191 protein-coding genes and 1 tRNA gene (1 of these 192 cut by a window edge) are annotated in these 230,686 nt (G+C 62.7%); 87 read left to right on the forward strand and 105 right to left on the reverse strand.

Features of this window, described 5'->3' with window-relative positions; genetic code table 11:
* Positions 1-389 precede the first annotated feature (389 nt).
* From H585_RS0100005 to msrP, 4 genes are all read left to right on the forward strand, one after another.
* Positions 390-2,255: a transketolase gene (locus H585_RS0100005; RefSeq protein WP_034626822.1), complete on the forward strand. Its 1,866-nt coding sequence runs from the start codon at positions 390-392 to the stop codon at positions 2,253-2,255.
* Positions 2,256-2,397: 142 nt separating this feature from the next.
* Positions 2,398-3,501, forward strand: coding sequence for a transaldolase (gene tal / locus H585_RS0100010; protein WP_027366242.1), 1,104 nt, complete (start codon positions 2,398-2,400; stop codon positions 3,499-3,501).
* A complete protein-coding gene (rpiA, locus tag H585_RS0100015) occupies positions 3,498-4,238 on the forward strand; it encodes a ribose-5-phosphate isomerase RpiA (RefSeq protein ID WP_027366243.1) in 741 nt (246 codons plus the stop codon). The genes tal and rpiA overlap by 4 nt, the downstream gene beginning before the upstream one ends.
* Positions 4,225-5,256, forward strand: coding sequence for a protein-methionine-sulfoxide reductase catalytic subunit MsrP (gene msrP, locus H585_RS0100020; protein WP_027366244.1), 1,032 nt, complete (start codon positions 4,225-4,227; stop codon positions 5,254-5,256). Before rpiA ends, msrP begins: the two co-directional genes overlap by 14 nt.
* 152 nt (positions 5,257-5,408) lie before the next feature.
* On the opposite strand, the gene ligD is transcribed toward msrP, so the two are convergent.
* The 3 genes from ligD to H585_RS0100035 all read right to left on the reverse strand — a co-directional run bounded on the left by ligD (position 5,409) and on the right by H585_RS0100035 (position 10,325).
* Positions 5,409-8,195, reverse strand: a complete 2,787-nt coding sequence (ligD, locus tag H585_RS0100025) for a DNA ligase D (protein WP_027366245.1) — start codon at positions 8,193-8,195, stop codon at positions 5,409-5,411.
* A 202-nt stretch (positions 8,196-8,397) separates the two neighbouring features.
* Entirely contained in the window at positions 8,398-9,246 is an 849-nt protein-coding gene (ku, locus tag H585_RS0100030; protein WP_027366246.1) for a non-homologous end joining protein Ku, read from the reverse strand.
* Positions 9,216-10,325 (reverse strand): DNA topoisomerase IB, encoded by a 1,110-nt coding sequence (locus H585_RS0100035; RefSeq protein ID WP_027366247.1) that lies wholly within the window; start codon positions 10,323-10,325, stop codon positions 9,216-9,218. The genes ku and H585_RS0100035 overlap by 31 nt, the downstream gene beginning before the upstream one ends.
* 362 nt (positions 10,326-10,687) lie before the next feature.
* Here H585_RS0100035 and trxC point away from each other — a divergent pair, with 362 nt between their 5' ends.
* The 5 genes from trxC (at position 10,688) to H585_RS0100060 (ending at position 14,937) form a co-directional block, all read left to right on the forward strand.
* Positions 10,688-11,119: a thioredoxin TrxC gene (trxC, locus tag H585_RS0100040; RefSeq protein WP_027366248.1), complete on the forward strand. Its 432-nt coding sequence runs from the start codon at positions 10,688-10,690 to the stop codon at positions 11,117-11,119.
* 102 nt (positions 11,120-11,221) lie between these two features.
* Positions 11,222-11,671 (forward strand): flavodoxin domain-containing protein, encoded by a 450-nt coding sequence (locus tag H585_RS0100045; RefSeq protein WP_014258524.1) that lies wholly within the window; start codon positions 11,222-11,224, stop codon positions 11,669-11,671.
* A 119-nt stretch (positions 11,672-11,790) separates the two neighbouring features.
* Complete coding sequence (locus tag H585_RS0100050; protein ID WP_027366249.1) at positions 11,791-12,450, forward strand: UdgX family uracil-DNA binding protein; 660 nt, start codon at positions 11,791-11,793, stop codon at positions 12,448-12,450.
* Positions 12,451-12,749: 299 nt separating this feature from the next.
* Positions 12,750-13,202, forward strand: a complete 453-nt coding sequence (locus H585_RS0100055; RefSeq protein WP_005988208.1) for a 4Fe-4S binding protein — start codon at positions 12,750-12,752, stop codon at positions 13,200-13,202.
* Positions 13,192-14,937, forward strand: a complete 1,746-nt coding sequence (locus tag H585_RS0100060) for an aldehyde ferredoxin oxidoreductase N-terminal domain-containing protein (RefSeq protein WP_027366250.1) — start codon at positions 13,192-13,194, stop codon at positions 14,935-14,937. Before H585_RS0100055 ends, H585_RS0100060 begins: the two co-directional genes overlap by 11 nt.
* A 277-nt stretch (positions 14,938-15,214) precedes the next feature.
* Here H585_RS0100060 and H585_RS0100065 read toward each other — a convergent pair whose 3' ends face one another.
* Both H585_RS0100065 and H585_RS0100070 read right to left on the reverse strand, forming a co-directional pair.
* Entirely contained in the window at positions 15,215-15,637 is a 423-nt protein-coding gene (locus H585_RS0100065) for a Ros/MucR family transcriptional regulator (RefSeq protein WP_014258528.1), read from the reverse strand.
* A gap of 358 nt (positions 15,638-15,995) precedes the next feature.
* Positions 15,996-16,229 carry a KH domain-containing protein gene (locus tag H585_RS0100070; RefSeq protein WP_027366251.1) on the reverse strand — a complete coding sequence of 78 codons (234 nt, stop codon included), beginning with the start codon at positions 16,227-16,229 and terminating at the stop codon, positions 15,996-15,998.
* A 136-nt stretch (positions 16,230-16,365) separates the two neighbouring features.
* On the opposite strand from H585_RS0100070, the gene H585_RS0100075 reads away from it, so the two are divergent.
* Entirely contained in the window at positions 16,366-16,647 is a 282-nt protein-coding gene (locus H585_RS0100075) for a hypothetical protein (protein WP_005988213.1), read from the forward strand.
* Positions 16,648-16,898: 251 nt separating this feature from the next.
* Here H585_RS0100075 and H585_RS0100080 read toward each other — a convergent pair whose 3' ends face one another.
* On the reverse strand, positions 16,899-17,165 hold the full coding sequence (locus H585_RS0100080; protein WP_014258529.1) for a hypothetical protein: 267 nt from the start codon (positions 17,163-17,165) through the stop codon (positions 16,899-16,901).
* 121 nt (positions 17,166-17,286) lie between these two features.
* The gene (locus H585_RS0100085) at positions 17,287-19,968 is read right to left on the reverse strand and encodes a bifunctional acetate--CoA ligase family protein/GNAT family N-acetyltransferase (RefSeq protein WP_027366252.1); all 2,682 of its coding nucleotides are present in this window, start codon (positions 19,966-19,968) and stop codon (positions 17,287-17,289) included.
* A 271-nt stretch (positions 19,969-20,239) separates the two neighbouring features.
* On the opposite strand from H585_RS0100085, the gene acs reads away from it, so the two are divergent.
* From acs to H585_RS0100120, 7 genes are all read left to right on the forward strand, one after another.
* Positions 20,240-22,231 carry an acetate--CoA ligase gene (gene acs, locus H585_RS0100090; RefSeq protein WP_014258531.1) on the forward strand — a complete coding sequence of 664 codons (1,992 nt, stop codon included), beginning with the start codon at positions 20,240-20,242 and terminating at the stop codon, positions 22,229-22,231.
* Between the two features lie 196 nt (positions 22,232-22,427).
* Positions 22,428-22,874, forward strand: a complete 447-nt coding sequence (locus H585_RS0100095; protein ID WP_244432445.1) for a hypothetical protein — start codon at positions 22,428-22,430, stop codon at positions 22,872-22,874.
* A gap of 312 nt (positions 22,875-23,186) precedes the next feature.
* Positions 23,187-24,155, forward strand: coding sequence for a tetratricopeptide repeat protein (locus H585_RS0100100; protein ID WP_027366254.1), 969 nt, complete (start codon positions 23,187-23,189; stop codon positions 24,153-24,155).
* Positions 24,156-24,350: 195 nt separating this feature from the next.
* Positions 24,351-25,655, forward strand: a complete 1,305-nt coding sequence (locus tag H585_RS0100105; RefSeq protein WP_027366255.1) for an alkaline phosphatase family protein — start codon at positions 24,351-24,353, stop codon at positions 25,653-25,655.
* 76 nt (positions 25,656-25,731) lie between these two features.
* The gene (locus tag H585_RS0100110; RefSeq protein WP_005988223.1) at positions 25,732-26,013 is read left to right on the forward strand and encodes a hypothetical protein; all 282 of its coding nucleotides are present in this window, start codon (positions 25,732-25,734) and stop codon (positions 26,011-26,013) included.
* 16 nt (positions 26,014-26,029) lie between these two features.
* Positions 26,030-27,028: an Lcl C-terminal domain-containing protein gene (locus H585_RS0100115; protein WP_027366256.1), complete on the forward strand. Its 999-nt coding sequence runs from the start codon at positions 26,030-26,032 to the stop codon at positions 27,026-27,028.
* Between the two features lie 419 nt (positions 27,029-27,447).
* Positions 27,448-28,005, forward strand: coding sequence for a YeeE/YedE thiosulfate transporter family protein (locus tag H585_RS0100120; RefSeq protein WP_027366257.1), 558 nt, complete (start codon positions 27,448-27,450; stop codon positions 28,003-28,005).
* Between the two features lie 283 nt (positions 28,006-28,288).
* Here the strand turns inward: H585_RS0100120 and H585_RS0100125 are convergent, their stop codons facing one another.
* From H585_RS0100125 to sat, 15 genes are all read right to left on the reverse strand, one after another.
* Entirely contained in the window at positions 28,289-29,008 is a 720-nt protein-coding gene (locus tag H585_RS0100125; protein WP_027366258.1) for an ABC transporter ATP-binding protein, read from the reverse strand.
* The gene (livM, locus tag H585_RS0100130) at positions 29,008-30,231 is read right to left on the reverse strand and encodes a high-affinity branched-chain amino acid ABC transporter permease LivM (protein WP_014258539.1); all 1,224 of its coding nucleotides are present in this window, start codon (positions 30,229-30,231) and stop codon (positions 29,008-29,010) included. Before livM ends, H585_RS0100125 begins: the two co-directional genes overlap by 1 nt.
* Positions 30,215-31,132 carry a branched-chain amino acid ABC transporter permease gene (locus H585_RS0100135; RefSeq protein ID WP_005988228.1) on the reverse strand — a complete coding sequence of 306 codons (918 nt, stop codon included), beginning with the start codon at positions 31,130-31,132 and terminating at the stop codon, positions 30,215-30,217. The genes livM and H585_RS0100135 overlap by 17 nt, the downstream gene beginning before the upstream one ends.
* 88 nt (positions 31,133-31,220) lie before the next feature.
* Positions 31,221-32,348: a branched-chain amino acid ABC transporter substrate-binding protein gene (locus H585_RS0100140; RefSeq protein WP_027366259.1), complete on the reverse strand. Its 1,128-nt coding sequence runs from the start codon at positions 32,346-32,348 to the stop codon at positions 31,221-31,223.
* A gap of 21 nt (positions 32,349-32,369) precedes the next feature.
* Entirely contained in the window at positions 32,370-33,125 is a 756-nt protein-coding gene (locus tag H585_RS0100145) for an ABC transporter ATP-binding protein (protein ID WP_027366260.1), read from the reverse strand.
* Positions 33,126-33,135: 10 nt separating this feature from the next.
* A complete protein-coding gene (locus tag H585_RS22970; RefSeq protein WP_138708152.1) occupies positions 33,136-33,489 on the reverse strand; it encodes a hypothetical protein in 354 nt (117 codons plus the stop codon).
* Positions 33,490-33,578: 89 nt separating this feature from the next.
* Positions 33,579-34,274, reverse strand: coding sequence for a hypothetical protein (locus H585_RS0100150; protein WP_027366261.1), 696 nt, complete (start codon positions 34,272-34,274; stop codon positions 33,579-33,581).
* 17 nt (positions 34,275-34,291) lie between these two features.
* Positions 34,292-35,545 (reverse strand): quinone-interacting membrane-bound oxidoreductase complex subunit QmoC, encoded by a 1,254-nt coding sequence (gene qmoC, locus H585_RS0100155; RefSeq protein WP_027366262.1) that lies wholly within the window; start codon positions 35,543-35,545, stop codon positions 34,292-34,294.
* A gap of 13 nt (positions 35,546-35,558) precedes the next feature.
* A complete protein-coding gene (locus tag H585_RS0100160) occupies positions 35,559-37,865 on the reverse strand; it encodes a hydrogenase iron-sulfur subunit (protein ID WP_027366263.1) in 2,307 nt (768 codons plus the stop codon).
* 6 nt (positions 37,866-37,871) lie between these two features.
* Entirely contained in the window at positions 37,872-39,113 is a 1,242-nt protein-coding gene (locus H585_RS0100165; RefSeq protein WP_027366264.1) for a CoB--CoM heterodisulfide reductase iron-sulfur subunit A family protein, read from the reverse strand.
* Between the two features lie 150 nt (positions 39,114-39,263).
* Positions 39,264-41,255, reverse strand: a complete 1,992-nt coding sequence (gene aprA, locus H585_RS0100170; RefSeq protein WP_014258547.1) for an adenylyl-sulfate reductase subunit alpha — start codon at positions 41,253-41,255, stop codon at positions 39,264-39,266.
* Between the two features lie 83 nt (positions 41,256-41,338).
* Entirely contained in the window at positions 41,339-41,812 is a 474-nt protein-coding gene (gene aprB / locus H585_RS0100175; protein ID WP_005988240.1) for an adenylyl-sulfate reductase subunit beta, read from the reverse strand.
* A gap of 449 nt (positions 41,813-42,261) precedes the next feature.
* Positions 42,262-42,714, reverse strand: coding sequence for a universal stress protein (locus H585_RS0100180; RefSeq protein ID WP_027366265.1), 453 nt, complete (start codon positions 42,712-42,714; stop codon positions 42,262-42,264).
* Positions 42,711-43,703 carry a serine/threonine protein kinase gene (locus H585_RS0100185; RefSeq protein ID WP_027366266.1) on the reverse strand — a complete coding sequence of 331 codons (993 nt, stop codon included), beginning with the start codon at positions 43,701-43,703 and terminating at the stop codon, positions 42,711-42,713. The genes H585_RS0100180 and H585_RS0100185 overlap by 4 nt, the downstream gene beginning before the upstream one ends.
* Before the next feature lie 146 nt (positions 43,704-43,849).
* The gene (gene sat, locus H585_RS0100190) at positions 43,850-45,130 is read right to left on the reverse strand and encodes a sulfate adenylyltransferase (protein WP_027366267.1); all 1,281 of its coding nucleotides are present in this window, start codon (positions 45,128-45,130) and stop codon (positions 43,850-43,852) included.
* A 654-nt stretch (positions 45,131-45,784) separates the two neighbouring features.
* Here sat and H585_RS0100195 point away from each other — a divergent pair.
* From H585_RS0100195 to H585_RS0100210, 4 genes are all read left to right on the forward strand, one after another.
* Positions 45,785-47,404 (forward strand): chorismate mutase, encoded by a 1,620-nt coding sequence (locus H585_RS0100195; protein ID WP_027366268.1) that lies wholly within the window; start codon positions 45,785-45,787, stop codon positions 47,402-47,404.
* Positions 47,361-47,633 (forward strand): hypothetical protein, encoded by a 273-nt coding sequence (locus tag H585_RS0100200; RefSeq protein ID WP_027366269.1) that lies wholly within the window; start codon positions 47,361-47,363, stop codon positions 47,631-47,633. Before H585_RS0100195 ends, H585_RS0100200 begins: the two co-directional genes overlap by 44 nt.
* An 80-nt stretch (positions 47,634-47,713) precedes the next feature.
* Positions 47,714-49,639 carry an aconitate hydratase gene (locus H585_RS0100205; protein WP_027366270.1) on the forward strand — a complete coding sequence of 642 codons (1,926 nt, stop codon included), beginning with the start codon at positions 47,714-47,716 and terminating at the stop codon, positions 49,637-49,639.
* Positions 49,640-49,649: 10 nt separating this feature from the next.
* Complete coding sequence (locus tag H585_RS0100210) at positions 49,650-51,545, forward strand: SurA N-terminal domain-containing protein (protein WP_027366271.1); 1,896 nt, start codon at positions 49,650-49,652, stop codon at positions 51,543-51,545.
* Positions 51,546-51,737: 192 nt separating this feature from the next.
* Here H585_RS0100210 and H585_RS0100215 read toward each other — a convergent pair whose 3' ends face one another.
* From H585_RS0100215 to H585_RS0100240, 6 genes are all read right to left on the reverse strand, one after another.
* Positions 51,738-52,112, reverse strand: coding sequence for a hypothetical protein (locus H585_RS0100215; protein WP_027366272.1), 375 nt, complete (start codon positions 52,110-52,112; stop codon positions 51,738-51,740).
* Between the two features lie 25 nt (positions 52,113-52,137).
* Positions 52,138-52,638 (reverse strand): metallophosphoesterase family protein, encoded by a 501-nt coding sequence (locus H585_RS0100220; protein WP_027366273.1) that lies wholly within the window; start codon positions 52,636-52,638, stop codon positions 52,138-52,140.
* 2 nt (positions 52,639-52,640) lie between these two features.
* A complete protein-coding gene (locus H585_RS0100225) occupies positions 52,641-53,270 on the reverse strand; it encodes an HD domain-containing protein (protein ID WP_027366274.1) in 630 nt (209 codons plus the stop codon).
* A 201-nt stretch (positions 53,271-53,471) separates the two neighbouring features.
* Positions 53,472-54,665: a bifunctional glutamate N-acetyltransferase/amino-acid acetyltransferase ArgJ gene (gene argJ, locus H585_RS0100230; RefSeq protein WP_027366275.1), complete on the reverse strand. Its 1,194-nt coding sequence runs from the start codon at positions 54,663-54,665 to the stop codon at positions 53,472-53,474.
* Positions 54,666-54,916: 251 nt separating this feature from the next.
* Complete coding sequence (locus H585_RS0100235; RefSeq protein WP_027366276.1) at positions 54,917-56,428, reverse strand: TolC family protein; 1,512 nt, start codon at positions 56,426-56,428, stop codon at positions 54,917-54,919.
* A gap of 82 nt (positions 56,429-56,510) precedes the next feature.
* Positions 56,511-56,957, reverse strand: coding sequence for a MarR family winged helix-turn-helix transcriptional regulator (locus tag H585_RS0100240; protein WP_005988270.1), 447 nt, complete (start codon positions 56,955-56,957; stop codon positions 56,511-56,513).
* Positions 56,958-57,201: 244 nt separating this feature from the next.
* On the opposite strand from H585_RS0100240, the gene H585_RS0100245 reads away from it, so the two are divergent.
* From H585_RS0100245 to H585_RS0100255, 3 genes are all read left to right on the forward strand, one after another.
* A complete protein-coding gene (locus tag H585_RS0100245; protein ID WP_027366277.1) occupies positions 57,202-58,266 on the forward strand; it encodes an efflux RND transporter periplasmic adaptor subunit in 1,065 nt (354 codons plus the stop codon).
* A 15-nt stretch (positions 58,267-58,281) separates the two neighbouring features.
* Positions 58,282-61,392, forward strand: a complete 3,111-nt coding sequence (locus H585_RS0100250; protein WP_027366278.1) for an efflux RND transporter permease subunit — start codon at positions 58,282-58,284, stop codon at positions 61,390-61,392.
* A 241-nt stretch (positions 61,393-61,633) separates the two neighbouring features.
* On the forward strand, positions 61,634-61,843 hold the full coding sequence (locus tag H585_RS0100255; protein WP_027366279.1) for a hypothetical protein: 210 nt from the start codon (positions 61,634-61,636) through the stop codon (positions 61,841-61,843).
* 122 nt (positions 61,844-61,965) lie between these two features.
* Here the strand turns inward: H585_RS0100255 and H585_RS0100260 are convergent, their stop codons facing one another.
* The 3 genes from H585_RS0100260 to H585_RS0100270 form a co-directional block, all read right to left on the reverse strand.
* Positions 61,966-62,193 carry a DUF378 domain-containing protein gene (locus H585_RS0100260; protein WP_027366280.1) on the reverse strand — a complete coding sequence of 76 codons (228 nt, stop codon included), beginning with the start codon at positions 62,191-62,193 and terminating at the stop codon, positions 61,966-61,968.
* A 276-nt stretch (positions 62,194-62,469) separates the two neighbouring features.
* On the reverse strand, positions 62,470-62,982 hold the full coding sequence (locus H585_RS0100265) for a 3D domain-containing protein (RefSeq protein WP_014258564.1): 513 nt from the start codon (positions 62,980-62,982) through the stop codon (positions 62,470-62,472).
* Positions 62,983-63,337: 355 nt separating this feature from the next.
* On the reverse strand, positions 63,338-63,679 hold the full coding sequence (locus tag H585_RS0100270; RefSeq protein ID WP_027366281.1) for a PilZ domain-containing protein: 342 nt from the start codon (positions 63,677-63,679) through the stop codon (positions 63,338-63,340).
* A gap of 374 nt (positions 63,680-64,053) precedes the next feature.
* Between H585_RS0100270 and H585_RS23430 the strand changes: the two genes are divergently transcribed.
* The 5 genes from H585_RS23430 (at position 64,054) to H585_RS0100305 (ending at position 69,911) form a co-directional block, all read left to right on the forward strand.
* The gene (locus H585_RS23430) at positions 64,054-64,206 is read left to right on the forward strand and encodes a hypothetical protein (RefSeq protein ID WP_005988285.1); all 153 of its coding nucleotides are present in this window, start codon (positions 64,054-64,056) and stop codon (positions 64,204-64,206) included.
* Positions 64,207-64,469: 263 nt separating this feature from the next.
* The gene (locus tag H585_RS0100285) at positions 64,470-65,174 is read left to right on the forward strand and encodes a DUF1614 domain-containing protein (RefSeq protein WP_014258566.1); all 705 of its coding nucleotides are present in this window, start codon (positions 64,470-64,472) and stop codon (positions 65,172-65,174) included.
* 7 nt (positions 65,175-65,181) lie between these two features.
* Positions 65,182-65,754 carry a 2-thiouracil desulfurase family protein gene (locus H585_RS0100290; RefSeq protein ID WP_027366282.1) on the forward strand — a complete coding sequence of 191 codons (573 nt, stop codon included), beginning with the start codon at positions 65,182-65,184 and terminating at the stop codon, positions 65,752-65,754.
* The gene (locus tag H585_RS0100295; protein WP_027366283.1) at positions 65,751-66,572 is read left to right on the forward strand and encodes a MogA/MoaB family molybdenum cofactor biosynthesis protein; all 822 of its coding nucleotides are present in this window, start codon (positions 65,751-65,753) and stop codon (positions 66,570-66,572) included. The genes H585_RS0100290 and H585_RS0100295 overlap by 4 nt, the downstream gene beginning before the upstream one ends.
* A 501-nt stretch (positions 66,573-67,073) precedes the next feature.
* Positions 67,074-69,911, forward strand: a complete 2,838-nt coding sequence (locus tag H585_RS0100305) for a PAS domain-containing hybrid sensor histidine kinase/response regulator (protein WP_027366285.1) — start codon at positions 67,074-67,076, stop codon at positions 69,909-69,911.
* 190 nt (positions 69,912-70,101) lie between these two features.
* On the opposite strand, the gene H585_RS0100310 is transcribed toward H585_RS0100305, so the two are convergent.
* The gene (locus H585_RS0100310) at positions 70,102-70,869 is read right to left on the reverse strand and encodes a response regulator transcription factor (protein ID WP_014258570.1); all 768 of its coding nucleotides are present in this window, start codon (positions 70,867-70,869) and stop codon (positions 70,102-70,104) included.
* Positions 70,870-71,231: 362 nt separating this feature from the next.
* Here H585_RS0100310 and H585_RS0100315 point away from each other — a divergent pair, with 362 nt between their 5' ends.
* Both H585_RS0100315 and H585_RS0100320 read left to right on the forward strand, forming a co-directional pair.
* Positions 71,232-71,819, forward strand: a complete 588-nt coding sequence (locus H585_RS0100315) for an RNA polymerase sigma factor (protein WP_027366286.1) — start codon at positions 71,232-71,234, stop codon at positions 71,817-71,819.
* A gap of 101 nt (positions 71,820-71,920) precedes the next feature.
* Positions 71,921-73,171 (forward strand): SLC13 family permease, encoded by a 1,251-nt coding sequence (locus tag H585_RS0100320; RefSeq protein WP_027366287.1) that lies wholly within the window; start codon positions 71,921-71,923, stop codon positions 73,169-73,171.
* A 37-nt stretch (positions 73,172-73,208) separates the two neighbouring features.
* Here the strand turns inward: H585_RS0100320 and H585_RS0100325 are convergent, their stop codons facing one another.
* The gene (locus H585_RS0100325) at positions 73,209-75,731 is read right to left on the reverse strand and encodes a PAS domain-containing sensor histidine kinase (RefSeq protein ID WP_027366288.1); all 2,523 of its coding nucleotides are present in this window, start codon (positions 75,729-75,731) and stop codon (positions 73,209-73,211) included.
* Between the two features lie 139 nt (positions 75,732-75,870).
* Positions 75,871-76,227 (reverse strand): DUF1622 domain-containing protein, encoded by a 357-nt coding sequence (locus tag H585_RS0100330; protein WP_244432457.1) that lies wholly within the window; start codon positions 76,225-76,227, stop codon positions 75,871-75,873.
* Between the two features lie 198 nt (positions 76,228-76,425).
* Here H585_RS0100330 and H585_RS0100335 point away from each other — a divergent pair, with 198 nt between their 5' ends.
* The 8 genes from H585_RS0100335 (at position 76,426) to fliD (ending at position 85,806) form a co-directional block, all read left to right on the forward strand.
* Positions 76,426-76,803 (forward strand): VOC family protein, encoded by a 378-nt coding sequence (locus H585_RS0100335; protein ID WP_014258575.1) that lies wholly within the window; start codon positions 76,426-76,428, stop codon positions 76,801-76,803.
* 543 nt (positions 76,804-77,346) lie between these two features.
* Positions 77,347-77,721: an RNA polymerase sigma factor gene (locus H585_RS0100340; RefSeq protein WP_237707661.1), complete on the forward strand. Its 375-nt coding sequence runs from the start codon at positions 77,347-77,349 to the stop codon at positions 77,719-77,721.
* A gap of 9 nt (positions 77,722-77,730) precedes the next feature.
* Positions 77,731-78,045: a zf-HC2 domain-containing protein gene (locus H585_RS0100345; protein ID WP_027366291.1), complete on the forward strand. Its 315-nt coding sequence runs from the start codon at positions 77,731-77,733 to the stop codon at positions 78,043-78,045.
* A 28-nt stretch (positions 78,046-78,073) separates the two neighbouring features.
* Positions 78,074-78,772, forward strand: a complete 699-nt coding sequence (locus tag H585_RS0100350) for a flagellar hook assembly protein FlgD (protein WP_027366292.1) — start codon at positions 78,074-78,076, stop codon at positions 78,770-78,772.
* A 31-nt stretch (positions 78,773-78,803) separates the two neighbouring features.
* On the forward strand, positions 78,804-80,402 hold the full coding sequence (locus H585_RS0100355; RefSeq protein ID WP_027366293.1) for a flagellar hook protein FlgE: 1,599 nt from the start codon (positions 78,804-78,806) through the stop codon (positions 80,400-80,402).
* Positions 80,403-80,459: 57 nt separating this feature from the next.
* Entirely contained in the window at positions 80,460-82,550 is a 2,091-nt protein-coding gene (flgK, locus tag H585_RS0100360; RefSeq protein ID WP_027366294.1) for a flagellar hook-associated protein FlgK, read from the forward strand.
* A gap of 12 nt (positions 82,551-82,562) precedes the next feature.
* Positions 82,563-84,041, forward strand: coding sequence for a flagellar hook-associated protein FlgL (gene flgL / locus H585_RS0100365; protein ID WP_027366295.1), 1,479 nt, complete (start codon positions 82,563-82,565; stop codon positions 84,039-84,041).
* Between the two features lie 19 nt (positions 84,042-84,060).
* On the forward strand, positions 84,061-85,806 hold the full coding sequence (gene fliD, locus H585_RS0100370) for a flagellar filament capping protein FliD (RefSeq protein ID WP_027366296.1): 1,746 nt from the start codon (positions 84,061-84,063) through the stop codon (positions 85,804-85,806).
* 21 nt (positions 85,807-85,827) lie between these two features.
* Here fliD and H585_RS0100375 read toward each other — a convergent pair whose 3' ends face one another.
* Positions 85,828-86,073, reverse strand: a complete 246-nt coding sequence (locus H585_RS0100375) for an anti-sigma factor family protein (RefSeq protein WP_014258583.1) — start codon at positions 86,071-86,073, stop codon at positions 85,828-85,830.
* Between the two features lie 245 nt (positions 86,074-86,318).
* On the opposite strand from H585_RS0100375, the gene H585_RS0100380 reads away from it, so the two are divergent.
* Complete coding sequence (locus H585_RS0100380) at positions 86,319-89,480, forward strand: UvrD-helicase domain-containing protein (protein ID WP_027366297.1); 3,162 nt, start codon at positions 86,319-86,321, stop codon at positions 89,478-89,480.
* 92 nt (positions 89,481-89,572) lie between these two features.
* Here the strand turns inward: H585_RS0100380 and H585_RS23435 are convergent, their stop codons facing one another.
* Complete coding sequence (locus H585_RS23435; protein WP_169432892.1) at positions 89,573-89,728, reverse strand: hypothetical protein; 156 nt, start codon at positions 89,726-89,728, stop codon at positions 89,573-89,575.
* A 59-nt stretch (positions 89,729-89,787) separates the two neighbouring features.
* On the opposite strand from H585_RS23435, the gene cbiR reads away from it, so the two are divergent.
* The 4 genes from cbiR (at position 89,788) to polA (ending at position 94,951) form a co-directional block, all read left to right on the forward strand.
* Positions 89,788-90,609 carry a cobamide remodeling phosphodiesterase CbiR gene (gene cbiR, locus H585_RS0100385; protein WP_027366298.1) on the forward strand — a complete coding sequence of 274 codons (822 nt, stop codon included), beginning with the start codon at positions 89,788-89,790 and terminating at the stop codon, positions 90,607-90,609.
* The gene (locus tag H585_RS0100390; RefSeq protein ID WP_027366299.1) at positions 90,606-91,109 is read left to right on the forward strand and encodes a bifunctional adenosylcobinamide kinase/adenosylcobinamide-phosphate guanylyltransferase; all 504 of its coding nucleotides are present in this window, start codon (positions 90,606-90,608) and stop codon (positions 91,107-91,109) included. Before cbiR ends, H585_RS0100390 begins: the two co-directional genes overlap by 4 nt.
* 22 nt (positions 91,110-91,131) lie before the next feature.
* Positions 91,132-92,145: a DHH family phosphoesterase gene (locus tag H585_RS0100395; RefSeq protein ID WP_027366300.1), complete on the forward strand. Its 1,014-nt coding sequence runs from the start codon at positions 91,132-91,134 to the stop codon at positions 92,143-92,145.
* Positions 92,146-92,302: 157 nt separating this feature from the next.
* Positions 92,303-94,951 carry a DNA polymerase I gene (gene polA / locus H585_RS0100400; protein ID WP_027366301.1) on the forward strand — a complete coding sequence of 883 codons (2,649 nt, stop codon included), beginning with the start codon at positions 92,303-92,305 and terminating at the stop codon, positions 94,949-94,951.
* A 211-nt stretch (positions 94,952-95,162) separates the two neighbouring features.
* Here the strand turns inward: polA and H585_RS0100405 are convergent, their stop codons facing one another.
* Together H585_RS0100405 and H585_RS0100415 are read right to left on the reverse strand one after the other, a co-directional pair.
* The gene (locus H585_RS0100405) at positions 95,163-95,627 is read right to left on the reverse strand and encodes an RES family NAD+ phosphorylase (protein WP_027366302.1); all 465 of its coding nucleotides are present in this window, start codon (positions 95,625-95,627) and stop codon (positions 95,163-95,165) included.
* Between the two features lie 333 nt (positions 95,628-95,960).
* Positions 95,961-96,764, reverse strand: coding sequence for a split-Soret cytochrome c (locus H585_RS0100415; RefSeq protein WP_027366304.1), 804 nt, complete (start codon positions 96,762-96,764; stop codon positions 95,961-95,963).
* 450 nt (positions 96,765-97,214) lie between these two features.
* Between H585_RS0100415 and H585_RS0100420 the strand changes: the two genes are divergently transcribed.
* The 3 genes from H585_RS0100420 to argC all read left to right on the forward strand — a co-directional run bounded on the left by H585_RS0100420 (position 97,215) and on the right by argC (position 99,938).
* Positions 97,215-98,390, forward strand: a complete 1,176-nt coding sequence (locus H585_RS0100420; protein ID WP_027366305.1) for a pyridoxal-phosphate-dependent aminotransferase family protein — start codon at positions 97,215-97,217, stop codon at positions 98,388-98,390.
* 92 nt (positions 98,391-98,482) lie between these two features.
* Positions 98,483-98,785, forward strand: a complete 303-nt coding sequence (locus tag H585_RS0100425; protein WP_014258596.1) for a DUF1844 domain-containing protein — start codon at positions 98,483-98,485, stop codon at positions 98,783-98,785.
* Positions 98,786-98,882: 97 nt separating this feature from the next.
* Positions 98,883-99,938, forward strand: a complete 1,056-nt coding sequence (argC, locus tag H585_RS0100430; protein WP_027366306.1) for an N-acetyl-gamma-glutamyl-phosphate reductase — start codon at positions 98,883-98,885, stop codon at positions 99,936-99,938.
* Between the two features lie 55 nt (positions 99,939-99,993).
* Here argC and H585_RS0100435 read toward each other — a convergent pair whose 3' ends face one another.
* From H585_RS0100435 to H585_RS0100455, 5 genes are read right to left on the reverse strand one after another with little or no spacing between them, the layout of a single operon-like run.
* Positions 99,994-101,112 carry an ABC transporter permease gene (locus H585_RS0100435; protein WP_027366307.1) on the reverse strand — a complete coding sequence of 373 codons (1,119 nt, stop codon included), beginning with the start codon at positions 101,110-101,112 and terminating at the stop codon, positions 99,994-99,996.
* Positions 101,113-101,114: 2 nt separating this feature from the next.
* Complete coding sequence (locus tag H585_RS0100440; protein ID WP_027366308.1) at positions 101,115-102,263, reverse strand: ABC transporter permease; 1,149 nt, start codon at positions 102,261-102,263, stop codon at positions 101,115-101,117.
* A complete protein-coding gene (locus tag H585_RS0100445) occupies positions 102,263-104,002 on the reverse strand; it encodes an ATP-binding cassette domain-containing protein (protein ID WP_027366309.1) in 1,740 nt (579 codons plus the stop codon). Before H585_RS0100445 ends, H585_RS0100440 begins: the two co-directional genes overlap by 1 nt.
* A gap of 3 nt (positions 104,003-104,005) precedes the next feature.
* The gene (gene hlyD, locus H585_RS0100450) at positions 104,006-105,058 is read right to left on the reverse strand and encodes a secretion protein HlyD (protein WP_027366310.1); all 1,053 of its coding nucleotides are present in this window, start codon (positions 105,056-105,058) and stop codon (positions 104,006-104,008) included.
* Positions 105,055-105,762: a CerR family C-terminal domain-containing protein gene (locus H585_RS0100455; protein ID WP_027366311.1), complete on the reverse strand. Its 708-nt coding sequence runs from the start codon at positions 105,760-105,762 to the stop codon at positions 105,055-105,057. The genes hlyD and H585_RS0100455 overlap by 4 nt, the downstream gene beginning before the upstream one ends.
* Positions 105,763-106,030: 268 nt before the next feature.
* On the opposite strand from H585_RS0100455, the gene H585_RS0100460 reads away from it, so the two are divergent.
* Together H585_RS0100460 and H585_RS0100465 are read left to right on the forward strand one after the other, a co-directional pair.
* The gene (locus H585_RS0100460; RefSeq protein ID WP_027366312.1) at positions 106,031-106,879 is read left to right on the forward strand and encodes a PRC-barrel domain-containing protein; all 849 of its coding nucleotides are present in this window, start codon (positions 106,031-106,033) and stop codon (positions 106,877-106,879) included.
* Positions 106,880-107,186: 307 nt separating this feature from the next.
* Positions 107,187-108,479 carry a phenylacetate--CoA ligase family protein gene (locus H585_RS0100465; protein WP_014258604.1) on the forward strand — a complete coding sequence of 431 codons (1,293 nt, stop codon included), beginning with the start codon at positions 107,187-107,189 and terminating at the stop codon, positions 108,477-108,479.
* A 280-nt stretch (positions 108,480-108,759) separates the two neighbouring features.
* Here H585_RS0100465 and H585_RS0100470 read toward each other — a convergent pair whose 3' ends face one another.
* The 3 genes from H585_RS0100470 to H585_RS0100480 all read right to left on the reverse strand — a co-directional run bounded on the left by H585_RS0100470 (position 108,760) and on the right by H585_RS0100480 (position 110,943).
* Positions 108,760-109,416 (reverse strand): Hpt domain-containing protein, encoded by a 657-nt coding sequence (locus H585_RS0100470; RefSeq protein WP_014258605.1) that lies wholly within the window; start codon positions 109,414-109,416, stop codon positions 108,760-108,762.
* Positions 109,417-109,984: 568 nt separating this feature from the next.
* Complete coding sequence (locus tag H585_RS0100475; RefSeq protein WP_005988364.1) at positions 109,985-110,233, reverse strand: hypothetical protein; 249 nt, start codon at positions 110,231-110,233, stop codon at positions 109,985-109,987.
* Positions 110,234-110,490: 257 nt separating this feature from the next.
* A complete protein-coding gene (locus H585_RS0100480; protein ID WP_014258606.1) occupies positions 110,491-110,943 on the reverse strand; it encodes an Hsp20/alpha crystallin family protein in 453 nt (150 codons plus the stop codon).
* A 156-nt stretch (positions 110,944-111,099) separates the two neighbouring features.
* On the opposite strand from H585_RS0100480, the gene H585_RS0100485 reads away from it, so the two are divergent.
* Both H585_RS0100485 and H585_RS0100490 read left to right on the forward strand, forming a co-directional pair.
* On the forward strand, positions 111,100-112,014 hold the full coding sequence (locus H585_RS0100485; RefSeq protein WP_027366313.1) for a DNA polymerase III subunit delta': 915 nt from the start codon (positions 111,100-111,102) through the stop codon (positions 112,012-112,014).
* 5 nt (positions 112,015-112,019) lie between these two features.
* Entirely contained in the window at positions 112,020-113,042 is a 1,023-nt protein-coding gene (locus H585_RS0100490; RefSeq protein WP_027366314.1) for a DUF1848 domain-containing protein, read from the forward strand.
* Positions 113,043-113,265: 223 nt separating this feature from the next.
* Here the strand turns inward: H585_RS0100490 and H585_RS0100495 are convergent, their stop codons facing one another.
* From H585_RS0100495 to H585_RS0100535, 9 genes are all read right to left on the reverse strand, one after another.
* Positions 113,266-113,826 (reverse strand): HEAT repeat domain-containing protein, encoded by a 561-nt coding sequence (locus tag H585_RS0100495; protein WP_244432446.1) that lies wholly within the window; start codon positions 113,824-113,826, stop codon positions 113,266-113,268.
* 82 nt (positions 113,827-113,908) lie between these two features.
* On the reverse strand, positions 113,909-115,276 hold the full coding sequence (locus H585_RS20660; RefSeq protein ID WP_027366316.1) for a DVU_1553 family AMP-dependent CoA ligase: 1,368 nt from the start codon (positions 115,274-115,276) through the stop codon (positions 113,909-113,911).
* Positions 115,273-116,691 (reverse strand): radical SAM (seleno)protein TrsS, encoded by a 1,419-nt coding sequence (gene trsS / locus H585_RS0100505; protein WP_027366317.1) that lies wholly within the window; start codon positions 116,689-116,691, stop codon positions 115,273-115,275. Before trsS ends, H585_RS20660 begins: the two co-directional genes overlap by 4 nt.
* A complete protein-coding gene (locus H585_RS0100510; RefSeq protein ID WP_027366318.1) occupies positions 116,681-117,148 on the reverse strand; it encodes a DVU_1555 family C-GCAxxG-C-C protein in 468 nt (155 codons plus the stop codon). The genes trsS and H585_RS0100510 overlap by 11 nt, the downstream gene beginning before the upstream one ends.
* A complete protein-coding gene (trsM, locus tag H585_RS20665) occupies positions 117,141-117,983 on the reverse strand; it encodes a DVU_1556 family methyltransferase (protein ID WP_051182897.1) in 843 nt (280 codons plus the stop codon). The genes H585_RS0100510 and trsM overlap by 8 nt, the downstream gene beginning before the upstream one ends.
* A complete protein-coding gene (locus tag H585_RS0100520) occupies positions 117,980-118,195 on the reverse strand; it encodes a DVU_1557 family redox protein (protein WP_014258614.1) in 216 nt (71 codons plus the stop codon). Before H585_RS0100520 ends, trsM begins: the two co-directional genes overlap by 4 nt.
* Positions 118,196-118,198: 3 nt before the next feature.
* Positions 118,199-120,547: a pyridine nucleotide-disulfide oxidoreductase/dicluster-binding protein gene (locus H585_RS0100525; protein ID WP_027366320.1), complete on the reverse strand. Its 2,349-nt coding sequence runs from the start codon at positions 120,545-120,547 to the stop codon at positions 118,199-118,201.
* 99 nt (positions 120,548-120,646) lie between these two features.
* Positions 120,647-123,373 carry a molybdopterin-dependent aldehyde oxidoreductase gene (locus H585_RS0100530; protein WP_027366321.1) on the reverse strand — a complete coding sequence of 909 codons (2,727 nt, stop codon included), beginning with the start codon at positions 123,371-123,373 and terminating at the stop codon, positions 120,647-120,649.
* 139 nt (positions 123,374-123,512) lie between these two features.
* Entirely contained in the window at positions 123,513-124,538 is a 1,026-nt protein-coding gene (locus H585_RS0100535) for a molybdopterin-binding protein (protein ID WP_027366322.1), read from the reverse strand.
* A gap of 204 nt (positions 124,539-124,742) precedes the next feature.
* Between H585_RS0100535 and H585_RS0100540 the strand changes: the two genes are divergently transcribed.
* On the forward strand, positions 124,743-125,408 hold the full coding sequence (locus H585_RS0100540; protein ID WP_027366323.1) for a sigma factor-like helix-turn-helix DNA-binding protein: 666 nt from the start codon (positions 124,743-124,745) through the stop codon (positions 125,406-125,408).
* A 110-nt stretch (positions 125,409-125,518) separates the two neighbouring features.
* Here the strand turns inward: H585_RS0100540 and fdhD are convergent, their stop codons facing one another.
* From fdhD to H585_RS0100570, 5 genes are all read right to left on the reverse strand, one after another.
* A complete protein-coding gene (gene fdhD, locus H585_RS0100545) occupies positions 125,519-126,385 on the reverse strand; it encodes a formate dehydrogenase accessory sulfurtransferase FdhD (protein ID WP_027366324.1) in 867 nt (288 codons plus the stop codon).
* Between the two features lie 142 nt (positions 126,386-126,527).
* Positions 126,528-127,466 carry a formate dehydrogenase accessory protein FdhE gene (locus H585_RS0100550; RefSeq protein ID WP_027366325.1) on the reverse strand — a complete coding sequence of 313 codons (939 nt, stop codon included), beginning with the start codon at positions 127,464-127,466 and terminating at the stop codon, positions 126,528-126,530.
* Positions 127,467-127,604: 138 nt separating this feature from the next.
* Complete coding sequence (locus H585_RS0100555; RefSeq protein WP_027366326.1) at positions 127,605-128,345, reverse strand: 4Fe-4S dicluster domain-containing protein; 741 nt, start codon at positions 128,343-128,345, stop codon at positions 127,605-127,607.
* Positions 128,338-131,403 (reverse strand): formate dehydrogenase-N subunit alpha, encoded by a 3,066-nt coding sequence (gene fdnG / locus H585_RS0100560; RefSeq protein WP_081678573.1) that lies wholly within the window; start codon positions 131,401-131,403, stop codon positions 128,338-128,340. Before fdnG ends, H585_RS0100555 begins: the two co-directional genes overlap by 8 nt.
* Positions 131,404-131,550: 147 nt before the next feature.
* Positions 131,551-131,967 carry a winged helix-turn-helix domain-containing protein gene (locus H585_RS0100570; RefSeq protein WP_027366329.1) on the reverse strand — a complete coding sequence of 139 codons (417 nt, stop codon included), beginning with the start codon at positions 131,965-131,967 and terminating at the stop codon, positions 131,551-131,553.
* Between the two features lie 529 nt (positions 131,968-132,496).
* On the opposite strand from H585_RS0100570, the gene H585_RS0100580 reads away from it, so the two are divergent.
* Together H585_RS0100580 and H585_RS0100600 are read left to right on the forward strand one after the other, a co-directional pair.
* Entirely contained in the window at positions 132,497-132,676 is a 180-nt protein-coding gene (locus H585_RS0100580) for a hypothetical protein (RefSeq protein WP_027366330.1), read from the forward strand.
* A gap of 959 nt (positions 132,677-133,635) precedes the next feature.
* Complete coding sequence (locus H585_RS0100600) at positions 133,636-134,460, forward strand: YkgJ family cysteine cluster protein (protein WP_027366332.1); 825 nt, start codon at positions 133,636-133,638, stop codon at positions 134,458-134,460.
* 783 nt (positions 134,461-135,243) lie between these two features.
* Here the strand turns inward: H585_RS0100600 and H585_RS0100610 are convergent.
* The 8 genes from H585_RS0100610 to H585_RS0100650 all read right to left on the reverse strand — a co-directional run bounded on the left by H585_RS0100610 (position 135,244) and on the right by H585_RS0100650 (position 146,933).
* Complete coding sequence (locus H585_RS0100610; protein ID WP_027366333.1) at positions 135,244-135,453, reverse strand: hypothetical protein; 210 nt, start codon at positions 135,451-135,453, stop codon at positions 135,244-135,246.
* An 86-nt stretch (positions 135,454-135,539) separates the two neighbouring features.
* Positions 135,540-138,881: a lectin like domain-containing protein gene (locus H585_RS22015; RefSeq protein ID WP_051182899.1), complete on the reverse strand. Its 3,342-nt coding sequence runs from the start codon at positions 138,879-138,881 to the stop codon at positions 135,540-135,542.
* A gap of 337 nt (positions 138,882-139,218) precedes the next feature.
* Positions 139,219-139,572, reverse strand: a complete 354-nt coding sequence (locus H585_RS0100625; RefSeq protein ID WP_027366335.1) for a DUF4870 family protein — start codon at positions 139,570-139,572, stop codon at positions 139,219-139,221.
* Positions 139,573-139,764: 192 nt separating this feature from the next.
* Positions 139,765-140,319: a hypothetical protein gene (locus H585_RS0100630; protein ID WP_027366336.1), complete on the reverse strand. Its 555-nt coding sequence runs from the start codon at positions 140,317-140,319 to the stop codon at positions 139,765-139,767.
* A gap of 209 nt (positions 140,320-140,528) precedes the next feature.
* On the reverse strand, positions 140,529-141,023 hold the full coding sequence (locus H585_RS0100635; protein WP_027366337.1) for a hypothetical protein: 495 nt from the start codon (positions 141,021-141,023) through the stop codon (positions 140,529-140,531).
* 170 nt (positions 141,024-141,193) lie between these two features.
* Positions 141,194-145,105, reverse strand: a complete 3,912-nt coding sequence (locus H585_RS0100640) for a CHAT domain-containing tetratricopeptide repeat protein (RefSeq protein WP_027366338.1) — start codon at positions 145,103-145,105, stop codon at positions 141,194-141,196.
* Between the two features lie 143 nt (positions 145,106-145,248).
* Positions 145,249-145,707 (reverse strand): hypothetical protein, encoded by a 459-nt coding sequence (locus H585_RS0100645; protein ID WP_138708153.1) that lies wholly within the window; start codon positions 145,705-145,707, stop codon positions 145,249-145,251.
* A gap of 74 nt (positions 145,708-145,781) precedes the next feature.
* A complete protein-coding gene (locus H585_RS0100650) occupies positions 145,782-146,933 on the reverse strand; it encodes a hypothetical protein (protein ID WP_138708154.1) in 1,152 nt (383 codons plus the stop codon).
* Between the two features lie 34 nt (positions 146,934-146,967).
* Here H585_RS0100650 and H585_RS0100655 point away from each other — a divergent pair, with 34 nt between their 5' ends.
* Positions 146,968-147,420: a hypothetical protein gene (locus H585_RS0100655; RefSeq protein ID WP_138708155.1), complete on the forward strand. Its 453-nt coding sequence runs from the start codon at positions 146,968-146,970 to the stop codon at positions 147,418-147,420.
* Between the two features lie 74 nt (positions 147,421-147,494).
* On the opposite strand, the gene H585_RS0100660 is transcribed toward H585_RS0100655, so the two are convergent.
* From H585_RS0100660 to H585_RS0100680, 4 genes are all read right to left on the reverse strand, one after another.
* Entirely contained in the window at positions 147,495-147,926 is a 432-nt protein-coding gene (locus tag H585_RS0100660) for a hypothetical protein (protein WP_027366342.1), read from the reverse strand.
* 137 nt (positions 147,927-148,063) lie between these two features.
* Positions 148,064-149,794: a type III-E CRISPR-associated protein Csx30 gene (gene csx30, locus H585_RS23795; RefSeq protein WP_027366343.1), complete on the reverse strand. Its 1,731-nt coding sequence runs from the start codon at positions 149,792-149,794 to the stop codon at positions 148,064-148,066.
* Positions 149,795-149,887: 93 nt separating this feature from the next.
* Complete coding sequence (csx31, locus tag H585_RS0100675) at positions 149,888-151,087, reverse strand: type III-E CRISPR-associated protein Csx31 (RefSeq protein ID WP_027366344.1); 1,200 nt, start codon at positions 151,085-151,087, stop codon at positions 149,888-149,890.
* The gene (locus tag H585_RS0100680) at positions 151,087-151,671 is read right to left on the reverse strand and encodes a type III-E CRISPR-associated RpoE-like sigma factor (RefSeq protein ID WP_081678575.1); all 585 of its coding nucleotides are present in this window, start codon (positions 151,669-151,671) and stop codon (positions 151,087-151,089) included. The genes csx31 and H585_RS0100680 overlap by 1 nt, the downstream gene beginning before the upstream one ends.
* A 326-nt stretch (positions 151,672-151,997) precedes the next feature.
* Here H585_RS0100680 and H585_RS0100685 point away from each other — a divergent pair, with 326 nt between their 5' ends.
* Both H585_RS0100685 and H585_RS0100690 read left to right on the forward strand, forming a co-directional pair.
* Positions 151,998-152,651 (forward strand): outer membrane protein, encoded by a 654-nt coding sequence (locus tag H585_RS0100685; protein WP_027366346.1) that lies wholly within the window; start codon positions 151,998-152,000, stop codon positions 152,649-152,651.
* A 434-nt stretch (positions 152,652-153,085) separates the two neighbouring features.
* Positions 153,086-153,385, forward strand: coding sequence for a tyrosine-type recombinase/integrase (locus H585_RS0100690; RefSeq protein WP_027366347.1), 300 nt, complete (start codon positions 153,086-153,088; stop codon positions 153,383-153,385).
* A 112-nt stretch (positions 153,386-153,497) separates the two neighbouring features.
* Here the strand turns inward: H585_RS0100690 and H585_RS0100695 are convergent.
* Positions 153,498-153,574: transfer RNA gene (locus tag H585_RS0100695), tRNA-Pro, on the reverse strand.
* A gap of 197 nt (positions 153,575-153,771) precedes the next feature.
* On the opposite strand from H585_RS0100695, the gene H585_RS0100700 reads away from it, so the two are divergent.
* Positions 153,772-155,334: an SDR family oxidoreductase gene (locus H585_RS0100700; protein ID WP_027366348.1), complete on the forward strand. Its 1,563-nt coding sequence runs from the start codon at positions 153,772-153,774 to the stop codon at positions 155,332-155,334.
* Positions 155,335-155,409: 75 nt separating this feature from the next.
* Here the strand turns inward: H585_RS0100700 and H585_RS0100705 are convergent, their stop codons facing one another.
* Positions 155,410-155,667 (reverse strand): hypothetical protein, encoded by a 258-nt coding sequence (locus H585_RS0100705; RefSeq protein ID WP_027366349.1) that lies wholly within the window; start codon positions 155,665-155,667, stop codon positions 155,410-155,412.
* A gap of 54 nt (positions 155,668-155,721) precedes the next feature.
* A complete protein-coding gene (locus tag H585_RS0100710; RefSeq protein ID WP_027366350.1) occupies positions 155,722-157,476 on the reverse strand; it encodes a YeiH family protein in 1,755 nt (584 codons plus the stop codon).
* Positions 157,477-157,686: 210 nt separating this feature from the next.
* Between H585_RS0100710 and H585_RS0100715 the strand changes: the two genes are divergently transcribed.
* On the forward strand, positions 157,687-159,075 hold the full coding sequence (locus H585_RS0100715) for a sigma-54-dependent transcriptional regulator (protein ID WP_027366351.1): 1,389 nt from the start codon (positions 157,687-157,689) through the stop codon (positions 159,073-159,075).
* Between the two features lie 366 nt (positions 159,076-159,441).
* On the opposite strand, the gene H585_RS0100720 is transcribed toward H585_RS0100715, so the two are convergent.
* The 3 genes from H585_RS0100720 to H585_RS0100730 form a co-directional block, all read right to left on the reverse strand.
* Complete coding sequence (locus tag H585_RS0100720) at positions 159,442-159,690, reverse strand: hypothetical protein (RefSeq protein WP_027366352.1); 249 nt, start codon at positions 159,688-159,690, stop codon at positions 159,442-159,444.
* Between the two features lie 55 nt (positions 159,691-159,745).
* Complete coding sequence (locus H585_RS0100725; RefSeq protein WP_027366353.1) at positions 159,746-161,503, reverse strand: YeiH family protein; 1,758 nt, start codon at positions 161,501-161,503, stop codon at positions 159,746-159,748.
* 205 nt (positions 161,504-161,708) lie between these two features.
* Positions 161,709-163,127 carry a sigma-54-dependent transcriptional regulator gene (locus H585_RS0100730; protein ID WP_027366354.1) on the reverse strand — a complete coding sequence of 473 codons (1,419 nt, stop codon included), beginning with the start codon at positions 163,125-163,127 and terminating at the stop codon, positions 161,709-161,711.
* A gap of 286 nt (positions 163,128-163,413) precedes the next feature.
* On the opposite strand from H585_RS0100730, the gene H585_RS0100735 reads away from it, so the two are divergent.
* The 3 genes from H585_RS0100735 (at position 163,414) to H585_RS20675 (ending at position 168,113) form a co-directional block, all read left to right on the forward strand.
* Entirely contained in the window at positions 163,414-165,900 is a 2,487-nt protein-coding gene (locus H585_RS0100735) for a c-type heme family protein (protein WP_027366355.1), read from the forward strand.
* 528 nt (positions 165,901-166,428) lie between these two features.
* Positions 166,429-166,857: a cytochrome c3 family protein gene (locus tag H585_RS0100740; RefSeq protein WP_027366356.1), complete on the forward strand. Its 429-nt coding sequence runs from the start codon at positions 166,429-166,431 to the stop codon at positions 166,855-166,857.
* A 605-nt stretch (positions 166,858-167,462) separates the two neighbouring features.
* On the forward strand, positions 167,463-168,113 hold the full coding sequence (locus H585_RS20675; protein ID WP_034626848.1) for an OsmC family protein: 651 nt from the start codon (positions 167,463-167,465) through the stop codon (positions 168,111-168,113).
* A 178-nt stretch (positions 168,114-168,291) separates the two neighbouring features.
* Here the strand turns inward: H585_RS20675 and tmcA are convergent, their stop codons facing one another.
* From tmcA to tmcD, 4 genes are read right to left on the reverse strand one after another with little or no spacing between them, the layout of a single operon-like run.
* Positions 168,292-168,675: an acidic tetraheme cytochrome c3 TmcA gene (tmcA, locus tag H585_RS0100750; protein ID WP_027366357.1), complete on the reverse strand. Its 384-nt coding sequence runs from the start codon at positions 168,673-168,675 to the stop codon at positions 168,292-168,294.
* A 15-nt stretch (positions 168,676-168,690) separates the two neighbouring features.
* Entirely contained in the window at positions 168,691-170,028 is a 1,338-nt protein-coding gene (gene tmcB / locus H585_RS0100755) for an electron transfer complex ferredoxin TmcB (RefSeq protein ID WP_027366358.1), read from the reverse strand.
* Positions 170,029-170,056: 28 nt separating this feature from the next.
* Positions 170,057-170,716: a TmcC family electron transfer complex membrane anchor subunit gene (gene tmcC, locus H585_RS0100760; RefSeq protein WP_027366359.1), complete on the reverse strand. Its 660-nt coding sequence runs from the start codon at positions 170,714-170,716 to the stop codon at positions 170,057-170,059.
* 9 nt (positions 170,717-170,725) lie between these two features.
* The gene (tmcD, locus tag H585_RS0100765; RefSeq protein ID WP_027366360.1) at positions 170,726-171,991 is read right to left on the reverse strand and encodes an electron transfer complex subunit TmcD; all 1,266 of its coding nucleotides are present in this window, start codon (positions 171,989-171,991) and stop codon (positions 170,726-170,728) included.
* A gap of 573 nt (positions 171,992-172,564) precedes the next feature.
* Between tmcD and H585_RS20680 the strand changes: the two genes are divergently transcribed.
* Complete coding sequence (locus H585_RS20680) at positions 172,565-174,361, forward strand: ABC transporter ATP-binding protein (RefSeq protein ID WP_034626923.1); 1,797 nt, start codon at positions 172,565-172,567, stop codon at positions 174,359-174,361.
* A gap of 249 nt (positions 174,362-174,610) precedes the next feature.
* On the opposite strand, the gene H585_RS0100775 is transcribed toward H585_RS20680, so the two are convergent.
* From H585_RS0100775 to H585_RS0100785, 3 genes are all read right to left on the reverse strand, one after another.
* On the reverse strand, positions 174,611-175,825 hold the full coding sequence (locus H585_RS0100775; RefSeq protein WP_027366361.1) for a ChaN family lipoprotein: 1,215 nt from the start codon (positions 175,823-175,825) through the stop codon (positions 174,611-174,613).
* On the reverse strand, positions 175,816-177,081 hold the full coding sequence (locus H585_RS0100780; RefSeq protein WP_005988463.1) for a phenylacetate--CoA ligase family protein: 1,266 nt from the start codon (positions 177,079-177,081) through the stop codon (positions 175,816-175,818). Before H585_RS0100780 ends, H585_RS0100775 begins: the two co-directional genes overlap by 10 nt.
* Before the next feature lie 125 nt (positions 177,082-177,206).
* A complete protein-coding gene (locus H585_RS0100785) occupies positions 177,207-178,112 on the reverse strand; it encodes a tRNA (adenine-N1)-methyltransferase (RefSeq protein ID WP_027366362.1) in 906 nt (301 codons plus the stop codon).
* 82 nt (positions 178,113-178,194) lie between these two features.
* On the opposite strand from H585_RS0100785, the gene H585_RS0100790 reads away from it, so the two are divergent.
* From H585_RS0100790 to H585_RS0100800, 3 genes are all read left to right on the forward strand, one after another.
* On the forward strand, positions 178,195-179,178 hold the full coding sequence (locus tag H585_RS0100790; RefSeq protein WP_027366363.1) for a radical SAM protein: 984 nt from the start codon (positions 178,195-178,197) through the stop codon (positions 179,176-179,178).
* A gap of 79 nt (positions 179,179-179,257) precedes the next feature.
* Entirely contained in the window at positions 179,258-180,715 is a 1,458-nt protein-coding gene (locus H585_RS0100795; protein WP_014258660.1) for an Rne/Rng family ribonuclease, read from the forward strand.
* Complete coding sequence (locus H585_RS0100800; protein ID WP_027366364.1) at positions 180,715-181,365, forward strand: epoxyqueuosine reductase QueH; 651 nt, start codon at positions 180,715-180,717, stop codon at positions 181,363-181,365. The genes H585_RS0100795 and H585_RS0100800 overlap by 1 nt, the downstream gene beginning before the upstream one ends.
* A 348-nt stretch (positions 181,366-181,713) precedes the next feature.
* Here the strand turns inward: H585_RS0100800 and H585_RS0100810 are convergent, their stop codons facing one another.
* A complete protein-coding gene (locus H585_RS0100810) occupies positions 181,714-182,370 on the reverse strand; it encodes a hypothetical protein (protein ID WP_027366365.1) in 657 nt (218 codons plus the stop codon).
* Positions 182,371-182,658: 288 nt separating this feature from the next.
* Here H585_RS0100810 and H585_RS0100815 point away from each other — a divergent pair, with 288 nt between their 5' ends.
* The 4 genes from H585_RS0100815 to H585_RS0100830 all read left to right on the forward strand — a co-directional run bounded on the left by H585_RS0100815 (position 182,659) and on the right by H585_RS0100830 (position 188,070).
* Positions 182,659-183,342, forward strand: a complete 684-nt coding sequence (locus tag H585_RS0100815; protein WP_027366366.1) for a tetratricopeptide repeat protein — start codon at positions 182,659-182,661, stop codon at positions 183,340-183,342.
* Between the two features lie 8 nt (positions 183,343-183,350).
* Positions 183,351-184,745: a radical SAM family heme chaperone HemW gene (gene hemW / locus H585_RS0100820; RefSeq protein ID WP_027366367.1), complete on the forward strand. Its 1,395-nt coding sequence runs from the start codon at positions 183,351-183,353 to the stop codon at positions 184,743-184,745.
* 66 nt (positions 184,746-184,811) lie between these two features.
* Positions 184,812-185,180, forward strand: coding sequence for a hypothetical protein (locus H585_RS0100825; RefSeq protein ID WP_027366368.1), 369 nt, complete (start codon positions 184,812-184,814; stop codon positions 185,178-185,180).
* A gap of 346 nt (positions 185,181-185,526) precedes the next feature.
* Positions 185,527-188,070 (forward strand): PAS domain S-box protein, encoded by a 2,544-nt coding sequence (locus tag H585_RS0100830; protein ID WP_027366369.1) that lies wholly within the window; start codon positions 185,527-185,529, stop codon positions 188,068-188,070.
* A 309-nt stretch (positions 188,071-188,379) separates the two neighbouring features.
* Here the strand turns inward: H585_RS0100830 and H585_RS0100835 are convergent, their stop codons facing one another.
* Positions 188,380-189,231, reverse strand: coding sequence for an ABC transporter substrate-binding protein (locus H585_RS0100835; RefSeq protein ID WP_027366370.1), 852 nt, complete (start codon positions 189,229-189,231; stop codon positions 188,380-188,382).
* A gap of 152 nt (positions 189,232-189,383) precedes the next feature.
* Positions 189,384-189,920 carry a hypothetical protein gene (locus H585_RS0100840; protein ID WP_014258668.1) on the reverse strand — a complete coding sequence of 179 codons (537 nt, stop codon included), beginning with the start codon at positions 189,918-189,920 and terminating at the stop codon, positions 189,384-189,386.
* 185 nt (positions 189,921-190,105) lie between these two features.
* Between H585_RS0100840 and H585_RS0100845 the strand changes: the two genes are divergently transcribed.
* The 5 genes from H585_RS0100845 (at position 190,106) to H585_RS0100865 (ending at position 194,651) form a co-directional block, all read left to right on the forward strand.
* Complete coding sequence (locus tag H585_RS0100845; protein WP_014258669.1) at positions 190,106-190,897, forward strand: type III pantothenate kinase; 792 nt, start codon at positions 190,106-190,108, stop codon at positions 190,895-190,897.
* Between the two features lie 142 nt (positions 190,898-191,039).
* Positions 191,040-192,386: a phosphopyruvate hydratase gene (eno, locus tag H585_RS0100850; protein ID WP_027366371.1), complete on the forward strand. Its 1,347-nt coding sequence runs from the start codon at positions 191,040-191,042 to the stop codon at positions 192,384-192,386.
* A 53-nt stretch (positions 192,387-192,439) separates the two neighbouring features.
* Positions 192,440-192,844 carry a nuclear transport factor 2 family protein gene (locus tag H585_RS0100855; RefSeq protein WP_014258671.1) on the forward strand — a complete coding sequence of 135 codons (405 nt, stop codon included), beginning with the start codon at positions 192,440-192,442 and terminating at the stop codon, positions 192,842-192,844.
* Between the two features lie 360 nt (positions 192,845-193,204).
* On the forward strand, positions 193,205-194,065 hold the full coding sequence (folD, locus tag H585_RS0100860; RefSeq protein ID WP_027366372.1) for a bifunctional methylenetetrahydrofolate dehydrogenase/methenyltetrahydrofolate cyclohydrolase FolD: 861 nt from the start codon (positions 193,205-193,207) through the stop codon (positions 194,063-194,065).
* Between the two features lie 136 nt (positions 194,066-194,201).
* On the forward strand, positions 194,202-194,651 hold the full coding sequence (locus tag H585_RS0100865; protein WP_005988492.1) for a YbhB/YbcL family Raf kinase inhibitor-like protein: 450 nt from the start codon (positions 194,202-194,204) through the stop codon (positions 194,649-194,651).
* Positions 194,652-194,697: 46 nt separating this feature from the next.
* Here the strand turns inward: H585_RS0100865 and H585_RS0100870 are convergent, their stop codons facing one another.
* Positions 194,698-195,375 carry a DNA alkylation repair protein gene (locus tag H585_RS0100870; RefSeq protein ID WP_027366373.1) on the reverse strand — a complete coding sequence of 226 codons (678 nt, stop codon included), beginning with the start codon at positions 195,373-195,375 and terminating at the stop codon, positions 194,698-194,700.
* A gap of 91 nt (positions 195,376-195,466) precedes the next feature.
* Here H585_RS0100870 and H585_RS0100875 point away from each other — a divergent pair, with 91 nt between their 5' ends.
* Both H585_RS0100875 and H585_RS0100880 read left to right on the forward strand, forming a co-directional pair.
* The gene (locus H585_RS0100875; protein WP_027366374.1) at positions 195,467-197,149 is read left to right on the forward strand and encodes an ABC1 kinase family protein; all 1,683 of its coding nucleotides are present in this window, start codon (positions 195,467-195,469) and stop codon (positions 197,147-197,149) included.
* A gap of 151 nt (positions 197,150-197,300) precedes the next feature.
* Positions 197,301-197,672, forward strand: coding sequence for a phasin family protein (locus tag H585_RS0100880; RefSeq protein ID WP_027366375.1), 372 nt, complete (start codon positions 197,301-197,303; stop codon positions 197,670-197,672).
* A 183-nt stretch (positions 197,673-197,855) separates the two neighbouring features.
* Here H585_RS0100880 and H585_RS0100885 read toward each other — a convergent pair whose 3' ends face one another.
* Positions 197,856-199,268 (reverse strand): serine hydrolase, encoded by a 1,413-nt coding sequence (locus H585_RS0100885; RefSeq protein ID WP_027366376.1) that lies wholly within the window; start codon positions 199,266-199,268, stop codon positions 197,856-197,858.
* Positions 199,265-202,228, reverse strand: coding sequence for a PEP/pyruvate-binding domain-containing protein (locus H585_RS0100890; protein ID WP_027366377.1), 2,964 nt, complete (start codon positions 202,226-202,228; stop codon positions 199,265-199,267). Before H585_RS0100890 ends, H585_RS0100885 begins: the two co-directional genes overlap by 4 nt.
* A 190-nt stretch (positions 202,229-202,418) precedes the next feature.
* On the opposite strand from H585_RS0100890, the gene H585_RS0100895 reads away from it, so the two are divergent.
* The 3 genes from H585_RS0100895 to rfbC all read left to right on the forward strand — a co-directional run bounded on the left by H585_RS0100895 (position 202,419) and on the right by rfbC (position 205,956).
* A complete protein-coding gene (locus tag H585_RS0100895) occupies positions 202,419-203,555 on the forward strand; it encodes a PQQ-dependent sugar dehydrogenase (protein ID WP_027366378.1) in 1,137 nt (378 codons plus the stop codon).
* A gap of 173 nt (positions 203,556-203,728) precedes the next feature.
* Positions 203,729-205,234 carry an amidohydrolase family protein gene (locus tag H585_RS20685; protein WP_034626856.1) on the forward strand — a complete coding sequence of 502 codons (1,506 nt, stop codon included), beginning with the start codon at positions 203,729-203,731 and terminating at the stop codon, positions 205,232-205,234.
* 176 nt (positions 205,235-205,410) lie between these two features.
* Positions 205,411-205,956 carry a dTDP-4-dehydrorhamnose 3,5-epimerase gene (gene rfbC / locus H585_RS0100905; protein ID WP_027366379.1) on the forward strand — a complete coding sequence of 182 codons (546 nt, stop codon included), beginning with the start codon at positions 205,411-205,413 and terminating at the stop codon, positions 205,954-205,956.
* A gap of 172 nt (positions 205,957-206,128) precedes the next feature.
* Here the strand turns inward: rfbC and H585_RS0100910 are convergent, their stop codons facing one another.
* The 6 genes from H585_RS0100910 to pgm all read right to left on the reverse strand — a co-directional run bounded on the left by H585_RS0100910 (position 206,129) and on the right by pgm (position 212,921).
* Positions 206,129-206,602, reverse strand: a complete 474-nt coding sequence (locus tag H585_RS0100910) for a NanQ anomerase/TabA/YiaL family protein (RefSeq protein WP_027366380.1) — start codon at positions 206,600-206,602, stop codon at positions 206,129-206,131.
* 70 nt (positions 206,603-206,672) lie between these two features.
* Positions 206,673-207,908 carry an ABC transporter permease gene (locus H585_RS0100915; protein WP_027366381.1) on the reverse strand — a complete coding sequence of 412 codons (1,236 nt, stop codon included), beginning with the start codon at positions 207,906-207,908 and terminating at the stop codon, positions 206,673-206,675.
* 3 nt (positions 207,909-207,911) lie between these two features.
* A complete protein-coding gene (locus H585_RS0100920) occupies positions 207,912-208,619 on the reverse strand; it encodes an ABC transporter ATP-binding protein (RefSeq protein WP_027366382.1) in 708 nt (235 codons plus the stop codon).
* A gap of 69 nt (positions 208,620-208,688) precedes the next feature.
* Positions 208,689-209,549, reverse strand: a complete 861-nt coding sequence (locus H585_RS0100925; RefSeq protein ID WP_027366383.1) for a rhodanese-like domain-containing protein — start codon at positions 209,547-209,549, stop codon at positions 208,689-208,691.
* Between the two features lie 323 nt (positions 209,550-209,872).
* The gene (locus tag H585_RS0100930; RefSeq protein WP_027366384.1) at positions 209,873-211,255 is read right to left on the reverse strand and encodes an efflux RND transporter periplasmic adaptor subunit; all 1,383 of its coding nucleotides are present in this window, start codon (positions 211,253-211,255) and stop codon (positions 209,873-209,875) included.
* Positions 211,256-211,268: 13 nt separating this feature from the next.
* Positions 211,269-212,921, reverse strand: a complete 1,653-nt coding sequence (gene pgm, locus H585_RS0100935) for a phosphoglucomutase (alpha-D-glucose-1,6-bisphosphate-dependent) (RefSeq protein ID WP_027366385.1) — start codon at positions 212,919-212,921, stop codon at positions 211,269-211,271.
* Between the two features lie 249 nt (positions 212,922-213,170).
* Between pgm and hflK the strand changes: the two genes are divergently transcribed.
* The 6 genes from hflK (at position 213,171) to H585_RS0100965 (ending at position 218,634) form a co-directional block, all read left to right on the forward strand.
* Entirely contained in the window at positions 213,171-214,253 is a 1,083-nt protein-coding gene (gene hflK / locus H585_RS0100940) for an FtsH protease activity modulator HflK (RefSeq protein WP_034626860.1), read from the forward strand.
* A 1-nt stretch (position 214,254) separates the two neighbouring features.
* A complete protein-coding gene (hflC, locus tag H585_RS0100945) occupies positions 214,255-215,106 on the forward strand; it encodes a protease modulator HflC (protein ID WP_014258689.1) in 852 nt (283 codons plus the stop codon).
* A 503-nt stretch (positions 215,107-215,609) separates the two neighbouring features.
* Positions 215,610-216,290 (forward strand): LexA family transcriptional regulator, encoded by a 681-nt coding sequence (locus tag H585_RS0100950; protein ID WP_014258690.1) that lies wholly within the window; start codon positions 215,610-215,612, stop codon positions 216,288-216,290.
* Between the two features lie 162 nt (positions 216,291-216,452).
* Positions 216,453-217,307, forward strand: a complete 855-nt coding sequence (gene panB, locus H585_RS0100955; RefSeq protein WP_014258691.1) for a 3-methyl-2-oxobutanoate hydroxymethyltransferase — start codon at positions 216,453-216,455, stop codon at positions 217,305-217,307.
* A 69-nt stretch (positions 217,308-217,376) separates the two neighbouring features.
* Positions 217,377-217,625, forward strand: a complete 249-nt coding sequence (locus tag H585_RS0100960) for a hypothetical protein (RefSeq protein ID WP_014258692.1) — start codon at positions 217,377-217,379, stop codon at positions 217,623-217,625.
* Between the two features lie 40 nt (positions 217,626-217,665).
* Positions 217,666-218,634: a membrane protein gene (locus H585_RS0100965; RefSeq protein WP_027366387.1), complete on the forward strand. Its 969-nt coding sequence runs from the start codon at positions 217,666-217,668 to the stop codon at positions 218,632-218,634.
* Here H585_RS0100965 and H585_RS0100970 read toward each other — a convergent pair.
* The gene (locus tag H585_RS0100970) at positions 218,624-219,862 is read right to left on the reverse strand and encodes an Npt1/Npt2 family nucleotide transporter (RefSeq protein WP_237707666.1); all 1,239 of its coding nucleotides are present in this window, start codon (positions 219,860-219,862) and stop codon (positions 218,624-218,626) included. The two genes, H585_RS0100965 and H585_RS0100970, sit on opposite strands and share 11 nt — an antisense overlap.
* 385 nt (positions 219,863-220,247) lie before the next feature.
* Here H585_RS0100970 and H585_RS0100975 point away from each other — a divergent pair, with 385 nt between their 5' ends.
* The gene (locus tag H585_RS0100975; RefSeq protein WP_244432447.1) at positions 220,248-221,099 is read left to right on the forward strand and encodes a serine hydrolase; all 852 of its coding nucleotides are present in this window, start codon (positions 220,248-220,250) and stop codon (positions 221,097-221,099) included.
* A 101-nt stretch (positions 221,100-221,200) separates the two neighbouring features.
* On the opposite strand, the gene H585_RS0100980 is transcribed toward H585_RS0100975, so the two are convergent.
* The 7 genes from H585_RS0100980 to H585_RS0101010 all read right to left on the reverse strand — a co-directional run.
* Entirely contained in the window at positions 221,201-222,562 is a 1,362-nt protein-coding gene (locus H585_RS0100980; protein ID WP_027366389.1) for a YihY/virulence factor BrkB family protein, read from the reverse strand.
* Positions 222,563-222,593: 31 nt separating this feature from the next.
* Positions 222,594-226,409, reverse strand: a complete 3,816-nt coding sequence (locus H585_RS0100985) for an AsmA family protein (RefSeq protein WP_027366390.1) — start codon at positions 226,407-226,409, stop codon at positions 222,594-222,596.
* Between the two features lie 293 nt (positions 226,410-226,702).
* Positions 226,703-227,506 carry a YdcF family protein gene (locus tag H585_RS0100990; protein WP_027366391.1) on the reverse strand — a complete coding sequence of 268 codons (804 nt, stop codon included), beginning with the start codon at positions 227,504-227,506 and terminating at the stop codon, positions 226,703-226,705.
* Positions 227,463-228,242, reverse strand: a complete 780-nt coding sequence (locus H585_RS22020) for a glycosyltransferase (RefSeq protein ID WP_161628415.1) — start codon at positions 228,240-228,242, stop codon at positions 227,463-227,465. Before H585_RS22020 ends, H585_RS0100990 begins: the two co-directional genes overlap by 44 nt.
* 106 nt (positions 228,243-228,348) lie before the next feature.
* Positions 228,349-229,506, reverse strand: a complete 1,158-nt coding sequence (locus tag H585_RS0101000; RefSeq protein ID WP_027366393.1) for a pyridoxal phosphate-dependent aminotransferase — start codon at positions 229,504-229,506, stop codon at positions 228,349-228,351.
* A gap of 231 nt (positions 229,507-229,737) precedes the next feature.
* Positions 229,738-230,154, reverse strand: coding sequence for a YraN family protein (locus H585_RS0101005; RefSeq protein WP_027366394.1), 417 nt, complete (start codon positions 230,152-230,154; stop codon positions 229,738-229,740).
* Positions 230,136-230,686: the 3' portion of a ribonuclease HII gene (locus H585_RS0101010; RefSeq protein WP_034626865.1), read on the reverse strand. 85 nt of this gene lie beyond the right edge of the window; 551 of the gene's 636 nt are visible here — the last part of the coding sequence; the start codon falls outside the window, past its right edge; its stop codon occupies positions 230,136-230,138. Before H585_RS0101010 ends, H585_RS0101005 begins: the two co-directional genes overlap by 19 nt.

The raw sequence follows: 230,686 nt of genomic DNA on the forward strand, positions 1-230,686 counted from the left end.
TTTAGAGCATTTTGCTTTTGAAAATGCTCTGCAAGCCATGCGTCGGCATGGCTTGCCGCCGCGTAGGCGTAGGCGCAATTCACTTGCGCCGTCAACGCCGGAGCGTGCGTCTTAAAAGCAATCAGCTCTAAAGGCCGCTGTCAACACCGGTGGCCCAGGCTTCGGGCCTGTACAGGAAGCGGCCCGCGGCGTCAAACACCGGAGCCCGGCTCCGCACCTTGCCTGATCTGACGGAACTGTCTGTTTCGCCACATGAAGCCACGGAGGAACATGCCGGAAGCAATGGCCTTTTTAAGTGGATCGGACGCCAGATAAAATGTTACCGTCAGCATGCCATCGCGACGCTGGCCTGCGTCACGCTGCACACACTCAGCTAACGAGGCCGATGCATGAACGATAACTCAGGCATTTCCCATCTGGCCGCGCTGTCGTTGCGCGTCCGCCACGCCATCCTGGCCTGCTCCACACGCGCCGGGTCGGGGCACCCCACATCCTCTCTGTCGGCCGTGGAGCTCATGACCGCCCTCATGTTCGGAGGCTTCTTCAATTATGACCCGCTCCGGCCGGACTACGCGGGCAACGACCGGCTAATCTTCTCCAAGGGCCACGCCTCGCCTCTGTTCTATTCCCTGTGGCACATGGCTGGGCAGATCGACGAGGCCGAGCTCATGACCTTCCGCGAATTCGGCAGCCGCCTGGAGGGCCACCCCACGCCAGCCCTGCCCTTCACCGAGGCGGCCACGGGTTCCTTGGGCCAGGGACTGTCCATTGGCCTGGGCATGGCCTTGAACGCCAGGCACCTGGACAAGCTCCCCTGCCGCAGCTTCGTGCTGCTGGGCGACAGCGAGATGGCCGAGGGCAGCGTGTGGGAAGCCATGGAGATCGCCGCACACTACAAGCTCGACAACCTGGTGGGCATCCTGGACGTGAACCGTCTGGGCCAACGTGGCGAGACCTTGCACGGCCACGACATCGCTGCTTGGGCGCGCAAGGCCGAGGCCTTCGGCTGGCGGGCGATCCCGGTCGAAGACGGCCACGACCTGCGGCAGGTGCTGGCGGCCTACGAACAGGCTCTGAATCTTGGCGTATCCGGAGCTGCGAGCGGCAAGCCGGTCATGATCGTGGCCCGCACCATCAAAGGCAAGGGCGTGGCGGCCATCGAGGACAAGCCCGACTGGCACGGCAAGCCTCTGCCGACCGAAGCGTACAAGATGGCCCTCGAACTGCTCGGCGAGGCGGACCCGCACGTTCGCGGCGAGCTGGCTCCGCCGCCACAAATCCAGATCGCCCGGAGCGAGCCCACGCCGGTGCCCGATATTGCCTATGCTCCGGACAAGCCCGTGGCCACGCGCAAAGCCTACGGCCAGGCCCTGGCCCGGCTTGCGCCGGCCTTTCCGGATATGGTCGCCCTGGATGGCGAGGTGAGCAACTCCACCTATGCAGAACTGTTCGCCAAGGCGCACCCGGGACGCTTCTTCGAGATGTACGTGGCCGAGCAGAACATGGTCGGCGCGGCCGTTGGGCTGGCCGGGCGCGGCAAGATCCCCTTCGTGTCCAGCTTCGCGGCCTTCCTGACCCGCGCAGCGGACCAGATTCGCATGGCTCGCTACTCCGAGGCCAACCTGAAGCTCTGCGGCTCGCACGCCGGCATATCCATCGGCCAGGACGGCGCATCACAGATGGGCCTGGAGGACCTGGCCCTATTCCGCGCTGTGCTGGATTGCGTCGTTCTCTACCCTGCCGACGCCGTGAGCTGCGAACGGCTAGTCGAGGCCATGGCTCGCCATGAGGGCATGGCCTATCTGCGCACCACGCGCATGGCCACGCCCATTCTGTACGGGCCGGGCGAAGACTTTCCCCTCGGCGGCTGCAAAATCCTGCGCCGGAGCGACAAGGACGTCTGCACCATCGTGGCCGCGGGCATCACCCTTCACGAGGCTCTGGCCGCGGCCGACATGCTGGCCGCCGAATCCATCCCCGTGCGGGTGATCGACCTCTACAGCATCAAACCCGTGGACGCCGTGACGCTACAGGTCGCGGCCCGTGAAACCGGAGCGCTGGTCACAGTCGAGGATCACTATCCCGAAGGCGGCCTGGGCGAAGCCGTGCTGGCCGCTCTTGCCGATACGCCCGTGCCGGTGCGCATGCTGGCCGTGCGCAAGCTGCCACGTAGCGGTAGGCCGGCGGAACTGTTGGACTATGCGCATATATCCCGAAAACATATAGCCTCGAACGTAAAAGATATGTTAAGTTGAGTCGATTGGCCTATCCTGTCCCCGCCCTCCCCACTTCGATACAAAACTCGATGCAAAACGGGCCGCATGGATCAGGAAAGGCCACAGGAAGGATGGATGACCAAAGCCAGGGGCGCCCGGCAGGCCCCACACGGAGGAAAGCATGAGCACACTGACAGAACTCGCCCATCTCGGGCAATCCGTGTGGCTGGATTTCATCCGCCGCTCCTTTCTCGTAAGCGGTGAACTGCAACGACTCATGGAGCTGGGAGTTACCGGCGTGACCTCAAATCCAACCATTTTCCAGAAGGCTATTGCGGAAAGCGACGATTACGTGGCGGCTCTGGAAAAGCTGGCCGGACGCTGCCAAACGGTCATGGACGTCTACGAGGCCCTGGCCGTGGAGGACATCCGCACGGCCGCGGACGTCCTGCTGCCCGTATTCCAGACCACCGGCGGCGCCGACGGCTTCGTGAGCCTGGAGGTCAACCCGCACCTGGCCCACGACACCAAGGGCACCGTGAGCGAGGCCTTGCGCCTGTTCGAGCAGGTGGACCGGCCGAACGTCATGATCAAGGTTCCGGCCACGGACGAAGGCATACCGGCCCTGGCACGGCTCATCGCCGACGGCGTGAACGTGAACGCCACGTTGATATTCTCCTTGGCCCACTACGAGGCCATCGTCGACGCCTATATCTCCGGGTTGGAGAAGCTGGCCGGATCGGGCGGCGACGTGAGCCGCGTGGCCTCGGTAGCCTCGTTTTTCCTGTCGCGCGTGGACGCGGCCGTGGACCAAAGGCTCAAGGCGAACGGCAATACCGAGCTGCTGGGCTTGGCCGCCGTGACCAACGCCCGGCTGGCCTACATCCGCTTCGGCGAAATCTTCAGCGGCGAGCGCTGGGAACGGCTGGCCGCTCAAGGCGCGCGCGTGCAGCGGCCCCTGTGGGCTTCGACCTCCACCAAGGACCCGGACTACCCGGATACCAAATACGTGGATGAACTCATCGGCCCGCAGACAGTGAACACCATGCCTCCCGCCACTTTGCAGGCCTTCCTCAACCACGGCAAACCAGAACAAACACTGCTCACGGGCCAAACCGAGAAGACCAAGCTGGCCGGCACCCTGGACCGCCTGGCCGCGCAGGGAATCAATCTGGACCAGATCACCGACGACCTGCAGTCCAAGGGCGTAGCCTCCTTCGCCAAGTCCTTCGACATGCTGCTGGCGTCCATCAAGAAGCGTTGCGCGGAGGTCGCGGCGGCATGAGGGTTGTCGGGCCCGAAGACAAATACAAGCGGCTTGCCGCCGAAATGGCCGTGGAACGCGTGAGCGACGGGATGGTCGTGGGCCTGGGCCACGGGTCCACTGCTGCCTATGCCGTGCTGCGCATGGCCGTGCTGCTGCGTGACGGGAGCCTCAAGGACGTGCTCGGCGTGCCCTGCTCGCGTCGCGTCGAGGAAGAGGCCCGGCGGCTGGCCATCCCCCTGGCTACCCTTGACGCCCGGCCCAGCTTGGACCTGGTCATCGACGGAGCCGACGAGATCGATCCCGGACTCGACTGCATCAAGGGCAAAGGCGGCGCATTGCTGCGCGAGAAGATCGTGGCCCAGGCCTCCATGCGCAGGATCATCGTGGCCGACGCTTCCAAATGCTCCGCTAGGCTGGGCGAGAAGGCTTCCTTGCCGGTGGAGGTGCTGCCCTTCGCGCTCGTCCCCGAGCGCCGTTTCCTGGAAAGTCTGGGCGGAAAAATCAAGCTGCGGCCAGGTCCGGACGGCAGGCCCTTTGTCACGGCCCAGGGCAACTTCATCCTGGACTGGAGCCAGCCTCCGCTGGACAACCCGCGCGAGTTGGCCCGCAAGCTGGAGTCCAGGGCCGGCATCATGGCCCACGGACTCTTCCTGGATATCGTCGACGAAGTGATCGTGGCCGGGCCGCAAGGCCTGCGCTTACTCAGGCGGGCGGAGCGGTCAAGCCCGTCTCAAGGCAACCATGCGCTGGCGTAAAAGCAGCATCTCCCTGCCGTCCGCCGACCCCACGCCGGAGGAGATCTTCCGTTGCCGGCGCACGCTGCTCAAGGCCATGGGCCTGGGCGGCATGGCCGGTACCCTCGGCCCGCTGCTGGCCGCCTGCGACCTGTGGGGCCGCGAAACGCGCCAGGTGGAGGATACCCTCGTCGAGCTGCGCACGCTCAAGGCCGTGCCGAACCAAACCTTCGGTCCGGATCAGTTGGGACAGCCCTTGACCGAACGGCGCGCCACAGCCGTGGTTAACAACTTCTACGAGTTCACCACGGGCAAGGATGTCTGGCGCTACGTCGAGGATTTCGTGGCCAGGCCCTGGCGCTTCGAGGTCAGCGGGCTCGTGGAGCGGCCCGTGACATTCGACGTAGCGGACATCCTCGCCGGCAAGGCCCTGGGCGAGTTGGAAGAGCGGCTGTACCGATTCCGCTGCGTGGAGGCCTGGGCCATGAACGTGCCCTGGATCGGCGTGCCCTTCCGTCGCGTGATCGAAGCGGCGCGGCCCAAGCCGGAAGCCAAATACGTTCGCCTAATCTCCTTCCTGCAGCCCGAGAAGGCTCCCGGCCAACAATCCGGAGCGCCCTACCTGCGGCTCTGGCCCTATTTCGAGGGTCTGACCCTGCCCGAAGCCCTGAACGAGACGGCCTTCCTGGCCGTGGGCATGTACGGCCACGAACTGCCCAAGCAGAGCGGCGCACCCGTGCGCCTCGTGCTGCCCTGGAAGTACGGCTACAAGGGCCCCAAATCCATCACACGCATCGAACTAACGGCCGAGCGGCCGCCGACTTTCTGGAACGCGCTCGCGCCGGACGAGTACGATTTCTGGTCCAACGTCGACCCCAACACGCCCCACCCGCGCTGGTCACAGGCCACGGAACGCATGCTCGGCACGGGCGAACGCCGCCCGACCCTGCCCTTCAACGGCTATGGCAAGTTCGTGGCTGGATTGTATGCCGGGTTGGGCAAAAACGATCCGCGTTACGGCTTCGGCCTGAACGCATAGTCCAAGCTTAGAGCATTTTGCTTTTGAAAATGCTCTGCAAGCCATGCGTCGACATGGCTTGCCGCCGCGTAGGCGTAGGCGCAATTCACTTGCGCCGTCAACGCCGAAGCGGGCGTCTTAAAAAGCAATCTGCTCTAGATAAGACTCCCTGCCTACTCCACTGGCCGCTTGCGGCCCAGCGCGCGCCACATGGACGCGCTAAGCCCCTGGCGCAAGCCGAAGAAGCCCTCCCAGGGATCAGCCCGTAAACTTGCCACGCGGCGGCGCACGGCCTGGATATCAAACGAATTCGGCGCGATGCCGGCGGCCAGTTCCTCCCAAGTCAACGGCACGGCCACCGGCGCACCCGGCCTGGCCCGCGTGGAGTACGGCGCGATGCTGCTCGCGCCTCGAGCGTTGCGCAGCCAGTCGATATAGATCCTGCCGCTCCGGCGGGCCTTGCCTGCCACGGAGACGAACTCGCCCGGCTTGCGCACGGCTAATTCCTCGGCCACGGCGCGCGCGAATTCACGCAGCTCTTGCCAACCGGGCTTGCGCTGCAGCGGCAGCACGATGTGAAAGCCCTTGCCGCCCGTGGCCTTGGCAAAGCCCGTGAGCCCAAGCCCCTCCAGGAACTCGCGCAGATCCAGGACAGCTGCGGTCACGCGCGCCGGCTCCACGTCCTCGCCGGGGTCCAGGTCGAAAACCAGCCGATCAGGCCGTTCCAAATCCTCGTTGCGCGCGCCCCAGCAGTGAATCTCCAGCACGCCGAGCTGCACCAGCGCAAGCAGCCCGTCCAAATCCGACACGCTCAGCCAGGTGCGCTCGTGGCCTTTTTCCAGCACGCGCACGCCTTGCACACCGTGCGGCACTCCGCCCGCCGGGTGGCGCTGAAAGAAACAGCCCTCGCCCAGACCGCCGGGACATCGCACGAGGCTCAAGGGCCGGCCGACAACGTGCGGGAGCATGAACCCGGCGACCTCGCGGTAGTAGTCCGCCAGCCCTGCCTTGGTCAGGCCCGTGTACGGGACGAGCACCTTGCGCGGATGCGTCAGCTTGATCGCCCCCTTGGCCCTGCCGGTCTTGGCCGGAACATGCTGTTTGCGCATGGACTCGCGAGCCTTGGGCTCCATCGGGTTCTCGCGCACCACCTCGATTGGCGGCTTGTCCTCGCGCAGGCCCTTGAATGACGGATGGCGCATGATGCCGTCGCGGGTCCAGCCGGCGAAGTCCACCTCGGCCACCAGTTCCGGCCGCACCCAATGCACATCCGCCAGCGAACCTACACGATGCATGTCGGCAAAGGCCGCATCATCAGTCGCCAAACCGGCCAGACGACCTGACAGATCGCCAAGCACCTGTGTGTCATAGCCGGTGCCTACCTTGCCGGCATAGATCAGGCGGCCTTGCCTGTCATGCACGCCCACGAGCAGAGCACCGAAGCCCGTGCGCTGGCCCTTGGGATCGGTCCAGCCTGCTACGACCACTTCCTGGCGCTGGCCGCATTTGCTTTTGAGCCAGGTGGGCGCGCGCCTGGGCTCGTAGTGCGCGTCGGCGCGCTTGCTCACGATGCCCTCCAGACCCATCTGGCAGGCATTCTCCAGCACAAGTTTCCCTTTGCCGACGATATGGTCCGAGAATCGCAAGGGTGAAGGTATCTGACCTATCGCGCCCAGCACGGACCGCAGGGCCTCCTTGCGTTCGATGAGCGCGCAGCCTGACAGGTCCTGGCCCTCGGCATAGGGCATATCGAAGAGGTACATGGCCAGCGTGCCCCCGCTCAGCCCCTTGAGCACGTTCTGCAAGGCCTGGAAATCCGGACGGCCGCGCTCGTCGAGCACCACGGCCTCGCCGTCCAGCACGGCCCGCCGCAGGGTCAGGCCCCCGGCGGCCCTAGCCAGTTCGGGAAAACGGTGGGTCCAGTCCTGGCCGCCACGAGTCATGAGCCGCGCCTTGCCGTTATCGATGATCAGCAGCAGCCGGTATCCGTCGAACTTGATTTCGTGCAGCCACTGCTCCCCGGCGGGAGGAGAGTCCACGAGCGTGGCCAGTTGCGGCCGGATCTGCTCGGGCATGGGGCCGGGTCGCGCGCCGGGCATGGCCGCGAAATCGGGCAGGCCGGGGGAGCGCGGGGACTCCGCTGTCTTGTTTTTTATCGTGAGGGTTTCGGGCCGTGCTTGGCCCTGCGCTGGTGGAGGCAATGGCTGTGTGTCGGCGTATTCGACGGCCGCCGGCGGCGCAGGTCCGACATTTCCGGCGATCCTGGCCCGCACGTCGCCGTCGAGAGTGCCGATGGTCACGCCTTCGGCTTCAGCTCCGGTCCGTTCCCGGTCACGAACATCTCGACGAGAATCGGTACCAGACGCATGTTCGCCCGCGCCGCTCCACACGCGATCGGCCGACGAGGCTATCTGCGCAAGGGTCCTGCCCGTGACCGCACTCTCGGGCCGGTCGGTTTCTATATCGAGCCGTGGGTTAGCCTGCTCGTCGCGGACCTTGATGAGCAGCCAATCATTCTCCTTGGCCCGCTTGCCGCTCATGTGCGCCAGAATCCAGCCGCCCGAAAGCTTTTCGCCCCGCAGCCGGAAGTGCAGCTTGCCCTGGCGCAGACCTTCGTGCGGGTCGCCCTCGGGCTCCCAAACGCCACGGTCCCAGAGCATGACCGTGCCGCCGCCGTACTCGCCCTGCGGAATGACGCCCTCGAAGCTCCCATACTCCACGGGATGGTCTTCCACACGCACCGCCAGCCGTTTTTGGCCAGGATCGAGGCTCGGTCCGCGCGGCACGGCCCAGGACAGGAGCACGCCATCCAGTTCCAGGCGCAGGTCGTAGTGCAGCCTGCGCGCCTTGTGCTTGTGGATCACGAACCCGCGGCCCGACTCGGGCTCCGGTCCTCGCCCCGAAGGCTCGGGCGTGCGCGAAAAATCCCGCTTGCGCCAGTATTCGCTGAGCCTGGCCATGCTACTCCTTCAGTTTCCATTGCTGCCATGTCGCAAGCTGACCTATCCACCAGCGAATGCTTGCTGCTCTTCACATCGGAGGACCTTCCAGCTCGCGCAGGCCGTTTACCATGGGTAGCCAGCCTGCCCCCTTCCGTGGAAGCCAGGACCAGCCCCTGTGGGGGCCTTGGCGGAGCTCTTACCAGCTCTTCTGCAAATCATCCTACCCCGCAGCCCGCCTGCGCCGTCCCCTGGCGTGCTCGGCTTCCTCAGCCTCCTGCTTGGCGCGGGTCTGCTCAACGCTTCGCCGCAGCAGGTCCATCATATCCACGACTTTGCCCGCGGCCGCCGGCTCCTCTACTTCGGGCATGGGCGCCACGGCGCCGGTCTCGGCCTTCTCCTCGATCCAGGCCATGAGTTTGTCGCGGTATTCGTCGTGATACTGTTCGGGCCTCCAGGCTTCGGCCATGGCCTCCACCAGCGTCTGGGCCATATGCAGCTCACGGTCCGAAATCTTGTACTGGGCCGCCGCGCCCGGCAGGCGCAGCTCGGCCTGGTTGCGCAATTCCTGCTTGAAGCGCAGCAGGTTGAGCAAGAGGGCCTGACCGTAGGGAAGGAGCGCCGCCAAATGTTCCCGCTCATGGATGACCACCTTGGCGATGCCTGCCTTGCCCGTGCGCACCAGGGTTTCACGCAGGAGCACGTAGACCTTCTCGCTGCCTTCACCCGGCTCCAGGAAATAGGGCCGCTCGAAATATACCGGCGCGATGTCCCCGGCACTGACGAAGGCCACGATCTCCACGCTGCGCGTGGTCTCCACCCTGACCTTCTCGAAGTCCTCCTTGGTCAGCAGCACGTAGTTGCCGCCTTCGTACTCGTAGGCTTTGACGATCTGATTCCAGGATACCTCGCGGCCCGTGTCCTCGTTGACCCGCCGGTAGCGCACCCGTGCCTGGTCGCGGCTGTCCAGGAGCGTGAAACGCAAATCCGAGCTGCGCTCGGCCGGATACAAGGCAACCGGGATATTCAGCAGGCCGAAGGTCAGGGCTCCTTTCCAGACTGCATGGGGCATGGCTCGCCTCCTTGCGCATCGGCATCGTTACGCCGGTCCTCCCTGCTCGCGAGCAGGCGCGCCACGGCCACTTCCGCGGGCAAGAGCCCGGCATTGCCGTGAGCATACATCGCATCGGCGTTCACGCAAAGCCGCCCATGCAGAAAAGCGCTCACCACTGCTGGATGCACATAGGATGCTCGGGCGACTGCCGGCGTGTTGCCCAGTCTGGCGGCGACCTTGCGCATGGCCGCCGCGACATTGTGCTTGCCGTCGGTCTGGCTCGCTGGCGGCTCCATGGCCGACAACTCGCGCGCGGCCAATACCGTTGCGCCCCACGTGCGGAAAACTTTGGCTGTGACGCTGGGCCCGCCGACCTCGCGCAGGTACTCGTTCACGTCCCGGGAGCCCACCGCATGCACGCCCTGCCCGTCCTCGTAGGCGAAGAGATGCTGACCCGGCAATTCCTGGCAGCGCCGCACCAGGGCGGCGAGCTTGCGGCTCGCCACGCGCACCTGCCGTTCCCGGCCGCCCTTGGCCGGAAAGCGCAGACACAGCGGAAAGCAGCTCTCGTCTAGGTGACCGTCGCGCAGGGTCGTCAATCCATACGTCTTGTTTCTCTGCGCGTACTCCGGGTTGCCCACGCGGACCATGGTCTCCTCCATGAGCTTGATCACCAGAGCCAGAACCTTGCGTCGCGGCAGGCCAGGCCGAGAAAGATCGCGGTCCACGGCGCGCCGAAGGTCCGGCAAGACGCGGGCAAAGGCTGCCAGTTCGCGGAACTTGGTGCGGCTGCGCTCCTCGGTCCAGGCGGAATGATACAGGTACTGCTTGCGGCCACGCGCATCACGGCCCGTGGCCTGGATATGCCCCTTGCGATCCGCGCAAATCCACACGTCGGTCCAGGCAGGTGGGATAGCCAGCAAACGGATGGCCGCTTTTATTTCTTGGTCGGTCACCAGCCTGCCCTCGCTGTCGAAAAAGGCGAAGCCCTTGCCTTTGCGCACGCGGCGCAAGCCTGGCTCCTGATCCGAAGAGAACCGCAGGACTTCCTTTGCCTCTGGATGGTTGCGCTCGAGTTCGTAACTGGATTGGGCCATCATGCCTTCGGTCTGCCATCGCCGACGTTTCTCGGCAACGATTTGTGCACGCCGCTGTCTGGCTGCAAGAGCCAATTCTTGGCACGGGCATTCTCCAGGCACTTTTAGAGCATTTTGCTTTTGAAAATGCTCTAAAAGCCATGCGTCGGCATGGCTTGCCGCCGCGTAGGCGTAGGCGCAATTCACTTGCGCCGTCAACGCCGGAGCGGGCGTCTTAAAAGCAATCTACTCTAGGTGCCATGTTGTCACTAGTTGGCATTCGCTTGTCATTTCTAACGCTTATTCGTAAGAATGGTCTCTAGTCGCCGGGTCGATCCGACAGGACAGGCCCAAGGCAAACCAGAAGCCTAAGGAGCGTGGTCATGAGCGAGGGACTCATCGTGCCCTGCCCCAAGTGCGGCGCCAAGAACAGGATCAACCCAGCGCGCCTGGACGAGGCTGTCTGCGGCAAATGCAAGACGCCCATCATGGACGGCAAGCCCCTGGCCGTGGATGCGGCGGGGTTCGAAACCCACGTGCTGCAAAGCGCGGTTCCGGTAGTGGTGGATTTCTGGGCGCCCTGGTGCAGCCCGTGCCGCATGATGGCCCCGGCCTTCGAGCAAGCCGCGGCCGACTTGCGCAGCGTGCGCTTCGTCAAGCTGGACACCCAGGCCGAGCCGGCGCTGGCCTCGCGCAACGGGATTCAATCCATCCCGACCATGGCTCTGTTCCGGGGCGGCCGCGAGACAGCCCGCGTAAGCGGAGCCATGAACGCAGTGCAGATCGTGAGTTGGGTGCGACAGAATCTGAGCTAGGCTTCCTGCCCTGCCGGAGCGGGAGACGGACCTGGCGCGTGACGCGTCAGGCGATCATGCTAAATATCTTTTTTCTACATACTGTTCATAATGGAGGCAGTCATGGCAAAGGCTCTCATCGTGTTCGGCAGCGAGACAGGCAACACCAAAGCGGGTGCGGACCTGATCGCCCAGGTTCTGGAAGGCAAAGGCGTGACCGTGGAGATCCAGGACGTGCGCGAAGTGAACGCCGACGTGTTGTCGAGGCCTTATGACCTGGCCATACTGGGCGTATCGACCTGGGGCGCCATAGACGAAGAGGTCCAGCAGGACTTCGAGTCCTTCTACGACGGCATGGCCGACATCGACCTGCACGGCAGGCGCATGGCTGTCTTCGGCAGCGGCGACCAGGGTTACGACAAGTTCGCCAAGGCCGTCGATTTCGTGGAGCAGCGCGCCAGGAAACAAGGCGCCGAGGTTGTCACGACGAGCCTCAAGTACCACCTGCACCCCAAGGATTCAGCCGAGCGCGTCAAGGCATGGGCCGAGAAGCTGGCCACGAAGCTCCAGTAGCTCCAAGATATTTGGGCGGGATCTGCCTTGCCAAGCCTTTTTCCCTAGCATTCGGCTCGCCATGCCCTGCTGCTTGTGGCAGCATGATTCCTTGCGGCCACAAACCGCGAGGAGGACGCATGCCCGAAGTGGAACGATACGCACGAGGGGAGCGAGGCGAGTCCAGGAGGACCATACCGGCTGAGTCCGGCGCGGCCGCGGCGTATGCGGTGTTGGTGCGTGAAGCCGCGCGCTGCACGCGTTGCGATTTGTACAAAGCCGCCACGCGCACCGTGTTCGGCGAGGGTCCGGTCGAGGCCAGGCTCATGCTCGTGGGTGAAATTCCCGGCGACATGGAAGACCGCAGGGGCAGGCCCTTTGTCGGGCCTGCGGGGAGACTCTTGGACAGGGCGCTGGAAGAGGCCGGAGTGGACCGCTCCACGGTTTACCTGACCAACGCCGTAAAGCACTTCAAGTTCGAGCTTACGGGCCGGCGGCGACAGCACCGAGCGCCCAGCGTTTCCGAGATCAACGCCTGCCACTACTGGCTGGATCGGGAGCTGGCTTTGGTCAAGCCGCGCACGGTCGTGGCCCTTGGCGGCACAGCCGCGCGGGCCGTGTTCGGCAAGCCCGTGCGCGTGCTGCAGGTCAGGGGCAAGTTCGTAGATCTGGAACCCGGCCGGCAAGCCATGGTCACCATCCACCCTTCGGCCATCCTGCGCATGCCCGAGGAAAGCATGCGCCACCAGGCCTTCGAGACCTTTGTGTCCGAACTGCGCCTGCTACGGAATCATGGCTGACCTGCTTTGCGTGGATGTGGCCCTGTCTCTAGGATCGTATTCACGCACAATTAAGGGTCCGAAATACTCACAGGGCGATGGCCAGCGCGTAAGGCCGGGCGCGGCCCAAACCTCCACCAGCACATCTCCCGACCTGCTCCGCGCCAAGCCACGCCGCCCCGGCATGGCGGGCTTTTCTTTTCTCCACAATTGGCTATCCTGAACGTTGAACCTTTCCGGCCACTCTATAGATGAAACGGGCAAGCCGCCCGCCAGCCGGACAGACGTTTACCGACAATCACTCCTCAAGGAGACGCATGATGAAAGTTCTCCGAGCCAGCCGCATGGACCGCTGCATCGGTTGCCATTCCTGTTCCCTGGCTTGCGCGCGCATGGTGCACAAGCAGCTCTCGTGGAACAAGGCCGGCATCCGCATCAAATCCTCGGGCGGCATCACCACCGGCTTCGAGGCCACGCTCTGTCTTGCCTGCGATCCGGCTCCCTGTGTCCTGGCCTGCCCCACGGGCGCCTTTTCCCAGCGCCGTGGAGGCGGCGTGGTGGTCAAGCGCGAACTGTGCATCCAGTGCGGCAAGTGCGCCGAGGCCTGTCCCGTGGATGCCGTGTACCTGGACGCCGGCGGCAACCCCTTCGTGTGCATCCACTGCGGCCGGTGCGTGCCCTTCTGTCCGCATACCTGCCTGGAGATGCAGGATGCGCCGCACGCGCACACGTCCCAAAAGATGGTCGGGGAGGTAACCGAAGATGCCGGCTAACAAGACCTATCGCGTAGTCATCATGCACCTGGACAAGGGCTACGCCGAGCCCGTGTCCTTCGGTGACACCAAGGAACTTCTCGGCGGCAGCCATCTGGCCGCCGCGCTCTATGACAAGTACGGCCTGCCGAACGAGCACTGGGACCACCCGGACCAGCCGCTCATCTTCGCCATCGGCCCGCTGGTGGGCTACTTTCCGCTCATGAGCAAGGTGGTCTGCGCCTTCAAGTCGCCCTACAACGATCAGTACAGCGAGTCGCACGCCGGAGGCCGCCTGGCCCTGGCCATGCGCTTCGCCAATGCCGACGCCATCTTGTTCCGCGGCCGGGCCAAAACCCTGTCCGCGGCGGTCATCGGCGCGCGGCGACTGGGCCTGGTGGACGTGCACTACCTCAAGGGCATGGACGTCTTCTCGACCGGCCGCAGCCTGCGCAAGACCATCGAGGGCTTCTCGGGCCACCGCTCGCTCATGCGCATCGGCCCGGCCGGCGAGAACCTCTCGGCCTACGCGTGCATCAACGTGGACACCTACCGCCACTTCGGCCGCATGGGCAGCGGCACGGTCATGGGCGTGAAGAACCTCAAGGCGGTCATGGTCCAGGGCGACGAGTCCATCCCCCTGCCCGAGGGCAAGCCATACCAGACCCTGTTCCGCGACATCTACAAGCAGATGACCGCTACGCACATGATGAGCAAGTACTTTGATCTGGGCACGCCCCAGAACCTTATACCGCTCAACGAACTCAAGTCGCTGCCGTGGCGCAACTTGCAGGCCACGCACGATTCCGGCGTGGAGGGCATCTCCGGAGAACGCTTTGCCAAGGATCTGCTGTTGCGCAACACGGCCTGCTCGGGCTGTCCCGTGGGCTGCATCCACATCGGCATGCTGCGCGAGATGTTCTCGGACGAGCACCGCTTCAAGTACCACCAGGTAGCCTATGACTACGAGCCCATCTTCTCCGTGGGCTCCATGATCGGCGTGACCGACGCAAGCGGCGTGCTGTCCATCATGGACGAGGTGGAAAAGGTCGGCGTGGACGTCATGAGCGCGGGCGTGGCCCTGGCCTGGGCCACAGAGGCCTTCCAGAAAGGTATCATCACCGAGGAGCAGACGCTCACGCCCTTGGAGTTCGGCTATGTGGAAGGCTACAAGAAAGCCGTCGCCCACCTGGGCTACGCGCCCAACGAGTTCTACATGCGCCTGGCCAACGGCGCGCTAAAGGCTGCCGCGCACTACGGCGGCGAGGATTTCGCCTGCGTGCTGGGCCAGGAAATGGCCGGCTACGCCACGGGCGAGGTCTTCTTCGCCCAGCAGGCCATGAGTTTCCGCCACTCGCACCTGGACGCCGGCGGCTACTCCTACGACCAGACTCACAACGAGCAGGACGCGGACAAGGCCATCGACTACCTGATCAAGGACGAGCAGGGCCGTTGCGTGCTGACGAGCATGGTGGCCTGCCTGTTCTCGCGCGGGGTGTACAAGAACGACGTGCTATCCAAGTGCCTGGACTCCATCGGTTACCCGGAGCTAGCCGGCAAGCTCGACACCATCGGCGCGGACATCCAGAAACTACGCTGGCAGATCCGTTTCAAGACCGGCTATGATCCGGTGCAGACGAAGATTCCCAAACGTTTCCTGGAGATTGAGACCTGGAAGGGCAAGATCGATCCGCAGTACCTGGACACGCTGAAGCACAGGTACGGGCAGGCGCTGATGGAGATTGGACGAAGCTAGAGCATTTTGCTCTTGAAAATGCTCTGCAAGCCAAGCGTCGGCATGGCTTGCCGCTAGCTTCGGCGTAGGCGCAATTCACTTGCGCCGTCAACGCCGGAGCGGGCGTCTTAATAGCGATCTGCTCTAACGAAGCATTAGAAATGGAAGCAGGCCGCGACCCCGTCGAGGGTGGCGGCCTGCTTTATTTTTCGCCCGGTCAAAAACGGGGATTCTCGCATGGACTTCGCGCTCAACGCATCGAGCGCTCTCGTCGGACGGGAAGTTGCGTGGTAGTCGTTCAGGACGTCTTTGCAGCCTGCTTGTTGCCCTTGCTGCCCCTGCGCTCCCATAGCTTCATGTCCTTCATTGTCTTGCGGCGTTCGCGTACCAGCCTTTTACAGGCCAGAGCAGTACCCTTGGGCAAACCCCACTTGGCAAGATAGCTTTCTTTATCCAGACCGTGCTCGGCAAGGTGTTTGTTGGTAATGACCTTGAACGACTTGCCGCATTCAAGACAAATAACCGTGCCTTCACGAATGGATTTTTTTGTGTCGCACGCCGGCTCTTGCTGCTGAGTAGTGCCATTGCCCGCAACCTCGGCAACACCGCCAAGGCTGGAAGCAAGCTTCTTGACCATGGAAACGATTTCTTCCTCGGTCATCTGCCTAACGCTAGCCTGCGCCTTTACAATCTCCAACACTTGCTTGATCATGTCATCCATGTAATCCCCCCTTGGTAATCTGTTCTTTCATATCAATCTTAATAAGCATGTCAACATGAATCTGCTTGTTAACTAAGTACATGACAAAAGAGAGATGATCAACTTGCCGGCATCGATTTATCTGTAGCCCTCACAATGACCTTGTTAAACATACATGGGAATGCCGGATGATATGCCTCTTTGGGGGACTCGGCTAATGGAATCCAGAGATATGTCGATCAAGAAAACCTTGCCTAGCATAGAAAAGAGGGACAGGCTGCGATGTGGCTTAAGTAGTCGGGAATGACTGGCGGGAATTCATCGCATCGAATCCGTCCCTGTCGCCCGCTAACTAACTGAACCCAGCCATGAGGGCACACTACTCCAGTATATCGAGCACCACCCGCTGCTTGCCCTTGCCCGCGACCGCGGCAAGTATATCACGCAACGCCAGGACTGTTCTTCCGCTTTTGCCGATTACCTTGCCTACATCTTCCTTGGCTACTTTGACTTCCAGGATAATTACATTCTCACCGACCACTTCAGTGACTTGCACCATTTCAGGGTAATCCACGAGAGCTTTAACCAGATACGTTATCAGTTCCTTCGGCATGGGACTCTCCACTTTTATCGATTGTGCTTCCGCCGTCTTTGACCTAGAGTGCAGAATATCGCATGAGTTGCAAATACTCACCAACTAATCATCTAATATGACACTGCCAATGCTGGTCATGCCTCTGGGAGATATAATGCATACTATCTTTTCCGCCCATCTTAAGAGCAAGTTAGTCTCCTGCACCGTCTACTGGAATCAGTCTCAAGATTGGATACTGATAAATGAAAAAGGGGACGAAGTTGCCTCCCTTTACCATAAGACTCTTGTCGAGAGGATGACTGAGTCGATGAAACCAGCGGATACAATTCAAAACGCCAAGATTGCGGAGCAGCGGATCAACCGAATTATGTCCAAGCAAGGGAAAAGAGCCGCCGAAGCGCCTCTGAAGGTTGTTGCATACTTTGCAACCGAGTAGCCTCCCGTCACTCACTGCCGACACCGAGCCGATTGCACGTTTCTTCTAGCCGGTGAAGCGTCGCAATTATAGAACATCGATAGAGTACTCCCACCGATTACGCAGCAAACCCCGATACTAGCAATGCCCGGGGCTGCTGCGGCCTAATGCGCGGGGCGACAATGCCCTTGCGGAGCGGCGGCTTTCCTCATCATGCTTCGATTTGCCGTTAAATGCCGCCAGTATTCCAACGAAGCGCCCATATGCGACGGCTACGCTCTGCCCCTCTGTTTGGGCGGGGCTGACACGAGCAGATCCTCGGGTTCGGGCTCTGCCCGCTCGGCGTCGGCCGCGTCCAGGGCATTCATAGCCGAGAGCATGAAGCTTTCGATGTGCGAATAGGCCAGACTGCCGGACTCGGCGGCCTTGAGAGTCAGCATGAAGGCCAGGGCGTAATTGTCGTCCTTGTCCTGCAGGCGCGATAGGGCCATCTCTTCGACGTGCTCGGTCGGTTGGGCTCGGCGGGCTTGCGTGGGCATGCCGGTTCCTCCTCGTCGCTGGTTGTCGATTCCACCATGCCTGTATCAGGCAGCGCGAAGGAGGGGCAATCAGGCGGGGGACTACAGGGCGTGCGCAGACACCTACGCACGCCCATCCGCATCATGGATTCAACGTCAGCTTCATCTCGACTATATCATCCTCGTAATCAGTCCGCACAATGAACCCCAGCCGTTGCGACAGGCCTATCATGGCCTTGTTCTCGGGCAGGGTCTGGGCTTCCAGGACTTTCGTTCCCCGGCTCTTCACGTAGCGGATCATCTTTTCCAGCAGCAGCCGCCCTAGCCCCTTGCCCTTCATGTCCCCGCGCACGATGATGGCGTATTCGGCCGAGGAGTTATCGGGCTTGGTGGACGTGCGCACCACGCCGAGCGTCTCGGAATCGCCGCTCTGGAGTTGGCGCGTGGCGATGAAGGCCATCTCGCGGTCGTAGTCGATCTGCGTGAAGCTGGCCATGTCCGCGAATTCGAACTCGCGCGGCGCGCCGAAGAAGCGCAGGCGCAGGTCATCGGCGGTCAGGCTCTTCACGAAGTCGAAGTGCGCGGGCGCGTCCTCGGGACGGATGGGTCGCAGGAGCACCTTGGAGCCGTCCTTGAGCGCGGCCGCTTCCTCCAGCTCCTTGGGATAGGGCCGGATGGCCAAGCGCTCCGGGCCGGTCTGGGTCGTGCGCGCGACCTTGATCTGCGCGCCCAGGGCCAGCACGCCCTTGTCATCGGCGAACAGAGGGTTGATCTCCAGGTCCGTGATCTGGGGCACGTCGATCATGAGCTGCGTTACCTGAATGAGCGTCAGGCAGATGTCATCGACGTCCGCGGCGGGCAGCGGACCAGCGCCCGAGAGCAGCCGGGCGATGCGCGTGCGGCTTATCAACTCGCGGGCCAGACTCATGTTCAGGGGCGGCAGGGCCACGGCCGTGTCGCGGATGACCTTGAAGGCCATGCCGCCATGGCCGAAACGCACCACAGGGCCGAAGATGGGATCGATGAACGCGCCCACGAAAAGCTCGTGAGCGCCGGGCCGGCGACCCATCTGCTGCACCACGAAGCCGTCGATATAGGCCTCCGGCATGTGGCGGTGCACGCGGGACACCAGGCTGGGCGCGACTTCCCAAAGCTGCTCGGGCGTTTCGATGTCCAGCATCACGCCACCCACGATGAATGGTTGAGGCACCTGCGGCGAGCGGACCTTGAGCGCCACGGGAAAGCCCAGTTCCTCGGCGATCTGCACGGCCTCGCGCGCCGACGCGCAGGTGCGCGTCTCCACCACGGGCACGCCGTAAGCCGCCAGCACGCCGCGCGCCTCGGCCTCCGAGAGCTTGTAGCGTTTCTCGGCCAGGGCCTGGGCAACAATCGTGCGAGCCTTGTCCGTGTCCGGGAAGAAGTCGGCGGGCAAGGAATCGGGCGACTCCATGAGCAACTGCTGGTTGCGGCGGTAGGTGACCATGTGCAGGTATGCGGACACGGCCTTGTCCGGGGTGTCGAAAGTCGGCACTCCGGCCTGGCGGAATATTTGACGCGAGGCGCGGTCGCTCTCGGTGCCAAGCCAACTGGTGAGCACCACGCGCTTGGTCTGGCTCACGGTATGCGCCACGGCCTCGGCGATCTTCTCCGAGGGAACCTCGGCGAAGGGTACGTGCAGCACCAGCACCGCGGCCACGGACGGATCGTGCAGCAAGGCCTTGATGGCCTGCTCGTAAGCCTGCGCGTCGGCGTCGAAGTGCAGCACCACGGGATTCTGGCCGGGGCGGTGCGAGCTTCTGATGCCGGCCAGGGCCTTGCGCGTGTCCTCTGCAAGCTCGGCCAACTCGCCGCCGCCTGAAACGCAGGCATCCGCGGCCAGCAGCCCCACGCTGCGGCCGTTGGCCAGGATGGCCAAACCGTCGGAAAACAGGGTCTGAGTCCTGACCAGGGTGCGCGCGCCGTCGAACAGGCCGTCCACGCTGTTCACGCGCACGATGCCCGCGCGGCGGAAGGCCACGTCGTAGACCGAGTCGGCGTCCTCCTGGCGTAGCGCGCAGGCCTGCTCCGGCCGGTACTCGGGCACATTGCCGCCGGGCTTGATTACCAGGATAGGCTTGTTGCGCGCGCTGGCCCGCGCCGCGGACATGAAGCTGCGCGCGTCGCAGATGGACTCGACGTACAATAGAATGGAGCGCGTCATGGTGTCCGATCCCAGATAGTCGAGCACCGCCGCGAAGTTCACGTCCAGTTGGTCTCCCAGGGAGATGAAGTGCGAAAATCCGATGCCGCTGCCTTGCGCCCAATCCAGGACAGTGGTGAACAGGGAGTCGGATTGCGTGACGAAGGCGATGCGGCCCTGGGCCGCGTCCGTGTGCGCCAGGCTCGCATTGAGGCCCGCGCTCGGCGAGATGAGGCCCATGCAGTTGGGTCCCAGCAGGCGCATGCCGTAATGTTTGGCGGCCTCGTAGGTTTCGTATTCGAGTCGGCCGCGTTCCTCGGCCTCCAGGGTGGCGAAGCCCGGGCCGATGATAATGGCCGCGCGCGTGCCGCGCTTGCCGAGCTTGCGGATGTAATCGGGCGTATGACTTGGCGGAGTGCAGATCACGGCCAGGTCGGGCGTGATGGGCAGAGTGTCCACGTCCTTGTAGGTCAGCACGCCCGAGACGGCCTCGTCCGTGGCCGTAACCGGCATGACCGGCCCCAGGAAGCGGCCCGAGAGCAGATTGCGCATGACGATGGAGCCTGGCGAGCGGGGCTTGTTGGACGCGCCGATAACGGCCACGGACGTTGGCCGGAACAGGGCGTCGAGATTGGTGACGCTCATGGGCGGTATGCTCTCCCTGTGCTGTGTCTGCCGGCCCGGAGACGAATCCAGGCCTGAAGGTGAAAGGCCGGATGCGGACGAACGTCTGCCGTTCACATCCCGGATTCCTGCCGTTTACCAAAAAACGTGTGCAAACGGAACGGATTCTCCTATAGCTGATAGACGCGAGAGGCATTCCGGGGGGTTACGCGCCAAAGGCCGCTCCGTAGCCGAATCAGGCCGCCCTCTTTCATTTTCCTGCGACTCATACAAGCCCAAGCGAGGTCCAGCCATGAACAAACAGAGCAGCATCGAGAGCCTGCAGCAAGAAGGGCAATCCTTCCAGCCCCCGCAGGAAGGCCGCGGGCAAGCCTACATTAAATCCATGGAAGAATACGAGCGCGCATACGCCCGCGCGGCCGAAGACCCGGAAGGCTTCTGGGCCGACAGGGCCAAGGAGCTGATTACCTGGGACGCGCCCTGGGACAAGGTCCTGCAGTACGATTACAACAAGCCCGAGATCAACTGGTTCAAGGGCGGCAAGCTCAACGTGGCGGCCAACTGCCTCGACCGTCACCTGACCGACGGCCGGCGCAACAAGGCGGCCATCATCTGGCAGGGCGAGCCCGAGGACGAGGTCAAGGTCTATACCTACCAGATGCTGCACACCGAGGTCTGCCGCTTCGCCAACGTGCTCAAGTCCATGGGCGTGAAAAAGGGCGACCGCGTGGCCGTCTACATGCCCATGATCCCCGAGCTGGCCGTGGCCCTGCTGGCCTGCGCGCGCATCGGCGCCACGCACTCGGTGGTTTTCGCCGGCTTCTCGGCCCACAGCCTGCAGAACCGCATCCAGGACTGCCAGGCCAAGGTGCTGGTCACGGCCGACGCCGTGATTCGCGCTGGGCGCACCATCCCCCTCAAGCCCAATGCCGACGAGGCGCTCAAAGGCTGCCCAAGCGTGGAGCAAGTCGCGGTCGTGCGCCGCGCAGGCAACGACGTGACCATGGTCGAGGGCCGCGACCACTGGTGGCATGAACTCATGGCCGGCGAGTCCATTTCGGACAAGTGCGCTTATGAAGTCATGGATTCCGAGGACCCGCTGTTCATCCTGTACACATCCGGCTCCACGGGCAAGCCCAAGGGCGTGGTGCACACCCAAGGCGGCTATCTGACCTACGCCGCGCACAGCACCCAATGGGTCTTCGACGTCAAGGATGACGACGTGTACTGGTGCACGGCGGACATCGGCTGGATCACGGGCCACAGCTACATTTTGTACGGACCGCTGGCCCTGGGCGCCACGAGCTTCATGTTCGAGGGCGTGCCGAGCTACCCTGGCCCAGACCGTTTCTGGAAGCTCGTGCAGAAATTCAAGGTGAATATCTTCTACACCGCGCCCACGGTCATCCGCGCGCTCATGCGCGAGGGCGAGGAGTGGCCGGCCAAGTACGACCTGTCCTCCCTGCGCGTGCTGGGCAGCGTCGGCGAGCCCATCAACCCCGAAGCCTGGCTGTGGTACCACAAGCACATCGGCGGCGGCCGGCTGCCCGTGCTGGACACCTGGTGGCAGACAGAGACCGGCGGCATCATGATCTCGGCCCTGCCCTACGCCACGCCCCTCAAGCCAGGCTCGGCCACCAGGGGCCTGCCCGGCGTGCATGCGGCCATCGTGGACTCGGAAGGCAAGGACGTGGGTCCCAACCAGGGCGGCCACCTGGTCATCAAAAAGCCCTGGCCCGGCATGCTGCGCGGCGTGTTCGGCGACCCAGAGCGCTTCAAGAAGAACTACTTCGAGCGCTTCAAGGGCATGTACGAGTCCGGCGACGGCGCACGCACCGATGATGACGGCTACTTCTGGATCATGGGCCGCCTGGACGACGTGCTCAACGTCTCGGGCCACCGCCTGGGCACGGCCGAGATAGAGTCCGCCCTCGTGTCGCACCCGGCCGTGGCCGAGGCGGCGGTGGTGGGCATGCCGCATGCGGTCAAGGGCGAAACCATCTACGCATACGTGTCCCTGCGTACGGGCATCGACCCCAGCGACGAGCTGCGCAAGGAGCTCAAGGGCCACGTGCGCAAGGAAATCGGCCCCATCGCCGCGCCCGAGTTCATCCAGTTCGCCGACGGTCTGCCCAAGACCAGGAGCGGCAAAATCATGCGCCGCGTGCTGCGCAAGATCGCGGCCGGCTCCACCAGCATGGAGGACTTCGGCGATACCTCCACCCTGGCCGATCCGACGGTCATCTCCGACCTCATCGAAGGCAAGCTGGCGCTGGTCAAATAGGCTCCGGACATCAAGCATATCTAATTGCGTCAAGCGGCTTCCCCCTGTTTGCAGGGGGAAGCCGCTTTTTCTTTCCGCCCTCCCCTGGTTTTCCGCCAAACCGGCTCGGAAGCCGATAGCCATATGCGTGCGGCGTATCAGCCCACTCAATCGACTTTTCCATTATATCTAATGGCACCACGCCCGGAGCTGTCTTATGCTGAGTTTCATTTTTAATCGCAGGGGGGAAGCCATGTCGCACTTGATACGATCAATCACCAAAACCATGCTGGCAGCAGGCGCTTGCGCCATGCTCGGCGGAGGCATTCTTCAATATACCGGATTGCTGCCGCAAGAGTTGCAATTCGTGAGTCCGGTCCATGCGGAAATAGGCGACAGCCTGCTCCCAGTACAAGAACCGATCAAGCGCAGACCGCCGGACCAGGACGCGATTCAGTATTGGTATGATCAGGAGACGGCAAAAGAGCAGGCCCGCAACGAACGTAACCTGCGGAAGATCGACCTGCGTTTCCAGGAGCAGTGGCCCGGTACAGGCGATGAACGCCAGCGATCGTACGACAGGGCGCGCCAGCGGGAGATGGATCGATACGAGCGGGAACAACGCGAACTGGAGAGAGAATATAAGCAGAAATTCGCGCGTTAGCAGGTCGAGCCGGACTCAGCGGATTTCACGTGCCTCATGGGTCGGCGCTCAGCTCCGGCCCTATGCTGCTGCACCCTGACCGGAGTGACCGGACACAGGACTCTGCTCCAGCCCTGCAGATCGTCTCTTGCATAGGGCGTTGCGAACCTAGTTTAACGCACTTGCAGCCTTACAGTATATCCCTGGGCCAGTGTATCCATGTGAACCAGCTTGCGTAGGATATCTGCGCGGCTGGGCTCAACGATTTTCGTGTTTATTGATATTGATTTGTCGGTCATCATGCATGTATGGTTCGCCTCACAAGGATATCTTATGTCGACCCCGAAATTGTCAGGCATTGCCATTACTCCGCCCAAGGAGCCCATGATCGGCGTGTTTTCATCCGAAAGGATAACGCGTGTCGGCTTCGGCGCGACATCGTCCAAGGTCAAGGAAACCATCTACTATCTTGTGCGTGAGCTTGAAGACGGCGACTACGAAACCCAGCCCATGAACTCCAACTGGCTGCCCATAGGCATCAAGGCCGTCATCGGCAAGGAACAGCTCCTGAAGCAGTATATGCCGGAGCCGGAGCTGTACGCCAAGAACGTGCTTCCCCAACTCTCGGCACTGCGCAAGGCCCTGGCCTGGGGCGACAAGTACCGCCAGCAGAACAACTACTTCTCGGCCGAAATGGAGTACACCAAGGCTCTTAACCTGGACGAGGATAACATCAGGGCTACCTTCGGCATCGGCATCTGCTTCATTGAACGCAATGACATGGAGAAGGCCGTGAAGGTCTTCCAGAAGCTCATGGCCATGGAAGCGACCTACGCCGCCGAACACAAGCATATGTTCAACGAATTCGGCATCGCCCTGCGCAAGGGCAAGATGTACGACCAGGCCATCGAATACTACGAGCGCGCCGTGGTCCTCGCCCCGGATGACGAGAACCTGCACTTCAATATCGCACGCGCCGCCTTCCATAAGGATGATGTGCGCAAGGTCTACCGGCACGTTTCCGCATGCCTGAAGATCAACCCTGCCCATGAAAATGCCTTGCAGGTCAAAGCCTATCTTGACCGCAAGGTCGGCCGGAATGTCTCCGCGGTGTTGCAGGAGGCTCCGGAAGAAATTTCAGGCGTCGGCATTCCAGAGCAGGCCGTTCCGGATCAAGGCAAGCGGTCCGACTCCAGCGCCAACCCGCTTTTTTCGCCCGGCGCAAAAAAAGGCGACTCCGGCGCGAACCCTTACCAGCCTGCGGTTACGCTTACCACGCGCCAACCACAGAAAAAGAAATAGCATCCGGCCCAGTCACGGTAAGGCTATTAATCTTTGCCTGCGTGCGACAGCGCCTTTACCAACCTGATCTTTGCATGCACCTAAACGGTCTGAGCCAGCTTCCGACTGACGAGCAGTTGCCAGCCCTTAATGTCTGTACATGGACCGTGGCCAGTAGGCCCACAGTTCATCTCGATATCCCGAACTGGTTCCAATATGACGCCACGCACACGCCTCGTAGTTCTAGGCCTCGACGGACTCGCCCTGCCTTTAGCGCGACGTCTCTGTGAACTGACCGATCTCCCGGCGCTGGCCTCCTTGGTCCATGACTCCCGCGCCATGCAAGTGGCCTCCGAACTGCCCGAACTCTCGCCCGTCAACTGGACATCCTTCTTCACTGCCTGCGGACCCGGAGAGCACGGCGTGTACGGCTTCACGCGCCTGGACCCGGCGAGTTACGCGCTCTCAATCACCGATTCGAGCCACGTGTGCGCGCCAACCATTTTCGACCGTTTGAGCAGCCAAGGGCTTGTTTCCAAGGTGCTCAATCTGCCCAACACCTACCCGGCCAAGCCCTTGCGCGGCATGCTCGTGGCCGGCTTCGTGGCGCCGGAGTTGTCCCGCGCCGTGCATCCGCCAGTGCTCGCGGCCATTCTCGCCCGCCAGGGCTATATACTCGAAGCAGAAACTGCCCGCGGCCGCGCCGAGCCCGATCTGCTTCTGGATGGTTTGACGCGCAGCCTCGTCTCGCGCCAAGCGGCCCTGGATCTGCTCTGGGGCGGTCTGGACTTCGACCTCTTCGTCTACGTGCTGACCGAGACGGACCGGCTTTTCCATTTCTTTCTCGATGCGGTGCTCGACCCATCCCACTGGCTGCACGACAGATGCATGAAGCTTTTGCGCCTGTGGGATACCGCCGTGGCCGATGCGCTTGAACGCTATGACGCCTTGCCCGAGCCCAAGCGGCTCGTTGTCCTGGCCGACCACGGCTTCGCGCCGCTCATCACCGAGGTGGACGTCAACGCCTGGCTCATGTGCGCCGGATTCCTGCGTCTGCTGCCAGGCAGCGATCATTCCGAGAGCGGCCAGTGGGACGCAACGCGCATCGCACCCGAGTCACGCGCCTTTGCCCTGGACCCTGGGCGCATCTACCTGCATGATCGCGAGCGCTTCGGCCGGGGCCTGCTTAATCGGCGCGAGGCCTTGGCCCTGCGCGAGGATATCCGCCAGGGCCTGCTTGAACTGCGCTTCGAGGGCCAGCCGGTGCTGGAGGCCGTACACCGGGGCGAGGAACTGTACCAAGGCCCCCAGGCACACCATGCGCCGGATCTGGTCTGCGTTGGCCATCCCGGATTCGACCTCAAGGCCAAGTTCGACCGCCGGGAGATTTTCGGACTATTCGGTCGCACGGGCACGCATACCACGCGCGACGCAATCTTCTGGGACAGTCAGGGATCGCATCCCGCTCTGTTGCGCGATACGGGCAAGCTGGTCCTGAATCATTTCGCTCTGAAAACGTGACGCGATTACTGTTCGGTGATGACAAATAGACCCTTTTACTCTATAGAATGACGCTGATAACCATAGGAGCGTCGCCATGCAGAAGACCGTCAGCGCCTACCTCGACCACTTTCATTTCGACTTCGACAATGCGGGCGCCATTGTAACCCTCTCACCCACGGCTCCCGACGGCCTCAAGCATCTCTTTACCCGATTGTGCGCAACGCAGCCCACTGAAACCGCCATCTGCCTGTATGAAGGTCTGGCTGCCATTGCATGCGCGGATGAGTGCACGCCTTTGACCTTCGATCCCGAAATTTGTCCCGCCAATTTCATGCAGGAGCTCACGGTCGAACTTGAGCGCATGGCTTGGGACTAGCTCGATAAGGACACGCGTGGGCAGGCACTATCTTTGGACCGGCTTGGCGAAATGCTGGGATGCTACGGGACGACCCGTGGACTGCGCCGGCTCAGGCCAAGACGCTGAGTTTCGGCCGGGTTGCCCCTGGCCCGAGCCGCGTTTCAAGACCCAAGGCGAGCTGGTTCTCGACCTGGCAACCGGCCTGACCTGGACACGCAACGCCAATCCATTGAACTTCCCGGCGACCTGGAGCGAGGCCCTGGAATTCGTGCGGCTCATGAACGCCGAGTCAGCCCATGGGCACGCAGACTGGCGCATGCCCAATCGCCGCGAGTTGCGCAGCCTGGTCAGCCACGCGGCGCGCAAGCCGGCCCTGCCCGCGGATCATCCCTTCCAGAGCGTGTTCTTGGGCTGGTACTGGACCTGCACTACTTCGGCCATGGCGCCCGCCTATGCCTGGTATGTGCACATGGAAGGCGGGCGCATGTTCTACGGCCGCAAGGACCAGTACTGCCTGCTGTGGCCCGTGCGCGGCGATAGCCCAGTGCTGCCGGCTACGGGCCAGATGGCCTGCTACGATGACCTGGGTCTTGAAGTGGCTTGCACAGGCAGCTTGCAGGATGGCGAACTGCGCGCGGGCGTGGCATGGCCCTCGCCGCGCTATACGCTACTCGATGGTGCCGTGCGCGACGTGTTGACCGGCCTCGTATGGACCCGTTCAGCCGATATTGCCGGAAAATACCTCACGTGGCAGGCAGCCTTGGACCTTGCGGTGGATATCTCGGCCCGCGACGGCCTGCCGTGGCGGCTGCCCAGCATAAACGAGCTGGAAAGTCTCGTGGATGCATCGAGCCACTCCCCTGCCCTTCCCGACGGCCACCCGTTCCAGCATGTGCCCGAGGCCTGCTGGTCCTCCACCACCAGTTTCTTCGAGCCGGACTGGGCCTATTGTCTCTATCTGCATAAAGGCGCGGTGGGCGTGGGCTACAAGCCCAATCCCGAGTTCGCGGTCTGGCTCGTTCGGGACGAATAGGCCATTTCACACAAGATCTGGGAAGGGGTTTGCCTGCCAGAGCGGCTCGCTCCTTCCCAGGCTCCTCCCACCAGGGGAATGATTCCCTTGCCCCCATTTTCATCGGCATACTGTTTAAAGCAGATTGCTTTTAAGACGCCCGCTCCGGCGTTGACGGCGCAATTGAATTGCGCCTACGCCTACGCGGCGGCAAGCCATGCCGACGCATGGCTTGCAGAGCATTTTCAAAAGCAAAATGCTCTAAGCCCGTGGCATCCGCCTTCTATCTTTCTGTAAGGTGACCATCGGGCGTCACTCCCTCATGCCCGGCTTGCCGTCGACCTGTTTTCCATGGACGCATAGCGCGAAACAGGTGATATGTGATAGTAGCCACGGCAATGCCGCTGGTGCGTTGTCATCCGAATGAACGGGGTAGCCTCATGATTGAACGTATCCGCAACAACCGACGCCTGCAGCTCCTGCTGGGGTTGCTGGTGGGCATATGTTTCGGTTTTCTGCTGCAGCGTGCTGGCATTACCCGCTATGAGCGGCTGCTGGGGCAGCTTCTGCTGCAGGATTGGACCGTGGCCAAAGTCCTGCTGACGGCAGTTCTCACCGGCATGCTCGGCACGCATCTTCTCGCTCGCTTCGGCATCGTGCGCATCAAGGAAAAGCAAGGCGCATGGGGAGCCACGGCCATGGGAGGACTTATCTTCGGCGTGGGTTTCGGCCTGCTTGGCTACTGCCCGGGGACCATGGCCGGCGCAGTGGGACAAGGCAGCCTGGATGCCCTCGTAGGCGGCGTGCCCGGCATGCTCCTGGGCAGCTGGGCTTATACCGTGTCTTACGACCGCCTCAACCGGACCGTGCTGCAACGAGGACCGTTCCGACACAACAAGCTGCAACAGCTGCTTGGGTGGGACGATTGGCGCACGATCTTTTTCGTCAGCACGCTCATCCTGGCCTTTCTGCTCACGCTTGAAGCTGTCGGATGGTAACGCCGCGACTGCACGACACAGTAAGCGAGTTATTCGCCCTTTCGCTCCAGCTTCGCCGTATCAAGGGTGACTTACAATTCACGAGACTGAATGGCCAAACAACAGACCCCGCCAGGTTGCTACTGGCGGGGTCTGTTGTGGAAATCTGCCAAAGAACAGCGCTAGCTCAAGCAATTGCCAATAAGAATGAGGGAGGCAGGGGAATTATTTCCTTGCTGGGAGGGTCTGGGGAGGAGCGAGCCGCTCTGGCAGGCAAAGCCCTTCCCAGCTCTTTCGCAAGCGCCTATTCGCCCAGGTAAGCCGCGCGGATGGCGGGGTTATCCAGCAGAGCCGCGGCCTCGCCCTCCATGACAACCTTGCCCGTCTCCAGCACATAGCCACGGCTGGCCATGCGCAGAGCCACATTGGCGTTCTGCTCCACAAGCATGATGGTCGTGCCCTGCTGCTTGTTGATATCTTCCACGATGCGGAAGATGCGCTGCACGATGAGCGGGGCAAGGCCCAAGGAAGGCTCGTCGAGCAGCAGCAGCTTGGGACGGCCCATGAGCGCGCGGCCGATGGCCAGCATCTGCTGCTCGCCGCCCGACAAGGTGCCGCCGGGCTGGCGGCGGCGTTCCCGCAGCACGGGGAACAGCTCGAAGATGTGCTCCATGTCGCGGCTGATGCCGGCCTTATCCTTGCGGAAAAAGGCGCCCATCTCGAGGTTCTCCTCCACGGTCAGCCGCGGAAAAATGCGCCGGCCTTCCGGCACCTGGCACAGGCCCATGGGAGCGAGCTTGGCCGAAGCCAAATTGAGGATGGAATGGCCTTCGTAGAGGACATCGCCACCGGAGGCCTTGATGACGTTGCAGATGGTCATGAGCGTGGTGGACTTGCCCGCGCCGTTGCCGCCGATGATGGTCACGACCTCGCCGGGAAAGGCCTTGAGCGATATGCCCTTGAGGGCCTGGATATTGCCGTAGTGGGCGCTTACGTTGCGCAGTTCCAGGATCGGTTCGGCCATTATTCCGCCTCCTCGGACCTGCGGCCCATGCGTTTGGCCGGCCACAATCCCGCGGGACGCACGAGCATCATGAGCGTCATGGCGCCGCCAAAGGCCAGCATGCGGTACAGCTCGAAGCCTCGGAAGACCTCGGGCAGAGCTACGAGGGCCAGAGCGCCCAGGATGACGCCTGGGATGGAGCCTAAGCCGCCAAGGACCACCATGGCCAGCACCATGGCCGACTCGAGGAAGGTGAAGCTCTCGGGGCTCACGAAGCGCATGCGCGCGGCGAAGAAGGCCCCGGCCAGACCGCCGAACACCGCGCCCATGGCGTAGGCCAGCAGCTTGAGCAGAAACGTGTTCACGCCCATGAGCTCGGCGGCCGTCTCGTCCTCGCGGATGGCCTCCCAGGCCCGGCCGATTCGCGAAAAATTGAGCCTATGCACGGCCACGATGGTGAACACGGCCAGGAACAGCACCACATAATAAAGATACTGCAGCTTGCGCAGGGAAATGAATTCGAAGCCCAGGCCGTCCTCGAAATCCGGCACGATCATGCTCGGGGCCTCGATGCCCAGGATGCCGTTGGGTCCGTTGGTCAATTCCATCCAGTTGTTCAGGATGATGCGGATGATTTCGCCGAAGCCCAGTGTAACGATGGCCAGGTAATCGCCGCGCATGCGCAAAGTGGGATAGCCGATGATGCAACCTGCCAGACTGGCCAGCATGGCAGCGATGGGCAGGCAAAGCCAGAAAGGCACTCCGTAGTGCACGGACAACAGCGCATAAGTATAAGCGCCTACTCCGTAGAAAGCGATGTAGCCCAGGTCCAGCAGTCCGGCCAGTCCCACGACCACATTAAGTCCCAGGCCAAGGCAGACGTACACGAGCACGCTGACGGCCACATCCTGAGCATAGCGGCCGGTGAACTGCGGGTAGGCCAGGGCAACAGCCAGGGCCAGCAGGATCCAAACCGGCTTGGGAATGAGGCTGGCCGCGCTTTGCCCGGATTCCCTCACCTTCGCCAGAGGGCGCGTAATGTAATTGAACGCGCCGGCTTTATTAAGCTGCCGCAGGCCCACGAATATGGTCGCGGCCACAGCTACGCGAATCCAGACCTGGAAACTCTTGTCAAAGGTCAAGGTGCCGTCGGCATGGATGCCCAGGAGCGGCCAGAGGAGCAGGAAGAACCAGGCCAGCCCCACGGCCAGGAACAGCCAGGGCCGGCTAAACGCGGGTATCATCGACGTTCTCCCCCATGATGCCGGTGGGCATGAAGTAGAGCACGGCAATGAGGATGATGAAGGCGAAGACGTCCTTGTACTCGCCGCCGTGCGGAATATATGCCGCGGCCATGATCTCGACCATGCCGATGATGAACCCGCCGAGCATGGCGCCCGTGATATTGCCGACGCCGCCCAGCACCGCGGCCGCGAAGGCCTTGATGCCCGGAACGAAGCCCATGTCGTAGCGCACGCTGCCGTAATACAGGCCAACCAAGATGCCGGCTGCCGCGGCCAGAGCCGCGCCGATGGCGAAGGTCAGAGCAATGATGCGGTTGGAGTCGATGCCTACCAGGGCGGACATGACCTTGTCCTGGGCCGTCGCGCGCATGGCCTTGCCGATGTTGGTGCGAAAGACCAGCGCATTGAGCGCCACCAGGAGGATTGCCGTAAGCCCCAGGATGAGCACCTGCATGAGCGAGATGCGCACATTGCCGAAATCCCACCCTCCCGCCGTGAAGCCTATCGGATAGGCCTTGTCATACACGCCCTGGGTGAGCATGAGACCGTTCTGCAGAAAAATCGACATGCCCAAGGCCGACAGGAGCACGGCAAGCCGCGATGACTGGCGCAACGGCTTGTAGGCGATTTTCTCCACGGCCATGGCCAGCATGGCGCAGTAGCCCATGGTCAGAAGCAGCGCTATGCCCAGCCCCAGCCAGGGATGAGTGTCCATAATGCCGTGGGCGGCCAGGAACGAGAGCAGGATGACGCCCACGTACCCACCGGCGGCGAAAAATTCGCCATGGGCGAAGTTGATGAGCTGGATGATGCCGTAGACCATGGTGTAGCCTAGAGCCACCAGCGCGTAGACCCCGCCCAGGGTGATGCCGTTGACGAACTGCTGGATGAAGAAATCCATTGGAGTCCAGGGTGTTGAGGGGGAACGCCGGAGCGTTCCCCCAGTCTATCCGCGTCAAGTCAACCCGCGCCCAAGCGCGAGTCGCAACCTACATGGTCTTGCCGGTCGACGGATTCCAGAAGGGCACGAACTTGCCGCCCTGGACCTTGAAGATGACATAATCGGAGCCGGAATCGCCGTTTTCCTTGAACTTGAGCTGCTTGGATGCACCCTTGAGGTTCAGCTTCATGATCTCGGCCTTGACCTTCTCGGCATCCGTGGAGCCGGCCTGCTTGATGGCCGTCAGCAGCACATAGGCTGAGTCATAAGAGTAGGCTGAGTAAGCGCCCGGCTCGCCGCTGATCTTCTTGTAGGCATTGTAGAACTTCTTGTACTCGGGAGTGGCCTTGTCCGTGTAGCCGAAGGTCAGGTACGCGCCCTCGGCGGCATCCTTGGCGATCTCCATGAGCTGCGGATGATATACCGCGTCCTGGCCTATGAAGGCGGCCTTGATGCCCATGCGCTTGGCCTGGATCATCATGAGCGCGCCGGAGGAGGAGTTCTGCAGGCTGATGTAGAAAGCGTCGGGGTTGGCCTGCTTGACCTTGGTCAGCACGGCGGAGAAATCCTTGTCGCCCTGGTTCACGTGGTCGTGAGCCACGACCTTGATGCCGTTCTTGTCCGCGTTGTTGGCAACCTCAGTGGCAAGGCCCTGTGAGTAGGTGGTCTTGTCGTCAACGATGAACACGGTCTTGGCCTTGAGGAATTCCTTCATGAACTTGACGCCGGCCGGGCCCTGATCGTCATCACGGCCGCATATGCGGAACATGTAGGGCAGGCCGCGCTCGGTGACCTTGGGGCTCGTGGAGGCCGGGGTGATCATGATGATGTCCTCCTCGGCCAAGGCCTCGGAAGCGGGAATGGTGGCGCTGGAGCAGTAGGCGCCGACAGCGCCGACAACGCCCTCGTTGATGAGCTTGTTGGCGGCTGCCACGGCCTGGCGCGGATCGCAAGCAGTGTCTTCGGCGAAAAGCTCGATCTTGTCATAACCAGGGATGCCGCCCTCGGCCTGCATGACCGCGATGGCCGCGCGGGTGCCGTTGGCGATATCGTTGCCATCAGCCGCGTAGGGGCCGGTCAGCGGGCTCAGACTGCCGATCTTGAGCGTCTTTGCCGTGGCCGTGCCGGCGCACAGAAGCAAGGCGACGGTCGTGATTGTTGCAAGGATCCTTCGCATGCTAGCACCTCCCGATGATTGTTATTGCCCGAGATAGGCTTCGATCACTTTGGGGTCGCAACGCACGTCGCCGGGCGTGCCCTGGCAAATCAGCTCGCCATGGTCCAGGACAACCAGCCGGTGGCACAAGCCCATGACGACCTTCATGTCATGCTCGACCATGAGCACGTTGATCCCGGACTCGGCAATGCGGTTGATGAGCGCCATGAGCTGCGTGCTTTCCACCGGATTCAACCCGGCGGCGGGCTCGTCGAGCAGGATTGTCTTGGGCTCCGAGCCCAGGGCCCTGGCGATCTCCAGGCGGCGCTGCAAGCCGTAAGGCAGGTTGCGGGCCACTGTATCGGCCTTGTCGGCCATGCCCACGAACTCCAGGGCGGCCATGGCTTTCTCCTGGATGCGCCGCTCCTCGCGGCGCTGAGACGGAAGGCGCAGAACGGCGCTTACAACGCCAGCCTTGGTACGGCTGTGCTGCGCGACCATTACGTTCTCCAGGGCCGTCATGGCCGTGAACAGGCGAATATTCTGGAAGGTCCTGGCTATGCCGCGCTTCAGCCGCTGATATGGACGCAGACCGCTGAGCGAATCGCCGTCATAAGCCACCGTGCCTCCGGAGGTACGGTAGACGCCGGTAATGACGTTGAAGATGGTTGTCTTGCCTGCCCCGTTGGGGCCGATGAGACCGAGAATTTCGCCGGGCTTCAACTCAAAGGATACATTCGAGAGAGCCTGAAGCCCTCCAAAATGTACATTGACGTCTTCAAGACAGAGGTGTGCCATAGGACCAACTTTATAATCGAAAAATATGACAAAAATCAAGCAATTCTGTCGCTTGATCATTTTTGGCAAATTTTCTCGGTGAATCTAAATCGCGTTCACAAGTATGTTGCGACAAAACGCAACGACACGCGCCGAGCCTGTTCGTCGCCTTCACATCGCCACTTTCAGCAATAGCGCATTTGCCAAAATGGTTTAGAGCATTTTGCTTTTGAAAATGCTCTGCAAGCCATGCGTCGGCATGGCTTGCCGCCCCGCAGGCGTAGGCGGAATGTAATTCCGCCGTCAACGCCGAAGGGAGCGTCTGAAATGCAAAATGCTTTAAAGAGGCCTTGAGGCATGTTCTCGGATGCGGAAAATTGGACATGATTCGGCCATAAGGCATTTCGGCCTGAAAAAAGCCCCGGTCCGTCAGACGGGCCGGGGCTTGCACAAACAACGATCAAAGGATTCGGTCTACCACTTGCTGTCGCTGAAGGGGTCGGAGCCGAAACCGAAGGTATCGGCGGGAGCGCCGCCGGTCTCGGGAGCGCCAGCGCCCGGAGCTTCGCCCGCGGCAGCAGCGCCACCGGCGGTGGGAGCCGACTTGAGGATGGAGATGATGCTCGACTTGACCTTGTCGATCTCGCCGGCCAGGTCGGTCACGACCTTGTTCAGCTCGGTAACCTTGGCTTCGGAGGCCACGAAGACCTTCTCGCCCTCGTTCTTGGAGCTGGCTTCAAGCTTATCGGCCTTGGCCTTGTACTCGGCCAAGGACTTCTCGCTCAGGCCCAGCTTGGCGCTGGTCTCGGCCAGGGCCTTTTCCAGCTCGGCGATCTTGGCGCCCTGCTCGGCGACAGTCTTGCGATACTCCACCAGCTTGGCGAACACGGCATCCACTTCGGCCTGCGCCTTGGTGGGCAACTCCTGGACGGAGACCTGATCACCCAAACCGGCAACCTCGCCGGCGCTCATCTTCACGAGCTCGGGATGCTGCTCGTAGATGTAGGCCTTGGAGATTGCGGCGGCAAAAGGCTCGAACTCAGCGTCGATGTCCTTCTTGGTCATGAACCCAAGCATCTCAGCCACGTTGCGCTTCTGGGCATCCTTGTTTTCGCCCTTGATGCACGCGGTGAAGACGGACATGGGGAAGGTCTTTCTCGCTTCAGCCATGGTAGAATCCTCCTTACTTAAACGACAAATATTTTTTCTTCTCTCGATTGCATCGCAATACGGCCGGTCTTACGCGCATAGACAAGGGCCGCGGTCCTGTACACGAGGTGCCCGAGCTTGGACCAGGGCAGATAGACAAAGAGCATGAACACGCTGACCAGATGCAGATAGTACATGGGATAAGCCAGCGTAGGGACATTGGCCAAGCGCAACAGTTGGCTGAAAATACCGGTCAAACCCACGGCCCAGATGACGCCGAGCAGGTACCAGTCGTAGAAGCTGGAGCCGTGCTTGGAAGGATCCTGATTCAGGCGACGCTTGGTCAGCACGGTCAGGCCGAACAGGAGCATGATGGCGCCCACGTTGGCCATAATCTTCACCGGGCTCCACAAGGGCATGGGCGTATGGCCGATGGGCGCGATAAACGGGATTATCTTGCCTCCCCAGTGAGTGACCGCCACGATGGAAGTGACGATCGCCAGTATCACAAAGGACCAGAACAGCGTGAAGTGGCCGGTGAAGCGGTGCTTGTCGGACTCGGTATCTCCGCACTGCTTCCACTTGGCGTGCGTGGCCACCTGCCCGAAAAGCACGTCCTTGATGGCGTCGATCCAACTCACCTGTCCATGCTCGCCCACGACGAAGGTCTTGGGCGTGGTGTCCTGGAAGCCCTTGATGAGCTTCATGACGCCCTTATAGAAGATAAAGGCCACGAAGAGCGCCACCAAACCGAAGACAGGGTCGATGGTGAAGTCGCCGGGGAAGAGGCCGCCGTACTTCACGGCTCCCGCGACTCCTTCGGGGGCCAGCACGAAATGCCCTCCCTCCTCCACGAAAAGCGGGAAGAAGGAACCCAACTGCCCGGCGCGGATGATCCAGATGAGCAGGTAGATGGCCGCCGGGATGGCTATGAGGATGGGCAGGTACTTGGACGAGCTCATCCACTTGCCGACGACGGTCGGCTCCACGAGGTTACGGTAGGCCATGTTGCGCATGGCCGCCATGAGATCGCCCGGCTTGGCCCCACGCGGGCACAGGTCGGAGCAGGTCCCGCAGTTGTGGCAGAGCCAGATGTCGATGTCGTTGACCAGCCGGTCCTTGAGACCCCACTGCGCCCAGACCATCTCCTTGCGGGGATAGGGGTTCTCGGCGGGAGCCAGAGGGCAGGCTACGCTGCAGGTGGCGCACTGATAACACTTCTTCAGCGCGTCTCCGCCCACTGACTGGAGTTCTTGGACGAACTGGAGGTCGGCCTTGATCACGTTCGCCATGATGCGTTCCCTCCTAGTAGCCCTTGAACGGGTTCGGCCCGATCTTCAGGATATAATTGATGAAGTTATCGATGAGCGTCGGCACGCGGTCGTACTCGTCGATAGCGAGTTGCTCCTGGACCACGCGCTCGGGCTCCACGCCCAGACGCTTGAGCGAGTCGGCGATGTTGACCATGCGCCGATTGCACAACTCCGAACCCTTGACGAAGTGGCACTGGTAGTCGTCGCCGAACTTGCAGCCCAGCAACATGACACCGTCAGTACCCTTGGACATGGCGTCGGCGATCCAGATGGAGTTGACCGAGCCCAGGCAGCGCACCGGGATGAAGCGCACGTAGGGGCTCCAGCGAAGTCCGCGCATGGCGGCCATGTCGATGGCCGGATAGGCGTCGTTCTCGCAGACCAGGATCAGCACGCGAGGACCACCCTTCTTCATGTCGGGCGGAATCTCCATCTGCTTGATCATGGAGCCGATCATGTCGACATTGTAGTTGTCGAAGCTGATGACACGCTCGGGGCAGGCGCCCATGCACGTGCCGCAGCGGCGGCAGCGCGACGGGTTGGGCTGCGGCGTTCCCTTTTCGTCGTCGTCCAGCACGCCGAAGGGACACTCCTCGGTGCAGCGTTTGCACTGGGTGCAGCGCACGAAGTTGAACTTCGGATACGACGAGTCGCCCGAACGCGGGTGCACGGCCATGCCGCGGTTCGCCGACACAAGGCACTGGATGGCTTTGAGAGTCGCGCCGTTGGCATCGTCCTCGGAGCGGGCCATCAGCATGGGCTGACGAACCGTGCCGGCGGCGTAGATGCCCGTACGGCGGGTCTCGTACGGGAAGCAGATGTAGTTGGAATCCGCGAAGCCGTCGAAGAGCACCAGGTCGGGCAGGGCCGGACCCTGGCGGTACTGGAGGTTCAGCACGGGATCCATGGCCGTGGTGGGCACCATGCCCGTGGGCAGGACCACCAGATCGGCGGGAACCTCGATGTCGCTGCCAAGCAGGGTATCGCGGGCCTTGACCGTCAGCTGGCCGCCGGCCATGCCGATCTCGTAGACCGTGCCCTTGGCCAGCATGACGCCGGACTCGTCCTGGGCGGCCTTGTAGTAACGCTCATTGATGCCGGGGACCATCATGTGATCGTAGAAGACGTAAGCCACGGCATCCTTGCTGAACTCGCGCACGTAGCGGGCCTGCTTCAGCGCGGTCAGGGTGCTGACCTCGTTGCTGAAGGGCATGTGCCTGATGCTTTCCAGCTTCTCGAAGACGAAACCCTCGGCTTTTTCTTCCTTGGGCTGATCCTTCGAATCGGTCGCTTCACCAACAGGCTCCGGATTCTTGATCTTCTCGCGCCACTCGGCGGCCTTGGCAAGAGCCTCGTCGAGCATGGCTTCCAGGCTGAGCACGAAAACCACGTTGCGCGCGGGCTGGCCATCGCTGGGCCGCACGATCTTGCCAGCCTTGGCCATCTCCTCCAACTGCATGGTGGTGATGATGTCCTTGGACTTGCCGTAGCCGAGCGGAGCCAGGAGGTTGGGATCGAGGGGCTTGAAGCCGGTGGCCAACACCACGGAGCCAACCGGGAAGGCTTCGCCGTTGGCCAGCTTGGCTTCGTACTTGCCGGGCGCGCCCTTGAGCTCGACCAGGGACGTACCCGTATGGATGGTGATCTTGGGATGAGCCTTGACCGCGGCGATCTTCAGGTCGATGCCAGTGTCGTGAGCGTCCGTGTATGGGTAGGCCAGCGGGACGGTCTTGTACAGCTTGGCTGCGTAACCGCCCAGCACCTGCTCTTTTTCCACCAGGACCACGTTGTAGTCCAGAGCGGCGGCATTGAGCGCGGACGTCAGTCCGGTCCAGCCACCGCCCAGCACGAGGATGGTGCGCACCGACTCGATGACCTGCGGATCGGACATGCCCATCTTGGTCAGCTTGGTCACGCCCATCTTCACGTAATCCTGGGCCATGAGCCTGAGATCCTCGGGAATCGCTCCGGCTTGCGGAAGCGTTCCATCGGGGTTCTTGTAGCACATGACGCACTGCTCGCGCAGGTTGACGCGGTCAACCAGCACACCGGGCCCAAAGTCGAAGATGTCCCAGTCCACGCGCGGCGAAGTGCCGCAAACGCACACGGTGTCGATTGCGCCCGAATCGAGATCCGCCTGGATGAGTTCGCGTCCCGCCTGGCTGTTCAGGCGCGGATGGATCTTCACTACCGGAGTGAGATCCCCGAACTGATTCTTTACGTACGTCGACAGACCCTCAAGGTCGAGGTACTGCCCGACGCTTGATTGATCAAAGTAGACTCCAATTTTCTGCGGCATTGGACGCTACCTCCCTACCACGGTTTGGATGGCCTTGAGCGCGGCGCCGGTAGCCGACTGGGCCGACTTCATGACGTCGAGGGGCACCTTGGCGCAGCCTGCGGCGAATATGCCCTGCTCGGCGCCGCCGATGATGAAGCCCTCTTCGTCCTTAGGCAAATCGAAGGGCAGGCCTTCAACGGCAAGGCTCGGCTGCATGCCCGTAGCCAGGACAACGAGGTCGTAAGCGTCCTGGGCCTTGATGCCGGTGATGGCGTTTTCGACAGTGACCAGCACCTTGCCGCCGGCAGTATCCTCGACCGCGGCGACCTTGCCCTTGACCGTCGTGACGTTGGGGCTCGACAGAACACGCTTCAGGAACGTCTCGTAGCGGCCCGGAGTGCGCAAGTCGATGTAGTAAATGGTAATGCGCGCATCGGGATACTGGTCGAGCAGGTAGCAGGCCTGCTTGAGGCTGGCCATGCAGCAGATGTAGGAGCAGTAGTTCAGATGATTTTCGTCACGCGATCCGGCGCACTGGACAAACGCCACGGACTTGGGCGCATTGCCGTCCGAGGGGCGCACGATCTTGCCGCCGGTCGGGCCGTTGGGCGAGGCAAGGCGCTCCATCTGCATGTTGCTGATGGCGTCCTTGATCTTGCCCCCGCCAAGGTTGGTCAGGTTCTTGAGGTCATAAGGCTTCCAGCCGGTCGCCACGATGATGGAGCCCACGTCGAGCTCGATCTCCTTGGCCGTCTCTTCCAAGTTGATGTACTCGTTGCCGGCAAGCTTCTTGAGATCCTCGGGCGTGGCTGCATCCTTGTCCAGCACATAGCGGTGCGGGAAAGCGAAGGGCACATCCATGTAAAGGGGCTTGCGGGTCGCCAGGCCGAACTCGAAGGGGTTCTCCACCGTTGCGGACAGCTCTCCGGCGGCTTCGGTCAGGCTGCTGCCGTTAGGCTGCACATAGCGGGGCTTGATACGCACCTTGACTTTGTAGTCGCCCTTGGCGCCGTTGACGGACACGACCTCGGCCAGCGTGAAGACCTTGACCTTGTCCTTGGCCTTCTTCAGGCGTTGGAACTGGATCTCGAGGCCGCACGAAGGAGGACACAGCTTGGGGAAATACTTATAGAGCTGCATCACCCGCCCGCCGAGAAATGGGCTTTTCTCGATAAGGAAAACCTCATGACCCATTTCGGCGGCCTCTAAGGCGGAGGTGATTCCAGCGAACCCTCCTCCAATGACCAGTATACTTTTACTTGACATGTGAAGTCCTCCTCGAATCTAGCGGGACTCGCCAACAAAATGGCCCAAGCCTAAGCCGGACTCCCCCCAAGTTCCCGGATCAGGCCCAGGCCACTTTGCCGGAGCGGAAAAAAGGGCTGCGGGCCTTTCGGCCCGCAGCCCATGGTCAAACTAATCCGGGATGATCTGGTAGTAAGGCTTCTTGAAGATCGTGGTCTTTCCGGTGGTCGGATCGAACTTCGAGTTCACGAAGCACTTCCACTTGGCGTCGTCCAGGCCCATGTAGTCGCCGCGGTAGAAGAAGCCGGGGTAGCGGGACTCTTCACGGAAGTGGATGTGCTGCATGTGCAGGCGCACGGTCCACAGGCGGTGGAACTGCTCCCAGCAGCGCATAAGCTCGTGCAGATCGCGGGCGGCCAGCTTCTGGCTGTCCTCTTCCATCATCTGCAGCAGCTTGAAGCCGGTCTCGAGCAGGGACTTGGAGGTCACGTACAGGGTGCCAACGCCTCCGCCGTACTCGTCCGAGCACTTCATGAGACGCATCATGAAGTTCTTGGGCGTGATGTAGTTCGGGTTGACCACGGGGTCAGTAGAGGCAGCCTTGCCCTTCTCGAAGTTGTAGAAGGGAGCGTAGATCTCCTTGGCGAGATCGGCAGCCTTCTCCTTCAACGTGGGCTTGAAGTCCTTGTGGTCGAGGCACCAGCGGACCATCTGCTTGCCGGCGATGCGACCCTCGGCATGGGAGCCGGAGGAGAACTTGTGGCCGGAAGCGCCAACGCCGTCAGCGCAGGTCCACAGACCGTTGACCGTGGTCATGCGGTTGTACACCTTGCCGTTGTCGGCCTTGACCTTGTACGACTCGGGAACCCAGTCCTCGTCCGGACCGGAGACCCAGATGCCGCAGCAGCCGGAGTGGGAGCCGAGCAGGTAAGGCTCGGTGGGCATGATCTCGGAGCCCTTTTCCTCGGGCTTGATGTTCATGCAGGCCCACAGGTTGGCCTGGCCAACGCACATGTCGAGGAAGTCTTCCCAAGCCTCGGACTCGAGGTGCTTCTGCTGCTCGGGGGTCAGCTTGGCGAAGGTGCTCTGCAGAGCGGAGGCGGTGTCCATGTAGATGGGGCCACGGCCTTCGCGCATTTCGCGAAGCATCATGTGGTTGCGCAGGCAGGTCGGGATGATGTGACCCTTGGCGTAACCGCGCTCCTCGTAGGGCTTCAGCATGGCGGCGTTGGTCGCGCAGTAGTCTTCGCCCTTGTAGTTGGTGGCCTTGGCCTTGAAGAGCAGGAACCAGGCGCCAACCGGTCCGTAACCGTCCTTGAAGCGGGCGGGCACGAAGCGGTTTTCCATCATGGTCATCTCAGCGCCGGCCTGAGCGCACATGGTGTAGGTGGAACCGGAGTTCCACACCGGGTACCAGGCGCGGCCGAGGCCTTCACCGGTGGAGCGGGGACGGTAAACGTTCACCGCGCCGCCGCAGGCAACCAGCATGGCGTTAGCCTTGATGACGTACACCTTGTTCTCGCGCAGGGAGAAGCCGACAGCACCAGCGATGCGGTTCGGGGTGTTGGCATCCAGGAGCAGCTTCACGATGAAGATGCGCTCCAGGTAGCGATCCTGGCCCAGGGCGTTCTTGGCAGCCTCGGCCACGATGCACTTGTAGGACTCACCGTTGATCATGATCTGCCAGCGGCCGGAACGCACGGGCTTGTCACCCTTGCGCAGGGACTTGCCGGCCTTCTTGGCCTGGGCGCCGTCCAGGTTGTGGTCGCCTTCCTTGATCCAGCAGGGCAAGCCCCACTCTTCGAACAGATGCACGGAATCGTCGACGTGACGGCCAAGGTCGTAGATCAGGTCTTCGCGAACGAGGCCCATCAGGTCGGTGCGGACCATGCGCACGTAATCGTCGGCCTTGTTGTCGCCAAGGTAGGTGTTGATGGCGGACAGACCCTGGGCCACGGCGCCGGAACGCTCCATGGCGGCCTTGTCGACCAGCAGGACCGACAGATCCTTGTACTTGCGGTCAACCCAGCTGCAGATCTCGTAGGCTGCGCCGCAGTTGCCCATGCCGCCGCCGACGAGAAGCATATCAACGCTCATCTCGACGAGCTGGGGCTCGGCGATAGCCACACCTTGGGGCTTAATTTTAACAGGAATCGTAGGCATCTCGGTACTCCTGAGTGAATGTAGTTAGCGCTTACTTGTGACTCAGATCAGCATGCACCGCCGCTTGCGCGGCGAGCAAGGTTCTACCACTGGATCTGCTTGTCGGCTTCACCAATCTCGATCTTCTTGCCAAGAGCGGTTTCGGGCTTGGTCAGCTCCTTCTCGGTGAAGAGCAGCTCGTTGTTGATGTCGCCGGGCTCGGGCTTGCCTTCGAAGGGCTTGATGGAGCCTTCAGGAGTGGTGCGGATGGGGAACTTGAAGCGCTTGACTTCGCCGTTACGGAACTTGACGGTCCACATGATATCCTCGGCCGAGCGCATCGGGATGGACGTACCACCCATGGGAGCGAAGTCGGCGTAAGGACGGGCGGAGATGGCGCCCTGGGGGCAGATCTTCACACAGGAGTAGCACTCCCAGCATGCTTCGGGCTCCTGGTTGAATGCACGCATCTCCTCCGGATCCAGGATCATCAGATCGTTCGGGCAGATGTACATGCACGCGGTCTTTTCGCCGCCCTTGCAGCCATCGCACTTGCTTGGATCGACATAGGTAGGCATGTTGAACCTCCCAACACTATGAGTAAGGGTTAAACCAATCTAGACTTGCACCGTAAGCTATATGAAGAAAAAGCAGAGCAAATGCGCCCCTGCCCTTGCTTCCAAACCAGGATTTGTCAACAACAGCTTGTGCGAGAAGTAACAAGCCCCGTACGGCCTGTCAAGTTGAAAGTGAAATCTGTTACAAGCGTTCAAGTCAGATATTCCGCCTATTTTGGGCAGTCCGAGCAGTTCGGCTAGGGACTCGGCAGTATCGAGGAAACTCCTTATTGTAACCTGACATGTTCTAAAAAGAACAATTGCCAAGTAACACATCGAACTTAATACTTCTATACCTACACAGAAAAAAACACAAGAATAACCAACCTCTCCCATCCCTTAGCGCAAACACATGCCACCACCAGGCGGGAATGGCTGGCGATGATCAACGCTGGCTTGTGCCTGAATACTCATTCCACCACCCACACTGCGCAATTTCGCGCGTGATGCACGACGCGCGAGGAGACGCTACCGAACAAAAACTCCTCTTCCTTGGACATGCCCCGGCGGCCGACCACGATGGTGCCATAGCCTCCATCGCGTTGCGCTCCCAAAATACCTTGGGCCACGCTGAAACCCGTGAACGGCACAAGCCGAGTTTCGATGCAACCCGCGTCAACACCGCGCTGTTCCAGACTGCCTCGCGCCCGGGCAAGAAACTCTTTGTACTCCGCGTCCTGTTTTCTGGCGCTGGCCTGCCAGGTGGCGTCGTCCGGGAACAGGTCACGATCCGGCGTCTTTGATAGACAGAACAATAGAATTTCCGCTTCACGGGCATGGCACAGAATGTCGCCCACGTAGGCCACCGCTCGTTCCGAATTCGCGGATGCGTCAACGGCGATGAGTATGCGCTTGGGATTCATGCCTCGCCTCCTTGGGCTTGCTCCGGTATTGCACCAAGTTCGGCCAGACAAGGCCGCAGGTCCGTTAGCAGCTCGTCCACGGTTTCATAGAAAACATTGGCGCCTTGCGCGAAGTGCAGGACAACTCTGTTCAGGCGCTCGGGAATGTAAGGGAAAAGCTTTTTTAGATTGAACAGACGGTTGCCGAAGATGATTCCAAAGTCATCTTGGTCAAGAGGCACTCGAATGTGCTCCGCGAGACCCTGCTCGGCGATGCTCAGCGGTGTGTGTTCGCCTTTGCCTACCAGAAAGGCCAGAATGTTGCCCAATCCGAAGAGATCCCAGCCGAAAGGATTCTCGCGCAAGTCGAAGGCATAGTCGAAATCGATCCAGCGGTAGCGGCCCGTGCCTCGCTCCACATAAAGATGGTCGCGACGGATATCGCCGTGCTTCTCGCCATGCTCGTGCAGAAAGAGTATTGCCTCGCAGGCGTCGATGTACCCTGCGAGTATTGCGGGGAAACGCTCGCGGAAGTATGTTTCGTGGTCGACCTCCATGGCCTCGACCTGAAGGTCCAAGCGGCGGCCTTGCACGTACTCCAGCACACGCACGTTGTTGCCCTGCGAGTCCTCCAGGGAGAAGCCGTGCATGAAGCGCGGGTCCTCGCGCACAAGATCGAGGATGCGCGCCTCCTTGATCGGGCTGCGATAGCAGGGGAACTGGAACCGTCCCACCGTGGCGTTGAACGTCTCGTAGAACACGAGCTTGACGATGCGCTTCTCGCCCGTCTCCAGCACATGGCAACGCTTGACCCAGTATTTCGGGTCCTCCATGCCGAAGCGGCGCTCGGATTCGTCCCTGATCACCAGATAGTGTAAGCCACCCAGGGCCATGACATCACCATGGCCTATGTCCATGAACTCGCTCGTGTCATGAAAGACACGGCCATAACGGCTTATACCGCTTTCCGGCCACATGCGCTCTATGAGCTGACGGACATCCTCGGCCATTTAGTGCATCCCATATCCCTTCCGGCCCTGCCTTCGGGATTTTTGGCACATAGTATCCAGCTTTAGGCGTACGTCAACAAAAACGGGGCGTCCGTAAGGACGCCCCGTCGATAATTCACGTCTCAGAGCCGCGAGGCTCGTGAGCGTTACTTCATGGCAGAGCCGCTGGCGGCCTTCTGCATCTTGACTTCGACCTTCTCGGTCAGTCCGCCGTAGTACTCGCGGAGGATGACCAGAACCTCGTCGCGACCGAAATGGTCGACGACTTCGGCGCCCTCGGACAGAGCCTTGCGCAGCTTGGTGCCGGACAGGATGACGCGGTCTTCCTTCGTGTGCGGGCAAGTGCGCATGGAAGCCATGCCGTCGCACTTCTTGCAGTAGAAGGTCCAGTCGATCTTCATGGGCACGGTGACCAGCGCCTTGCCGGCGGGCTTATTCTCGTCCTTGGCGTAGGGAATCCGATCAAAGATCTCCTGGGCCTCGAACAGGGTGTAGAAATCGCCCACGCCAGCATGGTCACGGCCGATCAGCATGTGGCTGATGCCGTAGTTCTGGCGGAAGGTCGCGTGCAGCAGAGCTTCGCGGGGACCGGCATAGCGCATATCCAGGGGGTAGCCGGCATTGATGACGTAGTTCTTCACGAAGTACTTCTCAATGAGGGTCTGGATGCACTTGATGCGCACGTCAGCCGGGATGTCGCCGGCCTTCAGGTTGCCGATGAGGGAGTGGATGACCACACCGTCGCACACTTCGGCGGCGATCTTGGCCAGGTACTCGTGGGAGCGGTGCATCGGGTTGCGCAGCTGCAGAGCGGCAACCGTGGCCCAGCCGCGCTTCTCCATCTCGGCGCGGATCTCGGCGGGGGTCAGGTACACGCCGGGGAACTTCTCGCGGTAGTCGCCCTCGGAGAGGACCTTCACCGGGCCGGCCAGGTTGTACTTGCCCTGCTTCATGACCATCTGCACGCCGGGGTGGTCGGACTCGGCCACTTCCCAGAACTTCTTGGAGTCGTCGCCGTTGCCCTTGAAGACCTGCTCGCACTCCCACTTCTTCTCATCAGCGGTGAGCGCGTACTTCTCGGTGATCTTCATGGTGGCGTAGACGGTGCCCTTGGCGCCGACCAGCGCGACTTCGTCGCCGACCTTGCAGGCCTCGTCGTTGGTGTCGCACACCACGGGAACCGGCCAGAAGGTGCCGTCGGCGAGCATAAACTTCTCGCAAACGCCCTTCCAGTCAGCCTTGCCCATGAAGCCGTTCAGCGGAGAGAAGCCGCCGATGCCGAGCATGATCAGGTCGCCCTTCACGCGATCGGAGATGACGATCTTGGGCAGGCCAGCGGCCTTCTTGATCTCGGACTCCAGAGCCGAGCCCTTCAGCAGGCACTCGACAAGACCCTTACCGCCATGAGGAGGAACGAGCTTGGCCATAGTACTCCAACTCCTTTAACTGTGTGTTCATGAACAAAAAAAACACGGAAAGCCTCGCCGGAATGCACATGGCGCTCCGACATGGGTAAATTCCCCAACGCTCCTGGATTCTCCGGCCTGTGATTCACATGACCGAAAAAAGAACTTACTGGAAGGACATGCCCAGGCGCAGCCCCCTGCTCCCGGTTTTTAGCCGGGAAGCCAGCCGTCGGATTCAAGTATGACCTTTTAACCGTCCGACTGACGGGCATACCTTGTTAAAAAAAGAACAAAATGTCAAAAGAAAAAATAACCCTTCTGACTTATCAAAACAGTTGGATATTTCACTGAAGGCCTATTTGTACCTTTTGTCACGCGGATATTACTCGTTTCATCATTCACCTACAACCACTTAGCTAACTGATTCGTACGGACATTTCTCCAAAACACTCACGATATCATGGGATCGGCCACCCCACCCCTCACCGGCTTAAACATGAAGCGTACGTTGACTAACATGCCTCACGACGTGAGAAAACGTCATTTGGGGTGTCTGACTCATCCAAGATTGCATCATGATTGGACCTGGGAGGGAGCCACCCATGGCGCTTGCCATGGAGCCCGAATGCGGTTAGGAATTCTGGTTTCAAATCCATACATCCGGCGGATCATCTGATGCCCTTACCCGAGCCCCAAAAGTCGATTACCACCCAAATTAACGACCTCGATCGCAGGCTAGCCGCACTGCTAGCGGAGCGTACCAGGCTCCTGACAAGGGCGGCCACGGCCCGCCAGGAGAAGCGCAAACCCCTGTCCGACCCCGAGCAGGAGCGGCGCATCTGGTTCGAGTGGGACAAAGCCGCCAAAAGGCTGGGCCTGGAGCCCCGCATGCTGCGTAAGACCGTGGCCCTGCTCAACGGCATGGCCTATGCCAAGGTTGGCGCCAGACAGGGCCCGAGCATGGACTTTCTGCTCACACCCAAGCGCAATGCCGTGGACATCGATGCCGCTGCCCCTCTGTCGGTTGACCACCTGCTGCTGATCACCACCGTGGCCGCGGCATCGGGCCAAGCCATGCAGCTCTCTCCCGTGGCGCTCAACGATCGCACCGTGGAATTGGTCAAGGCCCTCAACCAGGCAGGCGCGGCTTTGTCCTGGGAGCAGGAATCGCTGTCCTCCCGCGCCGGCGCCACGCTGGCCTTCGAAGATAAAGCTATCTTCGCCGGTGACCACGAGTACACAATCTATCTGTTGCTCGCGCTGGGCCTGGGTCATGCCGGGCGCTGCCGCTTCTCGGGCGGAGCGGACCTCAAGCTCCTGGACCTCGGCCGTTTGTCCGACATCCTATCGGCCTTGGGCGCGCGCCTTGCACCGCTGACCCCGCACACGCCTGGCCTGCCAGCGCGCCTGGAGTCGGGCGGCCGCATGGCTTCCAGCCTGCGCCTGCCCGAGGATTGCCCGCCGGCCTTCGCCGCGGCCTTGGCCACGGCGGCCTGGACGTATCCCGAGGGTTTGAGCCTGCAGTACGATGCGGACTCGCCAGTGGCCGACGCCTTGGCCGACGCAGCCCTGGTGCTCACGATGTGCGGCATCCCATTCAAGTCTTCTCCCGGCTCATTCAGCGTGCCGCACGCGGAGCCCACGGTTCCGGTCGCGCCCAGTCTGCCCATGGACCGCCTCATCTCGGCTTCGGTGCTGGCCATGCCCCGCTTCATCAACGGTCGTGCGCGCCTCGTTGGTCCATGGCCAGCCGCACTGCCCATGTTTCAGCAAGCCCAGCGCCTGCTCGGCTCCGTGGGCCTGGATCTCGCTATCGACAGCACAGCGGCGTCCGTCACTGTCCTGCCATGGCCCGAGCGGCTCTGCCTCACCGCGCCCGACATGACCCTGGCCCCTCTGGCTCTGGTTCTGGCCGCGGCCGCACCGGGCGGAGCCAACCTGGACTGCGGTTCGGACGATATCTTCCTGTCCCAGGCTATTGAGTTCCTGGAAGCCTGCGGCAAGCCCCATTCGGTGGAAGGCTCCCTCATTCGCATGGATCACGGCTTCGACAGGGAGCACAGCATACGCATCTGGAGCGCGCCCTCGGTCGAGTTCGCCCTGGCTGCCGCGCTGCTGGCCTTTGTCCGCCCCGGCATCCGCCTGGCCAACCCCGGCGTGCTCACGGCCCACTGGCCAAGCTTCTGGAACTTGTACAACCGCCTTGGCACGCCGGTGCGCAGCCTGCTGCCCCAGCATAAGGAACCCGAGCATGAACCAGAACAGAAACCCAGGCGGCGCATCCGCATTGAGTAGTGATCTGCCCCAAGACATCTCGGCCCTCAAGGCTCAGATCGAAACCCTGACGGCCGAAAAGAAGGCCGCCGAGGCCAAAGTCATCCACCTGCGCGCCTGCGAAGACCCCGCAAAGGGGGTCTTCCACAACCAGGAAATCTTCCAGGCCCAGCAGGACAAACTGCGTCTGGATACCGAGATCGTTATCCGCCGCAACAAGATAAGGCGCATCGAACTGGGCATGGAATAAGTGCGACGGCCGGGCATGCCGCGCCATACCACTCCATAAGGCAGTACATTCTCTTTACGCCAGGCAGAAAGGAGCAGAGCATGGCGCAGAATCTTACGCGCAAGATTTTGGAAAAGCATCTGGTCAAGGGCGAGTTGACGCCCGGCAGCGAGATTGGCATTCGCATCGACCAGACCCTGACTCAGGACGCCACGGGCACCATGGCCTACCTGCAGTTCGAGGCCATGGGCGTATCGCGCGTGCGCACCGAGCTTTCGGTGAGCTACGTGGACCATAACACGCTGCAGATGGGCTTCCGTAACCCGGACGATCACCGCTATCTGCGCACCGTGGCCGCCAAGTACGGCATCATCTTCTCGCCTCCGGGCACGGGCATCTGTCACCAGTTGCACCTGGAGAACTTCGCCAAGCCCGGCAAAACCCTTATCGGCTCGGACAGCCACACGCCCACGGCCGGCGGCGTGGGCTCCCTGGCCATGGGCGCCGGCGGTCTGTCCGTGGCTCTGGCCATGGGCGGCGAAGCCTACTTCCTGCCCTGCCCCAAGGTCGTGCGGGTCTGGCTCGACGGCGAGCTGCAAGGCTGGGCCTCGGCCAAGGACATCATTCTGCACCTTTTGGGCGAGCTGACGGTCAAGGGCGGCGTGGGCAAGGTTTTCGAATACGCCGGTCCGGGCGTGCCCACGCTCACGGTGCCCGAGCGCGCCACCATCACGAACATGGGCGCAGAGCTGGGCGCGACCACCTCCATATTCCCCAGCGACGAGCAGACCCGCATGTTCCTCAGGTCCATGGGCCGCGAAAATGACTTCGTGGAGCTGCTCGCCGACGAGGGCGCGGCCTACGAAGAAGAAATCCGCATCGACCTGAACGCCCTGGAGCCGCTCGCCGCCGCGCCGCACATGCCGGATCGTCGTGTGCGCATCAAGGATTTGGCGGGCATGAAGGTCGAGCAGTCCTGCATCGGCTCATGCACCAACTCCAGCTACGCGGACCTCAAGACCGTGGCCCTGCTGCTCAAGGGCAAGCGCATCAAGCCCGAGACCGATCTGCTCATCGCGCCCGGCTCCAAGCAGGTGCTCAAGATGCTCTCCTCGGAAGGGCTCATCGACCCGCTGCTGGATTCCGGCGCGCGCCTGCTGGAGGCTGCCTGCGGCCCGTGCATCGGCATGGGCGGCTCGCCCGTGTCCGGCGGTGTGAGCGTGCGCACCTTCAACCGCAACTTCGAGGGCCGCAGCGCCACCAAGGACGCTCAGGTCTATCTGGTCAGCCCGGCCACGGCGGCCATGATCGCCCTGTGCGGCGAGTTCTCCGACCCTGCCGGCTGGGGCACGCCTCCAGCCAAGCCCGAGCTGCCGGAGCAGGCCCCTGACATCCGTCACCTGTTCATCTATCCGCCCGAGGACGGCTCCAAGGTCGAGATCCTGCGCGGCCCGAACATCGCGCCCCTGCCGCCCTTCGAGTCCATGCCCGCGCGCATCGAGGCGCCCGTGGCCATTAAGGTCGGCGACGACATCACCACGGACCACATCCTGCCTGCCGGCGCGGAGATCACTGCCCTGCGCTCCAACATCCCGGCCATCAGCAAGCACATCTTCGGCCGCGTGGATGAAGGCTTCGTGGGCCGCATCCAAACCGCCGGCAAGGGTGTCATCATTGGCGGCGAAAACTACGGTCAAGGCTCCAGCCGCGAGCACGCTGCCCTGGGGCCTCGCTACCTGGGAGTCAAGGCCGTCATCGTCAAGTCGTTGGCCCGCATCCACCGCGCCAATCTGGTCAACTTCGGCATACTGCCGCTGCTGCTGACCAACAAGGACGATTACGCCAAGTTCACCCTGGGCGTTTCCGTGACCATTCCGGCCGACGAGATCACGCCCGGCGGCACGGTTGAACTGACCTTGGATACAGGCGAGCGGATTGCAGTGGGCAATGATTTGACTGCACAGGAACTGGCCATTATTAAAGCTGGCGGACTTCTCAATACCGTCGGCCGACCGGCCGGCTCCTAACGGAGAACATATGCTCGATCCCATTCGTCAAAACGCCCGCAGCTGGGGCGTCAAGATCGTCTTCGGCATAATCATCATCGTCTTCGTCTTCTGGGGCGTGGGCAGCTTCCGGAACCAGAACGGCTCGGTGGTGGGCTACGTCAACGACACGCCCGTCAACGTGACCGAGTACCGCCAAGCCCTGGAGCGAGCCACGGAGCAACTGCGCAGCCGCTTCCCGGACTTGGACGCCGAGATGCTCAAGCAGCTTGGCCTGCGCCGCCAGGTGTTCAGCCAAATCGTGGACGCCGAACTCGTGCGCCAGAAGGCCAAGGACACCGGCATGGTCGTCTCGGACGAAGAGGTGCGTGAGATTATCAAATCCACGCCCGCTTTCCAGAGCGACCGCGGCGGCTTCGACTATGAGCTCTACCGCCGCCTGCTGCGCGCCAACGGTCTGACCGAAGTAAGCTACGAAGCCGGCATGCGCACCGAGCTTCTTCTGGACAAGATGCGCCAGGTGGCCACCTTGCCGGCCAAGGCCAGCGAGCAGGAGGCCCGCGACCACTTCGCATTTGCCCGCGATACCGCCGTGGTCCGCTATGCCCTCTTCCCCCTGGAGGACTTCACCGCCCAGGCAAGCCCCAGCGAGGAAGAGATCGCCGGCTACTACGAGCAGAACAAGGCCCGCTTCACCCTGCCGGCCCAAGCGCGCATTTCCTACCTGCTCTTCTCCGCCGAGCAGATGGCCAGGCCCGAGCAGGTCCCGGCCGAGGAAGTCAGGCAGTACTACGAAGCCCACGCCGACAAGTTCCAACGCCAGGAAGAGGTCCGCGCCAGCCATATCCTTGTGAAGGTCGCCAAGGATGCGCCGCAGGAGGAAGTGGACACGGCCAAGGCCAAGATCGAGGATATCCGCAAGAAGATCACCGGCAGTCTGAGCTTCGCCGATGCGGCCAAGAAGTTCTCCGAGGGCCCCAGCGGCCCCGCGGGCGGAGACCTGGGCTGGTTCGGACGTGGCCGCATGGTCCCGACCTTCGAGCAAGCCGCCTTCGCCCTCAAGCCCGGCCAGGTCAGCGCGCCGGTGCGCACGGAATTCGGTTGGCACATTATCAAGCTTGAGGAGCGCCGCGAGCCTGGCCAGATCCCTCTGGCCGAGGTCGAGTCCGACATCCGCGCCGAGTTGGCACGCGACACGGCGGCATCCTTGGTGGGCGACGCCCTTGATGAGGCCACGGAGCTGGCCGCAGCGGGCCAGTCCCTGGCCGAGATCGCCAAGAGCCTGCACATGGTGCCCCGCGACAGCGGAATGTTCTCCGAGTCCGCCGGCCCTGCCGGCATCGGCCTGAACGATGAGGCAAAGCGGGTCATCTTCTCCCTGGCCGACGGCGAGCTGACCGACACCCCGGTCTCCTCGGGCAACGGCTATATCCTGGCCGAAAAGGCCGGCAGCAAGCCCGAGTCCGTCAAGCCGCTGGACGAGGTTCGCGTGCAGATCGAAACGCTGCTCAAGCGCGACAAGGCCCTGGAGCTCTCCAAGGCCAAGGCTCAGGCCCTGGCCAAACAGCTTGCCGACCCGGCCGCGCGTGAGCAGGCCGCGGCGAGCCTGCCCGAACTCAAGACCAGCGAGCCCTTTGACCGTAAGGGCACGGTGCCCGTTCTGGGCGCCAACCAGGATCTGGCCAAGGACGCCTTCGTCGCCAAGTCCGGCGAGTGGCTGCCCGGAGCATACTCCTCGCCCAAGGGCTGGTACGTGGCCAAGCTCGATGCGCTCATTCCGGCTCCCGAATCCGAATGGCAGAGCCAGAAGGACATGTGGGTCGCGGCACTGACCCAGAGCCGCGAGCAGGAACTGTATCAAGCCTTCATTGAGAGCCTGCGCTCCGAGGCCAAGATCGAGATCGTCAATCCGCAGTACCTGGAATAACCAGCCATCCGAATAAATTAGAAAGGGCCGCTCCATGGAGCGGCCCTTTTTAATTTGCAAAGCATCTTAGGGCAGATTGCTTTTAAGACGTCCGCTCCGGCGTTGACGGCGCAAGTGAATTGCGCCTACGCCTACGCGGCGGCAAGCCATGTCGACGCATGGCTTGCAGAGCATTTTCAAAAGCAAAATGCTCTAATAGCAATTGTTACCTTGCTGGCGCCAGCGCACGATATGACCGTCCTTGTCCGTTTCAAGCCAGACCGTGCAGGACATATTCAGGCGAGAGTCCTTGTAGAGGCTCCCCTCGACTCCGCGGGTGGTGCCGTAGCTGCGTGCCTCGTGATTGGACTGGCTCTCAATGGGCTTGTATCCGCTACCGGTGCTGGAAAACGAGTACACGGCATAGCCGTTGGGCAAATCGCGCCTTCCGCTCGGCTGGCCATTGGCCCGGATGTAGCTGCCGATGGGCGCGCCGACCCAGGAATCCAGGCTGCCATGGTGCATCTGCCGGGAGCTGCAGCCGCATAGCAGGCCTGTGATGAGGGACAGGACAAGGAATCGCATCATGGGAACACCTGCTTGTAAGGCTGCTTCAGTCTCTTCCTGACACCGTCACATGCTCGCAGGCCGGCTCACGGCCGGGCTCCAATGTCAGCAACGCCAGGCTCGGCCGCTCCTCGCGGACAAGATCGAGACTGCCGGGATTGAGCAGCCAGGTGGAGCCAATCTTTTCCCAGTGCTGCCGGTGCGTGTGGCCATAGCAGACGATGTCCAGTCCGGGGCCGAGGGCTTCAAGAACCGTGAGCCCGACCCGGCTGCGCGCGCCCCAGCCGTGGGCCATGCCGATGCGGAAGCCGGCCAGTTCCAGCGTGTACATGGCAGGCAGGTTCATGCCGCCGGTCATGGCGTCGCAGTTGCCCAGCACGGCATAAAAGGCCGGATGCGAGGCTTCGAAAAAGCGCAGCATGGCCGCGCCGGTGATGTCGCCGCAGTGCAGGACCACGTCCGCAGGCTCTATATGACGTTTGAACACGCGACGAAATGGAGGCGTGGGCTCGGCGAGGTGCGTGTCGGAGATGACCGCCACAAGCATGGCTACTTGTCCGATTTGCCGTTCTTACGCGACCACCAGGCCGCGTCCGGGCCCAGAAACCACCAGTCTGTATGGTCGGTCTGGCCGATGCACGCGGCAAGCTGCTTGCCCGGCTCGGTGCGCAGCCGACCCAGGGCCGCTTCCATCCACTTTCCCGCATAGGCATTGCCCAGGTCGAGCTGCTCCTTGAGGTTCAAGAGCAGATCGAGCTGGTCCGCGTCCTGGGCCAGTTGAGCCTCCAGGCTGTCCACATCCTCCAGCTCCCGCCACAGGCCCAAGACATCTTCCTCCAGCCCGGTGCCGGCCAGGGCGTGCTCCAGGGCCAAGGTGCGCTTGGAGGTATTGTAAGCCCGGCTCACGTAGTTGAAGTCGCCGGTGCGCGCCTCGTGCAGATCATGAAACAGGCAGAGCATGGCCGTGCGCGCCGGATCGGCCCCGGCCAGACGCGCCAGGGCAAAGCCGATGACCGCCGTGCGGAAGGAGTGCTCGGCCACGTTTTCCAGGCCCGTGCCCAGGAACTGATAGCCCGTGCGCGGGGTCTTGCGCAGCATGCCGACCTCGAAGAAAAAATCGGTCAGCCGCGTCAGCTGGTCGCGCTCGCGCAAATTCTTGTCGAAATCCTTGGGCTCCACTCTGCATCCTCCTGCCGGAGCGGTTTCCGGGCGCTCGTCACGGTCGAAAAGCCCGCGCCTGCGAACATCGGATCCGGCAGCCAGCCTGAAGCGACTCGCTCACGAACTACGCGGGTCCAGGGGCGTGCCTAGTCTAGGAAGGGCCCTGGTGGGATGGGTCTGGGAAGGGCAAAGCCCTTCCCAGCTCTTGCGCAAAATGCGCTAGGTTCTGTAATCGGCGTTGATCTTGATGTATTCCACCGTCAGGTCCGAGGCGAGCAGGGTGTACTCGCCCGGGCCGTCGCCGAGGCTGACCTCGATGGAGATGTCGCGCTGGTCCATGTGCGCGGCCAGCAGGCCGTCGATGTCGCCGACCTTGGGAGCGCCACCCTCGAAAATGGTGATGCCGCCGATGGCCATGGCCACATGGTCGGGGTTGAACTCGGCCCCGCTTCTGCCCACGGCGGCCACGATGCGGCCCCAGTTGGCATCGCGGCCGAACAGGGCGGTCTTGACCAGCGGCGAGTTGCCCACGGCGCGAGCGGCGAGCTCGGCCTGGCGGTCGTCCTTGGCGCCCACGATGTGGATGCGCACGACCTTGGTACCGCCCTCGGCATCCTGCACGATCATGTAGGCCAGGGCCTCGCAGACTTCGCTCAGCGCGGTTTGCAGGGCCTGACGGCCGTCAGGCTCCGTAGTGGGGTCAATGCGCAGGCCGGACGTTCCGTTGGCCAGGGCCAACACGCAGTCATTTGTGGAGGTGTCGCCGTCCACGGTGATGCGATTGAAGCTGCGCTCCACGGCCCGGCGCAGCATATCCCGCCACAGGCCGGGCTCCACATCCGCGTCGCAGGCGATGAAGCCGAGCATGGTTGCCATGTTGGGGCAGATCATGCCCGCGCCCTTGGCCATGCCGAGCACGCGCGCCACCTGGCCATTATGTCTGATCGTGGCCCAGGCCAGCTTGGGGAATTTGTCCGTGGTCATGATGGCCCGGGTGAACTCCATGGGGCCGACCTTGCCCAGGGAGCCTTCCAGCTCCGGCAGGGCCGCGCGCCAGCGGTCAAGCTTGATGTGCTGGCCTATGACGCCCGTGGATGCGGGCAAAAGCTCGTCCATGTCCACGCCCAAGGCCCCGGCGGCCATCTCCAGGGACACGCGGCAGTTGACCAGGCCCTGCTCGCCCGTGCAGGCGTTGGCCTGCCCCGAGTTGGCCACCACGCCGCGCACACGCTCGCGGGAGGCCAGCGTCTCGATGCACTGCAATACGGGTGCGGCCTGAAAGCGGTTGGTGGTGAACACGCCCGCGGCCACGGCCGGGGTATCACTGAGCATCACGGCGAGATCATAACGGCCCTCACGCTTGAAGGCCGCCTTGGAAGCAGCGAAACGAAAGCCCTTGGGTACCGGGATCATGGCAGTATCCTTGCGTGCAACAGACCTGAAAGGTTCATTGATTACAAAAGTAGTCTTATACTGCAGAGCGCCTACAATTCCAAGCCTCTTTCGTGGTCTCTTTGCAGGTTGGCCGTGGCTTTGTAACCTGCCGGTTCCCAGCGATCCGCTTTTGTGATTGGCCGAGTTCAGTCCCTGGCCGAGACAAAAAAAGGGCGCGCCGCCTGACGGACACGCCCCTTTTCGGTCGGTGCGGGGATGCTCTTGCCCGGCTACATGGGCCGCAGGGCCGGGTTGAATTCGCCAACGGAGGCGTAGAGGTTGGCGATGGCCGTCTGGTAGTCGGACAGAGCCTGGGCGAGCAGCGCCTCGCTCTGCGTGACATTGGACTGGGCGTCGAGCACCTCGGTGTAGGTGCCCACCTGCGCCTGGTAGCGGGCCAGGGCCATGCGGAAGCCCTCGCGCGACGCAACGATGGAGGTTTTGCCCGCGCGGATGCGGTCCGCGGCCTCCTGAATGGCCAAGAGGTTGGCCTTGACCTCGAAGCTGACATTCAGGCGCTCGTTGGCCAGGGCCGATTCGAGCTGGCTGACATTTTCCTTGGCCGCCAGGTAGCTGTTGTAGGTCGCGCCCCATTCGAACACGTTCCAACTCAGGGTCGCCCCGATGGACGTATCACTCGTTTCGTCATCAGAGCTGTCGTACCCGTTGGCACTGGGATCGTCGCCAACCGAGGAGTAGCTCAACTGCGCATTGACATTCGGATAGAAGCGGCTGGCCACGATGCCCGCGTCGCGCTGGGCGATCTCCACGCTCTTGCGCGCGATGTTCAGATTAGGCCGCTGGGCATAGGCCAGCTCCAGGCTGCGATCGAGCTCCATGTCGAAAGGCACGTAGTCCAGATCGCCCTCGTAGCGCACGGGCGCGTCGATGGGCAGATCAAGCAAGGTGTTCAGCCTGATCACCTGCGTGGAGACGCGGTTCTGGGCGTTCAGCTGAAGCTGCCGGGCGTTGGCCAGTTCGGTTTCGGCCTGGAGCACGTCCAGCCGGGGTTGCAGGCCAACGTCGTAGAAGGCCTGGGAAACCTTGAGCTGCGACTCCAGGCGGGCCACGGCGTCCTCGCGGCTCTTGAGGTCCATGCGCGCGCGCAGAAGTTCCAGGTAGTTGGTCTGGATGGACAGCATGAGCTGCAGTTCGGCCTGCCGAAGCTGCGCCTCGGCCTGCTCCTTGGCCAGCTTGGCCCGCTGATAGCCGTTCAACAGGCGGAAGCCCGTGAACAGGGGCTGGGTCAGTGACGCGGTGAACGAGTACAGATTGTCTGGAGCCTCGGCACCAGTCCTTGTAAATGACAATTGGGAACGGTTTTCCGATCCGAGGTAGTGCTCCACTCCGTACGTTACGTCCACTTTGAAGCCGAACTCGCCCAGTTGAGCCAAGCGGTTGTACTCTCCGGCGCGCACGGCGAAGCGGGCCGCGCGGATCTGGGGATTGGCCTGCAGGCCGCGCTTGACCGCGCTCTCCAGAGCGAAGGTCATGTCGCCGGGTTGCCTGTTCAATACCGGGTCCTCGACGCCCGTGGGCACGGGCTTGGTGATGTCCTGGCGCATGATGTCCGCATAGGGGTCCTCACGCAGGGACTCGGCATATGGTTCCGGCAAGGGTTGACGCCCTACCGGCGCACCCGGGCGGGCTACCGGTTCACCCTGCTGCGCCATGGCATCCGGGACCGTGGGAGATGCGATCAGCATGGCCGCGAAAGTCAAAAGGAAGATCAAGATGCGCATGTTCGACTCCATGAAGCGGGACAGGCCGTCCAAAGCCCATCCACTGTAATGTTCACTAACGTTGTAGCATGAATGATAAGAGTTATTCCAGATTCTTGAGCAGTATTTCCAAAGATGCCTTGAAGCGCGCGATCTCCTCCGCGTCCAGGCCGCTGATGAGCTTGTCGCCCAAGCCTTTGGTCACGGGATAGAGCTTGCCGCGCATTTCGCTGCCGGCCATGGTCAGGTGCACGCGGTAACGTCTCCTGTCCGTATGGTCGCGCCCGCGCACCACCAGGCCGCGCCTCTCCAGTGTATCCAGGATGCGTGTGATGGTCGGGCGATCCTTGCAGACCTGATCGGCCAGCTCGCTTTGTGACAGACCCTCGGCAAGATACAGCTTGTTCATCACGGCCCACTGCTCTGGGGTGACATCCAAACCGGCGGCCAGGAACGCGCGCCGCAGCTCCTGCTTCATGCGCAAAGCGAGTTTGACCACCTTGAATCCCACGGACTTGTCCATCTCGTCCGGGTTGAGGCCGTTGTGCATAAACCCTCCGCAAAGGCGATTCTTGCAGCGGCAACTGTATCCCGCCGCAGACGGCTGTCAACGTGTGCGCAGCCTGATGGACGTCCGCCGCGCACCTGCCCGCTGCAACGTGAACGAATCGCGAGCAGGCTGTATTGACAGCGCTTAGTTGCTATTCTAACTATTATACTACGTCAAGGCCGTAGCCCCTTCGCGGGACCATCTCCCCGCAAGCACACATTACGTCCCAAAGGTCTTGCATGCCATGTCCAAATCGCTCCTAGTTCTGCTCACCCTGCTGGCTCTGCTTGTTCCGACCGCTTCGCTCGCCCAGCAGGAACGCCCGCCGGCCAAAGTCGCCATCGCCCAGGCCGCCATGGGTTCCGTTACCCCGCAGACCGCCTACATCGGTACGGTCTACTTCAATGAGGTAGCCCAGGTGGCCACGGAAGTGGCGGGTATCGTGGATTCCTACGACATGGAGGAAGGCGGCCTGGTTGAGCGTGGACAGGTTCTGGTCAGGCTGAACACGGACCTTTTGCGCATGGACCTGACCGCCAAGCAGGCCGCCCATCAGCAGGCCTTGTCCGACCTGGCCCTGGCCGAGGCGGATTACAGGCGCATGAGTTCGCTGTTCGCCTCGGGTTCGGTGTCCGAGCAGGAATACGACCAGAAGCGCTTTACCTACCAAAGCCAGCAAAAGCGCGCCGCCGAACTCAAGGCCAGCGTTGACCAGATCAAGCTCAAGCTGGGTAAGTCCCAGGTGCGCGCGCCATTCTCCGGCACGGTGCTCGATCGCCTGGTCGCGCGCGGCGACTGGCTCGACACAGGCGCGGCCGTGGCCTCCCTGGCCCGCGACGACGCCGTGGATGTGGTGGTCAACGTCAGCCAGGACATAGCGGCTCTTGCCAGACCCGGCGCGGAGGTGGACATCAGCGTGGCCGACATGCAGCGCCGGGGGCAGGTCCAGGCTCTGATCCCAAAGGGCGACGTGGCCACGCGCACCTTTCCGCTCAAGATCCGCGTGCGCGACGCGCGCGGGCTGGCCGAAGGCATGGAGGCCCGCGTGATCCTGCCTTCGGGACCCATGGTCGAAGCCCTGCTCGTGCCGCGGGACGCGGTCATCAGCGTCTTTGGCCAACTGGCCGTATGGACCGTGGCCGACGGCAAGGCCATGATGGTCCCCGTGCAGGTGGTCGGCTATCAGGGCGACCACGCGGGCGTGCGGCCGCAGGGCAACCCGGGCCTCGCGCCGGGCATGCCGGTGGTCGTCAAGGGCAACGAACGGCTGCGGGCCGGTCAGCCCGTGTCGCCCGAACCCGCCAGGTAACGCAAAAGGGCGCACATGGATATCGTCAGAGCCTCCATCGATAAGCCGGTCACGGTCATCGTCGGCGTCATCCTGGTGGTCATGTTCGGAGCCATCGCCCTGATGGGCATGCCCTACCAGCTCTCTCCCACGGTAACCACGCCCGAGATCACCGTAACGACCTACTGGACCGGCGCCACGCCCTACGAGATCGAGCGCGACATCGTCGAGGAGCAGGAGAAGGTCCTCAAGGGCGTCACCGGTCTGGAGGAGATGGAGAGCGAGTGCTTCAACGGCTTCGCGCGCATCACCCTGCGCTTCGAGCTGAACACGGACGTGGACGACGCCCTGCTGCGCGTGTCCAACAAGATGAACGAGGTGCGCATAACGCCCGAGGGCGCCGAGAAGCCCGTCATCAGCGCCACGGGCTCCAACACCTCGCCCGTGGTCTGGACCATGCTCAAGACCCTGCCCGGCAATCCGCGCCACATCGCCACCTACCAGACCTATTTCGAGAACGAGGTGCGCCAGTACCTGGAGCGCGTGGACGGCGTGGCCGAGCTGTTCGTGGGCGGCGGCACCGAGGACGAGATGCACGTCGTCGTGGAGCCGGAAAAGCTCGCGTCCTATGGGCTGACAGTCTCGGACGTCATGAGCGTGCTGCGCGAGGAGAACGTCAACGTTTCCGCCGGTACCCTGGGCCTGGGCCGGCGCGACTACCGCATCCGCACCGTGGCCCAATTCCAGTCGCCGCAGGAGATCGAGGAGCTGGTCGTAACCTCCACGGGCCAGCAGATCGTTCGCCTGCGCGACGTGGGCCGCGTGCTGCCCGGCTACGCCAAGGAGCAGGCGGTCATCATGGTCAACGCCGAGCCGGGCATCGTGGTGGCCATCCGCCCCGAGCCCGGCGCCAACGTGCTGGAGCTCACGGACAAGGCCGAGGCCGTGGTCAAGGAGCTCAACGCGGGCAAGCTCAAGGAGCAGGGCCTATACATCGATTGGAACTACGACCAGCGCGCCTACATTCGCGGAGCCATCGACCTCGTACGGCAGAACATCCTCATAGGCGGCCTGCTGGCCGTCGTCGTGCTGCTCGTGTTCCTGCAGAGCGGCCGGGCCACGCTTATCGTGGCCGCCGCCATCCCCATCAGTGTCGTGGGCTCGTTCATCTTCCTCTCGGCCCTGGGCCGGACCATGAACGTGGTCAGCATGGCCGGCATCTCCTTCGCCGTGGGCATGCTTGTGGACAACGCCATCGTGGTCCTGGAAAATATCGACCGACACCGCTCCCTGGGCAAAAGCTCCTTCGACGCGGCCTACGACGGGGCCAAGGAAGTCTGGGGCGCGGTGCTGGCCTCCACGTTGACCACCGTGGCCGTGTTCCTGCCCGTGGTCTTCGTGCAGGAAGAGGCGGGCCAGCTCTTCAAGGACATCGCCATCGCCGTGACCTGCGCCATCCTGCTCAGCATGCTGGTGTCCGCCACGGTCATCCCCATGATGGCCCGCTACCTGTACGGCTCGGCCAAAAAGGCCAAGAGCCGGCTGCTCGCCCCGCTCACGGCCGTCGGCGATCGTTTGGCAAACGGCCTCATGGCCCTGGTGCGGCTCACGCTCACGAGCGCCTTCACGCGCATCGCCACCGTGGCCACCCTGACCGCGGTGTCCATGCTCATCGTCTGGCTCTTCTTCCCCAAAATGGAGTATCTGCCCACGGGCAACCGCAATCTGCTCATCAATATCCTCATCCCGCCCCCCGGCTTGTCCATCGAGGAGCGCAAGGACATGGGCAGGCAGGTCTACACCCAGCTCGAGCCGCATATGATGCAGGACCGCGCGGGCTTTCCCGGCGTGCACACGGCTTTCTTCGTCAGCGCGCCGCAGATCAACATCATAGGCGCGACCAGCACGGACGAGCAGGGAGCGGCCCGGCTCATCCCGCTCTTCTCGCGCATCACCAACTCCATACCGGGCATGATCGGCGTAAGCCTGCAGGCCTCCATCTTCGAGCAGCGCATCGGCACAGGCCGGGCCATATCCCTGGATTTGACCGGCCCGGACCTGAGCCGGCTCATCGCCGTGGGCGGAGCCATGTTCGGCATGATCCAGCAGGCCATCCCCGGCTGCCAGGTGCGCCCGGTGCCGTCCCTGGAGATGCTCTATCCCGAGGTGGTCTTCACGCCCCTGCGCGAGCGGGTCAAGGCCGCGGGCCTCACGGCCGACGGCCTTGGCCTGGCCCTGGACGTGTTCATGGACGGCCGCGACGTGGGCGACTACAAACAGGAAGGCCGCAAAACCATCGACCTGGTGCTCAGGGGCGAGGACAAGGGCGCGGCCACGCCCGAGGATCTGTACAGCGCGCTTGTGTCCACGCCCGGCGGCAGGGCCGTGCCTGTCTCCTTCCTGGCCGAGTTGCAGCGCACCTACGGCATCACCCAGATCCGCCACCTGGAGCGCCAACGCGCCATCACCCTGGAGATCACGCCGCCCGCGGACACTCCCCTGCAGCAGGCCATGGAGACCCTGGAGAACCAGATCATTCCGGCCGTTCGCCAGCAGGGTCTGCTCGCGAACGTGGACGTGGGCATGAGCGGCGCGGCGGACAAGCTCAGCGTGACCCGCCAGGCCCTGCAGTGGAACTTTTTGCTGGCCCTGGTCATCACCTATCTGCTCATGGCCGCCCTGTTCGGCAACTTCATCTATCCCCTGATAATTCTCTTCACGGTTCCCCTGGCCGGAGCGGGCGGATTCCTGGGGCTTAAGCTGGAAAACTGGTTCATAGCCCCGCAACCCATGGACATACTGACCATGCTCGGCTTCGTCATCCTGGTTGGCGTGGTCGTCAACAACGCCATTCTCATCGTGCACCAGAGCTTGAACAATATCCGCGAGCATGGCATGGAGCATCGCGAGGCGGTGCTGGAGTCCGTGCGCACCAGAATCCGCCCCATCTACATGTCCGCGACGACATCCATTTTCGGCATGCTGCCCCTGGCCATCGCGCCGGGCCCCGGCTCCGAGCTCTACCGAGGCCTCGGCTCCGTGGTCCTGGGAGGATTGGCCATCTCCACCATCTTCACCATCTTCGTCATCCCGTCGCTGCTCATGTTCTTCATCGGCATGGAAAAGCGCGGCCAGCAGGCCGGTTAACGCAAGGCAAGTCGAGAAAAGGCGTGGCTCCCTCGCATTCCGGTACAGTGGACATCGCCGGCTCGCGGCTTATCTTGACCGCTGGCTCAGCCAAGCCATTGGCGGCAAGGTCTTTTAAAGCAGATTGCTTTCAAGACGCCTGCTCCGGCGTTGACGGCGCAAGTGAATTGCGGGCATCGCCTTAGTTTCATGTCACAACACGCGCACACCAAGCCTGCGCCATGCGCGCATGGGGGTTACGATGCGATTCGTCTCGACGCTGCTCGGGCTGGTCATTGGCGACCTGCTCGGCAGACTTCTGTTCATTCCGCTGGGCTGGCCCTTCGATAGCCAGGCTTTCGTCAACCGTATGGGCGTCCTGGCGGTCACGGCCTTCGTCATCTGTTTTGTCTGGGAGTATGTGCAGGACCGTTTCGGCTGGTTCGGCGGTGAGCGCGAGTCCGGCGAATAGAACCGCCCGGCGCGGATGATCGCCCGCGATATGCGTCTCGGCTGCGAACGCTTGTTGTTCAGTCGACGCGGACCTGCCCGATTATCTGCACCTGGCCGGGCAGATCCGCACGGTTCCGCAGGTTACCTTGCTCCGACCGCCACCCGGCTGCACCAGCGGCGCTGCATGGCCTTGTAGGCTACCGCCTGATAGATGGCGCTCAGCCCCACAAGGACGTACACCAGCCGGGAGAACAAGCTCATCGTCCCGAAGAGGGCGGCCACCAAGTCGAACTCGAACAGACCGACCAGGCCCCAGTTGAGCCCGCCGATGATGAGCAGGATCGTGGTGATCACATCGAGCGTCCTCATGTCCTCTCCTCCTTGGTTTAAATTGGCCAATTAGAATAATTAGCCCAATTTTACTACGCAGGGGGTTGTAGGCCGTCAAACTATTTATCTAGGCCGAGAGCCTAGGCTCGGAAGCAAAAGCCGATTCAAGGCTTGCGATTTACTCTGATCGGCGAAAAGCTCGCGGCTTGAGATAGAAGTACAAGAAAACCCCGCCAGGTCGCGCCTGACGGGGTTTTGTCTTTGAACCGAGGAAACTCGGGCCAAGTGGATCTCGTGAGAAACGCTCCGGACAGGTCAGGTGTCGAGCAGGTAGACCTCCAGCTTTTGCAAGCCGAAGTCGCGCGCCTTGGCGGTTTCGAACATGAAGATATCGACCTGGTTGCGCTTGCGCGCGTGCATGAGGTCGTCGATGGTGAACACGCCCATGCCCTTGATGTAGACCTTGCGGCCGAAAACCCAGCCCTCATCGAAGAGATCCCGCGACACGGCGACGATGCCCGGCCGCACGGGACGATTCGACGCGGTGGTGAACGGATCCTCGTTCGTTTCCTCCGGCCTGGGGCTGTAGGCCGTGACCGTAAGCACCTTCCGGCGCTGCATGCCCCTGATGGTCTCATGGTTGGTCATGACGAACTTGTTCAGCACGGCTATCTTAGCCCTCTCTTCCAGCAGGGACTGTTCGAGTTGGGCAATGCGTGTACAGGAAGCTTCAACGGCACCGGTGAGATTCGACACGGTGCGCTGGGTCAGGATCAACACTGCGATCAGCACTAGCAGGGTAAATGAGACAGCGACTCTGGATGTCATGCGTGTACCTTCCTCTTACCAGTACCGGTTTTGGCTTCAAGCTCCTTTCAGTCTCCGCGGGTTACATCCCAACCGGCTACAAGGATGCGCGGCTTTTGAGCTTATCCATCTTAGCACAAAAAAAGCGCATGACAATAGAGTTAACTAGCTAAGATAGCTTGTTTAATTCAAAAGAGTGCTGCTTCCCATGCTATCTCAAGGGCTTGGGAGTACATTTGCAGTAGAATTATTTCAATAATCAATCCACATACCATAGATAGCTCGGTCGTCCATGCCTAAGAAACGGCCAAGGGCGCAGCTCAAATTGAGCCACGCCCTTAACTAGCTGATCTATGAAAAATAGTTTCAGGGGCGCTCACGCACCTGTCTGAGCGATGCGCTCGGCCTGCATGCGCAGCACCAGGGCTTCCACGGCACTTTGCTGGGAGGCCTGAAGCCTCAGGAAAGCGCAACCAACCACGCCCGCGCCCATGCGGGATACGATGGCATCAACACCTGATAAAATGATGCCGCTGTGTTCCAGCAGGTCCATCCTGAGTATCTGCGCAAGCCTGAACGGGTTTGCCCCGTACATGAATCCGATACCGAGGATGCTTAAATCCCAGGCCTTGAAATCGTATTCGTATCCCGCGACACGCACGCGTAGTTCAGGTACGTAAATTCTGTAGGCCCTGCGGCGTTCCTTGCCCACGACCATTCTCGATACCTCCGTTCAATGCGATAATAGTGTCACCTTTATCAGTTCAACCATTGAGCTACAAGAGAACATCCGCAGGCCGAATAGAAAATTATGCGTGCCCTGTCTGGAGCAATGCAGGCCTGGGTGAGCAATGAGGCAATCGAACATGATACGGTACTGCGAAATAAGATTGAATTCCGAGCTCGCGCATAGGCTTATCTGCGGCCGTATCTCACTTCCAGCGCGGAGACTCGGACCCGCAACCCGAAAATTCTTGGCAGGATCGCATATGAGGCGGCCTTGCGGGAGCCATGGCCCGGTCTTGACATTTCACTGGATTCCGGCAAGGAAAGTGAACCATTTCACGACGCAGAGCACCAGGAGGACAGGTCATGATGGCGACCATTTCCGAACTGATTGAAAACGCGATGCACTCCACCACCGCCGGCTTCGTTGGCGTGGGCCTCATCTTCATCTACATGGCCGTCATCGTGGGCACGGCCCTGGTTCGCATTTATCAGAACACTCAGGAAGAGCACCACTAAGCCAGTCCGCACCGCCGCACCCACCTTCAAACGGGTGCGGCGTCCCTGCCTTGAATTTTGCCGATTGCCGGTCTAAGCTGGAGCGTTGAGAAGTCCCAGACTTTTCAATCATACAATGTTTGAGCTTGGCTCAAACATTGGTCAGGAATGCCCTGCCCCCGGCGGGCCTTTCTGTCCCGCCCAGCCCGCTTCCAACGGGCTGAGGATCGGATGACGGCTGGAGCCCTTTTTTCCCTTCGCCTCCAGAGACCCGCGAGGTCATCATGTTCCAGTTCCCGTTCATACTGGCTGCCGTGATCTTCTTTTTCCTGCTGCTCATCTTCCTCTTCATCATGGTGCAGGTGGGGCTCGTCACCGTGGCCTTCGCCAAGCTCGGGCTGACCACCAGCCAAGCATTCCTCGTGCTGCTGGCCACGCTTGCCGGCAGCGGCATGAACCTGCCAATCCTGCACTCGCGGCGCATGATAAAAGTTCCCAGTCCCAACGGCCCGCCTTTGAACAACCCTTTCTACCGCCACATGCGGCCCATGCGGCCTTTCCAGGCCATGGGCGAACTGCGCGAGCAGGTCGTGGCCGTCAATGTGGGCGGCTGCGTCATCCCGCTGCTCCTGTCGACCTACTTCGTTAGCCTCATGGGCTTCACTCCTGCCCTGCTCCTGTGCACGGCCCTGGTCACGGCGGCCTGCTTCGCCATGGCCCGGCCCATTCCAGGCGTGGGCATCGGCATTCCCATGCTTGTGCCGCCGCTGGTCACGGCCATCATCGCCATCCTGCTGGCCCCGCCAGAGCACGCGCCCCAGATTGCCTACGTGAGCGGCACCATGGGCACCCTGCTCGGCGCGGATATCCTGCACCTGCTCAACCCGCGCACCTGGCGCAACCTGGATGCGCCCGTGCTGTCCATCGGCGGGGCAGGCACCTTCGATGGCATATTCGTCACCGGCATCCTGGCCGTACTTCTGGCTTGAGGTCGCCATGTCCGAAATACGTCCCGCCATCGTGGTCAGCCGTTGCCTCATGGGCGAAGCCGTGCGCTATGACGGCAGCCACAAGCACGCCCCGGAAATCATCGCCGCACTGACATCCCGCTTCGCGCTCATCCCGGTTTGCCCCGAGGTCGAAGCCGGCATGCCTACGCCCCGCGAGACCATGGATTTTCAGGGCGACCCGCGCCGGCCGGCGGTTATTGGCAAAATCAGCCGCCGCGACTTCACGCCCCTGCTGCATGACTGGTCGAGGGCCAAGCTGGCCGCGTTGGCCGGTTTGAGCGAACTGGCCGTGTGCGGGTTCTTCCTCAAGTTCAATTCGCCCTCCTGCGCCGCTGTCACGCGCAAGCTGGTCTTCGATCTCTACGGCCGGCCCCGGGGCGAAACTTTCGGTATTTTCGCGGGCCTGGCCATGCGCGCCTTTCCCGGCGCGGCCTTCGGGGACGAGTTCAGCCTCGCCGCTCCCCAAGGTCTGGAGAATTTCATGGCCCTGGCCCAGGCCAGGATTCAGGCCAAGATTCAGAAATATCACCACCGAGCAACACAGGAGAGCGCGCCATGACCTTTACCGTCTCGCTGCCCGAGCAGTTGCTTGCCCAGGGCATGACCTGCCTGCTGGTTTCCGATGTAATGGGCGGGGCTTCTTCATTCAGCCCGCTTGACCAACCCGACCAGCCAGGCCCTGCCATGATTGTCTGTCATGCGCCCCTGCCCGACCTGCGCGCCGGCACGTTCCTCGACGGCCCGCAAGGGCCTCTGTGTCAGGTCGAGTGGTCAGGCCGCCTGCCGGGTAACGGCACGGCCACGCCCTGCCATTGGCTGCGCATGGTAGCCGCGCCGCAGGCGCAAACCGGCGCGGACCTGCAGCTCGTCGCACGCGCGGAAGGCCTGTCGCTGGCCTGGGTCACCCTCTCGGACAAGGGCGCCCAAGGTCTACGCGAGGACACGAGCGGCCCGGCCATCGAGGAGCTCGTGGGCGCGCGCTATCCCCTAAGCCTGGCCAAGGGCTTCGTGCTGCCGGATGAGCCCCGCGCCCTGCGCGCTCTGCTCACGGACCTGGCCCTGGTGCAGGGTTTCGACCTTGTGCTGACCACCGGCGGCACGGGCCTTGCGCCACGCGACACCACGCCCGAGGCTACACTGGCCGCCATCGAGAAACGCCTGCCCGGCTTCGAACTGGCCATGACCATGTCCAGCTTGGCCAAAACGCCCCATGGCGCGATTTCCCGCGCCGTAGCCGGCACATTGGGCAGGACCATAATTGTCAACCTGCCCGGCAGCCCCAAGGCTGTGCGTGAGAACTTGCAGGCCATCCTGCCGGCTCTGGGCCACGCAAGCGAAAAACTCAAGGGCGATCCGTCCGACTGCGCCACGGCTTAGAGCCGACGCTAAAACACAGTGAGGAGGGTTCTGCCCTCCTCGCGTTTCACCCGCCCGGAAGGACGCCTCCCTGGACCCGTATAAGCCTGGACCAAACTGAATACTGGCGTCACTCACATTGAGAAGCACTTTTCTCGGATTGTGACAGACGCATCTCTGTTCCCAGCTTAGCTTCGAAAATTCGGGATAAGCACCTCAGCGGCCTCAACGGGATCTCCTGGTGCGCCTGCAGCTTGCCCTCGTCCACGTAATTCTTCACCTCACGCTCACTGATACTCAACACGAACGCGGTCTAAACCACTCGCAACAACAGCTTGCTCTTCAGGAGCAGCAAATCACTTCCATCTCATCCGCCGTCATCACATTTTGGTGCTTGCTGCTCCAGTACTCTGCGATATACGACAATCTCTCCACTGCTGTAACAGCTCCCTAGCTACAGCCACCCTGCGCACGCCAAAGGCCACCTCGGTGGTTTTTAGCGTACTGCCGGAGAGGAACAGTATGTCCGAACCAGACTTTAAAAGGATCGTCGAGAGCGCACCGGACACGATCATCGTCTTCGGCCCCGACGGACGCTACAAGTACGTCAGCCCGGCTATTCGTGAGGCCACCGGCGGGCTGCTCACTCCCGAGTGCCTTGTGGGCAAGCACCCCCGCGAAATCATCCATAATTCAAGTGATCTGCTGCGCCAGATGGAGTCTGCACAAACACGCGCTAGGGAGACTGGCAGTGATCAGGTCCTGTACTTTGACTTCGAGACTCCGATCGGCACGCGCCATTTCCAGGCCGTGATCCGTCCGGAACGGACCTGCCTGGGGCAGGTGGAGTCTTTCCTATCCATAGTTCGGGATGTGTCGGAGATGAGACGGCTGCAGGAGGAGCTTGCGGCAGCCAAGGCCAAGGCCGAGGAGCAGACAGAGGCGCTCAAGTGGTCCAACCGAGCGCTGGAGCGCCTCTACCAGGAAGTGGAGAAGCGCGTTGGGGAGCGTACGGTGGACCTGGAGACCGAGATCGAAGAGCGCAGACGGTCGGAGGAACGCCTGCGAGAGAGCGAGGAGCTGTACAGAGGCTTGTTCGAGTCGGTGTCGGAGGCCATTTTCCTCGTCCGGCAGTCCGACGGCCAGATCCTCATGGCGAACGAAACAGCATCCACGATGTATCGCTACTCCCGAGAAGAGCTGCTTCGGCTCAAGAACACGGACGTATCGGCAGAACCACATGCAACGAAGCAGGCTACCCACCACTTCAGGTCCTATATACCGGTGCGCTATCACCGCCAAAAGGACGGGATGGTCTTCCCCGTCGAGATAACCGCTTCCGAAATTGAGTTTCAAGGCGAAACCGCCCACATCATCGCCATCCGGGACATCAGCGAGCGGATGCACTCGGAAAAAAAGCTGCAGGAGGGCGAGGAGCGCTACCGGGCCGTCGTGGAAGACCTGACCGAGTTCGTCACACGGTTCACTCTCGCCGGGGTCATAACCTTCGTGAATGAAGCCGTCTGCCGGTTCCACGACACGCCCGCCGAGAATGTCCTCGGCAAAAACCTTTTCGACTTGCTTCCGTCATCCGTCAGCGACGAGTTGCGCAGACAGCTGGCATCCGCCACACCGGAACAGCCCCTCGTGTTCCTAACCCATCCCATTAATTCCCCGAGTGGCGAGGAGCGCTGGCAGGAGTGGATCAACCGAGCGTTGTTCGACGCGCACGGCAGGATCCTTGAGTACCAGGGAGTCGGGCGCGACATTACCGAGCAGAAGCGCGCGCAGGAGGCCTTGGCCCGCAGGGAGCAGGAGTTCCGGAACCTGGCCGACAACGCTCCGGACCCCATCGTGCGCTACAATCGGGACGTCGTGCGGACCTACGCCAATGCAGCGCTGTCGCTGGCCCTCGACGTCCCTTATTCCGAACTGATCGGCCAGGGTCTATCCGGCACGCCTATCTCCGCTGAAGCGCGCCAAGACTATGAACAGGCGGTTCGCGAAGTGTTCGATTCCGGTGAGGAAGAAATCTTCGTGCTCCAACTGAACCCAAAAAAGGGTAGCCTGCACATCCAGTATCGCCTTACCCCAGAATATTCCGAGGACGGTCAGGTGGAAAGCGTGCTGGCCATCGGCCGGGACATCACGGACCTGCTGCGTCTCGAACAGGAGCTCCGACAGGCCAAGGAGACGGCGGAGTCCGCCAGCCGGGCCAAAAGCACGTTCCTGTCCAACATGAGCCACGAAATCCGCACGCCTCTGAACAGCATCCAGAGCGTGATCGAGCTTCTGCCCTCGCTCGACATAAGTGGAGAGGCCGCCTCTTATGTCCGGATCGCCGAGCAATCGGCCAGCCATCTACTGCGCCTCATCAACAACCTGCTCGACTTGTCCAGGATCGAGTCCGGCAAAACCGAGCTGGCGCGCAAGCCGTTCGAGCCTCGCCACCTGCTGCAGGCGATCCTCAGGCCCTTGGCTGTCACGGCCGGGACCAAGGGACTTGATCTCGCGGTAGCCGTCGCGGATGACGTCCCCGCGCGGCTCATGGGCGACGAGCTGCGCCTGGGCCAGATTCTCATGAACCTGGTGGGAAACGCGATCAAGTATACGGACACGGGCCGGATCAGCATCAGCGTGAAGCGCGATGCGGCATGCGGCCGGGGAGATGGACGCATTCGGCTCCTCTTTTCCGTGCGGGACACCGGCATCGGCATCCCTCAGGACCGGCGCGAACACCTCTTCGAGGGCTTCAGGCACGTCCTGGACTTGGACCGTCCGAGCAGCGAGAGCGCGGGCCTGGGGCTGCAGATTTCAACGCAGCTCGTGGAGCAGATGGGCGGCAGAATATGGGTGGAGAGCGAGCTTGGACAGGGGAGCACCTTTTGCTTCACCGTCGTGCTGGAAGTAGCGGAGGCAGGGACGTGCGAGAGCAAGCAACCAGCCCGAACGCCCCAGTCCACGGCGCCACGCTCGCTCAGGATTCTCCTGGTCGAGGACAACCTTATCAATCAGATGCTCACTTCCGAAATCCTCAGGCGCAGGGGCCACGACGTGGCCACGGCCTCGGGCGGCCAGGAAGCATTGGACGCGCTCGCGTGCGGCAGGTTCGACGTCGTGCTCATGGATGTGAACATGCCCGGCATGGACGGCATTGAAACGACACGGCACATTCGGGAGGGGCGGACAGGCGATCCGGGCGTGCCCATTGTCGCCATGACGGCCTTCGGACTGGATGAGGATCGCGAACGGTTTCTGCAGGCGGGTATGAACGAGCACATCTCCAAGCCGTTCGCCATGGCCGAGTTGGAAAAAGTGCTTGCGGGCATCAGCTCAAGGGCGAGGACCGCAACGAGCTGACCGAAGCGCCGAGCGCACCAGCCCACATTTTGAGCAGATTGCTTTTAAGACGCCCGCTCCGGCGTTGACGGCGCAAGTGAATTTCACCTGCGCCTACGCGGCGGCAAGCCATGCCGACGCATGGCTCGCAGAGCATTTTCAAAAGCAAAATGCTCTAAAACAGGGCTTTTACACCCACCACTGGCGCAACTCAGCGGGACTTGAGGCGCGCTCCCGCCACCCAGGCGAAACCGGCGTCCTCATCGACGCGCTCCAGGCGTCCGCCGATCTTGTCCAAACGCTCCATATACATATAGCCCACACCGCGCACGGTGCGGATGCGCTCGCTCTCGTCTGGCTGGGGACCCAGTTTTCGGCGCAAATTGCTGATGTGCACATCCACGCTGCGGTCCAGGGGCGAGAGCTCCCTGCCGAGGGCGGCCAGGGACAGATCCTCCTTGGAGACGACTTGTCCTGCGCTACGCAGGAGCGTTTCCAAAAGGTTGAACTCGTTCTGGGTCAGGGTCAGGCGCTCCTCGCCACGCCAAGCCTGGCGCAACCGGGGCTCCAGGCGCAGGTCGCCGACTTGCAGCTCGCTATACGCCGAGCACTTGGCCTTGGAGGTGCGGCGCAGGATGGCCCGCATGCGGGCCACGAGTTCCCTGGGCTCAAAGGGCTTGGGCAGGAAATCGTCCGCTCCCATTTCCAAGCCCACGATGCGGCTCACATCATCACCGCGGCCAGACAGGATAAACACGGGCGGGCCGTCCTGCTTGCGCAGCATGTACAGCATGGTCAGACCGTCCACGTCGGGCAGGATAAGATCCAGAAGCACCAGGTCGAAACGGCCGGAAAGCGCAAGCTCCAGGCCCTCCTTGCCCGTGGATGCGATCGTGGCTTCCAGGGCCTCGCGGGAAAGGTATTCCACCAGCAGCTCGCCCAGGGCGATGTCGTCATCTATAATAAGTATGTTCTGCATAGGTTGTGCGCTGTTGCCCTGTTTTTGAATCGCATCTTCGGGATGGCCGTCGCATTGTCCTTATCACATGAGACATGCAAGCTTAGGGCTGTAAAGAGTTAGGAAAACGTAAAAAATACGTTAAGCCGAAATCTCCCTACATATTACAGCCACTCAACGTTAGAATTTCCTACATAGCCTATACATTTATTTACCCATCCTTGACCTTGGGCAGCCTGACCCTTGCAGATTGTCCGCATGTGGGCATCGCTTGGGGCGTTTCTTTCCGTCATACGGACCCGCAAGGCTCCCGCCGGGTTCCGCTGAACCTGGCAGGATTTGAAACCGGGAAAAAAATGCCGCCCATCCCACGAGGAGGAAAAATGTTCCAGGACATCATGACCGAACACAGCCAGACAACGCGCGACATGGATATCGATCTCGGTCGCCTGTGCAGCGGTGACAAGCGTTCGTGGGACGCCTTTGTCGAGGCCAATGCCCGGGTAATCTACTGGACCGCGGCCTCGGTGCTGCGCAAACGCAATCCGCACGCATCCGAAGATGCGGTGCGTGATGTCGCCCAGGAGGTCTTCCTCAAACTCGTGCAGCACGATTATCGCCTGCTGCGCTCCTTCGATCCGGCCAAAAGTTCCCTACGAACCTGGCTTGCGGTGGTCGCCCGCTCCACCACCTTGGACCACTTGCGCAAGGAAGTCCGGGCCACGCGGGATATGATCGAGGCCGAGTTGGATGAAATTCCTGCCGAGCCCGAAGCCGGCGACTCCTGCCCGGATATCCCGTTCGAGGCACTCAGCTCGCGGCAGCGCATGGTGCTACGGATGCTCTACGAGCTGGACATGGACGTGCGGGACGTGGCCAAGAACCTGGAGATCACCGAACAGACCGTGCGCAGCATCCGCCACCAGGCCCTGGCCAGGGTTCGCGCGCACATGCTGCGCGGCGAAGCCTAAGGCATTCCGCTCTCTCCAGCCCACGCAGCCAGTATTGCTTTCCGCCCGGCGTGGGCCTAAGACCTGCCGATCCTTCCATCCATATGAGGGTTGGCGCAGCAATGCATAGTTTGGTCCTTGCCGTCTTCGTCGTGGTCTATCTGGGCATGGCCCTTGGCCGCCTGCCTTGGCTGGCTCTGGATCGCACGGGCGTGGCCGTGCTCGGAGCCATAGCGCTCATGGCCGGCGGCGCGCTCACCGCGCGCGAAGCCTGGCTGTCCGTGGACGTGCCGACCATGGCCATGCTCTTCGGACTCATGGTCGTCTCGGCTCAGCTTCGCCTGGGCGGCTTCTACACGCGCGTGACGCGCGCCATCGCCGCGGCCGACCTGCCGCCGCAAGGCCTGCTGGGCTTGGTCATCGCGGCCTCGGCCCTGCTCTCGGCCCTGCTGGCCAACGACATCATCTGCCTGGCCATGACGCCCATCCTGGTGGAAGGCTGCCGCGAACGAAACCTCAAGCCCATGCCTTTCCTGCTGGCCCTGGCCTGCGCCTCCAACATAGGCTCGGCGGCCACGCTTATCGGCAATCCCCAGAACATGCTCATCGGCCAGATCACGGGCCTGTCCTTCACGGCCTACCTGCTGGACGCGGCCGTGCCTGTCGCCGCAAGCCTTGCGGCCTTGTGGGTCATCGTCTGCCTGGTTTTCCGGGACGATTGGGACGAGTCATGGCATGAGGGTGCTGCCGGAGTCGGAACACCCACGCAGGCCCCGGCCTTCAATGCCTGGCAGACCGGCAAAGGGTTGTTCTTTCTGGGCATCCTCATGGCTGTTTTCCTGGCCGGCGTTCCGCCGCGCGAGGTCGCGGCCCTTGGCTGCGCCGGCGTGCTTCTATTAAGCCGCAAGCTCGCCTCGCGGGACAAGTTCGCCCTGGTGGACTGGCCGCTCCTGCTGCTCTTCCTCGGCCTGTTCGTGGTCAACCACGCCCTGTCCGCCACGGGCATCCTCGATTTTGTCTATGCTTCGGCCGAGCGGGCGGGCATCGACCTGAACCACGGCGGTTGGCTGTTCGCGGCCACGGCCGTGCTGTCCAACATCGTGTCCAACGTGCCCGCGGTCATGCTCCTGCTGCCCAAGGCCATGGCTCCCGAATCCGCCCTTGTGCTGGCCCTGTCTAGTACGCTGGCCGGCAACCTGCTCCTGGTGGGCTCCATCGCCAACCTCATCGTGGCCGATCAGGCCGAGCGTTTCGGCGTGCGCGTGACCTGGGGCGCGCATCTGCGCGTGGGCCTGCCCGTGACGTTGGCGTCCTTCGCGCTCACCGGTCTGTGGCTCTGGCTGCGCTGGGGAGAGCACTTCGTGGGGCAATAAGCCGAAGAAAACGCTATCCGCCTGGCGACCGCCCGCGTCAGCCGCCTGACTTCCTGCATTTGTCCGCGTCCTGAACCTTCGCAAGCACCTTGTCCAGTTCTTCCAGATCAAGGGGTTTGGCGATGTAGTCATCCATGCCCGCGGCGAGAAACCGCTCCCGATCCCCCTTCAGGGCATAGGCCGTCAGGGCGATGATCGGTATATTCTTGTCCACTCCCGGCGGTGTGGACTCCCGGATGATCCTGGTCGCTTCCTCGCCGTCCATCTCCGGCATCCTGGCGTCCATGAGCACAAGATCGAAGCACTCCCGCTGAAGGGCCTCGATGGCCTCCCTGCCGTTCTCCACGGCCGTCACCTTGTGGCCTCTTCGTTCAAGAAGGCTCATGGCCAGGATCTGGTTGATCTGATCATCCTCGGCCAGGAGAATTTTGCGCGGCTCGAGACTTGGCCGGGGAACAGCCTGGACTTGCGGCTCGGGCTCCGGCCGGGCCGCCTCCGCCGGTTTAAGCATCACCGCGAATGTGAACGTGCTGCCCTTGCCGGGTTCGCTCTCGACCCAGAGCTTCCCGCCCATCAGCTCCACAAGCCGCTTGCTGATGGACAAGCCCAACCCTGTTCCGCCGAATTTGAGGTGCGCGTGGCCTCCGACCTGCGCGAAGCTCTCGAAGATTCTTCCGATCTGGTCCGCGGGAATGCCTATCCCGGTGTCGCTGACGGAGGCGAAAAGGCAGACCGCTGCCGGGTCCGGGCAGGATTCCAGCAAACCAAGGCTAACCGGGTCCGCCACCAGCACCTTGACGGCTATCCCGCCCTCCAGGGTGAACTTGACGGCGTTTCCAATAAGATTGGTGAAAACCTGCAGCAAGCGCCTCTCGTCTCCCTTCAGGCGAGCCGGCACGTTCGCATCGATGCGGGCGTCGAAGCGCAGCCCCTTTCTTTCCGCGTCCAGGGCCATTGTCGCAAAAAGGGCTTCCAGCGAGGCTCGCGCATCGAATGCATACTCTTCGATCTCGACCTTGCCCGACTCGATCTTGGCCAGGTCCAGGATGTCATTGATGATGCCGAGGAGGTTCCGCGCGGATTTTCTGGCCATGCCGAGATATGTGCCGCAGTCGACATTGGCGCAGCTTGCGAGAGCCAGTTCGGTCATGCCGATGATGCCGTTCATGGGAGTCCTGATCTCATGGCTCATGTTGGCCAGGAACTGGCTTTTGGTCCGATTGGCTTCCTCGGCGGCCTCCTTGGCTGCTTTCAGCTCGGACTCCATCTGTTTGAGGTCCGTGATATCCCTGGAGATGATTAAGGCGGACTCCACATCGCCATGCTTGTCACGCTCGGGAACGATACGGGCTTGGAAGATCCTCGACCCCGTGAGTGACGAAGACAATTCATACTCAAAGGTCTCCTCCTTGCCCGTGGAGAAGAGCCGTGCGACCCTTTTCTCGGCCCTTTTACTGAATTCATGCGTATATCCCAGTTGATAGACGGTCTTGCCTATTATGTGCGCTGGCGGAGCCCCTCGTATCCGCCCTCCGGCGGGATTGATGTACAGGTAACGCATGTCTCTGCCTATCCTGGCAATGATGTCGGGAGAATTCTCAGCCAGGTTTCTGTACTCCTGCTCTCTCCGAAGCAGGAGTTCCTCCGCCTTTCTGCGCTGCGAAATATCGACCTTGACGGAGATAACGTAATCCGGCTCGCCCGACGGCTTGCGCACCACGGATGCGGTGACTTCCGTCCAGACGATGGTTTTGTTCTTCCGGTAACATCGCCGCGCCAGCGAATAGGCCGGGATGTCTCCATCAAGCAGCCGCTGGATCAGGACGCGTTCCTCTTCGAGATCCTCGGGGTAGATGACGTCATAAATCGAAAGATTGGCAAGCTCCTCGCTTGAGTAGCCGAGCATTTCGCAATATTTGGTATTGACCCGGAGGAAGCGGCCGTCGGGAGCGGTTTGAGCCATGCCCACCGCGGCCTGGTCGAATATGGCCCTGAAGCGTTCTTCGCTCTCCCTAAAGCTGTCCCGCAACTGCTTCTGCGTGGTGATGTCCACCCAAAAGAGCATTCCGCCCCTGATGTTGCCGGCCTCGTCACGGATCGGTCCGGCATTGCAGAGGATCGGCACCTGGCTGCCGTCCGGGCGCAGGATGACGAGCTCCTCTTCCTCAACCACTTCCCCTGTGGCGATGGTGCGCACGAGCGGCCATTCCTCTCTCTTTACGGGTGTGACGCCGTCCGCCTTCAAGACTGCCACCCTCCGCAGGAGATTCTGATATGAACACCCTTGCATGTCCTCAAGCGATTTGCCGAAAGTCTCACGGCCGTAGCGGCTGACCATGCTCATGGTGGCATCAGGCCCCTCGGCGATGGCCAAACCCTCCGGAATGAACTCCAGGATCGCCTGCAGCATCCTCAGCCCATCTCCGGCGGTCTCCCCCCACCAGCCCTTCCCGGCGCGCCCGCGCTCGCTTTCGCGCAGCTCGCATTCGGCGAGCCGCCTTCCGAGATCATCGATCAGCCGGTCCTTGCGCTCCAATTCCTTTTTCAATTCTTCGGACATACACACGCTCCCTCAACCGTATCGGCTTCTCACCATACCACGATGAGCGAAAAGCGACAGGCCGGGCTTGGACGTCTATGGGCTGCGCGAGACCAGAGCAGGCTTTAACGAGCCTTATCCAAAGATGAAGGACGCGGCCTTAGAGCCCTGGGCTTGCATCGCTGCCCATCCTCCAGGGCAGACGGCCGTTGATCTCGATTTCGAGGGCGAAGGACAGGAAGGTGCGAATGATCACGAGCAGGCCCAGCACTCCCAGGTCCCGAAAGCTGGGCTGCACCGAGACCGTGTTGATGATGTCCGCTGCCACCAGAAATTCCAGGCCCAGCAGGATGACCCGGCCCAGGTTGCGGCGCAGGAGATGGTATGCATGGCTGGCCGGAACGCCGCGCAGGATTCCCGTGGCGTAGCGCCAGATAAGGGTCAGCGCGCCCAGGACGATGACGGCGATGCCGCTGGCCTCGAGGGCGATGACGATCATTTCGACGAAATGCTTCATATCCACGCTGGCCTCCTGGGCAACGCGGCCAATGCGGCTCGGTGCCAATCCCCTCAATGTATGGTCAAAAAGCCCCGAAGAGGCAAGTGCAGCGAGCGGTAATGAAAACCTTGACGTAAGGCCGGCCTTCGCCCATCAGTGGTTGAAGGATCCGCGATCACTCGACAAGCGCGTTCGGAGCACAAAGGAGCGGACACAATGACCGTCAGCGAGCAACCCGTGGTCTGGTTCTCCATTCCGGTCCTGGACCTGGGCCGGGCCATGGATTTCTATGCCGCCATGCTGGACATCACGCTCAAGCCCATGGGCATGGATGGCCAGAACATGGCCTTCTTTCCCGCGGCCAAGGGTCAGCCCTCGGGAGCCCTGGTAGCCGATCCCGGCAACCATCCCAGCGTGGCCGGCACGCGCGTATACCTGAACGGCGGCGAAGACCTGCAGGCCTGTCTGGACCGCGCCACCAAGGCGGGCGGCAAGGTGGTCATTCCCAAAACAGAGATAGGCGAAGGCATGGGCCACTTCGCCCACGTGCTGGATTCGGAAGGCAACGTGGTCGGCCTGTACAGCCCCAAGTAGCCACAAGCGGGACCTCGTTCCCGCATTTACTCCGTCATTGCCGTGGGCCGATTAGAGCCGGGCAGCGTACAGCTGGCCGGCTTTAGTTTTTTCCGGCGAGCCACACCGCCGGCCCAGCCACGACCCCGTCAGTTCCCAATAGTTTTCTCCTTCATACCTGATTTCGCACCCGACTCCGCGCCTAACCCGCGCTCGCCCTCTTGCGGTTGCTCGCCGCGAAGCTCGTGCAAACTATTTTTCCGAGGGCCATGGATGTTCTCACTCCCCTCCTACGTATAAAGAAGTGAAGATGGAGAACTGCATGTTCATGCTGGTTCGCCAAGCACTTCAGGTTATCAAGGAGGATAATGAATCATGGAATCCCTGCTCCCTTCCCTGAAAGCATTCAAAGTGCCGTGTGAACCGCACAAAAGCGATGCCCTGGCGCAAGCTTTCATGCCTTACATATACGCGTCAGTATATAGAGTGCTTGTTTCCAGGCGCTGCGGAAACATACGGCATCTCGCCAAAGCAATAAGTCTTGGCATCTACACCAAGCTTACCATGGACGACTGCAAGGCTCTCAACAGCTTTGACGGGCGCAAGTGCAGTTTTGAGACATGGCTTTCTTTATACGCCGAAAAGGCGGCCCTCAACCACATCAGGCAGTCCCTTTACCCGACCTCCCAGCTTTCGACGATCTTCGCCGCCATGGGCGTGGACGTGGCGGGCAAGGAGGAGGCCATCGACCGCCAGGGCGACATCCTGGAGCCCACGCACAAATTCGTCCTGCGGCTCCTCTACGACGAGAGCCTGAGCTTCGAGGAGGCCGCGAACGTTCTGGGCGTTGCCCCTCAAGTGGTGCGCAGCCTTGAAGGCGAGGCCTGGGGGCGCATCCGCATGGCCTGCCGGCCGGCGATCTGCGAGCTGGCCCAATAGGAGGACGCCATGACTCCACTGTTGAAAAAGGTTCTCTCCAGGCTCGCCGCCAAGCGCCTGCTGGACGGCATCCCGGGCCTGGAAACCTCCTGCCCGCCCCTGGTCGAGCTGGCCGCCTACCTGGACGGCCGACTGCGTGGCAGGGAGAGGCGGGAGGTCGAAGGTCACCTGGCCGGCTGCGCGGGTTGCCGGGCCGGGATCATCGAGTTGCGCCACATCCTGGGAGCCCTGGCGATCGAAACTCCCGGGACGCCCGAGGAGGTCCTCCAGGCGGCCAGGAACATCGTCAAAGACCAGTGCGCCAGGCAGGCCTGCGCGCGCTGAACCGACATATTTCCAAGGAGAACGAGCCATGTACATCGACGTTACGTCCTACCTGAACAGCACCATGCCCGAGGCCGATGCCGAACCGTCCTCCTCCCTGGACCAGGACGACTTCCTCCAGATCCTCGTCGCCCAACTGGAGCAGCAGGACCCGACCGAACCCACGGACAACGCCCAGATGGTGGACCAGATGACGAGCTACGCCCAGCTTGAGCAGCTCACGAACATCTCCACGGCCATGGACACGCTCATCGCCGGCATGGCCAGCCTTGGTGCGACGCAGGCCGCGGGCTACATCGGCATGGGTGTCGAGGCCGGCGGCTACACCGTGGCCAAGGACGGCGAGAGCATCTCCCCCATGACCTACACCTTGGGCTCGGACGCGGAATCGGTCTCGGCCTACATCTACGACGAGAACGGCGACATCGTGGATACGGTCATTCTGGGTTCAGCCCAGGCGGGCGCCCACGATTTCCAGTGGGACGGCCTCGACTACAACGGGAAAGAGGTGCCCGACGGCACGTACTCCGTCGGCTTTTCGGCCGAAGCCGAGAACGGCGACGCCGTTTCCGTCTCCACCAGCGTCACGGGCACGGTGAAGGCCGTGTTCACCCAGGACGGCACCATCTACCTGAAGCTGGATGACGGCCGCACCGTGAACCTCGACAACGTGACCAGCATCACCCGGGGCATCCAAAACGACCAAGACGACCAGGCCGACGCGTAGCGCTCGCCCGGCTTAATAAAGGAGAACCAGCATGGGTCTTTCCAATTCCATGTGGACCGCCATATCGGGCCTGACGTCCCACAGCGAGTCCATGTCCGTCATCGGCAACAACCTGGCCAACGCCAACACTTTGGGCTTCAAGAGCGGCACGGTGCACTTCGAGGACATGTTCTACTCGCAGCTGTCCACGGCCAGCGGTTTCGACCAGGTCGGCCACGGCTCGCGCGTGAGCACCATCTACACCAACTACACCCAGGGCCCGCACGAAGCCTCCTCCGAATCGACGCACGTGGCCCTGGGCGGCAAGGGAATGTTCGTGGTCACCAACAAGACCAGCGGCTCGACCTACTATACCCGCGCCGGCAACTTCACCTTCAACCAGAACGGCTATCTGACCGACCCCAACGGCTACGTGGTCCAGGGCTGGAAGGCCGCCGACGGCTCGTCCGACGGCAAGGTCACCACCGTGGGCTCCCTGAAAGACATCCGCCTGGAAAGCTACCAGTCGCCGCCCAAGGCCACCGAAAAAGTACGCTTGGCCAGCAACCTGGACCTGAACAGCGACGACAACTCCGTGGACCCGACCAATCCGTTCTTCTCGCTCTTCACGAACTGGGACGGCACGGCCGAGACACCCCTGGGCGACGATCGTTACGCCTACCAGACGACCATCAAGGTCTACGACGAGGGCGGCACGGCTCACGACTTGACCGTCTACTTCGATCCCGTGGACGCGGCGTCCATGGCTGCGGACCCGAACGGCAAGCGCGTCTTCGAGTACGTAGTCACCTGTGATCCAGCGCAGGACGGCCGGACTCTTGCCGACGGCACGCAGCTCAACACGACTTCGTCCGCGGGCATGCTCATGACCGGCACCATCACCTTCGACGGCTCGGGCAACATGGTCGGCATGAACGCCTTCACGCTCGATTCCGCCGCAACAGGCTCCACCGTTTCGGCTCTGTCCAGCTGGGTGCCAGCCGAGCTGTCGGACAATGGCATGCCGACCCTGACGGCCAACTTCACTGGTCAGCCGAACGCCAGCTTCACCACGGATGCCGACGCACTGCCCATCGAGATCGATTTCGGCCTGTCCGATAAAACCAACGTAGGCTGGAATATTCCTGCCGGCGTGACCAGCGCCGCTAACGTGGGCACCGACTTCACCCTGCTGCCCAACTACGACACGCCCGACCGTTCGGCCACGGCCTTCACCAGCTACGACGAGTCCTCCACTTCGACAGTGCAGACCCAGGACGGCTACGCGCCGGGCTTCCTGCAGGATATCTCGGTCAACGACGACGGCGTGGTCTCGGGCCAGTACTCCAACGGCCAGATCATCGACCTGTTCGTGCTGGCCGTGGCGGATTTCGACAACTACCAAGGCCTCAAGCAGGAAGGCGGCAACCTCTTCTCCGAGACCACCGAGTCGGGCATGGCCCGCACGGGCACGGCCAACGTCGGTGGCCGCGGAGACATCGCCTCGGCCACCCTGGAGCAGTCCAACGTGGACATGTCCACGGAGATGGTGCGCCTGATCACCATCCAGCGCGGCTTCCAGGCCAACGGCAAGGTCATCACCACCACGGACACGCTCATGGGCGAGGTCATCAACCTCAAGCGCTCGTAGCGGTTAGGGCGGGAGCGCCTGACGGCGCTCCCGCATCGAGCCACGGAGGCCCAAGCCATGATATCGAATCTGTACTACATAGGCGCCAACGCGCTGCTCAACTACCAGACAGCCATCAACGTCACCGGCAACAACATGGCCAACGCCGAGGTGGCGGGCTACTCGCGCCGCACCGTGGACTTCGCCACGCGCACCACCACCGACAAATACTATGGCCAGGTGGGCAACGGCTCCATCATCCAGGCCATCCGGCGCAACTACGACAGCTACCTCGAAGACCAATACCTGGGCCAGTCCGCCGACAGCACCTACTGGTCTACGGTGACATCCAACTGTACGGCCATCGAATCACTGTTCGTACAGGTGGAGGACGACGGGCTGTCCGCGGTGCTGGACTCGCTGTGGACCGGCTTCGAGGCCCTGCCCTCGGACCCGGGCGGCACGGCCAACCGCACCGAACTGCTCGGCACGGCCGAGAGCCTGACCGGCATGCTCAACGACCTGTACGCTGACATGCGCAGAGAAGAAGAGCGCATGAATGCCGAGATCCGCGATCAGGTCAATGAGGTCAACGACATCCTGGGGCAGCTCGCCGAGGTCAACAAAGGCCTAGTGGCCCATCCCGAAAACGCGGGACTGCAGGATAAGCGCTCCACCTTGCTGACCGATCTGGCCGAATACGTGGACATCCGCACCATCGAACAGGAGGACGGTCAGATCACGGTTCAAACCCTGGAGGGCCAGACCCTGGTGGACGGCTCCAAGGCCTACTCCTTCACGGTGCAGGGCCCCCGGGCCACGGCCTCGCTCACTACGACCTCGGGCTTCGACGGAGCCGTCTATTTCGAGGGCTCGTCGAGCAACGAGCTGCGGATCGAGTTCCTTACCTCGGGCGATACGTCGGGCGGGGCTGGAGCCGCGACCTTCAAGGTCTCCACGGACGGCGGCAAGACCTGGCTCAGCAACGATGACGGCAGCGTGCAGACCTTCACGGCCGGTGATATCGACCATCAGGTGGAGGTCGACGGCCTGTCCATCTGGTTCGGAGACTCCTCGGACTCCAGCATTCCAGCCACAACGAACATCGAGGCGGGCGACCGCTTCAACGTGGTGCCCAAGACCGGCGTATACTGGGTCAAGACGACCTCGAACATGGTCAACGTCACCCCCCTGGAGGACGCGTCCAACCGTCTGTCAGGCGGCAGCCTGGCCGGTTTGCTGGCCTCGCGCGACGAATACCTGGGCGAGGCCCAGGAGCGCATGGACGCCCTGGCCGCCTCGCTTATCTGGGAGGTCAATTACGCCCACAGCCAGGGCGCGGGCCTGTCTCACCACCAATCCCTGCTCGGCACCTACGAGGCCGAGTACACGGACCGGGCCCTGAGCGAAAGCGGTCTGTCCTTCGCCGACCGGCTGACCGGCGGCAGCCTGTCCTTCGCGCTCTACGACGAAGACACGGGCGAGGCCCTGGGCATCACCAGCGTGGACTTCAGCGGCGTGACCGCCACGGACGGCAACACCTACTCCACCTTCGACCCGAGCGTGCATAGCCTGGAAAACGTGCGCGACGCCATCGACGACACCTTCCCCGGCCAGCTCACGGCCAGCATCACCGACGGCAGACTCATGCTCGCGGCCGAGGACGGCTACGAATTCGAGTCCGCCGGAGACTCCACAGGGCTGTTGGCGGGCCTGGGGCTGAACACGTTCTTCACGGGCGACGACCTGGAGTCCATCGCCGTCAACCCCGAGCTGCTGGCCAATCCCGGCCGCGTGAACTCGGCCCACGTCAACGGCGCGGGCGAGGTCAACCAGGGCGACGGCACCACGGCCCTTGCTCTGGCCGCCTTGCGCGACACGGAGATAACCCTGAGCACGACCGACTGGTCCATGCAGGGCTCCCTGAGCGAATGCCTGGCCACCCTGGTATCCAAGGTGGGCGGCGACAAGGCCATGGCCAAGACCAACTTCGAGGTATCCTTCGCCCTGGCCCAGGATCTCTACGAACGCCAGCAGTCGGTGGCGGGGGTCAACGTCAACGAGGAAGTGGTGAACCTGACGAGATTGCAGGACGCCTACGACGCCGCGGCCAAGCTCATCACCACCGCCAACGAGATGTTCGAGACCGTGCTCTCGCTCAAGGATTAGGAGGATAATCTCATGCGCATCTCGACCTCCATGATCTACGACAACGCCATCCTCAACATGAACAAGTCCCTGGCGGACTATGTCGGCCTGAGCGAGCAGAACGCCTCGAAAAAGCGCATCAACCGCCCCTCGGACGACCCGTCCGGCATGCGCAACGTGCTGACCTCGCGCACGCTGCTCAGCGAGATCGCGCAGCGCCAGGAGAACCTGGACACGGCCAAGGGCTGGCTGTCCGCCGTGGACGACGCCATCGAGAGTTCCAGCACGCTGGTCACGCGCCTGGAGGAGCTGGCTCAGCAGGCCTCCACCGGGACTCTTTCGGCCGAGCAGCGCAGCATGATCGCCCTGGAAGCCCGCGAGATCTACGAGGAGCTGGTGCGTCTGGCCAACACGGAATTCAATGGCGATCACGTGCTTGCCGGGCACAAGACCGACAGCCCAGCCTTTGAAACCTGCCTGTGGGCCACGGTGGACGATGACACTCTGGGCCAGGACGCCGTGGTATCCGTCAGCGGATCGTCGGCCATGAGCATCAAGGTCCAGTTCACCTCCGCGGGCACGGTCGGCACCGACGCTCTGACCTACCGCTACTCCATGGACGGCGGCAACACCTGGATCGACGCCACGCTGGCCGCGGGCGATACGGAGCTGGACCTGGGCGGCGTTCAGGTGGGGCTGGCCGCCGGTTCCGTGGTCTCGGCCAACACGGGTGTCGACGACGACACGAGCGGAACCATCCTGTTCGTGCGGCCTGCGGCGCAGTACCTTGGCGACGACAACGACACATCCCCGGTGAGTCTGTCCGGCACGTCGCAGGTGAGCGCCACGGCCCAAGGCTACTTCTCCGGCGACGTGCTCGTGCGTTTCGACAGCGACGCCAACATCTCCGGCACGCTGGACTACTCCTACAGCACCGACGGCGGCCACTCCTGGGTCACGGCCCAGACCGCCACGGGCGGGGTGCTGGCCGTGCCCGGCGGATACGTGGAACTCACGGCCGCTCCCTCGGGCGACGTGTATTCGGGGGATATTCTTTCCGTCCGTCCGCATGAGGCCGATATAAAGCTGCCCATCTCGGACACATCCTCGGTGACCGTCAACGCCGTGGGCAAGGACATCTTCGGAGGCCTGTACAACGGCGAGGCCGCCGGCGACCCGGACAGCAACCTGCTGGAGATCGCGGGCGAGCTCATCGGCTACATGGAGTTCAACCAGCGCGACGCCATCGGCGACTCGCTGGAAAAGCTGAAGTCGGCCCATGAGCAGTTGACCAGCGCCGCCGGAGAGATCGGCGGCAGGATCAACCGCGTCGAACTGGCCCAGACCTCCCTGACCCTGGAGAAGGATCGCGCCGAAACCTTCCTGAGCGCCGTGGAGGACGTGAACGAGATCCAGCTCAGCGTGGATCTGGCCCGTAGCGAGTATATTTACCAGTCGGTGCTCAGCACCTCTTCGAAAATCCTGAAGTTGAGCCTGCTCGACTACATGTAGACCGCGCAAGGAGCACGCCATGGCAGAATACACTTCCGGCAGCATCAACATCAGCGGGCTTGGCAGCGAGACCGACTGGGATACCATCATCGAGGCGCAGCTCACGGCGGCCAGCTACCGCTACAACCAGATGGATGACTGGAAGTCGGAATGGGAGGAAAAGGCCGAAGCACTGCGCGACCTCAACAGCCTGCTGCTGGCTTATAAGACCGCCTTGTCCGATTTCGACACCTCCACTAAATTCCTGACCAAGGCAGCCACAAGTTCGGATGCGAGCCTGGTGGGCGTGGACGTCGACAGCGATGCGGACTCCGGTTCACACAATGTCGTTGTCGACCAGCTGGCCACCAACGACATCTGGGTGACCGGGACCGGCTTCACGGATACGGCCGAGGCCCTCACCGACACGAACACAACCTTGACCTTCGAGTACGCGGGAGAGGAATACACCCTGGAGGTCGCCGCCGGCACGACCGTGTCCGAGTTCGTGACCCAGTTCAACAGCAATCCGGAAACCAAGGATATGGTGCGGGCCACGCTCATCTCCAACGGCGGCGAATACTACATCCAGTTCAAGGGCATGGACCTGGGCGCTGACAATACGCTGGATTTCAAGGATACGGGCAGCCTGGACTTCACCGCCGCGGACATGGAGCAGACCCAGACCGCCGGCAACGCCAAGCTCAAGGTGGACGGCTGGCCCACGGGCGCGGACGAGTGGATCGAACGGGACACGAACCACATCTCCGATATCGTCGAAGGCCTCACCCTGCATCTGTACGACACGACGTCCGCCGACGGCATAGAGGTGAACATCAAGGTGGACACCGATACCATGAAGGAGAACATCCTGGCGTTCGTGGACTATACCAACCAGGTGCGCGCGGCCATCTCGGAACTGGACGCCTACGACGACTCGACAAGCTCCAGCGACGACGATGATGAGGAGGAGGAGGACAGCTCCGTAGACGTCAGCGGATCGAAAACTGGCCGCGTCCTGAGCGGCAACTACGGCATCGAGATCGTGGAGCAGAACCTCAAGAATCTCGTGTCGTCCACGGCTCCGGGCTTCGCCTATTACGACTCGGAAACCGGTTTGGGCGACAAGTACAGTTCCCTGGCCCAGATCGGCATCACCACCTGCACCGATCAGAACAGCGACAGCTTCGGCCTGCTGGAGGTGGACGAGGATGTGCTGCAGAAAGCGTTGGAAGCCTATCCCGAGGCCGTGGCCGAATTGTTCGCAGCCAACGGCTCCGGCACGACCGATACCAACGAGGTGTCTTTCGTCTCCGCCATCGAGGGCATCACCAGCCCGGGCGAATACGACATCGAATACGAGATCGATAGTGGCACCGGCGAGCTCGTCTCGGCCACCATCAACGGCAACGCGGCCACGATCAGCGGCTGGTCGATCATCGGAGCCGCGGGCACTCCCGAGGCCGGCCTGTCGTTGCGGGTCAACACGCATATCGCCGGCACGCATGAGGCCAGCGCACACGTGAAGCAAGGCCTGATCCCAGCCCTGAGCGCCGAGGTGGCCGAACTCACGAGCACCGAAAACGGCGTGCTAACCATCATCGCGGACAACTACGATGAGATCATCGCCAATACTGAAAAGAAGATGGAGCAGGAACAGAACCGCCTGGATAGGCTGGAACGTGATTTGACAAACCGCTACGCCAAACTGGAAGCCCTTCTCGCTGAACTCGAGGGCGTCCAGGACAATCTTGACGACCTGGTTTCGCAGCTGAGCTCGGATTGATCGGGCGGCGGGGAGCCGCTCTCAGGAATTACGCAGTCTTTTGGCCCTGCCCTTCACCTCGTCGGGCGCGTCGGGCAGGTCGACGCCGAGCAGAGCGCCAAGTTCGGCCACGGCTTCCCTGCAGGCCGCGCATTGGTCCAGGTGGGCTTTGAACCGGTCGCGCTCCTCGGGCGGAAGCCGACCGTCGAGATAGGCCGCTAGGTCCTGCTCATCAGGGCATGCGGCCTGGCTTGCGCCTGGGGTGTGCATCACGCTGTCCTTGCTCAAGACATCTCCTCTCCTGACCAGGCGCCGGCATGGGCCTGAACTCGTAACCTAACCCGCAGAGGTCGCGGCTGGCAAGGCATGCGCCCTTGCGCCCCGCGACGCTGGGGCAGGCGCACAAAGCCCGCACAATTGCCATTCCCTGACTTGATCGTGGCATGCCGTGACGCGCAACCATTGACCTGCGCCGTAAAGCATTGCACAATTCCGCGGATATACGAAACAGCGAACCTTGGGCGGAGATCATCATGGACCGTCAGTTCCGGGCCGACCTGCACGTGCACTCCCGACATTCGCGGGCCACGAGCAAGAGCCTGACCCCACGCCAGCTGGCCGCCTGGGCCCAGGTCAAGGGCCTGACCCTGCTTGGCACGGGCGATTTCACCCATCCCGGCTGGCTGGCCGAGTTGGAGGAAATACTGGAGGAAGACGGCAGCGGGCTGCTTCGTCTGCGCGATCATGCTTGCCTTGAAAGCGAGATACCCTGGATCTCCGGCTTTCGCTACGGCGGACAGACGCGTTTCATGCTCCAGGCCGAGATCAGCTCCATTTACAAGAAGGGCGGCAAGGTCCGCAAGGTGCACAACCTGGTCTACATGCCGGGTCTGGAGCAGGCCAAGCGCCTCAACCGGCGGCTGGCAGAGATCGGCAATCTGGTCTCGGACGGACGGCCCATTCTGGGCCTGGATTCGCGCCACCTGCTGGAGATGGTCCTGGAGACCGATCCACAGGCCTTCCTGGTGCCGGCCCATGTCTGGACGCCCTGGTTCTCCCTGTTCGGCTCCAAATCCGGCTTCGATTCCCTGGAGGAATGCTTCGGGGACCTCGCCGGAGAAATCTTCGCCCTGGAGACGGGCCTATCCTCGGACCCGGAGATGAACTGGCACATCTCGGCCCTGGACCGCCTGCGCATGATCTCCAACTCTGACGCCCATTCAGGTGAAAAGCTGGGCCGCGAGGCCAACCTGTTCTCGGGCGAGCTGGAATACGCCAGCGTCTACCGGGCCCTCAAGGGCGAGGGACTGGGCTCGCGCTTCCTGGGCACGCTCGAATTCTTCCCCGAGGAAGGCAAGTATCACCTGGACGGTCACCGCAACTGCAACGTGGTCCTGGAACCCTCGGAAACTCGCGCGCGCGGCGGGCTGTGCCCCGTGTGCGGCAAACCGCTGACCGTGGGCGTGCTCTCGCGGGTCATGGAGCTGGCCGACAGGCCCCAGGCGCAACAGCCTGCGCGCCAGCCCGGCTTCACGTCCCTGATCCCCCTGGCCGAGATCCTCTCGGAAATCCTGGGCAGCGGACCGTCCACGAAAAAAGTCAGGGCCGCCTATGCCGCCTGCGTGGCCAGCTTCGGCTCGGAGCTTGGCCTGTTGCAGGACGCGCCTGTCGAGGAACTGGAGCGCTGCCAACCGCTGCTGGGCCAGGCCGTGGAGCGCATGCGGCGCGGCGCGGTCATCCGCCAGCCCGGTTACGATGGCGAGTTCGGCGTCATCCGCGTCTTCAGTCCGCGCGAGCTGAGCCAACTGCGCAAAGGCACGTTCCTGGCCGGCCTGGAGCCGAGCGGACAAGGCGAGCCCGCCGGGGACGATGCTCCGGTCGAAAATTTTGGCCCCAATGGTGCGTCCAGGACGCAGGACTCGCCCAAGCCCCTGGAGTTCAACCCCTCACAAAAGAAGGCCCTGCAGGCCGGTCCTGGGCCCGTGCTCGTGCTGGCCGGACCGGGCACGGGTAAGACCCAGACGCTCATGGGCCGCGTGCGCCGTCTGCTGGACGCTGGCGAGCGGCCAGAGCAGATACTGGCCGTGACCTTCACACGCCGTGCCGCCGGCGAGCTGCGCGAAAGACTGGCGGCCCTGAAGCCCGGGGGCGGCGAGCTGCCCCGCGCGGACACGCTGCACGCCCTGGCCTTCGACCGCTGGCGCGAGGCATGGGGCGAATCGCCGGTGCTCATGGACGAGGAATCGGCCTTGCGCCTGTTCGCCGAGGTCAATCCTGAACTTTACGGCGGCCGACTGCGCCGGGCCTGGCAGGCCGTGAGCGTGGCCCGCGAGCGCATGGAGCAGCCTTCGGCCGAGTTGGCCGAGGCCCTGGCGCTCTACGGCAAACAGAAGGAATCCTGGAACCTTGTCGATTACACGGACCTGATCTTCTTCATGGTCGAGCAGATCGAAGCCGCCATCTATGCGCCGCCTTACGCGCACGTGCTGGTGGACGAGGTGCAGGACCTGACGCCGCTGCAATTGCGGCTCGTCACGGCCCTGGCTCCCGAGGGCGGCCGCGGCTTCTTCGCCATCGGCGACCCCAACCAGTCCATCTACGCCTTCCGCGGGGCCGCGCCCGACGCTCGGGCCGCCCTCAAGGCCAAGTGGCCCAAGCTTTCGGTGCTGGCCCTGGAAGAGAACTACCGATCCTGCGCCGAACTGGTGCAACTGGCCGCCCCGCTTTTCCCCGATGCGCCCAGGCTCACCCCGCGCGCTCCCGGCCAGGCCGAGGTACGCCTGTTCGCCGCGCCAACGGCGGCCAGCGAGCTGTCCTGGATCGGTGAACGCGTGCGCGCGCTCATCGGCCCGTCCAGCCACAGCTTGGCCGATGCATCCGAATGCGGCGAACTCTCGCCCGGCCAAGTCGCCGTGCTGGTGCGCTTCCGGCAACTGGCCGAGCCCGTGCGCCGCGTCCTGGACCGCCTGGGCATCCCGGCCTCCGTGCCCGAAACCGAAGCCTTCTGGCGCGAGCCGCGCGTGGCGCTCATCTTGGCCGAGGCCTGCCGTTTCCTGGGCATGGCCTCACCCGGACCGAATCAGGTTTTCCCGGAGGAACAGGACGAGCAGACTGGAAAAATTCCTGAGCTGCCCGAGAAAATTCTTTTCCAAGGCCCACTGGCCCTGTCGGCCTATCTTCAGGAATCCGGCCCGTTCGATCGCTTCTTCTGGAAAAGCAAAGCTTTCCGTGAACTGAGCAAGCAATGGGAGCGCAACGGCGGCTGGATCGGGCTGGTCAACTGGGTGCATCTGCAGTCGGACCTGGAAATGGTGCGCGGCCGGGCCGAGAGCGTTCAAATCATGACTCTGCACGCGGCCAAAGGACTGGAGTTCGAGGCCGTGTTCCTGCCCTGCCTGGAGGATGGCATCCTGCCCTTCGCGGGCTCGGACTTCCTGGCCGGCAAGGCCACGCAGGGCGGTCAGAGCGGGACCAACGGGATGGACGAGGCTGAGGAACGGCGGCTGTTCTATGTAGGACTCACGCGCGCCCGGCGCATGCTGCACCTGAGCCACTCCGGCCGCAGGGATCTGTACGGCAAGGAGCTGCGCCTGCCGGTATCGCGCTTCCTGGCGCATCTGCCCGACGAACTCCTGTGCAAGTCCAGGCTCGTGGCAAACACGGTGAGCCAGGCCGAGCAGCTCAGTCTATTGTAACCGTCTGTTACGTTTCTTGGAATATAATGATGCAGGATGGACGGCGCCTTGTCGTAGTCCGGCTTCGGACAGGCGAGTAACGCCGCGGCCGACTAAAGGGCGCGCGTCAGGATGAGATTATAGAACCAGCGCTCGTACAAACGACATACGCGCATGGCCGTAGGGCCACGAACGCCAGCATCGCGCAGGCGACAAAACACATGCAATGGATTGAACACATGGCGCACCGCAAGTCGCAATCTAGCCATACATCACCCTTCCCCGGAGATGTTCTCCGCAATACAAACCTAGCGCGACCGGAATGCACATGCCTTTAATCAATTTCCTAAAAAAAATAAATAGCCCACGCGCATGCTCGGATGCCGGAGCGGCTTGGCGTCTGGCCGCGCCTTCCGCCGTGTGGCCGGAAGCACTGCCCGGCAACTGCAAGAAGCTGGCCGCCCTTCCAGGACGCCCCGTGGCCGAAGTCGGCCTGTGCCTGTTCGAAACCAAAGCCTGCCTTGAATATGACTTGGACGACCTGCCCGCATGGCTGGCGGAGCTGGGGCTGAGCTTCCACATCCACCTGCCCCTGGACCTGCCCTGGCAGGCCGGCATGCACGAAGTTTCCACGGCCATACGCGGGCTTATAGACAAGGTCGGCTACCTCTCGCCGCGCTGCTTCGTGCTCCATCCGCCCGGCCCGGACCTGCTGCCGGAGGTGGCCGCGCTGTTCCGCGATCTGGACATTGATCCCGCGCGGGTGCTGCTGGAGAACGTGGACGGCCAGGACCTGACAGAGCTGGCTCCCGTCATCGCGTCGGCAGGTTTTTCCATCTGCCTGGACCTGGGCCACATGCTGGCCTTTGGTCAACGGCACATTCTGGACGATCCGCGCCTGACCGGCCGGGTGGCCATGATCCACGCCTACGCTCCCGGCCCGCGCGGGGAGCACAAAAGCCTGGCCCTATTGGACGCCGAAGGATTGGCCGTGCTGGCCCAGTGCCTTACGCTGCTGCCGCCGGACGGGACGCTCATGGTCGAGTGCTTCCGGCCATCGGACCTGCTTTCCTCCCTGCAAGCCCTGGGAGAAATCCTGCCGGAGCTGCTGGACACGAGCACCGCATGCCCCGGGAAGGCGGCGACATGATCGCCCTGATCCTTGGCGGCGAAAAGTCGGGCAAGTCGGACTTCGCCCTGGAGCATCTGCTCGCCGCGCAGGAGCCGAGGCTATTCGTGGCCACGGGCAAGGCCCTGGACCCGGCCTTTCGCGCGCAGATACAACGCCACAGGCAGGAAAGGCCCACGGACATCCCCGTGGCCGAGGCGGGCACGGACCTGGCCGGCGTACTGTCCGCCGCCAAGGGCCGCTACGCCTGCGTGCTGGTGGACGCCCTGGATTTCTGGCTCTTCGCCTGCCGCCAGTCGCCGGACCCGGACGGCCATGTCCGCGCGCTGCTGGCTTGCCTTGATTCCTGGGGGGAAAGTGACATATTCTTGGTCTCTGCGGAGATTGGCCTCGGCCCCATTGCCGCCACGAGCGAGACGCGGGCCTTCGTGAGAGCCTTGGGCGAATTGAACCGGGCCGTGGCCAAACGGGCCGACAAAGCCTGGCTGGTGGCCGCCGGGCTTCCGCTGCAACTTAAATAGGCCGAGCGGCCCAAAGGGTGCGATGTCCTACTTCCGAAAACTCGGCGACAAGCTCCCGCGCATGCTCGCGCTGCTCAAGAAGGACGAGCGCTGGCTCATCATGATCAACGCCGACCCGGACGCCATGGCCTCTGCCATGGCGCTGAAGCGCATCATCTCGCGACGGGTCAAATCCGTGGCCATTGGCCAGATCAACACCATCTCGCGGCCGGACAACCTGGCCATGATCAAGTACCTGCGCATCCCGACCCACGAGATCAGCCGCGAGCAGGCCGAAGGCTTCGACCGCTACGCCATCGTGGACTCGCAGCCTTCGCACAACCCCGAGTTCGAGGGTTTCCATTTTTCCATCGTCATCGACCACCACCCCGTGCCGGAAGGCCGCCCCAACGAGGCGGACTACGTGGAGATCAAGCCCGAGTACGGGGCCACGGCCAGCATGCTTACCGAGTACCTGTACAACCTCAAGATCAAGCCCAGCCGCCTGCTGGCCACGGCGTTGCTCTACGGCATCAAGTCCGACACCCAGGATTTCGAGCGCGAGTTCATCGACGCCGACATCAAGGCTTTCCGCTATCTGAACAAGTTCGCCGACCACGCCATCCTGCGCAAGATCGTGCGCAGCGAGTATCACCTGTCCTGGCTCAAGTACTTCAACTGGGCCTTCCGCAACCTGGTGATGCTGCCCAACGGCATCCACGTGCACATGCACTCCGTGACCAATCCCGACATCCTGGTCATCCTGGCCGACTTCTTCCTGCGCGTGCACGAGGTGACCTGGACGGCCATTTCCGGCGTCTATGACGGCAAGCTGGTGATCATCTTTCGCGGCGACGGTCTGGGCAAGGACGTGGGCAAGGTCGCCAAGGGTCTGTTCGGCGATGTCGGCTCGGCCGGCGGGCACAGGGCCGCGGCCAGGGCCGAGATTCCCCTGAAGGCCCTGAACGGCGCGCAAGCCGACGACTTCGTGCTGGGGCGCATCGACCCGGGCCACAGACGACGCGGCCTGCCGCACCGCCTGACGCACGCCTGCTGAGACTGCTCGCAAAAGAGTCGGGATGGTCTTGCCTTGTCCGCCCCATCCGTCAGGGGCATACGCTACCTGAGTCCGCGCGGCTCATCGCCCGCGCAGCTCGTCGATAGATAGGCTTTTTTTCGTCCATAGCCCTAAGACAATAAGGATCACGACGCCCATGAGCCTCAAGGAACGCCTCAAGCTCGACCAGGAGCCTGTATATCTCATCGACGGCAGCGCCTTTTTCTATCGCGGTTTCTACGCCTTCCGGGACATGAGCCGCTCGGACGGCTTTCCGACCAATGCGCTGTTCGTGGTGCTGCGCCTGCTCATCAAGCTGTTGCGCGAGGAGCGGCCGAAACACCTGGCTTTCGTGCTGGACGGGCCGGGCAAGAACTTCCGCCACGATTTGTTCAAGCCCTACAAGGCCCAGCGTTCGGCCACGCCCGAGGATCTCCTGAAGCAGAACGCGCCCCTGCGCCGGGGCGTGGAGCTGCTGGGCATCCCGCTCATCGTGTCCGAGGGCGGCGAGGCCGACGACTGCATCGCCAGCCTTGTGACCAGGCTCAAGGCCGAGCGGCCCGTGGTCATCATGGGCGCGGATAAGGACCTCAATCAGTGCCTGGACGAGCGCGTGTTCATCTGGGACCCGGCGCTCAAGAGCGAAAAGCTCGCCACTCTGGAGTCCTTCCGCCAGGAACAGGGCATGGAGCCCGGCCATTGGCCCGACTACCAGGCCCTGATCGGCGATTCCAGCGACAACATCCCCGGCGTGCCGGGCATCGGCCCCAAGACCGCGACCAAGATCATGGCCGAACACCGCACGCTGGAGGAGATCGAGGCCCACCTGGACGAACTGCCCAAAACCTTGCAGGCCAAGCTGCGCGAGCACATCAAGGACGCCTACACCTACCGCCAGCTGACCCGCCTGCGCACGGACTTCTGCGCCACTCTCGGCCTCAATGAGCTGACCTGGCGCGAGCCGGACTGGAAGCAGGTCCAGGACTTCCTGGCCGAGTACGAGTTCCGCTCCCTGCCGCGCGAACTGCCCCAACCCACGCGCGCCGAACCGGCCGTGGCCGCGCCAGCCGCGCCCACCGAACCCATCAACGCGCAGCTCTCCCTGTTCAGCCCCAGCGCGAATGCCGCCATCGCCCCAGCCGAAGCCGAAACCCCTGCCGCGCCGCCCCTGCCCGTGCGCGAGGCGGATCAGGCCTTCCTGCTGCCTGGACGCCAGGGCCGCGACGTAGGCTTGGTGATGATCGACGGCGCGATCCTGCTGGGCATCGGTCACGAGGAGCTGCGCTGGACCGGCAACGTCCGCGACCTGTGCGAGGCCCTGCGCGAGGCCGCATCCGTGGCCACGCCGTCCCTGAAGGATCTGCTGCATGCCTCGGAGGACTGGTTCTGCCTGCCCCTGGACCGATGGTTCGACCTGGGGCTGGCAGCCTACCTGCTGAATCCCGAGGAGCGCAGCTACGACTGGCAGCGGTTGCGCGACAGCCTGGCCCTGGACCCCGACGCCGAGGCCGTGCACCCGCAGGCTAACGGACTGGCCGCCAAGGCCCTGCACGACGTGCTGGCCAAGCGGCTGGCCGCCGCGAACCTGACCGAGCTCCTGCGCGACCTGGAGATGCCGCTCGTCCCGGTGCTGGTGGCCATGGAGCAGGCCGGCATCGCCATCGACAAGGCCGCCTTCGAATCATTCCTGTCCGAGGTCAACGCGCAGATCGGCGAGCTGACCACGCGCATCCACGCAGTGGCCGAGATGCCTTTCAACATCCGCTCGAACCAGCAGCTCGCCCAGCTCCTGTTCGACCGCCTGGGCCTGAAGGCCAAGGGCAAGACGCCCGGCGGCGCGCAGTCCACGGCCAACCCGGTGCTGGAAAAGCTGCGCAACGAGCATCCGGTGGTGGCGGACATCCTGGAATTCCGCATGCTGGAGAAGCTGCGCTCCACCTATCTGGAGCCGCTGCCCAAACTGGCCGACGAGCAGGGACGCATCCACACGACCTTCAATCAATTGGCCACGGCCACGGGCCGTTTGTCCTCCAGCGCGCCCAACCTGCAGAACATCCCCATACGCGGGCCGCAGGGCACGCGCATGCGCGCCTGCTTCACGGCCGGGCCTGGCTGCCTGCTGGCGGCGGCCGACTACTCGCAGATCGAGCTGCGCGTACTGGCGCACATGTCCCAGGACCCCACGCTGCTGGAAGCCTTCCGCCACGGCCAGGACATCCACGCGCGAACGGCCGGGCTCATCTTCGACAAGGACGCGGGACAGGTCGCGCCCGACGAACGCCGCTCGGCCAAAACCATCAACTTCGGCCTGCTCTACGGAATGGGTCCGCAAAAGCTTGCGGCCGAGCTGGGCATCGCCCTGGCCCAGGCCAAGGAGTTCATCGAACGCTATTTCGTGGGTCTGAGTAAACTCAAGGAGTTCTACGACTCCATCGTGAAGGAAGCCGAACAAAACGGCTCCGTGGTGACCATGCTCGGCCGCAGGCGGCTGCTGCCCGACATCCACTCACGCAACGACAACCTGAAAGCCCAGGCCGTGCGACAGGCCATCAACACGCGCATCCAGGGCAGCGCGGCGGATATTATTAAGCTAGCCATGATCCGCGCGCATGCGGACGAGAGGATACGAGAGCTGGGCGGACGGCTGATATTGCAGGTGCATGACGAACTGCTGCTGGAAACTCCGGAAGCGACGGCGCAGGAGGCCGGAGCTAGGATGAAAGAGATCATGGCCGGGATCGTGGAATTGAGTGTGCCGTTGGTGGTGGATATGGGAGTGGGGAGGAATTGGGCGGAGGCGCATTAATATAGTCTGCTCGCCACGCTCTTTCAGAGCAAATACCTGGATTGTCGTTATGCCGACGCTGTGCTTGATCCTCGACCGAAGACCTCGGGGACAAGCACGGCCCTCCCTCTCCCAGCAAAAATCATAAGACAAACCCAATTGACTACTTAGCCTTACAGCCACATGCCTTTCCGACCCTTCGCCCACTCTAGAAACGCAACGCAGCCCAAATCTACTTACACTGGACCAGCCTTCCATCAAATTCGAACCGCACAGCCTCTCCTGCTGCGACTATGGCATACGCTTCATGCTCCGGGTTCAGCAGATAGTTCATTTCGATCGGCACGACAGCGCTCGGCACCTCCAGCACCGCTGTCCTGCCTTCCGCCAGCCAGCGGTCGCCGACGTCCTTCAGGCATGGATGCTGGGGCGTGCGCCAGTCCTCTGGCAATTCCTCGATTGAGACTCGGCCGACGATCTCCTCGGGGAAATCCAGCGAGCAGTAGCAATAGCCGTCTCTTTGCAGCGTGACGTAATCGACATTGGCCATGATCTCCAGCACAGCCAGCGAGAGATTGCCCGCAGCGTAAACAACCGGTCTGCCAGGGGAGTTCCAGCGGCCGCCCACGATCTCCTCACCCAGGCCGGTCAGTGCCGAGTCTGCCTCGACCATCCTGAACAAACGCCAGACGCGCATGATCAAACTCCATGCTCGATTGGGGTTACAGGCCGGCGCATCGCCATGCCGGGCAACGCTCTCCGACTGACTGTAAGCCGCTCGATCCGCTCAAGGCATGCAGCCGCCATCTCCCGCCTGGGAGCCTTGATAAAGGCCGGGGCCTGAGACGAGGTGATATCGAAGGGGTAAACGGAGTCCGCTTGCCGGAAATCGGCAATGTTCCCGCGCATGGCTGACCTCCTGCTATGCCTGCTGGCATTATACACTTACCAAGCGGCAAAAAGCAAAGGCCCGGAAACGCATGTGCGCTTCCGGGCCAAGGGTGAGGCTGGGCAGAGGCTTATCTGGGAACTAGGGATGGTCCTTGAACTTGTTCGTGGAGTGCTCGCTGCCGGAGTGACAGGGCGTGCAGTCCATCTTGGTCTTGTTGTAAGCCGCTTCCTTGCCCTTGCCGTGGCATTCCACGCAGGACTTCTCAGCGTCGGTCGAGCCGTAGAGGGCAGCGAACTTGCCGTCGATCTTGGCGTTCATGATCTCGATGGCCTTCGCGGTCACGTCGGCGGTGAGGCGGGCGCAACGCTCGCCGCGCTCCTTGCTGCCTGCCTCGATCTTGGTCTCGTAGCACCACTTGCTAACGGAAATGTGGCACAGCGGGGAGCCGCTGACCGAGGTGGGGATCGGGCCCTTCACGCCCTTGGGGTTCGTGGCTTCGCTCGGCTCGAAAATGGGGAAGGCGGCCTGCTGGTACCAGCGGAAGAGCTCCGTGACCATCGGATCACGTTCCTCGCGGCCCCAGAACAGGGCGAAGGCGCTGGCCGCGCCGAGCAGCGCGCCGCAGATGGTGCCCCACTCGGAGATGCCGCTCTTGCCCACTTCCATCATGCTGAAGGGGAACTGGCTATAGGGCGCTCCATAACGCTCGCCCATGATTCCTACAATGCCATAGAAAGCGCCGTAGCAGCATCCGAGGCCTTTGTAGTAATAACCATTGTAGCCAACCAGAGCGCTTTCAGCCGGGTCCAGCTTATGCGGCGTCCAGGAAAACTCCTTGTCCTTCTGCGTGAATGCCAAGCTGGTGCCCATCGTTGCGGCCATGGTGCCACCTACAACAGTGCATCCAACGATTCCCAAAGCCTTACGTCTAGAGATTTTCATCCTCTTTACCTCCCAGATTATATTCAACAAAATGCATATGTTTGATTTTTATTGGTAAGCAGACATCATGCCAAGCTTACAATAACCATAGTGGACGCGGCCCGGCGCTGACTAATCGTTTAATATGTTGGCCCTTCGTCAACCCACGTATGCAGGCGAACGAAGCTAGATTTGGTGGCAAACGGATGAAAATCCTGTTTAACCAACATGCAAGCCCATAAACTGCTTGGACATGGCTTTATGTGAATGTGATAACTTTCATTAACAACATGGAAACTTGAGTTTGCATTTTCTGTGTGCAGCCCGAAGTGGACCATCGACGGCATGGAGGTGATCGTGCTCGCTCAGACTTCCGACAACGCGCCGTCCCGATCATTACCCATCTTGCCCGTGGCAAGAACGAGTGATATTTTCATTTTTTGACGAACAATCGAGGAAACCATGAATCCCATGCTGAATAGATTGCGACTGCTCACGCCCGGCCCCACGCCCATGCCCGAGGAAGTCCGCCTGGCCATGGCCCGTGACATGATCCACCACCGCAAGCCGGCCTTCAAAGAAATCATGGCCCGCGTGCAGGAGGGCCTGCGCGTGCTGTTCGGCACGCAGCAGCCGGTGCTGTCCCTGTCCTGCTCGGGTTCCGGGGCCATGGCCGCGGCCGTGTCTAACCTCTTTTCGCCCGGCGAGCGGGTCATCGTGGCCGAGGCCGGCAAGTTCGGCGAGCGCTGGGTGGAGATAGCCGAGCATCGCGGCCTGCAGGTCACGCGCATGTCCTTCGAGTGGGGCACTGCCGTGGACCCGGCGCGCGTGGCCGAAGAGTTGGCCGCAGGCAAGGCTAAGGGCGGCTACGCGGGCTTGCTCGTGCAGGTCTCCGAGACCTCCACGGGCGTGCTGCACCCGCTGCGCGAACTGGCCAAGCTCACGCGCGACACGGACACCCTGCTGCTGGCCGACGGCATCTCGGCCGTGGGCGTGTCGCCCTGCCCGCTGGACGAATGGGGCATGGACTGCCTGGTGACAGGCTCGCAAAAGGGACTCATGCTCCCGCCTGGCCTGGCCTTCGCCGCCCTGTCCGAAAAAGCCTGGCGCAAGGCCGAAAACGTCACGCCGGGTTGTTATTATTTCGATCTCAAGGAGGAGCGCGCGGCCTGCGACAAGCAGCAGACGCGCTTCACATCGGCCGTCGGCCTCATGGTCGGACTGGATGTGGCCCTGGAGCTGCTCTTGACGCCTGGATTGGCGGCCCTATATCGCAAGCAGTGGGCGCTGACCCGCATGGCGCGGGTCGGCATCGCAGCCATGGGCCTGCCGCTCTACGCGGCCGAGCACTACACCTGGGGCCTGACCGCCCTGGCCATGCCCAAGGGCGTGGACAGCTCCAAGGTGCTGGCCGCCGCGGCCAAGGAGCACAACGTGATCATGGCCGGCGGGCAGGGGCACATGAAGAACTACATGGTCCGCGTGGGCCACATGGGCTACGTGGACTTCGGAGATCTGGCCGCCGGGCTCTTCGCCTTGGCCAGCGCGTTGCAGGCCCAGGGTGTGCGCATGGCCGCGCCCGATTATCTGGAGCAGGCCCTGGCCGCCTACACCAAGGGCCTTACGGAAGAGCCGCCGCTTCCATAATGGAAGACGCGCGGTTGTCGTGACGCAAACGGCGGACAGCACCGCCGACAACCGCCGGCTCGGCCGGCACCGGAACACGCCAAGGAGTTTCCATGGCCAGCGAAACCACCTCCAGTTGCACGTGCGGCAAGCAGGGCTCTCACGTGCACATGCCGCAAGTGACCTTCTCCACGTTCATTCTCTCCCTGTGCTCGTCGGGGCTCGTGCAGTTGGGCGAGGTGCCGGACCCGGAATCGGGCCGCACGGTCGAGAATCTGGACATGGCCAAGCATACCATCGACATATTGGCCATGCTGAAAGATAAGACATCCAAGTGCCTGGAGCCCGAGGAAGAACGGCTTTTGGCCGACATCCTCTACGAGCTGCGCGTGAAGTACTGCGCCAAGCGCAAGTAGTCGGCGCAGCGCCGTATCGGGCGAGCTTTAACGGACGCCATGCGCCGCCCGCAAGCGGGCGGCGTTTTCCTTTTCAATTTCACCAGCGGAGCGAGACATGAACGCGACGAAACGGGCCGGCCTCGTGGGCGTGACCGGCTACACGGGCATGGAATTGACCCGGCTCCTGGCCGGGCACGAGGGCATCGAACTGGTGCGGGCCACCTCCCGTTCCGAGGCTGGCAAGCCCCTGTCCGCCATCTATCCCTTCCTGCAGGGCACAAAGCTCGCTGGTTTGACCATTACCCAGCCCGACATCGCGGACCTGCGCGAGAACTGCGACATCGTCTTCCTGGCCGTGCCGCACGCGACCGCCATGGACATGGCCGGTCAGCTCCTGGACGCCGGCGCGCGCGTGGTGGACCTGTCCGCCGATTTCCGCCTGCGCGATCCGGCCGTGTACCAGACCTGGTACAAGCACGAGCACTCGCGCACGGACATCCTGCCCCAGGCGGTCTACGGCCTCGTGGAGCTGTACCGCGAGGACGTGCGCAAGGCGCGGCTGGTTGCCAACCCAGGCTGTTACCCAACCTCGTCCATCCTGGCCCTGTACCCGGCCCTGGCCGAAGGTCTGGTCGAGACGGACGACATCGTCATCGACGCCAAGTCCGGAGCTACGGGCGCGGGCCGCAAAGCCAGCCTGGGCTCGCTGTTCTGCGAGGTGTCCGACACCTTCAGGGCTTACAACCTGGGCAAGCACCGCCACACGCCCGAGATCGAGCAGGAAGTCTCGCGCATCGCAGGCCAGGACATCCTGCTGTCCTTCAACACGCACCTGCTGCCCATCAACCGGGGCATCCTGTCCACGATCTACACGCGGCTCAAGAAGGGCGTGGACCCGGCCGCCGTACGCGCGGCCTATGAGAAGCACTACGCGGGCGAAGCCTGGGTGCGCCTGCTGCCGGCCGGCGCATTGCCCGAGACCCGTTTCGTGCGCGGAACCATGTTCTGCGACATCGGCCTGGTGACCGACCCGCGCACCGGACGGCTGATCATCCTCTCGGCCATCGACAACCTCTGCCGCGGCGCGTCCGGCCAAGCCCTGGCCAACGCCAATCTCATGCTCGGCCTGCCCGAGAACATGGGGCTGAATCTAGCGCCGATGGTGCCGTAAGGATCACAACGAATAAGGGAGGGCGATGCCCTCCCTTGCTTTTTACCTGCCTGCCCTACTCCAGCCTTCTCCGGAAAAACCACGCCGCTCCGGCCATGTTGGCCACGGCGATCACCGCCATGGGCCAGGTCTGCTCCCAAACCATATGCACGGGCATGGCCTTGAGGAACACGCCCTTCACGACAACCAGGAAGTAGCGCAGCGGGTTGCCCAGGGACAGGTATTGCAACCACTCGGGCATGTTCTCCACGGGCGTGGCGAAGCCCGACAGGGCCACGGCCGGCACCAGGAAAGTGAACGCGCCGAGAATGGCCTGCTGCTGCGTCTTGGCCACGGATGAGATGAACAGCCCAACGCCGACGATGGAGGACAGGAACACGGCCATGCTCATGTACAGGGCCAACAGCGACCCGTGCAGGGGAATGCGGAAGCCCACCACGGCCACGGTGACGATGAGCGTGCCTTCGAGTAGGGCCAGGATGAGCGCCGGGATGGTCTTGCCGGCCAGAATCTCGCGGGTGGAAAGCGGAGTTACCAGCAACTGGTCGAAAGTGCCCAGCTCACGCTCGCGGGCCACGGACAGCGAGGTGACCACCAGGCCGATGACCGTGCTCAGGATGCCCACCAGGTTGGGCACCGTGAACCAGGTGTTGTTCAGATTGGGGTTGAACCAGTTGCGCACGACCAGGGTGGACGGCGGTTCGGGCAGGCCGTAGCGCACGGCCACGTCGCGATTGAAGCTGTCCAGGATGCGCGCGATGTAGCCCTGGACGATCTGAGCCGAGTTGGAGCGGCGGCCGTCCAGGATGACCTGCACCTCTCCGGTGCGGCCCGCGGCGATGTCGCGCGAGAAATCCTGGGGGATATGCAACACGACCAGAACCTCGCGGCTGTCCATGACCTCGACGATCTCCTGCTGGCCGCGCAGAAAGCGCAGGTCGTCGAAGGTTCTGGAGCCGGCGAAGCGCTGCACCAGCTCCGTGGACCAGGCTCCCGTGTCCTGGTTGAGCACGGCCAGGCTCACGTTGCGCACCTCCAGCGAGGCCGCGAAGGAGAAGACCAGCAGTTGGATGGTCGGCGGGGCGATGAGCACGATGCGGCTGCGCTTGTCGCGCACCAGGGCCAGGATCTCCTTGATGATGAGCGCGCGCACGCGATGCAGGGACGCCAGCATGGTCAGTCGAGCCTCTTCACGGTCTTGCGCAGGGTTATGAACAGCAGTACGGCCGCGATGATGGCCATGCCGGCCATGTTCGGCAACAGAACCTCCCACACGTCGCCCACCAGGAAGAGCGTCTGCAGGCAGGGCACGAAATAGCTCGCCGATACCGCGTAAGTCAGGATGCGGATGGGCGTGGGCATGCTGGCGATCTCGAACACGAAGCCCGAGAGCAGGAAGGCGGGCAGGTAGCCGGCCAGCAGCGCGGCCTGCGAGGCCACGAACTGGTTGCGCGACACGGTAGAGATGAACAACCCCAGGGCCAGGGCCGAGACGAGGAAGACCGAGGAGACCAGATACAGGGCCGCGAGCGAGCCGCGAAACGGCACACCGAACAGGGTCACGGTGATGACCCAGCAGAAGGTCAGCGAGCCCAGCCCCAGCAGGTAATAGGGCAGCAGCTTGCCCAGCAGCAGCTCCAGGCGGCCCACGGGCGTGGCCATCATGGCCTCCATGGTGCCGCGCTCCCACTCGCGGGCCACCACCAGGGCCGTGAGCAGCGTGCCTATGAGCGTGAGCACCGTGCCGATGGTGCCGGGCACCAGGAAATAGCGGCTGATCAGCTCCTCGTTGTACCACATACGCGGCACGAGCCGCGTCGGCTCGGACAACGGCTGACCCTGATCCCTGGCCCACTGGGTCAGCCAATTGGCCCACAGCCCCTGCACGTAGTTCTGCACGAAGTTGGCAGTGTTGGGCTCGCTGCCGTCGGTGATGACCTGCACAGGGGCGGCCTGGGTGGCCTGGGCCAGATCCTGGGCAAAGGTCTCCGGCACTATGATCAAGCCGCGCAGGCTGCCGCGCAGGAGATCGTCCTCCAACTCGCGGCGGTCCTTGGCCATGTGCACCTCGAAGAAGCGCGAGGCGCGGAAGGCGTCGGCGAAGTCGCGCGCCTCGGGCGAATCGTCCTCCAGCACCAGCCCCACGCGCAGCTGCTCCACATCCAGGGACAGGGCGAAGCCGTTGAGGAAGAGCAGGATGGGCGGCAGCACGAAGGCGATGAGGATGCTGCTCGGATCGCGCACGATCTGCAGGGACTCCTTGATCATGAGCGCACGCAGCCTGCGCAGAGCGCCCGGCTGTGCCGTACTCATTCGCGAACCCATCAGGCCGCCTCCTCCCGCATGTCGTGCGACTGCACCAGGGCGATGAAGGCGTCCTCCATGGCCGGGTCGGGCAGTTCCTCGGAACGCACCGAGGTCTTGAGCTCGTCGGGCGAGCCCGTAGCGATGACCTGCCCGCGATAGACCAGTCCGATGCGGTCGCAGTACTCGGCCTCGTCCATGAAGTGCGTGGTGACCATGACCGTGACGCCCTTCTCCACGATGCCGTTGATGTGCGTCCAGAACTCGCGGCGCGTGAGCGGGTCGACGCCCGAGGTAGGCTCATCCAGGAAGAGCACCACGGGCTCGTGCATCACGGCGCATGACAGAGCCAGGCGCTGCTTGAAACCCAGGGGCAGCTCGTCGGCCGATGTCGCCAGGTGAGGCTTCAGGCCGAAGATGCCGATCATGCGCTCCACGACCTCGCGCTGGCGGCCGCCCGCCAGGCCATAGACCCCTGAGAAAAAGTCCAGGTTCTGGCGCACGCTCAGGTTGCCGTAAAGGGAAAACTTCTGGGCCATGTAGCCGATGCGCGCGCGGGCCTCGCCGGGCGCGGCCTGCAGGTCCAGGCCGTCCACCAGGGCCTGGCCGCGCGTTGGCTTGAGCAGACCGCACATCATCTTGAAGGTCGTGGACTTGCCCGCGCCGTTGGGACCCAGCAGGCCGAAAATTTCTCCGCGCCGGATGGCGAAGCTCACATCCTTGGCAGCCGCGAAATCCCCGAACATCTTTGTCAGGCCCTTGGCCTCGATGACGGCCCGGCCGTCGCCCTGCACCAGGGACATGCTCTCGGCCAGGGAGGAAACCCCGCCGGGCACGCCGCCCAGGATGTCCAGGAAGGCGTCCTCGAAACGTGGGCGCACCTCATCCAGCCGGCTGGACCCGCCCGCGCCGAACCCTTGCGGATCGGGCCGCCGCGCGCCTTCGGCAAGCACGACGCGCACGCTCTCGCCCTGGATCACGCCGTCGATGACGCCCTGCTGCTCCAGGGCCGCCCGCAGCACCTGCCTGCGCCGGCCCTCGATGCCGCGCACCTGGAAGACCCGGCCGGCCACCCGGCCCGTTAGCTCATGCGGCTCGCCGGAGAAGAGCAGCTTGCCTTCGTTGAGCAGCAACACGAGGTCGCAGGCCTCGGCTTCGTCCAGGTATGACGTGGACCAGACCACGCCGATGCCGTCGGCCTTGAGATCCTGGACCATGCGCCACAGCTCGCGGCGCGAGATGGGGTCCACACCCACGCTGGGCTCGTCCAGGAGCAGCAGGGCGGGCTTGCGGATCATGGCGCAGGCCAGGCCGAGCTTCTGCTTCATGCCGCCCGACAGCCGCCCGGCCAGGCGCGAGGTGAAGCGGGCCAGGTCCGTAAAGGACAAAAGCCGCTCGAAGGTCCCGGCGCGCTCGGTTTTGGGCAGCCCACGCAGGTCGGCGTACAAACGCAGGTTCTCCATGACCGACAGGTCCTCGTACAGGCCGAACTTCTGGGGCATGTAGCCGATGCGCGCGTGCACGGCTTCGGGCTCACGGCTGGTGTCGAAGCCCAGGGCCATGACGCTGCCCTTGTCGGGCCGCAGCAGGCCGGCCATGAGCCGCAGCAGCGTGGTCTTGCCCGCGCCGTCCGGCCCGACCAGGCCCACGATCATGCCGGGCGGCACCTCGGCCGAGACATGATCCAGGGCCGGCCGGCTTGGCCCGAAGCGCTTGAGCACGCCGTCGGCGCGGGCCAGCGGTTCGTCACTGCGCGCCACGCCCTATTCCTCGCTCTTCCGGGCGTTGGCCTGCACTTGCTCCTGCCCCTTATCCTGTTTTCCATCCTGAGCGGGGCGCGCCACGACAGTCACGGGCATGCCCTGCCGCAAGCCTTTGTCCGGATTCGCCACGATCACGCGGATCCTGTACACGAGGTCCGTGCGCAGACTGGTTGTCTCCACGGACTTGGGCGTGAACTCGGCCTGGGGCGAGACGAAGCCGACCTGGCCTTCGTAGGGAGTGTTTGGGCTGGTGTCGGTGTACACCTGCACGGGTAGGCCAGGATAAACCCGGCCGAGTTGCGGCTCGGGCACATAGGCGCGCACCCAGACCGGCTCGTGAAGCGAGAGCGTGTAGGCGATGGAGCCGGCGGCGACCACGGTACCCGGCTCGCGAACGCGGGTCAGAATCACGCCGTCCGACGGCGCGTACAGATCCGCGTCGTCCAGGCGCGTGAGGGCTTCGGCCAGCCGGGCCTTGGCCGCGCGCAGATTGGCCCTGCCCTGCAGCACATCCTCCTCGCGAAACCCCTCCTGAGCCAGGCGCAACCCCTCGCGGGCGGACTGCAGCCTTGCTTTGGCCTCGTTGCGGCGAGCCATTGCGTCGTCATAGGCTTGTTTGGACACGGCTCCGGTATCGTGCAGATCCTTCTGGCGCTGGAAGTAGCGTTCGGCGTTACGCAGGGTGGTCTCGCGCTCCTCCACCTGCGCCTGGGCCTGGGCGATTTCCTGGGGCCGCGTGCCGGTCTCCAGCTTGAGCAGCTCGGCCTCGGCCACCTCCACCTGGGCCCTGGCCAACCGAACCTCGTCCTCCAGGGGCCTCTTGTTAAGCACGGCCAGGAGGTCGCCCGCGCGCACCTCGTCGCCTTCCTCATAGCGCATGGTCTCGATGCGGCCGGAGACGCGGAAACCCAGATCCACCTGGCGGATGTCCACGTTGCCGTAGAGCGTGATTTCGCCGTTCTGGTTCGCCTCGCCGCGCAGCAAGAAGTACCAGGCCAGGCTGCCAGCCACGAGCAGCAGGATGAGCAGGATGATCAGCCGCTTCTTGTTCATGGCTTCGCCTTCCCCTTCTGTCCTGCCGCCATGCCGATGGCGTTGCGTGTGATGGCTTCCACATTGACCGCTATGAGCCCTGCCAGCTTGGACACCTGCCCGGGCGTCAGCTGTTCGCGGTCCAACCTGCGCAGCAATGCGGTTTCACCGATGCGGAAAATGAGCACTTGGCCGAGGATGGCCTGGGCCAGGAAAATCAATTCCTCGCTTTCAGCGGACAGGCGCGTGAGTCGGGACAGCAGTGTGCCGCATGCGCCGAGCATGCGCTTGAAAAACCCCTGAAACAGGATTTCAAAGGCTTCACTGGGCTTGATCTGTTCCTGCAGGACGATGCGCGCCCAGCGTTTGGCCTCGGGCGAGCCGATTATCGTGAGGGCCATGGCCGTAAGCAGCCGCTGCAGTTCGGCTATCAATTCGCCCTCGGTGGCGTCCTCGCGCATGGCCAAGTCATTGGCAGAGGCGATCTCCGGGGCCAGTCGCTCGCGCACGCGCTGCACGATCTCCTCGACCACGGCTTTGTACAGGCCTTCCTTGCTGCCGTAATAGTATGGAATAGCCGCGATGTTCACGCCAGCCTCGGCCGCCAGCCTGCGCGTGCTCGCGCCCTCGAACCCATGCTGCCCGAAGACGTCGATGCCGGCCTCGATGAGCCGCTCGCGGGCATCGGCCTCCTTACGATCCGTTTTGCCGGTCTTATGTGTCATGGCTATCCCTTTCGACCGCTCTGATCATTTTGTTCCTAATCCATTTCGGCGGGTTGCCGCCACAACCGTTCGCTGTCGCACTATCCATACTCATTAAAGCAGCCAATTCGATTAGTCAATCGCATGATTAAGTCATTCGCATGCATTTATTTTAGTTCTCACTTCTCTTTTCCATGTTCCCTAAGCTCCGGTATGGGCTAACATCAGCCGAACAGCCAACAGGGGGCGCGGTGTTTCCTGTAACAAGACGGGGGCAAGGAGGTACGCCATGCGCGCTGTCTTCCTGTTCATCTCTGCGGTGATGCTTCTCGCATACGCAAGAGACCCGCTCGCAGCCCAGGGCCAGCAAACCGAGATATTGCCCGAGCTCCTCGTGCAGGGCCAGGCCGTGCTAAACCGCGCGGTCAGCATTCCATCCAAGGACCGCACCGGTGAAATCGTGGATCTCATGGTCGACCCGGCCACGGGCCACATCGGCTTCGTTTTGCTCTCCTTCAGTGGCTTCATGGGTCTTGTGGAGAAGAACGTCATCGCGCCCATCCCCTGGGCCAGGGTCGAATTCGAGCCCAAGCAGAAGACTTTCGTGGCCAGGGGCATCGGTTCGGACGAGGGCGGCGATATCGTGGAGTACGATGAAGACAAGTGGCAGGTGTTCGACGAAGCGGAACTCGCATCCCTGTACGAATCCTATGCCCTGCCGAACCACGCGCAGGAGACCCGCAAGGCGTACTCGGAGGTTGCCGGGACGGACAAGGACGCCGGCGAGCGGTTGAGCATGCTCCAGCTCACGCGCCTTATCAACACGCCGGTCATGTCCCGGAAGGGGGCGCTCCTGGGCTATGTCGATAAACTATACCTGGACCTGACAGGCGGCCTCATCAGGCTCGTAGACGTGCGATCTCCTGGAGATCGGCTTGAGCAGCCGGCCCACCTCGTGCCCTATCCGCTCCTCGACTATGAATGGGGTGTGGGCCGCTTTACGCTCGATGTCAGCCGCAAGGACCAGGCTCGACTCGAAGACTTCCCCATCCACGCCGGGATGTATGTCCAGGCCAAGACAATGCGGCAGATCTACCGGAATATGGGACTTACGGAGTATTTGCGCGTCGGCGGCTAGACTTGCGCATTCGACTTGCGTCCCTCGCCTCGGCCAGCCGCTACGTATCAAGATTTGGCTTGCTGTTTACCAATAGCAGCACCCTGGCCTGGATTCTGCGGCGGCCTGTCATAACCCTTGCCTAGGCCGCCTCACGTTGAGAAATCCAACGCGTTTCAGGTGGGCTGGAAGATCTTGATCCATGAAGGCCATAATGCGCGGGTATTGTCCTTGCCCGCCGCATGCCGTATCGTGCGCCGTCGCATCCATGTCCCTATTGCTTTACCGATCATCCGGCGCTTCCATGCGCCGCGCGCGGAGCAGATCAATGGCGAAACAAGCCTTCATCCCGAACATCTCGGCCGACGAACTGGCCGCGCGGCAGCTCGACGGCCTGCGCTGGACTCTGGAGCACGCCTTCCGGGGCAGCGAGGCCTACCATGCGCGCCTGCGCGAAGTGGGCTTCGAGCCCGGTGATCTGAAAAGCCTGGACGACCTGCGGCGACTGCCCTTCTGCTCCGTGGAGGATCTGCGCGACGGCTATCCCCTGCCGCTTCTGTCCGTGCCCGAGGAACGGGTCGTGCGCATCCATGGCTCCAGCGGCACCACGGGCAAGCGCAAGATCCTGGCCTATACTCAAAAGGATATCGACGACTGGAAGGACATGATGGCCCGCTGCTTCGAGCTGGCCGGCTGCACGCCCATGGACCGCGTGCAGATCTGCGTGGGTTACGGCCTGTGGACGGCTGGGGCGGGCTTCCAGCTCGGCTGCGAGCATTTCGGGGCCATGGCCGTGCCCGTGGGTCCAGGCCTGATGGACATCCAGTTGCAGCTGCTCACGGATCTCAGGCCCTCGACCATCTGCAGCACCGCCTCCATGGCCCTGCTATTGGCCGAGGAAGTCGAGCGCCGCGGCCTGCGCGACAAGATCGGCCTGAAGCGGGCCATCTTCGGGGCCGAAGCCCACTCGCCCAAGATGCGCGCCCGCTTCGAGGAGCTGCTCGGCCTCGACGGCAGCTTCGACATCAGCGGCATGACCGAGCTGTACGGTCCCGGCGCGGGCCTGGAATGCTCCGCGCACCAGGGCATCCATTACTGGGCCGACTACTATATTCTGGAGATTCTGGACCCCGAGACCATGGAGCCGGTCGCGCCCGGCGAGATCGGCGAGATGGTCGTGACCACCCTGCGCAAGGAGGCCGCACCGCTCATCCGCTACCGCACGCACGACCTGACCCGGCTCATCCCCGGCCAGTGTCCCTGCGGCTGCAGTTTGCCGCGCCATGACCACATCCTGGGCCGCTCGGACGACATGATCATCGTGCGCGGAGTCAACATCTATCCCGGCCAGATCGCCGAGATCCTGGGCATGTTCCCGCAGATGGGCAGCGAGTATCAGATCCTGCTCACGCGCAAGGAAGGCCGCGACTTCATGAGCCTCAAGGCCGAGCGCGCCGAAGGCGTGCAGGCCGACGATTGCGGCCGGCTGGCCTCGGCCGTGGCCGACGCCCTGCACCGGCACCTGCTGGTCAGCGCGCAGGTGGAAGTGCTGGCGCCCGGCAGCCTGCCGCGCACCTTCGCCAAGACCCGCCGCGTCGTTGACGAGCGCGACGCCTCGTAGTCCGTAATAAAAAGCGGGAGAGGGTTGCAACCGCTCTCCCGCTTACGACAACTCGCATATACTCCGCGAAGCGCTCTGCCCTCCCCGACCCGGATCAAATTGGCGGATGCGCCTGTTAGATCAGATTGCCTTTAAGACGCCCGCTCCGGCGTTGACGGCGCAAGTGAATTGCGCCTACGCCTACGCGGCGGCAAGCCATGCCGACGCACGGCTTGCAGAGCATTTTCAAAAGTAAAATGCTCCAAGCGGTTTCCCGCCTAACGGCATCTGCAAACAGCCCTCAAGATTTGCTGTACTTGTCCATGTACTCGGCCAGTTCGGCGTTGGCTTGCTCCACTTCTTCCTCGATATCCTGAATATAGAGCCTGGCCTCCTCGATGTTGCCGGACTTGAGTTGCTGCTCCAGCTGTAGCGCGCTTTGCCTGAGCTTGAGCGCGCCCAGCGTGGCGGCGCTGCCCGCCAGGCTGTGAGCCACGGCCGAGGCGCGCTTGTAGTCCTCGGTCGCCATGGCCTCGCGGATCTGGTCGCGCTTGCTGGATGAATCCTGGGTAAAGAGATTCACGAGACGGACGAGCAGATCGGGCGTCTTGGCGTAGCGGCTCTCGAAATAGTCCAGATCGATGGAACGCTCCCGCTTGGTCATGAGCCGTTCCAGTTCGTCCGCAGTAGCCGGATCGAGATTGACGAAAGCCAAGCCGACGCTGCTCCGGCCCACGTAGACCACGCGCGCGGCGACATCCCGGGCCAGCGGCCGCGCGCCCACGACAAGGTCCACGTGCTCGGTAATGCCCGGCTCGGTATCGGGTATGGAGCCGATGAGGCCCACGCCCTCGATGCTTATATCCTTGGCCTCCAGGCGCTTGTGGGCGCCACGCACCACCACGTCGAGCTCGCGTGCGGGCACGCGGGAGGCCTTGCGGCGTTCTTGAGTCGGCATATGGATCTCCTCAGAACCCACCAAGCCAGATGCATGTGGTGGGGTCAATGAGATTTGCGCCGCTTCTGTCTACAAGGAGTCCGCAATGGATTGGATGTAGAATGAACCTTCACGCTGGCCTGTCCCTGAGGCTAGCCGGGTGCGCCCTCAAGGACATGCTGGTCCGATAAGTTTGCACGTGCGATTTCGGAGGTTCCCGCACCGGAGCCGCGCATGCCGTGATCGGCATTATCGGTAGACCCCATGCACACGCAGGCGTGCTGGCGCTCGGGACTCATGGGCACCGCCGGAACACCCCGGCCCACGCTCAAGTCAGGCCAGTTGCATGCCCGTCATGCACGTAACCGGCATACAATACAGGAGCGAGATCATTTCCGGCGTACATGCCTGCGCTCTTTCATTGCCACCTGTTCATCGGGTGGCAATGCCTCGGGCAGACTCGGAAGAAGCTTGTTGCGTCAGCCCGGCTGCGGACAAATTGAGACGCATGGGCCGTGGTGGGTCCTACCTCGCGGCAGCGAGGTAGCATCGCCACCAGCGGCCGCTCCTTCCGTCCGGCATCCAAGCCTTAGGCCCGGCCGTTGCTCTCGGCCTCCCGCTGGCGCAAGCCCGCCAAATCCGGGGCCAGGTTGCGCATGATGTTCTGGCGCTTAACATCCCAGTTGGCCTTGACCCAAGGGTTGGGCCAAGCCTGCATGATGCCGGGAGCCTCGCCGCGATCGGCGTTGATCTTTTCCTTCCAGGCCTCCAGGCCGCGGCTGTCCACCCAGTCGTCGATCTCGTCCTTGCTCATCTCCCAGAAACGCTTATCGGCCATGGTCCGCTCCTCGTATTCACGTGTGTCGTCTGACGAAAATTGGACATAGCACGACTAGGCACGAAACAGCCACCGCACCCGCCCGGGCGGCGCGGCGAGTCCGCCCGCCCGCGCCAAAAGTAAGGCCGGAGCCACGGTTCCGGCCTGATGATCCTCTTTGCGCGCCTTTGGAGATGTGCCCATGCAATGCGCCAACCAAGGGAGCAGCCTTGCCCGCAGGCCCTCCTGGTCCGCGCAGCCCGTTTTTCACTGGGTTGCTAAGCCTCGATCTCGATCTTGCGGCTCTTGGCGGCCTCGTCCTTGGGCAAGGTGATGCGCAGCACGCCCTTGTCGAACTTGGCCTTTATGCCCTCCTGCTTGACCTTGATCGGCATGGGCACGGAGCGGAAGAAGGAGCCGTAACTGCGCTCGATGCGGTGGTAATTCTCCTTCTTCTCCTCTTCCTCGAACTTCTTCTCACCTCTGATGATGAGTTGATTATTCTCAAGGCTGATGTCCACGTCCTTGGCCTCAAGGCCCGGCAGCTCGGCCTTGACCATGACCTCGTTCTCGCTCTCGCTCACGTCCACCGATGGGAACTCGGCCTTCTCGAGCATCGAAAATCCGCCAAAGGGGCTGCGCCAGAGATCCTCCATGAGGTCGGACATGCTGGCGGGGAGGCCGGACTCCGCGGTGCGACGGCGCATGGCCGGGAGAAGATTCCTGAACATGTTTTCCACCTCCTTGAAATTGTGCACTTTCTAATAATCCATCCATTATAGTAGCCCGACGGGAATGCGTGTCAATGACGGTTTTCGATCAGGGCGATACAGCATCCACATGCCAGCAGGGCTTTTCAAGGGCCGGCGAGCCGGGTATGGAAAGCCATGCGTGAACCCCTGACAATTCCCGCGCGGCAGGAACGCGTGCGCGCCTTTCTGGACCGCCTGGGCGCGACTCCGCCGCAAGTCCTGCTCCTGGAGGGCGGCCACGATCCCGAGCGCGAGGCTCTGGCCCTGTATTGGGCCTGTCGCCTCAACTGCGCGCGCTCCCTGGCTTGCAAGTCGGATCAGCCGGTCCAAACCGCGCTGCTCGCTCCGGCTGGTCAGCCCAAGGTCGAACCTTGTGGCGCATGCCCCGAGTGCGTGCAGATCCTGGAGCAGGTCCACCGCGATCTCGTGTTCATCGACGGCCGGACCGAGAGCATCAAGATAGACATGGTCCGCGAGCTGCGCTCGCTCATGGGCGAGCCGCCCAGGGGCCAGGGCAAGCGGGTCATAGTGCTTTTCGAAGCTCAGGCCCTGCAGCCCGAGGCAGCCAACTTCCTGCTCAAGTCCATGGAGGAGCCCAGGCCGGGCAACGTGTTCGTGCTTACCGCGCCGCAACGCGAGCGACTGCTGCCCACGCTCGTCTCGCGCAGCTTTGTGCTGACCCTGGCCTGGCCCGAGGTCTGGGAAGCCGAACCCGTGGCCGGCGAAGGCGAGAACGCGTCCGAATGGGCAGGCGCCATGGGCGAGTTCTGGCGCACTGGACGCGGCTGGTTCGAGCGTACCTCTGACAAGGGCCGTCTGGATGCCCCTCTTGCCGCCCGCGTGCTCGTGGAGTGCCAGCGCGCCTTGGCCGGCGCATTGTCGGGCCGTGAAGAATTCGGCCAAAGCCTGCGGGGTCTTGGCCCCGAGTCCCTGCGCCGGCTCGATGCCGCCTTGGACATGGCCCAGGAATGCCTGGAATACAGGGTCAATCCGGCTCTGACCCTAGACTGGCTGGCCGTAACCGGCTTCTCCCTGACGCGAGGGCAATAAGGCCCATGCGCTGGCCGCGCGTAGACATCGACACGCCGCACGGCCCACGTCAGGCCATCGCCCCGGCCGTGATAACGGCAAGCCGCGCCACGGACATACCGGCGTTCCATTCAGGCTGGATGCTCAACCGGCTGGCGGTTGGCTGGTGCCGTTGGGACAACCCCTTCGGCGGCCCGGCGCAATACGTATCCTTCGCGCGCCTGCGGGCCGTGGTCCTGTTCACCAAGAATCCCCGACCCGGCCTGGGCCTGCTGCGCGAACTGGAGCGCCGAAGCCTGCCTTTCTACATCCACGTCACGCTAAACGACTACGAAACGGAAGGCTGGGAGTCCGGCCTGCCCAGCCTGGACCAGCGAGTGCAGAATTTCGCGGAGCTGTCGCACCAGTTGGGCCGCGAGCGCGTGATCTGGCGTTTCGACCCTCTGCTGTGCAGCGAAGCCACGCCTCCGCCCGAGCTGCTGCGCAGGCTGGAATCCCTGTGCGAGCGGCTGCACGCGCACACCGAACGTCTCGTGTTCAGCTTCGCGCACCTGGAGCGCTACGCCAAGGTGCGCCGCAATCTGACAGCGGCCGGAGTGCGGGCGCGCTCGTTCACCACGGCCGAGATGCGCGACATGGCCGGTCGCATCGCGGACCTCTGCCGCGTATGGGGCCTAGCGCCCACCGCCTGCGGAGAAGAGCTTGATTTCACGGATTGCGGGATAGAGCGCGGTCGCTGCGTAGACCCGGCGCTTCTCCTGCGCCTGGCTCCGGACGATGCGGAACTTGCCCGGCTGTATGGACCGCGCCGCACAGGACAAGGCTTGCTGCCCGGCGCGCCGGGTCCGGCAGGCAGCCCCAAGGATGCAGGCCAGCGCAAGGCCTGCGGCTGCGCGCCGGCTAAGGACATCGGAGGCTACACTACCTGCGGCCACGGCTGCGTGTACTGCTATGCCAACAGCTCACCAGATGCCGGGAGGCGCAACGCCGCGCGAGTCGATGCGCATTCCGAGGCGCTGAAGCCCGGCGGTGCGGAATCGATGGGCTAATTTAGAGCAGGTTGCTTTTAAGACGCACTCTCCGGCGTTGACGGCGCAAGTGAATTGCGCCTACGCCGAAGCTAGCGGCAAGCCATGCCGACGCATGGCTTGCAGGGCATTTTCAAAAGCAAAAGGCCCTAATACAGCAATGCGTAGGCCGTTAACTGGCCAGCAGAGCCTACGCATTTGCCAGCTGTATATGGCCCCGCTCCAATAAAAATTATCTCAAGGCCTACTTGTGACGTTTGAGATGCCTTACAGACCAAGCCGCCATGGAACGTACCCACTCACTGCGATCCTCCAACGCGTTTGCGATCACTATCTCCAAGTCCAGGTCTCTTTGAGTGCCGAGAATGCCCAAGCCGTTGATTGCCGCGCCTCGAACGAGCGGGTGCGGGTCCTGAGCCATGCTGGCCACGATAAAGCGCAGTTGCGGCTGGCGTAGGTCACATAAAGCGAAAACGGCCTCGCGGCGGATTTCCCAGAATGGATCCTCCAAGGCGTCGAGAAAACAGGACTGATCACTGCATAGCCCGCGTAAACCGCGGAGGACGGCCAGCCGCTCCTGATCCCCGCCACGGTTCAGGGCGCGGCGCAGCACGGGCACGGATCGCTTGTCGCCCAGCCGGTTGAGCACGTGAACGGCCTCCATTTGCCGCCGGTCCCAGGTCTGCTGTTTCAGGAGTTCATGCAGCAAGGGAACGCAAGCCAAGCCAAGACGAATAAGGCCCGATGCGGCACTATAACGGATAGCCATTTCGTGGCTGCCGAGTCGTTCCACAAGGCGCTGCATCTCTTCCTTTTGGCTAGGATCGTGCGGAGGAGCCTCTGGATTGTGCCGTTGAAAAGCGGGAGCGGCAAATAGCAACGGGGGTTTAGCGATCAATGGCTATACTCCATACGGCGTTTGGCAGGTAGGATGTTTCCTCGCGCTGTCGCAGGTCACGGATACGTCGCTTGCCCGGAGGAGGCAGGCATGAAGCGTCCTCCGACATGCCCAGCTCCAGGCGCAGACTGTTGTCTTCAATGGCCTCGCGCAGGCCGGGCGTTTGTTTGATTCGCGAACGCGCCTCGTCCAACAGGCGCTGGTGATGCGCAGGCTGCGTGGGCGACCAGAGCGTCACGCGCAGAATGTCGGTCCCATCCTGATCCGTCAGCAGGGCCTCGTGAAAGGACAGATCCTCCAAGGGCCACAGCGCTTCGTCGAGGGCAGCGGATTGAAGACCGTGCACGCCCGTATCGCCCCGGCCACGCACCATGAGACGCGGGAGGCTGGTGCCGCAGGGACATGGTTCGGACAGCAGGCGGCCCAGATCGCCGGTGCGGTAGCGCAGCAAGGGCATGCCGCGCCGGCGGAGAGTCGTCAGCACCACCTCGCCTTCCTGCCCGACGGGCAGGGGTTGGCCGCTGACCGGATCGACGGTCTCCACGTACAGGTCCGCCTCGCGCAAGTGTGCTCCGGCCTGGGCGCGGCATTCCACGCCGCCGCCGAGACCTGTCTCGGTCAGTCCATAATGCACGAAGACCTCGCAGCCCAGGGCCTGGGCGATGGCCTCGCGTAACGCAGGTGTGACCGGATCGCCCGAGAGCAGTACCGAGCCGACATCGCCAGGCCTGAGCATGCCCGTCAGCCTGCCATGGCGCGCCACGGCCAGGACTTGGGAAGGAATGCCGACCAGGCCGTCGCTGCCGTGGGCCGCGACTGCGCGCACGGCTTCGTCCAGATTCTGCACGAAGCCGTGGCAATGGCAGGTCGCGCCGACGCGCCGCAGGCCGCGCGCGAGCAGGTCGCCCACGCTTCCCGGCCGTTGGCCCGGCATGAACAGGAGCACTCTGCCCCCGGAGCCGATCATGGTTGTCATGCCATGCGCGAAAAAATCGATGGTGTGCTCCAGGTCGTCATGGGTAAAGAAAAGCCGCTTGGGCCGGCCAGTTGTGCCCGAGGTGTCCATAGTCACCACGCGTTCGATTTCGCCCTGGGAGACGCACAGCAGCCGGAGCGGATCGCGCCGCAGATCTTCGGGAGCCGTGAAAGGCAGCCGCGCCAGATCATCCAGGCAGCACAAGTCGTCGCCCCGTATGCGCAGCCGCTCGCCGTAAAAGGGGCTGTTGGTGACCGCATGATCCAGGGTGCGGCGCAGCGCTTCGAGTTGCCAAGCGCGCACATGCTCCAGACTTAAGGCTTCGGGCCCAACTCCCACGAGTTGGGCGATCCAGGCGTGCAGGGGCGTGCGCGGGATCATCCCCGCCCCCGATGCAGCGGCGTGCCGTCGGCAGCGGTCAGGTTCCAGGCGCAGAACGGGACCAGCCGCCCGTCCGGCGAAACGACATGGATGCAGCAGCCTTGCAGCCGCTCCAGATCCAGGGTCCAGGCATCCTGGAAGGCCATGGCCGAAACAGTGAAGGTGGATCGCGCCTGATCCAGGAAGAGATCGAAATCGCCCTTGGCACGGCTAGCGGTATTGTCCGGCGACGTGTCCAAGGGCTTGGGCGCTACCCATTCCCTGGCCACCCGCGCCACGGCGCGGCGAGAGCCTTCCTCGGCCGGAATGGGATCTGTCTTGGGACCGCAGCAACCGCCGGTTTTCAGCGGCTTGAGTTTGCCGTCCAGCGTGCGCACGTACGTGGCGTGGAACGAACAGAGGGCGTGTTCGCAGCCCGGCGGTTCGAAGTGCGCGGCGCACAGCATGCCGTCGGTCTGCGCTTCGAGCAGACGCATGATTTCCGGCAGGGTGATGCGCTCGCCGTCGGGCGCGCCCGGAAAGCGGCCAAAGCGGCTCATGGGCTGGATGTGCACGCCGCGTACGCCGATGCCCATGCTCAGGGCGTACTCGACGATCGGGCCAAGGGCCTGCTCGTTGACGCCCGGCGCGAGCGTGGGCACCAGCACCACGCCCAGACCCAATTCCAGGCAGCGCTCCACCGCGAGCAGTTTGCGATGCAGGAGCGGCCGACCGCGCAGGACGCGGTACGTTTCGTCGTCCATGGCGTCGAACTGCAGGAAGACAGAGGCCAGGCCCGCATTACGCAAGGTCTGGGCATAGACCGCGTCCTGGGCCAGGCGCAGGCCGTTGGTGTTGAGCTGGATGAAGGAAAAGCCGCGTTCGCGGCCCAGGGCCACGATCTCGGGCAGATCGTCGCGCACGGTCGGCTCGCCGCCCGAGAGTTGGATGTTGCACGGCCCGGAGGCGGCCATGACCCGCTCGTACCAGAAACCGATGCGCGCCAGGTCCGGATCTCCGGCCGGGTCAGTCCCTCCCGCCGAGGCAAAGCAGACCGGGCAGGCCAGGTTGCAGCGCGCGGTGACCTCAAGCAGGGCCGTGCAGGTGTGCTGGCCGTGCTCCTCGCACAGGCCGCAGTCGTGCGGGCAGCCCTTTTCGCGGCAGGTGAGGCTCAGGCGCGGCGCGGACGGAAGCTTGGGCCGTTTCCAGGCCTCGAAATCCGGCGCGCCGCGCCATATAGGCGCGCTGAAGCGCCCGTGTTCCGGGCAATCCTTGATCAGCCAGGTCGTATCTCCCTGGCCGACACGACGCGCGTCCACGCTGCGCAGGCAGATCGGGCAGACGCTGCGGGTTGCGCCGTGATCGCGCGAAGTTTCCTTGGTCTGTTTCCATGCGCCCCGTCCGTCTGTGGGCGGTATGTGCGGTTTACCAGTCATGATGCTCACCCGGCGGCAGCGTGGGGTCGATGCCGCTCTCCTGCAGGAGTTCCAGGGATTTGCTCCAAGCCGAGGCGATCAGACCGCCGCAGCGGCCGGGGTCCGGCCTTCCCGCGGAGCCCTCACCCAGGATATCGGCGCAACGTATGCCCGCACAGCCGGCGCAGGCCTGCGTGCCGAACCACTCGACCAGTTCCGTAATCATGAGCGGCAGCCGGTCGTGCGCGGTCTCGTCGTCCGCGCCCTTGCCCGCGTAATAGGAGATCAGGCAGGCCGAGCCAGTGAGCACGCCGCACAACTCGCCGCAGCCGCCCAGCCCGTTGCCCAGCCCGCCCACGGCGCGCACCAGGTCCGGGTTCTCGCGGCCGGTCATCTCCAGGGCCAGGAGCAGCAGGATCTGACTGCAGTTGTAGCCCTTGCCGTGCAGCCGCATGAGCGTCAGGTCCAGATCATCCATGTCGAGACTCCATTTTGCGGGCCACGAGCAGATAGTAACCGGCGCGGGGCCGTCGAGCGTTCGAACCGTGGCCGCAACGGCACCCCTGGTCCGACCTTGCATCGCCGGTACGGCCGAGGAACGTCTCCAGCGGAATGCCCGCGAAGACCAGCTCGGCCGCGAAGCGTTTGAGCAGCGGCGTGTGGTCCTCCACGAGCAAAGGCTCGAATCCGGCCGCGCGCACCAGTTCGAGCACGTTTTCCAGAGGCAGCGCGCCGTCCAGACACGATGCGGGACAAGGCGCATTGTGCAGCGGCTCGCGGCGATCCAGGGCATACAGGTCGCTCAGCGCCAGCATCCCGCCGGGCCTGAGCACGCGGTGCCATTCGCCAAGCGCCTGGCCGGGGTCCGGCAACAGCGAGAGGACACATTCGCTGAGAATGCCGTCCAGACATCCGTCGCCAAACGGCAACTGCTGGGCCTGGCCGCGTAAAACGGGCAGCTCGGGCCGTGCGCGGCAGCGCGCAAGCTGGTCCAGAGATCGGTCGATGCCCAGGGGAACGAGGCCCATGCCGCACATGAACTCCAGGCTGTCGCCAGCGCCGCAGCCCGCGTCCAGCACGCGCGCGCCGGGCGGCAAGGCACAGATCTCCAGAGCCCGTGCCGTGAGCGTCAGTCCGCCGGGCCGCAGCATGCGGCCTTCGAAGCCGGTCGGCGCTTCCAGCTTGCCGGAATGATCTGAAGGAGGCGCAAGCTGACCGGCACGCAGCAAGGCGAGCCGCTCCCATGGCTCATCCACTCCGCCACGACTGGCCCCACATTCATGGATGCCGGCGTGGCGCATTGCCTCGCTCACTTGTCCTCCAGGATCTGCTCCACCTCGTGCATCTTGCCCAAGGCCAGCTCCTCGGGCACCAGCACCTGGCCGCAGGTCTTGCAGACCGGCAGCTCCACCACGAACTCGTTGCCCATGTATTCGAGCGCGACAGGGCCGGGTGTCATTTCCTCGCCGCAGGCCGCGCAACGCCAGCCGCGATACTTTTCCATCAACTCCGGGAATCGTTGCATGGCTTACCCCTTTATGCCCAGCACGCGCATGCGGTGGCACCAGGCGCGATGCACTCGGAAGCGCTCGCCGCCAAGTGGCTCGTACTCCACCCAGTAGGTCACGGCCGCCGGACGGTGCGAGGCCATGAGCCGATTGCCACCCTCCTGGGCCAGCGCCCGGCCGCTGGCCTGCACCGCATGGATGGTCTGCTTCACGTCCTCGGCCAGGATGCGCCGCTGGTCCACGGCCAGGCGCACCTCGGGCTCCATCTCCAGTTCAAGTGTTTCCCAGGGTTCCATCTGCGGAGTCTCCTTGCCGGCCTGAGCCAACAGCGCTCGCTTGAGCCGGGCGCGGTTCTCGTGGCGGTCGGCCGTGCCGGGCCCCTTGCGCACGTAGGGCTCGGGACTAGCGGGTTGCACTGCGTCCGGCGATTCCGGAAAGATCAGGTCGAGCAGGTGTGTGACCCGTTTGCCGCTGCGCGAGAGGCTGTCGCGGCACATGGCGCAATAGGCCAGATAGTCGCGCTCGCTCTGCTTTGCTCGGCGCAAAGCGAACTCGCGGCCCATGTCCGGGTTGGCCGCTTCCATGAGCCCGCCGTAGCCGCAGCACAGGGTCCGCTCGCGCGAGAGCGCCAGCTCCTCGATGGGCGCGGCCAGCCGCGTGAGCAGTTCGCGCACGGAATCAAGGAACCTGGGCTGGTCGCGCGCCGTGCATGGGTCGTGCAGCGCATGGACCGCATCCGGCGCGGCCGCGCCCTCGGGCAGGCTGGTTTTCAGCAGAACTTCCCATAACGGGACTGTCTCCACTCCGGGCAGATGGTCGCGGAAGGTCGCTCCGCAGGTCGGACAGGCCAGGATCAGCTTGGGCTTGCCGAGTTTTTCCCAGGCCGCGTGCACGCGCGCCAGTTGAGGCTGCAGCATGTCCTCCCGCGCGGCCCACTGCGCGGGCGCGCCGCAACAGTGCAGCATGATGCCCACGCCGGTCAGCTTTTCCCGCAGGTGCGCCAGGGTGCGTTGCACGTGGTCAGGCGACGCGCCCGAGAGCTGGCAACCGGGGAAGAAGAGGTATGCGCATGCGCCGAGTTCGCCGGATTCGTCCGTTCCCCGCGCATCAAGCAATAGTGAAGCAGCCTCCGAGGTGTTGAACTCCAGGTCGCGCAGAGCGAAATCGTGCGCCGAGAGCGGCATCTTCTTCGTCTTGACCATCTCGGCGCGAGCCTGGGCGCAAAGGTCGGCCATAAAGAAGTCGTTGGGGCAGACGGTCTCGCACAGCCCGCAGTAGCTGCAGGAGTTGATGAGCTTGTTGGCCTGGCGCAGACCGTGGATCACGGAGAGATTGTTGTAGATCTCGCGCGCGTATTTGCGCGGATAGCCCTTGTAGCGCTCCAGGTAGGCGCAGACCTTGACGCACTCCATGCACTCGCACTGCAGGCAGCGCGACGCCTCGGCCGCGGCCTCCTCGGGCAGGTAGCCTCCGGGCTCGGCCGTGGGCACGGCGGGTTTGCGTTCCACCCCCTCGATGGAGGTGAACAGCCGCGTCGCGCACGGACCCTCCTTCTCGCGCGAGGCAGTCATGGAGACCACCTGCACGAGGCGGTCCATGGATACGGCGGCCTTGCGGCCCTGCGCGGCCAGGCCGATGGGCGAAAGCGGCCCAAGCGGCTGCACGCCGCCCGCGAACACGCCCGGCATGGACGTCGCCAAACTCAGCGGCTCCAGCTTCGGCGTTCCGTCCCGCTCGGTCTCCAAGCCCAGCTTGGCGGCGTCCGGCGGGGTGCGCTCGTCGAAGCCCACGTAGACCGCGTCATGCTCATCGGCCAGCCGCTTCAGGGTGGCGGCTTCCAGGGGCAGGCCGGGATGCAGGGTCACGCGCAGCATTTTCAGCCGTTCCAGCTCGGCCGAGAGCGCCGCGCGAGGCAACCGTTCCTCGGGCAGGTCGAGCAGCGTGCCGCCCGGTTCATCGCTGAAGAGCGAAACCGCATAGCCCTTCCTGCCCATGTCCCAGGCCACGGTCAGGGCGCTCAGGCCGCCACCGACCACGGCCACTCGCTTGCCGCGCGGCGGCAGAGGAAGCAGGCGGCCCCTGGCCTTGGTGTTGAGCGTGCAGGCGCGCTCCAGTTCACCGATGTGGATGGACTCTTCCACGTCGCCCCTGCGGCAGCTCGCCTCGCAGGGATGATCGCAGATGAGGCCCAGCACGCCCGGCAGTGGCATGGTGCGTTCGAGCACCGCCCGCGCGCCAGCCATGTCGCTAGCCGCCAGAAAACGAGTCAGCGCCCGCACGTCCACATGGATGGGACAAGCGGCCTGACAAAACGGCGGCTCTTCCTGGATGCAGCGGTGTTCCCAGTCGCGAAGCTCCTGCTGTTCCATGGATAAACCTCCGGGTTGCATCGCCTGCCGTGATTGCATTCGCGGCGGCAAAGAAAGTCCCCGGAGCGGACGAGCCGCTCCGGGGACGAGTCCGACGGACTAAGCCTTAGCCTGCAAACCAGCGAGAACCTTCTCGGGGTACGCGGGCATGTGCGTGATGCGCACGCCGCAGGCATTGTAGATGGCGTTGATGATGGCCGCATGCGGGCTGGTCAGAGGCAGTTCGCCTGCGCCGGCCGCGCCGTGGGGGCCGTGCTTGCGCTGGGATTCCACGTAGATCAGTTCCATGTCGTCCGGAATGTCCTTTATGTAGGGCAGGCCGGCTCCAGCCATGGTGGAGTGCTTCTGGATGTCCTCGAAGTCCTCGGACAGCGCCAGGCCGATGCCTTGGGCCAGACCGCCCCACATCTGGCCATCCGCGGCCAGCTTGTTGGCGATCTTGCCGATATCGGCAACCATGGTCATCTTGTCCACGCTGGTCTTGCCCGTAGCCGTTTCCACGCTGACCTGAGCCATGAACACGCCGTACATGTATACGACAAATGGGCAGCCCTGGCCGTTGGCGTCGCAGTGCGTGCCTTCGTTGGCCGTGAACTTGCCAGCGTATCTGGTCTCCTTGCCGGCGGCCTTCATCTCCGCATAGGTCATGTAGCCTCCGCCGGGCTTCTTTGCGCCCTGCAGGAGCTTTTCGCAGGCATCCTTGATGGCGTTGCCCACCATGACCTGAGAGCGAGAGCCGCCGGCCGGACCGGAGTTGGGATTCTGGGTGCTGGCCCAGGTGAACTTCAGCTTGCCCGGCTCCACGCCCATGGGCCGCAGGGCTTCGTGGGCGGTGCTTACGGCGCCGATGTCCGCGCCCTGGCCGTGATCCTCCCAGGCGCTGATAACGGTGATGGTGCCGTCGGCATTCAGCTCCACGTCGGCTTCGGCGGAGTCCGGGCCGTCCAGGCCGCAGCCGTACACGCCGACAGCGACGCCCACGCCCTTCTTGACCGCAGCCGTGGATTCGGCCTTGGCTTTTTTCTTGGCCGCTTCATACTTGGGCCGCAGGATATCGATCATCTCCGGCAGGCTGTAGACCTCCGGAGCCTGTCCCGTGGGATTGGTGGAACCCTCGCGGTAGGCGTTCTTGTAGCGCAGCTCCAGCGGATCCATGCCCAGCTTCTCGGCCAGTATGTCCATGAGCGACTCCGAGGCGAAGAAACTCTGCGGCGAGCCGTAGCCGCGGAAGGCCGAACCCCAGGCGTGGTTGGTGCACACGGTGCGGCCCAGGCCACGGATGTTGGGGATATGGTAGCCCGCACCGATAAACTGCACTCCGCGCAGGGTCAGCAGGTCGCCGAACTCCGAGTAGGGACCGTGGTCCACGGAATAGTCGTGTTCCATGGCCTTGAGTGTGCCGTCCTTGTCCGCCGCCAATTTAAGATTGATGAACCAGGGCGAGCGTTTGCCGGTGTACTGTTGCTGCTGCTGATAATTGTAGCGCAGGTGCACCGGCCGACCGGTGGCCAGGGCGGCCACGCCGACCAGGGCCTCCATGGTGGGGCTGAACTTGTAGCCGAAGGTGCCGCCCATGGGGTTGGCCACGAGCACCAGCTTCTCGGGCTCCACGCCCAGGCCAGGAGCGATCATATACAGGTGCAGATGCACGCCGATGGACTTGGAGTGGATGTAGAGCTTGCCGTCCTCGCCCTTGTAGGCGAAGCCGACGTCGGGCTCCATGGGCATGTGCGGCTGACGCTGCAGGTAGAAGTCGCCTTCCACCGTGACGTGGCCGTCGCCGTTGAAGAACGGCGCGGTGTCCCCGCCCTTGGCCAGCTTCTGCTCGAAGTAGACGTTGGGCGTGCCGGGGTGGATCTCGATGGCGTCCTCGGCCATGGCCGCCGGAGCGCTCATGTAGGCCGGCAGCTCCTCAAGGTCCACCTTGACCTTCTCGGCCGCCTTGCGGGCGTTGCACTCGGAATCGGCGCAGACGATGGCGATGGCGTCACCGTACTGGAAGACCTTTTCGTCGCACAGGATGGGGCGGTCCCAGCCGTCGCCCTTGTTGGTGGGGAAGGTGATCAGGCCGGTGATGCGGTTCTTGCCCTTTACGTCCTTGTGCGTGAGCACCGAGTGCACGCCGGGCATTTTGAGGGCCTCGGAAGTGTCAATGCCCTTAATGTTGGCGTGGGAAACCTTGGCCTGGACCAGGGCCATGTGCAGCGTGTCCTTGGGCATCTTCACGCCCAGGTCCGCGCCGTAGTCCAGCGTGCCGGTGACCTTGGCCACGGCCGTGGGGCGGGGGTACTTGGAGCCCCAGATACGTTGGTCGTCGGGCATCTTGAAGGCCAGGTCATCCATGCTCATCTCGCCGCGCACGACCTTGGCCGCGTCCATGACCGCGTCCACCAGGGGCTTGTAGCCGGTGCAGCGGCAGGCGTTGCGGTGCTTCTGGAACCAGTCGCGCACGTCCTGGCGGGACGGATTCTGGTTGGATTCCAGCAGGCCCACGGCCGAGACGATGAAGCCTGGCGAGCAGAAGCCGCACTGGGCCGCGCCGTGCGCGATCCAGGCCTGCTGCACGGGATGCAGCTTGTCCGGCGTGCCTATGCCCTCGATGGTGGTGACCTTGGCGCCATCTGCGATGCGCTTCATCTTCATGGCGCACGAGCGCACGACCTTGCCGTCCAGGATCACGCTGCACGCGCCGCATTGGCCCTGGTCGCAGCCGACCTTGGTGCCGGTCAGGCCCAGCTGCTCGCGCAGCACGGTTGCCAGACTGGCCTCCGGATCGACGATGACGTTGTGTTCCACTTCGTTGACGCTGAATACTTTTTGAATCATGCTGACATCGCTCCTTTCCGTACGGTTCAAGGGAGCGGGAAGCCCCGGCCGCGGCCGACTCGGCTCGCCAAAGACGGCGGCCCGGTCCGGGTCCTTGCCCGCGTATCGCGTCCCCCATGGGGGGTCACTCCTTTTGTGATCAGCCGCCTTTGCCGAAACCGCAGACCGGATAACGGCACTCGGCGCAGCCCGCGCAGTAGCCTCCGTGGCCCAGGGCCACGATGTCCTCGCGCTCGATGCTCTCGCCCGCCACGATGCGCGGCACAACCAGATCGAAGATGCTTGCGCCCGCGTACATGACGCAGCCCGGCAGCCCCACCACCGGCACGTCGCCGATGTTGGCCAGCATGAACATGGCCCCGGGGAAGGTCGGCGCGCCGTAGGTAACCACCTGGCCACCAGCGGCGCGGATGCCGGCGGGAGTCTGGTCGTCGGGGTCCACGGACATGCCGCCGGTCACGGCGATGAGCTCGGCGCCCATGGTCAGCAGCGCGCGGATCGCCTCCACGGTCATCTCCACCTTGTCCGGCACGAACATCTGCTCGATCACGGTGCAGCCCAACTCACTGAACTTGCGCCGCAGCACGGGACCGAACTTGTCCTTGATGCGGCCGTGGTAGACCTCGCTACCCGTGGTCACGATGCCCACGCCCAGGCGGCGGAAGGGCCGCACCTCGATAAGGGGAGCATGTTCGCGGCAGATGGCCTCCACCGTCTCGATGCTTTCGTTGTCGATGACCAGCGGCACGACTCGTGTGCCGGCCACGGCGCGGCCTCTGACCACGCGTTGATTCGTGTGGATGGTGGACAGGACGACCTGCTCGACGGAATTGACTTCCCGGAGAGCGCCGGTGCGAATTTTTAGCAGCCCGTCATGGGTCGCGTGGAAGTTTATGCGCCCTTCACAGGGTTGGCCCAGTGTCAGGCCGGGACCAGCCGCGGCCCTGGCGATGCGCAGGGCTGCGTCGTCCTCGTGCACCTGCCCTTCATGCAGATCGAAGACGTAGATGTGCTCCTTGCCCAGGTCGAGCAGCGTGGGCACGTCTTCCTCGCGGATCACGTGGCCGCGCTTGAAGGCCCTGCCCTTGAACTCGCCGGGGATGATGCGGGTGATGTCGTGGCAGAGCACGCTGCCCACGGCCTGCCGCACGGGAATGCTTTTCATGCGTCAAAGTCCTCGTGACATTTGGTCCATGCGGATTCCTTCAGAGCGCGACATGGTCGCGATGTCGCGCCGAGGCAGACCTCGCCAAGGGCGATGCCCTCCGCGACAATACTTATGTCTTTCTTGACACAAAAGGCTGAAGCAGGGAAACCCATCAAGACAAGTTTGCGGATCATTTGAGCTGAAAGAACGGACGGCTGGGATATGAGCAAGAACAAATACGTGCGCAAATCACGCATGTCCGAAGATGAGTTCAAAAAACTGGTCAATCTCTTCGCCCTGGACATGGACGCCGCGAGTATCGCCGAGGCGCTGGGTTTTTCGCGCAACACCGTCAACGCCTACCTGCACCGCATCCGTCGACGCATCGCCGAGCACTCGATGCAGTTCTCCCTGGAACTGCAGACCCTGGGCGAGCGTTTCTTTGTGTTGCGTCAGGCTGGACGTAGGCACGAGCCGGCCGGTCCGGTGGTCATCTACGGTGCGATCCAGCGCAACCGCACAATCTACGTGGACGTGCATGCCGAGCGGCTGCGCGAAGCGCTCGATACCATCTTTAGCGGCAGAATGTACGTGGAGGGCACGCTGGACCCCATGACCGGGGAGCGCTTCAGCACCTATGTGGATCTGGATTTCGGCGAGGAAGGCGTATTCGAGCCCAAACAAGGCTTCGTCGTGCAGCGCCACAGCCCGGCCGAGGAACTGCCGCGTTTCCTGCTCTTCACCAGAAGCCGCATCCACAGGCTGCGCGGCATTCGCGCCGAGGTATTCCCCCTGCACCTCAAAGAGACCGAATTCCGCTTCAATTTTAGCGGAGTAAGCATTTACTCCATGCTCATGCGTCTGTTCACCGAGCGCAGGTTGGAATGAGTGAGGCCCATGCGGCTTCCGATGGTGGCAGCCGCCTCGGGACCGTGGCCACAGGGGCACGCGCGAAACAAGGCCGCGCAGTCTTGGAGGATTATCCAGCCCTTATACGGTCATGTCGCGTGATTATCCACGAGAGCCGTAAGCAGCTCCTCCTGCAGGACAAGGTTAGGCAGCTTTTCGTCCGAAATGATGCGCTCGCCGCCGGTGTAGACATTCATTCGCGTGGCCCGCAAATGACCTATCAGCGTAATGCCCAGATTCTCCGCCATCTCCACGGCCAGGCTTGTGGCCACGGACAGCCCTGCGAGCATCTCGAGGCCGAGGGCTCCGGCCTTCTGGACCATCTCGAAACTCAAGCGGGACGATACGATGCCCAGATAGGCGAGATCCCTGGCGTCGGCGGCGAGCACCGCGCCTATGGCCTTGTCCAGGGCGTTGTGGCGGCCGATGTCCTCGGCAAAGGCGAGCAGCTCGTGGCGGGCGTCGAAGATGGCGGCGAAATGGGTGGCCCCGGTCTGGTGAAACAGCCCTTGCCGCTTTTCAATGCTGCTCTTCAAGCCCAGGAGAGTGTTGCGGTTGATCGCATGAACCGACGAGACGCGCGGGATATCAGTATGCACATCCCCGAGCGAGACCTTGCCGCACAGTCCGCAGCTGGACTTGCTCAGGAATTCCCGGCGTTGCGGCTTTGTCTGGGCAGCCATCCGGCCAGGGCGCAGCTCGACGAAGATCCTCCGTGCGCCAAGGCTGCCCTGGCAGTAGTCCATGGACAAGATGTCCTCGCGTGAGGCGATGACGCCTTCGGTGAGCAGAAAGCCCATGACGAGATGCACGTCGTCTCCGGGCAAGCGCATGGTCACGGCATAGGGCGCGCCGTCCACGACGATCTCCAGCGGCTCCTCCACGGCCAGCGTATCGCGCACGTCATGCTCCCCATCATCGTCGAACCGTCGGATGGTCCTGCGTGCCGTACTCATCGCTCCCCCCCATACTGTCAGCGCCGTTGCTTATGTTGAAACGAACATAAGCAGGGACGCACTTCACCCTTTCCGCCGCTTGCGGCGGGCTATGGCTGGTCAAAGACCGGAGGCCCACCGAAGCGGGCGGGACGATCCCGTTTTAGTCGATCTGGTTCCAGGGCAGCCAGGCTGCGGGACGGTAGCCTTTTTGGCGCGCCAGGATATCCAGGTGCGCCATGCCCAGGGAGAGAACTTCCAAAGGCGGCTCGCCGTCCAGCTCGCGCAGATCGACGCACGGCACGTAGAGTCCGCATTTGAGGCAGATATCGACCTTTTCCACGGCCTCGCCTTCCACCCGGAAATACTCGCGCTGATCCTTGTCCGAATTCTCGCACACGGGGCACATCCCGCGCGCGATGCGCCAGTCGTGCCCGCACAGGGAGCAGTGCAGATGCTTTTGCCCTCCGCCGCCGCGCAGGAACTCGGAACCCAGATCGCCGACCTTGGACAGCGCGGCCAATCCCGGCAGCGAACCGCACACGGGACAGAAGCCTTTGGTCCAGGTGATCCCGGCCATGCGGGCGCGGACCGATTCGTCCACGGCCGCCAGCACCGGACCCAGGACGCCGCGCAGGGCGAAGACGAGCACTCCAGCGGGCACGTTCATGCCTTCCGCCGCCTGAGCCAAGGCCTCCTCATTGCCGTCGAGCAGATGACGCGCCAGGGCGGCGACATCGGCACGCTCCTGGTCCGGATGGTCCAGGCCCACGGCGACATGGCTCAGCTCGATGTTAAGAGCTGGGAAAGCCTCGGCCAGCAACGGGAGAAACACGACTACAGCCTCATTCAGGGCCTCACGCAGCGCGGACAGATCCGCGCCGGCCAGCAGCGGGACGCCTTGGGCGAGCCGCGCGGGGTCCACGCAAACCGCGCCTTGGGGAATGGAGTCGGCCAGGCGTTCGGCCAAGGCAGCCTTGTGCGCCAAAAGCCCTCCAAAGGCCGCCAGCAAGGGCACTAGAGCCGGACGCCGGTTACTCAATGCCTCAACCGCCTCTATGACGCGCGGATCAGGCTGTATGGCCTGCGATTCTGTCTGCACGCGAAGTCTCTCCTTGTTCATTCCGTAAAGACCATTCCGCAAAGGCATCCCGCATGGGTCTCCAGCTCGCCGGGCCGCCCGGGGTAGGCGGCCCGGCCATAGCTGGAGGCTATTAGTGCATTAAGACCCTCAAAGGCATCAGGAGCGCATGAGGCGCTCGACGGTGCGCGTCAGCGGCGAGGCCAAGCGCGCCAGGAACTCCTTGCGGTTCAGGCCGGCCGGCGCCTGGGCCACGCTGTAGGCGTGGTACAGACTGGGCTCGTCCTGCAGCAGGTAGATCACGTTCACGCTGTCCGGGTCCGCCAGGCTGGCACGCGGGAAGTCCTTCTTGACCACGGCCAGGCGCTTTTCGGCCAGGGCCAGCATATCCGCGCGCTCGCCGAAGTTCATGGCCCCGGTGGGGCAGGCTTTGACGCAGGCCGGCAGAAGCCCCTTTGCCACGCGGGTCTGGCAGCCGGTGCACTTGGCCCACAGGCCGGTCTTTTCGTCGCGGCGCGGAATGCTATACGGGCAGGCCCCGCGAACATCCTCGAAGTCATCCTTTCCGAGCTGCTTGGTTTTCTCGGTGAAGAGCACCGCGCCGGTCTTCTCGTCCTGGATGACGGCGCCTTCCATGTAGCCGTCGGCGACCATCTTGCAGGGCGGCTCGGTGCAGTGGCGGCACTGGTCCGGGAAGAAGAACCAGTTCACCTTGCCGTCCACGAGCTGCTCGCTGAAGCGCACGACCTTGTAGTTGTTCGCGTTGAGGTCCGGGGGATTCTGATGGCTTCCCTGCTGCAAGGTCTCATTGGCGGGGAGCTCGTACCACTCCTTGCATGCGAGCTGGCAGCCGCGGCAAGCCGTGCACCGGGATGTATCGACAAAGAATGCCTTAGGCATGGCTGCCTCCTGTCAATGCGGTTTTCAGCTCGGTCAGCTTGTCCGCCTTGCGTATGTTGACGCAGCAGGCCTTGTACTCCGGGATGTAGGTGTTGGGGTCACCCACGGCGGGCGTGAGCCTGTTGGTCGCATCGCCGCTGCCCGGCGTGGTCCAGCCGAAGCAGAACGGCATGCCAATCTGGTGAATGGTCTTGCCATGCACCTGGAACGGCCGCATGCGGATGGTGACCATGGCGATGGCCTCGACCTTGCCGCGTATGCTCTCGACGATCACGCCGTCGCCGTTCTTGATGCCCTTTTCCTTGGCCAGTTCCGGGCTCATCTCCACGTAGAGCTGCGGCTCGGTTTCCAGCAGGTTGGGCACGTTGCGGGTCTCACCGCCTCCGCACCAGTGCTCGGTCAGGCTGTAGGTGGTCAGCACGATGGGGAACCTGGGATCCGCGGGCTTGGCCAGCTTGTCCATGTCGCTCGACGTGAACTTGTAGACCGGGCTGGAAAGCTGCTTGGAGAACAGGTTCTTGTTCACCGGAGTCTCGGCCGGCTCGTAATGCTCGGAGAAGGGACCGTCCTCGCGGCCGGGGCCATAGAGCTGGCCATAGCCGTGCGTGGTCATGATGAAGGGCGCCGTGCCCTTTTCGTGAGCCATGGGGGGCGCCGCGCCGTCGGGCACATCGCCTACCCACTTGCCGTCCTGCCAGGCGATGACCGCCTTGGCCGGGTTGTAGGGCTTGCCGTTCGGGTCAACCGAGGCGCGGTTGTAGATGATGCGCCGGTTGACCGGCCAAGCCCAGGCCCAGTTGGGATACAGGCCGATGGCGGCCTGCATGGGCGTCTGGCTCGGATCGCGGCGCTTGGTCAGGTTGCCCTTTTCCTCGGTGATGGCGCCGCAGTAGACCCAGTTGCGCGAGGTCGTGGAGCCGTCGTCCTTGAGCGCGGCGAAGCTCGGCACCTGCTGACCCTTTTGGTACACCTTGTCGCCGACCTTGGTTTCCCGCGTGAACTGGCCGTTGCACTCCTTGGCCATGGCCTCGGCATCGAACTTCTTGGGCCAGTGCGCTGCCAGCACGGGATCGGGGAACACGCCTGCGTCCTTCTTGTACAGGGCGCGAGCCTCGTTCAGGACGTCCACGACCATGTCGCCGAAAGGCTTGGCCTGGCCCTCGGGTTTGACTGCCTCGTAGTGCCACAGCTGCCAGCGGCCACTGTTGCTGACCGTGCCTTCTTTCTCCAGCCGGTGGGCCGAGGGCAGCAGGAAGCACTCGGTCTTGATCTTCGTCGGGTCCACGCCCGGCCTGCGCCAGTTGTCCGTGGTCTCGGTGTGGTGCAACTCGCCGCAGACAACCCAATCAAGGCTGTCCATGGCGCTGCGCATCTTGTTGCTGTTGGGCAGGGTCTGCATGAGGTTCAGGCCGAAGATGAATCCGCCCTTCACCTTGCCGGAGTACATGTGATCGAAAAGGCTCAGGTAGGAGTAGTCGACGCCCTTTTCCAGCTTGGGCAACATGCCGTAGCCGAATTCGTTGTCCTTGGTGGCGTTCTCTCCGTACCAGGCCTTGAGCAGGCTGACCATGTACTTGGGCTTGTTCTGCCACCAGTTGACGCTGTGGGAATCGCTGCTGACCGGCGTGTTGGCCTTCTGGTAGTCGGCCAGGGTCTTCCAGTCGGCGATGGGCGTGGCCATATAGCCCGGCAGGATGTGCCAGAGCAGGGCATGGTCCGTGGAGCCCTGCACGTTGGGTTCGCCGCGCAGGGCGTTGATGCCGCCGCCCGCCACGCCGATGTTGCCCAACAGGAGCTGGGCGATGGCCGCGCTGCGGATGTTCTGCACGCCTACGGTATGCTGGGTCCAGCCCAGGGCGTACATGACGGTGGCCGCCTTGTCGGGGACGCCGGTCTTGGCGACGGACTCGTAGACCTTGAGCAGGTTCTCCTTGGAGACGCCCGTGGTCTGGGAGACCTTGTCCAAGTCGTAACGCGAGTAGTGCGCCTTGAGCAGCTGGAAGACGCAGCGTGGGTTATTGAGCGTCTCGTCGCGCTTGGGCACGCCGTTCTCGTCCATCTCGAAGGCCCACTTGCTCTTGTCGTATTTACGCGTGTCGGAATCAAAGCCGCTGAACAGGCCGTCCTTGAAGCCGTAGTCCTTGCCCACGAGCATGGCCGCGTTGGTGTACTTGACCACGTACTCGAGGAAGTACTTCTTGTTGTCCAGGATGTACTTGATCATGCCGCCAAGGAAGGCGATGTCGGTTCCCGAACGCAGGGGCACGTGGAAATCCGAGCGCGCCGAGGTGCGCGAGAACTTGGGGTCCACGTGAATGACCGTCGCGCCTTTGTCCTTGGCCTTGAGAACCCATTTGAACGAAATGGGATGATGCTCGGCAGCGTTGCTGCCCATGATGAGGATCACATCCGCATTCTGGATGTCGATCCAATGGTTCGTCATCGCGCCGCGTCCGAACGACTCTGCCAGAGCCGCTACAGTGGGGCTGTGTCAGACACGGGCCTGGTGGTCCACATGGACGCCGCCCAGGACGCGGAAGGCCTGATGCGTTACGGCGCACTCCTCGTTGCTCATGTGCGAGGTGCCGAGCATGAACATCGATTCGAGTCTATTGACGCGCTGGCCCTTGTCGTTGGTCAGGATGATGTCCTTGTCGCGCGTCTCCTTGACCTTCTGGGCGATGCGCTTGTTGATCCAATCCCAGCTCTTCTCCTCCCACTTGGTGCTGTACGGCGCACGGTAGAGAGGCTTGATCAGCCGGTGCTTGTTGCGGGTCATGGAGAGCATGGCCGCGCCCTTGGCGCACAATGCTCCCTGGTTGATGGGATAATCCGGATCGCCCTCGGTGCTGACCAGCTTGCCGTTCTTCACGTGCGCGATGATGTGGCAACTCACCGAGCAGAACGGACAGATGGTGATGACCTCCTTGGCGCCATCGGTCTTGAGCCCTTGGGCATAGGCCTTCACGGGCTTGAGATCGATGCCAAGCTGAGCCATGGAGACGCAGGCTACGCTTGCTCCAGTCAGCTTGAGGAATGCGCGCCGATTCCATTGCATATCGGCCTCCTTACTGTTGATGGACCCTTGCGACGTTCCCCGCTACGGGGCATCCGCAGCGGTGGACATAATTATGTCAATAATGACACAACAAGGCGGCTCCATCAATAAAAACTTAAAGATATTGATGTGTTATTAAAAGCATATTCAACCCGCCGGGACGGCGTTGGCCAAACAATCGCATACAAGCGGCTCTTCATCGTCCTGCACATACTTGCGGGGAATACAGGGCAGAAGCTGGCTGCCGCGTTCCAGGGCCATGCGCTCGACGTCGTCGAGCCAGCGGCGGTAGCTGTCCTTGAGCAGAACCCCGGCCTCGGTGAGCCGGTAGCCCGTGCGGTTGCCGGCGGTCTTCTCGATAAGGGCGAACCCGAGGACGCGCTCGGTGCGCTTGATTTTACCCCAGGCCGCCCGGTAGGACATGCCCAGGCTGATGGCGGCGGCTTTGAGCGAGCCGCTGGACTCGATGCTCTCCAGAAGCTTCAACCGGCCAAGGCCGAAAAAAACCCCGTCTTCGGTTTCGAGCCAGAGATGCATTCTGACTGTCGGGTGGTGCTCGTCCATGGTTCCTCCCATGCGCAGTCGGCTCTGCGGAGCGCAACCGCGACTTCGGGCTAGAGGTCGAAGTCGGTAAGCATCCGCGCGGAACTCGTCGGATGAATGGCTGCCTGCCCGCGCGAAAGCGACCATCGGGCGGTTTCGGCATCCATTTCCATGCGCATGAAACTCCTTCGGTCCGCATCCGGACGCCCCCAGTAAAAGACTCCCCGCGCTCGGGGACGCCTGCGGATTCAGGCGGCATCCGGCTTAACCTTTTTATGTCATCCATGACATAATAGCTGGCGTTGACTCAGGTCAAAGTTGTGGGGCTTAGGCGGCATTTGGCACTAAATGGCACGCCATGGCCGAGCGTCCCATCTGGTGTGAAATGAATTCAGCCCGGGCAGATGCTTGCGCACTTATATTCTGCTATTTATAACACACTGGAATATAATAACTATTCTATATTCGCTGTTGACGCTCAAGTTTTAATATGTCATTTATGACATAACGAATGTTCGGAAAAATAAGCGTCGCACAGGAGGCATTTGCCATGCGAGACACCAAGCCAAGTCGGCAGGATCGCCCTGAGAAGTCCAACGGCACTCCTGGTTTTGGGCTGGGGTTTGATATGCGGAACGTTATCGAGCGCAGCCGTGGCATGGCGCTGAAACGCGCCACAGCCGCGGACGGCAGGACGGATGCCCGGCATCAGGCCCGGCAAGATTCGTGAAGGCCGTGCAGACGTAACGCCAGGCAGGTCGACCGCGATCAGCCATAGGCAAGTGCGTGGTGGTTTTGGAGACCCTCTTAGAACCGCAAAGGTCCCGCGTCTGTGGGGCCTTTATTCAAGTGTCAGCCTCGCGCTCCCCGCTCCGCTTTGAATCGATGGGGAACAGCTTCCGGCTGAACTCGCTCCTCCCCATGCTTTTAGCGACCGCGACCATGGACATCACCAGCTTGCGTTTCTGGACAAGCTGCCTGCGCGAGCGGAGTGGCCCATGAGTCTGCCAATGCGTTCGCGGGTGGATGTGCGGACTGATTTCGATTCTCCCTCCCCTGAATTATCCGTACTGGCGAGCCGATTCCTCGGCCGGTTCGCCAGGTTCATCGAAGCAACGCAAAACGGGCGGCCAGCCTGTCAGCCAACCGCCCTTCTTCGTGAGCATTTCCTAGTCGGGATAAGAGAATATAAACCTCCGGCCCCTTGGACATCATTCAAGCATCAATAATTAGTCTCAACCTAACAACGGCATACCTGTAGACCTGAATGGAGATATGGACATACAACCGGGTCCATACATCTTTCTAGGGCAGATTGCTTTTAAGACGTCCGCTCCGGCGTTGACGGCGCAAGTGAATTGCGCCTACGCCTACGCGGCGGAAAGCCATGACGACGCATGGCTTGCAGAGCATTTTCAAAAGCAAAATGCTCTAAAGGTCGCTACTCTATTCGCGGCGGTTTATAATAACCTCTAGAGGTGGCCCCCACAATTCGGACAAACATTTAAAGTGGGGCCGACCTGAAGGATGTGCGGGAGATCACGGCAATGTTTTTGCAAACATCAGCAACCGTGTGAGCGACTGCACGCGCCCTTAGCAGCAAACCCGACTCAGTCCGCTCGACCTGCCTGCCGCATCCGGCTTGAGGCTAGGGTCGTGAGCTGCCGACTTAAACGTTCCGGAGAATACATGAGCTGGAATCCGACAATGGCACCCGTACCCTGCCACGATTCCGTGGATGCCGCCCTGGCCGAGGCGACCTGGAAGTATTTCCTGAATCCTGCAGCGCAGAACCTGCAGCAACTCGTTGCTCCCGATTTCGCCTCTCCGCCCCGGGAAATGCTCCGTGCGGCCGTCATGATCCAGGGCGCTCATGCTGCAATCGACGATGAAAGCACGATCGTAGCCAGAGCCATAGCGGACAGCGGACATGCCGTGGCCTGCCGTACCGGCTGCTGCGCCTGCTGCAAGCAGGCCGTTCTGGCCAATCCCTTCGAGGCGGCGCTCATCGGCATCTATTTGAACAATAACCCGGAGCAGCGGGAAGAATTCGTGCGGGCCTACGCGAGATGGAACGTGGAGACCGGCGGCATGCGTGACGACTTCCTGGCCTGGGCGGAACGTCGTTACAGAGATAATGCGGATGACGGGAAGTACCACTATTCGGACTTCCATCCGGACTGCCCGTTCCTGCTAGACGGCTTGTGTCGCATATACCCCGTGCGGCCTTATGCCTGCCGGAGCTATCTGGCCCTGTCGGAAGAGTGCGCGAATCCCACGACGTCGGGGAGCAGGCCGGGCTTCCAGGGCATGGATGTGGGCTCCTACACCCACTACAAGAAGAACTACCAGCCTTTTCTGCAATCCCTCTGGATGCGTTGCGGCATCGATCCCAAGGCAGTTCGCAATCGCTTCATGCCCGAGTTGGTGACCATTTTCCTCAACGAAGACGTCGAGGGGCTGCTCAAGTTCTGCCATTCGGAAGGGAGACGCATTGAAAATCCGGTCTGCTGATCTTACCGATGCGTGTTTTGCCGTGATTGCAACTGCCTAAGGTCATGCCTTCGAGGCACAACGGAAGCAAACTGCTTTCTGGATAGCTGGCCAGCCCCATGCCGGCTCAAAACAGAATATCGTGACTTTTGTCATGACAGCTGGCGTTGAAAAGGAAGAAGGGGCCTGAGAGCCATTCCCCATTTCTAGAGCAAGAATTCTGTCGTGCAGAATATGCTGGATATCAGCCGGTTACATTTAGGCAAATTTGGCGTGGGCCCATATTTGGAACATGGGTGGTACATTAAAAACAGGCTTTTTTCGCAAGCCCGGCCTATGTCATCAGATGGTCCCGGCATGAAAGTTTGCCGCTCACCCACTCATCCCACTCGACATTCCCGTTCTTGACCCTGAATGTGCCTGAGCCTGTCATTCCGCGAGATGCTGCATTGTCCAAAGTGTCTCTCTTAGCCGGAGACGCTGGTTAAGACCATCTCAGAAGGATCACCCGGCCTGGCCAGGGCGAGCCGGAATTGTTCGTGGCTTTGTTATGTTACCGGAAAGCGATATTTTCGTTCGCGTGCATTCCGGCCTCAAGATCATTGAACTGATCGGCCTCCAGGCATTTCCGTCGAAGTGGAAGACGTGGTTGTCTTACGCCGAAATGGCTTGGCCGTGCCCCATGATCCGGGCCGATCGCGTCGGTGCACACTGGGGCGACAGCTGAATGCTATTCGCCAGGCGGCTGCCTCGGCTGACCAAAAGGAAGGCCCCGTGTGGGGCCTTCCGTCTATCGCTTTCCGTTTACTTTCCGTCCTCCGCCTGCCTGGGCGGAATGCGCACCGGCCCCGGGTGGTAGCCCGTGGGATGCTGCTGGTCTTCCACGGGCAGCTCAATTTGCCCGGCCTGCTCCTCCTGGGTTTGCCTGAACTCGGGCCTGGGCTCCACCGGCTCGGGCGGGCTTTCCAGGCAGGCCATGCCCGGGGCGAGCGTCAGCAGCAGGAGGACGGCCAACAGGGGCTTGCGGCCAGTGCGCAGGCGCAGGGCCAGGGCTAGGCCCGCCAGGAGCAGCCACTCGAGCCCAAAGCCGAGGCCGGGGTTCAGGCTGCAGCCTCCTCCCCCCCGCCTCCTCCGCCGGAGCTGTCCGTCGCGCTCCCGCTGACGCCGGTGGTGATGCTCATGCTGTCCTCGGACATGAGTCCGTTTTCGTCCCAGACCGTCAGCACGAATACGGCCTGTCCGTCGACTTGGCTGATGTCCGCCAGCGGCGTGGGGCTGCTCGGGTCGTTCAGCGTGACCGGGTCGCCGCTGACCTGCCGCCACCGGTAGCGCAGGGAGGAGCCTTCGCTGTCGCGCGAGCCGGCGCCGTTCAGCATGCAGCTGGTCGCGGTGTTCACCCGCACGTCCCGACCCGCGTCGGCCACGGGCGGCTGCCGGTTGACACTGCCCGGCACGTTGATGATGACCCTGTCGCCGGCGCTCAGGCCCTGCGTGTCCGTGACCAGCAGCTCGAAGACCAGGGCGTAGCCGATCGTGCCGCCGCCCGGCAGGTGCAGCGTGGCCTGGGCCTGGCCGGCGTTGTCGACCATGACCGTCGGCCCGTGCACCTGTGTCCAGGCGTAGCCGGCGATGCCCGCCGCGGAGCTCGAGCCGCTGCCGTCCAGGACGGTGCTTGCGCCGCTGGCCAGGGTGTCCCAGCCCGCGTCGGCCACGGGCGGCGTCTCGCCCTCGGCCAGGCCTACATAGATGCGGCAGGTGTCGCTCGTGTAGCTGCCGGCCTCGAAACCCGGGCTCTTGGAGGCATCCAGGCTGAACTCCAGCATGAGAGGCGTCGCGCCGACAGGGGTTGGCGCGATGAAGCCGGTCTGGCTGGCATTGGCCGCAAAGGCCACCGGTGTGCCGCCGGTCTGCCGCCAGCGGTAGTGAATGGTGCCCTGCTGCGGATGGAAGGAGCATCCGCCGTCCAGGCTGATGCTTGCCCCTACGGCGACCGACTGGTCGAGGCCGGCGTCGGCCACCGGCGTGTCCAAGTCGCGGACGTGCACCAGACAGGTCTTCTCCAGGTGCGTGCCGTCGCTGAAGTCGGCCACGGCCTTGAAGCGCAGGCAGGCTCCGCCGTAGGGCGCATCAAGCAGGGTGAAGCCGGGCGTCAGCGTGTCGGCACCGGTCAACGTAACCGCCGGCCCCTCGGTCTTGGTCCAGGCGATGCTCGTCAAGGGGGCCGTCGCGCCGGCCGTCAAGGTCACCGGCTGGCCTTCGTCCACGGCCACGTCGGCAAGGCTCAGGCTGGCCGTGGGCACCCGCGGGTTTGTCGCGTTCTGGAACTCCTCGAGGTTGCTGTTTCCGTCGCCGTCGGCGTCGCTGCCCGCGTCGTTGACCAGGGGATTCAGGGAGTAGTCGACCTCCCAGCCGTCGGGCATGCCGTCGTTGTCCGTGTCGGGCAGGTTCGGATTGGTGCCCGCGGCATATTCCTGCTGGCTGGTCAGGCCGTCGGAGTCGTTGTCTTCCGCGCTGCTGTTGGCCACAAGAGGATTGAACCCCCAGGTCACCTCCCAGCCGTCGGGCAGGGAGTCGCCATCCGTGTCCGCCGCGGTGGGATTCGTGCCCCGCTGGCACTCCTGCAGATTGCTCAGGCCGTCGCCATCCGGGTCCGCGGAGGCGTTATTGACAAGCGGGTTGAAGCCGTAGCCCGTTTCCCAACCGTCCGGGAGTCCGTCATCATCGCTATCCGCGTCTGCGGGGTTGGTTCCAGCCGAGTATTCCTGGGCATTGCTCAGGCCGTCGCCGTCGGCATCGCCCGCGGCGTCGTTCAGCGTGGGAGCCAAGCCATGCTGGACCTCCCAGCCGTCGGGCAGGGAGTCGCCGTCCGTGTCCGCTGCCGTGGGGTTTGTGCCCTGCTGATATTCCTGCAGGTTGCTCAGGTCGTCCGCATCAAAGTCGCCGCCGGCACCCTGGGAGGCGATGTCGGTGAAGTGGGTGATCTCCCAGGCGTCGGGCAGTCCGTCGCCGTCAATGTCCGTAGTGTCCGCTATGGCGTAGGCCTTGACGCCCACGTTGTAGCCCGAGGCCGAAACGTTGGCCCAGCTCGTGCCGTCCATGCTGACGAAGCTGGGCTGACCGGAGGCGCTCACCCCGCTTGCGTAGTTGGTAACCTTCATCTCCAGCGGAACCGTGACGTTCGCGCCCGTCAGGCGCACCACGGCGGAGAATTTCGCCCCCGCGCCGACCGTGACCGGCGTGGGCAGATTCACCGTGTAGTAGCCGGCGTAAGTCACTGTCCCGCTGGTCTCGGCGACCTTGCTGCCGCTGGCCGGGTTCGCGCTGCCTGGGCCGAGCCAGACCTGCACCGTGTAGCCGGCGTTGGGCGCGGTGGCCCAAAAGCCGACGGCGCTGATGGTCTGGTCCGCGCCGCTCTGGTTCGTGAAGATGTTGGCGTAGCGGTCGTACGTTCCGGCCGGATATCCGCCGGTCCAGCCGAACTCGTCGAAGCTGTAGATTTGCTCGAAGGAGTCGGCCGAGCGTGTCGCGGTGGTGACCACGTTGCGGTCCCACATGATGCGCGCGTCGTAATAGGAGACATGGAAGTAGCCGTTCTCGCCAAAGACGGTGCCGTAGCTGTTCTTGATGATCCAGGCCCCGTCCCCGGGAGGCGTCTGCGGGAAGTTGTACCTGGAGTAGCCGTCGTCCCAGCCCACGACGGTCACGGCGTGGTTGCCGTAGGGCGCTGTGCCGTTGTAGTAATAGGATTTCTCGTCTGCGGTCAGATAATTGAGGTCAAAGTTCATGTACAGGTCCGTGGCCACGGCCCCGTAGGTCATGAGCGCCTGCTTGATCTCGGCGTACCCGGAAAAGTCGCTCGCGCTGGCCTTGGAAGGCAGGAACATGATGTTCGTGACTGTCTTCCGCCTCGGCCGGTCGGGCGAGGTGAACATGGTGGTGCTGTAGGGGTCGTCCGCCTCGGCGACCGGGCCTTCGCCGCGCAGCAGGTAGGCGGACGACATGTCGTAGTTGCCGCCTTCGCAGGCGCTCCAGTCGAAGCCGTGCCTGTTCTTCATATGGTTTTCCGAGAAGTCGAGGCTGGCGGGCTCGCCGTCCTGGGCCATGAGGTTCGACTCCAGCATGCCGTAGGTGCCGAATGTCCAGCAGGCCCCGCAGGTGCTCTGGTTGCGTACGGGCGTGAGCTTTCCGCTGTCGCGCAGGTCGAAGCGGGCCGGAAGCTCCACGCTTTGCAGCCTGGCCGGGCCGCGCTCGGCCCTGGGAATCGCCACCGGCGGAGGGATGTAGCCGTTTGCCGGTCCCGTGCCGCTCTGGAGCATGGGCCTGCTCCGGCTGTTCATGAAGGCCTCGAACTCGGGCCTGGGCGGGGCCACGCCATCGGCTGCAAAGGCCACCCGCACGAGCATGGCGAGCAGATAGAGCGTGAGAAGCAGTATTATCCGCATGAGCATTCCTCTTCAGCGCTGCGCTTCAATGTCAGGTCACGTGCAGCCGGTCATTGCGTGCGGGTTCCATCTCGAAGGCGACAGTGCTCCTGTCGCACCTCCAGATGATCCGGCAGTGCTGCACGACGCAGACCTTGCCCCCGTCCAGGCCGGCACTTGTCTGCAGGGTGACGGCAATATCAAAGCGGGTTCAGACGGATGCGCCTGACTTGATCTCCGTGCCTGGGGTCATGTTTTCCATGTTCAGGCTCTCCCCAGCTGGAAACGGTCAGGGCTTCAGCCTGCAAGGCCGCTGGCGCGCGCCGAAGGCTGAAGCCCTTCCTGCCTTGAACCGGCCCTAGGCCACGGGCTTGCCCTCGTTGAAGGCCAGAAAGCCCTTGACGATGCGGTAGATGAACCAGACGAAGCCCGCGATGGCGACGAACCAGCCGATGAGGAAGAAGAAGGTGATGAAGGCCACCACGCCGATGAGCAGGGAGTACCAGAAGGTCTTGATCTGCCAGGTGAAATGGCTTTCGAGCCAGGTCCCTTCGGCCTCGGTGCGCTTGAGGTAGTTCACCACAATGGCGACGATGCCGGTGACGCCCACGAAGAGCGAGGCGGCATAGAGCACGTAGCAGACCAGAACGATCTTGCGCAGGGGCTCCTGCGGCGCGATGCGGGTGGATTCAGTTTCCATGGTCTGGGACATGGCGTTTTCCTCGTCAGGTTTGGGATATGGAGATGCCATCTATGGTGCAGATATTACATCGGAATAAAAGGCTATCTCTTTAGTACTGCTACGCAGTTACCTCACGCTGCAGTGTGCGCATGTTCAATATGGATGCATGTTGTCAGTGACCGTGCGCGGACGGCCGGTTTCCCAGCCGTCCGCAGCCAGAGGCTACTCGCGAACAAATTCGATGAAGCGCTTGTCGGCAAAGACCTTGCCCAGGAAGGCCTGCACCGCCGGGGTGAAGGCATTGCCCGTGTTCGCGCAGACCTTATCGGCGCTGAAGGCCCCCTCGAACGGGTAGACGCTTTCCACGGTGAACGGACTGCCATTCTGCGGCGTAAATTCCATCTTGATGCTCCACGAGGCCTTACTGGAGGTATTGAAGTCGATCGCCAGTAGGTTGCCCTGCAGCTTCTTGGCCGCGCTGGGGTCATAGATACCAGCCCAGGCGAGCTCGTCCTTGAGGGCCGCCTGGATGAACTCGGCAAATGGCTTGCCATTCGGCGTCTCGACGGGTCCGGCACTGCGGCAGTTAATGGACTTGATCCCCGGCTTGACCGAGGTGAATTCGGCCAGGGCGATCTTGTGCGCGCCAAGGCCGCTCTGTTGCAGATCCTTCGCGTTCTGGGCACTGACGCTGTAGGGCTGAGCCTTGTATGTGGTGCAGGCCGACAAAAAGGTCATGGACAAGGCGAGGCAGACGAGAGCGATACGAACGGACATGACAGACCTCCTCGAAGGGTGAATTGATGATCTGTCCTGTTAGTCGGATTGGGGGGAAAAAGGTGACGCGGGAAACGAAGATTGCCTGATGCAGCCGTTGCGACCGGCTCTTGACCTATGGGCTGTCGGATCGGCGGGCAATGGAAATGCCGCAACTTCACTGCCCGCCTCTCAGCAGCCATCTATGCAATGAAGACTCTTGAGGCGCCTTACTCTCGCTTGATCACGATTGTGCCCTCACCTGCCGGCATCAAGTAAAAAGTCAGGCTGGCATCCTCTTTCTTCATCATGACTATGTCTTTGCTGAGAGTACCCATATATTTGAATTCGCTGAATTCTCCCATTGTCTGAACAACGTTCTTGGGGCTGTACCAGATCCTGACATAACCTGACGAAATCCAGTCCTCATCCTTAAACCTGTCCTTTGTTGCAAACATGTATGCGAACTCAGGCCCATCCGAGAAGGAAATCTCCATGGCTGACGAAAAGGTCCTTTCGCTGGGATTCTCGGTAATCCAATAGCTATGCGCTCCATGGGGTCGATCCTTGATCAGGAAACTGGAAATTGATTCAATACGTTCAAGCAATCCTCCTGATATGCCCTGCTCTTTTGCCTGCTTTGCGGGAATATTGCCTTCCGCACGGGCGGCATGCGCATTGAGCAATAAAAGCACGCACAGAACTGCACCAAGATACGTCTTCATAAACAACCTCCTCATATAGATGTGTTTGAGCTTCATGCTTCAAGTCCAGAAGATTTCGCACATGAACTGGAGAAGATCAGGACCATTCGTACAAAGCGCATATCTTGATCCGCGCAGCCCATCCGTAACATCGCTTCAGGGCTGCCGAACCCCTGATTAATGATCCTCTATCAGCGGCCCACGCCTCCCGTGACGATGAACGCCGCCCAATAATACGGGTTGGGCTCTCGTGCCCGCATGTCGCGCCGGGCCAGTTGCAGCGCCCGGGCCGGATCGCGGGTCTCGGCCAGCCGGGCGTAGAACAGGCCCATGAACTCGATGGTCTTGTTGCTCTCCACTTCCCACAAGCTGCTCACGACGCTGCGCGCGCCGGCCACGAGGAAGGCCCTGGTCAGGCCGAAGACGCCCTGGCCGGCCACGATGTCGCCCTGGGCCGACAGGCAGGACGAGAGCACGACCAGTTCCGTGCCCGCGAGGTGCATGGACTGGATCTTCTCCGGCGTGACCACGCCATGGCCATGCCCGCTCCTGAGCGAGCCCGCCCCGCCGGACAGCAGGAGGAACGTGGCCGGCGCAGTCTCGGAATAGAACCCGGCTTGTCCGTTCAGGTGGTCCAGGAGCCCGGCCTTCCGCGCTTCCGCGGTCTGGACGCGCGCCTGGGCATGGCTGTGCGTGGCGATATGGATCAGCCTCGGGGAGCGCAGGGATAGAAGGTTCTCCTCATTGGCCCTGTGCCCCAGGTAGAGCTCGGTGGGCATGGCCATTTTCTCCGTGAGCTGATCACGCACGGCGCTCGCCTCGGCGCGCGTCTCCGTGAGCGGAGCGAAGTTCAGGACCGTGTCGCCCACTGACGCCGCGACCGTGCCTCCGATGCCGCGCAGGCTGTCGCCCGGTCTGCCGGCCCCGCTTGCGGCATTGAAATCGGGATCGGCGAAGACGGCCGCATTGCCGGCCGGGGGGCCTTGCCGGACATCCCTGACCAAGTCCATGGCCGAGGTCAGGTAGCGCAGCGGCAGGTCCGCGAGCAGGCCGGTCTCCGTGGGCAGGAGCTCGAAGGGCATGGCGTGCAGGGGGCCGTCGGGAGACAGGAGCACCTCCGCCCTGCCCTGCAGGTACGTGCGCAGGGGCGCGACGATCCTCGCCGCGAGTTGGGCGGCTAGATCGGCCATGTCCCCGGCTGCGCGGGTCCTGTTGGCCCGCAGCGTGGCCTGGAGGCGGGCGATCAGACCGTCGATGTTCTCGGCCGAGCCCAGGTCCACGACTTGCACGCCGGTCCGGGCCGGGTCGAGCACAAAGGCCAGGTAGCGTTCCCCCCTGGCCTTGCCGGCCTGGAGGTCCCAGGCCGCATGCCTGGCGAAATCCACAAGCACGCCCCCGGCAGGCAGGGCCCCCAGGAAGGCGGGCAGGCTCACGGACAGGGGCTCCGCGCCGCTGGCGCCGTCTCCGCCGGAACGCGCCAGCGCCCTTTCGATCTCAGCCTTGCGGGCCAGCAGGGATTTCTGGCCCTCGAGCGTCATTTGAGAACCGCGCATGCGTACACTTGCGGCCAGTTCAGCCCGTACCCTGGTGAATTCGGCCGTCAGCCGCTCGGCTTCGGGTCCTTTGGCCTGGCTGAGCAGTCTGCCCATGCGCGCTTCCTCTTCAAGCAGACCTCCCTTCCAGCGGGTCCACAGGGCATAGGCCTCCTGGAGCGTCTGCGGGTCGCTGTCCGGCCCCAGGGCGCTGAGCAGCGTATCCATGTACAGCTGTGCCTGGCGGGCATAGGAGCGCTTCTCCCATTCGCTGAGCACATGAAAGGCCTCGGCGCGCAGCCTGATGGCCGCATCGGCGGCTTCCAGCAGGTATGCCTCCCGCCTGGGGCCGGTCTGCGCGGCCATGGCCAGGAGCAGGCTCGTCTCGGCATAGAACGGGTGAAGGATGCCGCTGCTCCGCTCCATCTCGGCGCGCGCTCCGGCCAGGATCTTGTGCGCATTCTGGGCCCGGCCCTGGAGCAGGTCGAGCTTGGCCTGCAACAGGATCAGCTCCAGCCGCTGCCGGTTGGCGAAGGGGCCGTGGCGTTCCTCGTTCTTGCGGATCAGGCCGTCGAGCAGCTTCTGGGCCTCTTCCTGGCGTCCCCTGGCCATGTGCAGGCGCACCTCGCCCAGATTGGCCGTGGCCAGGTCCAGGTCCTCGCGGTACAGCCACCTCAAGGCAGGGTTCACCTCGTCGAGGATCGTCTCACGCGCCCTGCCGTATTCCTCTTCCGCTTCGGCGAAGCGCCCCTGGCGCAGGTATAGGTCTCCGAGCATGGTCAGGACGCGGTTCTGGTCCTGCATGTGGCGCAGCATGACGAGCTTCGCCTGCCCGGGGGCTGGCCGGGCCTCGGTCACAGCGTCCCTGGACAGGATGCCGAGGACGGTGCGCAGCTCCTCCTCGGCCTGGTCGAACCTGCCGATGGCCGTATAGAGGGTGCCGAGTCCCGTGCGGGCTTGGTGCTCGTGGACAGAGCTCGCAGGAGCTGCCTTGGGTGAAGCCATGTCGGCCAGGAGATCCAGGTAGACACGCTCGGCATCGAGGTAGTTGCCACGATAGGCCTCGACCTGGGCCATGCCCACCCGCGCCATGCAGGCCAGGTCCTGCTCCTGGGGTGTGTAAGCGGTGAGCAGGCCAAGGGCCGCGCCATACTGCTCCAGGGCCAGATCGAGATTGAGATTGGTCCTGTTGCTCTGGGCGGACATACAGAGCTTGGAAGCCGCATTGCGGACAATGAAATCGAACAGCCGTTGATTGCCGAGCTTCGGGCCCAACTCGGCCAGGACCGCCTCGGCCTCCTCGTAGCGCCGGGCGTTCATGGCCTGCTCGAAGCGCAGGAGCACGGACATGGCCTCGGGCGAACTCATGGCCTGCAGGCCGGTAAGCCTCTGCTCTCCCAATTCCCGTCTGTCCTGCGTCAGCCCCCCCTCTCGGCCGGCCTCGTCCAAAGCAGCCTGGATGTTCCGGACCATGCCGCCGACGGTGCTCTTCGTCAGAGCGAGGTAGATGCCCTCAAGGGCTTGCGCATCGGTCGTCAGGCCAGACGATCTTGCTTCATTCATGAGGCGCTGGACCAGATATACCCGCATGCCATCATCAGGCTCCTGCGCAAGCGCCGGCAAACACTCCCGCCCAAGGCCCGCGGCCTCTTCCGTCAGCTTGAGGTCAAGCAGGGCCTCGATAGCGGGGACGCAGGTCTCTCTGCCAACCTCGTCTAGAGCATGCTGCTGCCGGACTTCCAGGGAGCGGCGTAACAGGCGTGCGGCTTCGGGCTTGTCGCCCCATCGCGCGTAGACCAGGAACATGTTGTGCAGGAAGAAGGCCTCGCGGGTCCTGTCCCCGCTGGCCAGCGCCGCGACATGGCCCTGCTCCAGGGCCTCCAAGGCCTTATTCAGGTTCCCGACATTGGCGTACTGCTGCGCCAAGTCCAGCTGCCCCTGCAGGCCGGCAGCCAGGAGCTTGCGCACCGTATCCGCTGGCAGCGCGGCCGCGAAGTTTCTGCCGTGGATCTCCCTGTACAGGCTGCGCATGGCCGAGGCTGACTTGACGTCTCCCATGGCGTCATAAAGCAATGCCAAGGACCGAGACGATGTGAAGGCTAGCTCCTGGTCACCTATCTCTTGGGCCAGATCGAGCAACTCCCTGCTCAGGCTAACGGCCTTCTCTCTATCCTCCAAATCGGCATAGATATCGAAAAGAACGCGTATGACGTTCAGCTGCAGGGCCTTGTCGCCGAGCCTGCCTGCCATCGCCCTGGCCGGCTCCAGGATCGCTATGGCCTCCGGGATCTTGCCTCGGGTCACAGCAACCTGGCCAAGCCTGAGTCGGGCAAGAGCCTGCAGGCGCTCATTCCGGGCCTCTTCCGCCTCGACCAGAGCTTCGTCCCAGAACCGCGCGGCAACATCGAGGTTCTGCAGCCTGTACTGCCGATCCCCCTTGGCCAGCAGCACGGAAGGGTCCTCGGCCATGGCAGGGCATGGCAGGCTGATGAGGGCCAGGGCCAGCAGGAAGAAGATGGCCCGTGAGCAGAGACAGGATGAAAGGAATCCCGGCATTGGCGTGTTCACCATGATCTGTCCTGTTTCAGCCCGATCACAGGTCCTTGGCTGATTCGAATGAGTCGCTGATTGTTCCATCCCTGCTCCCCGGCACAGCCTGGCCCTGGATTACCGTGGCTCTCTGGCCGCCCGTGATCGCCATGCCGGCCGAAGTGCTACTCCCAGAGCGGCTGCATGGCCGGCGGCTGCCGCATGTCCCTGGGCTGGAAATCATTGCTGGGCCGCCTCTCCAGGTTGCGTCGCTCGCGGTTCATGATTTCCTGCTCACGCTTGTTGGGTGCATACCCGAGCATGCTGAAATCGTTCAGCACAACGACGCTGCCGGGCTGGCAGTAGGCACTGTTGTTAACGGACAGGACGCGCACGAGATAATTGCCGCCGCGCACGTCCACAATCTCCACCGCATCCCCCGCGAATAGGTTGCAGCGGTCGCCCCGCTCGGCGACTACGACACCACGCAAGTCCCGCAGTGTTGCTTGGAGGCGGAGGTCTATGGCCATACGCTGGACTGTGGCGATGTCGCCGGGCATGAGGGTCTGGCCGAAGGCTGCGCATGGAATGACGAAAACCAGAAAGAGGACGTGCACGATATTATACGAGACGTGAGTCTTCATTCCAAGCGATCGTCTTTGTTGGAAGTTGAAAAGAAGCGGACCCAGCACCATGAGCCCGCTCCCGTATCACGCCTTTAGCGAACTAGCTTTGCAAGGGGATAGGTTGCACTCTCGTTCAATTGATCATTACTCCCACCATGATACAAAAACCCAACTCCGATTCTGTGGTTCTCTTTGCTCTTTGTGGCACCCATTGAGTTGCCGAGAATGGAGTTGATAGGCGAATTGTAATTAGACTGAACCTTAAAGGAAATTTCCTTTGTAGCGTCGGGCGGAATTGCCATATTATCGAAGTCGTAAGAAGTAATTGCATCGTCAAAGTACACAGCTATGCTGCCGGCTTGCAAAAACTTTCCGGATTTATTGTCAATGCGTGCCTTGACAGCAATAGTGTTACCATAATCCTCGCTAATCGAATAAACCACTATATTAACGTCGCGATTTCCAAGGCTGGGGAAAGAGAGGCTGGAAACATAAAATTCATTGTATCCAACGACAGGTTCATACAATATTCCATTCAAGTCATACTTGAATGTGACAGCTTTAGGCACAGTGATATTATGCTTTGAGTAGCTGGATTCGGCGGTGATCTGGTAAGAAACGTCCTCGATAGACAGTTGCGAGCCAAGCGGAGCAGCTTCAACTTTAAACCTGACCTTGGGAAAATACGTCTCATCAACTCCTGTTCTATTTACCACTTTTGGCCTTACAACAATGCGCTTCCTGTACCATTCCACCTTGTCCTCAAGTTCAGCAGACTTGGCATAGAATGCCTGCTCTTGCTCAAGAACTTTTGATTCGTTCACAGCGTCCGCGACAGCCGAGCCATCGAGATAATTGTATGCCGCGGGGCATGTACCCAGAGTAATCGCCGTCGAGAAAATTGGAAAAACGATGTTGTCGAGGGTCGGATTCGCCCCGTAGAATTGGCTTTCACAGGGTTGATACGGCTTCTGATCGTCACCCATCAAGCAATAGATGTCGCACAGGTAGCTGGAATACGCCTTCTTGACATTGTAGACAGGCGCGAATTCGCCGGCATTGATACCAAGTATCTCCTGGCTTGGCTTGCTTCGCGTCGGATACGACCGACTCAGCTCGACCACTTTCCATCCAGAATCAGTTTTCTCTAGGAGTGCATAGGAGCGGAATCGGTTCTTTTCTCCATTGCTCCCCGGCTTAACCTTCACGACATGTCCACCCTGAATCTCGGCCTCATTGCTCATGAACATGCCACCACAACCAGTCAAGAATGCACATATGCATAAGATGGCAAGAAACCTCATTTTTTATCTCCATTATGCGCTTGATGTTAACTATCGAACTATCTTACTCCACTTTGATTATGGAAGCATATGTATCGATACAATACCCCCTTGCATGCATCAGATGCTCACAAAGCCAAACGCCTCCAATGATCTTCTTAAATTGCATTTACAAATGTATCGTTCCTTGACTCTCAACCTTCGCGTCATTGTCACGCCTACCGAAAAGCAGACGGTGCATGCGCCAAGCTGCCGCGCTGGGCCTTCTTTCCAGACTGGCGCAATATCAAGGGCCACCAATCCGGTTCCCATCGGGTCCAGCATCGGGACAATGCTCAGCCTGCTTGCTTCACCCACTACGATTGCCGGTGGCGACGAAGCCCAGGCGGACTTTTTCCCTCAGTCTTGCGTCATCTATTTCGGAATCAAGAATCGTATCGGCCGCTAGGCAATGAGCTTCAAGACACAGCCAACCGCCTTGATCGTCGTATACATCCGGTTCCATGCGCAACGTTCACTCATCTATTCCACCACCGCCCAACCCTTGTCGCCCTTGGCCAGACGGACTTCCCTTTCGATGGGCAGGCTTGCGCCGGGCTGCCATTCGCCGAGTTTGGACGTGAGGAAGCTGTACAGCATGCCGTACTGCAGCGCTTGGCCCATGCCTTCCAGGCCGCCCTGCTTGCACTCCGCGATTCTCTTCTGCGCGGCGGCCTTGAAATCCTGGCTGCTCGTGAGCGTCTTGAGCGAGTAGCGCAGCTTGATGCTGTGCGCTCCACCCTGCTCGTGCTGGGCCAGCCGCTCGACGTCGGTAACGTCAAAGTGCTCGCGCATGAATCCGCTGCCATCCTCGGACAGGACCGCGGCTCTGATGTCGGAATCCGCGGGTCCGGAACTGCAGGCCGCGGTCATGGACAGGACGAACAACAATAGGATGGATAAACAAAGTCTCATGGCGTCTCCCTGCCTTCAGGCTATAATGCGTCCATGCATCATGCATCGAACGGGTTTGCATTGCGCGAAATCAAGCCATGCCCCGTAACCTGTTGCGCAATGCACAGGCCTGCGGGTCTGACTGCATGCGGCCGCTGCTACTTGTGGCTGAAGGCGATCTCCCGAACGGACACTCCCCTGTGCCGTTCAGCGACGGCCTCCACTTCGCCCCCGTGCAGCAGGACCTCAATGTCCTCCAGCTTCTTCTGCTCCTTCGCCGCCAGCACGAGCACCACCCGCTCCGAGCCCGTCTCCTCGTCCAGCACGTAGCTCTCGCCCTCTGACGGCAGGACGTGCTCGCCGGCTTTGGCCCGGCCGCTGAACAAGGTCGAGACCCTGCCCCGGGCGTCGCGGAAGAAGACATAGGCGTAGGCAGGCTCCTCCAAGGTGAAGCGCACCTGGAAGCGCTCGCCGCTCAGCATGGTCTCGCCGCTCTGCGCGATGATCCTGGGCGCGCCGCCGCGGAACTGGCCTGCCTCGCCGGCGGCCAGCAGGCGTAGCGTGCCCATTGGCGCTGTGGGTGTGGACAGGTGCATGGTCAGCAGGGCCGAGCCGGCCAACACGGCCACGAGCAGCCCCGCCGTGGCGGCCCGCAGGGCGGGCGTGGGCAGGAGCGTGGCCAGGGTCTGGCGCAGCCTGGCGATGAAGGAGGGCGTGGGCTCGCCTGCCTCGGACTTGCGGATCGGTTGTGCGGCCTCGGCGCGCACATGGTCCTGGAATTGGCGGGCAGTGACCTCCGCGCCCTGTCCGGCCTGAGCGGCCCGCGCAAGGCGGGCGTCCCAGACGGCAAAGGCCGTCGCGGAGAGCTGGTCGTCAGCGACCTCGCCCCGCATCCAGGCCGCCAAAACCGCCAGGGGGGAGCCGGGCCGCTGCTCGGCCGCGTCCGGGTCGCGCAGAAAGGCCTCGACCTGCTCGAAGAGATCCAGACGCAGCCTGGCCTCAAGGAACGGGCCGCACAAGGCGTACAGGAAGAGCCGCTCGTGGCGTTCGCCCTCGGAGGCCGGCGGTCTGGTCCATGCGCCCAGGGCCGCGGCGGCCAGGCCGTTCTCGAGCACGGAATCCGGGACCGCGAAGCGCTCGTTGGCCTCCCGGGCAAGCCGGAGCATGCCCAGGGACTTGTGCTGCGCAAAGGCGCGCACAACGCCGGCCATGATGCGCCTGCGCATACGCAGCTCCCGCGCAAGGGGTCGATCCGCGCTCAGGTCCTGCAAAAGGGCCATGCGCAGATCAGCGGGCAGGTCCTCGTCGGCCCCCACAGCGTGCGCCCGGGCTGATTCGGGCGCCGCGAGCCGCTCCAGGGCGTCTTCGGGCACGTCGGCCCAAAGGGTGTACCAGGGAAAGCGGTGCAGCTGGCCTGCGGGGAGCATGGCCACCATGTCCAGGCGGAAGCCGTTATGGGGGATGAGCCGCGCGGCATGGCCCGTGACCTCGGCCAGGACTCGCTGCGCCAGCTCGGCCAGCGCTTCTCCCAGGGCCTTTCCGGCCTCCCGCCCGGCCAGGCCTTCCTCCAGGAAGACCAGATGATCCAGGGAAGCGAGGGCCTCGGCGAGCAGATATTCGTCAGTACCGTCCTGGAGCAGGAACGACTCGTCGCCGCACAGGGACGCCAGGGCCTCCTCGACGGCGCGGCCAAGGGCCTCGCCCCCCCGGGCAAGGTCGGCCGGATCGGCCGCCAGGGCGGCGTCCAGCCCGTGCCGCAGATCCTCCCGCTCGGGTGCGCTGCCCTGCCCGAGCAGGCCCATCCTGCCCAGGACGATGAGCAGATCCGCGGTCATCGAGTAGCGGGGAGGCTGGTCCTGGAACTGTCTGGGCTCGTATGACATGCTCATGCCCCCTCTCCGCGACTGGGCCCAAATCCTTCGGCTCTCGCGGCTCACTGGCCACCAACGCCTGTTCCAAGGCAGAATCCGCCTGCAGGCCGTCTAGATCCGTTCGACGCGGTCCAGCCTGCCTTCGGTGACCAGGTCCAGGTCCTTGCAGCCCCAGGGCTCGGCCGCCCAGCGGGTCGGGGACAGGCCGACGCCGGCCAACCCCAGGTGAAAGACGCTTTGCGTCGCGTTGCCCTGCGCGCAGTCATGAACGACTCCCTTGAGGTACAGCCATGGCCAGCATTTGGCGCCGTTATCCAGCCGACGCCCAACCCGGTCGAGGCACCAGGCCTCGACACCCGTGCTTCCATGCCCTGCCGGCCACAGCCTCACGCTCTTGGTCGTCATTTCCTCGAAAAAGGTGACAGCCTGGCGCCATAAAGCTCGAATCCCGATGGAAACCGCCTCCTGGGCTCCGCCAAAACGTTCGGCGGTACAGTCACCGGGGCAGGCCCCGCCCTCTCGTCTGCATAGGCCCATGGCCCGCCTGACCGATTCGGGCAGGGGCAGCCCGGACAGCAATTGGTCCCACAGGGCTCGCTCCTCCTCTCGGCCAGGAGTCGCCGCAAGACGCCGCCAGACCTGTTCGTGGGCCACACGTGGTTCGAGCCAGGGATGGAGAAAAATGTGCACGCGCGTGCTCCTGCCACCGGTCTCGCAAACTCCCCGGAAGGCCACGGGCGGGTTGAATCTCCTGTGCACGCCCTCGCTTCTGTAGCCGGCCGACAGGTTGCCAAGGCCATGCGCCACGTGCTGCGGAGCCGGGAAAAAATTCCAGGCGCCGTTCATGGCCTCGGAAAGGGGATGCACATTGACGGGCATGACCCAGGAAGGAGTTTCGGCCTGACGCAAACTACCGCCGGCCTGCTGAGCGTTGCGGCCCATGGGCTTAAGCTCCAAGTCAGCCGCGCCGCGCGTGCATGCGTCGGAGGCCAGCCCGGCCAGCCGGTGCTTCCAGACCTCCAAGCCCAGGGGCGAAGCAGGGCGGAACCAGCCTTCGTGCTCCGGAGCAAAGAGCTGGCTGCACAGGTCGCGTTCATAGCCCCTGACCGCGAAGACCCGCTCCAGGACGCAGACCACTTGGCTGATGATCTCTCCGGGGCGGTAGTCGGATCTTGGCGGGGTGTATTGCTGCGGGATGACCACCTGCAGCCCCCGCACCTGCGCGATGTACACGCGGGTGCCATCGTGGGGCCGGCGCTGCACCGCAAGGATCGTGGCAGGTCCTGCCTTGTCGCCGCAGACGAAGCGCATCAGGCCAGCCCCATGAGTTCCTTGAGGCGCCTTCTGCAGCGCGAAATGCGCTGATTGAGCGAATTGACCTTCAGCCCGTAGTGCTCGGCCAGATCCTTCTGCTTCTTGCCGATGCCCAGGAAGCGGTAGAGATCCTGGAACAGCCTGGTGCACTCGGCCTCGCCCGAGGTCTCCATGAGCCGGATGGCCTCGTAGACCGCCTCGGCCACGTCCTGGGCCTCCTTATCGTCCTCGGCCTCGGGCTCCTGCCAGGGCTCGAGGCTATCCAGGGAGACGCTGCGGGGCTCACCCCTGCGGAAGAAGTCGACGCGCTTGCGCAAGTAGATGGCCCAGACCCAGGATGAGAACGCCGCCCCGCGTCGGCCTTCGTAACCCTCGACCCCGCGCAGGGCGGCCTCGGCCACTTCTGCCACGAGATCATCCCTGGCCGCCTCGGAAACGGCGTGCGAGAAGCGCCCCCGCAGGTTGGCGGCGATCTTGCCCAGGGCCACGCCAAACTCGTCGCACAAGTCCCGGAGCCGTATGCGGCACGGGACGCACTCCGGGCTGCGCGCACGGATTTCTATGCACGGATGATCGGCCATGCGTATGCGGCACTCTCTTTAAAACTTCGTTTCACGGGTGTGGATGCTGGTACGTATCTCTATCGGCGGCGGAAAGCAATTATTTAGGGCTGTACATTGTTAAGAGTGTAAGTAATGCACCATTGGAGTTTTCGCATTGAGGATTAACTCGTCACCGATGTCACCTTTTTCCCAGTCAGCCGACAAAGGAGACAACAGGAAATTGATCCCGGCTCGGGCGTGCTGCACCTGGACCGAACAGCAACGGCGAGCCGCCATGTTCCTGGTGCGGATTGCAGATTCCCGGATCAACCGACACATCAAATCTTAAATGCGAGGTAACGACGATGAAGCGCCTTCTGTTCACTATGTTCACTCTATACTTGGCCCTTCTGCCCGTTCTGGCCCACGCCGGGAGCACGCCCTTTGATGGCTTCTACATTGGCGCCAAGGTGGGCAACGAATCCTACCAGATCGATGTCGAGTACGACGGCCCCAGCAACGACTTCGAGGACGACGCCGATGATTCCGGTTTTGTGGCCGGCGCTTACCTGGGCGGCGGACGGGCCATCAAGGACGTCTTCTACCTGGGCTGGGAGGTTGACGCCATGACCCACAACATGGAGGGCACGTTCAGCGGGGGCAATGAATCCCTGGACATGAACTGGTCGCTGGGCCTGAAAGCCCGCCTGGGCGGCGTCATCGCCGATCGCAACCTGCTCTACGGGCTTGCCGGCGTGCGCTTCGCCAGCTTCGACTACAGGAACGACACGGGCTACATTCTCGATGACGAGGACGAGAATCCCGTGCTGCCGGGCTTCACGCTGGGCGGCGGCTACGAGTTCGCCATCACCGACCACCTCATCGCCCGCGCTGAGGTCGCCTACACAGCCTACGCAGCGGCCAAGGTCGAGTATCTCGGCGGCCCCCGAAATGGCATTGAAGAGGAAATGTCACCGAGCACCATGGACTACACCGTGGGCCTGGCCTGGAACTTCTAGCTCCGGACTGACGCAGAAAAGCTCCACGCCCCGCATCGAGGGCGTGGAGCCGTATTGTCCTGAAAGCCCCACAGGTGCATGGCATGTTGAGTGTGGCAGCAGTTTTCTTTTCAAATGACAGGCGCATAATGCAGCCTAAGCACAAGGCTTTCCATCCTGATGAAAGCAATACTGAATTGTGTTTTTCAAGCGTAAGGCACTGTCATACCGCTTAATTAGAGCATTTTGCTTTTGAAAATGCTCTGCAAGCCATGCGTCGGCATGGCTTGCCGCCGCGCAGGCGCAGGCGCAATTCACTTGCGCCGTCAACGCCGGAGCGGGCGTCTTAAAAACAATCTGCTCTAAAGAGTTTGCACGCGTGAAAGAAATTAATTCCACCAAAAAGGCGGCACTATTCTGATTGCAGCATGTTTTAGTCTTGCGGTTTCCGTCTGATGGGCATCGATAAGGTTGAAACGAACCTGGTGTTCGCCCACCTGAACGGGCGCAGGCGTGTGGGGATCAAGTCCTCATGGAGAGAGGCGATCAGGTTTGTGGGACTGGAGGACTTTCACTTCCACGATCTGCGGCATACCAACTGCTCCAACCTCATCGAGGCTTGGGCCGACCGCAAGGATGTGCGGGAGATGATCGGGCATTCGGACATCAAGATGACCGATCGCTACACGCACCTGCCCCAGAGGCGGAAGATCGGGCTCCAGCACCAGCTCGCCAAGCACTACGCCAGGAAGTAACCCGGACTGACAGGCTTGGAACGTAATTGGAACATTGGCTCCAAAAGTCGTCTTTTGAACGCAAAACGGGCGATCAGCCCATCGGCTAACCGCCCGCATTTCTTGCAAATCCTGGTCGGGATGAGAGGATTTGAACCTCCGGCCCCTTGAACCCCATTCAAGTGCGCTTCCAGACTGCGCTACATCCCGACTCAAGGCCGAAGAGAAGTACCTACTAGGGATTGGATTGTCAATCAAAGGTTCGCATTTTTCTTATCGCTCCAAAATTAGCGGCTGGTTATTGCAGGTAACCGGCGTGACAGATAGGAAATCCGCATGCGGGTGGACTCGCCTATCGGCGGCGTGGTGATGCGTGTGTCCGTGCCTTGGCAAATCTGGAGGATGATATGATCACTGCCCCTGCTTCCGGCGCTCAGACCTGGCCTGTGCTGGTTACGGGCGCCACGGGTTATGTGGGCGGAAGGCTGGTGCCGTTGCTTTTGGAGCGCGGGCATGTCGTGCGCGCCGTGGGGCGCTCGGTTGCCAAGTTGCGCTGCAGGCCGTGGAGCAATCATCCCAACGCTCAGTTCGCCGAGGCCGACCTGCGTGACCGCGAGGCTCTCGCGCAGGCCATGCGCGGTTGCCGAACCGCCTTCTACCTCGTGCACTCCATGAATCCGCGTGCGGGCACCGATTACGCTGCCGTGGACCGTGAGCTGGCCTACACGTTCGTGGAAGCCTCGCGCGATGCCGGACTGGAACGCATCATCTATCTTGCTGGCCTGGGGGAGGCGGACGACCCCAACCTGAGCCGTCACCTGCGCTCGCGAGCCGAGGTTGGCCGCATTCTGCGCCTGTCGACGGCCGCTGTGACCACCCTGCGTGCGGCTGTCATCCTAGGCGCGGGCTCGGCCTCCTTCGAAATCCTGCGTCATCTTGCCGAGCGGCTGCCGGTCATGCTCACACCGCGCTGGGTACGCACCAAGTCCCAGCCCATCGCCATCTCCAACGTGCTGGAGTATCTGGCCGGGTGCCTCGAGCACCCGGAAACCGCAGGCCGCAGCTTCGATATCTGCGGGCCGGATACCCTCTCCTATGAAGACCAGTTCCGCATCTACAGCGAGGAGGCCTGGCTGAAGCGGCGCGTCATCATCCCCGTGCCGGTGCTCTCGCCGCGCTTGTCCTCCTACTGGCTCGGGCTGGTAACACCCGTGCCCATAAGCCTGGCTAGACCGCTTATTCTGGGACTCAAGACCAAAGCAGTATGCCGCGAGCACTCCATCCGTGACATAATCCCCCAGCATCTGCTCTCCTGCCGCGAAGCCATTCGCCTAGCCTTGCGCAAGGTCGAGCAGCAGGCCGTGGAAACCTGCTGGCATGATGCCGGCCAAACCGTGGCGCCCGAATGGGTCGCCTGCGGTGACCCGGTCTACGCCGGCGGCACTGTGCTGCAAGACGGCTTTCGCGCGACCATTCAGGCTACGCCGGAAGAGATCTGGCCTGCCGTGGCACGCTTGGGAGGCCAGGCGGGATGGTACTTCGGCGACAGCTTGTGGCGTCTGCGCGGGCTGGCGGACAAACTCGTTGGAGGGCCAGGACTGCGCCGCGGGCGGCGGCATCCCACTGATTTGCGTTTGGGGGATAGTCTGGACTTCTGGCGCGTGGTGCGCGTGGATCCGCCCACCCTGCTCCTCCTGCACGCCGAAATGAAAGCGCCGGGCGAGGCCCTGCTGCAGATCCGCCTGGAGAAAAAAAGCCCGGAACGCACGGAATTGTCCATGGTACCGCGTTTCCTGCCACGTGGGCTGGCCGGACTACTCTACTGGTGGGCAGTGTACCCGTTTCATTCCTGGGTCTTCGCCGGCATGCTGCGCGGATTGGCCAAGGCCACTGGCCGACCCATCGTGGATGGGCCGGACAAATACAAGCCCGGCACCGCCGACGTGTGCCGTCTGCCCGGCGTGCATTGAAGACCTTGCGGCTAGCCCAAACGACAAAGGCGCGGCTCAGAGCCGCGCCTTTGTCGTTTGGCAAGACAAGAGACCCTAATTAATGAGAGCTGGGCCTCTGGGCGTGTACTCGACAGTAGTCCGATAACCGAGATCACCCTCGGCCACGATTTCCACGTCGGTGTAGTAGATGGCTCCGGTATTGAAGTCCAATTCGTCTACATGGGCCGCATATTGCCGGAAAGCGGACGAGTGTTGGGTAAGGGCCGGTCCCGCCTGGAACATGAACAGCCAGATCAGGGCAAGCCCTGCCAGCAGCGCCCCCCAACGGGCCAAGGGATTATTCATGCGCATGGTGCGCCTCCTTGCGGAAAGGCCGGAGGCTTGCGCCTCCGGCCCGACTGAGCGTTAGATCTTGGCGGTGATGTCCGGGAACACCACGTAGAACATGATGTAGGCCATGAGCAGGGTCAGAGCCAGGTTGAAGCTCTGGCCGCACACGTACAGGATGAGCGGCTTGCCGCCCTTGAAGTAGTGCGCCAGCTCGCGGAAGTTCGTGGCCAGACCGATGGACACGAAGGCGAAGCAGAAGAACCAGCCGCGGAAGCCGCCGACGAAGCCGCGCAGCACGCCCTGGTCGATGAGCGAGAAGGCCACGTCGGAGCCGAGTGCGCCGTAGATGGACGAGAAGATGATGGAGGCGGTCAGGAAGCCGAGCACGAACTTGGGGAAGCGGTGCCAGATCTCCCACGCGCTGACCTTCTGGCCAGGCACGCAGTCGACCTTGTAGCACCAGTAGATGGCCACGCCGAAGGCGGTCACGCCGATCAGCACGTTCTGGATCATCTTGATGGTCGCGGCCACGTACAGGGCCTGCTCGGACAGGAACGCGCCGGCAGCGGCAACCGCGCCAGTGGCGTCGATGGTGCCGCCCATCCAGGCGCCGCCAAGGATGTAAGGCATGCCGGTGGCCTTGATGGCGGCCGGCATGGCCACCATCATGATGGCCGTGAACACGAGCGACAGGCCGATGGCCAGGGTCAGCTCTTCCTTCTTGGCGCGGCAAGCCGCGGCCGTGGCGATGGCCGCCGAGGTGCCGCACACGCTCATGTCAGCCGAGATGACCATGTTGAGCGTCTTGGAGGGCATCTTGAGCACCTTCTGGCCGAAGATGAAGGTGCAGATGAGCACGATGGGCGTTACGACCCAGGCTACGAAGATGCCGGGAATGCCGATGGCCACGATCTTGTTGAAGAGTACCTCGGCGCCCAGCAGCACCAGACCGGTCTTGATGTAGAATTCGGTCTCCAGCGCGGGCTTGATCCACTTGGGCGTGCCCACGGTGTTGGAGATGAGCATGCCGATGACGATGGCCCACACGGCGAACTCGATGCCGTACTGCTTGGAAGCGGACTGTCCGGCCAGCAGGAAGGAGATGGCCGCGACGACGAACACGGCCACGAAGCCCTTGAGGAAGCCTGTCGTGTCCTTGCCCATGAACTTGATGCCCAGGGCGAACAGCAGGCCCAGGGCGATCATGAGGACAGGCAGGGTGGTGAACTGGTTGAAAGTCTTGGCGCTGGTCTTGGACTTAGCCGAGGAGGCCTTTTTCTTGGCCTTGCGCCAGTCGTCCATCTTATCCTGGGCGGTCTGGTTCAGGGCTGCGTCCTGGAAGCCGGCGGCGGCAGCGGCATCTTCGGCGGCCAGAGCCTCGGCCTTGGCTGCATCCGCGGTCGCCTTGGCCTTCTCGTAGGCTGGCATGGCCTTGGCGCTCTTGGCCTCGGCTGCCGCTTTGTCCTGGACCAGACCGTCTATGGGATTGGTAGACCAGCCCGCGGGATGGGCCAGGTACTTGGAGATGGTCTTGGCAAAGGGCATGTCCGAGCCCTTGATGGCGCCCTTGGCGTCTTGGGCCTCATAGTAGGCCACGGTCTTGAAAGGCGCGCGTGCCGCCTCGGCCTCGATGACGGCATTGGCCTTGGCGATCTTCTCTTCCATGCCCTCGGGCCTGTTGTTCAAGAACAGGGCCAGGCCGATGGCCAACAGGATGAAACCGAGCCAGATTGCCCAGTAGTCTTCCTTCTTCCATAGGTCCGAAATGCTCGATGTCGCCTTGTCGACCACGATGTCGGACGCAGGCTGCTGCTTTACTGCCTCTGCCATGATTCCTCTCCTCGCTAAAACGGTTTGTCTTTTGATGCCGCATTGCGTGCGGTACTATTATTTGAGCAACAAGCGTGCCCGTTTTTAATGCTCTCATGTATTTGATTTTAAAATAATTTGTTTAAATTTACGTTCGGCAATTGGTAGGTTAACCTGTCAGTCAGGCAAGTCTAGTTGTCACCACAAGATCGCAGGTGGAGTCGAGTTCAAATGCTGGATGGAGTCATCGTCCTCTTGGACAGGGACAGGGAATTCGCCCGGCATGCCGCTTCGCTTCTTGGGCGCAAGCGCCCTAATGCGCCGGTCAAGATCGCGGCAAATGCTCGGGAAGCCTTGGAGTACGTGCGAGACGAGGATGTATGGGTATTAGTGGCCGACGAACGCCTAGCCGAGGTGGGCCATGACATACTGGCCCAGGCCCTGGCAGTTGCGCCCGATCTGGCCGTTATCCTGCTTACGGACGAGGCCAGCCTTGAAAAGGCCGTGCAGGCCCTGCGCGCTGGGGCTTATGACTTCCTGGCCAGGCCCGTTGCCGATGGGCCCCTGTTAAACACGGTTGGCAATGCCCTGGAGCGCGGAAGACTTCTGGAGGAGAACCGCCGGCTCAAGCGCAAGCTCTCAGGCGGCCATGGCGAACAGACCCTTGTAGGCGAGAGCCCGGCCATGCGCAGGCTGCGCTCCGCCGTGGCGGCCGTGGCCGATGCCGACTACGGCGTGCTGATCCGCGGTGAGTCTGGCGCTGGCAAGGAACTCGTGGCCCGGGCCATCCATGGTCAAAGCCGCCGCAAGTCTGGGCCATTCGTGGCCATCAACTGCCCGGCAATCCCGGAACAGCTCCTGGAGAGCGAGCTCTTCGGCCACCTCAAGGGCGCCTTCACCGGCGCCGTCCGTGAGCGCAAGGGGCTGATCCTGGAAGCACAGGGAGGGACCTTGCTCCTGGATGAAATCGGCGACATCTCTCCGGCCACCCAAACCAAACTCCTGCGCTGCCTCCAGGAAAGAGAACTACGGCCGCTCGGTGGCGAGCAGACCGTACGTTTCGATACGCGCATCCTGGCCTCCACCAACCAGAACCTGGAAGCCAAGCTCGTCGACGGCAGCTTTCGCGAGGACCTGTTTCACCGTCTCAACGTGCTCAGCATTTTCGTATCCCCCCTGCGCGACCGGCGAGAGGACATACCGATTCTGGCGCAAACCCTGCTGTCCGCCGCCTGTCGCGAGATCGGCCTGCCGGTCAAGGAAATCGCTCCCGAAGTGCTCGGATACCTGGCCACCCGCCAATGGCCGGGCAATGTGCGCGAGATGCAGAACATCATGCGCAGGCTGGCCGTGTTCACCGAGGGCGAGACCGTGACCATGCGCGCTGTGCGTCAGATCGAGGCTGGCAATGGACTCGACGGCGAGGATCAAGGCCGGATCGCGCCCTACAAGGAAGCCAAGGAAAGCGTGCTGCGCCACTTCACGGCCGTCTACCTGCGCCAAATTTTGGCTTCTACGCGCGGCAACGTCTCGGCCGCGGCTCGCGAGAGCGGCCTGTCGCGCTTTGCCCTGCAGGAGCTCATCAAGAAGGCCGGCATCCGGCCGTCCCAGTACCGCTAGGCCCCTCACCGGAGGAAGCGTCTCCCTTCATGGATTCGCATCCGCAGGAACGCGCTGGCTGGATGATCTCTGTATCTCGATAATTAAGAGAATGGGATTTGGTGTGGTTTGCAGGCATCCCTGTGTTGTCCGGGCATGGTCTGCTAAGGCAGATTGCTTTTAAGACGCCCGCTCCGGCGTTGACGGCGCAAGTGAATTGCGCCTACGCCTACGCGGCGGCAAGCCATGCCGACGCATGGCTTGCAGAGCATTTTCAAAAGCAAAATGCTCTAATAGCTATGGTATCAATAGCTAAAACTGGAAGGCGCGTCCGAGAAGACGCGTCTTCCATAGACATGGTCAGGGGACAGCGAGACTGCCCTACTGCTAATTGGGACCCATGGGGGTATGCTCGAAGGTGCTTCGGGAATTGATGTCGGCGTTGCCCGTGAGTTCCACGTCGGTGTAATAGATGGCTCCGGCATGGATGTCGTTCTGCTCCACCACGGATGCGTATTTCCGAAATTCGGGGATGCTGTCACGCAAGACAGGGGCCGCATAGATGACAAGAAACCACAGCAGGGCCGACAACCCCAGGAAAGAGGACCAGCGGGCCATTCGTCCAGTCATGAGCATGTTTGTTCACCTTATTCAGGCGGGGGCCAATTGGCCCCCGCCTGGTTGGTAGCGCTTAGATCTTAGCCGTGATGTCGGGGAAGACCACGTAGAACATGACGTAGGCCATGATGAGTGTCAAAACCAGGTTGAAGCTCTGGCCGCACACATACAGGATTACTGGCTTGCCGCCCTTGAAGTAGTGGGACAGCTCGCGGAAGTTCGTGGCCAGGCCGATTGACACGAAGGCCAGGCAGAAGAACCAGCCTTGGAAATGGCTGGAGAAGCCGCGCAGAACGCCGTGGTCGATGATCGAGAAGGCCGTGTCGGTACCAAGGCTGCCGTAGATGGTCGAGAAGGTGACGGAGGCAGCCAGGAAGCCGAGCACGAACTTGGGGAAGCGGTGCCAGATCTCCCACGCGCTGACCTTCTGGCCGGGCACGCAGTCAACCTTGTAGCACCAGTAGACGGCCACGCCGAAGGCGGTCACGCCGATAAGCACGTTCTGGATCATCTTGATGGTCGCGGCCACGTACAGGGCTTCCTGGGACAGGAAGGCGCCGGCGGCGGCAACCGCGCCAGTGGCGTCGATGGTGCCGCCCATCCAGGCGCCGCCCAGGATGAAGGGCATGCCCGTGGCCTTGATGACGGCCGGCAGGGCCACCATCATGATGGCCGTGAACACGAGCGACAGGCCGATGGACAGGGTCAGCTCTTCCTTCTTGGCGCGGCAGGCCGCGGCCGTGGCGATGGCGGCCGAGGTGCCGCACACGCTCATGTCGGCCGAAATGACCATGTTGAGCGTCTTGGAGGGCATCTTAAGCACCTTCTGGCCGAAGATGTAGGTGCCGATGAGCACGATGGGCGTTACGACCCAGGCCACGAAGAGACCGGGAATGCCGATGGCCACGATCTTGTTGAAGAGCACGCCGGCGCCCAGCAGGACCAGGCCGGCCTTGATGTAGAATTCGGTTTCCAGCGCGGGCTTGACCCAGTTAGGCGTTCCCACGGTGTTGGAAATGAGCATGCCGATGGCGATGGCCCACACAGCGTATTCCACGCCGTACTGCTTCATGGTCGACTGGTTGGCCAGGAGATAGGACAGTGCGGCGATCGCGAACACAAACACGAAGCCCTTGAGGAATCCAGCGGCGTCCTTGCCCATGAACTTGATGCCCAGGGTGAAGATCAGGCCGATGAAGACCATGAGCAACGGAAGAGTGTAGAGCACGTTGTAGGACTTTACACTGGCTTTGGACTTGGCCGAGGACTCCTTGGCCTTGGCCTTACGCCAGGCGCTGATCTTTGCCTTGGCGTCCTGGTTCAGGCTCTCGTCCTGGAAGTTGGTGGCTACGGCAGCCTGCTGAGCCATCTGGGCATCAGCCTTGGCGGCAACGGTGGCCGCCTTGGCCTGCTCGTAAGCCGGCTTGGCCTTGGCGCTCTTGGCATCAGCCGCTTCCTGGCTCAGGAACAGGCCGTCCAGGGGGTTGCTGCTCCAGCCCTTGGGTTTGGCTGTGTACTTGGAGATGGTCTTGGCAATGGGCTCATTCGTGCCCTTGAGGCCGCCCTTGATATCCTGGGCCGCGTAGTACTCCAGGGTCTTGAATGGCGCGCGAGCAGCCTCGGCCTCCATGACCGCATTGGCCTGGGCGATCTTCTCGTTCAAGCCTTCGGGCTTGTTGTTCAAAAAGATAAGGCATCCCAATGCCAAGAGGCCGAAGGCGATCCAGATCGCCCAATAGTCCTCTTTCTTCCACAGATCGGACCAGCTGGAAGTAGCCTTGTCGATGACGACATCATCATTGGGGGGGGCAACAGTGCGTGAGTCAGCCATAGGAAATCATCCTCCCTGAAACTAAAAGAATTTGCGGTTATCCGCTTGGATTTGATCCATAATCAGCAATGATCATGCCGTGTATGGACCAAATCTAATGTTTTATATTTTAGTCACTTGCTCGGAGGGGGGCATTCAGGATGACCACCTGGGCTTCCAGAAATGACAACCCAGGTTTACACAAAGAAAGGATAAAAATAGAGGGCTAGCGGAATTCGTCCGGGTCAATATCCATGCGGCTGAATATCTTCTGCAACGCGGTACGGCTCAGACCGCTGATGCGAGCCGTCTCGGAAACGTTTCCGCCGGTGGTGGCGAGCACTTCCCGGACGTAAGTGCGAGTGAAGTCGCCGAGGATGGCATCCTTGGCATCTTTATAGGGGGAAATGCCCTGCAAACTCTGGTTGCCGCACAAAGTGAATTCGGCCCGGTCATCCACGATGGCGTCCTCGGCGGCGCGCATGCACTCCACGGTGAGCGTGTCCCCGGCGTTGTAGACCGTTGCGCGACGGATGAAGTTCTGCAGCTCGCGAACGTTGCCCGGCCAGGAACGTGTGCTGAGCCAAGCCAAGGCCTCGGGGACGATATCCTTTGGCGCGCTGCCCATCTCCTCGCAAGCCTGGTTCAGGAAGTGGCGTGAGAGCAAGGGGATGTCCTCGCGTCGATCACGCAAGGGCGGCGTACGGATGGTCATGACATTTAGACGGTAATAGAGATCTTCACGGAAGCTCTTGTCCACTATCCTGGCTTCGAGATTCTGGTTGGTGGAGGCCAGGATGCGCACATCGACCGGGATGTTCTTGTTGGAACCCAAAGGCCGGATGGTGCGTTCCTGCAGACAGCGCAGGAGCTTGGTCTGCACCGAAGGGCTGATGTCGCCGATCTCGTCCAGCAACAGCGTGCCGCCCCCGGCGGCAACGAACAACCCCCGGCGTTCTTTGTCCGCGCCGGTGAAGGCTCCCTTGAGGTGGCCGAAAAGCTCGCTCTCCAGAAACTGCTCCGGGATGGCCGGGCAGTTCAGATCCACGAAAGGCTCTCGAGCCCGGCGGCTCATGGTGTGAATAGTGCGGGCCACCAGCTCCTTGCCCGTGCCGGATTCGCCCCGGATGAGCACAGTGTAGTCCGTGCCGGCCGCTGCGGACACGGTCTGTCGCAGCTTGAGCATCGCAGGGCTTTCGCCGATGAGCACACCACGACCGGCCTGCAGCGAAAGCAGCTCGCGCAGCCGCCGGTTTTCGCCGATAAGTTGAGCCCGCTCCAGGCCTTTGGTGATGACCAGAGAGAGCTGCTCAAGCTCAACGGGCTTGGTCAGGAAATCGGAGGCTCCGGCCTTCATGGCCTGCACCGCCGTATCGATGCTGCCGTAGGCAGTGAGAACCACCACGCTCAGATGCGGCGCCAGCCCCTTGGCTTTGGCCAGCAGATCGAGTCCGCCCATGCCCGGCATGCGCATATCGGTAATGCACACGGCCACGTCATGTTCGGAGAGGATCTCCAAGGCCTGCTTGGCGGAGCCGGCCACATGGACTGTCTGGTCGGGAAAAAGACCGGTCGTGAGGCGTGCCAGCCCCTTGGCGAAATCGGCCTCGTCATCGACGATGAGAATGCCGTTGATTGCGGACATGGTCGTGGCCGGAGGCTCCTGTGGGCTATGCTGTCGTTGTGGATGTGCGATCGAAGAACGATCGCCCCGCGAAGGCATCAACAATATACTTCGCCGTAGCCGTTAGGCAAGGGCGATCCCGGAGACGCAGGCGGACGAGGATTGCCCGGCTCGATGGTTGCAAGGGAAAAAGAAGTGACTAATTAACGGCTGCCGGGCGATTTCCGCCGCCGGACTGCGGGAACCGACGGACAGCGCGTCGTTGAACACCCCTCGATTCGTGTCACCATGCCTTGATGGAGCATCTATGTCCTTTCCTCGGCTGCAGACCATACAGCATCGCTTCCTGTTCGGCCTGGCGATCTTGGTATTCCTGTTCGGTTTGTTCTTCTCCGCCGGGCTTTACTTCCACCTGCGCTCCCTGCTGCATTCGGAGGTCACGGACAAGGCCAAACTGGTGCTGGCGCAGGTGGATTCGGTGCAGATTTACGTGCGGGAATCCCTGCGGCCAAAAATGTACGAAAAGCTGCCCTCCGATGAGTTCATCATCGAGGCCATGTCCTCTTCCTATATTTCCCGGCGCATCATGGAGCAGCTCAATGCGTCCATGGGCGAGTATCATCACCGCCGGGTGGCCGAGAACGCCCGCAACCCGGACTTCGAGATCAATGAGCTGGAAGCCGAGCTGCTGCAACACTTCCGCAACAGCCCGGGGCAGCGCTCCTGGGAAGGCTACCGCAAGATAGACGACCAGGAATACTTCGTAATGGCTCGACCGGTGTTCTTCGAGCAGTCCTGCATGACATGCCACGGCAGCCCGGAACAAGCCCCCAAGGAACTGATAGATCGCTACGGCGGCGAGCGCGGATTCGGTCGCAAGCTCGGCGCCCTGGATGGCCTGGATGTCGTCGGCCTGCCGGTGCAAGAGGCGGTCCTGCGCATCCGTGAGGCCACGGCCAGCTATATCGGCATCTACATCGGCGGCATACTGCTCTTTTTCGCCCTCATTCAGTTCTTCTTCAACCGGCTGGTGGTCGATAACCTGCGCCGGCTGGCCCTTTATTTCCGGGTCAGATTCCAGGACCATGCCGATACGCGACTCTTCGACAAGCTCGACAAGGGAGACGAGATCGACGAAATGGTCCAGGGCATGGAGGAGCTTGGCGACCACTTGCTGGAAGCCAGGCGCCAACTTCAGAACAACGCCGCCGACCTGGAGCGCACGGTGGCCAGCCGCACCGAGGATCTGACCCGCGAAGCCTCGGAGCGCAAGGCCGACGTTCAGCTTTTCGTCCGCCTGCTGGATGGCCTGAATCGCAGCATGAGCCGCCGCGATCTCTGGAAGCAGGCGTTGCCGCGCATCGGAGAGCGCTTCGGCGCGGACGAAGTCTCCTTCATGTGCATGGTAGCCTCGCAGAATTTCCACACCTGGCCCGACGCCCGGAAAAGGCCCGATTTGCCGGATGATTGGCGGACTCTCATCGTTGATGCCAAGCCGTACTTCACCGCCGAGAAGGCCATCATTCCCGTTGGCGCTTCGGCGTCGTTCATCGAAGGCCTGCTTTTCCTGACCTGGAGCAAGGGCGACGGGCCGGTCAAAGAGCAGGATCAAGCCGTGCTGCGCGCCCTGGGCCAACAGTTGGGCATCGCCCTGGAGAACCTCTCGGCCCTGGACAACCTAGTACGCCAGAAGGATGTCTTGGCCTCGATAATCGAAGGCATCAGCGATCCGCTGCTGTTCATGGACGAGAACTGCTCAGTGATATTGGCCAACCAAGCCGCGCGCAGTCTTGCTGAAACCCTGGCCAAGGTGGACAAGGGCGAGGACGGCGAACCCGGCAGGGCTGACGTGGACACAATTCTGCCGCGCCTGTTCAAGGGCGAAGGCGACTGCCTGGCGCACAAGACCTTGGACCACAGCCAGCCGTTTATCCGCGAGATCTACAGCCGGGGCGGTCGGTCCTTCTTCGTCAGCCTTTATCCCGTGACGACCCCATCCGGGTCGGGCGGCCGCATGGTGGTATACATTCGCGAGAACACCCAGGAGAAACGCGTGCTCGCGCGCATGCAACAGGGTGAAAAGCTGGCCACAGTGGGCAAGCTCGCAGCGGGACTGGCACATGAAATCAACAATCCCTTGGGTGTCATCCTCTGCTACGCCCAGTTGCTGCGCGACAGCCTGGCCGGCGTGCAGGAAAAAGAAGATGTGGAAGTCATCATCCGTCACACCCGTCAGGCCCGGAACGTCCTGCAGGATCTGCTCAATTTCGCCCGTCCCAAGAAGGACGGACCCGAGGTTCTCGATGTCCGCCGGGTTGCCGAGGCCGCGGCCAAGGTCTTCCAGGTCCATGCCGAGAACAAACGCATCCGCCTCACGGTTGAGTCTAGTGGCGAGCCGTTACGCATGTACGCCCCGCAACAGGTTCTGGAACAGATCCTCACCAATCTGCTCAATAATGCCCTGGACGCCGTCACGCCCGGCGAGGGCGAGGTGGTCATCCGCACCTTCCGGGAAGCCGAGCACAAGGAGATCGTGCTGCAGGTGATCGATAACGGCCCGGGCGTGCCCGAAGAGCACATGGCCCACCTTTTCGATCCCTTCTTCACCACCAAGGAGGTGGGCCAAGGCACGGGCCTCGGTCTGGCCGTGGTCTACGGCCTGGTGCGAGATCTTGGCGGGCGCATCGAGGTCGGCAGCGCTTCCGGAGCCGTATTCACCCTGTTCTTTCCGAATGACGAAACACTCGAGCATCTGGAGCTTTCGGACGGAATTGAGCGAGGAGCAGATAATTAATAACAGGCTCCCGCACGTGCTTTAGGGCAAGCGCCACAGTTCTTCCTTCAGAGCCGAGCGCATCGGAATACCAAGCCTTCCGCCTTAATGGGCTGCATTGCTCCCGCATGCCATGCATGCGGGAGCCCTCTCTCGCATATTTCCGGCCAAACATGATACATATAACGCAGGGTCAAGGGCGTACCGGCGGCGGATTGAAGCTGCGCCATGACAAGGCAGTTTTGAATGATGCCCGGAGTTGATGCCCTTTAAGGAATATGCACTGGCGATCTGGCGCACCCTGCCGAGTTGATGGGTAAAAGCGACCACGCCGCATACTTTGGAATGATGGGCGCGGCTATGCGAAAAGCAAGATGTATAGAATTTTTGCCTGTGGCTTGACGCAGCTGTCAGCCTGCATGTAAGGCACGCACCAAGGCTGGCAATACGCTGAAAGCATTGGCATTAATGCAGGGACATCTGGCTGGAACCTCTGGTCCGGGGTAAGGCCGGGGGCAAGGCCTCAACTTCAATACCGGAGGTGATTCCATGGAGAGGCGTTTCAAGCTTTCTTTGACGACACTGGCGACATTGGCCGCGCTTCTGGCCCTGGTCGCTACGCTTTGGGCACAGGGCATCCCTTCCCAGGTGACCATCACCACTCCCGAGGGCGTCAAACCCCGCTCCACCTGGATCAAGAAGGTGCAATTCGACCATGAGACTCACTCGGGCGTGACCGAATGCCGCACCTGCCACCACATGGAGGACGAGTCCACCAACCAGGAGTCCTTCGTCCCTTGCCGAGAGTGCCATGCCGAAACCAAGGGCAATGATCCCAGCGGCTTCTACATGGCTTGGCACGGAAAAACCGACGCAAGCTGTGTGAGCTGCCATCGCAACAACGACATGTCCGTGTCCTGCACCACGACCTGCCACCCGCACCCGAAGCAAGCCCAAAAGGCTGCCGCCAAGAAATAGCAGCTAACGCTGGACAAATCGTTCCTGCGTTCGCTTCACTGCTTGATTGAATTCTGCTTACACAAACTAAAGGCTGCTTCCTTTGAAGCAGCCACTTTCTTTGCTTGAAGCATATTGCATTTGACCTGAGAGATGGCTCGGCTCGCTCTTAGAGCATTTTGCTTTTGAAAATGCTCTGCAAGCCGTGCGTTGGCATGGCTTGCCGCTGCGTAGGCGTAGGCGCAATTCACTTGCGCCGTTAACGCCGGAGCGGGCGTCTTAAAAGCAATCTGCTCTAGACTCTCTCCCGCCTTGGAAATGATTTCCCTTGACCCTCATTTTCTCGTTTCTTGTGCAAGCTGCTATAACTTCAATTTAGCGAAACACTTTTTCTCCTTATCAAGTTATCAGTATGCCTGACAATTACTGTAAAATTTTATTAAGGTTCAGCTATGATCTCCCTTCGGCCCACATTGCCCCTCGAGATAATCACTTGCCACGAAACAGGGGCATTGCACAGTGCGTCCTTAGGAGTATTAGTATTTATAAAGTCGTTTTCCCAAATCCAACCGATCTGGCTGATGCCCATATGGCTGATGACCAAAGGATCAACCAAAGGAGGAGCCATGGCGAAATTCGTGAACGGAATCGACGTGGAGGGGCTCAAAAATACGATTGGAGCCATCAAGGAGAAGCCCGAGCTGGCCTCGTTCAAGTTCCGGGCCTCCAACAAGTGGATCAAGGGCACCAACAACAAAGCCACGGTCAAGGGCTACTACAGCGCCGGCGAGGAGCACGATAAGCGCGCGGTGTCCATGACCTTCGATGAAGACGAGCCGCCGGTGCTGCTTGGCAATGACAAGGGCCCCAACCCGGTGGAATGGGTGCTTGTAGGGCTTTCCGGTTGCCTGACCACCTCACTTGTTGCCTATGCCGCGGCAAAGGGCATAGAGCTGCGCTCCGTGGAATCCGAGTTGGAGGGTGATCTGGACGTGCGTGGATTCCTGAATCTCGACCCCAGCGTGCGCAACGGCTACCAGAACATCCGCGTGCACTTCAAAATCGACGCCGACGCGTCCGACGAAGAGGTCCGCCAGCTCGTGGAGATCGCCCAGCAGCGCTCGCCGGTCTTCGACATCGTGACCCATCAGGTGCCAGTGCAGGTTGATTTCGAACGCAAGGCAGCTCGGAGTCAGGTCAGCTCGACCGACGAAAGGCGACCAGGCAAGGCCGTGCGGGCCCGGATGGTCAGGAGAAGGCGGGGCATGCATGCGTAATGGTTGAGCTTTAAGCAACCATTACGATTTTGGAATGCGCAGGCGGAAAGCAAAAGTCCTGTGCGCCATGCCGGGCATGGCGCACAGGACTTGAAAGACGGAAACTAAGGCTTGATCAATCTCCGCAGTTTGAGCGGAGTATGAAAAACGCCAGGGGACAGTGTCCCCTGGCTTCAGGCTAATTCTTCACGTGGCATTCGCCGCACATGACCGGCCCCTTGGCCTGCTTCTCGTGGCAGCCCCAGCACTGCTGGTGGTAGGCGTCCTGCAGGCCGGGCGTGTCGCCGTCCTGCTCCAGGGCATGGCAATCGGAACAGGGCGTGCCGACCGAATCCTCGTCCTCGGCGAGCACGCCGTTGACCCAGACATGGTGGCAGGCGTTGCAGCTCTCTATGCCGGCTTTCTCGTTGTGCTCGTCGTGGTTGAACACGGCTGCCGGACGTTCCAGCTTGCCGAAGGCGTCCGTGGGCACATGAGTCATGTCCTCCTGGGAGAAGGCGGGCAGACTGAACAGGGTCGCGGCCGCGAGGAGCGTCAGGGCGATGAGCGTGTGCTTGAACATGGCGTCCCTCCGGCCTTAGACGGCCTTGGTCTTCTTCATGTGCTTGTAGATGATATCGCCAAGGAACATGAGCTTCATGTCCAGGTGATAAGCATGGATGATGTCTTCAAGGCCGCCGTGGCAGTTGTGGCAGGGCGCGATGACGATCTTGGCGCCCGTGGCCTTGAGCTGCTCAGCCTTGGCCCTATTGCCCTTGACGCGCGTCTCCTTGAAGGGGGGGCCGCAGTTGATGACGCCGCCGCCTGCCGCGCAGCAAAGGTTGTGCTCGCGGTTCGGAGTCATCTCGATGTAGTTCTTGCAGAAGGCCTTGGCGACCTCGCGGCCCTGCTCCATGAGACCCCGGCCGCGGATGATGTTGCAGGGATCGTGGAAGGTCACGAGATCCTCGATCTGCGTCTCGACCTGGATGCGGCCCGAGGTGAGCAGCTCGTGGTAGAACTGCACGCCGTGCACGATCTCTATGGGCGAATCCCTCCAACCCAACCAGCGGTTGCCTACATCGTACACCGAGCGGAAGGCGTGGCCGCACTCGCCCATGACGATGCGCTTGACGCGCAGGCGCTGGGCTGTTTCGAAGTGCAACCGCTTGAGCCGGCCCATGATCTCGTTGTTGCCAACGAACATGGCCATGTCCGAGTTGTCCCAGCCCGGCGTGGCCGGGAAGGTGTAGTCCATGCCGGCTTCGTGGAAGATGGCCGCGGCCTGGTAGATGAGCTGCGTGCGGAACTTGGGCTCGGGCGCGATGACCGAGTACATGATCTCAGCGCCTTCCTTCTCGAGCGGGATGCGCAGGTCCGGGAACTCGTCGCGAGCTTCGTCTTCCTGCCACTTGAGCGAGTCGATCCACTCGTCTTCCTTGACCCACATCTGGTTCATGGTCGCGGAATGAGAGTTGGCCGTGTCCTGGATGTACTGGGGAGTGACGCCCAGACGGTTGCCGATGCGGCGCACGATGCCCATGACATAGGCCGTGTCGATGCCGAAGGGACAGTAGTGCAGGCAGCGGCGGCAGAGGTTGCACTCGGTGTGCGCGAGCTGCACGGCGTTGCGCACGAACTCGGCGCTGACCTTGCCCTTGCGGCGCACCATCTCCCAAGCCGTCTGGTGCATCTTGGCCACGGGCGAGTAGCTCGGATCGCGGTCGCGGGACAGGAAGTAATGGCAACCCTCGGCGCACAGGCCGCAACGCACGCAGTCGCGCATGTAGGCCTGGAAGCGGATGGAGGTTTCCTTGTCGATGACCTCGTTGATGACCTTTTCTATGCGCTCGGGGGTCAGTCTGGCCGCGCCGCGGTCCAGGCCGGCGTCCTCGACCTTGCGCCACTTGTCCGTCTGAGTGAGCGGTTTCGTCATTGTATGCTTCTCCTTGCTGGCCTGTGGGCTACCAGTCCTTGCAGTGGCGCACCGCGCCAAATTCGGAGGCTATGTAGCCGCGCATGAACAGGCCGTAGAGCATGTGTTCGGCCCTGGTGAAGGGAATCATGACGAGGAAGGCCTCGCCGGCCAAAATGTGCAGGTACAGCATGATCTGATAAGGCCCAAGCTGGTGGTAGGCAAGCACGCCGGACAGGAAGGTCACCAGCACGGTGCCGACCATGAACCAGTCCTGCCAGCCGGTGACGTAGCGCACCTCGGGCGTGGCCCAGCGTCGCCAGATGAAATAGCCGCAGCAGAGCACCACCACGATGGCCAGGATGTCGGCCACGGCCTCGGGCAGCGTGGGCCAGGAGATGCCCAGCCACTGGTTGAAGAGCATGACATGGGCCGTGAGAAAGATGGGCACGACGAAAATGAGAATATGGAAGACGAAGGTCACGGCGGTGAGCACCGGCGTGGTGCGCCAGCGCATGGTGTTGTAGGGCACCAGCCAGTGGGCCATGGAGCGCAGCACGTGCTTCCAGCTCCAGTAGACGAGCACGAACTGGTCGCGGCGTTTGGCTTCCATGTAGGCGTAGACCAGCCTGTAGACGCTGCCGGCCAGGAAGACCAGGAAACTGATCCACAAGAGCGGGCCGGTGATGAAGTCGTAGAATGTGTGCATGGCTTCCTCCTAGCCCAGGATGTCGCCCAGGGATGCGACCCGGCGCAGGTACTTGCCATCCTTGATGGCCCGGATGAGGATGCGGTCAGACTCGGGTCCAAAGGTCGGATCCCAGAGCATGTCGAAATCCTCGGAATAGACCTTGCCATCGACGCACAGGCTGTAGCGGCCGCCGCGATCAAGGCGCACGGCGCAATGCTTGCCGTCGGGCGAGAACTGCGGGGGGAAGGCCCTATCGTAGCCGCCGCACCAGCGCTGGCCGTCGACCATGACCCACCATGCGTTGTCATCCTTGCCCATGCAGGCGAGGGAGCGGCCATTGGGCGAGAAGGTCAGGTCCATAACCACGCCATTGAAGGATTGCTCCCAAGGCTGGCCATCCACGGCCACGGTCCAGTGGCCAAGGCCGGTAGCCACGATGGCCGCCAACCTCTCGCCGCCCGGAGAGAACTTCTGGCTCCAGAGTTGAGTGAAGGGTTTGTCCCAGAGCTTGCGCCCGTCCTCGCACAGGAACCACTTGCCGCCCATGCGCGCCGGCGCCACAACCCCGCCCGAGGTCGGGTTGAAACAGGGCGCCCAGACGCTCTGGAAGATCTGCTCCCAGGGCTTGCCGTCCACGGCGATGGTGTACTCGTACTGGCTCAAGCGCACTTCAGCGGCAAGACGGCTGGAGTCGGAGTTGAAGGCCAGACTCCAGACGCTCACGAAGTTTTGCTCCCAGGCCTCGCCGTCGATGGCGGCGCTGAATACGCCCTTGGCGAAGGTGTCGATGTCGGCCTGGCCAAGGGACTTGACCTGCACGGCCGCTGCCGAGTGCGAGCCGTCGTCCGAGAGCAGCCAGTTGTTGGCGTTCTCGTACATCTGCTCCCAAGGCTGATCGTCCACGGCCATGCCATACTTGCCGTCCAGCTGCACGGCCACGCCGATGGCGCTGCTCTTGGGCGCGAACACGGTGCTCCAGGCGAAGCCGAAGCGCGACTCCCAGGGCTGGCCGTCGACGGCCACAGTCCACTCGTCCTCGCTCATCACGAGACAGGTCAGCCTGCCATCCGGCGCATGGCGCAGGTACCAAGCCTTTTCGAACTCCTGCTCCCAGAACTCGTCATTGACCAGGACCGTGAAACCGGCGTCGGGCTGCTTGACGATACAGGCCACTGATTCACCGTCCGGCGAGGCAATGGGCTCCTCGCGCCACTCGTAGTCAGCGGCCCTGGCCGAAAGGTCGGCTACGACCCTGCTGCCTGGCTTCCAATCCCAGGCCGAAAAATTGCTCATGCGCTACCTCCTGCCGGCAATGGGCGTCAGATAAAAGGACTCCCTCGCAACGACTCTAACAGCATCCTTCATAAAAAACTCAATAAGTCAAGGAGGAAGGAGTAAAACTGATTCGGACGCGCTCCGGCGTGATATCGAGTAGAATTGTCCCAAGCCGTTTTGGCCAAGTGTTGAAAAATCCTCTATCATGATCATGTTTAAAAATCATTGGCATATTTAATATAATTTATCTATCAATTCGATGTCAAAAATTTAATTTAATAATACATATGGTTATAAAACAAAAAGACCCTCAACTTGATTGTCCAATCAACCAGCCGCCAAGCTCTCGCTGTCTGCAAACCCGCGCCAGTTTTGCATTCTGCGCTTTTAGCATTAAGCATTGCCCCAACTGCCAGTGTATAGAGCCATTCGATACCTGAAAATTCAACCTGGCTGCCCGTCGGGCGAAGGATTCTGGAACAAGCGATGCCCCATACTCAAGCAAGTGGAACAAAAACCAAAACCGAGGCTGCTGTCGGCCTCGAGGCAGGCGCCACGGCCTTGCCTGATTCTCTTGCCTCCGAGGCAGCTTTGGGTCGCCATCTGTGGCGGCTCGTGCCCTTCGCACGTCCTTACACCAAGCGTATCCTCACGGGTCTGGCAACCAACGCCATGGCCCGCCTGTTTGATCTTCTACCGCTGGTCCTCGTGGGCCAAGTGGTGGACCTCATCACTCCCGGAGCCAACGGCCTGGCCCTGGCCGCGACCGAACCGCACCTGTTCTGGGTCTACGGCCTGGCCGTACTCGGGGGGTTTCTGGGCTTGGCGCTATGCCAATCCGCCAGCGACTATGCCCTCGACTCCATGGCCCAGATGGTGCGCCATGACATCCGCGGCCGGCTGTACGAGCATATCCAGCGGCTGGACGTAGCCTTCTTCGAGGAACGCCAGACAGGCGACATCATGTCCGTGGTCTCCTCGGATGTTGACACCCTGGAAAATTTCTTCGCCGACGTATCCACTTCGATAGTGCGCCTGGTCATCACCTTCACCGGCACCTACGCGGTGCTGTTCTGGCTGGACTGGCGACTGGCGCTGCTGCTGCTCGCCCCTCTGCCCTTCGCGGTCGCGGCCGTGCGCTTCTTCGCCAAGCGCGTGCAGCCTCGCTACCGCCAAGCCCGTCGCGCCGTGGCCGCCATCAACTCGATCATCGAGAACAACCTGCAGGGCATAGGCGTGATCCAGGCCTACACGGCCGAGGGCCCGCAGGCCGAGCGCGTTCTGGCCCAATCCGCCGAGTACCGCGACGCGGCCATTCACGCGGCGGCCGAACGAGCGCGCTTCCTGCCGATCATCTACGTGCTTGCCGGCCTGTCCTTCGGAACGCTCATCGCCCTGGGCGGCTGGCTGACCTTCACGGACCAAGGGCCCAGCGTGGGCGATTTCACGTCCTTCATCCTGCTGGCCATGCGTCTGGTGCTGCCCTTGTTCGTCTTCGGCATGCTCATCAACCAGATCCAGCGCTCCGAAGCCGCAGCCCAGCGCATCATGGAGCTGTTGGACACGGAGCCCGCCATCCGCGACCGGCCCGACGCCAAGCCCCTGGCCGAGCGTCCGTCCTGCGTGGAGTTCCGCGACGTGCGCTTCGACTACAAGGGCCGCGAACAGATCATAAACGGCGTGGGCTTCGCCTTGGGGACAGGACGCCTGATCGGCGTGGTAGGTCCCACGGGCGCGGGCAAGTCCACGCTGGTCAAGCTTCTCCTGCGCTACTACGAACCGGACTCGGGCCAGATACTGGTGGATGGCTTGCCCTTGACCGGCCTGGCTCTGGAGAGCTTCCGCCGCTATGTGGGCTATGTATCCCAGGACCCATTCCTGTTCTTTGGCCCGGTGCTGGACAATATCCGTCTCGGCTCGCCCGAGGCGTCCGACGAGGACGTGCGCCATGCGACCGAAGTTGCCGGAGCCGACGAGTTCATTCAGGGTCTGCCCCAAGGCTATCAGACCCTGGTGGGCGAGCGGGGCCTGAAACTATCCGGCGGTCAGCGCCAGCGTATCTCCCTTGCCCGCGCCATTCTGCGCGATCCGGCCATCCTGCTGCTGGACGAGGCCACGGCCAGCGTGGACACGCGCACCGAAGAGATCATCCAGCGCAACATGGACCGCTTGCGGGCAGGCCGCATGATCCTGGCCGTGGCGCACAGGCTGTCCACGGTACGCAACGCGGACGAGATACTGGTGCTCGTGGATGGCCTGGTCGTGGAACGCGGAAGGCATGAGGAACTGGTGCGGAAAGGCGGGGTTTATGCGGGTCTGTGGAGCGTGCAGAGCGGAGAAGGCGCGCCAGTCTCGTCTGTAGCGCAAACCGCTGACCAGGAAGCTTGATAGCTCCTGAGAGCCGTTTGAAGTTTGCAGATAAGAAAATAAGAGTGCAGGGAAATCATTTCCCTGCCGGGAGTGGGTCTGGGAGAGGGCAGCGCCCTCACCCAGTTCACATCCAAAATGCGCAAGATGGATCGCCTTGCGAGCAAATGCGCGGGGCGAGGCCGCACCGGCCATGCTGCGCGGAATCCGGGCAAGTTAACTTCCGCCCCGGTTTCCAGGACCAAAGGGCATCGGCGTTCCCGGGGTCGGCTACGGTTCCCCAGCCTTGCCAAGCTTTCCCAGGTCCAATGTCAGCAGCCTCGAGTCGCGCAGCACGGTCAGAGTCAGGGGCTTGCCGGCCTTGTGCGCCTCCACGCCTGCCTTGTGCAGGTCCCACAGGCTGGTCACGGGCGTTGCGCCGGCCATGGTGATGACATCGCCGACCTGCAGGCCCGCGTTTCCTGCCCGGGAATCGTCATCCACGTCCATGACTATGACGCGCTGACCTTCTTCTTGAAGGACCATGCCCATGGAGCTGCGGTGCGTGGCCGGACAATAATAGAAGACATCCGCGCCTTCGCGGGGCTCCTTGCCGCGCCAGGGCAGCACTAGCAGGATCTTCGCGCCTGGATCGTAGGTCCGCAGACGGTGGGCGATGCCCCAGCCGAACTCCACATGGCCCGCGCCGGCCACGATGGCCACTGGCCGCGCGAAGTTCCTGCGCGCTTCCACGGCCTGCTCGGCCATCTTGCTGTCCCACAGGGATTGGATAAGGAAGAAGCGCTCATGACGCAGCCCGGCTTCCAGTTTGTCCATGTCCTCGCCGGAGCTGTGCTGCGTAAAGACATCCTCCAGAACCTTGGCCTGCTCCGCCGGCGGCGGCACGATACTCTCGGGCAACAGAATGGTCTCTTCGGGGCTCAGGGAATTCAGGCCTTCCGCGCTGACCTGCGCGATGATCGTCTGAGGCAGGTTGAGAGCCGCCATGGGCAGCTTATGTTCCTTGGCAGCCAGAAAAATGGGCTCGTAGAGATCGAAGCCGTAGCCCCAGGCCTTCTGCCAGTCCAATCGCTCTTCCACCACCTGGGCGTCGAGAATGTCGTCGGCGAACTCGTCCAGGATATCCTGGCGCGTTACGTCGACCATCTCAAGACCAACGACGGGACCGGAGCCTTGAGCGGCCATGGCCCGGATAAGCGCGGCCTGGGAGATGTGGTCACAGCGGCTGCCGTGGCTTTCGCCAAGCAGGATGTAGTCATGCTTGGCGGCCAGTTCGGCGAATGCCTTGTGCGTGATGCGCTGGCCCTTGGCGTTGAACAGGCTGCCTGGTTCAGTGCCCGCGGGCGGGACGGCCTGACGGCCCTTGGATGCGGAAGGAGCGACCGGAGTCGGCGCGCGGCCCGGCCCGGCCGCGCATGACGCGAGCCAGGCCAGGGACACGGCGATTATGAACAGTCGAACGATGGGTCTTACGGCTAATCCCACTTACGCTTGTCCTCGATGGGACGGATCTGCGGCGGCAGCGAACCGGGAGCCAGGATCTTCAGTTCTGGGCGGAGCTTGATCTTCTCCCGGAAGGTATGCAGCAGCTCGTCCTGACGCTTGAAGTTGGAAGCCTCGATATAAAGTTCCATCTCGTCGATGCCTTCGGGGTTGGTAACCACGATCTGCCAGCGTTTGATTTCCTCGTAGGTGGACATGACCTGCTCGACCTGGTGCGGGTACACGAACATGCCCTTGATGCGAGCCGTGGTGTCCACGCGGCCGACGATGGTGCCCAGCCGCGGCGTGAAGCGGCCGCAGGCGCACGGGGCACGATCGATGTAGGACAGGTCGCCGGTGGCCAGGCGGATCAGAGGGTAGGTCTTGTTGAAGGCCGTGACCACGATCTCGCCCACTTCGCCGTCCTTGAGCGGAATGCCCGTGTCGGGATGGCAGATTTCCACGAAGGCGCGGTTGGAGATGTGCAGGCCGGTCTTGTGGAAGCACTCGTAGCCGATGCAGCCCACGTCGGCCGTGCCGTAGCCCTGGCGCATGATGCAGTCGAACTTCTTCTCCACCTGCGAGCGCATCTTCTCGGAGAACTTCTCGCCCGTGACGAAGGCCACTTCCATGAAGAGGTCCTTGCGCAGGTTGAGGCCCATCTCCTCGGCCTTCTGCGCCAGGTGCAGCAGGTAGCTGGGCGTGCCGATGTAGCCCGTCACGCGCAGCTTCTGCATGATGTCGAGCTGGCTGTTCGTATTGCCGGGACCGGCCGGGATCACGGCGCAGCCCAGGTTCTTGAGCGGCTCCTCGAACATGAGGCCGGCCGGGGCCAGATGGTAGTTGAAAGTGATCTGGGCCACGTCGCCGGAACGGAAGCCGCAGGCGTAGAAGCCCTCGGTCCAGCCCCAGTAGTCGTCGGCGCGGTCTTCCGGATCGAAGATGGGGCCGGGCGACAAGAACACGCGGCGCAACTCGCCCAGGTCCTTGGTCAACAGGCCTCCGAGGCGCGGGCCCATGGACTGCAGGAAGATGAGTTCCTTCTTCTTGAGGATGGGGATGTGCTTGAGGTCGGACAGGTTCTTGAACTTGTCCACGTGGAACTGGGCGCGGTCGAAGCGCTTCTTCACATCCTCGGAATAACGGTAGGCATACGAGAGCAGCTCCTTGAGCTGGATGAGCGAGTACTGGTTGCGCTCGCTTCCGTCGAGGACCTCCCGGCGCGAATATATGCCTTCTGTGCGATCTTTGCGGGTCATGTATGTCCGCCCTCTGAATCTATGCGGGTAGTTTGGTTATGATGCCGTCAATCTTTAAAGACTGTTCAGAAAAAAAGCAAGCCCCTGCCACGATTCGTGAAATATTACACCACGATATCCAGAAATTACCCCAAACCGCGGCTGTCTTCCAACTCCTCGGCCACGTCCGTGCACTCCTGCGCGCAGGCTTCACCTTGGCTTTCCGTCTCGGGATCGCTCTCCGTAGCAACGCAATCCGGGGAATCCGTATCAACCAAATCCACGGCAGGCTCCTGCACGCGGGCGAACACGAGGAAGCCCGTGTGGGCCACCATGCGGTCGTCGGGCCGCAGCCGCTCGGCAACGGGCTTGTAACGCCGCAGGAATATTTCCAGCATCTCGATGTCGGCGAAGGGACCGGCTTCCAGGGCGGCGATCAGGGCGCTGACCTGGTTGGTGGTGGGCACAAGGAAGCCTACGGGCGCGCCGGGCTTGACGGCTTCGGGAATGCGTCCCACGTAGTCCTCGGGCGTGCGCACGTCCAGAAACAGCGCGTCCGCGTCCGTGCAGCCGAAACCCTCGGCGATGTCCTTCTCAACATGCGTCACGCGGCCGTCGTCCAACCCGGCCCAGGCCAGGTTACGCGCGTTGAGCTTGAGGAACTCGGGCCGGCGCTCGTGGGTGTAGACCTTGCCTTGCGGTCCCACGAACCAGGCCAGGGCCACGGTCAGGCTGCCCGAGCCGCAGCCCGCTTCGACCACGGTCACGCCCGGCCCGATGCCGAGCTTCATGACGAGATAGCCTATTTCCTTGGGGTATATGATCTGGGTCTGGCGCTTCACGCCTTTGACCAAATCATACAGGGTGGGCTTCATGATGCGATAAGACCGACCCATATGCGTCCTGGCCGTGTGGCCGAAGCCCGCCTCGGCCACCGCTGCCATGGGTAAAATGCCATCCTGCGTGTGCAGTTTGTCGTCGGGAGCCAGCTTGCGCAGGTAGCGCTTGCCTTTGGGACTTACAAGCAGTACCAATTCGCCAGGCTTTAACATGGATAACCTCCGGGAAGCTGTAGTCTGGTAGTCGTGGCCGCGGCTCCTGTCAAGAATCTATAGTTGGCATAGAAATCCCTCGATGAAATACAAGTACGTCTTCGGCCCGGTTCTCTCCGGCCGCCTTGGCCGATCCCTCGGTCTGGACCTCACCGCCGCTCCCATCTGCTCCATGGACTGCCTGTACTGCGAGGTGGGTCGCACGGCCGTGCTGACCACCGAGCGCAAGGCCTATGTGCCGGCCAAGGCTATCCTGGACGAGCTTGCCCATTGGCAAGAGCACGTCGGCCTGCCGTTGGACGCGGTCACCCTGGGCGGCTCCGGAGAACCCCTGCTCAACACCGAGTTCGGCGAGGTCATCCGCGGCGCGCGGCGCATCATGCCCTCGGTGCCCGTGGCCGTGCTGACCAATGCGAGCCTGCTGGTGGAACCCGAGGTCAGGCGCGAGCTGGGCCAAGCCGACATTGTTTTGCCGTCCCTGGATTCCCTGGTCGACGAGGAGTTCGCGGCCGTGAACCGGCCGGCACCAAACGTGACCCCCCAAGCCGTGGCCGAAGCCCTGCTGACCTTTCGGAGCGAGTTCGCCGGGCGCATCTTCCTGGAGGTGCTGCTGGTGGCCGGGGTTAACGACAGCGAGGAGAACCTGCGCAGGCTCAAGGCCTTTGTCCCCCGGCTCAGGCCCGACCGCGTGGATGTGATGACCATGACCCGTCCAGGCGCGTACACTGAAGCCAGGGCCGTGCCCAGGGAGTCCCTGGAGCGCTGGCGGCGCGAGTTGTGTGCCGACATAACGGAAGCTGTCGGACAGAGTTCATCCGCTTTGTCGGCCAACCTGTTGACGAAACAGGAAATCCAGGAGATAGTTCAGAATTCCGTGCGACGCAGGCCACAGACCGTGGCGCAACTCGCACAAGCCACGGGCCTGTCCGCCGAAAGCGTGCGCGAAGCCCTGGACATCTTGAGCAGAACGGGCGGAGTCCGCACCATCGCAGCCCCTGCCGGCGAATCCGGCAGCGAGCAGGCTAGCGCACAGGACGGACCATACTACTCCGCAGGCCGCAGATAGGCCCATCGGCCTTCGCCTTGCGAGGGTCCCGCCCGACGATCTTTCCCATAAATTTCTTTCCCAAGGATACCGGAGCGCAATGGCATCAGCGAAAAAACGCAAAATGTTCATCAGCGTCCTGCCCGGCGAGCAGATCGAGCTCGTGCTGGCGGAGGACGCCAAGATCCAGGAGTATTACGTCGAGCTTCTGCACCAGGCCAAGACCAAGGGCAATATCTATAAGGGCGTCATCCACAACGTCGATGCAGGCCTGCAGGCCGCGTTCATCAATTACGGCGCCAAAAAGAACGGCTTTCTGCAGATCGACGAGGTCCATCCCGAATACTATCAGGGCGGCTACCAGATCCCCAAGGGCAGCCGCTTCCCCCCTCTCCAGTCCGTACTGAAGCCCGGCCAGGAACTGCTGGTGCAGGTGGTCAAGGAACCCACGGGCTCCAAGGGCGCCTTCCTGACGACCTACCTGTCCCTTCCGGGCCGCTACTTCGTGCTCACCCCCGGCCGCGAGCAGCTGGGCATCTCGCGCAAAATCGAGGATGAGGAAGAGCGCAAGCGCCTCAAGGAACTGGTTGAGTCCATGCAGCCCGGCGAAGGCCTTGGCCTCATCGTGCGCACGGTCAGCTCGGCCGAGACCAAGACCAACCTGGACAAGGACGTGCAGTACCTGAAGCGCCTGTGGAAGGAGATCCGCAAGCGAGGCACCACAGCCGACACGCCCTCGCTCATCTACCAGGAGATGGAACTTTCCTCGCGGGCCGTGCGCGACTATCTCACCGCCGACGTGTCCGAGATATGGGTCGATGACCAGGAGACCGCCACCCAGGTCACCGAACTGGTCAGCATCGTCTTCCCCAGGCGGCAGAGCATGGTCAAGGTGCACACGGAGCACGAACTTTCGCTTTTCGACCGCTTCAACCTCACGCGTCAGCTCGACCAGATCTACAGCCGCACGGTGACCCTGCCCTCGGGCGGCCAGATCGTCTTCGACCACGCCGAGGCCCTCACGGCCATCGACATCAACTCCGGCCGCATCGGCGGCAAGAAGAGCTTCAAGGACCTGGCTCTCAAGAGCAACCTGGAAGCGGCCGAAGAGATCGCCCGACAGCTCAGGTTGCGGGACATCGGCGGCCAGATCGTGGTAGACTTCATCGAGATGAAGGACAAGAAGCACGTCAAGGAAGTCGAGAAGATCATGCGCACGGCCATCAAGAACGACCGTGCGCGAACCGACGTGGGCCGTATCTCGCGCTTCGGGCTCATGGAACTGGTGCGCCAGCGCATGGGCGTGTCCGCCGTGTCCCAGAGCCACGAACTCTGCCCCTGCTGCCAGGGCTACGGCCTGCGCCGCAACATGGAATGGCAGGCCATGCAGGCACTGAAGGAAATCTACCGCAAGCTGCGCGGCCACAAGTCCGGCGAGCCGTTCGAGTATATCGCGGCCTCGGCCGAGGTGGCCCGCCATCTGCTCAACGACAAGCGCGGCATGATCCATGAGCTGGAGGACAAGTTCGGAGCGATCGTGCGCATTAGCTGGGTCTAGTGATGGAAAGCGAGGAAACCAGGACCGAACACGAGACTGGCGCCGCGCAACATGATACCGGCCCAAAGGCCGAAGAGACGCCCACGCCCGGTTCGGCCGGCCGCGTCCTGCTGCACATCTGCTGCGCGCCCTGCGCGGTCTACTCCGTGCAGGCCCTCAAGGCCGAGGGCTTCGAAGTCACCGGCCTGTTCTACAATCCGAACATCCACCCGGCGGCAGAGTACATCCGCCGCCGGGATACCCTCCTCCAGTTCGAAGCCGAGCTGGGCATCAAGGTCATCTACAAAGACGCCGGGTACGATCCGCAGATCTGGTTCCGTGAGGTGACCTTCCGGGAGGCCAACCGCTGCTTCCACTGCTACCGCATCCGCCTGGAGAAGACCCTGTTCATCGCCAAGCACGGCAGGTTCGAATACTTCTCCAGCACGCTGCTCTACTCCACGAAGCAAAAGCACGAGGTCATCGCCGGCTTGGCTCGCGACATGGCCGCCGATGGCCCGAACCGCTTCCTGTATCGCGACTTCCGCGTCGGCTGGCAGGAAGGCATCGAGAAGTCCACGGCCATGGGCATGTACCGCCAGGACTACTGCGGCTGTCTGTACAGCGAGGTGGAGCGGAGGAAGAAGGAAATCGCGGGGCGCAAGGAGTAAGCCGAGCGCCCGTACCGTTCAAGGGCGAGCCAGATTCTTGAGCATCCGCCCGTAGCGGAGTCGAAGTTCGGCCATGACCTTCTTGGCCTTTTCAGGGCCGAAGTCTAGGCTAGCCGGAAGTACCTTGTCCATCGGGAGTGCCTGTCCGTCCCCTTGTTTTCGCGGATTCTTGGTCATTGCGGCTCTCTATAATTCCGCATGACATAACCTGTTGGAAGCGCTGTCCACGCTCCGACAGGTAGGCTTTTGTTACGCCTCAAGATCGGCCTGCCCATCGGCGGGCAGGACTTGGTCACCTTGAGAGACACGCCGGAAATCCCTTCGGAAGCAGAACCGCGTTATCCCAAGCTACCGATCCTCGGCCTCGCGCACCTCCACGATCCTGAAGCCGCCCGCGTCCTCGCCGCCTTCGCCAAAGTACAGGAAGATCGGTCCCAATCCCTGGGCGTAGCTGCGCTGCTCGTGCAGGGATACGCCTTCAAAATCGCCTACGCACTCGACCGAGATCACCTTGCGTTTGCGGCCGAAGAGTTGCGCTTCCACGACCTTTGTGGCGCGACAGATCAAGGCCGAATCCGGCATGGGCGGACTGGTCTCCACGGGCATGCGCCAAGGCTCGCCCGAGAGGTCGAGCACGGTGGTTGCCTCGCCGTCCTCCACGAGCTTCAGAGCCCTGCCCTTGGCCATGAAGGTTACCTGCCTGGATAGAACCTCGGGCAGACCCGTATCCGTCAGGTCGGCGGGAATCATGGTGCGCTCCTCCACGAGCACGCCGCGGCCGCCCGAGAGAACCTTAAGCCCCGTAGCTTCCAGTCGCACGCCGTTCGGACCGGCAAAGACGTGCGTCATATCCGGCTGCGGTCCGATGAACTCGGCCAGGTCGATATCCCTGGCCCATTCCGGGGCGGAAGGTCTGAAACCGGCACAGCCGGCCAGAGACAGCGCCAGAAGCGCAAGGATAAATACCGCCGGCCCAAAAGCCGGGGAAGGCTTCGCCTTTCCCATGCCTCGCTTTCCGGAGTCCGTTCCCGACAAGACGGGCCTACCGGGCCCGCGTGGTGCACTGACTAATTGCCCTTGTGCGGCAATGATTCTCTTCACGGTGGTTCCTCCTGAGCCTGCGCCATCATCGGCAGGCAGCTCCCTATCCGACTCTTGCGATAGGCCTTTTTCCTGCCAAGGGCAATCCTTGCAGTGGCAGCGCCGCGTCGTTGCACGCATGTCAGGAAACCTCTACAATTGCATGGTCCGGCATCGTACGCCAAGCGGACAAGCCCGGAACGAGGAGGATTGATGCGCGCGAGAATCGCTATCTGCATTGTGCTGGCCGCGCTCATGACTGCCTGCGCGGGCCTGGGCCTGAGCAGGAGCGCGAAAAACGAGTTCGAGGAAGGCCTGCGGCTCTACAATGCCGGGGAATATGCCCAGGCAGTGTCGCACTTCCAAAAGGCCACGCAAGAGGAGCCAGAATACGCCGAGGCCTTCCTGTACCTGGGCCGCGCCTACCTGAACCAGGGCAAGTGGAGCCAAGCCCTGCCGCCCTTGCGCACGGCCTGGCGGCTGTCGCCCGACGAGACGCGCGACCAGGTGCTCGACGTGCTCATGGACGCGCTCATCGGCGCGGGCACCAGCGCCTTCGAGACCGGGAACTACTCGGAGGCCCTGGGCTACCTGCGCGAGGGGCTGCGCACCGCGCCCCAGGATTCCGCCGCCTGGACTGCGGCGACCGAGCAGATGCTCAATTTCGGCGGTCAGCTCCTGTCCAAGGGAAACTTCACCGAGGCCATAACACTGTACCGCAGCCTGCTGGAGGCCGCGCCCGGAGCCCAGGCCAGCCTGAGCGCCTACCTTGGTTTGGCCAAGGCCTACCTGCAAAACGGACAATTCCTGGATGCCCTGCGGGCGGCCACGGCGGCGACGCGCGTCGACCCGGCCCTGAACGATCCGAGACAGCTGCTCGACAGCTTGCGCGAGTAGGAGCCCGAGTGGTCAAGATAATCCTGCCCCCGGGCGGCCTGACGTCCAAACCCAAAAAGCCCCAAGCGCCCAAGGTAATCACTCAGCCGGCCAAGGCGTGGCTGCCGCCGCGCCTTATACACGCCACTCAGGTTCTCGAACCGCAGCCAGCGGACACGACAACCCCGAAGCAGCCGGCGCTGCTGGTATACGTGCACGTGCCTTTCTGCCGCAGCAAGTGCCGTTACTGCGCTTTCCATTCCGTGCCCCTGACCATGGACAGCATGGAGGACATGGAACGCTACGCCGAGGCCGTGGCCCGCGAGATGAAACTATGGAGCCAGCGGCTCGGCAAACCTCAGGCGCATACTGTCTACTTCGGCGGCGGAACGCCCTCGGTGCTGCCCGAGTACGCCCTGGAGCGCATCATGCGCGCCCTGCGCGACAGCTTCGACCTGTCTGGCTGCCAGGAGTTCACCTTCGAGGCCAATCCGGACTCAGTGCACCTCAACTACCTGCGCGAACTGCGCGACTTCGGGGTCAACCGCCTGAGCCTGGGCGTACAGAGCCTGAACAACGAAGAATTGACTTTCCTGGGCAGGCCGCACAACTCCTTGCAAGCCGTGCAGGCCTTCCACACGGCCCGCGCCGCCGGTTTCGGCAATGTGAGCCTCGACTTTATCTGGGGCCTGCCCCGCCAAAACGCCGCGAGCTGGATCAAGACGCTCAAAAAGGCCGAGGAGCTAAGGCCCGAGCATCTGTCCTGCTACGGCCTGACCATCGAGCCGAATACGCCCCTGGAGGCCGAGGAGCAGACCGGCACCCTGATCCTGCCTGGAGAGGACATGCTCGCCAAGTGCTACATCTACGGCGCGCAGTTCCTGGAGGAGCACGGCTACCTGCAGTACGAAATCTCCAGCTTCGCGCGCATGGGCTACGCCAGCAAGCACAACATGGGCTACTGGGCTGGCAGCGACTACCTGGGCTTCGGCCCGGCGGCCACTTCTACCTTTGGCGGCCGACGCTGGACCAACCCCACGGACCTGCACGACTACGTGTTCCAGGTCGACGCCGGCGGGACGGGCAAGCGTGCTGAGGAACTGGATGAGGCCACCCGCCTGCGCGAGCGGATCATGCTGGCCCTGCGCACAACCCAGGGCCTGGACCTGCGCGAGCATGACAAACGCACGGGGGGCAGCTTCCTGGAGCGCCACCGCAAGCTCGTCACCCTGCTGCGCAACAACGGCCTGATCCGGCTTAGCAAGGGCAGCCTGAGCCTCACGCGTACCGGCATGCTCGTTTCGGACACGATCATCGAAAAGCTGGCCTTTTCCGACGAGGAGCCGACATCAAACGGCCCGGCGCCGTCGCCCTCGCGACAAGCGCCACAGGGCGCCGGCCCCACGGGCGGCCCGCACTGTTGAAGGCGGAACGCCTGACGGCGCAGCATCCATAGTCTGATAGGATCGGCACTGAACCAAGGAGCCGCCATGATCCGCTTGATCAGCATGACCTGCCTTCCCCGCATGACCCGCGCCATCGGCGTAACCCTGCTGTCCCTGATCGCTGGCTTTGTTGCCTCCGCTACCCCGCTCATGGCCGGCGATTACTGCAGCAGCTACGGCGTCATGTGCTACCGCTCGTGGATACCCGAGGAACGCCCCGGCATTCTCTCGCGCTGGCGCGCCGCAGACGGCGACTACATGGGTTCCATCTTCCTGCCGGAAGGCACTTGCAGCACCTTGAACCTGGGTCTCAACTGCCGCCCCTGCGAGGCCGCACAGACGGACGACTGGAGCCAGGCCTGCAACGAACGGTTTTCCGAGTGTCTGGGCAAGTGTTTCGCGCAGCCGGAGTAGCGCGGATACTGCCGATACAGAGCTAAGCCGGACTGATAGCTTCCTTCCGCTCACGATACCAGGCACAGTGCATTGCGCATGCACAGTGCCCAGCAAGACTCATTCATTCGCAAGACGACTATCTCAGATGTTATTTAACGCCAGGCTCCTGTGGAGCGGCCACTTGGCATCATTTACCACATGCGGCGGAGTGTCCGCGCATCTCTCCAACATGAGGCATAGACTATCTATTTGTCCACGCAGCCGTTCACTCAAGCGAGGCCTGTGCATAGTCCTAGCGTACTCTTTCCAAATGTAGTATTGGCAATTGGATAAACATAAGCGTTTACAGTTTGCCGAGGAAACAATGCCGGTTTTATATAATCCGACCTCGTGCCATGATTGCTCGACACCGATACCAAACTGTTATTTTATCAAGTACCTGGATAAGAAACTGTTGGCCGATATCGCACGCAATTACCTGGATCTACTCCAAACCTCTTTGGTGCTGTATGAGGCCAGTGGTGAATGTGTACAGAGCTTCTTCTCCTCGAAGTGGTGCCAATTACTAAATAGCGCTTCAATCGAGTCTCCCGCGAACCCACGCGATGACGGTCCTTCGGTTTGCTACACAGGCCCGTGCCACTCCTCTTGCTGGACCAGAGCCGCCAAGCCAAGCATCCACTCGGGCGAGCCCGTCGAGGCTTCCTGCCAGGGAGGCCTGCAGCTCTATGCCGTGCCGATCAAGGCGAAAGGCACGACCCGAGGCGCCATCTGCTTCGGCTACGGAGCCCCGCCCAGGGAGCCGGAGCTGATTGAGGCGATCGCCGCCCAGCACCATGTAGAGCCCACGCATCTTCATGCGTTGTCCGCGGTGTACACTCCGCGCTCGCCCGAGATCATCGAGGCAGCCAAGGCCAACCTGCGCGCCTCGGCCATGCTCATGGGCGAAATCCTGGAGCGTCGCATGGTCGAGGAGGAACTCAGGGCGAGCAAGGAGAAGTACCGTGCCGTCTTTCGCACCAATCCGATTTTGACCCTGATCGCGTCTCTCGATGATGGCCACTGCCTGGAAGTCAACGAAGCCCTTTTGCAAATGACGGGCTTTTCGCGCGAGGAGCTGATCGGCAATCGAATCCAGGACCTTGGCATATGGACCGACCCTGCGGCCAGCGATGCTCTGCACCGGCAGTTGAAAACGCAAGGGCACTTTGAAATGAAGGAAATACAGATCCGATCCAAGTCCAGCGAACACAAGACGCTGCTCTTCTCGGCCGAGACAAGGGAACTCCACGGCAGGCCATGCATCATCGCTGCCGGCCAGGACATAACCAAGCGCAACGAGAGGGAAAGGCTCCTTCGCGAAAGCGAGGAGCGGTACGCCCTTGTCCTGAACGGTACGAACGACGGCATTTGGGACTGGAATCTCAGGACCATGCAGGTCTACTTCTCTCCACGTTGGAAGGAGATCATAGGCTACCGGGACGCCGAGATACGCAACGACCTCGAGGAGTGGAAAAGCCGCATACACCCGGAGGAATTCGACAACGTCATGGCGACCCATGAGCGCTTCTTCAGGGCTGAGGATCCCGTTTTCGAGGTCGAGTACAGGTTGCGGCACAAGGACGGCTCCTATCGGTGGATACTTGGTCGCGGTGCATGCCTGCGTGATCAATCCGGCAAGCCGTACCGCATGGCCGGGTCCCACACGGACATGACAAGACGCAAGCAGATCGAAGCGGAGCTCTCCAAGGCCAAAGTGGATGCGGAGCGGGCCAGCAAGGCCAAAAGCGAGTTCCTGGCCAACATGTCCCATGAGATCAGGACGCCTCTCAGCGGCATGCTGGGCATGACCGAGTTGGCCATGATGAACGAGCTTACGCCGGAAGTACGTGAACACCTGCAGATGGCCAAGGATTCCGGCAAGAGTCTCCTTGCGATTATCAACGATGTGCTTGATCTCTCGAAGATCGAGGCTGGCCGGTCGAACCTGGAGCAGAAAAAGTTCAGCCTTCGCGAATTGGCGGACTCCACGATCAAGTCGCTGGCGGTAAGCGCCAAGGCAAAAGGCCTGCGTATCTTTCATGCCGTGGATACGGAAGCGCCCGACTCCCTCCTCGGTGATCCTGGTCGCTTGAGGCAGATCCTTACCAATCTCATCGGAAACGCCTTAAAATTCACTGAGCGCGGCACGGTAACAGTCTCGATGACGGCTGATGCAGTTGACGCCCCAGCAGGGAAAATCACCCTCAGGACCGTGGTCAAGGATACCGGGATAGGCATTCCCGAATCCATGCTCGAAGATATCTTCAAAAGCTTCAACCAAGGAGTCACCTCTGCCCATGCCACGTATGGCGGGACAGGCTTGGGCCTTACGATCTCAAAAGAACTCGTCGAGAAGATGGGAGGCCGCATCTGGGTCGAAAGCCGGATGGGACAAGGCAGCGCGTTCCATTTCACCGTCGAGCTGGCCCTTGCCGATGAGGAGTTGGACACCGCCGAGGAGTCTGTCCCCTCTGCGCCGACCCGGAGTACGGGGGGCTTCAGGATTCTGCTTGCCGAAGATAATAGAATAAACAGTCTTTTCGCCGCCTATCTGCTTGAAAAGCTGGGCCACAGTGTCCGGGCGGTCGCAAGCGGGGTGCAAGCACTTGCAGCCCTGCGGGAGGATAAATTCGACCTGGTGCTCATGGATGTGCGCATGCCCGAGATGGATGGCGCGGAAGCCACGCGGCGCATCCGAGCCGGCGAGGCGGGCGATCCCAAAATTCCCATTGTGGCGCTGACCGCTTATGCCCTGCAAGGCGACCGGGAACGTTTTCTCGCCGTGGGCATGGACGACTACGTATCCAAACCCATGGACACCGCGGAACTGGAGCGAGTGCTCGAGCGCGTGGGCAGGCGGGAGTGAGGGCTCCGCGAGCTGTCCTGGCGGTTGGCAAACCGCCTTGCATGACAGGGCGACTGACCCGCTTTTGCCTGGACGTTCCAAAAAGGAGCGCCGTGCCGACAGCGCTCCTTCTCGGCCTCGGATCATCTAGGGCCTGTTAACGCCATATAAGAACAAAAGCTATTATAGCGCGTTACGTTTGAAGCAATTTCCCTGGGCCCTTATCTTCATTCATAAACTGCTTTAGTGTGAACAGGCCCTAAAGCAACATGCGGATGAATTGGGAAGGGACCACGGCTCACTGGCCCCGCATTTCATGTGCGTATTGCCCTAATGATCATATTTCGCGGCGTAGGCCGCGTCGTTGTACAGCGCCTCGCCGTGCTCGGCCATGCCGTAACCGCGAATGATGTCCTGGCCCTTCTCCGAGCCCACGAAGCGGATGAAGCCCACAGCCAGGTCCTGGCCCGTGGTGATGCCCGCCGGCTGGGCCAGGGTGTGATAGGTATTGACGATGAACGGGTCGCCCGAGAAAAGAACCGTCAGGTTGTTCAGCTCCTTACGCGCCGCGACCCAGGTGGAGCTGTCGGTCATGAAGTAGCCGCCTTCCTTGTCGGCGCGGCGCAGGGTGGCCATCATGAAATCCTTGGTCACCACGTACCAGCTGCCCGAGGGCTGAATGCCGGCCTTTTTCCAGACGTCCAGCTCCTTCTTGTGCGTGCCCGAATTATCCCCCCGGGAGAAGAACAGAGCTTGGGCCGTGGCTATGCGCGTGTAGGCATCGGCGATGCCCGAGGCCTGCTTGACCTTGGCAGGGTCCGAGGCCGGCCCTACAAGGAAGAATTCGTTGGAGCCGATGAGCGTGCGCTCGATGGCCCAGCCGTCCTCGACCGCTTTCTTTTCAGCCGCAGGCGCGTGGACCATGATCATGTCCACCTTCTTTTCCTTGAGGTACTTCAGGGATTGGCCCGAACCTGCCTTGACCCAGCACATGCGCCCATCCGTACCGTCCAAATAGGCCTCGGCCAGCACGCGCAACAGCCCCAGCTCGCCGGGGCTGCCCGTGGCCAGGCGCAGCTCACGGCCGCCGGTGGCATAGGTTTCTTCGCATTGCTGCGCCAAGGCGATGGCTGAAAGGGAAAAGGTGGAGAGAAGCAGCAGTAGGCCGACAATGCGTTTCATAGTTGGCTCCTTGGTTGTATGACTATGCCAAACTAGGCATAACTACGCCAAGTAGCTGGAATGTCAACGTCAATCGGCTTTGCTCGAATTTCGGCAGTCGCCGCCAAGTGGTGTCCCGGCTTGGCGGCGAAAAATAGATATAGGGCGTCGTGTTACTCTGTTTGGCGCACGCGCCACTTGGGGCAGCCGTAGAAGTCGATGTCCCCCTGGCTCTCGGGGTAACGTCCGCAGTTTAGATAGCGCCAATGCGGCGAGCCGTAGCTCAGGCAGTAGCCTGTGGTCTTGTCGTGCAGGGGGCATTTGATCTGCTCGCAACAGCGGGTGCAGTCGCCACAGGCCGAGGTGCCCACGAAGTCGGGCGATACCTCCACCAGGGCCGGGTCCGGAGCCGCCCGCGGCTCCTTGAACAACGGACTGCCCACTCCCACCTTGCGCCGGGCGACATTGATCGCCAGAGGATAGCTGTAAAGCCAAAGGCGCACCAACTGAGGCAAACGACCCTGTTCCCAGAAGCGCGGGCTGCCGAAGAACCACCAACTGAAATAAGGCAAAAGCGGGATGCCGCCCACAACGGTGAGCATGGACACGGCCACGCTCCCGCCGAAAACAAGACGTGCGCCGGCCCAGCGAGCCGCCTGCCCCGCCTGCCTGACCGCTTCCATGCGACCGATATCGTCGATGCCTTCCATCGTTTTCCTCCTGGCTTGAAACCTACCCCCCAACATAGCACCGCTTGATGGTCCACTGTCAATGCGCTCGTCCGGCTTTCAGCATCCAAACCGGCAATGGGCTTGTCTTTTCCCCCAAAACAGGTACAACCGAGCCTGTCGGCGCCTTGATCTTCCTCTGCGCAACCCCTCCTGGATAGCTAACAATGACTCGATCCGGCCTGCTGCTACTCGATGTAGGCAACACCACCATAAAGCTCGGCGTGCTGCCTCCCCAAGGCTCCATGGCCGCCTATTCCCTGCCCACGCAGCACTTCGCCACGTCCGACGCCCTGGGCTTGCAGGTGGCCGAGATATGCCGCCGCGAAGGCCTGGTCCCCGAGGCCGTGGAGGCCTGGGCCGTATCCTCGGTGGTGCCCCAGCTCGAGCCCACGCTCGTAGCCGCGGCCGAACGCTACTGCCGCTGCCCCGTGCTCTTCGCGCCCACCGACCTGCCCTTGTCCCTGAACAACCGCTACGAGCGGCCCCAGGAAGTCGGCGCGGACAGGCTGGTCACGGCCTATGCGGCCACGCGCCTGTACGACGCGCCCGGATTCATAGTCATCGACTTCGGCACGGCCACGACCTTCGACTGCGTAGCCGGCAAAGACTACCTGGGCGGGCTCATCTGCCCAGGCATCCTCAGTTCGGCCTCTGCCCTGTCCAGCCGCACCGCCAAGCTGCCCCAGGCCACCCTGCGCGTGGACCCCACGGGCCTGCACGTCGGCCGCTCGACCTCCGCGAGCCTCAATCAAGGCCTAGTCTACGGCTTCGCGGCCATGGCCGAGGGTCTGGTGGAGCGGCTGAAGCTGCTGCTGCCCGCGAACAGCCTGGTGGTGGCCACCGGCGGTTTCGCCGGGCGTTTGGCCCCCGTATGCCGCGCCTTCGACCACGTGCGGCCGGACCTGCTGCTTGAGGGCCTGCGCCTGGCCTACCAGGACAGGCAAGCCGGCGCGTGAGCTTCCACGTTAAAACAGCTTCCGGGCATTTGACACCCCCGGCCGCTTGTATTTGTATGCGACAATGAACCGTTGATCCCACAGGCGGACCCAGATGCCCGCCCGAGCACACGAACGAGAGAGCACATCAAGGAGACAAGCCATGAGCAGTAACATCGTATCCGTCTGGGCACGCGAGATCCTGGATTCCCGCGGCAATCCTACCGTGGAGGTCGAAGTGACCCTTGAGTCCGGCGTCATCGGCCGCGCCGCCGTGCCCTCGGGTGCGTCCACCGGCTCGCGCGAGGCCCTGGAGCTGCGCGACGGCGATATGGCCCGCTACCTGGGCAAGGGCGTGACCAAGGCCGTGCAGAACGTGATGGACGTCATCGCCGAGGAGATCGTGGGCATGGACGCCCTGCGTCAGTTGTCCCTGGACAACGCCCTGCTGGACCTGGACGGCACCGAGAACAAGTCGCGCCTGGGCGCCAACGCCATGCTGGGCGTGTCCATGGCCACGGCCCGCGCCGCGGCCAACTTCCTGGGCCTCCCGCTCTACCGCTACCTCGGCGGCATCAACGCCAAGTTTCTGCCCGCGCCCATGATGAACATCATCAACGGCGGCGCTCACGCCTCCAACAACCTGGACATTCAGGAGTTCATGATCATGCCACTCGGCGCGGAGTCTTTCTCCGAGGCCCTGCGCATGGGCTCCGAGACCTTCCATAGCCTTAAGAAGATCCTGGCCAAGGACGGCCTGACCACGGCCGTGGGCGACGAAGGCGGCTTCGCGCCCAACCTGAAGAGCCACAAGCAGGCCTTCGAGTACATCATGCGCGCCATCCAGGAAGCCGGCTACACCCCCGGAGCGCAGATCGCCCTGGCCATCGACGCCGCGGCCAGCGAGTTCTACAAGGACGGCAAGTACGTGCTCACGGGCGAGAACCGCACGCTCTCTTCCGAGGAATTGGTCGAGTACTATCGCGACCTGGCGGACCAGTTCCCGATAATCTCCATCGAGGACGGCCTGGCCGAGAGCGATTGGGAGGGCTGGGCCACGCTGACCGACACCTTGGGCGAGAACCTGCAGATCGTGGGCGACGACCTGTTCGTGACCAACCCCGAAATCCTCTCCCACGGCATCAGCGAGGGCGTGGCCAACTCCGTGCTGGTCAAGCTCAACCAGATCGGCACCCTCAGCGAGACCATGGACACCATCGAGATGGCCCACGGCGCGGGCTACTCCACGGTCATCTCCCACCGCTCGGGCGAGACCGAAGACGCCTTCATCGCCGACCTGGCCGTGGCCGTTAACTCCGGCCAGATCAAGACCGGCTCCCTGTCACGCTCCGATCGCCTGGCCAAGTACAACCAGCTCCTGCGCATCGAAGAGGATCTGGAAGACGAGGGCTTCTACTACGGTCCCGTCATCGCCGAGCAGTTCTTCGGCGGGGACTGCGACTGCGGCCCTGAATGCGGCGACGATTGCGAGTGCGACTGCCACAAGTAGACTGCAGGCGGGGGCGCATATGCGCCCCCGCTTTTTTTTCAGGGGAGGAGAGCATGCGGGACGAGGTCAAGGCGCACGTCTGGGCGACGGTGGAGGCCATGCTGGACGCGTATTGCCGGCGGGACGTGCAAGCCACCATGGCCTACTTCGCGGACACGCCGGAACTCGTATGCATCGGCTCCGGGCCGCGCGAGAAGAGCGTGGGGCACACAGGCCTGCGTCAGGGGCTGGTGCGCGACTTCGCCGACACCGACGCCATGGAAGTCGCCTGCGGGGAGCCTCTGATTTCGGTGGCCGGAGACGTGGCCTGGGTGGCCACGGATTGCCTGTTCACGGTACTGGCCGACGGGGAAACCCTGCACGTCAAAGCCAGGCTCACGGCCGTGCTGCGCCGCCTGGACGAAACCTGGCGCATCGTGCAGTCGCATATGTCCCTGCCCTTTCCGCCCGAAGAATAGTTCGGAATCGCAACGGCATTCAGCCAACGGGCTGCACGGGTTCAGAAGCACGCCCGCATCTGCCCGCTTTTGCCGTTTCTGTCTGGACGGGCCTGGACAACGGCTTTTCGATCATGCAGACAGCCCTGAACACTTCGCAAACGAATTACGCGGCTCTGGTGGATGGAAGTCCAGGAAGAGCAAAACTCTTCCTAGAGCAGATCGCTTTTAAGACGCCCGGCGCAAGTGAATTGCGCCTACGCCTACGCGGCAGCAAGCCATGCCGACGCATGGCTTGCTGCGCATTTCAATAGCAAAATGCTTAGTTCATATTGCAAGCTGCTGTAGTCGACACGCTCAATTCATCACAGGGGACAGACCATGAAGCTCATCGACGGCAAGGCCACGGCCCAGACCATCAGGGAAGAACTCAAGACCGAGGTTGCCGCGCTCAAGGACAGGCTCGGCCGCGCGCCTGGATTGGCGGTGGTGCTCGTGGGCGAGGACCCGGCCTCGCAGGTCTATGTGCGCAACAAGATCAAGGCCTGCGAGGATACGGGCATTGTCTCCAAGGCCTTCAGGCCCGAGGCTTCCGTGTCCCAGGCCGAGCTGGAAGACCTTGTGCGCCGACTAAACGCGGACCCCGAGCTGGACGGTATCCTGGTGCAGCTGCCGCTGCCCCGTGGGCTGGACAGCCAGCGCATCTTGGACCTCATCGACCCGGCCAAGGACGTGGACGGATTCCATCCCGTGAGCATGGGCCGCCTGACCCTGGGACTGCCGGGCCTGCGACCCTGCACGCCCGCCGGAGTCATGGAGCTGCTGCGCCGCTACGACATCCCGACCAAGGGCAAGAAGGCCGTGGTCGTGGGGCGCTCCAACATCGTGGGCAAGCCCATGGCGCTCCTGCTGGCCCAGCCCGGCGTCGACGCTACCGTAACCCTGTGCCACTCGCGCACCAGGGATCTGGCCGCCGAATGCCGTCAGGCCGATATCCTGGTGGCTGCCATCGGCAAAGCAAATTTCATCACAGCGGATATGATCAAGGATGGCGCGGTGGTTATCGACGTGGGCATGAACAGGACCGAAAAGGGCCTTGCCGGAGACTGTGACTTTCATGCTATGAAGGACAAGGTCGCGGCCATTACGCCCGTTCCGGGCGGCGTGGGACCCATGACCATCGCCATGCTCATGGTTAACACGCTTGCGGCCTGCAGGCGCAGAATGAAACTAGAGGGTTAAGGGGAGGCAATCGACCCAACCGGAGGTCGAGCCCATGAGAATCATAACAACTGGCAAATGTCGTTGCCTTCAGGTTATGCTCTGCCTGCTTTGGGCGACAGTTCCTTGCACGGCACAAGCCCAGGAGGCCATCGACATGCGCATCGCCAGCCCTGCCTTTGAAAACGGCCAGCCTATACCCGAAAAGCACTCCTGCGACGGCGAGGACGTCTCTCCGGCCCTGACCTGGGATGATGTGCCCCAAAGCGCCAAGTCCCTGACCCTCGTGGTCGAGGACCCCGACGCCCCCAGAGGCACCTGGGATCACTGGATCGTATTCAACATCCCGCCGGTGGTGAAGGGCCTGCGCGAGGGCGCTGGAGCCGGCAATCTGCCCGGCCAGGCGCTGCACGGCCGCAATTCATGGACGCGCAACAACTGGGGCGGGCCCTGCCCGCCGAGCGGAACGCACCGCTACTTCTTCAAGCTGTTCGCCCTGGATGCTATGCTCGACCTGTCGCAAGGCGCGTCCAAGGCCGAACTGCTCGAAGCCATGGACGGCCACATCCTGGACAAGGCCGAGCTTATGGGCACGTACAAGCGGTAGGCCTCGTCTTAGCACCGCTCTACCCGAGAGCGGAGAAGTTGCAGACTCAGGTCTTGCTCTCCAACTCCTTCAAGGCATCCCGCCCTATCCAGCGCGCGGTCTTGTCGTCCCGCGCAATCAGCCCTCTGGCAGTCTCCATGGCCGCCTTACGCAGGGCCGCGTTGCGCTTGCCGATCTGGCGCAGGGCCCAGTTCACGGCCTTTTTGACGAAGTTGCGCGGGTCTTCGGCGTGGCGCTCAATGAGCGGCAGAAAAGCCAGGAAGCGCGCATCCTCGGCCTTCTTGTCGTGCACGGCCAGCACGGCCATGAGCGCAAAGCCTGTCCGGCGCGTGAACTCAGGCTCGCGCTCGATCCATTCCACGGCCTTGGCGTAGGCGAACGGCACGCGGTCCAGGAGGTTCAGGCAGCACTGGTCGCACAAGCCCCAACTGTCGAAATCCGCCACCCAGGCTTCGGCCAGGGCCTCGTCCACACGCTTGGGCTCGGCTAGCAGGCAGGCCAGGATGCGCGCCTCGTGCACGGCCGTGGCCCACAGCTCCAAGGCCAGCCCGTGGTCGCGGCCGATATCCTTGGCCATGGCCCGCAGCACCGGCATGCGCACGCCGAGCACTTTAGCCTTGGCCGAGGTTATGCCGAAACGGGCCATGCCCAGCCGGTCGGCCTCGCTGGATACGGCCGCAAGCCGCTCCACGATTTCCCACGCGTTCTCCCTCACTACATCCATGATTCCCCCTCGCTTTACCTTGCGGCTGATTTCTGTAAAAAAATGAACGAATAGGACCCTCCGGTCAATATCGCCAACGCGAGGACTCCGCATGCAGCTCAACCGCGGGATTCTGCCCCACCCATTACGAACTGCCGGGCGGCTGCGGGACGTGGTTGGCATCCTGGTGAAATACGGTTTCGGCCATGTGGTGGAGGCCCTGCACCTGCCGGGCCGCGAGTTGGTGCGCAGAATGACCCACGTGGAGCCGGGCATCTCGGTCTGGAAACGCATCCGCCTGGCCATCGAGGAGCTGGGGCCGACGTACATCAAGTTCGGCCAGGTGCTCAGCCTGCGGCCGGATCTGGTGCCCCTGCCCCTGGCCAAGGAGCTTGGCAATCTACAGGAGCGTGTGCGGCCCGAGAACTTCGAGGACATTCGGGCCGTGGCGGAAGAGTCCCTGGGCAAGCCCCTAGGCGAGTGCTTCAGCGAATTCGCTCGCGAGCCCATGGCTACAGGCTCCCTGGCCCAGGTACACAAGGCAGTGCCGCGCTGCTCCAGCCAGATCGTGGCGGTCAAGATCCTGCGGCCGGACATACGCGAAACCGTGGCCTCGGACCTGGATCTGCTGGCGAACATGGCCAACATGGCTAACCAGCATGTCGAGTCCCTGCGCTCCTTCGATCTGCCCAGCGTTGTGCGCGAGCTGGGCAAGATGCTGGCCCGCGAGATGAACTTCCTCAATGAAGCCCAGAACATGGCCATCTTCCGCCGCAACTTCGCCGAGGACCCCGGCGTGTACTGCCCGGCGGTCCTCCCCGAGCTGACCACGGCCGAGGTGCTGACCATGGAGCTCGTCACGGGCGTGCGCATCACCGAGTACGTCGGCTCCGCCGAGGAACGGGACCGCCTGGCGCACATCGGCATGGAGTCCGCCCTGCGCCAGATTCTGGAATTCGGCATGTTCCACGCCGACCCGCACCCCGGCAACCTGCGCATCGTGGAACGCCCGGACGGCCAGGGGCATGCCCTCGCCTTCCTGGACTGGGGCATGTCCGGCCGTCTAACGGAACGCCAGCGCGGCGTTCTCTTCGACTTTTTCATGGCCCTGTCCCGCAGGCAAAGCCGCACCCTGGTGCGCGCGCTCAGGGACATGAGCATGTCCGCCCCGCCGCTCCTGGACGACACGGGCCTGGAGGCCGAACTGCTCTATCTGCTGGACCGCCTGCACGATCCGGCCGGCCAGGGCGAGCTTGTCAGCGGCCCGCTCATCGACATGGTCAACCTGTGCCGAGAGTACGGGCTCAGGCTGCGGCCGGACTACGTGTACACCACGCGGGCCCTGGTGGCCTCGGAGGCCGCCGGACGCATAATCTCCCCGGACTTCGATGTCATGGGCGAGTTGCAGCCCATGGCCAGGCGCTATCTGCGCAAGCGCATCGGCAAGCTGTTCTCCGAGAACGCCATCATCGACGGCGCGGAGGACCTGTTCGGGTTCCTGCGCAGCCTGCCCGAGCGCGTGGGCTTCTTCTTCCGGCTCGTGGAGGCGGGCAAGCTGGGCATCGAGTTCAGCCACAAAAACCTGGAGAGCTTCGAAAAGACCCTGAGCGACGTGGGCAAGCGATTGGCCACGGCGCTCATCACCGCAGCGCTCATAATCGGCTCCTCGCTCGTGGTGGCCGCGGACGCCGGACCACATTGGCGCGGCCAGCCGGTGCTGGGGCTGGTTGGCTACATCCTGTCGGGCGTTTTCGGCGCCTGGCTGGTATGGAGTATGGTGTTTCACAAAAAATGACAGCTTAGAGCATTTTCACTTTGAATATGCTCTAAGCAAGCTATGCGCTGCATGGCTTGCCGCCCACGAGGAGTGGGCCGGCTTTGCCGGCCGTAAACGACGAGTGAGGCGTCTTAAAGTAAATCTGTTCCAGACACATGGAGGCACGACCATGAACGAACTGCTCAAGAAAGGCTTCTTCATCGGCCTGGGCGCCAGCGCGCTCATCAAGGAGTCCTTCGACCGCGCCGCCCGCGAGTTCTCCAAGCGCGGCGAACAGGCTTCGGAGGAGACGAGCCAGGTGGCCAAGGACTTCCTGCGCGAGGTCCAGCGCCAGCTCGACGCTGTGTCGGAAAAAGGGGCCAAGGAGTTCGAGCGCCAGGCCGCCGACGCGGGCATCGCAACAAGAGAGGATATCGAGCGGCTGGAGCAACGCATCGCCAGCCTGGAACGCAAGCTCGCAGCAATGCGATCCCAAGGCGTGACGGACGAGGAAAAGAAATGCCAGGGCGAAGAGCCGCAAGGAAAGACATTCCAGGTTTAAGCCCGGCCGGATTGAATTTAGAGCATTTTGCTTTTGAAAATGTTCTGCAAGCCGTGCGTCGGCATGGCTTGCCGCCGCGTAGGCGTAGGCGCAATTCACTTGCGCCGTCAACGCCGGAGCGGGCGTCTTAAAGGCAATATGCCCTAGGTGGGCAAGACATTCCCGGCTCTCGCGCTGGCGTCCTTACGGCAGCCCGGCCTTGACCGGATCCTGCCCGGCCTTCCGCATGATGGTGCGGTGGATGTCCGTGGCCAGTTCCTTGTGCAGATCAGCGGAATTCCGACGCAGAATGTTGGAGACCACGGCCGCGATGTAAAAGGTTTTCGGATCCTTGGCCGGCGACTCGACCACGGCCACGGATGCCAGCAAGTTGACCTTGTTGCCCCGATACTGCCCGCAGTCGAAGCCCGGCTCGTCCGTGCAGGAATACAGCGAGCCGGACTTGAAGTAGAGCGCCGCGTTGTACAGCGCGGGCGAGGCCGCGTAGCGTATGCGCCCCTCGGTGAGGTAGAGCAGGCGCTTCAACTCGCGGCTGGAGAATTCGTCCACCAGCCTGCCCTGCTCCATGCGCAACATGAAGCGGCACAACTCGCGCACCGTGACGCGGCTTGAGAAACCGGGAGCCAATTGCTTGCCGCTACGGGTGAAGAACTTGCCCTGCTGGAGCTGCGCAGAATTCAGGCCGTTGCGCGCCACGGGCTCGATAAGCGTGGCCTTCAGCCAAGCCTGGCGTTTCGCCTCGGACTCGCCGAAAGCAGCTTCGGCCTTGCCCCGGCTCACGGGATACTCCCGGCCGAAGCGTTGCAGCAGCATGGCCTGCTTGAGCACCATGCTCGCGGCGGAATTGGAGCTGGACGAGAGCATCCAGTCCAACCAGGTCCACAGGTTGGCCGCATCGCCCTGACGCAGCGGCCGGAAAGCAAGCTTGCCGTCCGCCCCGACCAGCGGCACGTCGTGCGAATCGCTGAGTATGACCTCATCGGCCGTGACCATGGTTTCGCACAGCACGCGCTCCCTGGCCTGGATGTCGTCGGGCCAGGCGTCGGCCAGAGCCTGAAAAAGAGCCAGCCCCACCAGCAGCTTGCCCACGCTCCCGGCCGTGCTGACCTCATCGCCCCGGTGCTCGGCATAACGCGGGCGCTCGGGGTCAGAGAAGTCGAGCACGGCGAACGCGAAGCTCGCCGAGTTCTTGCCCAACGTTGCAGTGATCATCTTGCCCAGCTCCTGGTCCGGCGGCGGCAGATCCAAATTCCTGTTGCCCGTGAGGCGCAAGTCCACCCGTTCAAGCGGCAGGCGCGCCCCGGCCGGCAGCTCCGTGGCCTGGTACGGCTCCAGGCGGGCGATGCTACGGTTGTCGGCATCGTAGACCGGGTAGGCCGACGCCGATGGTATGCAAAGCAGGAGCGGAAGAGCGCACACCAAAAAGCGCAGACCGATGAACCGAAGTAAAGAAAGCCTCCGGCGGCCGGGGGGGATGATCCCCCCCGGACCCCCGCGATTTTTCTGTTCAACGCGCTCTTCAACGCGGACTTGCGTCAGGGCGCAGGTTCGTCGCGGCGTGCCCATGAGGCGCGCCAGGCATATCAGGTGCGTCATGGAGTACCCCTCATGTTCACGCGTGCGCTGTCCAGAGCCGTTAGCTCCTTGTCCATGGACAGCAGGAAAGCGTTACGCCGGGCCTTCTCGCTGGTCACGAACGGCCGGATCTGGAACAGGGCCAGCCGACCGTTCAAGAAGCCGAACTCCATGTCCGCCGGCAGGGCTTCGCCGTTTTGTCCGTGCAGGTCCCGGAAGCGCCTCGGTGCGCTTTCCGCCAACTCGCACAGGATTTGCTCCTCGGCCTGGGTCAGAACCATCCCGCCGGCGCAAGGCAGCTTGTCCAGGTCGCCCGTGGGCAAGGCCACACGCTTGAAGGGCTCGGCCGCGGGAGCCAGGAACACGGATTGGCCCGTGGCCGGCTCCAGGCACAACTCCTCGGCCAGCTGGCCGTCCACGGCGCCGCCCAGGCCCTCGTTGACAGCCACGGAAATGCGGCCCTGCCTACCGCCGTGGATGTCCGTGGTCACGAGCACGCCGGATTTGTCGACAGGCACGGTCTGCTGGATAAGCACGGACACGAACAGCCCCGAGGGGTCCTGCATGTGCGCCTGCCGCCAGCCGTAGGCCCGCTCGCTGAACGGCGAGGCCCATACTTTACGTATGGCCTCCAGAACCTTGTCGAAGCCCACTACGTTGGGCACGGTCTTGTTCAGCCCCGCGCCCGTGAAGCCGGGCAGGTCCTCCACGTTGGTGTCGCTGCGCACGAACACGCCGTAACTCCCGTCCGGCCCGAAGCGCTGCTCCATGGCCGCGCGCAGGCGCTCCGTGAACTCAGGCCCCAGTTCCAGGGACTCGAACCAGCTCCGGGCCTCGGCCAGCAGCTCGGCCTCGGCCTTTTGTCGGGCCTGACCGTCGCGCATGCCGCGCGCCAAGGCATAGCCCTGGCGCAGGAACTCGCGCATGCTCGGTCCACCCGGCCGCACGGGCCTTTCCAGTATTTGCGCGTAAACGCCAAAGGGGATGACCAGGCCTTCGGACACGGCCTCGGGGAAGGCCGCCTTGAGTTCGCCCAGGTTGCAGGCCTTGGGCCCGGCCACGCGACCAGCGTCATCGGCCACCAGGTGGCCCAAGGGAACCAGCTCGGTCACGCCGAGTTCCAGCTTGCCCGTGTCGGCGGGGATGAGGAAATCCTTGGGAGCCTGTTCCTGCGGCGCGAACAATGCATCCCAGCGGGGGCCGTCCCGCTCCAGGCGCACCCGTCCGCCGGGGCTCACGGCCAGCACGACCCGCTGGCCGTTCAGGGCCGCCAGGCTTGGCAACAGGGCTTGGTCCACGGCCGCGTTGGGAATGCCCAGGTTGCGCGCCAGGAGCTGCACGTGGGACAGGGAATTGCCCATGCCCAAAGTCAGAATGCCGGCCACGGGCGGCAGGTCCGAGGTAGTGGCCGCCAGGACGTGGATGCCCTCGGACTCCAGGGCCGACAAGGGTTTGCCCGCCGGATGCACGCGCAGCACGCCCCTGGCCAGGCCGGGATTGAGGCCGCGCAGTCCGCTGGACACGGCCTGCCCCGCCAGCCAGTGCGATAGTCCCAAAGTACGGTCGGCGTCGGACAGCAGGGCCTCGCACACCGCTGCGTGCAGGGCCAGGGGGCTGGCCCGCAAGCGCTCCTGGGCATAGCGCTCGGCCAATGGCTCGATTTGCGCGAACCGCTCAACATCCTGCGAGAAATAATAATGCAAGGAACGCGCGGCCCAATCCGACGCTCGCTCCTGATAGCCGAGCGCTTCCCGATAGGTGGTAAGCGCCACCCATTCCGCGTCCAGCCCGGCCAACGAGACGCGCAATGCGTCCAACTCCCGGCTGCCGAGCAGGCCCATGCCGTACAGAGCCTGCGACGCCTGCCCAAGCCAAACGAGTTGTTCGGCTCTGTTCGCAGTGGCCCGAATCCGCAGCAGCTCCGCCGTGAGGCCATAGGCCTCGGCTTCCAGATCCAGGCTCAGATCCAGGGCCGCTAAGCGGTCTTCCGCCGTGGCGAAGGCCTCGAAGTCCCGGCGCAAGGCCACCATGGCCCGAGCAACGGCCGCGAAGCGCTCCGCCGCGCCTCCGTCGCCGCCGTCGCCGTCGAGCAGCGTCGCTTCGGCTCGCAGGATTGCGGCCAGTCCCGGGTCAGCGGCCTTCGCCGCCAAGCTTTCCAATCCCTCCCGCAGCTTGATCGGCCGGTAGACATCCTGGAGCATGACCACCAACCGTTCGTAGTCCACCAGAAGCTCCAGCTGGCCCAGATGCAGGGCATAGTCGCGCACGAGTTGGGCGTCCTCCGGCCCCGGCGTGCCGTGCAGCTTGGCGCGCAGGTCGGCGAAGCCTTCGTCGCGGGCCTCGATGCTCGCGGCAAGACTGCGCGCCTCGGTCAACGGCCCTTGCCAGCGTCCGTGCGGCAGCGACCGCACGGCTTCGCGCAGCACGAGGAAACTGTCCGCGCACCACTCCCGGCGATCCAGCAGAGCCAGGAGCAGTGCTCGCCCGCTGGCGTCCTCGTCCTGGGCCTGCAGCGCGCCACGGTAGAAGCGCGCCCGGCGGTAGATCCAGCCGTCGTCGGCCGCCACGAGGTAACGCTCTAGAATCATCTGCTTGAGGGCCGAGGCAAAATCCGCTCGGGACAGGAACTCCTGGATATTCAGCGAGGCAAGAACCGTGGCCAGTTCGTAACCGGCCTGGCGCAGGGCCTGGGTTTCCTCGCTCCACTCGCCGTGCTGACGGCCGCCGCCATGGTCCGCGCAGCCATGAGGATCGGGCGGCAATATCTCTCCGTCGGCGCAGAACCAGCGCAGACGCTTGAATGGCCCGCGCTGGCTGTCCTTCATGTCAGCTACCCAGCCCCTGGCCTGCTCCTGGTCCAACTCCGGCGGATTCTCGCCCAAGGCCGCGCCCCGGTTCAGCGCCGAAATGAATAACAAGGCAAGGACCAAGGCAGTCAGGAAGCTTGCGCGGGACCCGCGCGCCTGCTCGTCTCCAATCATGCTCACCCCCGCTCGGCGCACAGGCGCCAGGTCGATACACCACACTACAGTTTGTAGAGGATGACAGGGGTGTTGTCAGCAAACGAAGGCAAATAATCACAATTGTCACCTTGCGTACATGCAAGGCTCTGCTAGTTTGATTTGCCAGGTTTAGGCATTCGTTTCGACTTCAACCAGTACGGAGCGACCCATGCATGCCTCCAAAGCCCCCCTCGCCTTGGCCGCGCTTTGCGCCATCCTGCTCTGTCTCCCGATGCGCGTTGAGGCCCAGGATGACGAGCTTCCGCTGGACAAGATCTCACTGCCATCCGGCTTCGGCATCAGCGTCTACGCCCGTGTGCCCAAGGCGCGCTCTTTGGCCTTGGGCAAAGCGGGAACTGTTTTCGTCGGCACCCGCGAGGACGCGGTCTATGCAGTGAGCGACCATGATGGCGACCACAAGGCCGATACGGTTTTCACCATTGGCCAAGGCCTGACCCAGCCCAACGGCGTGGCCTACCGCGACGGAGCGCTCTATGTGGCCGAGATCGGCCGCGTGCTGCGCTACGACGACATTGAAACGCGCCTGGAAGATCCGCCTTCGCCCGTGGTGGTCAACGACACTTTCCCCAAAGACGAGTGGCACGGCTGGAAATACATCGCCTTCAGCCCCGACGGCTGGCTCTATGTGCCCGTGGGCGCGCCGTGCAACGTCTGCGAGCGGCCGGACCCGTACGCGAGCATCATGCGCATGCGCCCGGACGGAAGCGGCCTGGAGGTCTACGCCCGCGGCATCCGCAACACCGTGGGCTTCGATTTCCATCCTCAGACCGGCGAACCGTGGTTCACCGGCAACGGCCGCGACTGGGCCGGCGATACCAAGCCGCCCGACACGCTCAATCGCGCGGCCGAGCCGGGCCTGCACTATGGATTTCCCACATGCATGGCCCATGAAATACCCAAGCAGCCCGGAGCAAAGGGCAAGTGCGCGAAGTTCGAGCCGCCGAAGCTGGAGATCCCGGCCCACTCGGCTCCGCTGGGCATGAAGTTCTATACGGGCCAGATGTTCCCCGCGCAGTACCGGGGGCAGGTGTTCATGGCCGAGCACGGCTCCTGGAACCGCACGGAGCCCGTGGGCTACCGGGTGACCATGGCCAAGCTGAATGGCAACGACGTTGTGGACTACGCGGTATTCGCCAGTGGCTGGCTGGAGGCGGACGGCTCCAAATGGGGCCGTCCCGTGGACGTGCTGGTCATGCCCGACGGCGCGCTGCTGGTGAGCGACGACCACGCGGGCGCGATCTACAGGATCGCCTTCCAAGGCACGGCGCTGGCCCGGAAGAAATGATCCGGGCCTGATCTGAAACTCGCGGGAGGATCGAAAAGCCGCAGCAAGAGAGCTCTTCGACCCGCGACATTCCTTTGCGACAATGAATGCCGCGCGGTTTTGCAGTCTTTGATATGCACATCACAGGAGGTAGACCGGACGAGGGGGGACAATCAACAGTCGAGGAGGCCGCCATGCTTCAGGCAAGGATTAAGTCGGGGCTGAGCTTTCCGCTCCCCACCCGTGTCCTATCCAACGGCGAGTTCGATGCGCCGCCCAGGACCGCGCTGCAACGCCGCGCCCAGGTCGCCATGCTGGATTTGGCCAGGCGTTACGGTAAGCCACTGGGATTGGATACGCAGGGCTATTTCCGCACGGACTCGGGGCTGGCCGCCGGGTTCCTGGCCATGAACATGGTCTACGGCGAGCACTTCGCGGCCGGAACCGACGAAGCCGCAGACCCCGAAGCCGCCCGCGAGCGCAGCGGCGGGCTTGCCGGGCAGTTCATCCTCGACGACCAGACCCACTACGCACATGACGAGTACAAGCGCAAGGACGTGCTGCTCATGCGCGAGTACGCAAAATGGAGGCTCAATCCGGCCCTGAAGGGAGAGAAGCTCAGTCGGGAGCGCGTGTTCTTCCGCAACTACTTCCGCGAGATGTTCCTTGAAAGCACCACCAGCGTGGCCCTACTCACGAGCGCCACGGCCGATGACCCTCGGGACTGGTTCCTGTCCAACGACCAGATGGCCATTGGACGCGACGCCATCAACGAGTTGCTTGGCGCAAGGCGCATGCTGAGCCACTCGCTCATCGCGCCCAAGCATCCTGGCTGGCTGAACGAGATAGACCGCTGCGCCGAGGTGCTGCGCCCCGCGAGCTGGAAGAGCTATCCCGTCGGCGACCCGTTCCATTACAGCAAGTGGCCCTACAGGCTGGACGACGAAGGGCTCATGTACCCGGCCTACGAGAAGTTCATGCGCCACGGCATCCGCACACTATGCGTGCACAAGGGCCTCATGCCCGCGAATTTCCTCAAGCGCTTCGCCAACTGGAAGTACGGCAACGTGGATGACCTGCCCAAGGCCGCCAAGGACTGGCCCAACCTGACCTTCGTCATCTACCACGCGGCGTTTCGGCCATCGCTCATGGTCCCGGACGATTTCCTCCTGGATTTCGAGCGCACGGGCCGCATGGAATGGGTCACGGATCTGGCCGAGATTCCGGCCAAATACGGCGTGTCCAACATTTACGCCGACCTGGGCACGACCTTCGGCGCAACGGCCGTCACCCACCCGCGCCTTGCGGCAGCCGTCCTGGGCATCCTCATCAAGGGCCTGGGCGAAGACCATGTGCTCTGGGGCACGGACGCGATCTGGTACGGCTCGCCGCGCTGGCAGATCGAGGCCCTGCGGCGCATCGAGATACCCGAGGACATGCAGCGCAAGCACGGCTTCGCGCCCCTGGGCGGACCGGACTCGACGGTCAAGCGCAAGATCCTCGGTCTCAACGCGGCCAGGCTCTACGGCATCAATCCGCAGGATTACGCGGCGGACGACCGCCTGGCTGCCTTGCAGCGGGAATACTGCGCGGCGGGCGACCGTGGTGACGAGGTGCTGGATGCGTTCCTTGGGCCGGAGCCGCGAAAAAAGCGCAAGGGGACCCGGAGTCCGTCCGATGGCCAGAGGCCATCGGCCTAAGCAAGGCCGGTTTGGACGAAGATGGATGGATGTGGATCAGAGAATGGCAGGCCCTGGAGATTGCCACACCCGGCGAGATCGTCTAGTTTTTCGCGCGCATTGGCCGCAGCGCGCCCTGGACACCGCGTGGGCATGCAGCTGCGTTTCATCCGAATTCAGCAGCAGGTGGTATACACATGGAAGTCGAGCGCACGGACATCGAAGGCGTCCTGCTCATAAAGCCGAAGGCATTCGGCGATCATCGCGGCTTTTTCCTGGAGACATTCCAGGCGCAACGCTATGGCCAGGCAGGCATCGGCCTGCCCTTCGTGCAGGACAACCTCTCGCGCTCCAGGCAGGGCATCCTGCGCGGGCTGCATTTCCAGCGCACCTACCCCCAGGGCAAGCTCGTCTCCGTGACGCGCGGCAGGGTCTTCGACGTGGCCGTGGACATCCGGCCCGACTCGCCGACCTTCGGCAAATGGTACGGGGCGGTCCTCGACGACGAAAACCACCACCAGCTGTGGGTCGCGCCCGGATTGGCCCACGGCTTCTGCGTCATGTCCGAGACAGCCGATTTTACCTACAAGTGCACCGACTACTATCACCCCGAGGACGAGGGCTGCCTGCGCTGGAACGATCCCGACATCGGCATCGATTGGCCCGTGCAAAGCCCTACCCTCTCAGACAAGGACGCCAAGGCCCCCAGCCTGCGGGAACTCTTTCCCCAACGCTTCGCTTAAGGGCAATCACAAGACGAATCGAGGAGGGCCAGCCCTCCTCGAACTCCTCCCGGCAGGACTCATCCGACCAGGGCGCGCCCCTGCATCCGCGATTTTTCTTACTGAATTGATTGGCGTGAAACGCAGGAATGCCGTTGCGCGGCAATCCTGCGTGTCCCGTGCATGGCGTGAATCAGAGCTTGGCGGCTTGCACCAGCGGCAGGGCGACCTTGAAGACGACCTTCCTGATCGGCTCCGGTCCGCAGAAGGCGATCTGGCCCATGTGGGCGTCCTGCGGGAAATAGGCAACGAAGCGGCTTGGCGTCAGCACCGTGAGGCCCTGCGGCCGCTCGGGACGCCCCAGGACGATGGCGTCCTTTTCGGACGAGTACGGCGATATGGCCGTAAGCCCCTCCAGCGGATGCCACTCCAGGATTTCCGCGCCGGATAGCACGGCCTGGATATCGATGTAGCGCCTGTGCGCCTCCATGTTGTTCTGGTCGCGCGGCCTCGTCAGATATCCGAACACGCGGGCGAACAGGTCCGTGCCGCGAATCTGGAACTCGCCGTCCGGCGACGAGGCGTCCAGCTTGCGCAGGAACTCCAGGGCGTCGTCGAGCCGATCGCCGAAATACTGGCTCCAGTTTTCCACCACGTCTGCGATCATGGGAACCTCCGGTGCGAGCAGCGACTACCCCAAGGCGGGGGAAAAGGGAAGGTGGGGACTGGGGAGCGGCCTACCCTCTCAATGCCTCAATCGGATCCAACCGCGCCGCACTCCTTGCCGGCCTCAATCCGAACAGCACGCCGATGCCCAACGACGCGAAAAGCGCGATTCCGAAGATTCTCCACGATAATTGAATCTCCAAAATCTCCAACCGCTCCAAAAATTGTGCCGCGCCCATGCCTAGCGCCACGCCGACCAGCGCGCCGATGAGCGTCAGCAGCACGGCCTCGGCCAGGAATTGCAGCAGAATGGCCGAGGACGACGCGCCCACGGCCTTTTTGAGCCCGATCTCCTTGGTGCGCTCGCTCACGGACAGATAGAACAGGTTGGCCAGCACGAAGCCGCCCACGGTCATGGCCACCATGCTCGTCACGCCCAGGAAGACCATGAGCCCGCCCTGGATCACGGACAGGAACTTGAGCACCTCGTCGGCCGTGAGGATGGTGAAATCGTCGGGCTCGCCGGGTTCCAGGCCGTGCAGGTGGCGCAGGAAGGAGCGCAGATTCTCGCGGTTGGCCTCCATGTTCTCGGGGTCGCGGAACTTTATGCGCAGGGCTCGGAAGTACTGGCGGTCCAGGTTGAAGCGCTGGGTCAGCGTGGTCAGGGGCATGACTATGCGTTCGTCCGGGTTGCCCGGCCCGCCGGAGGCCCCGCGCTCCGTGAGCGTGCCCACGACCTGGAAGGGGATGCTGTTGACGTACACGGTCTGCCCCACCGGCGAGCGCTGGCCGAACAGCTCGCGCGTGGGCACGACGCCGAGCAGCACGACCCTGGCCCCGCGCTCCACGTCCTCCTCGTTCAGATCGCGGCCCTCGGCCAGGGGCCAGTCCCAGGCCTGGGCGTAATTGGCCGAGGAGCCGATGGCCGAGTCCAGGTCGATGGTCGTGCCGCCGTAACGCAGCTTCAGGTTGCGCTTGGCGCGCATGGGCACCACCAGGTACGCGCCGGGCAGGGATTGGCGGATGCGCTCCAGGTCGGTCCAGGACAGGGTCAGCGTACGCATGCCCACGGCGCGGTTGAGCACGTCGCCGCCCAGCACGAAGGCCGCGTCCGGCCCGAAGTTCTCGGTGATCTCGCGCGCCTTGCGTTGCGCGCCGTCCACGGCGGCCACGATGATGGTCAGCGAGGCAATGCCCAGGCCCACGCCCAGGACCACGAACAGGCTGCGCAGCCGGTAGGCCCATAAAGCCTGGGCGGCCATGCGCCCGATGCGCTCCAGGCGCGCCATGCGTCGCCGGTCGGGCACGGCCTAGCCTCCGGCCAGGGCCGGAACGACGCGCTCCTGGCCTTCGATGCGGCCGTCCACCACGCGCACGCGCCGCTGGGCGTAGGTAGCCGTGGCCTCGTCGTGCGTGACCAGGATGACGGTCATGCCCGTGGCGTGGATGGAGGCGATGAGGTCCATGATCTCGCCGCTAGTGCTGGAATCCAATTGTCCGGTTGGCTCGTCGGCCAACAGGATGCGCGGCTCGTTGACCAGCGCGCGGGCGATGGCCACGCGCTGCTGCTGCCCGCCGGAAAGCTGCGCGGGCGTGAAACCAACCCGGTCGCCCAGGCCCACGCGATCCAGAAGCTCATGTCCGCGACGGCGCAGCTCGGCGCGCGGCGTGCCGGCGTACAGGCCGGGCAGCATGACGTTGTCCAGGGCCGTGGCATAGGGAATGAGGTAGAAGCTCTGGAAGATGAAGCCGGTCATCCTGTTGCGCAGGGAGGACAGGGCGTCGTCGGACAGGCGCGACACGTCCCGGCCCTCCAGCTCGTAGCTGCCATCGCTAGGCTGGTCCAGCAGGCCGATGATGTGTAACAGCGTAGACTTGCCCGAGCCGGACGCGCCTTGCAAGGCCACGAACTCGCCCTGGGCGATGTCCAGGGACACGCCCTTGAGCACCTCCACGGACTGCTCGCCCTGCTGGTAGCGCTTGTGGATTTCGCGCAGACGGACCAGGGAAGCCGGCATGTCAGACCTCCGGCTTCCAAAGACAAGGTAAAATCAGGCAGTTGATGGCAACCCGCACGACGTGACGCCTCATGCTGCACGCCCGATTTCAGCCATGGCTTTGTCCATCTCGCCCGCGATACGCATGAGAAGCTGCTTTTCCCGCTTGCTCAATTCGAGAAAGGCCTGCTCCTCTTCGGCATTTTTGGCGTCGAAGGCCATGTTCCGGTAAAGGTCGTAGGCCCTGTACTCGAGCTCCACGGCCAGGTTGATGAGCTGTTCGCAATCCTCGTAATTGGCCTTGGCCCAGACCAGGAGCGGGGTCGGATCGTCGCCGCTGGCCATGATGTTGCCGCCGAGGCTCTCGAACAGCTTCTCGAACGAGGCCATGTGCTCGGTTTCCTCCTCCGAGGAGACTGCCTTGAGCGTGTCGTGGAGAATCCGGGCATTGCTCTTCTTGATATCCGCCAATTCCTGGATCGAGGAGCAGGAAAAGCGCTTGGGCGGGGCCTTGAGGAGTTCGGTGTAGAAGAGCCAGGAACCTTTCTCCAATTCAAGGGCGGTCAGGAGCGCCTCCCGGAGCGTCCTGCTGCTCTCGAAAAGCCGCATCGGCGGTCTGTCGGGCAGGCTCTTGCCGTTCCAGGCCGCGATGCCGCCGTCCAAGGTGTAGATGCCCTTGCGGAAAGCGCCGCTTTCGGCAGCCATGACGGCCGCTGCCATGGATCTGCCGCCGACCGAGCAGTAGAAGATATTCTCCCGATCAGGGTGGATGTCGCCGAGGTGTTCGACAAATTCTTTAAGCGGCAGCAGCTTGGCCCCCGGAATGTGGCTAACCTCATACTCGGACGGCTGGCGCACGTCGATCAGGTCATATTCCGATTCGGAATGCGTGTTGATGAATTCACGAAGCTTCTGGGCGCTGAGGGTCTGGATATCCTGTTCATCGTTCATCGCCACCTCCTGTATTCCGTCTATCTCGTGAAGTGACTGAAGCCTGCTTCCCGCAAGCTCAAAAGCTGAATGTGGAATGACCTGCGGTTTCGCCGGTCCGCTTGGAAACACCTGGCAAGATTGCTTGCGGCATTTCCCGTCGCTGCGGACGGAAGGAAATGAATGGGCAATGGCCTGCTTCGGGTCATCCGCCCTTATAGGCGGTATAGGGAACAGGCTGCAACACAATGACGGCGAAACGGAAGGAAGACGGCAAGGAACTCTATGGTGATTACTCTCCGGGCGCAGTACCTGCATCCTGGCCTATTCCTGGGAGCAAGGGGCTACTGATTTTCGCCGCCACTTCCCGAGCCGCCGCCGGAACTTCCGCCGGGGCTGCTGCCGGGCTCGCTGGGTCTGCCGGGAGGGCCGCCGTTGTCCTGACTGTTGCGCTGCCCGCTTCCACCACCGCCACCGCCGGCCATGCGCTGGCCGTTCGACGTCTGTGGCACTGTGAGGCCGGGAATGACCACCTGCGTGGCCACCACGTCGCCCACCTGCAAGCCGTTGACGATCTCGCTGCTCTCCAGGCCTTGCAGGCCGAGCTGCGGGTTGACCTCGCGCACCTTGCCGTCCGGGCCACGCATGAAGACCACCTGACGGTCGCCGACCCACTTGAGGGCTGTGTTGGGCAAGGCCGGCACGTTCTCGCGCTGCTCGACCACGATCTGGCATTGAGTGGTCATCTCGGGCCGCAGGGCCAGGGCCTGCTGCGGGTCCAGCGGCACAAGGGCCCGGTAGTATACGATGTTGTCGCGTATCTCGGGCTCGGGATAGATCTGCTCGATACGGCCTTGGAACATGCGCTCCTGGTATGAATCCACGCGGAATTCCACGGGCATGCCGGGCTTGACCTGGCCCACGTCGGTCTCGTCCACGTAGATCCACATCTCCAGGCGCGTGGGGTCGATGACCGTGACCAGGTTGGTGACCTGCAGGCCGGACACCACGGTCTCGCCCTCCTGGGCCGTGACCTGCGAAACCAGGCCCGAAATGGGCGTGATGATGCGCGTGTAGGATATGCGCACCTTGATCGAACGCAGGGTGGCTTGGGCCACGTCCACGGCCCTGCGCGCCTTGGTCAGTTCCTGCTCGAACTCCTGGCGCAGTCGGCGCAGGGTGGCCTGGCGGGCTTCCAGCTCGTTGCGGCTAACATCCAGGTCGCGCCTGGCCTGGTCCAGAATGTCTTGTGGCTGCACGTCCCTGGCCACGAGATCCTGCTGGCGTTTGAAGTTGGCCTGGGCATAGGCGTATTGCGCCTGGGCCAAATCGAGCTGGGCCTGGGCCTCCGCGATCTGCAGAGGATAGACTTGACGCACGCGGGACAGCTCGGCCTGGGCGCTGGCCAGGCGGGCCTCGGTCTCGGCCTGCTCGGCCTGCTGCTCGCGGTCGTCGATGACCGCCACGAGGTCTCCCTGGTTCACCCGGTCGCCGACCTTGACCGGCATGCGCTCGATGATGCCCGTGGCCCGCGCGCCGATCTTGACCATTGCCCCGACCTGGGCCTTGACGATGCCCGTGGCCTCCAGGACCTTGCGCACCGTGCCGCGCTGGATGGTCGTGGTGGCCAGGATGCGCGGCTCTCCGTCGCCGCGGTCCGCGAGCAGGTACCATGCGCCGACGGCCAGCAACGCCACGCCGACGGCTATGAGCAGGATCTTTCTCATGAGGGTTTCGCGCTCAGACGCCGGCCTTCACGAACGCCTGGGACACGATGGCCTGGGCCTCCTCCTGGATGCGCCGCAGGTGTTCGCGGCCTTTGAAGCTCTCGGTGTAGATCTTGTAGATGTCCTCGGTGCCCGAGGGCCTGGCCGCGAACCAGCCGTTCTCGGTCACGACCTTGAGCCCGCCGATGGGCGCGTCGCCCGCGGGCGAGCGCGTGAGCTTGGCCAGGATGGGCTCTCCGGCCAGGCTGTCCGCCGCGACGTGCTCGGGCGACAGGTTGGACAGAACCTTTTTCTGGGCTGCGTTGGCCGGGGCCTGCAACCGCTCGTAAATCGGCGCACCGAAGCGCTCGGTCAGGCCCGTGTAAAGCTCGCCGGGATCCCGCCCGGTCACGGCGGTGATCTCTGCGGCCAGCAGATTCATGACGATGCCGTCCTTGTCCGTGGTCCAGACCGTGCCGTCCTTGCGCAAAAAGCTCGCTCCGGCCGACTCCTCGCCTCCAAAGCCGTACTCGCCCGTGAGCAGACCCTGCACGAACCATTTGAAGCCCACGGGCACCTCGGCCAGGGAGCGGCCGAGCGCCTTGGCCACGCGGTCGACCATGCTGCTCGTTACCAGCGTCTTGCCCACGGCGCAGGACAGCTTCCAATCCGGACGATGCGTGAACAGGTAGTCGATGGCCACGGCCAGGTAATGGTTCGGGTTGAGCAGGCCGGCGGAGCGGGTCACGATGCCGTGGCGGTCGGCGTCGGGATCGTTGCCGAAGGCGATGTCGAAGCGGTCCTTGAGGTCGATCATGCCGGCCATGGCATAGGGCGAGGAACAATCCATGCGGATGGCTCCGTCCTTGTCCACGCGCATGAAGGCGAAGGTCGGGTCCACGCTGTCGTTGACCAGGCTTATGTCCAGGCCGTACCGCTCGGCCATGGGTTCCCAGAAGGCCAGCGACGCGCCGCCCAGAGGATCAACTCCGAGCTTGAGGCCTGCCTTGGCGATGGCCTGCATGTCCAGGACATTGGCCAGATCCTCGACATAGGGACACACGTAGTCGTGGGCGCGCGCCAAGCTTTGGGCCACGGCCTTATCGAAATCCAAACGCGGAATGGAGGACAGGCCTTGGGCCAGCAACTCGTTGGCCCGTGTCTCGATCCATTTGGTGACCGATGTTTCGGCCGGGCCGCCATGGGGCGGATTGTACTTGAAGCCGCCGTCGTCCGGAGGGTTGTGCGAGGGCGTGATGACAACGCCGTCGGCCAGACGCTCCGTGCGGCCCCGGTTATGGGTCAGGATGGCGTGGGAGATAACCGGCGTCGGCGTGTAGCCGCGACCCTGCTGGAAGCGGACATCCGCGCCGCAGGCCGCGAATACCTCCACGGACGTTAGAAAAGCCGGCTCGGACAAGGCGTGGGTGTCCATGCCCACGAAGAGCGGGCCGTCCACGCCGCGCGAGGCCCGATGCTCGCAAATGGCCTTGGCCATAGCCAGGATATGCGCCTCGTTGAAGCTCGCCTTGAACGAGCTGCCCCGATGGCCCGACGTGCCGAAAGCAACGCGTTGTGCGGCATCAGCGGGGTCCGGCCGCACGGTATAGTAGGCGGCCACGAGGCGCGACACGTTCACGAGCATATGCTTGTCTGGCTGTTTCCCTGCTTGGGGATGAACCGGCATTGTATGGGGCTCCTTGCGATTAGTGATCCTGTGAAGGCATTGGCGCGAGACGCTGTAGTCCACTGAACATACTATTGTCCTGACCGTTTTCCAACGCTTTTCGATCCACGCGCACGGAAGTCTCCCGTCGAAAGGCATTATCTCTATCACTCGGTGCGTTTCAACCTGCATGCACGAAAGCCGACAACGACTCGCAAAATTTGGCCTTGCTTGACCAGCCTTGGCAACTCGCCTAATGTCGGCAGACTTATGAACTGGGACTGGGAAAAGCTACAAGGCCAGCGTCGCAGGCAGGGTTATCAACCTCCGGAACCTGGCGAGATCCATGATCGCCTGAAGCGCTTCTCGAACCTGCGCTTTCCGGGCGGAGGCAAACTCATCATTCTGCTTTTGGTCGTCCTCTGGGGCCTGAGCGGATTCTATATCGTGCAGCCTGATGAGCGGGGTGTGGAAAAACGCTTCGGCAAGTTCACACAAATCACCGATCCGGGGCCGCATATCCATTGGCCATTCCCCATCGAGAGCGTGCACAAGCCCAAGGTGTCGGAAATCAAGCGCGTGGAGGTGGGCTTCCGTTCCGTTGCCCGCAATGGAACTCTCCAGCCCGGCCAGTACCGCTTGGTCCCCGAGGAGTCGCTCATGCTCACGGGCGACGAGAACATCGTGGACGTGCAGTTCATCGTGCAATACCAGATCTCTGATCCGGTAGACTACCTGTTCAATGTCGCGGAGCAGGAAAACACGGTCAAGTATGTAGCCCAAGCCACCATGCGTGAAGTTGTCGGCAACAGCGTAATCGACTCGGCCCTGACCACGGGCAAGTTCGTCATCCAGACGCAGACACGTGACCTCATGCAGGAAGTCCTGGACCGCTATCAGGCCGGCGTCCGCGTTATCGCCGTGCAGTTGCAGGACGTGCACCCGCCCAAGGAAGTCGTGGACGCCTTCAAGGACGTGGCCAGCGCGCGCGAGGACAAGAGCCGGCTCATCAACGAAGCCGAGGCTTATCGTAACGACATTCTGCCCAAGGCCAGGGGTCAGGTGGCTGTCATCGTCAACGAAGCCCAAGCCTACAAGGAAAGCCAAGTGCTGGATGCCCGTGGCGGCGCCGAGAAGTTCCTGGCCGTGCTCACCGAGTACCGCAAGGCCAAGGACGTAACCCGCCAGCGCATGTACCTGGAAACAATGGAGCGCATTTTCTCCAGCTCCGGCTTGGAAAAGATCATCCTCTCCAGCCAGACAGCGGGCAATGTGGTGCCCTATCTGCCCCTGGACAAGGCCGCTCCGCGACCGAAGCAGGACGCCGCAGGCGGCGCCGGGGGGAAGCAGTAACATGCGCACGAAACTCATCATCCCGGCGGTCATAGGCTTCCTGGCGCTCATCGCCCTGGTTCAGTCCATGTTCATGGTCGACCAGACCGAACGGGCCATTGTGCTTGAGCTCGGCAAACCCGTTGGCGATAAGCCTCTGGAACCCGGCCTGCATTTCAAGCTGCCCTTCGTCCAGAACGTGGTCTTCTTCGACTCGCGCATCCTCAACTACGATGCCGAGCCTGCCGAGATCCTGACCAGGGACAAGAAGAACATGGTCGTGGACAACTATACGAAGTGGCGCATCACGGACCCGCTGCTATTCTACCGCACCGTGCGTTCCATCCCGCGGGCCCAGGCCCGACTGGACGACATCATCTACTCCGAGATTCGCGTTGCCCTCGGCAACTACACGCTCATCGAGATCGTCTCGGGAAAACGCGGCCAGATCACTCAGGAAGTGACCACCAAATCCAATGCCCTTGTGAGTGAATACGGCATTGAGGTCATGGACGTGCGTATCAAGCGCACGGATCTGCCGGCCGAAAACGCCCGAGCCATCTTCGGCCGCATGCGCGCCGAGCGCGAACGGCAAGCCAAGCAGTATCGCTCCGAAGGCCAGGAAGAGTCCTCCAAGATAACTGCCTTGGCTGATCGTGAACGCACGATTTTGCAGGCCGATGCGCGTCGACAGGCTTCCGTGCTGCGCGGCGAAGGCGAAGCCGAAGCCATTCGTCTGTGGGCCGATGCCCTTGGCCGTGACCCTGAATTCTACGCCTTCCAGCGCAGCTTGGAAGCGTACGAAAAAAGCCTCAAGGAGAACTCCAGGCTGGTGCTCACCCCGGACTCGCCTTTCTTCAAATACTTGCGTTGATGCGGGAGCCATCGGCTCCCGCAGACAATCGCCCTGCAACCGACCGCACGAATTCAGTTCAATGGCGGCGCACATCTTGAACTGTTTTGAAACCACAAAAAAATGATTTCAATTTCGCATTGTTTTCGAATAATACCCTCCCCAGGATCGTCGTTCCTATACGAACTTTTTTAAAGCAAAGCACTCAGGCTTCTAGTCCATTTTTTATTGACATGCCGTGTGGACCTTTGATTGGTGCACCACATACAGAAATCGCTTCGCATCGAAATCCCCTTGCTGTTCGTAGCCGTCAAGCAGATTATAGGCACGTCCAGCCGCTTTTCTGTGTTGGGCGTGTCCACCCACGGAGTAGTCCCTGGAGTCGATAACGACTTTCGCACCGCTTAACGATTGCGGCGCAATACTGCGCATGAATGTAACGCTCGCAGTCTCTCATTTTTTCATGGAACCATCCCCCACCGACATGATCATGATCTGGATCAGTGCTAAGGAGTAGATACGATATGACCAGCTTTGACGAGGTCCTTGACAGGATCAAGAAGGCCACCGGAGCCAGAACCCAGGTGGAGCTTGCCAACTTGCTAGGTATCAGACAGTCAAGCATCTCAGACGCCAAGCGCCGCAACTCCGTGCCAGCTGACTGGTACATGAAGCTTTACCGATCGCTGGGGCTCAATCCCGAGTGGCTTTCCGACGGAATCGAGCCCATGTATCTCAAGCCGGGCATGGGCGAGGCGCACGTCGCCAGCATGGCCGAGCCCGCCGTCGGCTACGGCAAATCCCCTGCCCGCAGCCGGGTGGTGAATGTCTCCAGCATGACCGGAGCCAGCACCAAGGAAGGCTCCTGGCAGCCAGATTTCATTTCCCAGCTGGCCATCCCGGAAACTTTCTACAGGCCGACACTGTTGGCGCTCAAGATCGAAGGTTCGGGCATGGAGCCGCTCATTCGCCGCGGAGCATATGTCGGCCTGGACATGGATCAGCGGCGCATCCTTTCGGGCGAGTTGTACGGCGTGCATGTTCCTCATGAAGGTTTGGTTCTCAAGCGCGTATTCTTTGATGCCGAGAACAATCGCTTCATACTGCGCAGCGAGAATCCGATTCACCCTGAACAATACCTCTCTCCCGAGCTCAAGGATAAGCAGCTCGTGGGCAGGATCGTTTGGGTGCTCCAGGATATCTAGTCGTTTCGGCGCTTCTGGCCGATCATGCGTTCCAAACGAAACGGCCCCGCAAGGGGCCGTTCGCATTTTCCGCTTCCAGAGCCAATCCTCTTTTCTTGATCACTATTTTAGTCTAAATGTTCAGCTTCGTGGATTCCGCTACCCGTATCCCAAGGAGTTGTCGTGCTTAAACCGCTCACCGCGCCGGACATCGCAAGCCGCAAAGGTGGGGAACGGCTGGCCATGCTCACAGCCTACGATTACCCCACGGCGTTGGCCCTGGACCAAGCCGGAGCCGACATGCTCCTGGTAGGGGATTCCCTGGCCATGGTCGTGCTGGGCCACCCCGACACCCTCTCCGTGACTCTGGACGAGATGGTTCACCACACCAAGGCCGTAAGCAGGGCCGCACGGCGCTCCCTGGTCGTCGGAGACCTGCCCTTTCTGTCCTACCAGGCCGGAGTCGAGCGGGCCGTTCTCGCCGCGGGCAGGCTGGTGCAGGAAGGCGGGGCCAGGGCGGTCAAGCTCGAAGGCGCCGGCTATTTGCGCGAAGTCGAAGCCATGGTGCGTGCGGGCATTCCGGTCATGGGCCATGTGGGCCTCACGCCGCAGCTCGTTGCAGGGCTCGGCGGCTTCAAGGTGCAGGGCAAAACGGCCGAAACCGCAGCGCGTTTGGTGCGCGAGGCCATGGCACTGGAAGCGGCAGGCTGCTTCTCCATCGTTCTTGAGGCCGTTCCATCCGTGGTGGCCCGAGAAATCACCGCCCGTGTGTCCATTCCAACCATCGGCATCGGCGCCGGGCCGCACTGCGACGGCCAGGTGCTGGTCATCCATGACGTGCTGGGGCTCTTCGAGCGCTTCACTCCAAAATTCGTCAAGCGTTACGCGGAGCTTGGCAACCTCATGCAGGAGGCTGCCGGCCGTTACATGTACGAGGTGCGCCAGGGCGCCTTTCCGGCCGACGAGCACGGCTTCGGCATGGACCCGCAGGAAGCCGCTGCCTTCCGCGGCCTGCTGAATGATATTGTTGCGGGCTAGGCCCCAAGCCCGCGTTGTGCTAATATCGGCCTTGCGCATTCGTTGGCTGAACAGCACACAGGAGGAGCCATGGATCAGGCCATCTTCAATCTGAACATGAGCGTGGAAGCCACTTCGCTCTATCTCATGCTCGACGATATGCTGTCGCGGGGCGACACGCCCAGCTTCGAGGCTTGCGAGCTTAAATGGACCACAAGCTGCGAGAAGCTGGAAGCGGCCATGCACGAGCTGGCCGCGCGTGGGGTCATCGACAGGGCCGAGGATGGTACGTTCCTGATCAAGGAATCCCAGCACTGGAAGCCCCTGGAAACCAAGTAACCCTGTCGGCCGCATGGCCGTCGGTTTCATCAATTATCCCATGGAAGTCGCTGAACTCTGGCGCGGGCTCGGCTGGCCGCTGGTCCGCCTGAGCCTGACCATCTCGCTCGGCCTGCTGGTAGCCAACCTGATCGAGGCCCTCAACTGGACTCGCGCGGTGGCCAAGCTGGCCGAGCCGCTCATTCGTCTGGCCCGGCTGAAGGATGTTTCGGGCGCGTCATTCTCCATGGCCTTTTTTTCGGGCGTGGCGGCCAACACCATGCTCTCCGAAGCCTACGACAAGGGCGCGCTTTCCCGGCGCGAATTGATCCTTTCCAACCTGTTCAACTCCCTGCCCACGTATTTCCTGCACCTGCCGAGCATGTTCTTCCTGGTCGTGCCGTTTCTGGGCAGTGCCGCCTTCGTCTATGTAGGGCTTACACTTCTCTCCGCCATCCTGCGCACATCCTTCATCGTGGCTTTGGGCCGCGTCTGGCTACCTCCCTTGCCGGAGGGCTGCGTGGTCTGCCGGCTGGACGAAGCCGCCAAGGCCCAGGGCGCCAGGACCTGGCGCGATGCCTTGCGGATCAGCATCAAGCGGTTCAAGAAGCGCATCGGTAAGGTGCTCACCTTCACCGTGCCCATTTACATACTGGTGTTCTTCCTGAACCGCTGGGGCGTGTTCAAAATGCTCGAAGGCTTCCTGGCCGAGCACGCCGGGATCTTGTCCTGGCTGCACCCCAAAGCCATATCAATTGTGGTCTTCCAGGTGGCCTCGGAGTTCACGGCCGGCCTGGCCGCCGCCGGCGCGCTGCTGGAGGCCCAGGCCCTGCCCATGAAACAGGTCGTGCTGGCACTGCTGGTGGGCAACGTGCTCTCCACACCCATGCGCGCCTTCCGCCATCAATTCCCTTTCTACGCCGGCATCTTCAAGCCCGCGCTCGCCACGCGACTCATCGCCGCCAGCCAGGCCTTGCGCGCCGGAAGCATAGTGGTGGTCACGGCGCTCTACTTCTTCCTCATTCCATGACCACATCCGAGTATTCCTGGCGCATGAGCAGCACGATGGCGATCCAGGCTCCGCAGGCAGCCAGGGTGAACGCGCTTATGCCAGGCAGCCCCATGGGCGCCGAAGCCCATTGGGTCACGGCCAGGATAAGCAGCGATCCGAGCACCTCGAACAGGCGATAGCCGAACATGTCGATCCAGGCCTTGGCTTGGTAGATGACCACCGGATCCACGGGCACGTAGAGCAGCTCGCGCGAGGCGCGGTTGATGGAATAGGACAGCCCCCGATCGCTGATCTTGGCCAGGGAGCCGAATAGCAGGGTCGGATGGGCCATATACAGCAACGCGCACACGCCCATGACCACGGGCTGCACCAACAGCCCGGCCAGCACGCCCTTGAGGCGGACCACCAGCGGCGTGAGCGTGAGGTTCACTCCGATGGCCACCAGGCTCATGATGCTGAAGAACACGGACATGTAGGCCGTGCGTGCATCGCGGCCGGTAATGGTCTGCTCCAAGGTCTTCATGAACTGGAACTCGACGAACAGCGAGGCCAATTGCCCTAGCAGCAGCAGGACCGCGATGAGCGCGAGATAGCGGTTGCGCAGGATGGCCCAGGGGCTGCCGGCCGCGACCTTTTCCTTCACGGTCGCCTCGGCTTCGCAATACAAGCCCAAGCGGCCCATAAGCCAGGTAAGGCCGAAGATCGCCCCGATAATGGCTGCGGCGACCATGAGCAAATCGACCGTGGCCAGCCCGGCGCGGCTCACCAGCCAGCCGCCGAAAGCGCCGCTGATCAGCCCGCCCAGCAGTCCGCCAGTGCCGATCAGTCCGTACCAGGACTTGCCTTCCTCCAAAGTGTGCACGGAGTTGGTCAGGGACCAGAACTGCTCCGTCAGCACCACTCCCAGAATATCAACGAAAATATAGAACGCCGCGGCTCCCAACGGGCCTGGCCGGCCAAGCATGAGCCAGAACAAGGCCAGCATGATCATGCAGGCCAGACATGAGCCGAGCACGATGCGCAGGCGACTCATGCGTTCCACAAGACCGTTGTAGAAGCTGATCACCGCTGTCATGGCCGCCGCCGTGCCGATCCAGACCCAGGGCAGCATGTCCGCGCCCAAGGCGTCGATGAAGAGAGACCGGCTGGCAGGCTTGAGCTGGTACAGGGCCATGACGATGAGGAAGAAATTGGCGAACAGGAAACCCGCCCGGAGACCATGCTTGCGCAGTGCAGTGTGCTGCATGGCGCATCCTGGGCGGGCATGATCCTGCCTTTCCCTCATTTTTTCTCCTTGTTTCGCAGGGTATTGAACTCCCGTCTTTCGTGTCCTCTCCCCTCCAGGGCAGCACGGGCGCAGTTCTTGCTGCCTTGTGCCAAGCCGCGACGAAAGCCGAGCGGCTCCAACACTTGCTAGCCATCGTACCAAACGACGCAGGCCGGTCCAGCCCATGCCCGGCGTGGAATGGGACCTTTGCGGCCTGTGCCAAGCCCAGTGGAGCGAAATGTCTGGAAAAATAAGATACCTGTCCGGGGGGGTGCTTGCCGCATCTTTATTTCTCATGTTGGCGGCAACCTCTGTTCTGGCAAGCAGCGGATCGGAATTTGCCCTACTGAACAGCCGTGATTCCGTGCTTCAGCATGGCCTGGAAGAACGTATTCGCGAGCTGGGCCTGAACAAGGCCAAGCAAGAGGGACGTTTGGCGGCCTGCCTGGTGGATGTGACCGATCCGGCGCATCCGCGGCTGGCCATGGTCAATGGCGAGCGCATGATGTACGCGGCCAGCCTGCCAAAGATAGCCATCCTGCTGGCCGCCTTCGAGAAGGCCGACCAGGGCGGTCTGTCTCTCGGCCAGGCCGAACGCCTGTCGCTTGCGCGCATGATCAGACGCTCGTCCAATACCGACGCATCGGCCATGCTGGCCAAAGTCGGCAGGGATTATCTCATTGATGTCCTGGAGTCCGAGCGCTACCGCCTCTACGATCCGGCTGGCCATGGCGGGCTGTGGGTGGGCAAGGAATACGGCAAGGCGCCGGCCTATCGCCGGGATCCGCTGGCCGGGCTGTCGCACGGCGCTACGGCCTTTCAGGTGGCCCGCTTCTACTATCTGTTGCACACCGGGCAACTTGTCTCGCCCGAGCGATGCGCAGAGATGAAGACCCTGCTGGCGAACTCCGCCCTTGACCACAAGTTCGTGGCCGGTCTGCGCAAGACCTGCCCTACCGCGCGGGTATACCGCAAATCAGGAAGCTGGTCCGTGTATCACTCGGACAGCGCCCTGGTGGAGCACGACGGCCGGACCTACATCGCCGTGGCCTTGACCGCCGATCCAGACGGCAGCCGTTGGCTGGAACAGCTCATCACGGCCATGGACGAGTTGGTCATGTCCAATCCATTGCCCGAGCATCCGTCCGAATCCATGCCGCAGATCGCTGAGGCCCCCCAAGACCGAACAGAGCGCGAGATAATGGTACTTCCGTAACCCTCGCCATCTTGGCTTCCAAAGCAATGCTCGGCCCTGCGTGGCGCAGCTTCTCGCCGCCTGACTTGGGATGCTGAACGCCGGTCCACCGCTCAGCCGCTTCAATCCAGGCAGCCGTCCGGACCATGCCCGGCTTCACGTCGGCAGGCCTGCTCCAGGCTAAGATCCACCGGCGAGCTGCGCAGGGCTTCCAGGGCAGCGTCCAAATCCCGGCGCGCAAAGGCGAAACGTTCCGTCACGAGTGGCTCATGGCTTCCGTCCAATCCACTGGCCAGGGTCTGCTGCACATCCGAAATGCGGATGGACGTCGCTGGTCGGCCCAGGGCGAAGATGCTTTCACCGGCGGTCTCGCCCCGCAGCAGGAAACCCCGGTCCGCCAGGGTTGTGGACAGGTCGCAAGCCAGCTTGGCCGGCAGGTCCAGCCGCTCGGCCAGGGCATCCGCCGACAGCCCGCCCCGCCCTGCCTCGAAGCGCCGCGCCAGGCAAACGAGCATAAGCCAGGCCGCCTCCAGGCGGTCACGAAAGCCCGCTCGGCCCGCGCGCAACTCACCTTCGAAGGTGCTCAGATGCTGCGCAGCATAACTGATCTCCCCGCCCAGCAGCACGATGACCCAGCTTATGTACATCCAGATGAGAAACAGCGGGAACTGGGCAAAGCTTCCGTAGATGGCCCCGTAGTCGGTCAGGGAAACCTGATGACGGATGTAGACCCACTGGGCCAACTGCCACAGGGTTCCGGCCAACACCGCGCCCACTGCCGCGCTGCGCAAGCGCACCTTGGTATGCGGCATGAAGCTGTACAGGAAAAGGAAAGCCAGCCAGACCATGACATAAGGCGCGAGCTTGAGCGCCAGCAGGTGCAGGTAGTTGAGAGCCGTGAATTCGAGCATGCGCTGCACCAGGGCCTCGCTTTGCAGCGACACGGTGAAGCTCACGGCCAGGAAGACCAGCAACGGACTGAGCACGAGCACCGAGAAGAAGTCCGTGAACTTGCGCCACAGACTGCGGCCCCTGGCCACGCCCCATATTGCGTTGAAGGCGTTTTCCACGGTGATGACCATGGCCACGGCCATGGCGATGAGCACCAGCGTGCCCAGGTAGCCCAGGGTGCGCACGCTGGAGGTTTCCACGAAGTGCAGGATGGTGCGCGCCAGCTCCTCGCGGCCGGCGGTGATGCGCAGCAGCGCCGCGCGTATGAAGGCCGAGTCATGCAGGCCCAGGGCCTTGGAAATGGACAGAGCCACGGCCATGAGCGGCGCAAGAGAAAGGATGGTGGCGTAAGCCAGGGCCGTGGCGCGCAAATGGCACTTGTCGCGCACGAATCCGAGCAGGACCAAGTGCGCCCAGCGGATCAGAGTCAGCACGCGCCGGCTGCGGAATGGACCTTGCTCGGACCAGATATCCTGGCTCAGACTCGCCAGCATTGCGGAAAAGCGTTTCAGGAGATTGCGGCCACTCATCATTGCGGCCTCGCTCGCGTGCGGAATGCCCTACTCACTGCACGCGCCGCTCCTTGGGTTCGGACGTAGGAATCAGCCGCTCGATGCCCGGCAGGATACCGAACAGAATATCGAAGGGCATGCGCACGATACCCGTGGCCGTGTTGCCGATGACGCCCAGGGTTCGCACACCCACATCCAGATGATCGAAGTCGCCCTCGAAATAGAGCGGCACGCGCGCCGCGTTCAGCATTTCGAAGATAATTGTATAATCCACGATTTCCTTGTTCATGTCCACAAAGCCGCTGCCCGTGCCGCCTATGAACGGCGAACTAACCAAAAGGTCGGTGTTGCGCGCAACGCCGTTGACGATGGCTACGTTTGCCGTGGCCGTGGAAAAGCGCGTGCGGCCCCGGCGGCGCACATCCTCGGGAATCTCCCACAACTTGCCCCCGTCCGCGCTAAGAGCCGGCAGATCCAGGACCTCACCGTCGGGCGGATCGTCATCGGGCGAGAAGGAGATGCTGCCATCCGTGACCTCCAGCCGCCCGCTGCCGTTCAAGGTCTCCACGAGTTCCTGGTTGGTGGCCCCATGAGTTCGCAGGGTCAGGTACACATCCGTGGGGCCGCGCACGTACTGTCCGCCGGCCATGGCATCCAGAAACACCCCGAAGGACACGTTTCGGGCCGAAGCCTGGGTTTCGAAGGAGAACTCCGCGGGAGTGACCACGGCCTTGAACTCGCCCCGCGCCGGGCCCTTGTAGAATTCGGCTGTTACGGGCTTGGCCACGTAGACACCGTCGGCAGCCTCCAGCAGGGCTTCGCCGTGCTCGAAAAGCAGCCGGTACAGTTCCAGACGCTCCAGGCGCAAGCGCCCTTTGAAGGCCAGCTTGCTCATGGCCTCCAGTGGAAGCCGGACAGCCTCGTCCTTACCGGCTGGACCATGCCGATCGGTCCTCGGCGGCAAGCGGTAGCGGTCCAGGTTGAAGCTCGTGCCGGCCAGATCGAAAAGGAGCTGGGGCTTGTCCATATCCGGAATATACGCATTGCCGGCCAGCCGAAAGCCGTCCAGCTCCAGTTCCAGCTTGGGAATATCCAGGCGACGGTTGCGCAGGCGGAAGGCTGTCGTGGCCGAGGCGGAGCTCAAGGCCGTGGGATCGCGTGTGGTCCACAGGGCGATGCCCGCGCGCTGCAAGCTCTCGCGAGGATTGAAGGGGGCTAGACGCAGACTGCCCGAACAGCTTGGATTGCCGCCAAGATCCTCGGCGCGCAACATGCCCTGGCCGGTCAACCCCGGCCCGCTCAGGACCAGGTCGGCCAACTCAACGACTCCCTTGGCCGTATCCAAAGACAGGTTGCCACGCAGGCTCAGATTGTTGCGCTCGTCATGCAGGGCCGCCCCCTTGGCCGACAGGCGGAGACCCGCCGACGCCACTGTCAGTGCGCTTGTATCCGGGTCCACGCGCACAACGCCGGCAAGGCCCAAATCAAGGGTCAGAGCCGGGTCAGGAGACTTGGCGGAGAGCGTCAGGGCGCAACGGTAAGCATACGGAGTCGCTTGAGCCTTTGCGGATTGGCTGGATTCCTTGCCGCCGTCTCCGTCACCCGTAAGAATCAGCTTGCCGCCGATGCGGGAGAACGGCCTGTCCGCGTTCAGCCGACCGGCATGGGCCTCGGCCTCCAGGTTCAGGCGTAGCGAGCGCAGTAATGCGTCGAGACTTCCGGCATCAGCTTCGGCGTTCAGCCGCCCGTCGAGCTGGCCCGAGAGCAAATCGCCTTGTCCGAACAGTTCCAGGGTCTGCCGCGCGTCAACGCCCTTGGCTGTCAGGGTCAAACGGGCCTTGCGATCATCGGGGTCCTGGCCATCCAGATCCAGGCGCGCTGTTGCCCGGCCCTCCATGATCTCGGACGATTCGGCATCCAGGCGCAGGGACTTGCCGTCCGTGCGTAGCGCAAGTCGCAAAGCTCCCAGGCGCATCCCAGGCAACAGGGCTTCGTCGGCGAGCAGGCGCACGCTGATGGGTGGACAAGCCGGATGCAGGGTCGGGAGTCGGCCCAGATCCCGCCCCTCGGACGCGGAGGCGTCCTCGCCTTGGGCAGCCAGCGCCGGCAAATAGGGCCCGAGATTGAGGCGCTTGGTCCGCGCGTTAAGCGTAATCCGGGGGTGGCTGAACTTATCGATGCTTCCGGAGCCGTTCAAACGCATGCCGTCCAGCTCCAGGCTCACGGCCGGCATGCGCAGCCCGTCCGCACCTCCTGCAAAGGTCACATTCAGGGCCGCTTGACGCAAAGCCGAACGAGCCAAATTCGCCGAGGGCTCCACGCCCAGGACGCGAAACAGTTCGCGCAGGTCGCAACTCGGAATATTCAGGCTCCCGGTGTATTCTTCGGGAGCGCCCACGAAGCGCAGGGTCTCGCGCAGCACCAGTGGACCGTCCTCGCCGCCAGGGCCGTCCTGGCCGTCGGCCGACAGACGACCGTCCAGCACGACAAAAAAAGCGCGTGGGCCGATCTCGGCGCGCAGGCTGCTGCGATACCGGCCTCCAGGAAAGGCCACCTGCGCCACGCGCCCCTGCACCACGCCGTCCTTGGCCTGCAGGGCCACGCGGAAGCGGCTGGCCAGCAGGCCATAGGCAACCAGCTCGTCGGCCCGCAGGTCCAGGTCCAGCCTGAGTGCGCGCAGCTTGCCCAGCACGGCCTCAAGACTCGCTCCTTCCTCCGCCTCCGGCCAGACCGCAGGACGCAATTCGTCCAGATTAAGTCGCGCGGCGTTCAGCTCGATCTTCCAGGCGGGTGCAGCCCAGCCCAGCAACGAGACTTGCCCGGCGATCTCCGACTCGCCCAGCGAAAGTCTGAGCTTGCGCACGTCCAGCCCATCGGATCGGGCCTCCAGCTCAAGCCCGGCCCGAACCGGTGTTTGACGGCCGTAAGCCACCGTCGGCGTAGGCAAGCCCAGGTCCATGGCCAGCGCGGCCGCGTCTCCGGCTTCGGCCTGCAAGCTGGCGCTCAAAACCGGCTCCGACAGGATATCCATGCCCTGGGCCGAACCGGTCAGGCGCAGCTCGCCTAAAGTTGCCTCAAGATCCCGGGTTCGGATTGTTCCCGCAGCGGTGTCCAGATCAAACCGTGTGGACAGCGTTCCCGTGCGCGCGGTGCCGTCACGCGCCTGGAGAACCAGGCCGGCCTGCACGTCGAATCCCTGCACGCGCAGCACCCAGCCTTCCAGCTTCAACCCTCCCACGGCGTTCACCGAGGCCTCCAGGCGCGGAAAGCGATATTGCTCCGGCCAGGCCATGCGCAGTGCGCCCGAAAGGGAGAGCTGCTCGCGCCCCTTGCGATAACGCGCATGCAGCCGTTCCAGCTCAAGACGCATGCCCGTCGAGGCGTCGACCAGCAGCAGGCTGCCGGTGATTGACAGGTTGTTCACCCCTTGGAATGTGAAGCGCTCCCCTCCTGGCGCGCCTTCGATCCGCACGGCTAGGATCTGGGGCAACTGCAAGTTCAGGCGGCCATCGGTCCCGCGTGACAGGCGCAAGGCGATATCATCGAGAACCACATTCCTGAGCAGCACTTCACGCCGCAGCAGCCGCGACAGACTCAGGCTCAGACGTACCTCTCGGCAACTTACAAGAGGGCCGTCCGCCCCATGCCCGAGCTCCAGCCCGCCGAGCCGCAGCTCGGGTATGGGCAAAAGGCGCAGTCCCAGCTCACCTCGAATGGCTACCGGCATGCCCAGAGCGTCGACCATGACGGACACCAGCCGCGCCTTGACCTGCCGCGTATCCACGAAATGTGGCAGGAGCGGAGGCAGGATGGCCAGCGTCAGCAGCATGACCGCCAACAGGATCAGCAGAATGGAACGCGGTTTCATTGGTCCTTGCGATATTCTTGCGATGCGATGGGCTACAAACGGATCAGCCAAGCACCCGCGAGACTTGCGTATCTTGCATGAGATATGCCCTTGCAGGCAATAGCAGTTTACACTTCACTAACGTAAACCGATGAAAGACCTAACCAACCACCCATTAGTTGCGTAGCCAAGAGGAATGTGGGACGCACACGCAGGGAGAGCCCGCCCGATGTGGCGCCTCGGTTCGCGACGGCCAGGCTCTACTCGATCTCTACGGTACAGAACATTTTGGAGCGAAATTCTTCAGCGGTTTTTCAGGGCTCCAAGGATTGAGCGGCGGGAAAGAGCGCGTCGCTGCGGCCGATCAGGCGGTAGACGACCAGTCCGACCCATTCGCGCATGGCCGCGCTGACCAGGGCCAACCTTTGGCCGGTTTGGAACGGGAACTCCCATACCATGCCGGACACGGTGCGATAATCCACCGGATATGGAAGGACGCGCCAATCCTGGGCACGAAAGACGCCCACGGCCCTGGGCATGTGGCTGGCCGAAGTGACCAGCAGCCACAGGCCATCCTGGGATGGTTTGGCCAGGACCTTGCTCACCATCGCGTTCTCGTGGGTTGTCCTTGAAATCTCCTCATAGATCACGCGCGAGTCGTCGAAACCCAGACAAGCCAAAGCCGCACGGGTTACGTCCGATTCCTTGAGGTCCTGGCGCAGCAGCATGCCCGAGCCGCCGCTGACCACCAGCTTGGCGTGCGGGTAGCGCCGGGCCAGCTCCACGAAAGCCACAAGGCGATCGGCGGCGGCCGTCAGCTCGGGCTGTCCCCGGTTCTCGAAAACAAGCAGATCCTGATAGCCGCCAAGTACGATGATGCCTTCCACTTCAGCGGGCATTCCCACTGGACGGGGGAAGCGCTCCTCCAGCGGACTCATGAGCGCCTGGCCCACAGGCAGAACGGCCAGGATCAGCAATCCGGCCAGGGCAAAGCCCACGCAGTGGCGGCCCCAGCGACTCCAGCGGGTCCAGAGCAACGCAGCGCCCAGCGCGGCCAGCAGCAGGAGCAAGTTATCAGGCGAGGCCAAAAACCACAGGAGCTTGGAAGCGACGAACATCTGTTACTCCTACCGCTTGGCGGAAGCCAGCAGCTCGCGTTTCTTGAGCATGAACATGTATTCGTACCAGGCTTGCAGCAGGGCATAGGCCAACCCGGCCCACTTGACCGCGCACGTGCGTGACCGGATTCACTAGCCGTGAGAAGGGCACGCGCTCTGGCCGAAACAGGCGCCCGTAACTCGGCGTGGCCTGCACGCGGCGCAACTCCCGGCCGTCTAGAAAGAAAGCCCGCCGCTTGACGCTGAAAGCCACGGCATTGTCGCTGGCACAGGTTTCTGGCCTAAGAGCTGGGAAGGGCTTTGCCTGCCAGAGCGGCTCGCTCCTCCCCAGACCCCACCCATTAGGGGCGGACGCGCTCCTGGATCCGCGATGTTTATTGTCAGGCGGCTCCGGCAAAAGGTGCTTTTCTGGCTCTGCGGAGCTTGCAACTGGAAGACTTATTCCGACGGCGGTCAGCATGGCCTGCACGAGTTCCAGCGAGGCCCGCTCGTCCGCGTCTATCATGAACACCCAGGGATGGCGGAAGGGCAGCTCGCCCATGGCGAAGTTGAGCTGCGAGGCCCAGTCGTCCATGGGCCGCTGAATCACGCGAACGCCTCGAGAGCGGGCGATATCCGCCGTGCAGTCGGACGTGCCCGAGCCGAGCACGTGCACGTCATCGCTGAAGCGCACGGAATCGAGGCAGGCCGGCAGGTTGGCCTCCTCGTCGAGAGTCAGGATGAGCACGGAGATCATGTTGCCTTCCCCTGCCCCTTCCCCTGCCATCGGCGGCTTCCGTTCATGACAAGACGCTTACGAGATCCGCGCGATTCACCGGCAAGTCGCCGTGGCCTTGCCCGGCTCAGCGGCCCAGGCTGGACAGGTAGCGCTCCAAGCGGTCCATGCCCTCGCGGATGTTCTCCAGGGAATTGGCATAGGAGAAGCGGATGTAGCCTTCGCCGCCAGGGCCGAAATCCATGCCCGGCGTTACGCCCACGTGTGCCTTCTCCAGTACGTCGAAGGCAAAGGCCAGGGAGTCGGACGTGAAACGCTTGGCATTGGCCAGGATGTAGAACGCGCTCGTGGGTTCCACGGCCACGGTCAGGCCCATGGCCCGCAGGCGGCCGAGCATGTAGCGGCGGCGCTCGTCGTAAGTGGCGCGCATGCGCTCCACGTCCGCGGCGGCTTCGCGCAAGGCCGCCAGCCCGGCCCATTGAGCCACGGAGCCGGCGCAGATGAACAGATTCTGGGCCAGCTTGCGCAGGGCCGGCATGTAGCGCTCGGGCGAGATGAGGTAGCCCAGGCGCCAGCCGGTCATGGCGTAAAGCTTGGAGAAGCCGTTGAGCACGAAGGCCTTGTCCGTGAATTCGAGGATGGAACGCTCCCTGCCAACGTAGGTCAGGCCGTGGTATATCTCGTCCGAGACGATGGGCAGTCCCTGTTCCGCGAGTTCGGCAAGCGCAGCCATGGTATCGGCCGGCATGATGGTGCCCGTGGGGTTGCCGGGCGAATTGATGACCACGGCCCGGCTGCGCTCGTCCATGACCGCGCGCACGGCCGAAACCTGGTACTGGAAGCCGTCCTCCTCGCGCACGGGCACGAGCCTGGGCTCGGCGCACACGAAGCGGATGAAGTTGGGGTAGCAGGCATAGCCGGGATCCGGGATAAGCACGTTGTCCCCGGCCCCGCACAGCACGGAAAAGCACAGGAGCATGGCCGGAGAGGTTCCCGAGGTGATCAGGATGCGCTCGGGGTCCACGCTCACGCCGTAACGCGCATCGTAGTCCTCGCTGATGGCCTGGCGCAGCTCGGGCAGGCCCAGGCTGTGCGTGTAGTGCGTGTGACCGGCGTCCATGGCCCGGCAAGCCGCCTCGCGCACGCAAGCCGGCGCGTCGAAGTCGGGCTCGCCGATCTCCAGGTGCACGATGTGCGCGCCCTGGCGCTCCAGCTCTTGGGCGCGCTCCAGCACGGACATGACATAAAAAGGCTTGATGGCCTCGAAACGCGTCAACGGCGACATGGCTGCTCCTTGAATTCTGCGGAAAGCTCTTGGCTCTACCAAGGGGATGCGCGACGCGCAAGGCCGGGAAAAACGGATGGCCGAACAAATCCGCTTCGGCGATCCGCCAAAAACTCGCGGGTCCAGGGCGTCCCCTCGTCTTGAAAGGCCCCTGGTGGGGGGGTCTGGGGAGGAGCGAGCCGCTCTGGCAGGCAAAGCCCTTCCCAGCTCTTATGCCTTTCGCCTTTATCCTTACCAGGGCTGCCAGGCCGCGCCCGAGGCATCCTGGCTGAAGTCGAGCACATCCTCGTGCCGCGTGGCCGACAGGCCTCTTGGGCCGTGCACAACGCTCACGAGGTCCACGCGACAGGAGCGGTCCCACAGATCGCGCGCGCTCAGGTACAGGCCGATGGCTTTGGACAGCTTGCGGCGCTTGGCCGGAGTCAGGGCATCCTCGGGGTTGGCCAGGCCTTCGGCCTTGCGCGTCTTGACCTCCACGAACACGAGCGTGTCGCCCTGTTCGCAGACGATGTCCAGCTCAAGGCCGCGCGAACGCCAGTTGCGCTCCAGGATGCGGAAACCGGACCGCCGCAGCAGGTCCGCGGCCGCATCCTCGCCGGCTTGGCCCAGGGCCAGATGCGCGGGGATTCCTACAGACCCGGCAGGCACAGATGCTCACCGGCGTCCGCCGACTCGGGTTTCACGCCGCGAAAAGTCAGGCGGTGCATGCGGCTGGGCCCGAGTTCGACCAAGGCCTGCAAATGCTCGCGAGTGCCATAGCCCTTATGGCGGGCGAAGCCGTAGCCGGGATACAGCCTTTCCAGCTTGCCCATGAGGCGGTCGCGAAAGGTCTTGGCCAGCACGCTGGCGGCGGAAATGCAGCGAACGAGGCGGTCGCCGTCCACGATGGCCCGCTGGGGAATGAAGCCCACGAGGCCTTCGGGAATGCACTGGTTGCCGTCCACGAGGAGTTCTTCAGGGGAAAGCTTGAGGGCGCGCACGGCACGGCTCATGGCCAGGAGTGTCGCTCTGAGGACATTGCGCTCGTCTATCTCGGGAGGCCAGGATACGCCGACTGCCCAGGCCAGGGCGCGCGTCTTGATAAGCGGCTCCAGGCGGGCGCGTTCAGTTGGGGAAAGCAGTTTGGAATCCGCCAAGCCGGGCAGCTTGACGTAGGCAGACAAAACAACGGCGGCTGCGA

The sequence above is a fragment of the Desulfocurvibacter africanus subsp. africanus DSM 2603 genome, from assembly GCF_000422545.1.
GTDB lineage: Bacteria > Desulfobacterota > Desulfovibrionia > Desulfovibrionales > Desulfovibrionaceae > Desulfocurvibacter > Desulfocurvibacter africanus.

Bases quoted from the DNA above. Each gene is read 5' to 3' on its own strand.
- H585_RS0100005 (WP_034626822.1), top strand. From the start codon at position 390: ATGAACGATAACTCAGGCATTTCCCATCTGGCCGCGCTGTCGTTGCGC.
- tal (WP_027366242.1), top strand. From the start codon at position 2,398: ATGAGCACACTGACAGAACTCGCCCATCTCGGGCAATCCGTGTGGCTG.
- rpiA (WP_027366243.1), top strand. From the start codon at position 3,498: ATGAGGGTTGTCGGGCCCGAAGACAAATACAAGCGGCTTGCCGCCGAA.
- msrP (WP_027366244.1), top strand. From the start codon at position 4,225: ATGCGCTGGCGTAAAAGCAGCATCTCCCTGCCGTCCGCCGACCCCACG.
- ligD (WP_027366245.1), bottom strand. From the start codon at position 8,195: ATGGCCAGGCTCAGCGAATACTGGCGCAAGCGGGATTTTTCGCGCACG.
- ku (WP_027366246.1), bottom strand. From the start codon at position 9,246: ATGCCCCATGCAGTCTGGAAAGGAGCCCTGACCTTCGGCCTGCTGAAT.
- H585_RS0100035 (WP_027366247.1), bottom strand. From the start codon at position 10,325: ATGGCCCAATCCAGTTACGAACTCGAGCGCAACCATCCAGAGGCAAAG.
- trxC (WP_027366248.1), top strand. From the start codon at position 10,688: ATGAGCGAGGGACTCATCGTGCCCTGCCCCAAGTGCGGCGCCAAGAAC.
- H585_RS0100045 (WP_014258524.1), top strand. From the start codon at position 11,222: ATGGCAAAGGCTCTCATCGTGTTCGGCAGCGAGACAGGCAACACCAAA.
- H585_RS0100050 (WP_027366249.1), top strand. From the start codon at position 11,791: ATGCCCGAAGTGGAACGATACGCACGAGGGGAGCGAGGCGAGTCCAGG.
- H585_RS0100055 (WP_005988208.1), top strand. From the start codon at position 12,750: ATGAAAGTTCTCCGAGCCAGCCGCATGGACCGCTGCATCGGTTGCCAT.
- H585_RS0100060 (WP_027366250.1), top strand. From the start codon at position 13,192: ATGCCGGCTAACAAGACCTATCGCGTAGTCATCATGCACCTGGACAAG.
- H585_RS0100065 (WP_014258528.1), bottom strand. From the start codon at position 15,637: ATGGATGACATGATCAAGCAAGTGTTGGAGATTGTAAAGGCGCAGGCT.
- H585_RS0100070 (WP_027366251.1), bottom strand. From the start codon at position 16,229: ATGCCGAAGGAACTGATAACGTATCTGGTTAAAGCTCTCGTGGATTAC.
- H585_RS0100075 (WP_005988213.1), top strand. From the start codon at position 16,366: ATGCATACTATCTTTTCCGCCCATCTTAAGAGCAAGTTAGTCTCCTGC.
- H585_RS0100080 (WP_014258529.1), bottom strand. From the start codon at position 17,165: ATGCCCACGCAAGCCCGCCGAGCCCAACCGACCGAGCACGTCGAAGAG.
- H585_RS0100085 (WP_027366252.1), bottom strand. From the start codon at position 19,968: ATGAGCGTCACCAATCTCGACGCCCTGTTCCGGCCAACGTCCGTGGCC.
- acs (WP_014258531.1), top strand. From the start codon at position 20,240: ATGAACAAACAGAGCAGCATCGAGAGCCTGCAGCAAGAAGGGCAATCC.
- H585_RS0100095 (WP_244432445.1), top strand. From the start codon at position 22,428: ATGCTGAGTTTCATTTTTAATCGCAGGGGGGAAGCCATGTCGCACTTG.
- H585_RS0100100 (WP_027366254.1), top strand. From the start codon at position 23,187: ATGTCGACCCCGAAATTGTCAGGCATTGCCATTACTCCGCCCAAGGAG.
- H585_RS0100105 (WP_027366255.1), top strand. From the start codon at position 24,351: ATGACGCCACGCACACGCCTCGTAGTTCTAGGCCTCGACGGACTCGCC.
- H585_RS0100110 (WP_005988223.1), top strand. From the start codon at position 25,732: ATGCAGAAGACCGTCAGCGCCTACCTCGACCACTTTCATTTCGACTTC.
- H585_RS0100120 (WP_027366257.1), top strand. From the start codon at position 27,448: ATGATTGAACGTATCCGCAACAACCGACGCCTGCAGCTCCTGCTGGGG.
- H585_RS0100125 (WP_027366258.1), bottom strand. From the start codon at position 29,008: ATGGCCGAACCGATCCTGGAACTGCGCAACGTAAGCGCCCACTACGGC.
- livM (WP_014258539.1), bottom strand. From the start codon at position 30,231: ATGATACCCGCGTTTAGCCGGCCCTGGCTGTTCCTGGCCGTGGGGCTG.
- H585_RS0100135 (WP_005988228.1), bottom strand. From the start codon at position 31,132: ATGGATTTCTTCATCCAGCAGTTCGTCAACGGCATCACCCTGGGCGGG.
- H585_RS0100140 (WP_027366259.1), bottom strand. From the start codon at position 32,348: ATGCGAAGGATCCTTGCAACAATCACGACCGTCGCCTTGCTTCTGTGC.
- H585_RS0100145 (WP_027366260.1), bottom strand. From the start codon at position 33,125: ATGGCACACCTCTGTCTTGAAGACGTCAATGTACATTTTGGAGGGCTT.
- H585_RS22970 (WP_138708152.1), bottom strand. From the start codon at position 33,489: ATGTCCAATTTTCCGCATCCGAGAACATGCCTCAAGGCCTCTTTAAAG.
- H585_RS0100150 (WP_027366261.1), bottom strand. From the start codon at position 34,274: ATGGCTGAAGCGAGAAAGACCTTCCCCATGTCCGTCTTCACCGCGTGC.
- qmoC (WP_027366262.1), bottom strand. From the start codon at position 35,545: ATGGCGAACGTGATCAAGGCCGACCTCCAGTTCGTCCAAGAACTCCAG.
- H585_RS0100160 (WP_027366263.1), bottom strand. From the start codon at position 37,865: ATGCCGCAGAAAATTGGAGTCTACTTTGATCAATCAAGCGTCGGGCAG.
- H585_RS0100165 (WP_027366264.1), bottom strand. From the start codon at position 39,113: ATGTCAAGTAAAAGTATACTGGTCATTGGAGGAGGGTTCGCTGGAATC.
- aprA (WP_014258547.1), bottom strand. From the start codon at position 41,255: ATGCCTACGATTCCTGTTAAAATTAAGCCCCAAGGTGTGGCTATCGCC.
- aprB (WP_005988240.1), bottom strand. From the start codon at position 41,812: ATGCCTACCTATGTCGATCCAAGCAAGTGCGATGGCTGCAAGGGCGGC.
- H585_RS0100180 (WP_027366265.1), bottom strand. From the start codon at position 42,714: ATGAATCCCAAGCGCATACTCATCGCCGTTGACGCATCCGCGAATTCG.
- H585_RS0100185 (WP_027366266.1), bottom strand. From the start codon at position 43,703: ATGGCCGAGGATGTCCGTCAGCTCATAGAGCGCATGTGGCCGGAAAGC.
- sat (WP_027366267.1), bottom strand. From the start codon at position 45,130: ATGGCCAAGCTCGTTCCTCCTCATGGCGGTAAGGGTCTTGTCGAGTGC.
- H585_RS0100195 (WP_027366268.1), top strand. From the start codon at position 45,785: ATGCCCTTACCCGAGCCCCAAAAGTCGATTACCACCCAAATTAACGAC.
- H585_RS0100200 (WP_027366269.1), top strand. From the start codon at position 47,361: ATGAACCAGAACAGAAACCCAGGCGGCGCATCCGCATTGAGTAGTGAT.
- H585_RS0100205 (WP_027366270.1), top strand. From the start codon at position 47,714: ATGGCGCAGAATCTTACGCGCAAGATTTTGGAAAAGCATCTGGTCAAG.
- H585_RS0100210 (WP_027366271.1), top strand. From the start codon at position 49,650: ATGCTCGATCCCATTCGTCAAAACGCCCGCAGCTGGGGCGTCAAGATC.
- H585_RS0100215 (WP_027366272.1), bottom strand. From the start codon at position 52,112: ATGATGCGATTCCTTGTCCTGTCCCTCATCACAGGCCTGCTATGCGGC.
- H585_RS0100220 (WP_027366273.1), bottom strand. From the start codon at position 52,638: ATGCTTGTGGCGGTCATCTCCGACACGCACCTCGCCGAGCCCACGCCT.
- argJ (WP_027366275.1), bottom strand. From the start codon at position 54,665: ATGATCCCGGTACCCAAGGGCTTTCGTTTCGCTGCTTCCAAGGCGGCC.
- H585_RS0100235 (WP_027366276.1), bottom strand. From the start codon at position 56,428: ATGCGCATCTTGATCTTCCTTTTGACTTTCGCGGCCATGCTGATCGCA.
- H585_RS0100240 (WP_005988270.1), bottom strand. From the start codon at position 56,957: ATGCACAACGGCCTCAACCCGGACGAGATGGACAAGTCCGTGGGATTC.
- H585_RS0100245 (WP_027366277.1), top strand. From the start codon at position 57,202: ATGTCCAAATCGCTCCTAGTTCTGCTCACCCTGCTGGCTCTGCTTGTT.
- H585_RS0100250 (WP_027366278.1), top strand. From the start codon at position 58,282: ATGGATATCGTCAGAGCCTCCATCGATAAGCCGGTCACGGTCATCGTC.
- H585_RS0100255 (WP_027366279.1), top strand. From the start codon at position 61,634: ATGCGATTCGTCTCGACGCTGCTCGGGCTGGTCATTGGCGACCTGCTC.
- H585_RS0100260 (WP_027366280.1), bottom strand. From the start codon at position 62,193: ATGAGGACGCTCGATGTGATCACCACGATCCTGCTCATCATCGGCGGG.
- H585_RS0100265 (WP_014258564.1), bottom strand. From the start codon at position 62,982: ATGACATCCAGAGTCGCTGTCTCATTTACCCTGCTAGTGCTGATCGCA.
- H585_RS0100270 (WP_027366281.1), bottom strand. From the start codon at position 63,679: ATGGTCGTGGGCAAGGAACGCCGCAGGGCCTACAGAATTTACGTACCT.
- H585_RS23430 (WP_005988285.1), top strand. From the start codon at position 64,054: ATGATGGCGACCATTTCCGAACTGATTGAAAACGCGATGCACTCCACC.
- H585_RS0100285 (WP_014258566.1), top strand. From the start codon at position 64,470: ATGTTCCAGTTCCCGTTCATACTGGCTGCCGTGATCTTCTTTTTCCTG.
- H585_RS0100290 (WP_027366282.1), top strand. From the start codon at position 65,182: ATGTCCGAAATACGTCCCGCCATCGTGGTCAGCCGTTGCCTCATGGGC.
- H585_RS0100295 (WP_027366283.1), top strand. From the start codon at position 65,751: ATGACCTTTACCGTCTCGCTGCCCGAGCAGTTGCTTGCCCAGGGCATG.
- H585_RS0100305 (WP_027366285.1), top strand. From the start codon at position 67,074: ATGTCCGAACCAGACTTTAAAAGGATCGTCGAGAGCGCACCGGACACG.
- H585_RS0100310 (WP_014258570.1), bottom strand. From the start codon at position 70,869: ATGCAGAACATACTTATTATAGATGACGACATCGCCCTGGGCGAGCTG.
- H585_RS0100315 (WP_027366286.1), top strand. From the start codon at position 71,232: ATGTTCCAGGACATCATGACCGAACACAGCCAGACAACGCGCGACATG.
- H585_RS0100320 (WP_027366287.1), top strand. From the start codon at position 71,921: ATGCATAGTTTGGTCCTTGCCGTCTTCGTCGTGGTCTATCTGGGCATG.
- H585_RS0100325 (WP_027366288.1), bottom strand. From the start codon at position 75,731: ATGTCCGAAGAATTGAAAAAGGAATTGGAGCGCAAGGACCGGCTGATC.
- H585_RS0100330 (WP_244432457.1), bottom strand. From the start codon at position 76,227: ATGAAGCATTTCGTCGAAATGATCGTCATCGCCCTCGAGGCCAGCGGC.
- H585_RS0100335 (WP_014258575.1), top strand. From the start codon at position 76,426: ATGACCGTCAGCGAGCAACCCGTGGTCTGGTTCTCCATTCCGGTCCTG.
- H585_RS0100340 (WP_237707661.1), top strand. From the start codon at position 77,347: ATGGACGACTGCAAGGCTCTCAACAGCTTTGACGGGCGCAAGTGCAGT.
- H585_RS0100345 (WP_027366291.1), top strand. From the start codon at position 77,731: ATGACTCCACTGTTGAAAAAGGTTCTCTCCAGGCTCGCCGCCAAGCGC.
- H585_RS0100350 (WP_027366292.1), top strand. From the start codon at position 78,074: ATGTACATCGACGTTACGTCCTACCTGAACAGCACCATGCCCGAGGCC.
- H585_RS0100355 (WP_027366293.1), top strand. From the start codon at position 78,804: ATGGGTCTTTCCAATTCCATGTGGACCGCCATATCGGGCCTGACGTCC.
- flgK (WP_027366294.1), top strand. From the start codon at position 80,460: ATGATATCGAATCTGTACTACATAGGCGCCAACGCGCTGCTCAACTAC.
- flgL (WP_027366295.1), top strand. From the start codon at position 82,563: ATGCGCATCTCGACCTCCATGATCTACGACAACGCCATCCTCAACATG.
- fliD (WP_027366296.1), top strand. From the start codon at position 84,061: ATGGCAGAATACACTTCCGGCAGCATCAACATCAGCGGGCTTGGCAGC.
- H585_RS0100380 (WP_027366297.1), top strand. From the start codon at position 86,319: ATGGACCGTCAGTTCCGGGCCGACCTGCACGTGCACTCCCGACATTCG.
- H585_RS23435 (WP_169432892.1), bottom strand. From the start codon at position 89,728: ATGGCTAGATTGCGACTTGCGGTGCGCCATGTGTTCAATCCATTGCAT.
- cbiR (WP_027366298.1), top strand. From the start codon at position 89,788: ATGCCTTTAATCAATTTCCTAAAAAAAATAAATAGCCCACGCGCATGC.
- H585_RS0100390 (WP_027366299.1), top strand. From the start codon at position 90,606: ATGATCGCCCTGATCCTTGGCGGCGAAAAGTCGGGCAAGTCGGACTTC.
- H585_RS0100395 (WP_027366300.1), top strand. From the start codon at position 91,132: ATGTCCTACTTCCGAAAACTCGGCGACAAGCTCCCGCGCATGCTCGCG.
- polA (WP_027366301.1), top strand. From the start codon at position 92,303: ATGAGCCTCAAGGAACGCCTCAAGCTCGACCAGGAGCCTGTATATCTC.
- H585_RS0100405 (WP_027366302.1), bottom strand. From the start codon at position 95,627: ATGCGCGTCTGGCGTTTGTTCAGGATGGTCGAGGCAGACTCGGCACTG.
- H585_RS0100415 (WP_027366304.1), bottom strand. From the start codon at position 96,764: ATGAAAATCTCTAGACGTAAGGCTTTGGGAATCGTTGGATGCACTGTT.
- H585_RS0100420 (WP_027366305.1), top strand. From the start codon at position 97,215: ATGCTGAATAGATTGCGACTGCTCACGCCCGGCCCCACGCCCATGCCC.
- H585_RS0100425 (WP_014258596.1), top strand. From the start codon at position 98,483: ATGGCCAGCGAAACCACCTCCAGTTGCACGTGCGGCAAGCAGGGCTCT.
- argC (WP_027366306.1), top strand. From the start codon at position 98,883: ATGAACGCGACGAAACGGGCCGGCCTCGTGGGCGTGACCGGCTACACG.
- H585_RS0100435 (WP_027366307.1), bottom strand. From the start codon at position 101,112: ATGCTGGCGTCCCTGCATCGCGTGCGCGCGCTCATCATCAAGGAGATC.
- H585_RS0100440 (WP_027366308.1), bottom strand. From the start codon at position 102,263: ATGGGTTCGCGAATGAGTACGGCACAGCCGGGCGCTCTGCGCAGGCTG.
- hlyD (WP_027366310.1), bottom strand. From the start codon at position 105,058: ATGAACAAGAAGCGGCTGATCATCCTGCTCATCCTGCTGCTCGTGGCT.
- H585_RS0100455 (WP_027366311.1), bottom strand. From the start codon at position 105,762: ATGACACATAAGACCGGCAAAACGGATCGTAAGGAGGCCGATGCCCGC.
- H585_RS0100460 (WP_027366312.1), top strand. From the start codon at position 106,031: ATGCGCGCTGTCTTCCTGTTCATCTCTGCGGTGATGCTTCTCGCATAC.
- H585_RS0100465 (WP_014258604.1), top strand. From the start codon at position 107,187: ATGGCGAAACAAGCCTTCATCCCGAACATCTCGGCCGACGAACTGGCC.
- H585_RS0100470 (WP_014258605.1), bottom strand. From the start codon at position 109,416: ATGCCGACTCAAGAACGCCGCAAGGCCTCCCGCGTGCCCGCACGCGAG.
- H585_RS0100475 (WP_005988364.1), bottom strand. From the start codon at position 110,233: ATGGCCGATAAGCGTTTCTGGGAGATGAGCAAGGACGAGATCGACGAC.
- H585_RS0100480 (WP_014258606.1), bottom strand. From the start codon at position 110,943: ATGTTCAGGAATCTTCTCCCGGCCATGCGCCGTCGCACCGCGGAGTCC.
- H585_RS0100485 (WP_027366313.1), top strand. From the start codon at position 111,100: ATGCGTGAACCCCTGACAATTCCCGCGCGGCAGGAACGCGTGCGCGCC.
- H585_RS0100490 (WP_027366314.1), top strand. From the start codon at position 112,020: ATGCGCTGGCCGCGCGTAGACATCGACACGCCGCACGGCCCACGTCAG.
- H585_RS0100495 (WP_244432446.1), bottom strand. From the start codon at position 113,826: ATGCAGCGCCTTGTGGAACGACTCGGCAGCCACGAAATGGCTATCCGT.
- H585_RS20660 (WP_027366316.1), bottom strand. From the start codon at position 115,276: ATGATCCCGCGCACGCCCCTGCACGCCTGGATCGCCCAACTCGTGGGA.
- trsS (WP_027366317.1), bottom strand. From the start codon at position 116,691: ATGACTGGTAAACCGCACATACCGCCCACAGACGGACGGGGCGCATGG.
- H585_RS0100510 (WP_027366318.1), bottom strand. From the start codon at position 117,148: ATGGATGATCTGGACCTGACGCTCATGCGGCTGCACGGCAAGGGCTAC.
- H585_RS0100520 (WP_014258614.1), bottom strand. From the start codon at position 118,195: ATGCAACGATTCCCGGAGTTGATGGAAAAGTATCGCGGCTGGCGTTGC.
- H585_RS0100525 (WP_027366320.1), bottom strand. From the start codon at position 120,547: ATGGAACAGCAGGAGCTTCGCGACTGGGAACACCGCTGCATCCAGGAA.
- H585_RS0100530 (WP_027366321.1), bottom strand. From the start codon at position 123,373: ATGATTCAAAAAGTATTCAGCGTCAACGAAGTGGAACACAACGTCATC.
- H585_RS0100535 (WP_027366322.1), bottom strand. From the start codon at position 124,538: ATGAAAAGCATTCCCGTGCGGCAGGCCGTGGGCAGCGTGCTCTGCCAC.
- H585_RS0100540 (WP_027366323.1), top strand. From the start codon at position 124,743: ATGAGCAAGAACAAATACGTGCGCAAATCACGCATGTCCGAAGATGAG.
- fdhD (WP_027366324.1), bottom strand. From the start codon at position 126,385: ATGAGTACGGCACGCAGGACCATCCGACGGTTCGACGATGATGGGGAG.
- H585_RS0100555 (WP_027366326.1), bottom strand. From the start codon at position 128,345: ATGCCTAAGGCATTCTTTGTCGATACATCCCGGTGCACGGCTTGCCGC.
- H585_RS0100570 (WP_027366329.1), bottom strand. From the start codon at position 131,967: ATGGACGAGCACCACCCGACAGTCAGAATGCATCTCTGGCTCGAAACC.
- H585_RS0100580 (WP_027366330.1), top strand. From the start codon at position 132,497: ATGCGAGACACCAAGCCAAGTCGGCAGGATCGCCCTGAGAAGTCCAAC.
- H585_RS0100600 (WP_027366332.1), top strand. From the start codon at position 133,636: ATGAGCTGGAATCCGACAATGGCACCCGTACCCTGCCACGATTCCGTG.
- H585_RS22015 (WP_051182899.1), bottom strand. From the start codon at position 138,881: ATGCGGATAATACTGCTTCTCACGCTCTATCTGCTCGCCATGCTCGTG.
- H585_RS0100625 (WP_027366335.1), bottom strand. From the start codon at position 139,572: ATGTCCCAGACCATGGAAACTGAATCCACCCGCATCGCGCCGCAGGAG.
- H585_RS0100630 (WP_027366336.1), bottom strand. From the start codon at position 140,319: ATGTCCGTTCGTATCGCTCTCGTCTGCCTCGCCTTGTCCATGACCTTT.
- H585_RS0100635 (WP_027366337.1), bottom strand. From the start codon at position 141,023: ATGAAGACGTATCTTGGTGCAGTTCTGTGCGTGCTTTTATTGCTCAAT.
- H585_RS0100640 (WP_027366338.1), bottom strand. From the start codon at position 145,105: ATGGTGAACACGCCAATGCCGGGATTCCTTTCATCCTGTCTCTGCTCA.
- H585_RS0100645 (WP_138708153.1), bottom strand. From the start codon at position 145,707: ATGAAGACTCACGTCTCGTATAATATCGTGCACGTCCTCTTTCTGGTT.
- H585_RS0100650 (WP_138708154.1), bottom strand. From the start codon at position 146,933: ATGAGCAATGAGGCCGAGATTCAGGGTGGACATGTCGTGAAGGTTAAG.
- H585_RS0100655 (WP_138708155.1), top strand. From the start codon at position 146,968: ATGCATAAGATGGCAAGAAACCTCATTTTTTATCTCCATTATGCGCTT.
- H585_RS0100660 (WP_027366342.1), bottom strand. From the start codon at position 147,926: ATGAGACTTTGTTTATCCATCCTATTGTTGTTCGTCCTGTCCATGACC.
- csx30 (WP_027366343.1), bottom strand. From the start codon at position 149,794: ATGAGCATGTCATACGAGCCCAGACAGTTCCAGGACCAGCCTCCCCGC.
- csx31 (WP_027366344.1), bottom strand. From the start codon at position 151,087: ATGCGCTTCGTCTGCGGCGACAAGGCAGGACCTGCCACGATCCTTGCG.
- H585_RS0100680 (WP_081678575.1), bottom strand. From the start codon at position 151,671: ATGGCCGATCATCCGTGCATAGAAATCCGTGCGCGCAGCCCGGAGTGC.
- H585_RS0100685 (WP_027366346.1), top strand. From the start codon at position 151,998: ATGAAGCGCCTTCTGTTCACTATGTTCACTCTATACTTGGCCCTTCTG.
- H585_RS0100690 (WP_027366347.1), top strand. From the start codon at position 153,086: ATGGGCATCGATAAGGTTGAAACGAACCTGGTGTTCGCCCACCTGAAC.
- H585_RS0100700 (WP_027366348.1), top strand. From the start codon at position 153,772: ATGATCACTGCCCCTGCTTCCGGCGCTCAGACCTGGCCTGTGCTGGTT.
- H585_RS0100705 (WP_027366349.1), bottom strand. From the start codon at position 155,667: ATGCGCATGAATAATCCCTTGGCCCGTTGGGGGGCGCTGCTGGCAGGG.
- H585_RS0100710 (WP_027366350.1), bottom strand. From the start codon at position 157,476: ATGGCAGAGGCAGTAAAGCAGCAGCCTGCGTCCGACATCGTGGTCGAC.
- H585_RS0100715 (WP_027366351.1), top strand. From the start codon at position 157,687: ATGCTGGATGGAGTCATCGTCCTCTTGGACAGGGACAGGGAATTCGCC.
- H585_RS0100720 (WP_027366352.1), bottom strand. From the start codon at position 159,690: ATGCTCATGACTGGACGAATGGCCCGCTGGTCCTCTTTCCTGGGGTTG.
- H585_RS0100725 (WP_027366353.1), bottom strand. From the start codon at position 161,503: ATGGCTGACTCACGCACTGTTGCCCCCCCCAATGATGATGTCGTCATC.
- H585_RS0100730 (WP_027366354.1), bottom strand. From the start codon at position 163,127: ATGTCCGCAATCAACGGCATTCTCATCGTCGATGACGAGGCCGATTTC.
- H585_RS0100735 (WP_027366355.1), top strand. From the start codon at position 163,414: ATGTCCTTTCCTCGGCTGCAGACCATACAGCATCGCTTCCTGTTCGGC.
- H585_RS0100740 (WP_027366356.1), top strand. From the start codon at position 166,429: ATGGAGAGGCGTTTCAAGCTTTCTTTGACGACACTGGCGACATTGGCC.
- H585_RS20675 (WP_034626848.1), top strand. From the start codon at position 167,463: ATGGCGAAATTCGTGAACGGAATCGACGTGGAGGGGCTCAAAAATACG.
- tmcA (WP_027366357.1), bottom strand. From the start codon at position 168,675: ATGTTCAAGCACACGCTCATCGCCCTGACGCTCCTCGCGGCCGCGACC.
- tmcB (WP_027366358.1), bottom strand. From the start codon at position 170,028: ATGACGAAACCGCTCACTCAGACGGACAAGTGGCGCAAGGTCGAGGAC.
- tmcC (WP_027366359.1), bottom strand. From the start codon at position 170,716: ATGCACACATTCTACGACTTCATCACCGGCCCGCTCTTGTGGATCAGT.
- tmcD (WP_027366360.1), bottom strand. From the start codon at position 171,991: ATGAGCAATTTTTCGGCCTGGGATTGGAAGCCAGGCAGCAGGGTCGTA.
- H585_RS0100780 (WP_005988463.1), bottom strand. From the start codon at position 177,081: ATGACCCGCAAAGATCGCACAGAAGGCATATATTCGCGCCGGGAGGTC.
- H585_RS0100785 (WP_027366362.1), bottom strand. From the start codon at position 178,112: ATGTTAAAGCCTGGCGAATTGGTACTGCTTGTAAGTCCCAAAGGCAAG.
- H585_RS0100790 (WP_027366363.1), top strand. From the start codon at position 178,195: ATGAAATACAAGTACGTCTTCGGCCCGGTTCTCTCCGGCCGCCTTGGC.
- H585_RS0100795 (WP_014258660.1), top strand. From the start codon at position 179,258: ATGGCATCAGCGAAAAAACGCAAAATGTTCATCAGCGTCCTGCCCGGC.
- H585_RS0100810 (WP_027366365.1), bottom strand. From the start codon at position 182,370: ATGGGAAAGGCGAAGCCTTCCCCGGCTTTTGGGCCGGCGGTATTTATC.
- H585_RS0100815 (WP_027366366.1), top strand. From the start codon at position 182,659: ATGCGCGCGAGAATCGCTATCTGCATTGTGCTGGCCGCGCTCATGACT.
- H585_RS0100825 (WP_027366368.1), top strand. From the start codon at position 184,812: ATGATCCGCTTGATCAGCATGACCTGCCTTCCCCGCATGACCCGCGCC.
- H585_RS0100830 (WP_027366369.1), top strand. From the start codon at position 185,527: ATGCCGGTTTTATATAATCCGACCTCGTGCCATGATTGCTCGACACCG.
- H585_RS0100835 (WP_027366370.1), bottom strand. From the start codon at position 189,231: ATGAAACGCATTGTCGGCCTACTGCTGCTTCTCTCCACCTTTTCCCTT.
- H585_RS0100840 (WP_014258668.1), bottom strand. From the start codon at position 189,920: ATGGAAGGCATCGACGATATCGGTCGCATGGAAGCGGTCAGGCAGGCG.
- H585_RS0100845 (WP_014258669.1), top strand. From the start codon at position 190,106: ATGACTCGATCCGGCCTGCTGCTACTCGATGTAGGCAACACCACCATA.
- eno (WP_027366371.1), top strand. From the start codon at position 191,040: ATGAGCAGTAACATCGTATCCGTCTGGGCACGCGAGATCCTGGATTCC.
- H585_RS0100855 (WP_014258671.1), top strand. From the start codon at position 192,440: ATGCGGGACGAGGTCAAGGCGCACGTCTGGGCGACGGTGGAGGCCATG.
- folD (WP_027366372.1), top strand. From the start codon at position 193,205: ATGAAGCTCATCGACGGCAAGGCCACGGCCCAGACCATCAGGGAAGAA.
- H585_RS0100865 (WP_005988492.1), top strand. From the start codon at position 194,202: ATGCGCATCGCCAGCCCTGCCTTTGAAAACGGCCAGCCTATACCCGAA.
- H585_RS0100870 (WP_027366373.1), bottom strand. From the start codon at position 195,375: ATGGATGTAGTGAGGGAGAACGCGTGGGAAATCGTGGAGCGGCTTGCG.
- H585_RS0100875 (WP_027366374.1), top strand. From the start codon at position 195,467: ATGCAGCTCAACCGCGGGATTCTGCCCCACCCATTACGAACTGCCGGG.
- H585_RS0100880 (WP_027366375.1), top strand. From the start codon at position 197,301: ATGAACGAACTGCTCAAGAAAGGCTTCTTCATCGGCCTGGGCGCCAGC.
- H585_RS0100885 (WP_027366376.1), bottom strand. From the start codon at position 199,268: ATGACGCACCTGATATGCCTGGCGCGCCTCATGGGCACGCCGCGACGA.
- H585_RS0100890 (WP_027366377.1), bottom strand. From the start codon at position 202,228: ATGATTGGAGACGAGCAGGCGCGCGGGTCCCGCGCAAGCTTCCTGACT.
- H585_RS0100895 (WP_027366378.1), top strand. From the start codon at position 202,419: ATGCATGCCTCCAAAGCCCCCCTCGCCTTGGCCGCGCTTTGCGCCATC.
- H585_RS20685 (WP_034626856.1), top strand. From the start codon at position 203,729: ATGCTTCAGGCAAGGATTAAGTCGGGGCTGAGCTTTCCGCTCCCCACC.
- rfbC (WP_027366379.1), top strand. From the start codon at position 205,411: ATGGAAGTCGAGCGCACGGACATCGAAGGCGTCCTGCTCATAAAGCCG.
- H585_RS0100910 (WP_027366380.1), bottom strand. From the start codon at position 206,602: ATGATCGCAGACGTGGTGGAAAACTGGAGCCAGTATTTCGGCGATCGG.
- H585_RS0100920 (WP_027366382.1), bottom strand. From the start codon at position 208,619: ATGCCGGCTTCCCTGGTCCGTCTGCGCGAAATCCACAAGCGCTACCAG.
- H585_RS0100925 (WP_027366383.1), bottom strand. From the start codon at position 209,549: ATGAACGATGAACAGGATATCCAGACCCTCAGCGCCCAGAAGCTTCGT.
- H585_RS0100930 (WP_027366384.1), bottom strand. From the start codon at position 211,255: ATGAGAAAGATCCTGCTCATAGCCGTCGGCGTGGCGTTGCTGGCCGTC.
- pgm (WP_027366385.1), bottom strand. From the start codon at position 212,921: ATGCCGGTTCATCCCCAAGCAGGGAAACAGCCAGACAAGCATATGCTC.
- hflK (WP_034626860.1), top strand. From the start codon at position 213,171: ATGAACTGGGACTGGGAAAAGCTACAAGGCCAGCGTCGCAGGCAGGGT.
- hflC (WP_014258689.1), top strand. From the start codon at position 214,255: ATGCGCACGAAACTCATCATCCCGGCGGTCATAGGCTTCCTGGCGCTC.
- H585_RS0100950 (WP_014258690.1), top strand. From the start codon at position 215,610: ATGACCAGCTTTGACGAGGTCCTTGACAGGATCAAGAAGGCCACCGGA.
- H585_RS0100960 (WP_014258692.1), top strand. From the start codon at position 217,377: ATGGATCAGGCCATCTTCAATCTGAACATGAGCGTGGAAGCCACTTCG.
- H585_RS0100965 (WP_027366387.1), top strand. From the start codon at position 217,666: ATGGAAGTCGCTGAACTCTGGCGCGGGCTCGGCTGGCCGCTGGTCCGC.
- H585_RS0100970 (WP_237707666.1), bottom strand. From the start codon at position 219,862: ATGCAGCACACTGCACTGCGCAAGCATGGTCTCCGGGCGGGTTTCCTG.
- H585_RS0100980 (WP_027366389.1), bottom strand. From the start codon at position 222,562: ATGATGAGTGGCCGCAATCTCCTGAAACGCTTTTCCGCAATGCTGGCG.
- H585_RS0100985 (WP_027366390.1), bottom strand. From the start codon at position 226,409: ATGAAACCGCGTTCCATTCTGCTGATCCTGTTGGCGGTCATGCTGCTG.
- H585_RS0100990 (WP_027366391.1), bottom strand. From the start codon at position 227,506: ATGTTCGTCGCTTCCAAGCTCCTGTGGTTTTTGGCCTCGCCTGATAAC.
- H585_RS22020 (WP_161628415.1), bottom strand. From the start codon at position 228,242: ATGATCTCCGTGCTCATCCTGACTCTCGACGAGGAGGCCAACCTGCCG.
- H585_RS0101000 (WP_027366393.1), bottom strand. From the start codon at position 229,506: ATGTCGCCGTTGACGCGTTTCGAGGCCATCAAGCCTTTTTATGTCATG.